The following is a 230,686-nucleotide window of genomic DNA, read 5'->3' as shown; positions in this document are numbered from 1 at the left end:
AATTTACCAGAGTTGATTTTCCAGCACCTGAGCGGCCAACCAATCCGACTTTTTCGCCAGCCTTTATATGTAAGTTAAGCTGTTCAATTACCCCGGTATTTTCCCCATAATGAAAGCTAACCTGATTGAAATCAATCGCGCCTTCGCTAACCTTTATTGGTTTTGCATCTTTTACATCTTGAATTTCAGTAGGTTTAGACAAGGTATTAATGCCATCAGCAACGGTGCCGATATTTTCAAATAACGAGCTGATCTCCCACATTATCCACTGCGACATACCGTTTAAACGCAGGGCTAAACTTATCGCGATGGCAATAGAGCCTACGGTGACAGCATTTTCACTCCATAGCCAAATAGACACTGCGGCAATAGTGAAGGCGAGTATATAGTTGATGATTTGCACGCTGACATTAATGCCCGTTACCAGCCGCATTTGTTTATAAACGGTTTGTAAAAAGGTTTCCATGCTTTGCTTAGCATAGTCGGCTTCTTTTTTCGTATGCGAGAATAGCTTTACCGTTTCGATATTGGTGTAACTATCAACGACCCTACCCACCATGCCCGAGCGTGCATTGGCTTGTTCAGTAGAAACCTTTTTAAGGTTCGGTAAAAATTTCACCTGGATAGCAACATAGCCAGCCAGCCAGATTAACATCGGTATCATCAAACGAATATCGACCTTGCCAATCATTACCACCATAGAGGTAAAATAAACGAGAATATACACTAAAACATCGAGTAATTTAGTTACCGTTTCCCGCACCGCCAGTGAGGTTTGCATCACTTTGGTGGCAATTCGGCCAGCAAAGTCGTTTTGATAAAACGACACACTTTGTTTCAGCAAATAACGATGTGCCAACCAGCGGATCGACATTGGGTAATTGCCAAGCAAGCCTTGATAAACAATGAGTGCATGCAATAACACCAGTGCCGGGATCAGCACTAACACCAACACCGTCATCCCCAATAAACGCATGCCATGAGCTTCAAATAAGGTCTCCGGGTTATTATTCACCAATAAATCGACCAACTCCCCCATAAAACCAAATAATGACACTTCCAGCACCGCTAACATCGCGGTTAAAATTGACATCAGAATTAAAGGCAGTTCAAAACCCCGAGTATAATGGCGACAAAAAGCGTAAACGCCTTTAGGGGGTTGCAGAGGATCTTCCGGGGGTAAGGCAGATACCCAGGATTCGAATCGTTTAAACATGAATTTACTCAGTGGCTAGTATGGGGTTAACATTTTATTTACCAGAAGATTAATCATATAGGAATAATCAATGCACAGTGAAGTTTTATTTAGTGGATATACAGGTGAATAATTGCTGGCAACGCAGCTCGCTTACCAGCGAAATATGTTTAATAATTCAATAACTTTCTAACTTGATCGGCTTGTTGCTCAGCATTTTTTTCCGCTTCTAATCGCGCTTCTTCTTTGGCTGAATCTATTTTTTCTCGGCGACTGTCATTGATATATTGCAAGGTTACACGGTTTATTAATGCTGGTTCTTCTTCTTTGGCTGAGGCAAGAATCGCTTGTAAATCGGAAATTTGACCATTAAGTTTGGCAATTATCGCCTTACTGTTTAATAGTTCGTCGGAGTCTGGTTGGGCTTCGATGTGGTTTGGCTCTGGCTCTAAATGCCAATTATTAAAATCGGTGGCTACCTTTTTAAAGCCCCAAATAGTGGCAAGGCTGCACTGATTAAATAACTTTGCCGCGTCTGACAAAGAAACCCTGTTGGTTATGATCCATGTACCATTGATTAAGGCTTCTTGATTTGAATAATTTGCGCTAGAACTTGAGTTTATGGTGCTTTTTGCAGAACGTACGATCACATTACCATTGCTAATAGCTTCGTCAAACAGGGTTGCTATTGTTTTGGTTTTTCTAAAAGCCATAATAATCCATATCATTCGGTAACATGCCTAAGATAAAACAAATTACAGTTTAAAACAAGCCCGCCGCCAGCTGAAAAGAATCATAAAAACGTATTGAAACGGTTGTTTTTATTAGATTAATTTAAGACTGACGATAACGTCATATTTTTATCGGGGATAATTAATGATACGGCAATAAAAAGCTCAGCCAAGGTGGCTGAGCATACTGGAATTGACACGGCTCGCCTTAGTCGGGTTATTTTGCCGATAATAATTCTGGATTGATCACCAGATTCCTGACCCCATGCGCGTGATCTTCTTTAAACACATTGCCTTCACACCACTGCCCTACCGTGTCGACGTTCACCTTCGCAACTCTCGGTCGAACACTCCAGGATACCTGAAACGGCGAGCCTGATTCATTGTAACCAGGACCTGTGGTGGAGCCCGCATATTGCACTGGCGTGCCGGTGTTACCAGGGATATTTACGGCTTGATGCAAGCCATTTTTTTCACCGTGCTCGGTCAAGGTTGTAAAATCAAGTGCATTGCTATCATTCACTAACACAAACACTTGTGTTTCTACCCGCAATTGCGGGTTACCAATGGCATCATTCATACAAGAATTTAATGTTGGCCCGGGTTTGACTTGCGCGCTTGAATGCACATAATGCACTTCAATAGTATCTCCTGGAGTAAGCGCACCATGTTTACTTGGACAAACACCTTTACCTGTCGATTTTAATTCTGCGGCCATTAATTTTCCTGAATATTCAAAACCACTTTGATAACCATGACCATCGCCGTTACCGGCATATTGAGTAAATTCGCCACCTTTATGTTCAGCATTTTTATGAAAATGAATATTACACAGGTTCATTGCGCGATACTCTGCAGCAGCGCCGAATAAACGCTTATTGGAACCGGCAATGGTGTCAATATCACGCGGTGATTGTGGGCCATATCCTTTACCCGCGGTATTTTTTGCTAGCATCATTCGTTGTTGGGCAACGACATCATCAGAAACTTCTGAGCCGGCCTGTACCGCTGATACTTGCGCTATCCCTGGTAGCAATACCGACATTGCTAATAATGTGCGAAGTTTAGTGTCCATTGTGATGTATCCTTTTACTTGAAAGCTAATAGTATAGACGGAATTTTAAATATCGATAAAATTCACTCCGTTGTTAATTCAATTAGTTTGAAAATGTTGATTTGATTTTTCGTTGGTAATGAGTGGCATATTTATGGTTTATTCGAACCAATAAAATGACTAACCAGCTAGACAGTACAAAAGGTGCCGTTAATGCTGGTAGCGGCATAAATTCAAAAAACCGGGTAAGCAAAACAGAAAGTACTATGCCAGAAAGTACTATGCCATAAAGTACCGGCCACCGCTTTTGCTCAAAATGAGCAGAGAGGGCGATGGCAACAAGACAGGCATTGAATCCATAGCTCCCCACTAACAGCAAGTCTTCTGAAAAGCTAAAAATACGTGCAGTTAACATTCCCAACCCGGAACCAATAACCGCCCAAGTTGCAGCCTTGAATGAATGCAACAATATGCCAGCAATAAATACGACTCCAGAAAGCCAGTAATCTTGAAACATCACTTGCCCTACTCCGCGCAACACCGAGTAAAAGTCGCCGATGGTAGTCGTTGCCAGGGGAACTGTTAACCTATCGATTCCGGCAATATTAACGACGGTTAAAATTAACCAGGTTGAAATAACAAACGGGGCTGTATAGGCCGAAAAGACTGAAAGCTTCAGCTGCATAAAATGCATGACGACAGTGGCTAGCACACCGCCAGAAATGACCAAAGCTAGCGAAAACACGCTAGGCGGGAGAAAGAAAAATACCGCGATGCCGACAAGTGCAGCATTGAACCCATAAAGGCCGTTTTGAAATGAGTCTAAGTCATATTGCAAAAGCTTAGCACAGACTAAACCCGCGAGTGTTGCAATGCTGGCACCAAGAAGCATTAGCGGTGAGTTTAGCCCAATACCAATCAAGAATAGCAGGCCAGTAAGCATGTTTCCCTGCAGCATGATCTGACCAAAACTGTGAAGAAAACTTTTTGTAACCTGATTGTAAGGGATGTTCATACAGACCGCCTGAGATAATAATACGCATCAACACTTCAAACCTTTGTCTTGAAGTGCTTTCTTATTCGTTCAGCGGCATAATACCTTTTGAACAGCTTCTGATTTAGATTAGCTGCTAGCGATATATTTTAGTGTTTCAACAACTTGCTCAGGGGTTGTCGCCCAAGCATGAGCTGCGCCATCTACTTCTTTAAGTGGATGCACTATTTCCTCACTATGTAGAGTGATATAGGGCTTGCCAAGCGCGGCACAATAGCCGGCATCAAAGGCCGCATTCCATTGCTTGTATTTATCGCCAAAACGGATAACGGCTAAATCACAACTCTCAATCAATGTTTTGGTTCGCATGGCATTCACTTTGGCGGATTTATGATCGCGCCAAAACGGCTGGCTTTCATCACCCAGAATATCGCCAGCACCGTCACTTGTATCATGGTCGGTAACCGCTGAACAAAATTCGATGTTTAAGTCATGCTGCTGACAACCTTGAATAATTTGCTCTCTCCAATCGGTATGAATTTCACCAGAAAGATAAACCTTAAATTTCATAACTATGTCCTATATGTTGATATTTTCGATAGGCCTTGAGCCATTAGTTAAATAATACATGAGTTCTGACAATTTCAGTATATGGTATTTACTTAAGTTCATTCCACTATGTGAAATTATTGCTAACTGTTACTTTTGAGATTCGATTCACTTCTAACGACACCAGTGCTGACTTGTTAGAAAAAAACACCGTTTTTAACCTTGAAAGCAGATAAAACGCCAAATTAACCGTCAATAACTAAATTCGTTGCCCGTAGGCAAAACTGCAATTAGGAAAGAATTTATATGAATCGAGTGGTTTAAGTTCTATGATTTCAATGCTACTTACGTTATCGGTTTCAATTTTTTTTTCAATTTCGAAATAAAACCACCAGCGCTGATTAAATGAGGTTAATTCGATGTAAGGGTAACTTCTTAATTTCCAAATCCCTTTCAGATGATCATTTCTCTCGCTAGATTTTGACTGAAAAACAAATTGATAAGTTTGATCTCGATTTAACTGTATTTTGACAGATGTATCACAATCTCGGCTTTCATATTCATTGATCAGATCTTGTACCGGAATTTTATCGTTTTGTTTCATCCCTTCAGGAAGAAGGTATAAGCCTACACTATTTTTTTTAAACCAATGGTTGCCATTGACCAGAAATTCAGTATTTTCTATAGGCCAACCTATTTGAGAAAGTGAATTAAGCAGATCATCTACACCGTTATCATCAGTCAAAAAAGGAGAGTAAATTAACGTTGATTGAGTAACGGTATCCGGAAAAGGTGAAGTGTTAGTTACCACATCAAAGCCTAGTTTTTCTATGTTCTCACTGATTGTTTTTATTTCAGTCTCAGATAAATAGCGACCATACATGTGCACTTGCCCCGAACTACAGCCAATAGAAATAAAACTGACTAACATGATAAAGATGAGTTTCATAGAATGTCATTCCTTAGGGGTAGGACGAACGCTGTTATAATGGGAAAAATGTAACTGATTAGACGAGAAGCGGCCAGTTACATTGTCCTGGTTTAGGAAATGGTTATGTTTAAAATTGATAACCGAGCTGTATTATGCCACCGATATCTAAACCGTCATCATCATTACCGGCCGTAATGGTAAAACCGAGGTTAGTTCCAGAGTGACTGATACCATTAAAAAAATAATGGTAGCCCAAGCCCACACCGTAAACAGCATCATCGTCAAAGTGATTGTCCTCGCTAGCAACAATACCCAGGTATATGCTGGTACCATGCTTGGTATTGGTTGAGTTGAACAGGTCGGTTTTTACCCAGCCCATACCAGCACCGCATGTTTCCCCTGCTAAAGAAGAATAGCTGACGCAACCAAAAGAGAGGTATTTTAACTCCGTTTCCGATTGAACTCCGACGTTCACCCCCAAGCCGCTATAGAAAGTGCCAAGACCAGCACCGAAAGTAAAACTTTCTTTTGCTGTGGCTTGAAATGATATGGCGAGTACCATAGAAAAAAGATAAATTTTTGTGAATGTTTTCAAAAGTAATCCTTACTTTATTTATAATTTTAAATGTTGATGCCGGCCAGAAGCGGTGAATAATAGTTGCTTAAATTGCGTCGCGATACTGGCCGACTTGTTACGATTTCAATTGCAGGCTTTGTTACCTATACATGGCACGTTGCTTAGCATCTCGATTGGGGTCGGGATCATCCACGCTCTGTGTAGATTGAATTAACTCAAGGTATTGAGCAGGCACATTGGTTTCTTTTGCCCCGACAACCACGTGATTGAGATACCAGGAAAAAGGCTTTAAGGATGGATCAGTACAAGTTGCGTAATACATTAACGCGGCAAACACATCACCCGAATCATTTTTTACCGTGACGACTTTTTCTTCGTAACCATCTCCTAAACCTTCAACTCTATCCAACACTTTCTTGTCAGCCTCAGTAATTTCAAAAAGAGCACCAAAGAGCTTATCGTCTTTGTTCGTGGTTTGATAAGCGTCACACTTGCCAGAGCCATCTTTACCCACCTTATGAAAACGCAATTGATGCCCTTTCAGCATAAAAACACCAATTTTGTCCACACTTGGGGCTCTTTCTTTGAGCCTAACAACAGACATATTTGAGCCATAGGCAAAATACTTCACCAAACCTCCTGCACCGTTAACGCCCCCTATGAACGAATAAACACTGGCCGATAAACAGTTGGCTTAAATGTGAGGCGAAACAAAACCCAGCCAACGGTTAAAATTCATCGCTTTCTAAAATAGTATACGCGCCAATACCAACCACAACACCCGCTAAAGGGTTCACCAAAATTGCGGCTACGCCACCGCCAATAATTGAAATCGTTTCCGAATTTAGGTTTGAGTTAGTCGCCGTTTGCAGTGGTTGTTGTTCTGTGTTTGCTGGTGAATTGTCATTAACAGCTTTAGTTACCGGTTGACTGGCACAACCAACCAAAAAAGCACTAAAAATTATCGAAACAGAAAAGCGTTTAAACATAAAATATCCTTATCGTTTTTGGAAAAACTGGCACTAGGCTTGCCTGCCCCGGCTGATGAAGTTGCTAACCGTTAATTTAACCATTCAATCTAACTTGGAAAAAGCGTTAAAGCAATGTTCTAGATACTATTTTTATAATTAAATGCCGCCTTTTTTGATCTCATGGCATCAATAAATACCCAATAAACCAACCTCAAACTTCAGTGCACTCGAGTTGCTTGTGATTAATTATCGCTCAACTGCTGAAGCACCGCGGCCAGGTGTTGGGCAAAGTTATGATGACCATCGCGGTCCCAATGAACGCCGTCGATAATGGATGGTTTGACGACTCGCCCGGCATCAAGAAAATGAACATTCAGCTCTTTACTCAGCTCATAATAAGCCGATGCTATGCGCCTAGAGTACGCGATCATCTGAGAAAATTCTTCGCCCAGCTCTGCAGATGCCACTAACGGCGCGGGGGCAACCAACATTACTTCGGGATTATCATATGGCGCGTAATCAAATTCCACGACTTGTTCACAGAGCGCCTTGGCACCGTCACGAATATCGTCAACTGACTGGGCAAAACTTGCTTTGAGATCGTTGGTGCCCAACATGATGATCACCATATCCAGTGGCCGGCAACTTTCCAAATAGAGCTTTAGCATTTTAGAACCATTGCGAAAGGCTCTATCCGGTTCATCGCGCATCGTGGTGCGGCCATTAAGGCCTGCTTCATGTAAGCAAAATTCATTGCCTAACAATGACTGAGTCATCGCGGTCCACCTGGTTGCTTGATCATACCGATAACCAGAGCCCGGTATGTAACCCCAGGTATTGGAATCTCCGAAACATAATATATTTCGCATCTAATGGTTTTCCTTAAGATATTGCGGTAATGGCATAGTTTAGAGCGGTTATAGCATTAACCTCAACCAAAGATTCAGGATCTCACCTTATTTTCTTGTAAAAGCCGACGTTCAAAATATTGCGAATTCTAGCTTTCACCGACGGTGCCTCATCCCTCATTGCTATTGCAACTTACCATAGCTGACGAAATGCTCATAAGTACCTTACGCTGGTAACGCCAGATTATGCGGCTAAATCAAAGTTTGCCAGGCATGAACACAGCAAGCGTTTAGGGGTACATCCTTATCCGGCTTGTATCACATTAGTACAGCGCATTAATTTAATACCACCTACATCTGTTGAGAAACCAGCACTTGCATAAAACGCTTCCATTTCGGGTAAACAATATAACTCAAAGTGTTTTACCTTTTTCAACGCCTGATGATTCTGAACTATGCTGATAAGCTTTTGCCCTAAGCCATTTCCTCGTTGCTCAGCATTTACCATTACATCAAAAATAAAGGCCTTGTAGATAAAATCACTAATGATACGAGTAAAGCCAATCAGGTTGTTATCTTTGTCCAGGATACCAATACAAATTTGCGAGCCTTGTACGCAATCGATAATGTCTTCAATTGAACGGTCTTGCCCCCATCCCACGTCTTGGTACATTTGATGAAGCTGTTTAAGATGATTATCTGAAAAACTATAAATTATCGTCATATGTATTATGATCCCTAATGCCAGCTGAAGCGGCTAATTAGTGTTGGTTGAAATGTTTAAGTTTGCTGAATCAGGATTTAGTACTTCTTCAGTAAATCGTTTATCGAGATATTTTTCATCCAGAGTTTTGTGCCAAAGTCCTTTTTTTTGCCCTTTATCTCGAGCAATTTCACCAATTCGTCCCGGGTTATAAGGGAAAATTTGTTGTGGTTGATACTGGGCTATCGCATCGGTATAAGCCTCTTCGGGAGAAATTATTTTCCAGCCCTTAAATTGACTGAGCTTGGCATCTGCCAGCAAGAAGCTTTGGACATATTGCTCCAAACTAATTTTATTAAAATCTGGATGATTGTGAGTATGATTAGCGATGATATGACCCGCTTGGTTATAAGCTTTCAGTCTTTGTATGCCTTCAGCATCGAGTCTCTTACTATTAGAAAAGAATGCGACCTGTTGAACCTGATGATTTTTTAATTCCTCGATTAATTTTTTGGCTCGATTAGGGCCATTGAAATAACCTTCGGCCTTTCGCGGAGAGTCATCAAAAGTAATCGCTATCTCTTTTGACTTGGATAATGGACTAATGCAAAGAAGCAGCAATAAGAGTAAATATAATTTCATTTTGGTGTCTGTTATAAAAGTTGAGGTAGCGCCATTTTAAGCGGCGAATAATTGTTGGCTATACTGTCAGTCGAAGTGGGATCCAGCCAACGGTTATGAGTACGACTTTAAAACCATGTTGTGCATTTTAGATAAGTTATCTATGAAAAATGGCTATTTTATTTCCATCTAGATCTCTAAAGTATGCGCCGTAGTAAGCTCCTTCATTTCTTTCCCCGGGTTCTCCTGCGCTAGTAGCACCCGCCTCAATAGCCATCAAAAACACTTCATCTACTTTATTACTGCTAGTGAGATTAAACGCAACCATGGTGCCATTGCCATGAGTTGCTGGTTCACCATCAAATGGCACCGTGAGAGCCAATTTTGAGCCGCCGCCGGCAAATTCCCAAAAAATCACTTTATCTGATTTAAAAATTTGTCTGCCACCAATGGCACCCAATATTTCAAAATAGAAAGATTCAGCCTTAACCAGGTTATTAGTGCCCAAGGTTGTGTGAGAGATCATAGATTAAGTCCGTCTGCTGCATAACCGCTTAGTTAAGAGGATCATTCCTACATTCCGATAGTAGAATAAACCTGTTTTTCATTTAAGTTGTTAATCTAACGTGGAAAAAATGTTAACGCAATAATCTGTATTTGTTTTTTAGAAATAAAAACTAATTTATATTTTTAATTAAAATGAGGGCAAGTAATTCAATAGGGTGACTAACGTTTCTCTGGCACATTTCGCCCGCAAACCGTTATTGGTTTTTTAAAGCTTCCATAGCTTGAAATCGAGCCAGAATGAATTCGATAAACAAACGTACCTTACCTGGAATATATTTTCGCTCCTGATATAGCATATGTATCTTCCTGGAACGAGACTTCCAGTTAGGTAGCAACCGCTTAAGGCGTCCTTGTGCAAGCGCCTCTGCGACAACATAATCGGGGAGGTTAACAATACCCAACCCGACCTCTGCGGCTCGGGCGGCAAGCTTTAATTCATCGACTTTAAGGCGAGCGACACAATCTATATGCACTTCCTCGCCATCCGGGCCTTCTAAATGCCAGATTTGTGTGCGCTTAGGAACAATCAGAGTATGTTGATATAGCTCCTCAGGGTGCTGAGGTTCTCCCCGTCGTTGCAGATAGTCTGAGCTGGCACATAAACTGAAAGTAGACTCCATTACCGGTCTTGAAATCCAATTTTGTAGGCGTATGTCGCCAATGCGAAACGCAATATCAACACCTTCTTCAACCAGATCTATATTTCGATTGACCACCATCAGATCCCGTTGAATTCTGGGAAAGCATTCCATAAATTGAAAGAACCATTCGGCCAGTAACTCATTAGTCAAACTTACCGGAGCTGTCACCTTGAGTGAACCAGAAGGTTCCGCCAACTCATCATTAACTCTATTGTGGTATGCTCTAGTTCACTAAATAAAGGTTGGCACCGGTTAAAAAGCTTTTGACCCGCTTCGGTCAAAATCATCTTTCTGGCGTTACGCAGCATTAAACGATAGCCTACATCTTTTTCCAACTGCATCACTATTAAGAGTACGGCAAGAAAGTGAGTTAGAGCGAATCGGCGATACCCGCACCCGTAAAATTGACGTACGGGTTGTTGCCGCGGCGAATGAAGACTTAGAGGCAGCGGTTAAAGAAGGTCGCTTTCGCGCAGATTTATTTTATCGCTTGAATGTTTACCCTATCTACGTTCCTCCTTTAAGAGAGCGGACCGAAGATATTCCATTACTTTGCGAACACTTCCTGAAAAAATATAGTGCCATGTATGGCAAAAATAATTCAGGGATCAGCGATAAAGCGATGCAAGCACTTATGCAATACAAGTGGCCTGGCAATATTAGAGAACTCGAAAATATGATCGAACGGGGCGTGATCCTGAACGATAATAATCAAACGATTAGCTTGCCGAGTTTATTCCCATCGCTGTCAGAACCGAGCCACCCACTGAATGTTATCGATAGCCAAGGGCAACTTGCTGAAAAATCACAGCCTAATGAAATAAATGACGCCTATGCAGTGGACGAAATGCTTGGCGATGAATTCAGCCTAGAGGCACTAGAAAAGCAGTTAATCGAGACCGCGATGGTTCAATCCAATGGTAATGTTTCGAAAGCCGCGAGAAAACTGGGCCTTACTCGACCAGCGCTATCTTATCGACTAAAAAAACTCCAGGAGAGTGAGTAAAGCTTACAACTATACGGGAAAGTAAAGTATATCTGCAGCAAGCCACGGTGCAGCAATGTTATCTCACACCTTTGATGACAACAAAAATAACCATAAACAACAACCGAGTGCGACGAAATAACTTAATGAGCGAATCGTAGATAAATTAAAAATATAACAGATTGAATGGGTAACTCTTGCTATGCAGAAAACAACGGCAGCATAAGTCGATTGAATGGGGTCGGCGCCAACAACGTGTGCGATTAGAACAGCTGGTGCAAACATCATTAACGCCTCCCAAGAATTCTGTTGAGCTGCCCATGTTCTGGCACCAACACCGGTTAATTTTGCAACTTGCTCTCTTGGTTGTTCGTTATCGAATACGCCAAACTCTTTAAATCTTATGTAGTCACTTACCAAGGCGAGCACAAAAGGCATCAAAATTATAAAAAGGACGCTCCATAAAGGTATTGTCATTTAATCCCTCTCCCTAGTTATTATTCTGCTTTACTCAATGCTGTTAGGGCAAATACAATGCAGCCACAGCGCGTAAGCGCCCGCCGCTGAGAATTTGTCCCAGTGAATGATGAACGACATAATGCACTTGTGGATTGTTGCTGCATTGAGCCTCAAATTCTGATTTTTTTAAAGTGCCAAAGGCTATCCGTCAGCCTCGGGTCGACGTCACTTCGTGGATACAGTCACAGGTAATACCAGCTTTTGCATGATGCTTTTCAATCGCTTCTTTATTCGGAGCGTCCAACACACAATATATCTTATTGTCCTTTTCACTGAACAGTATGTCGTGGTGCGTTACCCCGAACTCGTCCGGCGGTGCATCCTGCAAACTTTTCAATTGGTCCGCTGAAAATGGTTCCATGGGGTGGCTATCGATGAACTTTGGCATGGTTACTCCTCCTACTCCCTATAAAGATAGGTACTTGCCGGATGCCTTTTATCAACACCCAACCCGTTAATAAAAGGTGATCGGTCTAAGCTTATTTATCGCCTTGGTTGATTGCAACATCCTTATTATAGTGTGGTCATTCACGATTATCGAGGAACCGCTGGTTAATAATCGAATCAAACCGGTCATGGTAGCAGTCAGCTATCCGCAGATAGCTATGTCAGAGCTTATTTATTTTGTTATTTAAACCATTCTCTGAATTAAAACCAAGCTTGTTTCAAGAAAAAACTCACTGTAATAGATCATTTTCACTATCTGCAAATTTTCTATTGCACAAAAGGATTACAAGTGTAATATTAACCATAGATTACAACTGTAATCCATAGTTAAAATAAAAAACATACTGAAGAGGTAACGTTTTTTTCGCAATGAATCCAGGCACAGCAATGATATTCAAACAGCGTTAATATCTGAAAGTGCAGCTTTATTAGTTATCAAAATATAAGAGAGAAAGCTTATGAATGAAAAAATAGAAATCACAAAAAAGGTCATAAAAACAGAGTTGCTATCAAAATTTTTGTTAGTTTTTATCACAATATTGTTTGTTGGTAGTAGTCATTTCGCTTATGCTCAGGCAACGGCTTCAGGTCAAACAACTCATTTTCAACCCATTATGAGAATTGAGCCTATCTATCCTAAACAAGCGTTAACAGATTTAACTAATGGGTATGTTTTACTTTCCTTTACTATAGAAAAAAATGGGAAAGTATCAGAAGTTTTTGCTGAAGAGGCTTACCCCAAAGGAATTTTTGAGAAAAGTGCTATTAACGCAGTGAAAAAGTGGAAATACGCTCAAATTGACCAGAAAGAAAAGCAGGTAAAAGTAAAGCTGAAATTTGGAGCCATTGATACCTACGCAAAGAAATAAAATTATTAGTTTTTTCATCCAACCCTAAATGACCGCTAGAATAAACACCCATTGTAATTGGCTATCAGTTACAGTGTGTGTCTTATTTATATCTTTTCTTCATCCGTAATAAATAATAAGAAGTCATTGGGTGGTTTCGCTTTCATCATATCTTGTCGCCATATTGCTTGGATGAACAACTTGGAAACTAACACTAATGAAACTATATGAGCCAAGGCGATGCCGACAAGCACTCCTGTTATTGAGGCATACCAGCCGCCTAGGGCTGCAAACAGTAATATCAGCACTATTTTATGGGCAAAACCTAACACACTGGCGTTCGCCGATTTACCTATGGCATTTAAACATGACAATGCCAACATAGTGCATCCTGCGCCGATAAAACTCACCGGAACATAAATCAGGTAATGCTGAAGATAGTGCTGTAAGTGGTTACTTTGGCTAATTTGAGCAGCAATCATTTCGGCATTAAGGTATAACACCACAGCCAGCAACACTTGCGTAACAGTAATAATAACGAACCCTTGGATAATTAAGGCTTTTACTCGGTCAAATTTGCCAGCCCACCAATTTGCCGCTAATACCCCCGGCAGTGAAGCCGTAAAAACCATCGGAATAAATAAACCTAATGCTTCGATGCGAAATATGATGCTTAATAGTGCGACTTGCTCTTCCGTGATGGTAGCAACATAAAAAGTAAGCAAACCAATGGTAATGGGCAGATATAATTGTTGCAGACTGGCATTGAGGCCGGTGACCGACATTTGCTTGAGCGTATTTTTCCAGCGCATCGCAGTAACTTGCTGCTTTGCTATGCCCAAGTCACGAAACAGTATCGCTAATGAGAGTAAGGCAAACAGGGTATCTGAAATCAAGTGAGCATAGCCAGCGCCGAGAATACCGGTATCCAAGAACTGAGAGCACTGCCCGTCGCCGATTAAGCTATAGCTTAACATCGATTTAACCAACATCCAGGTGATTAACAACACACTGGCTTGTCTGATATAACCAAAACTGCGCAATGCCCCATTAATTTGCCAAATCAGTACCAGAGGTATCCAGCCGATTAACCTGATTTCGGTGTATTTCGTCACCAAAGATGTCATACCAAGTTCAATGCTAGGTTGGGCAGAAGATTGAGTACCAAGCAAAACGTAGAGTGTCGGGGCAAGTAAGTATAACAATGCAGATAAAATAAAGGTTAAACTGGCGACTAAGATAAGTGCTCGTAGTAAATTACTTTTCAGTTCATTTTGCTCTGCAATACCACTGTTGTGGTCAACCGCTGATTTAATGCGGCATATCCAACTATTCGTGGCAATAGAAAAAGCAATGGCTGCTCCTGTCATTACCAAAGTTACTGGCGCACTAAAACTTAATGCCGCAAGATGACTAGAGCAAAGCCTGGCGATTAACCCGGTTTCAAATAAATCGTAAGCAGATAACAAAAAAACCGCCGGCAATATCGGCAACGAACATGACAAGATAAGCCTAAATATTGGCGTATTTAGCATCCAATGTTGCTTGCAATGTTCCATTTAAGGTCCTTTCTTACTAACGCGAGACTGAAATGAAGTTTGATTGATGGAGAGTTTTCATACCAAATTAATTAAATATGAGCAGATATTTAATCAACTTGGTATATTCTCCCCAGCTGTTGCGCACAGATTAACCGAGAAAGTGTTACTCTGGTTTTTTGAATAATAACGTGAAACGATCTGAGTTTCCGCGAACCGTTTTTCGACCCACTTCATAACGCAACTCATCGTCTGATTTATAATGCAAATTTGAATAATCGACTAACACAAAACCTGCTTGTTGAATTTCTTTAATCGCCAACACCGGATCAAAACGTCGACCATTTTCATCATTCTTTTTTTGCATATGTCTACGAGTGTGATCAACTACGCCATATACGCCACCAGGCTTTAATGCCTTAAAAGCAGCGCTGTTCACACTGGTACGTTCTTTTTCATCAAAATTATGATAATTACGGAACGTCAGCACCGCGTCGAGATCGTTAACTTCAAAATCGAGATTTTCAAACTCGTAACCTTCGCTGCCCACTAATTTAACTTTATCAAAAGGCTGTTTTGTTAGTAGCGAGTCTTTGAGGTGTTTCGTACCCAGGCTTAAATAAAATTGACCATTATCTCGAAGCGCAGGTGCCAGTAATTTTGAATACCAACCACCACCTGGCACCAACTCCAAAACTTTCATGTCATCTTTTATGCCGAAAAACGTCAACGTTTCTGCCGGTTTTCGGTTTCTATCGCGATCTTTATCTTTGTCAGTACGAACGTCAGATGACATCGCTTGTTTAATGTTTTCAGAAAAATCGCCAGCGATAAGCTCAGTAGAAATGAGTGTGGTAACCATAAGTAAGGGTAATAATATTTTTTGCATGAATACTTCCTTTAAATTTTTGCTTTAAATTGTGGTGTTAAATTTAATCGCTTACCTTGTTGCGATTTATTTGCGGGAATTAAAGCAAGACCTCAAAAAATAGTCTTATAAGAAACTTATAAAACGCCGTTATAGAAATTTTATAGATTTTTTGCTGCTGCTGAGAACCGCGTTTTTGCTGGGAATTTTAGCCGTTTCATGCCGAATAAGGTTGGCTTAAATAACAGCAATAGTCTGTAGAGTGAGGTATGACAAAATTGCGCATTTACATTTAGACATAACTTAAATTCATTTAAACGCTAAAAACCTGCACTTCACCTTTATCTTCAATATATTAGTAACGCTTGCAGCAATGATACGATAAGATGTAAACCAGATATTAATCAGACATTAAAACAATTTAATTTAATTAATAAAAACAATGCGTTATAAATTTAAAGAGTTCAACTTTGACAGTGCCAGCTTAGTGCTGATGAAAAATGGTGAGGTTATCTCGATTCGTCATAACGAAGCAAAAGTCTTAGCACTGTTGCTTGAAAACGTTGACAAGGTGATAAGCAAAGAAGGTATTTTATCCGATGTTTGGCAAGATAAAGTAGTTTCAGAACAAGCGGTTTTTCAAAACATTAGCAGCTTAAGAAGCTTGTTTGGCAGCCAGGCCATTAAAACGTTTCCAAAGCGCGGCTATCAATGGCAACTTAGCACAAAGCCTCTGACGGATGATTTGCCATTGACGGCAGCCCCGGTAGGCGATCTATCCGTAGGTGATATACCAGTAGCCGATTTACCCGTATGCAACTTACCAATAGACGATATACCAGTAGGCAATTTACCGGTAGAAAACGTCTCGGTTAAGTCAGCACAAACTGGCTATTGGCCTTACGTGTTTTTGCTGAGTTTGTTGGTGATTGTTATTGGTTTTTTCACTTGGCCAAATAACACAGCGCAAGAAAGTCATCCTCCAGCCATTCGCTTAGCGTATATTCCCATTGTTGATCAGCAAGCAACAACTCGCCTGGCTTTACTCGATAATGACAAATTTGATTATACCGAGTTAACCCATATAAACTCAGCAAACTTTCTCACTTCTGCGGAGCTTGAATATCCAAATTTGGCTGAGCGCTATCCATTTATATTGACTGGCAAGATACGAGAATATCAGCAAAAAGTGTATCTCGATTTCTTATTAAAAGGTCCTTATGTTGACTGGCAAGGACAGCTCTACGCCAACTCTAATGAGGAACTTGTTCAACAGTTACAACAGCATTTAGCTCAGCCATTTATTTATCAATTCTTGAGTAGCCCGCAATCACCTGAGTTTAAAAAGTCGAGTTTGTCACTTGCCCATCAGCAGTTGCCAGAAGACCGTAATATCCTTTGTCATCTTATTGATATCTATATAGAAACAAAAGAACTCGACAAAGCGATGGCGTTAGCGGAAAAATTGGCGACGCAGGCAAGAACACAAGATGATTGGCAACAATTAGGGAATGCGCTGCTGTATCAAAGCACCGTTTTAACCAGTAAAGACTTGTATCAACTGAGCGCAGATAAGTTGGCATTAGCCACCAAAGCGTTTGAAAATATAAATGATTTATCCGGTCAAGCGGATGCCTGGAACGCGCAATCTTGGTTAGATCACAAGTATGATGATTACGCCGCGATAAAAGCGAGTTTATTAAAGTCGGCGCAATTGGCTTTTGCTGCAGCAGATAAGCCGCGTGAGCTGCATGCATTAACCTATCTTTCAGTCTTGGCACACAAACATCAGCAAGAAGATGATAAATACGCATATCTTCGTCAAGCTGAAACTAAAATGAACGACTATCAATTACCCATTTATCATTTTGCTAAGGTGCCGTTTCATTATGCAATATTTGCGCAAACGCCTCAGGCCAAAGAGCCGCATTTAAAGCAAGTGTTAGAATTCACCAAATTGACACCTGATCATTGGGTTGCTCAATCAAGCCGTAAGCAATTGGTATTACAATACATTGAACAAAAACGACTGCAGGAAGCGCAAGCGTTAGTTGAGGCGATGAATACCGATAATGCACAAAACTCTTATCTTAAAACCTTGTTAGCAAAAGCAAACCTGAAAATGGAAGAGTTTATTGTTCATGCACAACGTACGTTTGAACAAGCACAGTTAGCTGGCAATCATACCCTAAGTTTGGATGTTGCTCTGCTGTTATGTAGCACGGCAAATATTGATGTGAATTATGATTTTTATTCGTTATACATCGATGAAAATGCATCCCTAAGTTGGCGACGCGATAATGAAATGAAATTGCTCGCACTTAATCAATAATACTGCTTATTGTACCGAGTAGGCACGGTCCCAGTTGGCATCAGTGATGTCTGCTAAGGTGCTTTGTGCAAAGAGTTATCTGCTACTGTCCATTCGCCTTGTTCTACTTTGCGAATTTCACTACGAATAAGTTATCGCTTCCACGAAACATTTAAGAAGACATACATAATTATGAATGGCTAATTTAGTCTGTGTGTCTAGATTAATGCGCGCCGCCACGATGCACATCATTTCCAGCACCATATACATACCCTTTAATATTGAATACCTGGCTGATAATGACATCAACCACTGACAAAAGACCACCAATCTCTTACGTTATACCAGTTCGCGTAATGATGTGATCAATTGAGAATGATATAGAAAGTTTTAGAACAACTGAAATTTTGAATAGATAGTTATTCATATCTTTCCGAAATTTCAGGAAGTTATCAAGCTTTATATACATTCCCGAAGGGTAACTCATATGTTGTTTATATGAGTTACTCAATGATCAGATCATTATACGGATTGGTATTACACATAAGAGACCAGTAGACACTTAAGTGAAAGGTATGAATTGGCAGCGAGCAAGAACAGACGAAAAAAAGAATGAGAGAAAAGAAGCTATTTTTAAGGCTGCTTTCGCTCTTTTCAAAAAGCGCGGCTACGACAATGTGAGTTTCAATAGCATTGCTGCAGAGGCGGGATATTGTTCAGGAACAGCAATACTCTCTGGGATTTTTAGCCATTCAAACTTACCCTCGATTAAATATGAGCCCTTCGTTAATTCAATCGCAGGCCTACCATGATGATTGAACACGGGAAAATATTTGTTGTTAACGGTGACTAATAACGGCCAGTTGCTCTTACTCCCCGGCAAAGGGATAATGCTTTTCGATAAGACCTGCCATGATTGTTTAAATTTCGCCGAACTGTCTTTTACCTCTAACTCGAGCGTACTGGGCCATGCGCAAATATGATTTCGCGTCTCGGCATAGGAAGAATTGTTAATGAAGGGACAGGATAAGTTTTCGTTACCTTTTAATACCCATGACACCCAGGGAGTTAAAGACTCAGGTATGGCGTCTTTGGCAACGAGTGAAAACGAGAGCAAAAATAATAGGCAAGAAACAATGCCGAAGGTCATTTGAGTTTTTTTCACTTTTAACTCCGTGTGAATTTTTTCTTTTAGTTTGCCCTTAAGGTGTACGAAAAAGCAACTATTTTTACTTATTTAAAACTGTCATTTGTTAATATTTTTAGACGCTTAACTGTATTTTCACTGCCGGAAAAAAGTAAAGCGCACCTTAAAAAATCTTTAATGATAGAATATCAAATGTTCAACAGCCTAAAACCACCATGAAAGAAAGCAATAATTACATGTATGCAATAACTGACTTAAACCAGATCAATGAAGAGCTCAAACCGTTAAAAAAATTGGCGGACAAAGAATTAATTTCAATCGCTGGTTTATCGGGGATGATTTACACACCACATATCGATGCTTATCACGAAGTCTGCGTGAAAAAAGCCGTGATACTACGTTCTTTAAAAAAGAATAATGTTATTGCCTGCTCTGAGATAGAAACCATTAGTGCCCAGCTAGAGGTATTACACAAAAAAATTAAAAATGGTGAAACGGTTGAGTATGAAAAATGCAAATACCAACGTCGCTTTACTCCGCTAAAATTAAGTAAGTCGGGAAAAATCGTCCAAAAATGGGCAAAATTCTGGCTCAAACTCGACGCTGATGACAACGTAAACCAAGCGTGGCAAATGCAGGTAAAAGAGATATGGCCCGAATATTTTCTCATTCGAGCAATTGATATATAACCGTGATTGGCGTTAATTAAGCCGACGGAAAGCGAAGAATATCTAACGTTAAAGTTTATTGCTTACAGGGGCTGTATTTTTTATTATTAGTCTTATTTATTTTATTTGACTCGAAATATTATTATGAAAAATCAAATAGATAACAGGCTGATAGATTATCTTGATAAGAACTCTCTCAAAGTGCCATATTTGCGATTTAAATCAATTAAGCAACGACTATAATCAGTTATCATAGCCGCAAGTTTCCTATGAGATTAAATCATGTCAAAGAGTAACACCCTTAAAAATAGAATGTTAAGTGGCTTTCTTATAATATTGGCATCGAGTGTTATTTTCACCATTGCCCAAGTCATTGAACAATTTTTAGGTAGCTACGATCTTTCTTCCATGTATGTTTCATTTTGTGCTGGTTTTATTTTATTTACGCCACTGGTGAGTTTAACCTTACATCCCCTGTTATTAGCAAGCACGGACAGTAGTAATAAGATCAAGGTGAAAGGCTTGATTGCCAACATCTCTCTGGTGACGGTAGTGCAAGGGCTGTTCTTTTTGATCTGGATGACAGATGCCATTGCTATTTATAGCATTTACGTGGATTCAAACTCATTTTTAGCCAAAGCATTTAACATAAACAGCAAAAATCCAGGCAACTATAGCCAAGAGTTTTATTGGATAAATTTATTTTTGGCCTGGCTGTTTTCGTTATTATCACTGGCGGTTGGGTTATTACCTTGCTTGATTGCCCGTTTGAAAAATTTAGGCGTGGTAGGAAATTTTGTTTCGGCTTTTAAATTCGCGAAAAAGCAAAAATTAGCATTGGCACTTTATGCCTTTTGTCTGGCATTTTCGGCGGTTATCCCGTTAATGTACGCCAAATATTTATTTATTGTCTTGTTTCCATTGACCTTGTCGTGGGTTTTTATTGGTCTCTCAAAGCGTTATTTGCAATACCATAATTAATATCCCGTTATATTGCTAAACCACCTCAAACAAATACCCCCCCACTTTAACTGGCTAACAGTTTCAGTGGGTGATTAGTTAATTCTTAGTTAATTTCTCTTAACCTGTAAGTGAGCTAGAAGAGTTGGCGTTAACTCTTTAATTAGATTGATAACATTATCACTAGTTTGGTTTAATAACACCCAATCATCTGTGCCCATAATTTCAATTGAGCTAATATCAATTTTAGACGTTTCTAAATTTACGTTACTGCAAAAACCTGAAATTCGAAAAGTCCCTAAATCTGTATTAATGCGACTGATATTAAAATTATCCACAACAACCTCAGCTAAACATAACAGCTTAATTACGAGGTTTAATCCTACATTTTCATAGTAGAAATGAACCTGTTTTTCATTTAAGTTGCTAATCTAACGTGGAAAAAATGTTAAAGCAATGATCTATGATTGTATTTTAGAAATATAGATTCATTAATCATTCCGTATTGAAACATCAATTTATGATGACTCTTAATTGCCCACGAGGCATTGCCCTTGCTCGTTTAGCCAATAGACAGTATTTCCAACAACGGCAATTGAACCAGAGACGATGGCACTCAAGGGAAATACCACCGCGGCGCCAACAACTTGTCCTAAGAACTCTGCTTTGCACTCATCATTGCCTGAACAGTTTAACTGTTCAAATAATTCGACCTGTTCAACAGAAAGCTCTACTTTCTTTTTAACTATCTGACATTTATTATCATATTCTGTAGTTACAGTTGGCTTTACCACACATGAACATAGCAACAAGCAAAAGCTAGAGAGAAATAATATTTTATGTAAATGCATAACCATCCCTGAGTATTAAGTTAACGCCGTTTTAGGCAGTAAAAAATTGTCGGCGAAACTCGATGAGCAACGAACAAAAGCCAACTGTTTTTGTCCGACTTGAAACTCCTTATGTGTTTGATCTTAGGTTTGCTACCTCGTCTTCTGCGTTTAAATTACGAGCTGCAGCGGCAACCTCCTTGGTAACAATGGTTTTGCCCACAGGTGCAATGGAAATACCTGCAAGTTTTAAATGCTGTAATGAGAATGGAATACCAATAATAGTGATAAAACAAGCAATTGCTGAAAACACATGACCTATTGCCAACCAAAAGCCAGCAACAACAAACCAAATAATATTACCTAATAAACCCAAACCACCTGTACCAATATCTTCAGATTGAGTTAATTCATCCCGGGCAATAGCTTCTTTACCAAATGGCAAAAAAGAGAAACCTGCCATAACAAAGCACGATCTTCCCCAAGGGATACCAACAATACTGATAAAAGCTAAAAGCCCAAAAAAGCACCAAGCTAAACCCATAATGATTCCACCAAATAGAAACCAGATTAAATTACCAATTGTTCTCATTTTACTTCCTGTTATTTTATTGAATTACGATTGTTGAGACCACTTAAATTCATAGTGCACATGTCGCCTCAATAAGCTGAATAAATGCCCCGTGCTGTTATCAGTTTGAGTGCCTTATGTACGCAGTAAAGCGACCAATTTACGCCAAACACATGATAGTAATTACTCTTTCAAGACCATATCAATACACATGACTGCCGCCAAAATTAGCTTTCGAACATCATCATTTTCAGGTATGTCATCGGACAGCTCTAACATATAATTATCGGCACTTGTAAACATCTCTTTGCCTAAACCAGCCCATTTTTTTGATACATGAGCAAGCTCTACACCATTACTTTTAAAGTGAAAGTCCCAACCCGTCCAACTCCCTTCAAGCTGGCATATCATTTGATCATTTTTGCCAAGTACATCAAATTTGCCACCAATTGAAAAAAGTTTTTGTGCAAACCCGCCAAGAGTATTGTTGTTGTGATCACTCACGATAACTTTTGATAGAAAAATTGAAATACCGCGTTGGATGCGAACAATACGCTGGCCATCAAGAGTTCTTAGTTGAATATCGAATGGCGTCATTCGTTTATAATCAGTAAACCGTAACAATTTAGTGAAGAAGCCAAGAGTAGGCTCCCTACACTCCATGATAACTTCGCCCGTGGATGGGTCATAAATATCAAAGTTATTAGCAGCCTTAAACATACCGACATGTTCTTTAACCAAAAATAAATTGCTATTTATTACATCGGTCATATTTAGTTTTCTCCGGTGAAACAGCGTCTCATACTAGGTTATAGACATTGTAATTAAAGTAATCCCATCATCCTGCAGTTACTCATAAATCGGAACCTTTTATGGTAGATTTACGATGGACTTAATGTTCTCTCACAGTTAGGGCATACCAACGCCGCATTCAGCGGCTTACCCGCTGTAATGCCTTGTTCAGTGTTTCTATGTCCGGCATTTCAGTATGTTGAACTCCATCATCTCCTATAATATCCCAATGAGCTTTAGAGCCAACGAATATATGGGAAGTAACTATGCTGTCTAGTTCTCCCTCCAGAAGTCCTGCAGGAACCCAGTACTGTCGCTTATTATTCATCAAGTGTGGAACGGTACTCCCACAAACACGGCAAAAATCCGATCTATAGCCTGTTGACGTTTCAAACGAAAAGATGCTTTCTTTTCCCTTAAGCCACTGAAACTGAGTTTTATCTAAAAATGTTGCAGTGTCTGAGGCTGAGCCGGACAGCTTCCGACATAAAGAACAGTGACACTGATAAAAATTGGGTAGAGTTCCATTGATCTCAAACTCAATTTCTTCACATAAGCATTTTCCAATCATGGTATCTCTACTCAAAGGTATTTTAGCCTTCTCAATGTGATGAGGAGGTGTCCACTAAAGTCGGGGAACTACATTGTCCCACTGAATAACTTGATATTTCTAGTTCGCTAGCATTATTTAATAATTGAAACACCTGCAACTTCTAAAACTGTTTTTGCGTCTACTCGCTCGATAACCTTTAATATTGTGGTTTGAATAGTTTCATCTGTTCTAGCATCACCCTTGCTCGAAAACTTCTGCTCTTGAGCCGCAGCACCCTCTTCTGATATGTAGCCAACGACAACTTCGGTCGCACAATTAGCTACCTCACCAAAATAAGCCAGTGAAATTTGAGGGTAACCTTGAAACCCTTTTTTAACTCTTTTTGCTATACGCTTTGTTGATTTATCCAAATTCATAATTGGTATCCAGAAGAAATATAGACCGCATAAGGGGCTGATAATAGTTTGCTAAAATGTGAAGCGTAGCGGAACCGAGCAAACTGTTAGCAGTCCCGTGCTTAATGCGCTTGTTATGTGCCTTTGTACTACATTACGTGAATGTCATTAATGGTGGCGCTAAACTCATTGCCTTTAATAGGTGTAAATTCGAACTCAACAGTTAAGTCCGTTATTTCTTTTTCGCCCCAGCTCACGCCATAATTATTGGCAACAGTTACTAAGCTGTGTGCTAGCTCAAAGCTACTTTGAGATAGCGATGATAGCCATTTCTGACAATACGATTTTAGCTCTGATTCTGTATTCTGAAGTGACAGTTGAACCATGACCTTCCTTTGGCACATGACTTAATTAAGAGAAACAATCCTACATTTCAAAAGTAGAAATGAACCTGTTTTTCATTTAAGTTATTAATCTAACGTGGAAAAATCGTTAAAGCAATAATCAATATTTGATTTTTAGAAATAAAGATTATTTATTCATTTCAGTACTTGAAATATCGATTTTTTTAGCTCTTAACTAGAAAAAACATTAAAAAATTGAAGTCGATCTTGGCTAGTTTTCTAAGATTTTGACCTAAATACAAAAAGGCGGATCATTTCTGATCCGCCTTTCAATATTGAGTGGTTATGGCCAAGTTAGTTTTTTGCCATTCTACTTATTCATTAATCTTCGTAAGTAGATACCGCAGGACATGAACAAATTAGGTTACGGTCGCCGTATACGTCATCGATACGGTTCACAGTTGGCCAGAATTTGTTGGCAGCCGCTGCTGCTACCGGGAATACGGCTTCTTGTACCGAGTAGGCACGGTCCCAGCTGGCATCAGTGATATCGGCTAAAGTGTGTGGGGCGTTGTGAAGAGGGTTATCTTCTACGGTCCACTCGCCTTGTTCTACTTTGCGGATCTCAGCTCTGATACTGGTCATCGCTTCAACGAAACGATCAAGCTCTACTTTTGCTTCCGACTCGGTTGGCTCAATCATTAGTGTGCCAGCTACCGGGAATGACATCGTAGGTGCGTGGAAACCGTAATCCATTAAGCGCTTGGCTACGTCCATTTCGGTGATGCCAGAGGCTTCTTTCAGTGGGCGTAAATCAACGATACATTCGTGCGCTACACGGCCATTGTTTCCGGTATACAAAATTGGGAAGTGTTCGCTTAACTTGTGCGCTAAGTAGTTGGCGTTGGTGATGGCGTATTTGGTTGAGTCGGTTACACCTTTTTTGCCTAACATGGCAACGTACATGTAAGAGATACAAAGAATACCGGCACTGCCAAATGGGGCGGCAGATACAGCGCCGTTGCCTTTGGTGCTTTCGGCCACGTTGATTAACGCGTGATCCGGTAAGAATGGTGCCAAGTGGGCTTTAACGCCAATGGGTCCCATACCTGGGCCACCGCCACCGTGTGGAATGGCGAAAGTTTTGTGTAAGTTTAAGTGCGATACATCGGCACCAATGAAACCCGGTGAAGTAATACCAACCTGAGCGTTCATGTTGGCGCCATCAAGGTAAACCTGACCGCCATTGGTGTGAATGATGTCACAAATTTCAGCAATGGTTGTTTCATAAATACCGTGCGTTGATGGGTACGTGATCATGATACAAGCAAGGTTTTCAGAATGCTCTTCTGCTTTTGCTTTTAAGTCATCCATGTCAACGTTACCGTCTTTGTCACAGGCAGTAACAACGATTTTCATGCCAACCATTTGCGCAGAGGCAGGGTTAGTACCGTGTGCAGATGATGGGATTAAACAGATGTTACGATGGCTGTCACCGCGGCTTTCGTGGTATTTGTGAATGGCGATAAGACCGGCGTACTCACCTTGTGCACCCGAGTTTGGTTGCATTGAGATGTTGTCGTAGCCAGTGAGTTCCACTAACCAGTCGCCAAGCTCGTCAATCATCTGCTTGTAGCCTTGGGCTTGCTCCATTGGGGCAAACGGGTGCATGTTAGCAAATTCAGGCCATGATACCGGGATCATTTGCGCCGTGGCATTAAGCTTCATCGTACATGAGCCTAATGAGATCATTGAGTGATTCAATGCTAAATCTTTGTTTTCCAGTTTTTTGATGTAACGCAGCATTTCGGTTTCAGAGTGATGCGAGTTAAATACCGGGTGCGTCAAAATTGCCGATTCACGCACAAGTGATGCTGGAATTGATGAGTGACCACAATCGATGATCGCCGCATCTAATTTAGCAACGTCTAGGTCGTGACCTGCGCCTAATAGGATATCGAATAAGGCAGCGATATCTTCACGCGTGGTAGTTTCATCAACAGAAACACTGATTTGACCATCAACGTCGGTACGTAAGTTAACGTTAGCGGCTAAGGCACGGGCAACAATCTCATCTTTGTTGTCAGCATTAAACGTTAAGGTATCAAAATAGTTCGCATGAATTGCTACCAAGCCTTTTGATGCCGTACCGGCACACAAAATGTCAGCGAAACGGTGAATGCGGTTGGCAATCACTTTTAAGCCTTTCGGGCCGTGGTAAATCGCGTAAAACGCGGCCATATTGGCCAGTAATACTTGCGCGGTACAAATGTTTGAGTTGGCTTTTTCACGGCGAATGTGCTGCTCACGCGTTTGCATGGCCATACGTAGCGCGTCTTTGCCACGAGTGTCTTTAGAAACACCAATGATACGACCCGGTAATGAACGTTTGTATTTATCAGAGGTAGTGAAGAATGCGGCGTGTGGTCCGCCGTAGCCCATTGGCACACCAAAACGTTGGCTCGAACCAATTACGACATCAGCTCCTAGCTCGCCTGGTGCTTTCAGTAATACCAAGCTCATGATGTCAGCGGCTACCGCGACAATACCTTTTTTCGCATGTACTGCTTCAATCAGTGGCGTAATGTCGCTTACTTCACCGCTGGCCGTTGGGTATTGTAATAAGGCACCAAATACGTCGTGATTGACTACGTCTTCGGCAGCGCCCATGACAATGTCAAAACCAAACATATCGGCACGTTGTTTCACTACGTCAATAGTTTGTGGGAATACGCTGTCGGCGATGAAGAACAAGTTTGATTTTTTGTTTTTCGATACGCGTTTTGCTAACGCCATGGCTTCGGCGGCGGCAGTACCTTCATCAAGTAATGATGCCGATGCCAAGTCTAAGCCGGTTAAGTCTAAACACATTTGTTGATAGTTTAATAATGACTCTAAACGACCCTGGGCAATCTCTGGCTGGTACGGCGTGTACGCGGTATACCAACCTGGATTTTCCAACACGTTACGTAAAATCACGTTCGGCGTATGCGTTGGGTAATACCCTAAACCAATGTAAGAGGTGTTTACCTGGTTCAAGCTGGCAACCGCTTTTAAGTCGCTTAGGGCTTTCACTTCGGTTTTGCTTGCGCCAATGGCTGGTAAATTTGCTAAACGGATATTGGCAGGTACGATTTCATCGATTAATCCGTCAACAGAATCGGCGCCTATTTCCGCTAACATCGCTGCGGTTTGTGCGGCATCGGGGCCAATATGGCGGCGAATGAAATCTTCAGTTTGTTCTAACTGGCTCAGGGTTTGAGTAGACATGATCATCACTTATAACATCAAAAATATTTAATACATTAACAATGCCCTACTTAACGCTATATTCATGCTATGCGATTTAGCCAAGGTATTATTAAAACACCCCAAGCAATTGCTCGGGGCTTATAACTAATTGAATAACTTAATTATTCGTCATCAACAACGTTTTGGTAACCTTCCGCATCTAATAACGCGTCTAGTTCGCTAGCATCGTCTAATTTGACTTTGAACATCCAACCGTCGCCAAACGCGTCAGAGTTAACTAACTCTGGTGAATCTTCAAGGTCTTCGTTTACGGCAATGACTTCACCTGAAACTGGTGCGTAAATGTCAGAAGCGGCTTTAACAGATTCTGCTACCGCTACGTCGTCGCCAACGCTAATTTCGTCACCAACGTCTGGTAATTCAACAAATACCATGTCACCTAAAAGCTCTTGTGCGTGCTCAGAAATACCGATAGTAGCGGTACCGTCACCTTCGTTACGAACCCACTCGTGTGATGTAGCATATTTTAACTCAGAAGGAATGTTGCTCATTTTTATAGTTCCTAAAAATATTTAAATTTGTAAAATTGTAAATCTGTTATTAAATTTGATGATCTAGCCCTTAACAGCTTAGCCAAAAAATTTAAGAAATAAATAGTAAAGCCTTAATTAAAAGGCTTAATTAAAAGGCTTTTTTGCCGTTACGTACGAAACTTGGCTTGATAACTTTAACATCAACCTGTTTTTTACGCATTTCCACTTGTACGGTATCTTCTAATTTTACTGCGCGTGGTACACGCGCCATAGCAATTGAATAACCTAACGTTGGTGAGAACGTACCTGATGTGATCACGCCTTCACCGTGTTCAGTGATAACTTTTAAACCGGTACGTAACACGCCTTTGGCTTCCATCACCAAACCAACAAGTTTTGGTTGGCTACCTTCGGCACGTTGTGTTGCTAACACTTCTCGACCAATAAAGTCACGAGACTCATCATCCCAGGCAATAGTCCATGCCATGTTAGCAGCTAAAGGTGAAACCGTCTCATCCATATCTAACCCGTAAAGGTTCATCCCGGCTTCTAAACGTAGGGTATCACGAGCGCCTAAACCACATGGTGCAACACCAGCGTCTAGTAGTTGTTGCCATAAATCGGCGGCTTGCTCTTGTGGTAATGCGATTTCGTAACCAGATTCACCCGTGTAACCGGTAGTGGCAATGAATAAATCGCCGGCTTGCGCGCTGAAAAATGGCTTCATGCCATCAACGGCTGCAGTTTGCTCAGCGTTAAGGAGAGTGGCAACTTTCGCTTTGGCTTGTGGGCCTTGTACGGCGATCATCGCGTATTCTGGACGTTCGGTAATAGTAACGTCAAAGTCAGCGGCTTGGCTGTTGATCCAGGCTAAATCTTTTTCACGAGTTGCCGAGTTAACTACCAGGCGGTAATCCGTGCTAGTGAAGTAATACACGATCAAATCATCAATCACGCCACCTTGCTCATCACACATGCCGGTGTAAAGTGCTCTGCCAGCAACGTCAAGTTTAGCAACATCGTTAATCACCAAACGACGTAAAAACGCTTGCGCATCAGTTCCCTGTACATCAACAATGGTCATGTGCGATACATCAAACATACCAGCATTGGTACGAACAGCATGATGCTCTTCAATTTGTGAACCGTAGTTGATTGGCATATCCCAACCATAGAAATCGACCATCTTGGCGCCAGATTCTAAATGCTTTGCGTGTAGTACAGTTTTATTTGTCATATTGCTTTCACCATTGCTGTGCCGTAGTTCCAATCACTAGCCTATGTCTAACCCATTGGAATTTCAGGTCTTTATGATCTGATTAATGGTTTTGCTTAAACCTTAGCCAAATCGCTACGAAATTTTGCGAGATATTATACTCTGGCAATTTCATCGGATCAATTCAAAACGACTATATTTGAAACAAAAACCCGAATTTAAAAATTATTCCGAACTATATTTTAACAAATTAACTTTATCCGAATTAAATTTTAAATTTTGGTCTTGTTAAGCCAGTGGATCTTGCACTTTACACAGTTTTGGCAAGTCACTGCGACTACCCAATGCCTGTTTGATTAGCAGTTTCTTTAACGGCGCAACGTTATTCAATAACGACATACCGATGCCGCGAATAAATTTGGGTAAAGTTTGTTGCACACTAAAACCCTGCTTGATTGACTCCATTGCCATGATCATTTCGCTGGCATCACTTTTGCGCCAACGGCTAAAATGACCTAGTGCTTGCGCATCGTTTAATGCTTTGCCTTGTGCACAAATATCAGCAAGCGTTTGCGCCAATGCGGCGGCATCTACCAAACCAAGGTTTACCCCCTGGCCTGCTAACGGGTGAATGGTATGGGCAGCATCGCCAATCAGCACCACTCTCTCTTGTACAAAATCACGCACCAAACGCATGGTTAACGGGAAAGATACCCGTTCGCTTTGCAAGCTGATATTGCCCAGCTTGCCATCGCTGGCTGCCAAAATTTCTTTATTAAAATCGTCGGTGGATAACGCCTTAATACGCTCGGCCTGCTCAGGGGGCAGTGACCAGACAATAGAGCAGGTGTTTTGTTGATACAGTGGTAAAAATGCCAACGGTCCGCTGGGTAAGAACACTTGCCAGGCGGTATTTTGATGGCCTTGGCCGCATTCTACGGTGGCCACTACGGCATGGTGATCGTAATCGCGAAAGGTCATCGCCATGTCCAGCTGCTTGCGCACCCAAGAATTGGCACCATCGGCGCCAATGACTAATTTCGCCATGATTGGCGGTTGCTCGGCAAAACTTAAAAATACTTCGGCACCACCTACCGCCATGCTGGTGATATTTTCTTCAATAAAGCTAATGCCATTATCTTGCTCTGCTTTGTGCCATAGCGCATTACGGATAATATCGTTTTCGATAATGCTGCCTAAATTGTCGGCGCCAGCGCCTGTGGGGATATCACTTTGATCAAAATCTAAATGGCCATAGCCGTCTTTATCCCAAACATGCATATTGCTATAGGCTTGTGAGCGCACCGCGCAAATATCATCCCAAACGCAGAGGTTAGTAAACAGTTGCTTACTGGCATTGTTAATGGCACTCACTCTTAGGTGTGGTTCGTCATTGATGCTATGCAATGTTTGGCTATCAATCACCGCCACACTAAGGGACGTTTGCGAGCGAATGGCCAGTGCTGTAGTCAGCCCTACCATGCCTCCACCAACAATGACGATATCGATATTTTTCATAGTGTTGTTCTTTTCTTTAATTATTAAGTTGCAAGCTTTCAGTTGTAAGCTTAACGCTTTAAATTCTGAGCTTTCATTTATTTCACCTGCTCATAGCCAGTAAACTAGCTACGATGACCCATGGTTTTCTGCGCCAGTGCCGCTTTTAATGGCGATAAATAGTTTAATACTTTTAAGCCAACACCGCGGCCTACCACTAAGGGTAAATGATTGTTGGAAAACAAATGCACCAACGAGTCGGTTAAGGCGATCACTTGCTGATGATCTTTGCCGCGGCTATCCGCATATTGACGTAACAAGTGATGCTCACCCAGGTCCAATTTAACGCCGTTGCTTTTAGCATCAAACAGCGCACTCTCAAACATCTGCGCCAACACTTGTACGTCGCGCATGCCTAAATTAAAGCCCTGGCCGGCAATTGGATGCAACGTGTGCGAGGCATTGCCAATTAATGCCATACGATGATGAATTTGCTCTTCGGCTTTGATCAGTTTTAACGGGAAGCTAAAGCGTTTACCCACGGTGTCGATACTGCCCAGCCAATGGCCAAATTCTTGCGCTAATTGCTCGGCAAAATCGGCATCGTTAAGCGCTAAAATCTGTTCAACTTGCTCAGTAGTTACCGTCCACACCAAAGAACATCGGCCTTCGGTCATCGGCAACATGGCAATAGGGCCATACTCGGTAAAGCGCTCAAAGGCACGGCCATTATGGGCTTTTTCCGGGGTAACATTGGCGATGATCGCCACTTGCTGGTAATCGTCAGTGCTAGTGGTGATTTTCGCCTGAGCCCGACATACCGACTGGCCGCCATCACAACCGAGCAGCAAACTGCCCTGAAGTTGTTCATTTGATGCAAAACTCACAGTCACACGTTGTTGTTGCCAGAGAATATCGGTAATGGTTTGTGGGGCAAAAAACTGCACGTTACTGCATTGCTTTAACGGTTTCAGTAAGCTGTTGCCGATGGCCTGTAACTCGGCCACATAGCCTAACGCCGATACGTCATAATCATCGGCACTCATTCTCGCTTTACCGTAATGGCCGCGATCAGAGATATGAATGTCTTTTATTGCCATGGCATCAGCTTTTAGCGTTTGCCAGGCACCTAACTCATTTAAGTAAGTGGCACTGCCATGCGACAAGGCAATGACTCTGGCATCATAACTTTTCGGCAAGTCATCATTAATGGCAAAGGCCTCAACAACGGCAATCGCTAACGGCGTACCATCGCTGTGCGTGAGTTTCGACAAGGCAAGCGCCATGCTGGCGCCGGCCAGGCCAGCGCCTGATATGATCACGTCGAAATGTTCTATTTTCTTGCTCATATTTTTGTTTGCCACTGATTAACGTTGTTATGAAACTAGGAACTATCATTATTTTTAAGCACTGTATGTCAATAATAAAATGCATATATTGATGAAGCACAAGATAAGCAAAGACAGTACGCAATCCACGCTCTTCGTTTCTAGTTTCTCGTTTCTGTCTTCTACTTCGCCATCACCGCTTCTATGTCAGCGATGGTTTTTGGCGCGGTAGTGGTTAAGTTTTCATAACCGGTTTCGGTCACTAAAATATTATCTTCGATACGCACACCTAAGCCCTGCCATTTTTCATCAACATCGGCTTCGGCGTCTATGTATAAACCTGGCTCTATGGTCATCACCATGCCGGCTTTAAAGCTGCGCAGCTGATTTTTATTCTCATCCATTTGATAATCGCCAACATCGTGTACGTCTAGGCCTAACCAATGGCCTAAGCCGTGAATAAAGTATTTTTTACAGGCTTTATCGCTGATTAAGGTATCCAGTTCACCGGTTAACAAACCCAGTTCATACAAACCTTTGGTTAATACCTCGTTGGCTACTTTGTTGGCAATGGCAAAGTTGCTGCCGGGTTTAATGGTTTCAATGGCGGCAATTTGCGACTCTAACACTAAGTTATACAATGCCGCTTGCGCTTCGTTAAATTTACCATCCACCGGGAACGTGCGAGTGATATCGGCGGCATAGCCAGATAATTCGGCACCGGCATCAATCAGCAATAAATCGCCATCCACCAAGACTTCATCGTTATCGGTGTAATGCAAAATAGTGGCATTTTCACCACCACCAACAATTGAACCATAAGCGGCAGCACGGGCGCCATTTGCGGCAAACTCATGCAATATTTCGGCTTCTACCTGATATTCAAACTGGCCTTGTGCGGCAAACGCCATGGCGCGTTTATGGGCATTGCCAGAAATTACGTTGGCTTCGCGCATTACCGCAATTTCCGCATCCGATTTAATTAGGCGCATTTCATGAATGCTGTCACGAATATCAACAATGGTGTTTGGCGCCGACAGCCCTTGCTTGGCGCCGCCACGTAACACTTCTAAACAGGCAAACACTAAATTATCAAATTCGGCTTGTGCCCCCTGGGCAAACAATAGCGTTTGTTTGCCGTTGATGTACATTGGCAAAATTTGTTCTAGTTCGTCCAGGGTGTAGGCAAGGTCTACTTTAAATTGAATTTCCGCCTGCTCGGCCCCTACTCTGCGGCCATGCCATACTTCTTGTTCGGGATCTTTATCGCGGCAAAATAATACCGTTTCGGTTGCCGCTTCAGTCATGCTTAAGGCCGGATCATTTTTCACCAACACCAATAACGCATCAGGCTCATGAAAGCCGCTTAAGTAATAAAAGTCTTTGTCCTGGCAAAACAGATATTCGGTATCGCGAGAGCGAGTGACTTCTTTGGCGGCGGGTATTAGTGCCACTGAGTTATCTGGCATGGTGGCCAATAATGCGGCGCGACGAGCAACAAACTCGTGCATATCAATTCGGGTATGTATCATAGTTAACGTTTCAAGTAGTTAATTCAATAAGGCTAATGCCATAAAAAGTGCAGAAAGATTAGTGCAAAGTATTTGTCGGTTCGGTTAAATCGGGCTTAGCGCCCAATTCGGCAAAACATAACAATGCTGAAATGCGCACATATTCTAAAATTTCATAATAAGCCTGTTCGGTATCTTCGTCTTCGTCGAGTTCATTTGATAAGTTGGCAATGTCGGCAAAATCTTTAATGATCTCGTCAACTTCTTCAGAAAGTTTGGTGTTCTTTGTTTGTTGTAAGCCAAAGCCTAAGTTAAAGCCTTGTACCCATAACCCTAGCGCGTTACCGCGTTCAACAATTGCTTCATCGTCGTCGGGCACTAATAATTGAAAACTAAAATTATCATCGAGCACGGCTTGCCAGATCTCGCCATACATGGTTTTAATTAAATCTTTGAGTGGTTTACCTAAACCTTCACCATTATTAAAAAAATCATTAATGATGGGTAAATAGCCTGCGTCTTCAAACGGAAAGCCGGAGCTGATGATGCCGGTTAATAAGCCATGAATTTCAGAGGCGTGGCCCTGAAAATTTTCACCACCAAGTGCGGCTTGCACATTGGCAAAAGATAAAGAGTTTTGTGCTGACATATGTTTCGACTTTAATTACAGAAAATAATTATATAATCGTAACACTTGCAACCAATATGAACCAGTAAATAGCTCTATAGTAGGCCTAGTTTACGAATTTCTCAGCCTGGTAGCCTAATTTCAGCGGTAAGTAAATTACTTTTAGTAGAATTGCTATAAAATCAACCACTTTGATTTAATAACAAACACTTAGACGTTCTGTGACTAAATTATTACAACTTTATACACCCAAAGCTCTTTGAAAGTGTATAATGAAAGCGTTCTCTGGGGTGTTCGGTTATTAACTATGTCCCTGAGCCGATAAGTTTTACCTAAGGGGGTTTATCGGTTGCTATTGAGCAAGCCCGTGTAAATCGGGAAGCCTACGGCAGCTGTGCAATCTCCGCCTTGAACACACGGTTGTTCAAGGGCTGACGTTGGTAACGGCATCTTGGAGAGCTACACCTTTTCTTGTTTACTCCGCTCTAAAACACTTACACAAACCTGATCATCAAGCTTTAGGTTATTTCTGCATTCAACGATACTGGTTGCATTTGCTAAGTAGCAAGCGCAGAGCCGTTATCTCCAGCAGCGTAGATTTCGGCTGAACGAGCCGTATAATTTTCTAAATTTATGCTGGCGTTATAATCGCGACATTTCGAATTTCCACAAGCACATTGGTAGGTTCGCTGGGACAGTGCCAAATCACTGTTCTTAGAACCACAGTCTGAGCAAAGCTTACTCGATGGAAACCATCGATTTGCAATCGTCAGCGTTCGCTGAAACCATGCAGACTTATATTCTAGCTGTCGCCTGACTTCATAGCAGCCCACGTCAGCAATATGTCTGGCCAACTTGTTGATACCTAAATCTACACCGCAACGGGCTTGGCTTTCACTTGGAAGCATAGAGACTTCGACATCGATTGAGAAAGAAACGTACCATTTATCAGCACGTCGGCTGATGGTCATGGAGTCGATATACCCGCTCCACTTCAAGATGCAGGTTTCAGAGTTCTTGAGCGATGCCAATACAAGGCGCAGTTATGTAGAAATGGTTATTCCCTTTCAAATAGCTGCAACGACGTAGTGGTATTGCTCAAGTACTTCTTCGATGGGTTTAAAAGCAATTTATGCCGCGTTATTAAATTTAACAATGGAACAACCATTCTATAAATTTAATGCCTTGCCTAAATTGCTTTTAACTCCCACTGAAATCCCGCATCTTGAAGTGGAACGGGTATATGACCACCATATTTGATTGACTCGGCCATTTTTAGCCAGCCAAGATTTGGAATTTTTACCTGACGACCTTGAGTGTTAACCTGGTCGCCACCGACATAAAATGAGTCAGAGCATTTGCCTTTCTTTTTGAAACGAGGCTTACCCACAGCTCTGCCGTTTATCTTTTTCTTTTTGAAAAAATCATTCCATGCACGATTTAAGAAGATGAATGGTTGCGCTGAGGCATACTTGCTTACCTCATACATCCAAGGAAACTCTTGCCGCTTAATCGCATTAAGCGCTTTCTTGAGGGCTAAGCCAGAGGGCTTTTTCTCTCGTTTGCCCTCGACAAATTCCTGATATTGCTCGTGCCACTTGGCCAATCCCCAATTTTTGATGCGAACGAATTCAGTTTGCTATTACGATCCCAGCACCTCATAGTTTCGACTGAAACACCATAATGCTTTGCGGCCTCGCCTATACTCACTAAATCGAAGACTAAAGTTTTCATAATCACCACCTCATGATCAGGTTTAGGCAATTATTCGCTAACTAGCAAGAACCCCTCGGCACCTGTTCCCAACAGTGCTCTACCTCCAACATCCCGGCAATTGCTCCCTGCATAGCTCTAATATACAACGTCCATGTTGAAAATGTCGTCGTAATACATGACATCCATGTCGAAATATATTTTTTCAAATTGTTATCGTTTTAGTGCAAACCGCGCTGGGTTTGTAGATAAGTAGCAAAACTGCCTAGCCAATGGCTACCCATATAATGCATATCGTGTATTACCGAATTAATGCCGGCAGTTTTGTGGGCGTTCGCCGCCGCCATAATCGCGCCGTAGCGTTTATCGTCTTTGCCAATACCTGCGGCAATGCCCTCTAACATCCAGCTGCGCGACAAATTTAAGCCATCAAGGTGGGCAAGTTTGCCATCCGACTTATCCACTACGTTAGCCACGGTTAACCAACTGCCATCATTGTTGGTTGGAATGTCAGGTAAAAAATTGGATAACCATTGTCGATATTGCTTTTTGTCCATCACTCGGCGCATTAAATCGGCCTCGGCAATACAAGGCGATAAAAAGTCTTGCCCTGAGGGTTCATAGGCCAGAGGACAATTAACATCACTGCCATACAACCGCATGATGGTGCGGTTGAGTAGTTGCTGCATCGGTTGCTCGTTTGCCGTTTTGCTCCAATCTAGCATCAAACCAAAAGCGAAGGCGGTTTGGCTGTGCTCGCCTACCCGAATGGGAAACGCCAGTTTAGGTAACCAAGCGCTAATATTGGCAACAATTTTATCTTCCAGCGGTTTCAGCGTAGTTAACCAAATTTTCGCCTCATCCGATTGCCACTGGCGTAACTCGGTGATTAGCTGTAGAAACCAGGCTAAACCATAGGGCCGCTCAAAGCTGGTGCCGGTGCCAACGCGGTTAAAATAGGCCAACTCACCGTCAATATTGGCTTTGCTAAAACTTTGCTGCAAGCTGGCGATGATGCTTTGGTAATGCTTATTATCCGGATACTGGTGCGCAATGCGGGTTAATAACCAATGGCCATGTACCGAGGAATGCCAGTCAAAGCAGCCATAGAACGCCGGGTATAACTGTTTGGGTGTTTTTACCTGCTCGCGGTTTACCATCATGTGCTTAATAATATTGGGATATTCTTTATGCACACATGCAAGTGCCAATTCGGCAAACCGGTCGATTACCGCCAATTCACTTTCGGCAGTAGGGTTACTAACGTTCGTAGTATTAATGTCTTTGGCCAGAGCTTGCATGCTGATACAACAAAGCAAGGTTATTACGCATTGATAAAGTTTCATCTAATCTCTCAATATAACTATAGTTCTTTTAATTTTTGCAAAGTTAACACATTATAGCGAATACAGACTGAAAAACGGGTAAATGTCTAATGGACCAACGTAACACCCTGAGAAAAATTATTCGCAACCGCCGCCAGCAGTTATCGGTGCACGAGCAGCACATTGCCGCAACTCACATTAAAGACCGATTAGTCCGTCATCACAAAGTGCAAAGCGCCAACACTATCGCCCTGTATTTAGCCAACGACGGCGAACTTGATCTCAATGAGTTTATTGCCTGGTGTTTTAGTAATAACAAACAGGTCTATTTACCGGTATTGCATCCATTTTGTCAGGGCCACTTACTGTTTCTGCACTATAGTGAGCACAGCGAACTGGTGAACAATAAGTACCAGATCCCCGAGCCCAAACTCGATGTCACCAAAGTGCTGCCACTAAGCCAGTTAGATGTTTTGATTACGCCTTTGGTGGCGTTCGATAACGAAGGCAACCGCTTAGGCATGGGTGGTGGCTTTTATGACAGAACCTTGGCCCATTGGCAAAAAGTCTCAGAAGATGGTCTTGACCACGCAGCCAAACCCTACCCTATTGGCGTTGCCCATAAATGCCAGCAAGTGGAGAAAGTGCCGACCGAGCACTGGGATATTCCGATCCCAGAGATATTAACCCCGCATTAAGCAAAAAATTCGGCGCTAAAAAGGGCAAATAATCGTTTAACCTCGCCGGATACAAGGTTATAATCTGCGCAATTTAATCTCTCAGCAAATCACCTGAAGATGAGTTTTCAGGTGCTTTAGTGCAAAACAACCTCACGGAAAATACCATGACCCAAGATGAAATGAAAAAAGCAGCGGCAATAAAGGCGCTTGAATTTGTCGAGCAAGATAGCATAGTTGGTGTTGGCACCGGCTCTACGGTGAATCATTTTATCGACGCTTTAGCCACCATTAAACACACCATTGTTGGTGCGGTTTCCAGTTCAGAAGCATCGACTGAGCGCTTAAAAGGTTATGGCATTGAAGTTTTCGACTTAAACTCGGTAGACGATCTATCGGTTTATGTCGATGGTGCCGATGAAATTACCGAGCATATGCATATGATCAAAGGTGGCGGCGCCGCCCTAACTCGTGAAAAAATTGTGGCCGCGGTGGCCAAACAATTTGTCTGTATTTGTGATGAAACAAAACAAGTACCGGTGTTGGGTAATTTTCCCCTACCGGTTGAAGTCATTCCGATGGCGCGCAGCTATGTAGCACGTGAACTGGTTAAACTAGGTGGCGACCCGGTATATCGTGAAGGGGTGATCACCGATAACGGTAACGTGATTTTAGATGTGTACAACATGCAAATATTAAATCCGGTAGCAATGGAAACGAAAATCAATGCCATTGTCGGTGTCGTCACTAACGGTTTATTTGCCAATCGCGCTGCCGATATTTTAGTGTTGGGCACACCAAACGGCAGCAAAGTCGTTAAGTAATAGGCTTGGCTCTGTAAAAACATAAATTGAATCCCCTAATCTACATTTAAATGGGGATTCAAATTCAAATCAGCCACCGCGACATTCAAAATTAAATTTCAATCCCGCCGAATAATTCCGAATAAAAGTCAGGTTAACAGCAATAAGTCGACTATTATTAACCTAGCCACTGATGGCATCTATTTATCTTGTTTTTGTAATAGAAACCGGCAAAAATAGTTCTTTCGAGTTTTAACTCTATATGTTAGTTTATAGCTATCTAGCCATCCAAACAAAAAATTATTAAGTCCTGTTTACAGGAATAACGTAAATTTAACCACAAGCAGAGTTAAGTAGCCATGACACAAAAATCTCTACACAAAGACAAAATTAAAATCCTTTTACTTGAAGGCGTGCATCAATCGGCCCTGGAGATTTTAAAATCGAACGGTTATAGCAACATTGAATATCTGAAAAGCTCTTTGTCGGATGACGATCTGAAAAAGAAAATTGCCAACGTGCATTTTGTCGGTATTCGCTCGCGCAGCCAATTAACTGAAGATGTATTAGCTCATGCCAATAAACTGGCAGCTATCGGTTGTTTTTGTATTGGTACCAACCAGGTCGATATTGGCGCAGCGCAAATCCGCGGTATTCCGGTATTTAATGCCCCGTTCTCAAACACCCGCTCGGTGGCCGAGTTAGTGCTAGGTGAACTGTTATTATTATTGCGTGGCATTCCCGAAAAAAGTGCGAAGGCACATCGTGGCGTTTGGAACAAATCGGCCACCGGTTCGGTGGAAGCACGTGGTAAAATTTTGGGTATTATTGGTTATGGCCACATTGGTATGCAACTGGGCATCATGGCAGAACACGTTGGTATGCAAGTTAAGTTTTATGACATTGAAACCAAACTGCCATTAGGTAACGCCAGCCAGGTAAACAGCCTAACCGAGTTATTAAACATCTCTGATGTCGTGTCTTTGCACGTACCTGAAACCAGAGAAACGCAAAACATGATGGGCGTGGCCGAGTTTGAAGAAATTAAACAAGGTGCGATTTTCATCAACGCCTCGCGTGGTACCGTGGTAGATATTGATGCTTTAGCAGGCGCATTAGAAAGCAAACAAGTTGCCGGTGCTGCCATTGACGTATTCCCGGTAGAGCCAAAATCAAACGATGATGAATTTATTTCACCATTACGTGCGTTCGATAATGTCATTTTAACGCCACACATTGGTGGTAGCACCAAAGAAGCGCAAGAAAACATTGGTCGTGAAGTGGCGGGGAAAATTGTCAAATATTCTGATAATGGCTCAACGCTGTCTGCAGTGAACTTCCCGGAAGTATCACTACCAGAGCATACTGGCCGTAGCCGCTTATTCCATATTCACCACAACCAACCGGGTGTGTTAACTCACATTAACCAGGCGTTTGCCGCGCGTAATACCAACATTGCGGCGCAGTACCTGCAAACCGACGATAAAATTGGTTACGTGGTAATTGATGTGGATGCAGAACATGCAGAAGCTGCGTTAAAAGAGTTAAAAGCCATTGACGGTACCATCAGAGCGCGTTTAATTCACTAAAAGCAGCTTTTGTTGGCGATTGCTTGGCTAATGCCAACAATCGCCACTGGCTCAATTGAACAGTAAGCCAAACTGTAGTCTAATGGCAATATGAGCACACAGTTAATACATAATAGAACCGACAGCAGATTCATTTTTGCTGTCGGTTTTTTATGGTTTGCTTTTCTTAGTTGCTCGATAATTAGCCCTGCTATTAATGCGCAAGAAAATAACCAACAAGACTTTGATAAACTGATAAACGAAAGTATCAAAATTCGCTCGAGCGACATTCCAACCTACAACAAAAACTTAACCTTACTGGAGCAAAATTTAGCATTATTAACTGCCAGCCAACAAGAAGAGTTGATTTATTTACAAGCCTATAAATTAGGCCTGGAAGGTAAATATTCACAGTCTATCGCCATACACCAAAAGGTGGAAAACTCTAAAAATGTTAAAGTCAGAGTAAGAAGCTTAAGAACACAATTGAATCTGGCGTACCTGATCAACCAATACCCCTTAAGTAATCAATTGATTGATCGGCTGCTAGCAGAAGTTGTAAACCTTGATGACTTAGAGCTGAAAAATAGTATCCATGAAATTATTGGCTATTTTTATAATCATATTGGCGCATTTCAATTGGCATTAAATTATTTAGATTTAGTGAAAGATGGCAATTCAACACCCAGAAATTATTGTTGGTTACAACAAGTCATATTATTAGCAAATTTAGGTCTGGAAAAAATTCATGGCAATGATCCGCAAATACTGGCATATATTGATTTTTGTTTAAGCCATAAAGAAAATATTAGCGCGCAAAGTGTCATTTTAGAAAACGCCAGATTCTTAAACCAAGAGCATAACTTCGTGCAAGCCAATCAACATATGCAGGCTTATCAATCTTTAATATTGGCTTCTACCTACACTCCCCATCATAAAACACTATTTGGCCAGTTAACCTTGGCTAACTGGGGGCTAAATGATATTAATAAGGCCCAGTATTATGGTTTGAAAGCCATAGCATTAATGGATGAAGGGGAACACTCAAAGTGGGATCAACAAACCTACCAAACCATGGCCAAAGTTTCGCAAAGCCAAGGCGATGAGCAGCAGGCAATCCAATATTTACTTAAATATCAAGCTATGCAGCAACCAGTTGCTTCGTTAGCTCAACAAAAAGCGTTAGCCCGAGCGCAAATTGAACATACCCTATTCAGTAAAAAAGCACACAAAAACCAGCTCGAAGACGAGCTAAAAAGTATCAGCCAAAAAAATAACCAGGCATCTGTTGTGGGTGATGAATATGCTCAAAACTTTGCCAATAATCGGCTGATATTCGCCATGCAATTTGGCATTATTTTATTGCTGGGTGGCAGCTTGTTATACCTGCGTCATTTGCAAATTTCCACCAAAGACAAAGGTGACCATGATCCGCTCACTAACCTGCTCAATCGCAATGGTTTTATCGATTCAGCGGTTAGCACGGTGAGTTTACAAAGATCAAACAAGGCCGAGTTGGCGATCCTAGTGGTGAACGTTGATAACTTTAGAGCCTTCAACCAAACGTTTGGCATAGTACAAGGCGATACCTTACTGATTGAACTTTCCCAATTATTAGCAAGCTTTGTTGATGGCGATCAACATATCGGCAGAACCGGAGCCGATGAGTTTATTTTAGTGTTTCCAAATAAAAACAGTAAAACCCTGACACCGATTGCAGAAGCAATTAAAGCCAAAATAGCAGTATTGTTCGCACAATTGAAAAATCAATTAGATAGCCAAATTAGCATGAGTATGGCAATAAGTGACTCCAATTTAAGTGATTACTCATTGAAGTACTTTTTGACCGATACCAGTAAAGCGCTAATGAAAGCGAAAGCACTGGGCGGTGATCAAATTTATTATTTCAATAAATCGATGACAGATCGCGAGAAGTTTAAGGGAGATGGCACTGGGTTGCGCTATATTTTTGAATAAATGCTAAGTTCATTACTCTCATTGAACAGCGGGCAGAACTGTAGTTTAATGGCTAAATGAGCAAACAGTTAATTCCTAATAGGACCAATAATAGACTAGGCCTGATCGTCGGTGTTTTGTTATTAATTTTCCATATCCTTAACCCGCAAGTACAAGCTGATACGCTTAGCAAGCAGCATATTAATGACATGTTGGCGCAAGTTAATAAAATAAAGAGTTCAAATAAAACAGCTGCCGCCAATATCATTGCCTTATTGCAACAGCAAGAGAAGCTGACGACATTGCAACAAGAAGAACTCACTTACCAGCACGCTTACAATTTGTATTTACATGGTGATAGAAACCAGTCAGTTAAGCTCCATCAGCAACTGCAATCTTCAACCAACATAGATAATCGCATAAGAGCGAACTCTACCTTATTAAACCTTTACCTGGTTGAAAGAAATTATCCCTTGGCAGCGCCATTAATTGACGGCTTGTTGGAAGATATTGAAAAAACTAAACACTTTGAACGGAAGAACTCAGCCTATCGGGTGATTGCTTATTATTATAATGAACTAGACGCATTTGATCTGGCAATAGTATTTTTAAATTTAATAGATCCGACACATTCGTCAACAAGGGCACAGTGTTATAACAAATCTTTTCGAGTCCCCAGTCTACTTGGCCTTTATGGTTATTCAGCGCGTAAAGACATCATCGATGAAGCAATAGCCTTTTGTGAAAGCGTCAATGAAAATATTTCGGCAAAACTAGATAAAGTATTGATCGCAGAATATCATCTGAAAGCACAGCGTTTTCTGCAAGCGAAACAACTGTTACTCGATAATTTATCTGCGGTTGAAGCCATAAATTATCCGAATTTAAGCTTTCGTATGTATACCTACCTGGCAAAAGCGAATTATCCGCTAGGTGAATATACAAAAGCAAAACTCTATGCCGAAAAAGCCTTACAAGTGCCTCTGCAACTCAAAGTCACACGAGCAACTAGTGATTTATACAAGGTATTATCTGACTTGGCACTGAAGGAAAATAATGAACAAAAAGCGCTTGAATACCTCACTATTTATCAACAAAAACTGAAAGCGAATATTTATATCGACCAACAAAAGGACATCGCGCGCGAGCAAATTAAGCACACCGCTTATAGTAAAAGTAGATACAAAGATAAGTTAGCTAACGAACTTAACGATAGCATGACTAAAAATAGCCAGGCATCTAAAATCAGTAACCTTTACGCCGAAAACTTTGCCTATAACCGTATGGTTTTCGTTATTCAAATTGGCATTATTTGCTTACTAGGTGCCAGTTTACTGTATCTTCGGCACTTACAACTTAGAAGCAAAGACAAAAGTAATTATGATCCGCTCACTACATTACTTAATCGTATTGGTTTTATCGACTCTGCGGTCAGTACGGTGAGTTTGCAAAGATCAAATAAGGCAGAGCTGGCAGTTCTCGTTGTCAATATTGATAACTTTAGAACATTCAACCAAACGATTGGCACCGCACAAGGTGATAACTTACTGATTGAACTTTCTCAATTATTATCAAGTTTTGTCGATGGCAGCCATCATATCGGCAGAACCGGAGCCGATGAATTTACCTTAGTGTTTCCCAACAAAAATAGCGCTACACTAAAACCAGTTGCGCGAGCAATACAAAGCCAAATAGCGTCGTTATCCAGTCGATTAAATCATTCTTTAAAATTAGCCAATAACCCAGTTACAGTCAGTATGGCTTTCAGTGACTCTAACTTAAGTGACTACTCATTAAAGTACTTTTTTACCGATACCAGCAAAGCGCTGATGAAAGTAAAAGCACTAGGCGGCGATCACATTTGTTGCTTCGATAAAACCATGGCGGAGCGAAATAACTACAAAGTTGACGAAAATGAACTGAAATACATTTATGAATAAACACTTATGTATCGAAATAGTTATCGCAATAAATATCGAAATAGGAATCGAAAATTATTTAGCTCGTTTTGCATGTTAGAAAACTGATCTTACTATTTTAGAGGCAACCATTTAGTGCAATTTGAATCCACTCACTATGCAATGAAATTACTTCACCAAAATGATGAAGAGTTTTTTACATCGCAGTATCAAGACCCTGCCACTTGTTTACATACTGGCGGCGTATTTACTTTAGAACAAGCGCAACAGCGCTTTCACTTTTGTCTGAAACGCAATTCCGTCGGCACTATGCTGACGTTTATGATAAGAAGTCGTATCGACAATCAAGCATTAGGGTTTTGTGCTCTCATTTGGAGTAAAACTTTAGCCTCAGTAGAGCTGGGAATTTCCTTAAAAAGTGAAAATATTGGCAAAGGCATCGCCAAAGAAGTATTGCCTGATTTATTGAACCTGGCGTTTAATAGCATACAAATTCCATTACTGATGATCCGCACAGACAAAAACAACCTTGCCATGATAAAAACCATTGAGCGCTTTAGCTGTCCAATTCGACAAATGTCTACGGCGCAGATAAATTCAGATCGAAAAAATCCAGACGATTCAAACGTGGTTTATAGCGATGCTGATTATTATTGGTATATTGAAAACCCAAAGCAATTAATGGTGAGTGAGAAAATAACAGGCTAATGTAATCAATTAACCATTAGCATTAGCTAATGCTATAAAAAAGAAAAGATAAAAATAAAAGACAACTATGAACGAATCAGAAAAGAAAGGCAGCTTAGTCTGCGTAGGTACCGGCATTACGTTAGGTGCGCACATTACCCCAATTGCGAAAAGTCATATTGAGCAGGCCGATATTGTGTTTATCACCGGTAATACCGGCTTTATGCAAATGTGGCTAGAAGAACTCAACCCCAATGTGCACGATTTACAACAGTATTACCAAGAAGGCAAACCCAGAAGCCGCACTTATCAGCAAATGATGGATGAAATGCTTAAGGCCATGCGTGAGGGGAAAAAGGTAGTGGGTGCGTTTTATGGCCATCCGGGCATGTTTGTAACGCCAACTCACAAAGCCATTAAACAGGCAAAAGCAGAAGGTTTCTTTGCCAAAATGGAAGCTGGTATCAGCGCTGAAGATTGCCTGATTAGCGATTGCGGAATAAACCCTGGTGCATTGGGTTGCGCTAACTTTGAAGCCAGTCAATTTATTAACTATCAGCGCCAGGTAGATAACAGCGCCTATCTTATCCTTTGGCAAGTGGGTATGGTTGGTGACACCACCCTTACCCAGTTTTCCACCGGCGAAAAATACCGGGCGATACTGGTTGAAGTATTGCAACAGCACTATCCTTTCGATCACACCATCACTTTGTATGAGGCTGCCGCCACGGCGCTTGAACAGCCGCGTATTGAGCAAATAGCATTAGTCGATTTTATTCATGCTGATGTTAAGCAAGTAACAACGATGATAATCCCTCCTAGCGCTAAGCTTAAAGTGAATAAAGGTATACAGGAAAAACTGGCCGAGCTGGAAAAACAACGCAGCGCACCTGTCCTAAAAAGTATTTAGCTGAAATTCAACGATAAATACGTTTATACAGAAATTTTTATTGAAAAGAATGGGAAAACTCACCATGATACCTATAGCTAAGTATGAGGAAGTTGCTTAGCTTAAATTTCTGTCACAGGATTCATGATATTGACTGACAGAAAAAGTAAATCCCCAAAATGAATAATACAAACGAGGATGTTATGACAACAATAATTAGTTTACTGAACAAACTGGGCGGCCAGGCAGAATTAGCGAACCTAAATCCACAACAATTAATTGCTTTAGCAAAGCAGCATGGCCTTAATGCCGAGCAAATTAGCTTACTTGCCAATGCTGACTTTCAAAGTTTGGCAAAAACAATCAATGCTCCACAGATTAAATGTATAATAATTGATGAACCCGATGATGTTCCAGGCGAAGACGAAGATGCGCCAGCTGAAGATGAAACCATTAAACAAGTCGTTTAATAGCTAAATAGCCTTTACCTCACTGGTAGCAGCAAGTCATTTCATGAGCAGAATTTCAAATAACTCACAGCTTATAAAAGTGGTGCAACATTTGCTTTTTTGCTTTTTTGCTTTCTTCAGTTTAGTTTTCATCAGCTTTACATCGCTTGCCACTACACTCAATACTCATGATATCGATAAATTAATTTCTCATTCTATTAAAATCAGATCCAGCGATAGCGAACAATTCAAACTAAACCTTGCGTTATTAGCAGAAAATGAAAACTTATTATCAACCTCACAATGGGAAGAGTTTCTGTATTTACAGGCGTATAAATTAGGGATAGAGGGCGATTTTATACAATCAATATTGCTACATAAAAAAGTTGAACATTCATCCAATATTAATGTAAGAGTAAGAAGTTTAAAAACCCAGCTCAACTTACAGTTTTTTTTAAATCATTTTGACCAAAGCAATGGCTTAGTCGATAAATTATTAGCTGAATTGCCAAATGCGACAAATTTAAAGTTAAAAAATGGTGTACTGCGAGTTATCGCTTATTATTATAATCACATTGAAGAGTATTCGTTGGCACTAAATTATGCAGAGTTAATTGATAGTAAACTTTTGTCCAACCGTGACAAATGCATCATAAACCAACTCAAACTATTGATTTTATTAGGGTTAAATAAAATAAAAGCCAATAGTCAATCCATTGTACATAATATTGATTTTTGTTATGGTGTGAAAGAAATTATCACTGGTAATAGCTTGTTACTAGAGCAGGCCAGATACTTGAACCAAGAGAAGGAACATACACAAGCATTAGAGGTTTTAACGGCACAAAAAGCACAAATTTTGACATCAACGTTTGCCACTCACCATCAGGTATTATTTAGTCAACTATCTCAAGCTTATTTGGGCCTAAATCAACTCGATTTGGCTAAAGAGTATGGTGAGAAATCGTTAGCCTTTCTCACTGATAAGGAAAAATCAAAATGGGCGCTGCAAACCTATCTAACCTTGGCTAAGATTGCCGAGCACCAAGGAAATTCTGAACAAGCGATAAGTTATCTATTTAGCTATCAAAAAATTAAAAAAACGATCAACTCCATTGAACAGCAAAAAGCCTACGCCCGTGCGCAAATAGAACACACGGTATTTGGTAAAAAACAATACAGAGAAAAATTGGCGACAGATCTAAAAACCATCACCACACAAAGCTTGCAAGCTTCAGACAAAATTGATGAATATGAACAAGGCTTTAGCAATAATCGTATAATATTTGCTGCACAGCTGGGTATCATATTTTTACTAGGTTTTAGCTTGTTATATTTTCGTCATCTGCAAATTAGCACCGATGACATTAATAAAGTCGACCCTTTAACCGGGTTATATAACCGTCGCCATTTTATCGATTTAGCGGTAAGCACGATAAGCAGGCAAATTCAGCAAAAACAGGATTTGGCCGTTATCGTGGTGAATATTGATGGCTTTAGAGAGTTTAATCAAAAGCACGGCATAATCAGCGGTGATCAACTATTGGTAGCACTGGCAAGGTTATTAAAGCGCCATGTTGCCAGCCTTGATAATATTGGCCGAATAGGCGCCGATGAATTTGTCCTTGTATTGCCAAGGAATACTATCGACAGTGCTATGCTTGTCGCCGAAAAGATACAACTGCAAATCGCTAATTTGGCCAATGCGCTCGGCATGGCTGATGGCTCCATTACGGCTAGTATCGGAGTTAGTGATAATAATCTCAGCGAGTATTCATTAAAATACTTGATGTGCGATACCAGTAAAGCATTAATTAAGGCCAAACAAAATGGTGGCGCTCAAGTGTATTGTTTTGATAGCTCAATGACTGAACGCGAAAAATTTAAAGTAAAAGACCATGGATTAAAATATTATTTTGAACAAGCTGAAAACATTCGCTCCTAAACAAGTCGCCAGTCTATTGGCTGCCTTGTTAATTTTATCGACATTGCTGTTTAGTAAAGTCAGCATTGCCGAGCATGAAAGCTTATCTACCGATGAGTTAATTGCGCGAGCGTTGCAAATAAAAAGCAGAGGTGCGGAACAAAGTGAAACTCTCATTAACGAGTTAAGCAAACGCCAAGGCAGCTTGTCGTGGCAACAACTTGATCAATATGAGTATTTATTGGCTTATCAACAAACCATGCAAGGTAATTACCAGCGGGCGTTGCTCTATCACATTAAAAATATCAGCTCACCCAATGCCAATTTTAAAATAAGGGCATATGGGAACATTATGTTCTTAAACTTATTAATGAGTAATTACCAACTCAGCTCTGACAGTTTACATCCGATATTAAACATTTTACAAAATGAGACCTTAGAAGATGAGATGATTTACGATACTTACTATACGCTGGCTTACTTTTTTAATCGGCTAGATGCGCCACAAAGAGTCATGGAACAATTACAAGCGATGGAGTTAATCGACAATGGCCAAGCTACTCCAAGACAAAATTGTTTGATTAACCACCAAAAAGTTAACGCCTTATTTGCCCTTAAACAAATACAGGCAAAAGATGAATTAATCAGCACTACGCTGACACTATGTGACCGCATAAATGAGAGCATTGTGGTACAAAAGCTGCTGACAATAAAAGCGTTAATGTTAATGGCAGAAAAAGATTACCAGCAAGCGAAAAACATATTACTCGACAGTATTGAGCAAGTAAAAATAAACGCTTATCCGGTCGATATTTTGAAACACTACAGCTATCTGGCGGAAGTATTTTACCAATTAAATGATTTTAACCAAGCAAGCGTATATGCCGACCAGGCATTAGCATATAAAAAGGATTTTCCAACCCTGCCAACCACGTTAATGGCGCAAAACGTCCATTACAATATTGCCGAAGCGCAGCACAATAGCAAAAATCAATTACGTTATTTACAAGATAAACTGGCTAGCGAGCACGCTATCGCCCTAAAAGAGCGAGAAAAATCGTTAGCTTTATACAAGCTTAAATATGAACTAACCGCATTAGACCTTGAGTTAGAGGACTATCAGGCGAGCATTGCCAATGAACAACAACATGAGCAAAGAAAAGTTGAAAACAATACGGTGTTATCTCGGTTTATTATTAGTGATCGGTTATTTCAGCTATTACTGCTGATTATGATCCTATGGATGATCAGATTGCATTTTATTTATTGGGCCGAAAAGAAAAAAATCCAGCTCGATTTGATTTACGATAAGGCCACTGGCTTTTTACATAGAAAGCCCTTTTTAGAGCAATGCGCCAAGGCGCTTAGCGCGGCCAAAGACCAGCAAAAAACCTTATCTTTAGTGATTATGAACATTGACAATTTAAGAGAGGTAAATGAATTACAAGGGAATGACAGAACCGATAGATTGATCACCTTGATGATAAATATGCATCAGCAGTTTTTCCCCGAAGGTACTCTCGCTGGCCGCCTGGGTGGCGACGAGTTTGGCTTTTTGCTTAACAATACCAATGCCGAACAGGCGGTGCGATTAGCAGAAGAATACCGCCTCGACATTAACTTTTTAGATACCAAGCAAATTTGTTATCAATTTGATGTAACCGCCAGTTTCGGCGTAAGTGATACTCAGTTAAGTGGCCACAGTGCAATCAAGCTGTTACAAGAAACAGAACTAGCACTGGTACAGGCGAAGAATGAATACAAAAACTGCACCTGCTGTTATAGCAAATTTACTCCAGCCAGTGCTTAAGCCGTCATAAAGCTTTCAAGAATAATCACCGCCGACTGACAGTCGATATGATCTTTTTGTAAGTTTTTATAGCCGCCTCGCTCAAACAATTGTGCCTTGGCATCTGCAGTGGTTAGGCGCTCATCCTGAAAGTTTACGCTAGTACCAAAACGGCCGGACATGCGGTTGCCGAATTTTTTGGCGCGCCTGGTCAGCTCTTGCTCACTGCCATCCATATTCAACGGTAAACCCACTACCAGTAAGTCTGGTTGCCACTCTTTGATGATATTTTCGATGTCTTGCCAATTAGGGATACCGTCTTTGGCTTTTATCGCTTTTAACGGCGATGCGCTTTGCGTGATTTCCTGACCAACGGCGATGCCGATGTGTTTGGTACCAAAATCAAAACCTAATAAGGTGCGTTGACCTTGTGGTTTTGCTGATTTTGCCATGGATATTCCTTAGGATGACTGTTTTATTTGCTTTTGCGGGAGTTTACAAGATAAGCGGTGAATTTAGAAGGCCCTGTTCCTTGTATAGATTGCGTTGTGCAACGCAGTGCCTGCTAATGACGCAAGCACCTTCTTAGAGATTGCGTTTTTCAACGCAATGACGCTGAACTAATTACGCATGGCCTACATCGCTAGATAAATGGCCAAGATCAATACCAATTTTTTCCGCGGCTTTTTGCCACCTGAGTTCAATTGGGGTATCAAATAATATCTCTTTATCCACCGGTGTGGTTAACCAGGAATTTTCTTGCAGCTCTTTTTCCAGCTGTCCTGCACCCCAACCGGCATACCCCAAAGTCACTAAATATTGCTCAGGGGCACTGTCAGTGCCTAACGATTCTAATATATCTTTACTGGTGGTGATCATAATATCGTCACCTAAGGCCAAAGAGCTTGACCAGCCATCCTGATTATTGTGCAATACAAAACCTCTGTCGGTCGCTACCGGGCCGCCAGAAAGTACACGCTGGCTCAAGCTGCCATCGTCGCTTTTATCTGCATCTATTTGTGCAAGTAATTCATTTACGGTAATTCTTACCGGGATATTAATGACCAGTCCCATCGCGCCATCATCGTTATGCTCACAAATAAGTGTCACTGTTTTATGAAAATACGAATCTTGTAAACTAGGCATAGCTATGAGTAATTGGTTTTCTAAACTTTCCATACCTTTCTCCAAACGATTAATCAAAATTATATACTTTTACTATTATAGTAGACCGGTTTGATTGACGAATGATTTTCTGCAATCAAAAATATGGCAAGTTGGCCAATCAACTTGCCATTATCCATTATTTTTTATTTTTTATTTTTTCAACTTGCTCTTCTATCGCATCCATCAGTTTGCCACTGATATTAATTGGATAAGCCGCTTCAATCTCGCGAATACAGGTTGGGCTGGTAACGTTGATTTCCGTCACTTTGTCACCAATCACGTCTAAACCAACAAAATACAAGCCACGCTTTTTCAGCTCTGGTGCAATGGTTTCAGCAATCAACCTATCGCTAGCCGATAATGGTCTTGCCTCACCTCGGCCACCAGCGGCTAAATTACCACGAGTTTCCCCTTGTGCCGGGATACGCGCCAGACAATACGGCATTGGCTCACCATTAACGATTAAGATGCGTTTATCACCATCTAAAATCTCTGGCATGTATTCTTGTACCATGGCGTACATGCCGCCGTGATTGGTCAGAGTTTCGATAATTACACCAACATTACTCTCGTTTGGCCCCATCCGGAATATTGACGAGCCGCCCATGCCATCGAGCGGTTTGATGATCACATCGTTATGGGTTTGGTGAAAGGCTCTAATTCTTTCTGCGGAGCGAGTCACGATGGTTTTTGGCGTTAACTCACTAAACCAGGCGGTAAACAGTTTTTCATTACAATCGCGTAAACTTTGCGGTTTATTAACCATTAACGTGCCCTGTTCTTCGGCGCGTTCAAGCATGTAGGTGGCATAAATGTATTCGGTATCAAACGGTGGATCTTTGCGCATTAATACCGCGTCTAAACTGGCAACGGCAATGTCGTTTGCATCTTCGAGCTCATACCATTTATCCGCATCATCAAAGACGGTAATTTTGGCAGCATTGGCTCTACATTCACCCTGGTCTAAATACAGGTCTTGCATTTCCATGTAGTAAATTTCATAGCCACGTTTTTGTGCTTCCAGCATCATTGCCATGCTTGAGTCTTTTGCCACTTTTACCGTAGTAATTGGATCCATTACTATGCCAAGCTTTAATGTCATGTGTGTTCCTAAATTGTTTCTATTTAAAATTGTTTATGCGCGTGTACTGCCGTAGCTCTTAGCTTTTAACTTTAAGCTTTAAGCTTTTAACTTTTAGCTTTTAGCTTTTAACTTTTAACTCAAGTCACCAAATTTACATTGCAGCGCAGTAATGGCAGTTAATGCCGCAGTTTCGGTACGCAGCACTCGCGGGCCTAATAGCACTTCAGTATAGTTGGCATTGCCGGCATCATTTATTTCTTGCTCAGACAAGCCGCCCTCGGGGCCAATCAGCAACCTTACTCGCGCAGAAGTCATCGGTAACCCCATAATAGAATGTTCAGCTCTAGGGTGTAAGTTTATTTTTAACGCTGTCGTTGGCTGATGTAGCCATTCGGTTAACGCAATTGGCGCTAACACTTGCGGTACCATCGCCCTACCGCTTTGTTCACAAGCACTGATAACAATTTTTTGCCACTGCTGGCGTTTTTTCTCTAAGCGTTCGGCATTAAGCTTAACCCCACAACGTTCGGTAAATAAAGGAGTAATGGTATTTACCCCCAGTTCTACCGATTTTTGCAGGGTAAAGTCCATCCTGTCGCCTCGCGAAATCCCTTGACCTAAATGAATATTTAATGGCGATTCATTGGCAATAAATTCTTTACTGGTAATCGTTACCGTCGCCTGTTTTTTACTGACCTCAAGTAATGTCGCCTGATAGTCGTGACCATCGCCGTTAAACAAAGTCACGTCATCGCCTGCTTTTAACCTAAGCACCCGCACCACATGACCAAAGGCATCATCGGATAAAGGCGTATTGCTGCCAACATTGAAAGCGTCAGCTTGATAAATTCGTGGGTTGCTCACGTAAACTCTTTGAGAAAATAATTGTTGTTTGTTCTAACAAGATAAGGTCTAAGATATTAAAAAACAAGGGTAAGAAAAAGTTAAATTATTGGGGGAAAAGGTTGATTTTTGTTTCATGCCTTCCATAAACAAAAATGCCAGGACAAGCCTGGCATTTAAATTCACGGATGGATTAACTTAGAATTACCATGGACCACTCCAACACATCCTGTGACCGTGGCATTCATTACATCCCTGTAAATCATGGTTTAAATTCTGTATTATTTTTCTAATTGTGGTGGTTTATAAACCAGCAGCAACTCGAAGAGCATCCGCTTTATCGGTTTTTTCCCAACTAAAAGCGGTAAAGGTATCATCACCAACCGTCATTTCAAACGGGTCGCGACCAAAGTGACCGTATGCAGCCGTTTGCTGGTACATAGGGTGCAATAAATCGAGCATTTTGGTGATGCCGTATGGACGTAAGTCGAAGTTGTCACGAATGATGCTAATTAACGTTTCTTCATCCACTTTACCGGTACCGAAGGTATCGATAGAAATCGATGTTGGCTCAGCTACGCCAATGGCGTATGACACTTGAATCTCACAACGATCGGCTAACCCTGCAGCCACAATATTTTTTGCCACATAACGGCCAGCATAGGCGGCACTGCGGTCAACTTTTGATGGATCTTTACCAGAGAAGGCACCGCCACCGTGACGAGCCATACCGCCGTAGGTATCTACAATAATTTTACGACCGGTTAATCCACAATCCCCTACCGGGCCACCAATAACAAAACGACCGGTTGGATTGATAAAGTACTTGGTATCTTCGGTTAATAACTCTTCAGGCAAAGTATGCTTGATAATGTTTTCCATTACCGCATTGTGTAAATCTTCCTGAGTAATATCCGGGTTGTGTTGAGTAGATAATACCACCGCATCAATCGCTACCGGCTTATTGTCTTCATAAACAAAAGTCACTTGCGATTTTGCATCTGGACGTAACCATGGCAATACTCCTGATTTGCGCATTTCGGCCTGACGCTCGACTAAACGGTGCGAATAGTATAATGGCGCAGGCATCAGTGAAGGAGTTTCATTGGTTGCATAACCAAACATTAACCCTTGGTCACCGGCGCCCTGATCTTCCGGTTTTGTTCTATCAACACCTTGGGCAATTTCAGGAGATTGCTGACCAATTAGGTTCATGATGCCACAAGTTTCACCATCAAAACCGACTTCTGATGAGGTATAACCTATGTCTGAAATCACTTTACGAGTGATTTTTTCTAAATCAACCCAGGCTGTGGTGCTTACTTCACCAGAGATAATCGCTACCCCGGTTTTCACCATAGTTTCACAAGCAACGCGTGAGTGCTTGTCTTTGGCAATAATTGCATCAAGTACCGCATCAGAAATTTGATCGGCAATTTTATCCGGGTGACCTTCAGATACAGATTCTGAAGTAAAGTAATGTTTAGCCATAATGTCTCTTTAATCTAATCTAACTGAATAAATAGACTGAGTATCTCTAACGAAAATACTGAAATATTGCCTATTCATTTTTAATGCTGAGGATTCTACCTTGGTTCTTTTTAAAAATCCAGCTATTTACGTCTAGACGTCTAAAACTTTTAATTAACAGTAGGATTGTCTCAACTACTGGCAAACATTTTAAATTAGGCTTTAATGGCAGGATTTGATCTAGATTGATTTATCTAGAAATTTCAAATATTTGTTTGCCGGCGGGAGCTTTGACCAATACCAATTTAAATAATAAGTTAACTACCGCTCAGTAGCGCGGTAAATTTAGCGCTACTGAACGGTAGTAAACTTCTAGATATCGAATTTGATGCCTTGTGCTAATGGTAATTCAGTTGAGTAGTTAATGGTGTTGGTTTGACGACGCATGTATGCTTTCCAGGCATCAGAGCCAGACTCGCGACCACCACCGGTTTCTTTTTCGCCACCAAAAGCACCACCAATTTCAGCACCCGAGGTACCAATATTGACGTTGGCAATACCACAATCTGAGCCCCAGTGAGACAGGAAGTTTTCGGCTTCACGCAGATTGTTGGTGAAAATGGCCGATGACAACCCTTGTACCACGTCATTTTGAATGGCAATGGCGTCATCCAAATCGCCAGAGTATTTGATCAAATAGACAATTGGCGCGAACGTTTCTTGCTGTACCATGTTAAAATGATTTTTCGCTTCGACGATTGCCGGCTTAACGTAACAGCCAGACTCATAGCCTGCTCCGCTTAGCACTTCACCACCGCAAAGTAACTTACCACCTTCGGTTTGTACGTTATCGAGGGCCTGACTAAACATTGCTACCGCCTGAGTATCAATTAACGGACCTACATGATTGCTTTCATCTAATGGCGAGCCAATACGCAAGCCCGAGTAAGCTTTCACTAAAATATCTTTGACTTGTTGATATTTTGACTCATGCACAATCACTCGGCGGGTGGTGGTACAACGTTGGCCGGCAGTGCCGACAGCGCCAAACACAATACCCGGGATGGCGATATTCAAATCGGCATCCTGGCTAACGATAACGGCATTGTTGCCACCTAGCTCAAGGATAGATTTGCCAAAACGGGCGGCAACGCTGGTACCGGCATGACGACCAACCCGGGTTGAACCGGTTACTGACATAAGTGGTACACGTTTATCGTGCAACATGCCTTCACCAATCACGTTACCTGCACCAATGACCAGAGAAAATACGCCTTCAGCAATGTCGTTGCTTTGCAGTACGTCTTTAATGATGTTCTGACAAGCGATGGCGGTTAATGGCGTTTTTTCTGATGGTTTCCAAATAGTCACGTTGCCACAAATGGCCGCGATCATCGCATTCCATGACCACACCGCTACCGGGAAGTTAAACGCAGAGATCACGCCAACGATGCCTAGAGGATGGTATTGATCATACATACGATGCTGTGGACGCTCAGAGTGTAGGGTTGAACCATTAAGCTGACGTGAAAGACCGACGGCAAAGTCACAAATGTCGATCATTTCCTGAACTTCGCCCAAACCTTCTTGCAACGACTTACCCATTTCATAAGCAACCAGCTCGCCAAGAGGTTGTTTAAAGTCGCGCAGTTTATTGCCTATTTGACGAACGATTTCGCCACGCATTGGCGATGGCACTTTACGCCAGCGATTAAAAGCGCTTTGGGCAGTAGCTACCACATGCTCATAATCGGCGGTTGAACATTGGTACACGCTGGCAATGGCTTTACCGTCAACAGGCGATGAGATATCAAATTGCCCCTGATCTTGGGTACTTAACCATTGCAGGCCAGTACTGGCGCCAAAGTTATGCTGTTGAATGCCTAAAGTTTTTAAAAAATTCATGAGTGTTCCTAAAGCTATAAATAATTTTGTAAATGTGGTTAATCGATTAATTTATAAAAGTTCGGTTAAACCGGCCTTGAGTACGGCGATAAATTTATCGGCGTCGTGTTGGCTAAACGCCAATGGCGGTTTAATTTTTAAGATGTTGTAACAGGGTCCTTCGGTACTTAACAAAATGTTATTTTGCTTAAAGTACTCGATTAACCACGAGGTTTTATCGGTTGCCGGCTGTTTCGTGTCTCTGTCTTCGACCAACTCAACGCCAATAAATAAACCTAAGCCTCTGACTTCGCCAATAAGGTCAAATTGCTGCTGCAGCTGTTTAAGTTGCTGTTGAAAATAATTGCCGGTGGTTAGCGCATGTTGTTGTAACTTCTCCTCTTTAATCACATCGAGTACGGCTGTGCCTATGGCACAAGATACCGGGTTGCCACCAAAGGTATTGAAATATTCCATGCCGGTAACAAAGGCATCGGCAATCGCCTGGGTGGTGATTACCGCCGCCATCGGGTGACCATTACCAATAGGCTTGCCCAGGGTAACAATATCCGGGGTTACATGTTGCGTTTCAAATGCCCACATATGCGTACCTACCCGGCCGAAACCCACTTGTACTTCGTCGGCAATACATACGCCGCCCGCGGCGCGTACTTTCGAGTACACGGCGTTAAGGTAGCCTTGTGGCATAATAATTTGCCCGGCAACCCCTTGCAGCGATTCACAGATATACGCGCCCGGCTTCTTGCCTTGCGCTGCCAACTCGCTAATAACCGTATCAATGCTGTCGGCATAGGCATTGGCGGTTTCGAGTGTGTCCCCTAAAAATTCGCCACGATATGGGTCTGGTAAGGTAACTTTATGCACGTAAGGTTGTGCCCCTTCGCCGCCCGGACCATCAAATTTGTATGGACTGGCTTCAATACAGGCGTTGGTATTGCCATGATAAGCGCCGTCAACCACCAGTAACTCTTTCGATTTGCTGTAATTACGGGCTAAGCGAAATGCCAATTCATTGGCCTCACTGCCTGAATTCACTAGCATACACACCGACAGCTCGTCTGGCATAGTGGCCAATAATTTATCGGCATAATTAACCAGGTTGTCATGCAAATACCGGGTGTTGGTATTTAATTTGGCCAATTGCGCCTGACCTGCGGCAACAACTTTCGGGTGGCAGTGACCGACATGACACACATTGTTGACCATATCCAAATAGCCATTGCCTTGCTCGTCATAGAGATAAGCGCCCTGGCCACGGACTATTTTCAGCGGTTGCTGGTAACTCAAACTCAGCGTTTTGCCCAAATGTTGTTGTCGATAGCTGGTGATCTCGGCTTTGCTTTTGCCGCTATCCACCGGGTAATGACAAACCTGCTTTAACTGACAATACACGGCAAACGGATTTAACTGGCGCAATTGCTTAAGCAAGGCCCAGGCCGGTTGCACCGACACTAACAGGTAGTCGTTTTCAGGTTGCAGCTGGTGGGCAAGGGTTGAGTTACACACTGTGGTACATAATCGTAACGCCACCAGGGAAAATAGCACTTCCAGCTCGGTTTCCGATAATGCTCGCTGCTGATGATAAGCGGCAACTAACGTTTTTAACGTCGCTAACGGGTCTTGTTGTCCCATTAACGCGTAGGCAGAGGCGATGGCCAATTCGTTTATCACCTGGCTGTGCACCATATCGCCAAAATCGATTAAACCCGTCACTGTTTTCGGCAGCGTTTTATCATCGATTAAGACATTGTAATCATTGGCATCGTTATGAATAATCCCTTGTGGCAGTTGTGCCAGCATGGGCAAGGTTTGTGCCTGATACAGGTTAAGAAAGTGATCGACCAGATCGCGTTGCTCAGCGTTTAAACAATGCTTTTTGGTTTGGCAAATGCCCAGGCCTTGCGCCAGATCCCATTCTAAATAACGGTAGCTACCGGGGTGCTGAAAATCCGCCAACCCTTGATCCACTTCACCGATAAACTTGCCAAGACTGCCCCACAGCTCAGGGCCATGGCTAGCATTGCTGGCATCGGCATAAAATACGCCAGGCAAATAGCTGAGTACGCGCAATAAGAGCGTCTGCTGGTGTTCATGGTCATTTTCGTTTGCAACAGGGGTCAGTAATTGCTGTTCAGCGTTCGCAACGGCGTGCGGCACCTTGATGCCCTTCGCAGTTAAATGTGCCATTGCCGAATTTTGCATATCCAGTTCTAATTTCGATTCGCTAGAGTTGGCAATTTTAACGATGTACTGCTCACCAATGTCTGTGGTTAAAATTAAATTTTGGTCGCAATAACCAGGCAACGATTTAAATTTACCGTGCAGTTGATAGTGTTGCTCAACGAGTGCGGCAACTTGAGCTTCTGAAAACAGGCTACTGTTGGCATTGCTCTTGGCGTTGCTCTCGGCATTAGTGGCAGTTGTCATAATTATTTCTCTTTAAAACCGCGAGCCAATTCTGATAAATCAGTATTTTGCTCAGCGAATGGAATTAAGGTAAAGCCGTATTGATAGCTTTGTGCCGGGATAGTGTATTGCGGATGCACTAATCGGCCCCACGAGGTATCGCCGCCAACGCCCATTTGTTTATGGTCGATATTCACCGTAACGGCATCACCTAAGCTGACTTCTGCGCCATGCTTACTGGTTACCGGTACTAAACCCGACGCCGATTCTTCGCCATCTTTGCCGGCAATAAAGTCAATCGCGCTTTGCGCATAAGGCCAGGCGCTGGCGCTCAGTAAGTCATCGCCAACGGCCATTAAGCCCTGGCCTTGACTGTTTTTTAGCGCTAACCAGCGAACATCGGTTTTATTGGCATTTTCTTGTGGACGCACATAATGATGAATCTGTTCATTTAGCATAGCTTTATACAAGGATATTTGCGCCGAATCCTGACGGTCGCTATAGCTTTCATGCGGACCCCGACCAAACCATGTCAGTCCCTTAAAATCATTTGGCATGGCTAATTGCATGCCCATACGCGGCAGGTTCGGCAAGGTTTGTCCCGGCGCAATATTAAGTTCAGTTTGCAGATGAATTTGACCATTATTGTGCAAACGATATTGTACCTGGTAATCGCCTTTAAAAGCGCTACTGCGATAATGAGCACTCACCGTAACACCATGTTTTTGCTGCTTCGATTCTAATGAGGTTAGCGTTAAATTCGCCGCTGCCGTTTGCCAGATAGCGGCCCATTTTTGCATGCCATTACCCAAGTCATTATCGGTAGGTGCGCGCCAGAAATTCGCCATTAATGGTGCCGTTAACAAGTGTTGTCCTTGATACTGATAATCGCTTAACCACCCCGACTTGCTATCAAAACTCATCGTTGCCAACTCATTGCTAAAGATAAGTTGCGAGTTACTTTGCTGTTGCTGCAACGGTTGCTTCAACCGGGCATGATTAGTGCTGGTTACACTGGCTTGTGGTTTCATTGGCAACTTAAATTGGGCAAAAGCGAGTTCATGGCCGGCGCTTAATAACGGTTGTGGCTCTCTTATTACCGCACTTAAGGTGATAAAATACTCTTTCGTACTTGCCGTTGGCAGCTTAGGTAACTGTACAGTTAAACTCTTGGTTTGGCTTGGTGCTACACTCGGTAGAGCCTGTTTGCCCTGAGCTATTTTTTCACCATCGGCTTCAATAAACCAATGCAAATCGTATTGTTCAAGGTTGATGAAGTCGAAGCGGTTTTCTAAGGTAAATTTACCCGCGAGCAAATCTTGCTTATCTTTATGGTCAAAACGAATCGCCTGATAGACTTTTTTCACTTCAAAGGCATGGGGGTGTGGTTCGCGATTCGCGTTCATTAAACCGTTGTTTAAGAAGTTACCATCACTGGCCACATCTGGGTGAAAGTCTTTGCCATACGCCCAATATTTTACGCCATCATCATTGGTATATTCCAGCGACTGGTCGACCCAATCCCAGATAAAACCACCTTGTAGCACGTCGTATTTTTCAATGGCCTGCCAATACTCTTTTAAATTACCGACCGAGTTCCCCATAGCATGGGCGTATTCGATCATGATCCCCGGGCGTTTCGGGTTTGACTCGGCATACTTCACTAACCGTTCAATCGATGGATACATAGGGGCAAAAATATCGGTATAGTGCTCTTCACCTGCTGGTTCGTATTGTACCGGACGAGTACCGTCGTTATCTTTTAACCATTGGTAAGTGGCTGCAAACACTTTGCCTTCACCGGCTTCATTACCTAATGACCAGATTATGATCGACGGGTGGTTTTTATCGCGTTCGAACATACGTTGGGTACGGTCAAGATGCGCCGGTAACCAGCTCATTTCATTGCCCAATTGTGTTTTTTCATCGATAGCCAAAGGGTGTGATTCAATATTGGCTTCATCAATCACATACATGCCGTACTTATCGGTTAAATCGTACCAGTACGGATTATTGGGGTAATGCGAAGAACGCACCGCATTAATATTGAATTGTTTCATCAATTTAATGTCTTTTTCCATTGACGCTTTGGTCACTACATGACCATGCAATGGGTCGGTTTCGTGACGGTCAACACCACGAATGGTAATGGCTTTGCCGTTTACCGTTAACTGGCTATTAATAATTTCAATATGACGAAAGCCAATATCATCACGAATGGTTTCTAAATGGTTACCCTCACTGTCTGTTAAGGTGATCAGTAAGGTGTATAGGTTTGGCGTTTCCGCAGTCCACAGGCGCGGGTTGGCAAGTTTGCCGGTTAGGGTAACGTGATTTTCTCCCCCAGGTTTCAGGCTAAGCTTAGTTTCACCTGACATCACCACTTTCATATCATCAATAGGGTCGAGTAATTGATATTCAACCTGCTGCTTACTGGCCGTTTGCTGATGATTTTTTAATGTCAGCTCTAACGCTAACTCAGCTTTATTAAAGTCTTTGTTGAGGCTTGATTTGGCGTAAAAATCAAAAATTTGTTGCTTATTGGTGGCGTATAAGTAGACATCGCGCTCGATACCAGAAATGCGCAGCATGTCCTGACTTTCTAAATAACTGGCATCACTCCAGCGACGAATTTGCAACGCTAACAAATTATTGTCGTTGTTAATATAAGGCGTCAAATCGAATTCAGCCGGCGTTTTTGAACCTTGACTGAAACCAACTTTCTCACCATTTAACCACACATCCAACGACGATTTGGCCGCGCCGATATGAAGAAATACTTGTTTTTCTTGCCAGGCTTTAGGCAAGGTAAACGGTTTGCGATACGAGCCGATAGGGTTGTAATCAGTCGGCGCATCAGGCCAGGTAGTGGTAAACGGGAAACGCTCATCCAGGTAAATGGGATAGCCAAAGCCTTCGGTTTCCCAGTTTCCCGGAACCGGAATTTGGCTCCAGGCAGAATCATCAAAATTTACTTGCTCAAATCCTGCAGGTTTATTTTTTGGTGATTTTTGCCAGTCAAACTGCCACAAACCATTTAGCAAAATAAAATTACTGCTCTGCTCCTTTTCAGTCGCCAGCGCTGCCGATGTAGATTGGAAGGGAAATAACGTTGCGTGACCTGCAAGTTTGTTGATGGCAAACACCGTATGATCTTCATACGGTTGCCTGTCTGCTGCTGTTGCTGATAACGAACACAGCACAGATAAAGACGCAGATAACAGGGCAATGTTTTTCGAAAATAATTTCATTGTAAAATTCTAACTTAACAAAATGTACTATTTATAATACAATTATAAATAGTATTTTCAACTGTTATTAAAAAATAAAATGCAATTTCCGCAAAATCACCATTAACAACAGCACCACAGAGCATTAACAAAGAGTTTAAAATTAACCTAGTGTATTGGGTCAATCTCAATTATCATACTAATCATAATTAAGGGATAAGCAGATCATTATGCAATCAGGACACCGCAATTTAACTCAACAATTAGTGCACGAGTTAGGCAAAGATATTTTGCAAGGCAAATACAAAGTGGGTGATAAGCTGCCTTCTGAGGCAGATCTCTGTGCCCAGTATGACATCAGCCGTACAGCAACCCGGGAAGCGGTAAAAATGTTAACCGCGAAAGGCTTGATCAGTTCACGTCCCAGACAAGGCATTAAAGTATTAGATTCAAAGCACTGGAATTTATTTGATGTCGAAGTATTAAACTGGATCTTAATTGGCAAGCCCGATTTGTATATGTTGCGCCATTTTCTGCAATTACGCTTGTCAATAGAACCGGAAGCGGCTTATTTGGCTGCACAATATGCCAAAGACAGTGATATTGAATCGATTAAAAATGCCTTGGCGCGAATGAAAAGCGCTGAAGATGGTTATGACGATACCTTAGAAGCGGATATTGAATTTCATACCAGCATATTAGGGGCCAGCAATAACCCATTCTTTATCCAGCTTAAAAACTTTATCCAAATTGCGTTACAGGTGAACTTGCGCTTCACCAATCGTTTTAAAGCGATCACCATTGATGAATATCAGGCGCATGCAGACATTTTTGACAATATTGCCAATAGAAACCCACAAGCTGCCCATGATGCCTCGTTAAAAACGCAAAAAATTACCGTTGGTCTGGTTAATGACGCGATAGCGGAAATGGAAGAGAAGTAGAAAGCTGCTGGCTAAAAGAAGCTACGAGCTACGGGCAGCTATCCACTAAATTCTAAAAAGAGCGCCGTCATCCCGCACTTGATGCGGGACCTCCTGACGCAATTGGTGGCTCTAAAAAAGCACCTAAATAATATCCGGATATAAATCCTTCCAACTTGGATTCGCTATACTAATTAGCTCGTTTTTCCAATCTCGTTTCCATATTTTAAGTTTTTTCTCTCTTAAAATAGCGCTCTCCATATCGTCATATAGTTCAAAGTAAACAAGCTTAAAAAGATTATATTGTTTACTAAAACCTTCAATAAGCTTTTCTTTATGTTGATAAATTCGTTGAACTAAATGACTCGTGACACCAATAAACAAAACGGTATTATGCTTATTTGAAATGATATAAATTGCGGGTTGTTTCATGATTGAATTCCTTTTCAATGACTGAAATTAAAGTGTAGTTTAAACAGACTACAATGCGTCAACGTCTAAAAAAGAAATTGTAAGGTATTCTCTGTTTACGTAGAGAGGTCCCGCATCAAGTGCGGGATGACGTGGTTAATTGTTTCGGAGTGTTGTTCAGATACTTGCAAGTTAAATTCCACAACCCATCTGCCAGTAGCTTTCTTTTAGCTACTCCACATCGAGTAAAATACTTATCGATTCGGCAATTTCATTTATTTTATTTACATCCACTGGCGCGATAAAAATGGTATCGTCGCCAGCCAGTGTGCCTAATACGCCAATCGACTCACCCTGTATGTCTAACATTCGGGCAATCAAAGGCGCACCGCCAATGCCAGTTTTGATGATAATTTGCATATTGTTGTGTTTAACACTGTTTACTACCGTATGAATTGCCTGCTTTGAACGCGGCACCGCCAACTCATCCTGGAGCATGTAAACCACCTGGTTTTTTACATTACGGTTTTTTACTGCACCCAATTTGGTCAGGGTACGAGACACTTTCGCCTGACTGATATTATCGAAACCCTGTTTGGCCAATGCCGTGGTGATCTCACTCTGAGAGCTGCAGCTTTGCGCTTTTAACAACGCTTTAAAAGCAATAAGGAAACTCTGTTCTTTCATCGTTCTTTCATTCCTATGGGAGTACCAGTGCACTTTTACCATTAGGGTAAAACATGTTTGCGTTGATCTTCAAGCCCCATGGCAAGAATAAACGGATCAGACTTCTGTCGACTGATAAAATCAGCTTTACAGTTTAACCCTAACCATTGCTGTTTAATCAAGCTTTGGGCGACGGCGCCCCCTAACGTTGCCCCCGGTCCTAAGATAATCAATTTATCCGGGGCAAACTCTTTTACTGCCACTTCTATCGCCTTGCTGAAATTGTAGGGCTCGACAACTTGTGTATCTAAGGTGTAATCGTACAAAGCATTGAGATCGCTACTGTACGGTTGCCAGATATTGCCTAAGCCGTCGATCAGGGGTAACTGTGGTGTACAAAACAGCTCAGATGACAATAACGTCTTGGCTTTCGCCGAAGTGTCTGTTAACAATGGCGTATGAAAAGCGGCGTGATTAAATAAGTTCATCGGATATCGGTCTTGTACCACCGGCAACTTGGCTTCTAACGCGCTTAAGCCAACCTGGTTGCCACCAAACACCAGATAACCCCCTAAGTGGATCGAAATATGAACCTCACAGTCATCTTTCTGGTTCACCTCAGCTAACCATTGCATTATTTGTTTTACTTTAGCGCTGTCTTCACACCAGTTTTCATCGGCAATAGGGTAGATCATCTGACCGCCAACGACGCCATCGGTCATCATTGAGCCCATAGTATTGATTAACTCAATGGCGGCAGCAGGTTGCAACGCGCCGGCAACAGCCAAAGCAATATACCAGCCCATGGAATTACCGGTTACTGCCACAACGTCATATTCATCCTGATTAATCGCTTGAAAATCGGCCAGCGCACAAGCGTATATTAGCGCCGAGGCGTTTTCACCGGCGGTGTGCTTACGCATACTGTATTTCGCCATGGTATCGAGTTCGCTAACGCTCACTTGCCCTTGCTGCTGGCGATAATTATCAATCACTTCAACCAGCTCTACCTTATCGCTATGCAAACGTTTAAGGTAACCCAGCTCTTCTTTATTATAGGTGCCACGCCCCGGACAAATGACCACGGCGGTTTTCTTCGACTTAGTTGTACTCATGAATACACTCTAATCCTTTTTTATTGTTCATAATCGCACACGCAGTTTCAACAATATCTGTCGTTGATGGCAACACGTGATAGGCGGCACTGCCTAATGGAATAAAGCAATCTTCACCAGTAATTCGAGTCAGCGTCGCTGTGCTACTTTGTTCTGCTTGTTGCTCATGAATTAACGTCACCAGCGCTTCACTGATAGAGCCGGTTTTACGGCACTCATCAACAATGATGACCTGTTGGCATTGGCTTACTTGCTCGAGAATGCCTTTTTCATCTAGCGGTGCGAGCCAGCGTAAATCTACCACTCGGCAACGGATACCTTTTTCGGCCAGGATTTTTTCCGCCTGTCGCGCCAGAAAATAACCATTGCCATAAGACAAAATACAAATATCTCGGCCTTCGCCATAGACACTCACTTGCTGATTGATCTCAGTCTTTGCATCAGCCGGCGGTAAGTAATTGGCCGTCCACAAACCATCGCCGGCTTGATGTAAATCTTTGGTCATATACAAGGCGATAGGTTCAAGAAATACCACGATACGCTGCTGCTCACGCGCTAATTGCACACAACTGCGCATCATTTCAACGGCATCGGCGCCATTTGACGGGCAGGCCACGATCAATCCCGGAATATCACGAAACACGGCAAACGAATTGTCATTATGAAAATGGCCACCAAAGCCTTTCTGATAAGCGAGACCGGCGATCCGGATCACCATAGGGTTGCTGAACTGACCATTGGAGAAAAACGGCAAAGTCGCCGCTTCACCCCGGATTTGATCTTCGGCATTGTGCACATAAGCAAGAAACTGAATTTCTGCAATCGGTAAAAAGCCGTTATGGGCAAAACCAATGGCGCCGCCTAAAATCGATTGTTCATCGAGTAAGGTATTGATCACCCGGTTATGGCCAAACCTGTCGAACAGTTTGCTGGTGACATTATAAACGCCACCTTTTTTACCAATATCTTCGCCACACATCACAATGTTGTCATGTTGCGCCATCAGGTCCATTAAGGTCCAATTCAGCAATTTGGCTAAATGCTGTTTTTTATTGAGATTGTGTTTCTCGTGGGCAAACAATTGCTGCCGTTGCTCGGCACTAACCAGTTCGGTTAGTACATTATTTTTGACTGGCGGGACGATACTCGCCTGCACCTGCCCGGCAGTTTGCAATTTTGGCTTGCTCGCTACTTGTTCGGCAATCCTGGCAATACGTTGCTCTACTTGTTGATAAATTTGGATGATTTGTTTGCTGGTCAATGCTCCGTTTTCCAGCAAAATACGCGCGCTGTGTAACAACGGATCTTGCAGCTCTGTGGCTTCAATATCGGCCATATCCCGATAGACAAATTCGGCATCAGAGCCGGCATGACCGAGTAAACGTACCGTTCTGACATGCAAAAATACCGGCTTGCCGTGTTGCCTGGCGTATTTTTCTGCTTGCTTGGCTTTATGGTAGGTATCAATAATATTTAAGCCATCGCAATAGATGTATTTAAGGCCGGCGCGGTGTTTAAAGTTAGCGGCAATCCAACCGGTTGGGGTCGAGGTCGAAATACCAATACCGTTGTCTTCACAAACAAACACAATTGGCATCGGCACCGACTGATAGGCTGCCCAGGCGGCGCAATTAAATGCTCCTTGCGCGGTTGAATGATTCGACGAGGCATCACCAAAGTTACAAATAACTACGCTGTCACTGGGTAGTTCGCCTGCCATACTCAACCGTTTCGCCAACGGGATACTAAATGCGGTACCCATGGCTTTTGGTAAATGCGACGCTATGGTGCTGGTTTGTGGCGGGATAGCCAACGCTTTACTGCCCAGCACTTTATGGCGACCACCAGAGATAGGATCATCAATCGAGGCGGCAAAAGACAACAGCATGTCATACAACGGCGTTTGCCCGGCCACTTGTTTGGCACGCTGAATAACAAAGGCACCACTGCGATAATGCAAAAAGGCCATATCTGTTGCTCTAAAAGCTTTGGCGTAAGCCGCATTGCCTTCATGGCCGGCACTGCCGATGGTATAAAAACTTTGCCCTTGTTTTTGCATAATTCGTGATTGCAAATCCAAATGCCGGCTCATCACCTGGCTTTCAAAGATATCGACCAGATCACTAGCCGTTAAGCCGGCGTCGCTCGGGGTTAGCTTGCATGCTGATTGCGGCAAGTTTTCAGCACTGACTAAGCTGACAAAATTTTCTTTTACTAATTGATTACGATCGACCATATATATTCCGGGTGCTAAAAGATGGCCATCTTAAGATGGCCAATTCAAGCTGACCGTTCACGCATGGTCAGCTCAGGTTCTTTAGTAAAAGCGCGTTTTAGAAAAATGCCTGAATACCAGTTTGCGCACGTCCTAAAATTAACGCGTGTACATCGTGAGTACCTTCGTAAGTATTCACCGCTTCCAGGTTCATCACGTGGCGAATAATGTGGAACTCGTCGCTGATGCCGTTACCACCGTGCATGTCACGAGCCATACGGGCAATGTCGAGGGCCTTACCACATGAGTTGCGTTTCACCAGTGAAATCGCTTCTGGTGATAAGGTACCGGCATCCATTAATCGACCCACCTGTAAACAGGCGAATAAACCGGTAGTGATTTCAGTTTGCATATCGGCCAGTTTTTTCTGGATAAGCTGGGTACTGGCAAGTGGTTTACCAAATTGGCTGCGATCCAAAGTATACTGACGGGCGCCATGCCAACAGAACTCTGCCGCACCTAACGCGCCCCAGGAAATGCCGTATCGGGCTTTATTCAAACAGCCAAATGGGCCAGATAAACCTTTGGCATTCGGTAACATGTTTTCACTGGGGACAAACACCTCATCCATGACGATTTCGCCGGTGATTGATGCTCTTAAGGAAAACTTGCCTTCAATTTTAGGCGCAGTTAAACCAGTCATGCCTTTTTCCAAAATGAAACCACGAATAACGCCGTCAAGTTTTGCCCAGACGATAAAGATATCGGCAATTGGTGAGTTGGTGATCCACATTTTCGTACCGGTTAACCGGTAACCACCGTCAACCGCTTCGGCACGGGTTAGCATGCTAGCCGGATCGGAACCAGAGTTTGGCTCGGTTAAACCAAAACAACCAATTAACTCTGCCGTCGCCAGTTTTGGCAAATACTTCATTTTTTGTTCTTCACTGCCGTAAGCATAAATCGGGTGCATCACCAATGACGATTGCACACTCATCGCACTACGGTAGCCACTGTCGACACGCTCAACTTCTCTGGCCACTAAACCATAAGTGACATAGTTGGCGCCGGCACAGCCGTATTTTTCCGGAATGGTGGCACCGAGTAAGCCCAGTTCGCCCAGTTCTTTCATGATCTCGACATCAAAGACTTCATGGCGGTTCGCTTCCAATATTCTCGGCATCAGTTTGTCCTGACAATACTGATGCGCAGCATCACGAATTAACCGCTCCTCTTCGCTTAACAGAGAATCAAGTAATAATGGATCTTGCCAATTGAAAGTTGGACGATTTGCTGAACTAGACATGGTAACGCCTTATAAAATGTAAAAGATTGATTGCTTGTTGACCAATACTAGATAAAATCAAGGCAAAGTTAAAATATAGTTTTTCTTTAGTAGCCATAGGCAATACCTATAGCTAAAATGATGTTTGAAGGCTATAGTCAAATTAAAGGCGATGTATGGATTTACGAAGTTTGCAATATTATGTGGCGGTGTTTGAGCAGCACAGTTTCAGCGCGGCCGCCAAATATTGCTTTGTTGCCCAACCGTCGATATCAGCAGCCGTGGCGCAACTGGAACAAACCCTTGATTGTTTATTGTTTGTACGACATGCGCGTGGTGTAAGCCCGACCGATGCCGGTAAAAAGCTCTACCCGCTAGCCAAAAAGTTGCTCGGCCAGGCCGATGCGATTAAGACACTATTTAAAGACAGCGACAGCAAAAAACCATTCTACCTTGGCGTTACCCGTGGCCTGGGGGTGGAACGTATGAGTGCGCTGTTAAAAGACTTTACCGCCTCAAATAATTCGATGGAATTAACTTTAGTCGGCCACACTGAAAGTAATGATGCGCGCATCATTATTAAAGAGGAACTAAGTGAAAATGAGCATTATGTCTCGTTTTGGCAAGAAGACTATTTATTGGCACTGCCTTATAACCATGTATTGTCGTTGCAAGAAAGTATCACCCTGAATGATTTTGATCAGTTGGCATTCATTCAACGCACGCCTTGTAATGCCTGGCACTCCCTTCAGGAAGCCTTAACTCTGGAAGGTATCAGCGTAGATTTACGGGCGAAGATAAAAACCATAGACTATGCGCTAGGGCTGGTAAGCGCCGGCTTGGGCTGTGCACTAGTGCCAGCACACCCGGAAATACTGAGCAATTCCGACATTGTTTTTCGCCCGATCCAGGGCTTAATGTTAAAACGTGAAATCGTACTAGCCTATCAACACCCGACGAAAGCAATCACCAAATTAAAGCAATTAGTGGTGAAACACAGTCAATAAGCGAATAAGTATCCTGCACGCGAGTTCAGCCTACTTATCCGCTTAACGGTAATCGATCCGCGATTACTTTTCTGCCAGCAAAAACTCTCGGTATAACATCAACAAGTGGGCCGCACTCCAGCTAAAGTTGCTGGCGCCCTGCACTTGCCCGGTTAACGGATTATAGTTTTCCCTGATTGAACCTTGTGCCGATAACCCCTGCGCATTGGCAAAGAGCTTATTGGCCAGGGCTTTCGCCTCGAGCTGATAGCCATAATTGTCTAGCGCGATCAGGCCAAAGTAAACTTGATCCAGCCATACCCGGCCGCGCCAATAAATATCGGCATCAAAGGCCGGGTTGGTAACCGCGGCGGTTCCTAACGGCACTAAAGTATTGAATTCACCAGCAGCAAGCATGACATTTTTTACTGCCTCAGCTTTATCTTTATCGGCAATGCCGGCCCATAATGGGCTCCAGCCTTCTGGCCCGCGGCCGCGGTATGTCAGTAACTCGCCAACACAGCCGTGTTGATCGGCCTGATCAGCTGCTGAAAATTTGCGATCATAATAAAAGCCGGTGTTTTCATCGAAAAAGCACTGATTCACCCGTACCGCCAGTTGCGCAGATGCTTGTTGGTACTCTTCTGCCACTTGCTGGTTGCCGAGTAATTTCGCCATTTTCGCCAGCAGCGCTTTTTCTTTGGCCAAATAAGCATTTAATTCCACCGACTCCTGATTAATGGAAAAGCCCAGCAATGTACCGTCGGCAGCTTTATTCTGATAAAACATCACCTGCCAGTCTTTACGTGCCAGTTCGATATTGCCTTGATAGTTAGCTTTCGCGTATTGCTGTAATTGTTCGGCGTTAATAAAGCCAAAGCGCGCGGCATTATCCATGCCTGACTCCCAACCAGCGCCATATTGTGTGCCAATATCGAGTTCCGCGTATTTACCGGTTGCCAGTAGCTCTTGATATAGCGCCATACCTGAACAGTTAAACCATTGCTGCTCGGCTTGCTGACAATGTTTAAGTGCCAGCTCGCTTTGCTGGTGTTGGGCAAATTTTACCGAAAAACGGATATTGCCTGCGCTATCATTATGGTATCTGTGCTTATTGCCACCATATTCAATCAAACCGTTTTGATTATGGTCGCGATTTAGGTACCACCATTGATGGTAGCGCTGTAATTTTGGAAACATTTCTTTGATGAATGCCAGGTCTGAACTTGCCTGATAAATTTCCCAAACTGCCCAGCTTGCCAGTGGTGGTTTGGTATTACGTTCATTCCAATTGCCGCCGTCCCCGCCTCTGGCGATATCTTTATTATAAAACACCGCATCAATCACCATGCCATCATCTTGTGGCCTTAACGGATCGTTGTTATTTACTTGATAATCAAACATCGCCCGAACATTGTCTTTGGCCAGGTCATTATTAAAATGCGCCAACGCATAAGCATGTTTCCAACTGTCCCAGGCCCAGGTGCCGTTAAACCAGCGCGCGGTTACCGATGGTGTTACCCCGTCATGCTTTAATGCGCCGGCGGCGCTACGCCAGTTTGCGGTTAATGTCTCTATCGCTTTTACCGCAACTTTCTGTTGCTCTACAGCGGCCTGCTCCTGCTGTCGCCCAGGCGTTAATCCATGCTTTAGGCCCAGAGTAATATAGCTTTGCCAACGTTGCCTGGCAGCATTTATATAGTGCTGTGGATCATCCAGTATCTGCGTGGACAATGCTTGTTGCTGCTCGGCTTCTTGTTGGTTATGAACATAACTGTGGGTAGTATAAAGTGCATAGCTTTGGCGAGCGTCCAGGGTGATTGGCGCAATGGCTTGATAACTCAGGCTGTCTGCAGTTATCGCCGTTTTTGTCTGTACCGAGCGGGTTATGTTATAGGCGGAACTGCCACTGGTAAGAATGTTCCAGGTATCCCGCACTTTGCCAAAATGAATGGTTAAACCATTTTCATTACTCGTTAGTTTACGTGACCAGTCAGGCAAAGCCTGCTGCACCGAACGTTTATCATCCCATTGAGTTAACAGACCGCCTTGCCAGGATAATTGCAACTGTTTGCTGATTGCCGATTTATTGCTGATATAAGTAGTGACCAACGCGGTGCGATTGTTGGCGTACTGTAATGTTAACATCAGGGTTAAATCGGCAAATTCAAATTTTTGGATCAGCGCACCTGGCTGGGCATAGACAGTTTTTTCGGCCTCAGCCAAGTGATAGCTTTGTTGTGTTTGGCTGTCCTTAATGTGTAGTTGCTCTAATGCTTGGGCAATGTATAAGCTATATTCTTCGGCAATCACTAGTGGCCCGGGAAAAGCGCCATAAGTTGCCTCATTTTCAGGCAACAGGAAACCGTGCCAGGCGCCCAAATCAAAAAAAGGATTAAATTTTTGATTCTGATAACTATCATAATCTTTGTGCTTAGTTGGCGTGCCTTTTCTCTCTATCACATCAACAAATTGCCTGGCCGCAGATATATCAGCATTGGCTGTATCGGCATTGGCTTTATCAGAATTGCTGCTCACCAGTTCCGTTTTGGCATTACTGGTTTCATTACTTATGACATTTTCGGCAGCACACGAGATGAGTGCGATGGTTAACACAAATATGGTTGTTTTTTTCACAACCAATGGCTTAAAAATTGGATTCATGGTCTAAATTCCATTCGATTTGGCGATTTTAAAAAATATTTAAAATAAAAAAATGCAGTTTCAAAAAACCAACACCTTCTCTTAAGTCCTTATTATTTATAGCTTAACATAAAACAAACAAGACATTAATGGCTACCAACCTAATTGATAGCATAGTTAATACTATACTATTTGTATGATAAATATTGCAAAAGAAGTTTTTCACTTGTAGTATCTAGATTAACAAACTGAAAAAGTCGTTAGTTTGGTTACAAATTATAAAGATGAGACTTAAAACACAAAAACCCTGGGGAGGGATTTTAAATGCAACTAGCAAAACCAAAACTTAGTTACTTATCTATGGCAATTATGCTTAGTTTAGGTGCAACTAATAACGTACTGGCTGCGGAAGCACAAGCAGAGGCCATGAACGAAAGCGTAGAAACCATTACGGTGACTGGTATTCGTGGCTCTTTAGTACGGGCAATGGATGTAAAAAAATCTTCCGACGGTATTGTCGATGCGATCTCGGCCGAAGACATTGGTAAGTTTCCTGACCAAAACGTGGCTGAATCGCTGCAACGTATCTCAGGTGTTTCTATCGATCGTGATGGTGGTGAAGGTCAATTTATCAGTGTTCGGGGTTTAGGTCCTGAATTTAACGCGGTTTTGGTAAATGGTCGCACCATGGCAACTGTCAGTGGTGGTCGTAAATTTAGCTTCGATACGTTAGCTGCAGAATTAATAAGTGGCGCCGAAGTGCACAAAACCCAAACCGGCAAACTGCAGGATGGGAGCATTGGCGCCACGGTTAATATCACCACCCATCGACCGTTAGACCTAAATGGTTTTAAAGCGGTTGCCAGTGCCAAAGGCACTTATGACGATATGTCAGAAGAAACCAATCCAACCTTTTCCGGGTTAATCAGTAACACTTTTGACGATGGTAAATTTGGCCTATTGGCCTCATTAAGCTATAGCGATCGTGACCTGCGTAGTGATGAAGCACAAACTGCCGGTTGGTATGGTGGTACAGACTTGGACTTGGAAGGTGATTTTGATGATGTATATTTTCCACGAAACTATGACCAAATCGTAAAAACCGAAACTCGTGAACGCACCAGTGGCACATTGGTGCTGCAATACCAGCCGAATGATGATTTATTATTTACCGCCGATGCCTTGTATTCAGAATACGACGTGAGTTTTCGTCAAGACATTCTTGCTCACTGGTTTGAAACTGGCAACACCGTAGGTGCCGAACTCGATGAAAACCGTACAGTGGTACGCTTAGATTCAAGTAACAATAGTGCCACCGATTATTTAAACCGTTTGTCGAACACCAAAACGGAAACTACCGCGTTTGGTTTTAATGCTGACTGGCAAGTAAACGGTGACTTGAATGTAGTGGCGGATGTTTCGTATTCAAAAGCGGAATCAAACAATGGTAATGACAGAACCGATACCGTTGCTGGTTTCTTTAATGATTACACCGTCGATTACAGCCAGGGCGGCGTACCGGAATTAATGTTTGCCGAAAACCTTGATAAAGATATCTTAGGCGCGAACTGGGCCCAGTTTTTTGGTGACGATATTGATGATGAAATTGTCGAAATGCGTCTCGATGCTGAATGGGTACTCGATAGTGGTGTATTAAGCAAAGTCAACTTTGGTGCATCGTATTCAGACCGTACCTTACAAACGATGCCAACCAATACTTATACCGAAATTCGTAATGGCTGGGGTGGTTACATTGTCGACTTACCAGCAAGTTTATTTACCGACTTTAATGCCGATGGATTCTTATCTGCCGAAGGCGGCGATCCGGCCAATAACTGGTTGATTTTTAATTCCTACGAGTTCATGGACTTTTTGGAAAGTGAAGCCGGTTATGGCCAGTTATCAGCAGAAGATGCGGCAAGAATGAAAGCGAATCTTGAGCAATATGATGGTCATACCGCACACGATGTGGTGGCAAATTCATTTGAAGTGAACGAACAATTGATGGCGTTGTATTTCGATGCTTATTTCCAGGGTGAACTTGGCGAAATGCCATGGCAAGTGGTTGCCGGGGTTCGTTACGTGGAAACCACAACCAAATCGTCAGGTTTTGGCAATGAATTAGAAGATATGAATGGTCCTGACGGTACCGGTAATTATTCTCCGGTAATGTCTGAAGATATTGTGCCGCTATCGGTAGAGAGTGATTATGATCACTTATTACCTAGCATTAACGCCAACATTGAAGTGATTGAAGATGTATTTATTCGCGCCGCTTACTCTGAGAGTATCACTCGAGCGACGTTGACTGAACTTTCCCCGGCACTTTCCTACGGCGGAGGTAAAATTGACGGCTTAAATGCCTCTGGCGGTAACCCGTACCTGAAGCCTTACGAATCGACTAACTTCGATTTAAGCTTTGAGTGGTACTTTGATGAAGCCAGTTATGCATCGGCGGCCTATTACACCAAAGATGTCGATAATTTTATCGATGAAGGTCAACGACAAGAAACGTTTAACTTACCGAGCGGCGACTTCGAATATAACATCAGCAGTCCAGTAAACTTAAATTCTACCACCATCGATGGTTTTGAACTTGCCTTTCAGCATACGCTAACCTATTTACCGGCACCGTTTAACGGCTTTGGTTTTATGGCGAATATGACGTTTGTGGACAGTTCTTCCGATGATGACGTAGAAATTCCGGGCTTAGGTGATTCACAAAACCTGGTAGTGTTTTATGAGCAAGAGAACTTCCAGTTCCGGGTAGCGTATAACAACCGTGATGAGTTCTTGCAAACCATGGAAAACTGGGCTGGTGGCGATCCTATCTATGTCGAAGACTACTCACAAGTTGATGTTAGTGGTAGTTTTGACATTAACGATAACTTCACCATTTTCGTTGAAGGCATTAACGTAACCAATGAAGTGACGAAAAAACGTGGCGCACTATCAAACCACATGATTTCGATTGCCGAAACTGGTGCACGCTATTCTGTTGGTGTTAGAGCAAGCTTCTAACCGCAATACAGGGCCATTGATAGCAATGGCCCTTTCTTTTACCCTTCACCTATCGTTTTTAAGAAGTTTACTATGAGCAAACCCCATATCTGGCTACGTGCTGAAACCAAGCAGGATGAACAAAGAACGGCATTAACTCCTGATGGTGCTAAGCAACTGATTGCCGCAGGTTTTCAGGTGAGTGTTGAGCAATCTGAGCAAAGCATATTTAATGATTCTGACTACCAGGCGGTAAATTGCAATATGGTTACCCCGGGCAGCTGGGTCGGCGCACCACGAGATGCGATTATTTTAGGGCTGAAGGAATTGCCTGAACACGATTTGCCGTTAATTCATCAGCACATTTATTTTGCCCATGCCTATAAAGAGCAACTCGGCTGGCAAGACTTACTGAACCGTTTTAAGACGGGTGGTGGCGAGCTTTATGATCTTGAATTTTTAGTCGATGACAACAATCGCCGTATCGCCGCGTTTGGTTACTGGGCCGGTTTTGCCGGTGCCGCGTTATCGGTGCAAGCCTGGATAAACCAACAGCGAGGCATAAATCCGCCATTAAGCGACATTCGCTCTTATGCCAATAAAGAATCTTTACTTAGCGAGCTGAGCAACGGGCTGAAGCACAGCATTGACCAGCCGCGGATATTAGTGATTGGCGCCAAAGGTCGCAGTGGTAGTGGCGCCGTCGACTTAGCCAAGGCATTAAACCTAACCGTGCTAGAATGGGATCTGGCCGAAACGCAAAAAGGCGGGCCATTTATTGAAATCAATGATATGGATATTCTGGTAAACTGCGTCTTGGTAAATCAAGATTTACCACCATTTGTCAGCAAAGCAATGCTTGCCCAAGCCGAGCGTATATTGGCGGTGATTGTCGATGTCAGTTGTGATCCCTATGGCAGTTATAATCCGTTACCGATTTATCAACAATGCACGACATTCAAACAACCCTGTATTGACATTGCCGCAGGCAATAAGCGATTAAGCCTGATCGCCATCGATCACCTGCCTTCGCTGTTACCGAAAGAAAGCAGTGAGGATTATGGTCAGCAATTATTAACCCATTTATTAACACTTGATGATAAAAACCAGGGCGTTTGGCCTAAAGCACTGGCGCTTTATCAACAAAAAATTGACTCGATATAAAGGTCCATCATGACAAACAATACGAACCCCACAATTCACTGGCTTGGTGCCGGTCTATCCTCAAAGCCAGGAATTAAATTACTGGCCGAAAGTGAGCACCCGCTTATTGTTTGGAACCGCTCTCTGGCAAAAGCCCAAGCGACATTAAATGATATTGCCGATAACACGTCAATTTTGCAGCTCGACTGGGATGTTTTAGCCGAGGCCATCAACCCAGGTGATGTTGTCGTTTCTATGCTGCCGGCAAGCAAGCATTTACAGGTGACGACCTTGTGTCTCGATAAACAGGCGCACTTTGTCTCAAGCAGCTATATTTCTGCTGACATGGCAGCACTGGATCACAAAGCCAAGGCATTGAACTTATGTTTGGTTAATGAAGTCGGTTTAGATCCGGGCATCGATCACTTATTCGCCCATGATTTAGTGGCTCAGTATCATCAGAGTGAGCAGTTTAACCCAGACAACGAATTATATTTTCGCTCATACTGTGGTGGCTTTCCGAAAATAGTAAACGACTTTAAATACAAATTTAGCTGGTCGCCACTAGGGGTGTTAAAAGCACTTAAATCGCCGGCAAAATGGATAAGTGCGGGAGAAACAAAAACCTCACAGGCACCATGGGAAGCATTGCGTGATTATCCGGTTGATTTAGTTGCTGGTCAGGAAACCTTTCAGGCATACCCAAACCGAGATTCTACCCCTTTTATCGAACAGTATCAGCTAGCCGATGACCAGGTAAAAGAGTTTGTCAGAGGTACGTTAAGACTCGCTGGTTGGTCAACAGCATGGCAATACCTTTTTGATGAAATTGCCCTGTTATCGGTTGATGAAAGTGAAGCGCGACTCACTGAAATCAGCCAGCAGCTAGAGCAAAAGTATGCCTATAATGACGATGAACCGGACAGGGTAGTACTTTATGTTGAGCTAGAGGCAAAGCAAAAAGATGAAAAAATCTGGCAACAAAGTTACTTGCTCGACTGTAGCGGTAATGCGTCGGGACAAGCAATGGCGAGACTGGTTTCGATTCCCGTAGCATTCGCTATTTTATCGGTGCTAAATAACGAGATAAAAGCGGGTGTTAGTGCGGCGCCAAAAGCGCCAAAACAGGTTCGTAACTGGATCAAGAGATTAACCGATTCAGGAGAATCGATCAGCAACCGTAATCACTTGGCATAGCAACAATAGCAAGTTAACCAGTGCCTTTTCACCTTGATTAACTTGCTTATGCACTACATTGAAATCAAATTAAACCAATATTAAATGCACAAGATAAGATAACAAAAACTACAATATTTCCAGCGCAACAAAAGAAGGTAATGATGACCCACACAGCCCGTAGACCAAGCTTACTTGATGCTTTAGTTCCGATATTTTTCCTGTTGCTGTTGTTATCAATGGCGGTATTTTATTTTGGTGATAACTCGTCATCAGGACCTAATCAAATAGCCTTAATGATTTGCGCGGGTATTGCCACTCTCATAGGTTTAAAAAATGGTCACCAGCGCAAACACATTGAAAAAAGCATTGTTAAAGGCATCAGTCTTACCCTTGGCGCCATTCTTATTTTGCTGGCGGTAGGTACATTAATTGGTACCTGGTTATTAGCCGGTACTGTGCCAACAATGATTTATTACGGTTTACAAATTCTTAATCCTGATTACTTTTATGTTAGCTGTTCAATCATTTGTGCCATCGTAGCGATTAGCATCGGCAGTAGCTGGACCGTTGCGGCAACCATAGGTGTCGCCTTAATGGGCGTTGCCAACGGGTTAAACATTTCGGCGCCAATTACTGCAGGTGCGATTATCAGTGGTGCCTATTTCGGTGACAAACTCTCACCACTATCGGATACCACAAATTTGGCTCCTGCCGTGGCAGGTACCGAATTATTCACCCATATTAAGCACATGACCTGGAGTACTGTGCCCAGCTTTATTATCGCCTTATTTATATTCCTAATTCTGGGCTTTAATCAAGATACGCCGATTATCGACGGTCAGCTAGACACCTTACTGAACAGCCTGCAACAAGTGTACTTTATCGACTGGTATTTACTGTTACCTTTAGTGGTTACCTTGACTTTGGCGGTAAAAAAAGTCCCGGCATTTCCAGCCATTGGCATCGGCGCTATTGCCGGTGCAATTTGGGCGATGTTGTTCCAACAAGATTTAATTTTATCGTATGCCGATAGTGGCCTTAGCAGTTTAAGCGCCAACATCACCGTAGTTTGGAAAGTCATGCACGAAGGGGTAAAGTTAAATACTGGCAACCCATTAATGGACGACCTGCTTAGCGGCGGCGGTATGGGCTCAATGCTAAATACAATTTGGTTAATTATTTGTGCAATGACATTTGGCGCCATTATGGAAGGGGTTGGTTTATTGGAAAAAATCGTTGCTACCTTGATCCGCTTTTCACAAAGGGCCAGTTCATTAATTACCACTACTATCATCACCGCCTTCGGCACAAACTGTATCGCCGCCGATCAATACATTGCGATTGTAATGCCGGGCAGAATGTTTAAAGATGAGTACAGTAAACGCGATCTTGCCCCGGAGAATTTATCTCGGGCGCTAGAAGATGGTGGCACGGTAACCTCACCGCTCGTGCCGTGGAATACCTGTGGTGCCTATATGCAGTCGGTGTTACTGGTAAACCCACTGGAGTATGCGGTATTTTGTTTCTTTAATTGGTTAACACCAATTGTCGGCATTACTTGTGCGCTGCTAGGCTATAAAGTGAAAAGCTTGGTAAAAAAAGATAGCGACAACATTAACCAACAATTAAAAATTCCGAAAAAGTTAAGACGAGTAAAACGGGTTGAATTATGAGCAATGAATTGAAACACATCGTAATTGTTGGCGGCGGCAGTGCTGGCTGGATAGCGGCGGGTACACTGGCGGCAAATCATCATGCCAACCAGCCAGGCGGCATTAAAATAACGCTTATCGAATCACCCGACGTAAAAACCATCGGGGTTGGTGAAGGCACCTGGCCCACCATGCGTAATACCCTAAGAAACATGGGCGTATCTGAAACCGATTTTATGCGCGAATGCGACGCCAGTTTCAAACAAGGCGCCAAATTTGCCAAATGGGTAACCAACAGCGACGATGATTTTTATTATCATCCATTGGTATTGCCACAAGGATATTTTGATGTCGATTTATTCAAGCCGTGGAAGATGGCGAAATCCCCGGTGTCGTTTTCCAATGCGGTGTGTTATCAAGAACAATTGTGTGAGCGCGATTTAGCACCAAAATTAATTTCTACACCAGAATACGCCGCCGTGGCGAATTACGCTTATCACCTGGATGCTGGAAAATTTGCCGATTTTTTGAAAAACCACTGTACCAAAAACTTAGGTGTTCACCATATTCTCGACCATGTTTCAGCGGTAAATTCCGCAGAAAATGGCGACATTGCCTCGGTTAGTAGTCGCAGTCATGGAGATATTGCTGGCGATTTATTTATCGACTGTACCGGTTTCTCCGCCCTGCTGATTGGCAAGCACTATAACGTCCCTTCAGTGTGTAAAAAAGATATCCTGTTTATCGATACCGCCCTGGCAGTACAAGTGCCTTACGACTCTGCCGACAGCCCTATTGCCTCACACACCATTTCAACCGCACAAGAATCGGGCTGGATTTGGGATATCGGTTTACCGACACGTCGTGGTATCGGCCATGTCTATTCGAGTAAGCATTCGAGTCAAGAACGTGCCGAACAGTTATTAAGGGACTATCTGGCGGAATCGATTGGCGATAAGGCCAAGGATTTAAACTTTCGTAAAATCGATATCAACCCAGGCGTCAGAGAAAAATTTTGGGTCAACAATTGTGTTGCCGTTGGCATGTCAGCCGGTTTTTTAGAGCCACTGGAAGCCTCGGCTTTGGTGATGATTGAACTGGCCTGTGCCAGTATCAGTGAGCAACTGCCGGCCAATCGCGAAACCATGGATATTGTTGCCAAAAGTTATAATGATAAAATTCAATATAACTGGGATCGGGTGATCGATTTTCTCAAGTTACATTATGTAGCCAGCAAACGTGACGATAGCGCATTTTGGCGTGACAACCGCGACCCACAAACCATTCCCGAAAGCCTGCAAGAATTAATGGCGTTATGGCAACACCGGTCGCCATCTGAGTACGACTTTCCACGCAAGCGGGAAATGTTTTCGGCGGCAAGCTACCAGTATGTACTCTATGGCATGGATTATAATCATTCGACTGAGACTGGCTTTGTTAGTGATGACGTACAGCGCAAAGCGGCAAAAATGTTTGCCGAAAATCAGCAGCTAACCAAACGCTACGTAACGGCGCTGCCGAGCAATCGCGAGTTGATTAACAAGGTATGTCAGTTTGGCTTTCAGAAAGTTTAACTAATTTTAACGAAAAAAGTTGTGGAATGAAGATGCTCAAATTAGAAAAATTAGACAGTGCAAGCCATCAGCACACAAAAGTATTGCCTCTGGGCAGTATCGCTGAAACCTCGATGATGCACATGGTGCAAACCGTGCCGCAAGAGTTTACAGAAATTGCGCAACACTTTCCGATATTTTTCGCCAAAGACCCGGAAACCGGGCAATTTAACCTGATGGCGTTGCTCGGTTTAAACGTAGACGAAAACCTGTTTGTTACAGATGGATACTGGCAAAGCGCCTATATCCCGTTAAAAATACAAACCACCCCATTTTTCTTAATCGAAGAAACACAACAGCGAAACACTGAGCAGGTATCAAAACCAGCACTTGCCATTGATGTTGACAGCGCTCGTGTCCAGCAAACTCAAGGTGAGGCCTTATTCGTGCAAGGTCGTGCGACCCAATATTTACAAACCAAAGCCACTCAGTTGGCGCAATTTGTCGAAGGGTTAAGATTCAACCAGCAGTTCATCGAGGCGTTATTGGCAGAGAATTTATTAGAAGCGGTAGATTTAGATATTCGCTTTGAAAATGGCGAACAGCTGAACCTACAGGGCTTGTACACCATAAATAAAGAAATGCTGGTACAAGTGCCGACAGCGGCTCAGCAAGAATTTGAAAATTTAGGTTATGTCAAATTGATCACTGACATATTCACCTCAATGCAACAGGTTGAAGCGTTGATATCTCGTAAAAATCAGCGATCAAAAAATCTGAGTTAATTAGCTTACTAAGGCATAACCGCCTGGTACATGATAAACATTGGCAAAACCCATGCGTTTTAACGTTTTTGCGGCCGCATCACTGCGGCTGCCACTACGACAAATACAAACAAAATTTTCATCTTGTTTTTGACCGGCAAAATCATGGACAAACTCGGTCAGTTTGGTCAGTGGTACATTGACAATTTTTTGATCCGCCAGGTATTTTTGTTGATGTGCAGCAAACTCATGCGGCTCACGAACATCTAGCACCATCACATCATTTTCAACTAAGAATGCGACCAAATTTTCCGGATTAACATCAATTGATGGGTCTATAGATTTATTGATGTTGCCACAAAGTTCGGGGGCATCACTAACGGTGATTTTCTTATCAAGCTCGGCTTTACTGGCAACAAAACCTGCAGCATCTACATTACCGGCGATCACCTTATTTAATAGCGCACTATTGGCACACTCTAACTCTAAACTAGTCGTGAATAATTGCTTATAATCGTGTGCTGGACACATTAAGGTTTGATTTGTGATGCTCGCGGCTAATCGTTGAATCGACTGATAAAGTGCCTCGCTATCACTTACTTTAAAGTCGCTTCGACCGATACCGCCAATTTGTAATGTATCACCACAGAACACGTAATCAATAGCATTGGCTGTTAATTTGCCTGCGCTTGGCGTACCTAATAAATAGGCAACACTGTTGCTAGTGTGTCCTGGTAAGGCAAGTTGCGCGACAACTTTATTGCCGATGGTAATTGCTGGCGCAGTTTCACCATTTTCTAAGATGACCGTTAATGTTGAAGCAGGATCCCAACCCAGTTGATCATAGCTACCGGCAGGCATTTTCGTTGCTAAAATTTCGCGGATTTCCGCCGGACAATTGCTTTGCTGATCATGGATATGCGTCGCTAGAATCGCCTTTACGGTATAGTTTTGACACGATACCAGCGTATCAAATTTAGCCACTAACTCTGGCACTGGATCGATCAGCAGTACTTCTTTTGAATCTTTATCTATGTAACACCAGGTACACTGCTGATCGTAAATCCACTGTTGCAGGCCATTCACTTTTGAGTCAACGTTCTCATCGGTATCAGAAAGAATTAAGCAACTATTTCTCATTGCCATTACCGCATTTTTAATGGCAGTACAGGCATAATCAATTTCCGCTTGAGTAGAGGCTGGGCCAAACGACATGCGTATCGCGCCCTCACTCTGCCAGCTAGGCTTACCCATGGCATCAAGCACAAAACTACCGGTCACTTTTGAGCTACAAGCCGAGCCGGCACTCACCCTAATTTTCGCAGCATCAAATAAGTTCATAATGTCTTTGCTCGATAAGCCTTTCACCGCAAAGTTCAGCGTTGTTGGCAGTGAGCAGTCAAAATTGTGGTTGTACACAATTTCTGGAAATACTTCCGCCAGCGCCTTCGCTAATTGTGCCCGATAAGAGACTAAAACATCGTGTGACTTAAAGGTGTCATCGTTTTCATCTGCAAGCAGTTTAAAGATGGCATTTAATGAGGCGATACCAGGCAGGTTCTCAGTACCTGAACGTAACCCGTTTTCTTGACCACCACCGGCGATAAATGGCGTATAAGGTGCCGTTTCACGCACGTACATAAACCCTATCCCTTTCGGGCCGTATAATTTATGACCACTAAATGGCGCATAATCGATACTGGTATTTGACATATTAAGGGAGATTTTACCTAAACCCTGAACACAATCCACCATCCACAACACATTTGGATTGTTGTCACGAATCACCACTTCCAGGCCTTGTAAGTCCTGGAAAACACCGGTTTCATTGTTTGCTGCCATAGTACAAATCATTAATGCGGAGTCGACATTAGCGGCAATAAAATCAAAATCTAAAATACCGTCATTGTCTACCGGTATGGCGACAACTTCGGCGCCAATATTGAGCATTTGATTCCAGTGTTTCAATGTTTCCGGCACTGCTTTATGCTCAGTGGCACCGTAGAGCAATACTGGCTTTGATATATGATGAGGCGTTTGACGGGCCGCATTAAGCGCCGAAATAATTGCAGTTTGAATGCCTTCAGTAGCGCCACTGGTAAAGATAATTTTACCGTCTGTTGCACCGATCACCTGACGCGCTAAAGTACGAGTAGAATCGAGTATGTACTTTGCACGAACCCCGGTCATATGACTAGAACTTGGATTACCGTAACAAAGGTTCATGGTATGAATGGCAGCTGCAGCCGCTTGCGGCAATACCGGAGTCGTCGCGTTATTATCCAAATACACTTCGTTTTGCTGGGGCTGTATATCAGTAAGGTTTAACATGTGGTACTTCTAAATGTGGTTTTCAACAATTACCGCTTATACTAACCAATTATATCTTGTAACGCTAGGTTATAAGCGGTAGAAAGCCGGTTAATTTTATTAAAATCGCACTAAATTTTGGCAGCCAAACTTTACGTTAACGATATAAAAAAAGACCTTAACCAGGCATTAACATGTCATTAATTTTAATATTTTGTTAAAAACGAGAAATATCAAGATCTTCGCATATACTTATTAGAATTAATAAAAACAGTAGCAAACCGGGGATACCCTTAATGAGATATAAATCCAAGATCATTACTGCCGCAGTTGTGTCTGGAATATTTGCATCGCAACAAGCCAATGCCATAGACATTTTCAAAAATGATGATACTTCTATCGCGACCCGGGGCTGGCTTAGACTCACTTTACAAAGCACTGAAGATTCCGATGAAATTACCGATTCAGGCTCTCGCTGGGGCATAGATTTAACCCATAAAATAGAGGGCGACTGGAGCGCAGGGCTAACTTTTGAGTGGGCAACAAACTTTGAAAAAAATGCCAATTTGACCCTTTCCGGTGACAGAAGCGGCCCTTCAGGCAGTAGCGGAGATGCGTTAACTTCACGGCTTGGTTATGTACGTTTCGACCATGAACAATGGGGCAGTTTCGGTGTGGGTAAACAATGGGCCGTTTTTTATGATGTGGTCGGGGTAACCGATGTTTTGAATTATTATGGCGGTAATGCCACCGGAGCATATAATTTAGGTACCGACGGTGGTTTATCAGGAACTGGTCGTGCCGAACAGGCAATCACCTGGCGAAAAGCATTTGGTAACTTTAATATTGGCGTGCAAATGCAAGCTCAAGATGAGGCAGTAATTGCGAGTGCACCAGGCACAGAGTTGGATGGTGTAGAAGTAGCAACCATGGGCAACGGCTATGGTTTGGCGGTAAGTTACCAATGGCAAGATTTTGGCGTTGGTGCCGCGATTAATACCAGTGAAATCGATATTTCACAAACCTTTGGCGGTGGCAGTGCCGATGATCTCATATCCGGCTTTAGTGCAACTTATGGTGATGCCAACATCGGCTTTCATGCGGCATTGGCTGTGGTTACTTCTGAATATCATGAATTAGACAATGATGGTGATTATATCGATGCGAACGGCTCAGAAGTCTATATTAAATACTCAATGCCAAGTCGATTTGGCGTTTATGGTGGTTTCAATTTATTAGAATCTGATCAATCCGATAGCGATTATGAAATGTATTACAACTATATTGGTGCCGAATATAAATTTGATAATAATTTTGGCCTCATTTATGCCGAAGCTGTACTCCATGACGACACCAATGCAGACGGTAGTACCGGTAACGATGATTCTGAATTTGCTTTAGGGCTGAGAGTAAACCTCTAATAACGCTAAACATCTGTGATTTTATGCGCTAAAATACTGAGTACCGTTTATTTGCTGTATAGGCCAGTTAATGCAAATTACCGATCTTGCTGAAGAACAAAAAATCACGCCTCTTTTTCGTCTCGGTTTCCGCCCCTTTTTTGCATTTGGTGCATTGTTTAGTGTGCTGTCATTATTCATCTGGGCACTATTTTTAGCGGGCAAGGTATCGATAAATTTTTATGGTGGTGCTACGTTCTGGCATATCCATGAAATGATCTTTGGCTTTGTCTGCGCCATCGTGGTTGGTTTTCTGCTTACCGCGGTACAAAACTGGACCGGACAGAGAGGGTTATCGGGCACGCCATTGTTGCTGCTATTTTTGCTTTGGCTGTTTGGCCGAGTAGTAATGCTTTTTCCCGATGTTTTGGGTAACCAGATAAGCAGTTATATTGATATTGCTTTCCTGCCGGTAGCCGCAGTATTTCTGGCGCTGCCAATAATGAAAGTAAAACAAAGTCGAAACATGTTTTTTGTGCCGTTATTGCTGTTATTTACCTTAGCCAATATTTTAATGCATGTTGGAGTTAACGCTGATGACGTTACGCAAATCATACCCACCGCTTATATTGCAGTGATGCTGGTCACCTTGTTGATGTCGATTATGGCGGGTCGGGTCACTCCGATGTTTACTGCAAATGGTACGCAAACAGCAAAAGTGGCTCCACTGCCAGCATTGGAGCTAACCATTAATATCAGTCTGTTGTTATTGGTATTGAGTTATTTTTTAACCCCTTTAATGGCGGTCAATAGTTCCATTAAAGCCAGCTTATTTTTAGTTGCCGGCATTAGCCAAATGCTGCGCTGGCTGCGTTGGAAACCTTGGATCACTCTAGGCGTGCCACTACTATGGTCTTTACATGGCGCATTATTTTTTATTTGGTTTGGCTTAATCGCGCTGGGCATAGGCCACATCCATGATACATTACCATTAAACCACTTGTGGCATTTGCTCACCGTTGGCGGCATGGGCGGACTTATTTTAGCCATGATTTCGCGCGTGACATTAGGCCATACCGGTAGAGCATTAGCGCCGCCGAAAATCATCAGCTTTGCCTTTATATTAATGTTAATCGCCACAATCAGCCGAGTATTTGGCCCTTGGTTTATGTCAGAGCATTACAGTGTATTGATCAATATTAGTGTACTGTGCTGGCTTACTTCCTACGGAATTTTTATTATAAAATATGGTCCCATGCTGCTTACCCCTCGTAAAGATGGTCGTCCCGGCTAATACCAAATCAGAATTGCTATAAAACTAGTTTTCAGCTTAAAAGGTAAATAGATGCGCGCTGTTTTTTTAGATCGAAGTACAATTAGCGAAGATATTGATTTATCTCCGATTGAATCTCATGTCACGACGATCAGTTATTTCGAACACACGGCAAACGAGAAGGTAATATTTCGAGCAAAATTTGCGGAAATCATCATTTCAAACAAGGTGATGATCACTGCAGAAATCATCAACCAGTTACCCAAATTAAAACTTATTTGTATTGCGGCAACCGGCACTAATAATGTTGATTTAGTTGCGGCGCAAAAGGCTGGAATTGCGGTTTGTAACGTTAGCGGTTACGCCAATACTGCGGTTACTCAATACGTGTTCGCCATGCTGTTGGAATACCTGCAAAAAACCTCTCATTATATTGAAAATAGTCGTCATGGACATTGGCAAAACAGTCCTGTTTTTTGCCATTTTGGCTTGCCAATTAATGAGTTAGCGACAAAAAAAATTGCGATAATCGGCTATGGCGCCTTGGGCAAGCAAGTTAGCAAAATTGCCAAAGCTTTTGCTATGGAGGTATTGATTGCCGAAAGAAAATCGGCCAGCACCATCCGCCCGGGGCGAGTGAGTTTTGAACAAGCGATTAGTTCGGCGGATATTATCAGTTTACACGCCCCGCTCAGTATTGAAACCGAAAACCTGATCAATCAGCAAAGCATAAAAGCCATGCAAACGGGTGTCATTATTATCAATACTGCCAGAGGGGGATTGGTAAATAGTATAGATTTATTAGCGGCGTTAAAGTCGAAAAAAGTTGGCGCGGCAATTTTAGATGTATTAGAACATGAACCACCAGCGCATGATCATCCGTTGCTCAATGCCAAATTGGATAATTTGTTGATCACGGCGCATATTGCCTGGGGAAGTTTACAAGCACAGCAGCGCTTAATAAATCGACTTGCTGACAACATAAAAAGCTATCAGCAAGGTGTGCAATTAAACCGGGTGGTGTAGAGCAAAGAGAGAAGCAGCGATTAAGCGGCATCTTCCATCGGCAAAATGCGCTCACCCACTTTATTAAGAACCGTTAGATCACCTTCAAAAACAGCAAGGATAGCTCTATATTTCTTAAATGCGGCAGGAATGATCACCTTGCCGTTGGCAGCGTACGGATAATGCATAACTCGATGTTTCAGCACCAGGGAGCGATTGTCATAATAGAACACAGTAACGACTTTATTATCTTGTCGTTTCATCTTCTGATTACGATTGCTTTTCTCAGCGTATTCAATTTCTAGCGGGATACTTTCGCCATCACATACTGAGACAATCTCTTTATTATTTTTAAAAGATTGCGGGAGGATCACCCGACCTTTGTCTTGGAGTGGAAATTCACCGACGAAATGACTCAACTCTAAAGTATTTACATCGTAATAAATCACGGTGACGAGTTTGGTATTGTTATTTTTCATTAGCTTTGAACTCTTTTATTATAGTGATGTGGCTTCTATCGGTTATTAGGCTATAGAAATACGCCACAATTTATTAGAATCCTTCCAACTGTTATGACTAAAGTATCTAAACGGCAAAAAAAAATCAAGCTTTATTTTGTTGTAAAAATGTACAATTAATATTTTAAACGGCTGATTTTTAAAAATAACTATCTTTAATCTTGCCATAATGAAAATAGCCCCATTGCCCGACTCGCCTTAACGCAGGCATTGGGAATTTGGGTAACTGACGAGTATAAAGAGGCAAATTTGGCAGGTTAATGCCGATGATTTTATCTGCTAATCGTTTTCCCGCCTGAACCGCAAAAGACACACCATTACCACAATAGCCCATGGCATAAAAAACATTGGGGTTATCTTCGGCTTGATTGATATGCGGGATATCATCAAGCGACATGCAGATCCAACCCGACCAGGCGTATTGATATTGAATGCTTTGCAATGCCGGAAAGCTTTGCTTTAACACCGCTAACAACCTTTGAGCATAGTAAGGAACATCGGCATTTTTGCCGGTAATAGCGCCGCGACCGCCAAATAAAATACGATTATCCGGTAACTTTCGATAGTAGTATTTTAGCGCTCGTGTATCCATGACAACATTTGAAGTTAAAAAATTGCACGCTTGCAGTTGTTGCTCACTTAATGGTTCAGTCACGATAATTTGTGATAATACTGGCAGGGTTTTATTGGCGACGCCTGGGTGGAAATCTTTAGGCGTATAGCCATTAGTTGCAAGTATTACCTTGCTGGCGCTGATTTTTGCTTGAGGGGTAATAATAACTTGCTTACCTTTCTCCTGAGTAATATCAGTTACCGGAGTACCGGTATATATTTTCGCCCCGGCTTGCCGTGCCAGGTCTTGATAGCCCCAAGCCAGCTTTAATGGGTTAATACCAAAGCTGTCCTGAAAACGAATCGCGCCATGAGCATTTTCATCGGCCATGTATTGTTGATGCAACTCATTGCGTGTTAATACATCCACCTCATAGGCAAAGGTTTTTTGTAATAATTGGGCCTGCTTGATCAAACCGGGAAACATCGAGGGCTTATGCGCAACTCGGATATATCCTGGGTCTTGCTGCTCACAGTCGATGCCTTGTGCAATCAATGAATTTACCGTGTCGACCCCTTGACACACTTCGGAATATATACCGCGCATCACTTCTTCGCCCCAGCTTTTGGTCATTGCAGTCCAGGGCTTGCGGCCAGTGGATTTTAAGATAAAACCCGCATTACGACCGCTACACCCCCAAGCGGTTTGGTTCGCCTCTACCACTACGGCTTTCACATTATGCTCGCGCGCCAAATGCAATGCACAAGACAGGCCGGTATAACCCGCGCCAATGATGACCACATCGGTATCTATATCGTGCGTTAACTGACCATCCGATTCCGGAGCGTTACCACTGACGCTGGCCCAGTAACTGTCAGGGTAGGCGACATTAGTGCCTGGTGATTTATCATGGAGAGGATCGTACATAGGTCATTAATATTTGTAAATGTTACCCTTATCATGTCAAATTCGCGTTATAATTCAAAGTCAATTCCGGAATGAACGAAAATACCATGTTAAATTCAAGCACCATTGATTATCGGCCAATGCAAGAAAGTGACTTTGTGGCAATCATCACCTTAGGAAATTACGTCCATGGGGCAGGCTACCTGAATGCTGAGAATCTAAAGCAATGGTTTGATAAAGGCTTGAAGGATGGCCTTAATGCCAACTTTGTTGCGTATGCCGGACAACAATTAGTGGGGTTTCGGATAAGCTATAGTCCAACCATGTGGCATACCGACCAATGGTATTCCCCGCATTTGTGGCGAACCGACATGGGTAATACCGCGTATTTTAAATGTAATACCGTTGATGCCAATTTTCGCGGTTATGGTATCGGCTCGCAGTTATTAAAATTATCCATTTTTGAGTTACAACAACAAGGGGCAAAAGCGGGAGTAAGCCATTTATGGCGACAAAGCCCAGGCAATAGTGCGGTAAAATATTTCACCAAATGTGGCGGCGTGTTAGTGAAAGACCACCCCGACAAATGGTATCAGGACAGTGTTGATGGCTATCAATGCACCCTTTGTGGCAATGATTGCCACTGTGTTGCCGCGGAAATGATCATCTATTTTGATTAAATAAAAATCCAATAGCCCGTAGCCCGTAGCCCGTAGCCCGTAGCCCGTAGCCCGTAGCCCGTAGCCCGTAGCCCGTAGCCCGTAGCCATTATCAGGGTAAAAAATGCAAATATCAGAACGCAAATGTTACCCTGCTATTGTATCTTATTTTCTAAACAACATCACAAACCTATCAGTCTTACGATAAACCTTAGGGTCAAACGGACTTATCTCATAATCATCATCGGCGTTGGCCAGTAATTCAGACTGTTTGGCAAATTGAAAGCCATATTTTTTCAATTCTTTAATCACATACTCTGGCGCAATTCTGTGTTTATCTTGACTATACTCTATGCCCGTGCCGACAGGCGCACTGTGATCGATGACCAGTAAGGTGCCGCCAGGTTTAAGCGCTTTATATAATTGCTTTAATAACTTCTCGGCATCAATAGCCCAGCCTTTGGTCTGATGATACATGTCGTGATAGCCCATGACAAAAAAGACGCTGTCCAGGCTGTTATCCGATAAGGATAAGTCATCCGCTTCCTGCATGTATTGCATTACATTAGTAAGACTACCATCGGCCATGCGGGTCTTTAATTCTTTGCCAACATAAGCCAAATAAGCCTCGTTGTTATGCAATAACACTTTACCCTTAGGACCTACCACCTGAGATAAAAGTTCTGAGTAATAGCCACCACCAGCGAATAGATCCAATACCTGCATTTCAGGCTTAACCCCGGAAAACTGGATAATTTCTACCGGCTTGCTGGTTTTATCACGAAGCTTATCTTGCTCACTGCGGTGTGGGGTGTTTAGCAGTAATGCAGAATTTGCTAACGTTTGGGCACTAAAGGCAAACAACGCTAAGGTGACCAAAGACTTGAACGATAATTTCATCTGACTCTCAATAATGATTTAGGTAAACACGACAAATAATGTTAAACAAAGTAGCACAGCTAAGATGTTAACGAGCGACTGATTTGTAACAATTTTTTAAAAAGCAATACCAATTTGATTAAGTGTGTGGTCTACTTTTTCATGAGGGAAAATGGATAAATACAATGCATAAAATTTAGTAAGTAGTTATTCTACTTATCAATTTTATAAAGCAGTAGTTATTCGTTTTATCTCAAGCATCCATGCCTTCGGTTCTGAGAACTGCTTCGCAAAGAAGAATTGTTCCATACAATTCTTTAACCATTAAAAATGAGCAGATATTTAATCAACTTGGTATTTATGTTGCTGCTCTTTTTGCTGATCTTTAATTTGCCAGTCTATCGGTTGCTGTTGTTGGCTGAGCAGATAGTCATTTGCCCGAGAAAAATGTTTGCAACCGAAAAATCCACGATAAGCCGATAATGGCGAAGGATGCACGCTGGTTAAGACATGATGGTTATCCGTATCAATATGCTTACCCTTTTTTTGCGCATGCGCGCCCCAAAGCATAAAGACTACCCCTTGCTTTTGCTCATTAATAAGCTCGATTACCCGGTCAGTAAATTTTTCCCAACCCAATTTGGCATGCGAATGTGCATTGCCCTTTTGTACGGTTAACACCGTATTCAATAACAATACCCCCTGCTCTGCCCAATAACTCAAATCACCATGACATGGGATGTGAAAATTTGCTTGATCATTGTCTAACTCTTTATACATATTAACCAATGACGGCGGCACTTTTACCCCTGCTCTCACTGAAAAGGAAAGACCATGAGCCTGGCCTGGACCATGGTAGGGATCCTGGCCAATAATCACCACTTTGATATCGGTAAATGGCGTTAATTCAAACGCGTTATAGATATCTTCATCCATCGGGTAAATTTCGATCCCTTGTTGCCGTTGTCGGGCAATTTCTGCCAGCAGTGCTTGAAAGTAATCACGTTGTTGTTCTGTTTGTAACAACTCTTGCCAGTTCATAAATTCTCTACTTCTTGTTGCAGTTAAAACGTATTCTCAAAAGGCGTACGGCTTGTCGGGTAAAATATTAAAAGCTTCGGGCTACGAGCTACTAGCTTCGGGCAGACCTAGTATTATTACACGATAAGTGAACTAAACAAATACACAGCCCGTGGCCAGTAGCTCGTAGCTCGCAGCTCGTAGCTTTGAACTATTACCTTCAGGCAGACTCGGTATTGTTACACGATAGATGAATTAAACAAATACACAGCCCATGGCCAGTAGCTCGCTGTTCGCAGCTTTGGGTTATTAGTTTACCTGTGCTAGCAAGTACGAACGTAATTGTTGAAAATCAACGTTCATCTCTGAAGACAATATGGTTTCACCGCTGCAATCGGCAAGCTCTTTCGGTAAGCCTAACAGGCAGCCTAAGGTGCTCTCTACCGTTTCTTTGAATTTTGCCGGATGTGCCGTGCCTAAAAACACGCCAAATTCATCATCATTCAACCCGTATTTTAACGCTTTGTAAGCAACACTGGCATGCGGTTCACTGATATAGCCTAAAGAATTTAAACTGTGAATGCCCATTTGCGTTTGCTCTTCATCGATAGCTACTGAGCTTAAACAGTTTTTATCAACAATGCCCGAGTTTAACATGTGCTCAACCCGCGGCCAGTTATTGGGTTTCGAAACATCCATCGCGTTCGACATGGTGGCAATGGTGTCATTCGGTTGCCAAGCGCCGGTTTGCAGATATCTTGGCACCGTATCGTTGGCATTGGTGGCGGCAATAAAGCGCTTAATAGGCAAGCCCATCGCTTTCGCTAACATGCCAGCAGTTAAGTTACCAAAATTACCACTCGGGATAGAAAAGACTAAATCATCAAATTTTCCACGCTGACGATACAGTTGCGCAGCCGCTTCAAAGTAGTAACAAATTTGCGCCAATAGTCTGCTGATATTGATGGAATTAGCCGAATTCAGGCCAATTGCTTGTGCCAGCTCCAAGTCATCAAATGACTGTTTCACTAATCCCTGACAATCATCAAAGCTGCCATCTACCGATAAGGTAGAAATATTGCCACCTAACGTGGTGAACATTTTTTCCTGCAATAAACTGATTTTGCCCTTTGGATATAAAATGGTGACATCGATATTATCTAAACCGTAAAACGCATGCGCGACAGCTGCACCGGTATCGCCAGACGTGGCGGTTAAGATGGTGATTTTCTCGCGACTGTCTTTGGTAAATGTTTGCAAACATTGCGCCATAAAACGGCCACCAAAATCTTTAAACGCCAGCGTCGGCCCATGAAACAATTCCAGCACCGCATTTTTTTCATCTATCGATTGTACCAACGCCGGAAAGTTAAACGCATTGGTCACTATGCTGGTAAATTGCTCTAGGGTTAAATCATCTTCAACAAACGGATATAAAATTTTAATACTACGCTCTACCAAAGGCATCGCCAGCAAACTTTCAATGTCATCAAACTCTGGCAATTGCCTGGGGAAAAATAGCCCTTGATTCTTACCTAAGCCCTGACGTACGGCTTGCGAAAAACTTACTTCTTGTTCTGGGTGTTTTAAATTATAAAATTTCATCATTAATCCTCTAAAACCAAGCCTTCAAACTCAGTTTCTATTCTAACTAAATATACCAGGTTGATTATATCAACCGAGTTCCCTGAATATCTGCTTTACAGATATGGACAAACCCTGTTGGTGATTGTAGATAAAACTGACGCAAGTACTCACTTAGCTGTTCAGCTTTATCGAGGTTACTACAAGCAACGAACACCGTCGGTCCTGAGCCAGAAATTCCGGTCGCATCGGCACCATTGGCGAGCAAATATTGCTTGGTTTCAATAAATTTTGGTAATAAATGCTGGCGATAAGGCTCAGCGACAATATCACGGATATTGGCAAATGCCTGTTTCGCATCATTACGGTAACTGGCATCAATAAAGCTTGCCAGGTTTTGTCCGTAAGCAATAACATCGGCACGTGAATAACTTTCAGGCAATGCTTCACGTGCTGCTTTGGTCGACATCTCAATGCCAGGGTAGGCCATGATCCAATAATAATCATCAAAGGTAGGCAAACTGCGGGTGATAACCTTCTCATCAGTCACCATTAGTTGCAGCCCACCTAAAAAGCACGGTGCGACATTATCATAATGTAAACTACCGCTTATTTGCGCTTCCATTTGGCCCATCATGTTCAGCAGTTTAGCGTCATTATATGGCTGCTTATAGTATTCATTCAAGGCAACAAGAGCCGCCACAACCGAACAGGCGCTCGAACCCAAACCACTACCAACCGGCATCTTTTTCTCGAGGATTAAATCGACATTATCAACGGTTTTACCGTCATTAATCAGTTGTTGATTAAATAACTCCAGGCAATACCAAACAATATTATGTTTCGGATCACCTGGTAATTTACTGGCAAATTCGCCTTCTAAATGTAATCGACTGTCACTACCTGCTGCCGGTTCAATTTGCACGATATCCCCCAACAGCTCATCGCCAACCGGGGTAACAGCCATGCCTAATACGTCAAAGCCGACACTAACATTACCGATTGAGGCCGGGGCAAAAACTCTGATAGCCATTATAACTCCTGCTTCCAAGCCTGAGTGCGTAACACATCAGAAAAAACACCTGCGGCGGTAACGGCTGCACCGGCACCATAACCACGTAATACCAGTGGAATTGGTTGATAATACTTACTTAAAATAGACAACGCATTTTCGCCATCTTTAATCGCGTATAACGGGTGGCTTGCATCTACGGCTTCAATAGAAACCTGGCATTCGCCGTTGTTGATGGAGCCAACGTAGCGCAACACTTTACCTGCACTTGCTGCCTGATCAACTTTTGCGGCGAACTGTGGATTAAGCTCAGGCAATCGCGCCATAAAGTCATCAATGCTGCCTGATGAATCAAAATCATCTGGCAATACCGATTCCACTTTAATATTGTGTAACTCTAACGGCATACCGGCTTCACGCGCCATGATCAGTAATTTTCGCGCCACATCCATACCGCTTAAATCATCACGAGGATCGGGTTCGGTAAAACCATTACTCTTGGCAATTTCTGTTGCCTCGGACAGTGACATGCCTTCGTCTAATTTTCCGAATATATACGACAGTGAGCCAGATAGCACGCCGGCAAATTGCACTAATTCATCACCCGCTTTAAACAAGTTTTGTAACGTACCGATAACCGGTAACCCAGCACCAACGTTTGTTTCATATAAGAATAAGCGATTGGTTTTTTGTGCACACTCTCTTAATTTCAAATAGTATGACCAGCTATCGGTGTTGGCTTTCTTGTTTGGCGTGACCACATGAAACCCTTCCGCTAAAAAGTCGGCATACTTTAAGGCTAAATCCTCGTTGGAAGTACAATCAATTAATACCGGGTTAATTAAATGGTGATTGCGCACAAAATTCTTCACTGAGTCAACCGTCAACGGTTTAACATCGGCTTGCATTCCTTGTTGCCAATCGTGCATATCAATGCCCTCAGCATTAAAGCCAATGCCTTTACTATTGGCAATACCATACACTCTCAAGTCGACACCTTGCGATTTCAAACTTTCCTGTTGTCTGCCAATTTGGGTAAGTAATTCACTACCAACCACACCACAGCCGACCACAAAGGCATCGATGGTTTGGCGATGAGAGAAAAAGTTTTGATGACATACTTTTAACGCATCGGTACATTTGCGCTGCTCGATGACTACAGAAATGCTGCGCTCAGAAGAATCCTGAGCGATGGCAACCACGTTTACCCGAGCTTGTGCTAACGAGCTGAATAACTTGCCAGCAACGCCTCGTTGATGATGCATGCCATCACCGACTAACGAGACAATGGATAAATGTGACTGTAGATCGATGGGTTCAAGTAACTGGTTCAATAATTCCAATTCAAATTCAAGCTGTAGGCTTTGTTGTGCTCGGTAAGCATCATGGGAGTACACACAAAAACTGATACAGTATTCAGAAGAGGATTGAGAGATCATCACCATTGAAATGTTTTCACGACTCATACAGGCAAACACTCTGCTCGCCATACCCACCATTCCCTTCATACCAGGGCCCGATACATTAACCATAGTTAATTCATCAAGATTGGAAATGGCCTTGACTTGTTTTTGACCTTTATCTTCGCCAGAAATCAGTGTGCCCTTGGCGTCTGGATTGCCGGTGTTTTTGATCCAGCAAGGAATGTGATATTGGGCAATGGGACCGATGGTTTTTGGATGTAACACTTTCGCGCCAAAATAAGAAAGCTCCATCGCCTCTTGATACGATAAATGATCGAGTAATTTAGCATCTTTAATTAAGCGCGGATCGGCATTGTAAACACCATCAACATCGGTCCAGATTTCACAACATTCAGCATTGGTACATACCGATAACACCGCGGCCGAATAATCGGAACCATTTCGTCCCAGCGTTGTAACCTGACCGCTAGGCGCTACGCCAATAAAGCCAGGCATCAGTGAGATGCGTTGTTGATTAGGATATTGTTCAACAAAAAGTTGTCTCGATAGCACCAAATCAGCTACCGCATTAAGGGATGATTCATTGGTTTTTAGGAACGTTTCCGGTTCAATAACGCTCAATTGCTGTTCTTTGCCTAAAATGGCTTCCAAAATAGCGACACTTAAGCGCTCACCTAAACTGATCACACAGGCGCGTATATGATCAGGACAGTGGTTCAGCATTGCCGCACCTTCTAACCAGCGCTTTAATTGCTGTGACCAACGCAATAACGCTTGTTCTGCATGTTGGCGGTTAAAGTTAGTATCGGCATCAGCCAAACCATCAAAAATATTATTTACCGCTTTATATAAATGCTCCAAGCCTTGTTCAAGCTCTTCACCTTCAGTTAGGGTTTCGGTTAATGCGACTAAATGATTGGTAATGCCTTGTGGTGCCGACACCACGACAGACACTGGCGATTGCTGGCTTTTATTGGTAATGATTTCACAAACCGCTAAAAACCGCTCTGCATTGGCTAAGGACGAACCACCAAACTTTAGTACTCTCATTTTATTAACCTCAATAATTTAACACTGTTTATTTATGTTTCTCTATATTGTTTAGCAGATGCTAAACAATATAGAGAAACATAAATTAAAAAAGCCCGTGAACTTTGCAGGTCACGGGCTTCGAAAATTTTTTTTATTTTACACGTTAGCCTATGACCTCCATTCGGGTACGAATGGTGGTGGTAATAAGAATAATGGTTGCGTGCATAAATATGTTCATGCCCATACTTTGCCCTAGGTGCTATTTACTGTCAACCGCAAATTCAATGTAATTGCTTATAAAATATAACCAAAGCGATTCTATTTTAGTTAAATTATGGGAAAATCACCAATACAGGTGTTGCTGATGGCTTTTAAGCCATGTTTTAGCTTGTTTATAGTGAGGAAAGAATTGGTTTACCAACTGCCAGTATGCGCTTGAATGATTAAGGTGAACGGTATGGCAAAGTTCATGAATTATCACATAATCAATAACCTCAACCGGAGCCATTACCAGTAACCAGTTTAGGTTTATCCGATGTTTGCTATCACAGCTGCCCCAGCGAGTTTTATAATGTCTGATTTTAACCGCAGTCGCAGATAGCTTAGTGAACTGCTGTTGCTCTGATAATCGTTGCTGTAAAATGACTTTCGCTTGCTCTATATACCACTGCCGCATGGCAGTTTGCACTTTATCGGCAATTAAAGCAGGAGCAGCATCCCGCTTTAATAAAGTAACAACAATTTTATCATCAATAAGTTGCACATCTTTGCTACTGGCGTGTACTACTGCTAACGAATATTGTTTGCCGAGAAAATAATAGCGTTCGCCGTCAATAAATTGTCGAACCATACTTTGTTCGACAATTTGTTGCTGTTCATTAATTTTACGCCATAGCCATACCGATTTTTGTTCGACCAGTTCGGTAATTTGCAAATCACTGATTTGCCTGGGCGCGAGCACCCTGACTTTGCCAGATTTTACTTGCAAACTTACGGTTTTCCGCTTGCTACTACGTACTAAGGTAAATTCAGGTAAAGTCATTTAAGTAGAGTTAAGCTTTTGCCTTAGTGGATTTTTTTGCTTTCTTTGGCGCAGTTTTTTTTACTGCAGCGCTGGCTTCTGGTGTCGCAATTACCTCGTCTTCCTTTACCGCAGGTTTTATCACTTTAGCTTTTTTCGCTTGCAAGGCAACAAGCACTTCTTCGCGGTTTTTAGCAATGAAAATACTCACCTCCTCGACCATTTTCTCATTAAGCTCAAGTGCTGATTGATCAAACAAATCGGACAGACTGTCTGCCATATCGAGCATTTTGTCATACTCATCTGCAGCTTTCTTATCCATAAATGTTTCAACCTCCACCCCATTGCGAATGACTACAAAACGACTTTCTACTGCCATTATGATCCCTTAGTATTGTTTGGCCAATTTCAATTTTTGGCATTTAAAAGTATTTAGCGCTCCTGAATTACCGACAATGAGCGATTATCTTCAATTCAGGTTATCCAAGTATGAAGTGCTTTACGACGGTTACTTAACTGGATATTTAACCAGTACTCTAGCAGTTACATTCAATGAATGACAACAAAAAATTGCAAGAATGAACGGTAATTCTTGAAAAAGTTCTGTTTTCGCAAAAATAAATAAAATTTCATCGCAAAAAAACCGCCATTCAACCTGCATTTAAATAAAGAATAAGTGAATTTTTATGCACCGATGTAATGAAATGTTTCAATGGAAACACTCATTTTTTGCTGTTTTCTCAACAGAGCCTCTGATTTTATTAGTGTTTTGTTTGTTTTGTAAACAACGCTTTGAAAAAATCCGTTACACCTGGGGGATTTTCATTAACAACTTTTTAATAAAAATAAGCCACTATTAATGGGCAGCGGCAATAAATAACAAAGCCAAATTTAACAAAGCATCAGCAGGAGCAACATCATGAAAACATTAAAAGCACTAACTTTAGCCAGTATCACTTCAGTATCATTATTTGCAGCGTTTAACAGTAGCGCCGGAATGGACCCATATATCGAATCAGCGCTTATTAATGTGTGCAAATCAGCACAATCTGATGATCTCGGTGAAATGCGCAGTACGATTAAAGGCTATCATCTAAATGAAAAAACCGTCGCCATGAAAGTGGTTTGCAATGGTGAGAATATTATCAACTTCGCTGAAAACAGCGGTGCACACACTACCGCCAGTCATCTGGAAAAGCGTTTAGGTAGCCGTGAAATTGTCGACTTAGCACAGAGCTATGCGGTGAACTTTTAATCTGCCAAATTTTGTCTTTATGCCGACTAAATGTATGTACCAAGTCTAATAAGCTGTTTCCTGCTCAGTGAGGAAAATTTATTAGCATTGGTACTCCATACCTAATACTTTTAGTCGGCTATCCACAGCCATTTTCAACCCGGTAAACTCTGAATTCTTCATTAGTTGAGCCTGCGCATAAACGCGAGAGGCAAAATCCTTAACAGATAACGCATCATTGCCCAGGGCCAAAACGGCACAAAGGCAACATTCACTTCCCGCTCAACCGCCTTGATTATCGCCTTACAACCAACGTCTACATTGACAATAAACGGCAGTTTTTTATCTGGATTGGTTATCTCGGTAGCAATGTAACCGGGATGAATAGTAGTAACTCTTATTGGTGTGTCGAGTACATCAATTCGGATACCTTCGGTTAAAGATGCCAGTGCTGCTTTCGTTGCCGCATATACCGTCATCGACTTAGCAAAGCCACATTGCGAACTGACCGATGAAATTGTGACTAAGTGACCAAAATTCTGCTCTCTAAATATTGCCATTGCGGCTTCACATTGGACCAGGGCGGCAACAAAGTTAGTCATTGCTGTGTGTTTATTTTCAGCAAAGCATCCGGTGCCGATCGAGCCCCCTTGACCAATACCAGCGTTAACGATCACCCTGTCGATATTACCAAACTCCGCTTTTGCCTGCTTAAACACCGCAAACACTTGTTCATCGTTATTTACGTCCAGCTCGCTAATGCTAACGTGGATAGTTGGATTTATGGTTAACAAGGTTTGCTTAAGTTGTTCTAAATTTTCAAGTCTTCTCGCACATAAAATTAAGTTTCTGCCTAACGCGGCAAATTGTTTGGCCATGGTAAGGCCGAGCCCAGAGCTTGCTCCGGTGATGAGTATATTTTGTCTTTTCATCGGACCATAGATTTAAATTATAGATATATACATACTAGCCGAAAAAAAAATTATAAAGCAGCCAAAAATATTATATCCGTCCCTTTCATCGACAAAATAACCGGGCAACAATAACTTACACACTGCTGATAGTCTAAGGTTCGAACAAAACTAAGGCAGTCGAACAAATTTGTTAATTTATTGTTTGACGTAAGCAATAAACTTTCCTATTTTTCAAATTACAGAGGGTGAAATCTTCGATCACCGCATTTGTATTCTTATTATTGTTTGTTTGGTAGAGAGGGGAAGTAGTAATGTCTCGCAGCAAAATTATTGAAGATGCCGAATTAGGCCTTAGTGACGATGATTATCAAGACGATGTATCAGCAAATACTGATAACGACCAAGGTGGCATCGATTGTGCGAAAACCCGTAAACGTATTGACGAATTGCTGGAAAAGAAGCGCCTTAAAGAATTACTGGACGAAGACGAGTGGGAACTGTAAAAGTTAACGGCTATCCCCCAAAAAAAGGCGTATTTCCTGCCGAGTATAAATACATCCATGTACAAAAAAACCTGCCGAAGCAGGTTTTTTAATGGTTAACTTTTAATAAGATTAGAAGTTATAAGTCGCTTTTACGTAGTAGAATGCACCGTTGTAATCAAACGGACCACTTTCGTAAAATTTAGCACCAACGACACCATAAGCGCCATCTTCGCCTTTTTGTAACTCTTCTGCTTCTTGATCTAACAAGTTGTTGCCGCCAACAGTCAGAGTAATACTCTCATTTACGTAATAGCTCACTTCGGCATCAAGGGTAACTGCCGCATCAGCAGTCTCAGACCAGAATTCAGACGTATCATCGGCATGTACCGCAAAATATTCGCCAAAGTAATTACCACGAACAAACATGCTAACGTTATCCCAGCTTTGTGACACGGTAAACGTGGCACGATGATCTGGCATACCTTCTTCTAGACGACGCACTTTACCTTCATCTGTAGTTTCAGGGTTAAACGCATCTACCGTCGTTTCGTTCCAGTTATAAGCAAAACTGAATGCTGTATCACCATCGAATAATTCCATCGCGTAGTTGGCTACAACGTCTAGACCTTGAGTGGTGGTATCAAAATCATTGGCAAAATAAGTTACTGCAGAAATTAACTCAGGGTTTTGTACGCCCAATGCTTCAAGTTCTTCATAATCTTCCGGCAACACATCGATTTGGCTCGATTGGGCTAAACGATCGGTGACTTCAATGGTGTAGTAATCCACCGTCATGAAAAAGCCACCATCTTGATAGACCAAACCACCGGCGAAACTGGTTGATTCTTCAGGGGTTAATTCTTTACCACCATAAAACTCCGATAATGCCGCGGTAGGCGGAGCCAGGAAGGTTTGTATTAACTCGCCATTAACCAATGAGGTTTGGGTGTTTACCACATTCGCCTGGCCAACCGTAGGTGCTCTAAAGCCGGTACTGTGTGAGGCACGGAATGATAACTCATCGGTTAACGAAAACTGAGCCGTTAATTTATAATCTGTGGTACTACCAAAAGTATTGAAATCTTCATAGCGTACCGCAGCACCTAACATCAGATCCTCAGACACATAGGCTTCAACATCGACATAGGCGGCAATATTTCGACGAACATCGAGACCTTGTGATTCGGGACCAAAACCTTTGAAACCATGTGAACCTATGTTAAAGCCCTGATCGGCATAAGGCCCAGCTTTCCAGGAATTTTCTTCACCAGAAATAATCTCAAAGCTCTCTTCGCGCCATTCCAGACCCGTAGCAAAGTTGAGATCTTCATACATACCAACATCGATTCCGCGCACTAAATCAAAGTTAAAGGTTTTTTCTAACTGGATGTATTTACCGGTATCAAATGAGGTAGGGGTATCAAGACCTAACGACGGGTTGAGGGTATTTTTTAGATTAAACGAAGACTCACTGCGACCGACAGAGCCGCTTAAATCAAAGGTCCAATCGGCTAAAACACCCGTTTTAATATCACCTCTGGTTCCCATGGTTAATGAAGTATCGGTGATATTACCACCGAACGCCGGGGTGTAACCGCCTGGGAAGATTTGGTTCATCGAGAAACAGTTTGGATCGGCAACCATATCCATATACGCTTGGGTATCAAGAACATTAGGGACATTGGCAGGAACAACAGCACAAGTTCTAGCTGCACCAGAGGCCTGAGCGACATCCCCCACTAATAACGTTTCACCGCTATCAATTGAGTACACGTTACCACGATTGTGCGGGTTACGATAATAGAAACCACCGGTGACATCACGTTCTGAATAGTTACCGAAAAGGTAGAATTCTTTATCGTCGCCTAAATCAAGACCAATGTTACCAAAAATAGTAATATCGTCTTCAATTTCCGGGTTACCCCAAATTTGTGCAGGGTCACCAACAGCTGTATTACCAGCCGCGATCAAACCAGCAGCATCTGGACGTTGGACACTGCGGCTGGTGGCATCGGCATTTTTCAATTGGAAGCTAAAGTTGGCAAAGCCATCATCCGTTAATGGTAAGCCGATATTACCGTCAACAATGGTTAAACCACCATCGCCTTCGCTATACTCGCCATATTTAACCGACATGGAACCACCATCCCTATCGTCTTTTAAGACAAAGTTCATCACGCCGGCAATGGCATCTGAACCGTATTGCGCTGCTGCGCCATCACGTAGAACTTCCACTTGTTTCAAGGCAACCGACGGGATCACGGAAATATCTGGGCCTTGTGCACCATCGTTAACACCACCACCCTGGAAGGCAATAACTGAAGCACGATGACGACGTTTGCCATTCACTAAAATTAAGGTTGAATCTGAAGATAAACCACGAAGGTTTACTGGCTTGATTAATGATGCTGCATCAGAGATTGGCTGAGCGCGAACGTTAAATGATGGAATGGAACTTACTAGCATATCGAGCATATCTGAACCGCCCGACTTGGCCAGTTCATCACCGTCGATCACATCTACTGGTACTGGTGAATCGGCTACCGAACGTGGTGCGGCGCGTGAGCCGACAACGACAATTTGTTCAATATTTTCATCGACAACAGCTTCCCCTTCCTCAGCTGCGAATACTGGTTGACTACCTAGTGCTATACCGATGGCAAGCGCTAAATTTCTCACTGGAAATTTACCAGACATGTTGTTCTCCCTAGAGTTTTATGTTTAGTTTTCATTTGATTTTATTCGATTTTATTTAAATTTTTATTCGGTCGACTTTTTATTTTTATTTTCCAACTCCCTTTTTTTATACGCTAGTAACAATTCATTTACAACAGCTTAACAGCGATAAAAACGCTATTATGTAACAAATTCTTGCCACACAAGTTAAGTTCAACCTTGTCGGCCGGGCAAAAACCATCCGTTCCATGAGCGCGAAAGCTCAAAAATAACGCCGATAATTAACTACTTAACTGGAATATATAGTTTAATTTAACTAGCGTAGACCATTTATGTAAAAAAGCAAAAAATGGGTTAATAAGCATATAAATCAGTTATTTTACTGTTAAATGAAAAATCCGACTTTAAATTAACGATGAATAGTTAGTGAAAAACGGCATCCCACCTTATTTGCTCAAATACACTGACAATCATCCTTATCGGTAAGACAGATAAGATAAATAATTTTTATTGGTGAATAAGTTTTTTTAATTAGCAAGTGAGTGTTGACATCCGCCATTTAGACAGTTCATCACAGATTTTTAACTACCTGTGATCTGCTGAGGAAGGGAAGTTTAGTGTTGAAGCTTTATCTACGCCATGTTGCTCAATGCGATTGGTCGCAATTAAACACGTCTGTTGCCCATCAACAACGCTTGATTGGTTTTTGCCGTTTTTTTAATAAAGTTCCACAGCATTTCCACTCGGGCAATTCTTTTTCGGTCGGCTTGCGCGATCAAATAAAACTGTCGGACAATATCAATTTCATCATCGAGTAGCGGCTTCAATTCCGGGTCTAAATCGGCCATAAAGCAAGGCAACACCGCAACTCCCAAACCACTTTTTACCGCCAAATACTGACTGATCACGCTAGAACTTTTTAAAATAGGGACAACATCGGGAGCCAGATCTTTTACGTGAGACAGTTGTTCACTAAAATCGAGATGTTCAACGTAGGCTATCCAGGTCTGCTGGTTTAAATCTGATTTTTTGGTGATCGGGTTGTTTCTTAAATAAATATTGCTGGCATAAAGTTTTAACCGATAATCACAAAGCTTGCTCACCACCATCGAGGTTTTTTCTGGCTTGCCGACATTGATGGCAATATCGGCTTCATAACGAGTGAGATTTACCTGACGTGAAAAGGTGAGAATATCGACACTAATTTTTGGCGCCAAAGTGGCAAAATTGCGCATTTTTGTTGCCAGAAAAAAGCTACCAAACGCTTCCGTTGTGCCCAGCCGGACATTGCCCGAATCGCCTTTATTGATGCCTTGCAATGAAGCCACCGATGATTGCAGATTTTGCTCCATCCGCTTGGCCGTTTGCATCAGTTGCTGGCCTTCAACGGTGAGCAAATGACCGTCTGCGCCGCGTTCAAACAAACTGACTTCCAGAGATTTCTCTAAATGATGCAATCGCCGTGACACCGTAGATGAATCCACTTTCAGATTACGGGCAGCCAAAGCAAGCTTGCCAGTGCGAGCGACTTGTAAAAATATTTTTATATCATCCCAATTCATTAAACACCAAGGCTAAGTCTGTTTGGTATATGAGTGTAGCAAAACAAAAACCGAACGTCTTGCATTTTTGCAACAAGACCTTGCGCTCACACTATTGTTAAGCGGTAACTAAGCGTCTATCCTAAGTACAACCTTAAAGCCAGAGCAACAGCGCGTTTGGTAGGTAACCTGAACTCGGGATAAGCAGCACTCATGATCCATTGGTCAGGTTAATAAACATTTATTAAAAGGAAGCGAGTAATGACAGTTCGCCAAATTCCACTGATTATCGGTGGTGAAAAAGTTATTTCAAAATCTGAACATTGGTTAGACGTATTAAACCCGGCAACACAAGACGTTGTGGCGCAAGTACCGATGGCGACCATTGACGAGGTTGATGCGGCAATTGCGAGCGCGCATGAGGCGTTCAAAAGCTGGAGCAAAGTGTCGTTAACCAAACGTATGCGCATTATGCTTAAGTTTCAACAATTGCTGGACGCAAATACCGCTGAAATCGCTGAACTGATCACCTTAGAACACGGCAAGACTTTACCCGATGCCGAAGGTGAAGTGGGTCGTGCCTTGGAAGCTGTAGAAAACGCCTGTGCAATTACCCGTTTACAACTTGGTGAAATGGCCAACAATGCCGCAACCGGTGTCGATGTTTATACCTTAAACAAGCCTTTAGGTGTCGGCGCTGGTATTACTGCATTTAACTTCCCGGTTATGTTGCCGGCGTTTATGTTTCCAGCGGCAATTGCTTGCGGTAACACTTTTGTTTTAAAGCCCTCTGAACAAGATCCATCTGCTACCATGTTAATGGTTGAGCTTGCGCTACAAGCGGGCGTGCCAGCAGGTGTGCTTAACGTAGTTCACGGTGGTCCAGAGGTAGTGAACCGCATTATTGAACACGATGCGGTAAAAGCCGTATCATTTATCGGTTCAACCGGTGTTGGTACGCACATTTATAATCACGCCAGCAAACACGGTAAGCGTGCACAATGTATGATGGGCGCGAAAAACCATATGGTGATCATGCCTGATGCCAACAAAAACCGAGCAATAAACGATTTACTAGGTTCTGCATTCGGTGCCGCGGGTCAACGTTGTATGGCGAACCCGGTAACCATTTTAGTGGGTGAAACTCGTAGCTGGTTACCTGAGATTGCCGAAAAAGCGAAAACTATGGTCATTGATGCCGGTACCAACCGTGCTGCAGATTTAGGTCCGGTAGTGTCGCCACAAGCGAAACAACGCATCATCAAGTTACTCGATTCGGGTGTTGAACAAGGGGCCAATCTATTAGTCGACGGCCGTAATGTTGTGGTTCCAGGTTTTGAGAAAGGTAATTTTGTTGGCCCAACAATGTTCTCTGGTGTTACTACCGATATGGACATTTATACGCAAGAAATATTCGGCCCGGCGTTATGTGTATTAGAAGTTGAAACTTTAGATGAAGCCATTGCTATCATCAATGCCAACCCTAACGGTAACGGTACTTCAATCTTCACCTCTTCTGGCTTTGTTGCCCGTAAATACGAAAATGACATCGATGTGGGTCAAATTGGCATTAATGTGCCGATTCCTGTGCCGGTTGCTTACTTCTCGTTTACTGGCTCACGCGCGTCTAAATTAGGTGACTTAGGTCCTAACGGTAAGCAAGTAACGCAGTTCTGGACACAAACTAAAAGCGTTACTTCTCGTTGGTTTGAACCCGATCATCAAGAAGGCGACAAAGTACATACCACTATCAGTTTATAATTGTTTATTGGTAAATAACCTGAACCAGGTAAAGCAATACGCACATCCCGAGTTCAGATTATATAACGAAAAATGCCGCATTATTTGCGGCATTTTTGCACAAGGATGCTTATATTCCCGAGCCATGGAAGGTGGATAGGGAATGTTTGCACATGGATGTGCTTATACCCGACAGGCACTAGTACAAGACGTACGTAGGTACGACTGCATGGATGCAGAAAGTAGAGCGACGCAGGATGCCAAAGCCGAGAATAATGCAGAAGCAATTATCGAGGAAGCCTTTAGAGGGTGATTAGATGCGATTTAAGCCACTTCAAATATAAATAGAGGCCGAATTAACCGTAATTTTTTGCCGCTGCTACCGTATTTTTTAGCAAACAAGCAATGGTCATTGGGCCAACACCGCCGGGTACCGGCGTGATACCTGAACATTTATCTTGTACATCAGCAAAATCCACATCGCCAACCAATTTATTTTTACCATCGCGTTCAATACGGTTAATGCCGACATCAATCACAGTAGCACCTGCTTTTACCCAATCGGCTTTAACAAATTCTGGACGCCCAACGGCGGCAACCAAGATGTCAGCCTGGCGACAGATAGCCGGTAAATCTTGTGTTCGGGAATGGGCTATGGTTACGGTACAGTTTTCTTGTAAAAATAAAATACTGACCGGTTTGCCAACAATGTTAGAACGGCCAATAATGACGGCGTGCTTACCCGATAAATCATCACCTAAATGACGTTTCGCTAAAATCACACAGCCTTGTGGAGTGCACGGCACGAGAGCGTCACTTTCACCGTTTAACAAACGGCCAGAGTTCATCGCATGAAAACCATCAACGTCTTTTTCTGGTGCGATTGTGGCAATAATTTTTTGTTCATTGATGTGTTTAGGCAGTGGCAGTTGTACTAATATTCCGTGCACACTGGCATCGTTATTCAAGCTAGCCAGTGTCATCAACAATTCTTCTTCAGTGGTGCTGTCTGCAAGTTTGATCTCGTTCGAAATCATTCCTATGTCACGAGTTTGTTTTACTTTATTGCGAACATAAACCTGACTAGCCGGATCTTCACCCACTAAGACTACGGTTAAGCCTGGAGTAATGTTTCTCTCTGCTTGCATAGTTGCCACTTCTACGGCTAATTCAGCGCGTAAATCGGCTGCGGCCTGTTTTCCATCAATATTCATTTACTACTCCAAAACGACGACACTTAAACACAATTAAAAAATCTCGAGTATTTTACCTGTAAATGAACCAATAAAGAATAATCAAACTAGAGTAATTCAGTAAAATTTTCGAGCTTAATTGTGTTTCGACCAGAGTTTTTCGCCTTATATAGGCAGAGATCGGCAATTTTAATCCATTGCTCAGCATCTCGGCTAAATGATGCTGGCGCCAGCACGGCGCCAATACTTGCGGTGACTTTAAAGCTTTGTTGGTTTTCATTATAAATCACCAACTCGGCAATGGCGGTACGCAGCTTTTCCAGTTTTGAGAGCAAATCTTGTTCCGATATTTGATTTATCACCAGAATGAACTCTTCGCCGCCATAACGTGCAATTAAATCAGTGGCTCGGGAAAATTCAATTGACAAGGTTTCAGAAACCAGTCGCAAACATTGATCACCAGTTAAATGACCATGTACATCATTGATGTCTTTAAAGTTGTCCAAATCCAACATCGCCACGGCCAATGAGTTTTTATTACGAAATGCCAGCTTTTGAAATAAAGAAAAATTCTCATCAAAATAACGACGATTAAAAATACCGGTCAGCCCATCTTTTTGCGCAAGTTGAGTGAGTTTATCATTGGCTAATTTAAGCTCGTTGGTGCGCTGCGCTACTTCATCTTCCAGCTTGCGCTTATGCTCATTGATCTCATTTTTGTTCCGTTGCAGTTCATCATATAACAACACAATCTCTTTCGATGAATTGCTGTATAACGGTTTAAACTCAAATTCGTTATTCACCTCAAACTGCTGCAATTGCTTCATGATGAATTTTAACGGCCGGGTAACTTGCTTGCCAACTCTTTGCGCCAAAGCAATTGCGATTAAAAAGGCGAAAAACAATAAGGTGAAAGTCAATAGATATTCACGTTCAATCGAGGCGATAACCTTTTTTGAATCAAATAACACATAAAGATTCCAACCATGTTGCGTTTTCCCTTTAGTGAGAAAGTAATCGGTATCAGCATTTTCTGGATTAGCATTCTGCGGTAGTGCCACCAGCCCGGTATTTTTAAAGGTAATGTCTTGCTTTTTTTTGTATTCAAATACGTTCAATACTTCCAAGTTTAGCGATTTTGACGCGTAAATAATCGAGTTAGCCGCATCAGAAATAACGAAAGAGAACTCACTTTGTAAATTCTCAGGAATGATTTGAGCTAGGTTGGACAGGTTTATCGAACCTTGTACTATGCCGTCTGCATTGGGATTATTGGTTAAATAAAATGGCTTACTGATTGAGACAATGGGGTCATCACCAAACCCTTTTCCTCGTATCGCTTTGGAGATGAATACCGTATTGGAAGACATGTTGGCCTGAAAATATTCTCGAAATGACACGTTTGGAGTTTCGCCTGACTGCAGCAAGCCCGGTAATAATTGTTGTGGACTACTGGCAGAAATATTTCCTTTGTTATCGGCCAAAAACATGGTTCTAAAATCTGGCGAGTAGCGATGATAATTTAGCAATAATTGCTGTTGTTTAGTTTTATCGACATTACCTAGCAGGAGTAAGCTGTTTGCCGCGCCTTCAATGACCTGCACATGCTTGGCGATAAAATTTTCCGTCAGCATTTGCAAATACTGTTTATGTTCAACAATATTTTTTTCAATAATTTTATGCTGACTATTGAGTACACTTTTCGTGACAAAAATTGATGTTGCCATAATCGAAAAAGTGATTACCAAACTGGTTGCATAAACCAGTTGCGCCTTAAAGGTACGTAATACCCGGGGCTGCTGGCGAAATGTAAAAGCAAAAGTTTTCGGGAAAAAATAGACTATAAGACCGGCTATGCTGGTATAAAACAAACCATTAAATGCTTGTTTTATTAGCGTTAATAATCCAACCTGCTCCGACATATCGCTAAAATAAAACAGTATTAGCGCCGTCAGCGGCATGCCAATAAATAACCAGTACAACACATCCGCATATAATATGTACCAACCTTTTCTTCTGAATAAGGCGATAACAATGGCCTCTAAGCCAAAGGTTAGATAACCAAAAGGGTGGGAAAAGGAAATGACAAAGGCGGTGGTTACGATTAACGCTGAGAGTAAGCTGTAGAGCACACCAAAGCGCATCGCAACAACAACAAACGCGGCATTACCAATGATCAAGTGCAAATCGGTAAATAACGGTATCGGGTAGAGATTTATTACGAAGCCAAGCACAGAAACGAATAACACGAACAACAAAGGTTTTAATTGTTCCTGGCTATACTTCAAAGAAAACGTTTTCATATTTTTATTATTTAGTTTCAATACGTTGTTATTATATTTTGGAAAACCGATGAATTTTGCCAATGCACTAGCTTATTAAATACTTATTATCTTTTTTTATCTATAATTTATTAACAATATTCACAATTTTTTCTTTTCGTTAACATTCATCATCAATATATTAGCTTATTACGAGAGCAGTTGAAGGAAGCAAATGGCCAATAAAATAATAATAGCAATGGTCTTCGGCCTGATAATCGGCTTTAGCACTAATTTTACCTTGCCCGCGATAGAACTGGTTGGCCAAGGCTTTGTGATGCTGTTGCAGATGACCGCCCTACCCTATATTTCTGTGTCACTGATCTACGGTATTGGCTCAATGAGTCGTCGTCAGGGCAAGCAATTAATAAAATTTGGCGGTCTAACGTTTTTACTACTGCTAAGTGCGGTATTGTTTTTTATCGGCTTATCTCCGCTCGCCTTTCCCGATTGGAGTGCCGCGGCTTTTTACAGTGCGTCCAATCAAGCGCAAGCCGAACCTTTAAATATCTTGGAATTATTTCTCCCGGCCAATCCATTTGACTCATTTGCACAAGCCATCATCCCGGCGGTGGTTATTTTTAGTATTTTTGTTGGTTTGGGCTTTATTGGCCTGGAGCAAAAAAGACGCAGTTTGTATGTATTTAGAGACATTCGGGAGGCGCTTACCATAGTCACCAATTTGGTGATGAAACTGGCCCCCATTGGTGTATTTGCCATATCGTTAAATGCTTCGGCGACAATCGATAATAATCAGCTCGATGGTTTAATGGTATACATCATTACCGCCACAAGCATTGTGCTACTGCTGACCTTTATCGTATTTCCACTACTCGTGGCAACCATAACCCCATTAACCTATCGACAAGTTTTGTTTGCGGCAAAAGATGCCTTAATTACCGCATTTGCCACGGGCAGTATATTTATTGTATTGCCCGTAATTGCTGAGAATGTAAAAAAACAATTGAGTGAATACGCCAAAATACATAGTGAAGTAAAAAGACTGCCATCGGTGGTGGTGCCTATTTCATACAGCTTGCCTGTTGGTGGAAAGTTACTGGCAATATTGTTTGTCTTGTTCGCCGGCTGGTTTTCTGGGGAAAATGTCAATGTCAGCGATTATTTAAGTTTAATGATATTTGGGGTTATGCAATTATTTGGCTCCAGTATGATAGCTGTGCCTAACTTGCTTGATAACGCGAATATTTCGGCGAGTATGTTTGAACTGTTTATCGTTGCTGAACAATTAATTATTTCTCGTTTAGGCGCGTTATTATCGGTAATGTTTATCACCGTATTAGCGTTATTAACCACTCTGTTGACCATAAATAAAGTGAAATTTTATCTTCGCCCATTCGCCATACTCACGGCCTCTGCACCAATATGTACGATGCTAATATTTGTTATGCTCAGTGCCGTTTTTGAATTGATCAGCCATCCATATCAGGGCTATGAGAAATTCATCAATCGCAACTTATTAATCCCTGGCGCTGAGGCAAGATACTTAAGGGAACCGGACAGTAGTCAATTAACCAATGCTTTGGCGCAAACACAAAAAGACACCTTAACCATAATAAAGCAAAGGGGCTTTATTCGCATGGGCTATTACCGTGACTCCCTGCCTTATGCTTTTCACAATAAGGACGGCTTATTAGTGGGCTTAGATATCGAACTTGGTCATCTGCTGGCGCAAGAATTAGAGGTTGCGATTGAGTTTGTCTTAATTTATCGCAAGCAAACCAAACAGCTGTTATCTAATGGCTATCTCGATATCGTTTCCGGCATTCCTGTTACCCCGAAAAACCTGATTGAATACAATTTGACTACAGCCTATACCGAAGAGCCATTTTCACTGTTGGTGCGAGATGCCGATCGCCGTAAGTTTTCACACTGGCAGAAATTTATCGACAAAAAAGAGTTAGTCATAGGGGTGCCAGAGGCTTACTTTTACGAAGCAAGTGTGAGTAAAAACTTACCTAACAATACCGTATGGGAATTATCAACGCCTAGATTGTTTTTTCAAAAACAGGGAGAAAACATCGATGCGATGATGTATGGCGCGGCTGGCGCGTCAGCCTGGACCCTACTTTACCCTGATTATTCTGTGGTTACTCCGAAACCGCATGCTCCGCCTTTTGCTATCGCGTTTCCCGTGGCGCATGGCGACATTGCCTTCGAACGGTTTATTAGTTTGTGGATCACCATGAAACAGCGTAGCAAAACCATAGATGCGTTATATCGCTACTGGATTGAAGGCAAAGAGCCAGGGCGTTTCGTCAAATAACAACATTTTGCTCAAATAGCATAAAATTTTACAAATTGGTTATTTCAATTCAACGCCATAAGCAGTACATTAAGGTTATATAACTATCTGTAAAGATTACAAGGACAGAAAAATGCAAATTAAAGAATGGGTAGACGAATTATTCGAAATTTTCGATGAAGATAAAGATGGTGTAATTAATCGCTCTGAATTTGTTGAATTAATTGACTGCTTATTACAGCAAAAAGGCTTAAACATGTGTGAGAGCATTTTCCATAAATTTGATAAGAATCATGACAACTCAATTTCAAAAGAAGAGTTAACCGAGATGATCATTGATTTAGCGTTATAAACTAATCGTTAGATCCATAAAAAAACCAGCGTTTGCTGGTTTTTTTATGGATGGATGTAGATTTTAAGCTGCTAGCAACGAGCTACTGGCCACGGGCGGTGTATTTGATCAATTCACCTATCGTGTAGCAATGCCAGTTCTGCCCGTAGCCCGAAGCTATTAATATTTTGTACTTATACCCGGCAGGCTGGGAGCCTTTCGAGGGGGATTCACTCAAAATTTTTTCGTTACTAAACGAAAAAAGGCTCTGCAATTGCAGAGCCTTTCGAAATATGGTGCCTCGACCCGGAATCGAACCAGGGACACGGGGATTTTCAATCCCCTGCTCTACCGACTGAGCTATCGAGGCTTCAACTTTAAGAACAATCTTTCGTTGAAGAGCGCGTATCATATAGCGCATTTTAAATGTTCGCAACCTATTTTTAGATAAATAATTTCAGTTGCCTATTATTTATTCGATGCGTCTTAATATTGCTCGATTAAAGCTCAAAGTCGTCAAATTCATCGTCGGCGATAACACTGCAGATATTTTCTTTTACCGGTGGGTCGAGTAATGATGGCTGAACAATATCGGGCTCTGCTTGTTCAACCTTTTCTTTAACTGGAGTATTACGTCGTTTTTCTCTTTGTAAGCAACGTTTTATTACTTTTTGCTTTTCACTATTATTCAACTCTTTCCAGCCAAAGCGCTCTTCACGTGTGCGAAAGCAACCCTGACAATATCCTTTGTCATCCGATTTGCATACCCCGCGACAAGGACTGGGTATATCAAAAAAATCGAGTTGCAACTCTTGCATGCGAAACCTTTACTGCTCAGCGGCTAAAGACGTATTAAACCAATATGGTGTTATATATTTAAAGATACATGGAATTTACCATTAAGGCTAATCTCTTGGATCGGTGTCAATAACCTCTTCTCGTTTCGCGTTCGCGCGGTAAAACGATAATAAATGCTGGTGCGCACTGATATCGGCCATATTTCTAAATTGCACCCAATCGAGTAAACAGAATAAACAGATGCTGGGGTAATGCCACTCAGCAAAATCGCCAGCGGCACATTGTTTTTCAAGTTCGCTGAAGACTTGCCCTGCTCGTTGACGCTGCAAATTGAAAAACATTTTATCATCACTGGTATCTATTTCGCTCTTTGATAATAAAAACATCGAAACTAACGAGTCACTTATCGAATCAATTAGCGTTAAAGCGTTTTCTTGATGCCAGGAAATCGGTGTTAATTCAAATTTCTCGGTGATGTATCTGAAAATCACCCTTGAATCAAACACGTTAACCTCATCATCGACCAAAAATGGAACTTTCAACGTTGGGTTTTTCGCCATTAAAATTTTCCGACCATCGCCGGAAAATATGTCCATAACAGCAAATTCGACCGGAATGGCATGGGTAAAAATACGAATGCGACGCACAAATGGCGAGGTGGTTGAACCATATAAAATCATAATATTCCTAAAGGGAAGCTTAACTTGTTAGTGCCTATCAGCGTAAGACGAATACTATAGCTATATATCAATGGTTGTGGCAAGATCGCGCCGTTAAAATAAGTATGAAACAGTAAAGGTAAAAGTAATGAGTGATAATAAGCAAGTATCAGACAGCAACGAATTTGAAAATGAAGAGCTTGAACGCCAAGAGCAATTAGCCCGTGAACGAGTCGGCGATGACAAAGTCGATCAACGCCTTGAACAGTTGGCTAACTTAAGCATGGAAGATACCATGGAGCTTAAAGAGAAAGCCGATGCGTTTAATGCAGAACTTGCCAAAGCATCTGAATTTGCCTTCGACTCTACTGAGATGCAAGCCGTTGTACAACAATACCTTGCCTATACCACTTTCGCGTTATCCAAGTTACAAAACAAAGCGATTTTAGTGAATGCTGAAAAATTTAAGGCGATGGCAAACAGCATTGCTAACGATGCCGATCAACAAGCAAACTTTGAACAATTGGCACCAGGCTTGGCCCAACGTTTTAGCGATGCGATGATGCATTATGCGGAACAGAAGCTAGACTAGCAATTGGCCGCGGGCTACGAGCTTCAGGCAGCATGATTGAAGCCGAAGGATTGTTTACAATATTTACTTGGGCTTTATTAATACGATTAGAGCTAATCATTTAATATGAATCGAAGTCTGTATGTATTGGAATATAATTAATGATAGGAAAAATTACGCCATCTATTGTAGCGCGTAGCGCGCAACCCAGAATAAAAAAACCTTCATAATGAAGGCTTTTTTTATTTCATATAATCATCCACGATGATTATTCCCATTCGATAGTGGCAGGTGGTTTGCCTGAAATATCGTAAACTACACGGGAAATGCCGTCGATCTCATTGATAATACGGTTAGATACTAAGCCTAAGAAGTCGTATGGTAAATGAGCCCCGTTATGTCTGGCGGTCATGAAATCAAATACTTTTGGAGCATAAAAAAGCCTTCAAAATTGAAGGCTATTAATCACAGTGAGCGAATCAAACTAAACGATGATTATTCCCACTCGATAGTGGCAGGTGGTTTGCCTGAAATATCGTAAACTACACGGGAAATGCCGTCGATCTCATTGATAATACGGTTAGATACTAAGCCTAAGAAGTCGTATGGTAAATGAGCCCCGTTATGTCTGGCGGTCATGAAATCAAATACTTTTGGAGCATAAAAAAGCCTTCAAAATTGAAGGCTATTAATCACAGTGAGCGAATCAAACTAAACGATGATTATTCCCACTCGATAGTGGCAGGTGGTTTGCCTGAAATATCGTAAACTACACGGGAAATGCCGTCGATCTCATTGATAATACGGTTAGATACTAAGCCTAAGAAGTCGTATGGTAAATGAGCCCAGTGCGCGGTCATGAAATCAATGGTTTCAACTGCACGTAACGATACAACCCAGTCGTACTTACGGCCATCGCCCATAACACCAACCGAGCGTACCGGTAAGAATACGGTAAATGCCTGGCTTACTTTGTGATATAGCTCATGCTTGTGCAATTCTTCAATGAAAATAGCATCGGCGCGACGCAATAAGTCACAGTACTCTTTTTTCACTTCGCCAAGCACACGTACCCCTAAACCCGGTCCAGGGAATGGGTGACGATATAACATGTCATACGGCAACCCCAGTTCTAAGCCAATCTTGCGAACTTCATCTTTAAATAATTCACGAAGCGGTTCAACTAACCCTAACTCCATATCATCTGGTAAGCCGCCAACGTTATGGTGAGATTTGATCACATGAGCTTTACCGGTAGCAGAGGCCGCAGATTCGATAACATCTGGATAGATGGTGCCTTGTGCTAACCATTTCGCATTGCTTAATTTTTTCGACTCTTCATCAAAAACATCAACAAATACGTTACCAATAATTTTACGCTTCGCTTCCGGGTCGGCTTCACCGGCAAGACGATCGAGGAATCGGTCTTCAGCTTTCACATGCACTATGTTCAAACCAAAGTGATCGCCAAACATGTCCATCACCTGCTCGCCTTCGTTCAAACGCAATAAGCCGTTATCGACGAATACACAAGTCAATCTGTCGCCAATGGCACGATGTAAAAGCATCGCAACTACTGATGAATCGACACCACCAGATAGACCAAGTACCACTTCATCATCGCCAACTTGCGCTTTCATTTTGGCAATCGCATCTTCAATAATGGAAGCTGAGGTCCACAATTTTTCACACTTACAGATATCAACCACAAAGTGTTCAAGAATACGCATACCCTGTTTGGTATGGGTGACTTCCGGGTGAAATTGCACACCGTAGAAATTCTTTTCTTCGTTCGCCATCGCTGCATAAGTACAGCTTGGGGTTTGTGCGATAGTGGTAAACCCGGCTGGAATTTGAGCAACTTTATCACCGTGGCTCATCCACACATCTAAGGTAGCATTGCCGTTAGCGCCAATAGCATCTTCGATATTTTTAAATAACGCCGATTGACCTACCACTTCAACCGCGGCATAACCAAATTCTTTATGCTGGGAGCTTTGTACGCCACCACCTAATTGCTCGGCCATGGTTTGCATGCCGTAACAAATACCAAATACCGGCACGCCAGCATTGAACACATACTCAGGAGCGCGCGGTGAGTTTTCTTCGGTTACCGATTCCGGGCCACCGGCTAAAATAATACCCGATGGATTGAAACTTTTGATTTGCTCTTCGGTTACGTCCCAGGCCCAAAGCTCACAGTAAACACCAATTTCACGCACACGACGGGCAATTAACTGGGTGTATTGTGAACCAAAATCTAATATCAGAATTCGATGGTCATGAATGTCTTGACTCATTGTGTCTCTTCTCTTTTTCAGTGATAAAACCGGGCTTACTTCTTATTGCCGCTTTTAATATAAAATAATTAAAATTCATTTTGTGTATGTTTGGGCGAGGAATTTGGTTCTAGTTCGGCTTTTAGTGCACGGAGTTTGCTTTTGCAAATGAGTACACGAAAAGTCGAAATAGGGACAAATAACCGCCCCAACATCACAAAATTAGCCCAATCTATAATTTGGAGCTTCTTTGGTTATGGTTACGTCGTGGACGTGCGACTCACCCATACCGGCAGAAGTAATTTTCACAAACTGTGGTTTAGTACGCATTTCTTCAATATTGGCAGAACCGGTTAAGCCCATGGCCGAGCGAATACCGCCAATTTGCTGATGAATGATTGCCGCCATCGGACCTTTATAAGCAACACGGCCTTCAATGCCCTCAGGTACTAACTTGTCGGCATCATTAGATTTTTGGAAGTATCTATCTGAAGAACCTTCTTTTTGATTCATCGCACCTAATGAGCCCATACCACGGTATGATTTGTAGTAACGACCTTGATAAAGCTCTACGTCACCTGGTGCCTCTTCAGTACCTGCTAACATTGAACCAACCATGACACAGTGCGCGCCAGCAACAAGGGCTTTCGCGATATCACCAGAAAAACGAATACCACCATCGGCAATTACCGGAATGTCTAAGCCCGCCAAACCTTTTACCGCTTCAGAAATCGCGGTGATTTGTGGTACTCCACAACCGGTGACAATACGAGTCGTACAGATAGAACCTGGGCCAATACCTACTTTTACCGCATTAGCACCAGCATCTGCTAACGCTTTTGCGCCTTCTGCTGTAGCAATGTTACCGGCAACAATTTGTAGATCAGGGTACGCGGCACGAGTGGCTTTCACTCTATCGATAACACCTTGAGAATGACCGTGTGAAGTATCGATAAGAAGAATATCAACACCCGCGTCTACCAGAGCAGCAATTCGCTCATCAGTACCCGCGCCAACACCTACAGCAGCACCAACACGTAAACGACCAAATTCATCTTTACAGGCATCAGGTTTGCTTTCTGCTTTTTGATAATCTTTTGCGGTGATCATACCGATGATTTCATCGGCATCATTCACCACAAGTATTTTTTCAATGCGATTGATGTGCATTAAATTTAGAATCTCTTCACGCTCGGCATGTGCTTTCACGGTGACTAACTTATCTTTCCCCGTCATCAGATCGGCCACGGTTTTATCTAAATCCGTTTCAAAACGCAAATCACGAGAGGTGATGATACCAACCAGATTATTAGCGGCATCGACCACAGGAAAACCGGAGAATTTTAATTGTTCGGATAACTTCAATACTTCAAGAATGCTAATGTCTGGACTAACGGTAACAGGATCTGTCACAATGCCACTTTCGTACTTTTTGACTTGACGAACGTTGGCAGCTTGTTCCGCGATAGTCATGTTTTTATGTACAAAACCAATGCCACCTTCTTGCGCAAGTGCGATAGCTAAACGAGCATCGGTAACTGTGTCCATAGACGCAGATAAAATTGGCACATTTAGTTCAATTTTGCTGGTAAGTTGGGTTTTTAAATTCGCAGTGTGTGGTAATACCGTTGAATGAGCAGGTACAAGTAGTACATCATCAAAGGTTAGGGCTTCTTGAGCAATTCGTAGCATGGCAATATCTCGCTTATGTGGGAGTAGTACTCACTTTTTAGTGGAGTAATAATTGCGAACGGATTTTAATCGTTTTCAAGGCCAAGGTAAACTGATATTTTGTAAATAAGCCGTATTTTATTAAAAAATTAACGAAAACATCATAATGACGCATGTAAACGCCCCGCAACAACACATTTTACAGGTAAGTGAGCTCACCAAAAAAGTACGTTTTATCTTGGAAAGTGAGCTGAGAACACTATGGTTATGTGGTGAAATCTCAAACTTCATCGCCGCCAGCTCTGGTCATTGGTATTTATCGTTAAAAGACAGTAAAGCACAAGTTCGTTGTGCGATGTTTAAAGGTAACAACCGCTACACCCGAATAAGACCGCAAAACGGTCAGCAAGTATTAGTGAAAGCGAAAGTATCTTTGTATGAACCGCGCGGTGACTTTCAACTGATTATCGAGCAAATGGAAGATGCTGGCGACGGGTTGTTAAGGCAAAAGTTTGAGTTATTAAAAAACCAACTGCAAGCCGAAGGCTTATTTGATCAACGTTACAAACAACCGCTCCCTGATTTTGTCAAAACCGTAGGTATAGTGACCTCGAGCACCGGCGCGGCAGTTCAAGATATTCTCACCGTGTTGAAACGTCGCAACCCGAGTATTGAGGTGATCATCTACCCAACCTTGGTACAGGGCGACGCTGCTAGTGAGTTAATTAGCGACGCCATTTATGATGCCAATGAGCGTGATGAATGTGATGTCTTAATTGTTGGTCGTGGTGGCGGTTCATTAGAAGATTTATGGGCGTTTAATGAAGAGCCGGTGGTGCGAGCCATTTTCGATTGTGATATTCCGGTGATCAGTGCCGTGGGTCATGAAGTCGACACTGCACTTGCCGATTATGTCGCCGATATGCGTGCCCCGACCCCTTCCGCTGCCGCAGAGTTGGTATCAGACGATAATCAACATTTACTCACTAAAATCCAACATTACCGACAAAAACTGGTGCATTTAATTAACCACAAACTGCAACGTAGCAGTGCACATCAGCAATTACTCAACCATAAGTTGGCGTTAACCAGCCCAGAACAACAGTTACGTGGTCAGCAGCAAAAAGCCGACGATTTACATGCACGTTTGTTACAAAGCCTGAACGTTCAGCAAAGTCAGCTGCAAACCTCTATCGCAATGTTGCAACAACGGTTAATGGCGGCCTCCCCTAAGCAAAAAATCCATCTGGCACACAGCAAACTTGACGATTTTCAGGGTCGTTTGGTTAGAGGTTTGTTGCAGTGTAAAGACAACAAGCAGCAACAGTTGGCCAGAGTTGCGCAAAACCTGAATATTGTTAGCCCGCTTGCCACCATCGCCCGAGGCTACAGCATAACGCGTGACAGTAATGGCAGAATCATTCGCAGTCTCGAGCAAGTTGCCATAAACCAAACGGTGACCACTCAAATAGCGGATGGTCAAATAGAAAGCGTGGTCACCAATAAACAGTATAAAGCAACGGCCGATTAGCGTTAGCTGAAAACTATCTAACCTGAACTCGGCATACCCGACAGAGAAGCAGCTACACTTAATAATGACCTGAGCTTGAGCTCAGGTTAGATCATAGTTTCTTTCTGTCAGGTATCGGCAAATGATTGTTAGGCGATTTATCTTAATATTGCTATTCGGCTTGGCCATTTCCATCCATGGTTGCGATGGTGAAAGCAGTAGTAACAGCCAAGATAAAGTTACCGGCGTATGTTCCAACCAGGCAATCCCCTTTGATCAAACTATTTTCCTGCAAAATGGTTACCACCTTTATCTCATTGGCGATACCGGTACCGGCGATAGCAATCAAGTATTCAGTGCTGAAATTTTGGAAAAATACCATCTGCAATACCCACTGGATGCCATCATTCACAGTGGCGATATTTTTTATCCCTCTGGTATTGACCGCGCATCGGAGGCTAATGTCGATGATAAATTTCATGGCATCTACGACAATCTGGCTGTTGATAATATTCCCTGGTATCTGGTTGCAGGAAATCATGATCACGAAGGCAGTATTGCCGCACTGCAAGACTTTGCCGCCCGGTCGCCATTGTTGAATTATCCCGGCCGATATTTTTTGCATCGATTGCATAAAAACGAGCTGAGTTGGCCGCTGAACCTGATTGCTACCGACACCACTCCATTTACCCATAATGCCAATCAGCTAGAGCAATTAGCCTGGCTCGAGCAACAACTGGCGCAACATCGGCAACATATCAATATCGTGTTTGGTCATCACCCGGTTTTTTCTAATGGCAGTCATGGCGATACTTTGCCGTTAAAAGCCAGTTTTCTCGATTTACTGACGTTTTATCAGGTACCTTTGTATTTATCAGGCCATGAACACAGCTTAGAAATTCTGCAAAACAAAGCCGGCCCAACATATTTGATCAGCGGCGCCGGTGGACAAAAATTAAGAGCGATTGCATGTGCTAAAAACTCGCTTTACGCGGCTCAAGAATATGGTGGTATTGCCATGTTCATTACCTCAACAAATATTTGGTTAATACCGGTGACTCATACGTCATTGGTGGTGATGTTCCAATTGCCATTGCAATAACCAGAGTTAACGCTAAAACAGATAGCTCATCGATATTCGGTATTCATTAGCGTCGTGATCAAATTTATCGTTATAGGCAAAAACAACACTCGCACCGATTTGCCAGTTATGATCAAAACGGTAACCATATCGACTGTTGATAAAGTAGCGATTGTTATCATAAAGCTCTGCCGTTTCTATCGTCAGATCAAGACCATGATTAAATGAAAATTGGTAATTCGCATTTAGCGCGACAAGATAACCAGTTTCACTGTTTTTACTGCTAAAAAGGTTCGCTTCCTGTTCTAACTCTTCTCTGACAATCCCCGCGTACAACGACCATTCTAAAAACTCATTTTGAGCCAGCCGATAAGCCAGTAACAATTGCTGTTCTTGATAGGTAAAGTCACTTTCACCGACTTGTTCTTGTAAAAATAACAATTGTGCGGTTAACAACCAGGAATTGGCGAAGGATTTTTTAGCATTAAGTGCCAAGCCATCCAACCGAATACTTTGTGCTAGCGAAACCTGCCGTTCGATGCCAACAGATAAGCGGGTAACTGGCTCTAAGGGTTGAGAACAAACAGGCAAAGTAAAACTCGCCAGGCCAGTTACCAACACGATACTGATTAGCCTTGTCAGGTAGAACATAGCACCTCAATGAAAAAAATTTACAGTTAAAGATTAAATTCAGCGTCGAACATATGACAATAATCAGTATAGCTACGACTGTTTCTTTTTTTCGGCAAATGTTACACTCAGCGCCACTTATTTGATTATGGATTTAACACCTTGCCACACTCTAGTGAAACATTCCCGCGCGCTGGCTTTCGCCGCCGTTTAGGCTCATACGTTTACGATGCGTTAATGGTATTGGCAATATTTATGGTCGCCGGGTATCTCGGCATTGGTATTTTAATATACCTGGATCACCTCAACGTGATTGCCATTGTCAGAGCTGAGTTTGAAATTGACTGGCATCAGACCGACACCATCTACTATTACGCTTATCATGCCTGGAATTTGGCCTGGGTCAGTTTTTTCTTCATTTTTTTCTGGAGTAAAAAGGGGCAAACCATTGGCATGCGCGCCTGGCGCTTAAAAGTGCAAAATCAAGATGGCAGTTTGATTTCGAAAACCACGGCAATTAAACGCTTGTTATTTACTTTACTTGGCTTGGGCAATTTAACCGTAATTGTTGATCGTAAAAACAAACTGTCTTTGCAAGACCGATTAACCAAGACCGAAGTTATCGTGCTAACCCTCGATGCTAGCAGAGCGAGATTAAAATAGCGTTGCCATCGTACACACCTCGAAAAATAGCACCGTCTTCCCATCATGCTTTTGGATGGGATATCATTTCGGTTATAAAGAAGCTTTAAACGATAGTTCCACTGCACGCTCAGGGAGATCCCGTTCAAAAACATAACGGGATGACGGCGCTATTTTTTAAAGAAAAGTTTTCTTTAATTACGCCTTTCTGCGTAAAAAATAAACTGCCACCATGACGAACAGTAAACTTGGCAATACCGCACCGATAAATGGCGGCACCTGAAAGGTTAAACTGATAGAACCAAACATGCGATTGACGAAATCATAAGTAATGCCGGTGCCTATGCCCATCATTATTCTTGCGCCCATTGACACTGACCGTAATGGCCCGAAGATAAATGACAAGGCAACGAGTAACATTACCGCAACGGTAATGGGTTGCATAATCTTACGCCAGAATGCCAACTGGTAGCGGCTGGTATCTTGCTGATTCTCTTTTAAATAATCTAAATAGCTGAGCAACCCCTGAACCGACAGTGACTCTGGTTTTACCGTCACCACACCAAGTTTTTCCGGGGTTAAGGTTGATTGCCACTCTTGGCTTGGCAATGTTTCACTATTGATTTTTTGCTCACTAAATTCTGATATTTTAATGTTTTGCAATAGCCAGTTATTTCCCGACCAAATCGCACTGCCTGCCGTTAACCAGCGTTGCATTTTTAAACTATCATCAAATTTATATAAAGAAATGCCCTTTAATGTGCCGGTATCGGCAACCTCGGTAATGTGCACAATAAGTTCGCCGTCTTTGGCCCATACGCCATTTTTTGCCGAAATTAGACTGCCCTCAGATATGGCCTGTGCTCGTATTTCTCTGGCGGTCGCCTCCCCTTGTGGTGCCAGCCATTCACCAATAGCCATACTCATCACAATTAAAATCGCCGCGGTTTTCATTACCGATTTAACGATTTGTAATTTTGATAAACCCGCAGCTTGCATTACCACCAACTCGCTATTATTGGCCAGCATGCCCAGGCCAATTAAGCCGCCTACCAGAGCCGCCATCGGGAAGAATATTTCGATATCTCTCGGGATTGAGTAAAAGGCAAATAACGCCGCATCTAGTAAATCGTAATTGCCGCGACCAATGGCACGCATTTGTTCAACAAACTTAATAATGCCACTAATGCTGACTAACACCGCTAAGGTTAAAAAGGTGGTAGTGGCAATAATTCGGCCAATGTAAACATCTAATAGCCGCATTAGCTTTTGCTCCTGCCAAATTTGGCTTTCAATTTTTTGCCGCTGCCACGACTTTTCAGTAATAAACTCCAACCTAAAAATAGCGCGGTTAAATGAATTGGCCATAAGCCAACTTGTGGGGCAATTTTGCCATCATCCATGGCCGAACGCGCGCTGGTAAGCAATAGGTAATACACTAAAAACATCAATAACGCCGGAAACATTTTGGCAAACTTACCCTGACGAGGGTTGACGACACTTAGCGGCACCGCGATTAAGGTTAACACTAACACCAGTATTGGAAATGCCATGCGCCATTGCACTTCAGCCGCGGCCTCATGAGATGGGTCCTGCATTAATTGCAAGGTTGGAATCGCCGTTAATTTGCGGCGCCGCTCTGCCACTTTTTGCTCTTTGATCTGCATTTCATAACTGGCAAAAGACAGAGTTTGAAATTCATCATTGAGGTTATTCTTTTCGTAACGACTCCCCATTTCCAGCACTAACCGTTGTGCGCCTTTATCGTCTTCAATTACCTTGCCCTTTTGCGCATAAATCACATTCACTAAATCCTGCTTACCACTGTCATCTTTGGGTAACTGGGCGACAAATACTTTTTCTAATTGGTTGTCATCGCTAATGTTTTGAATAAACACCACGGCTTCATCATTGCTGGTTTTTTGAAAGCGGCCAGCGGCTAATGCCGACAAGCCGACGTCTTTTGAAAGTTGCTCTTTTACCTGATATTCCGTTTCTGTGGCGAGTGGTGCAAGGTACAAAGTGAACGCACCGGTGATAATGGCAGTGATCACTGCGGCAACCATAGTCACTCGTACCACATACCATTCACTGACCCCACAGGCGTGTAGCACCGACATTTCATTTTCCGCATACACCCGGCCATAGGCGAGTAAAATACCTAAATACAGGCTAAGCGGTAACATCACCCCCATAAGATGGGGAATGGTTAAGCCCATGAAGGTTAACACCATCTGCCCGGGGATATCACCATCGGATGCATCGCCTAAGATGCGGACAAATTTTTGACTAATAAATATGGTCATTAGCACTAAGAAAACACCTAGTTGCGTTCTGCCAACTTCATTTAACAAATATCGAAAAATAATCACTGATTTAATCCAAAAAACTTAGTTTTTTCTGACAACTGGCCAATTTTTGAGTAAACTTACCGTTTTTATATATAACTTAATTTTGCTTTGTGTTTCAACTTTGCCACAACATCAAGGCAACACTGCTGAATCTGGCTATACTACAAGGTATTATAGTAACAGAAACAAAACTGAAGACCTTATTAAGTCTATCTGTTAACGGTCGATTTTAGCAAGTTGAAACGAATAAATTAAGTCAAAAACAAGTAATTAAGCATTAAATAGGAGTATTCATGGAGTTCAGTGTAAAAAGTGGCAGTCCAGAAAAACAACGCAGTGCCTGCATCGTAGTTGGTGTTTATGAGCCACGTCGTTTATCAGCTGTAGCTGAGCAACTTGATGAGATCAGTGGCGGCTATATTTCTAACCTGTTACGTCGCGGTGATTTAGAAGGAAAATCTGGGCAGATGTTATTATTGCATCAAGTACCCAACATCCTCAGTGAACGCGTATTATTAGTCGGCTGTGGCAAAGAACGAGAATTAGATGAGCGTCAATATCGTCAGATTATCAGCAAAACCATTAATACCCTGAACGAAACCGGCTCAATGGAAGCGGTTTGTTTCTTGTCTGAGCTGCACGTCAAAGGTCGTGATACCTATTGGAAAGTTCGTCAAGCCGTAGAAGCGACACAAGATTGTTTATACAGCTTTAATAGCTTAAAAACTCGCAAAGAAGAGCCGCGTAGGCCGTTGCGTAAAATTGTATTTAATGTCCCTACTCGTCGTGAGTTGCCTCTTGGCGAACGTGCCATTAACCACGGTTTGAGCATAGCTGCCGGCATCAACGTATGTAAAGACGTTGCCAACCTGCCGCCAAATATTTGTAACCCGGCATACCTTGCCGAGCAAGCGAATCAGTTAGCCACAGATTACGACAAAGTCAGTACCCACATAGTTAACGAAGCCGAAATGGAAGAGTTGGCTATGGGCTCATACCTTGCCGTTGGCCGTGGTAGTGTGAATGAATCGCTGATGAGTGTGATCACCTATAACGGTGCCGGTGACGATTCAAAACCGGTAGTTTTGGTGGGCAAAGGTTTAACCTTTGATTCCGGTGGTATTTCATTAAAACCCGGCGAAGCCATGGATGAAATGAAATATGACATGGGTGGTGCCGCAGGTGTTTTAGGGGCAATGAACTCTTTAGCTCAGTTAGATTTACCAATCAATGTTATCGGTGTGTTGGTAGGTTGTGAAAACATGCCTGATGCCAATGCCTATCGTCCTGGCGACATTTTAACGACAATGTCAGGGCAAACAGTAGAAGTGTTAAATACCGATGCTGAAGGCCGTTTAGTATTATGTGATGCGCTCACTTATGTCGAGCGCTTTGATCCTGAATTGGTAGTCGATGTAGCAACATTAACCGGTGCCTGTGTTATTGCCTTAGGCGCTCACGCTACCGGTCTGCTAAGTACGCATAACCCACTTGCCCATGAATTACTCAATGCTTCCGAGCAAAGTGGTGACCGAGCCTGGCGCCTGCCTTTATGGGACGATTACCAAGATCAATTGGAAAGCCCGTTTGCTGATTTTACTAACTTAGGTGGTCGAGCAGCTGGCACTATCACCGCCGCTTGTTTCTTATCTAAATTCACCAAGAAATATCATTGGGCGCATTTGGATATTGCCGGAACGGCATGGCGTGGCGGCGCGAACAAAGGCTCTACCGGCCGGCCGGTAAGCATGTTAACTCAGTTCTTGTTAAACCGTAGTGGTCAAGAGCAAGGCGAATAAACAACAATGCAGGTTTTCTTTAATTTAGTTACTGACGCTAGTACTGATGGTGCAAATGACGCCGATGATGCCAGTGACGCCAAAAACACTAACGCTGTCACCCACACACAGAGCAGTGTGAGTGAGCAACAGCTGCAGTCAAACTATCTCTATTGGGCCTGCGTAAAAGCAGCAATATGTTATCGACAAAATCAGCGGGTATTCATGTTTTGTGATGACCAGCAAATGGCCCACCAACTTGATGAATTACTGTGGAGCTTTGAAAGCGACAGTTTTGTGCCACACAATTTGTCTGGTGAAGGTTTGGCAAGCGGCTCTCCCGTTGAAATTAGCTGGCAAGCACCAACAAATAATCGCAACGTATTAATTAACTTGTCTGGCGAAGTACCGAGCTTCGCCAGTCAATTTTCTCAAATTATTGATTTTGTACCCGTTGATGACGAGTTAAAAAAACTCGCCCGGTTACGCTATCGCAGCTATCAACAGCTTGGTTTTACAGTGAATACTGCACCAGCAAATAAAGCCGCATAGCGTATTCACTGCACCTCAATAATGAACAGTTACCTTAAGTAGACTTGAAATATCATGGAAAAAACATTTGATCCCTCGCTCATTGAGCAAGCCCTTTATTCTTCTTGGGAAGAGAAAGGATATTTTAGCCCAACAGGCATTGGCGATGGTTATTGTATTGCCATTCCACCACCAAACGTAACCGGTAGTTTGCATATGGGCCATGCCTTTCAGCAAACCATCATGGATACACTGATCCGCTATCAACGCATGCAAGGTAAAAATACGCTTTGGCAAGTGGGTACCGATCACGCCGGTATTGCCACGCAAATGGTAGTTGAACGTAAAATTGCGGCCGAAGAAGAAAAAACTCGCCATGATTATGGCCGCGATGCCTTCATTGACAAAATCTGGGATTGGAAAGCCGAATCGGGTGGCACCATTGGCAAACAAATGCGTCGTTTGGGTAACTCAATCGACTGGAGCCGTGAGCGTTTCACCATGGATGATGGTATGAGCAATGCGGTGCAGGAAGTGTTTGTGCGTTTATTCGAAGATGATCTGCTTTACCGTGGAAAACGCCTGGTGAACTGGGATCCGAAATTACACACCGCGATTTCTGATTTAGAAGTAGAAAACAAAGACAAGAAAGGCCATATGTGGCACTTTCGTTATCCTCTTGCCGATGGTGTTAAAACCGCCGATGGCAAAGACTATATTGTGGTGGCCACCACTCGCCCGGAAACTATGCTTGGCGATACTGGTGTTGCGGTTAATCCGGAAGATCCACGCTATAAAGATTTAATTGGCAAAAATATCTTATTGCCATTAGTTAATCGCTTAATCCCAATTGTGGGTGACGATCACGCCGACATGGACAAAGGCACAGGTTGTGTAAAAATCACCCCAGCCCATGATTTTAACGATAACGAAGTGGGTAAACGTCATAATTTACCTTTGATTAATATTTTTGATAATGATGCGGCGATCCTCTCTGCGGCAGAAATTTATAGCAGCAATGGTGAAGTCTCAACGGCGTATAGCCCGGCTTTACCACAAGAATTTGCCGGGATGGACAGATTTGTTGCCCGCAAGGCAATTGTCGCCAAGTTTGAGGACTTAGGGTTATTGGACGAAGTTAAAGACCACGAATTAACCGTACCTTACGGCGATCGTTCTGGTGTGGTGATTGAACCGCTACTTACCGACCAATGGTATGTGCGCGCCGAAACGCTGGCGAAACCGGCGATTGCTGCGGTTGAAAATGGCGACATAGAGTTTGTGCCAAAACAATACGAAAACATGTACTTTGCCTGGATGCGCGACATTCAGGATTGGTGTGTATCGCGCCAATTGTGGTGGGGACATCGTATTCCGGCCTGGTATGATGATACCGGTCGAGTGTATGTAGGTCGCAGTGAAGATGAAGTGCGTTCAAATCACAACCTGGATATGTCGGTTAATTTACGACAAGATAACGACGTATTAGATACCTGGTTCTCTTCGGCACTTTGGACTTTCTCAACCTTAGGCTGGCCAGAAAAAACCGATGCGTTGAAAAATTTCCATTCAACCGACGTGTTAGTGACCGGTTTTGACATCATTTTCTTCTGGGTAGCACGGATGATCATGATGACCATGCACTTCATTAAAGATGATGAAGGCAAGCCGGAAGTACCGTTTAAAAAGGTTTATGTAACTGGCCTTATTCGCGATGAAAATGGCGATAAGATGAGTAAATCGAAAGGCAATGTAATCGACCCACTGGATATGATCGACGGCATTGGCTTAGAAGAGTTATTACAAAAGCGTACCGGTAATATGATGCAACCTAAACTTGCACAAAAAATTACCAAACTGACCAAGAAAGAATTCCCGCAAGGCATTGAGGCCCACGGCACAGATGCACTGCGTTTCACCTTAACATCATGCGCCACTACGGGTCGCGATATTAGCTGGGATATGAAACGCCTGGAAGGCTACCGTAATTTTACCAATAAATTATGGAATGCTTCTCGTTATGTGTTAATGAATACCGAAGAGCATGATTGTGGCCTGGCAGGCGGTGAGATGGAGTTGTCTCTTGCTGATCGCTGGATCATCGGCCAGTTCCAGCAAACGGTGCAAACCGTACACGAAGCATTCGATACTTTCCGTTTCGACCTGGCTTCTCAAGCGTTATACGAGTTTACCTGGAATCAGTTCTGTGACTGGTATTTGGAACTTACCAAACCGGTATTATTCAAAGGCAATGACGCTCAACAACGTGGCACCAGACACACTTTAGTTACCGTGCTTGAAGCGCTATTACGATTAATGCATCCAATTATGCCGTACATCACGGAAACCATCTGGCAGCGTGTTGTCCCATTAACGGATACTAATATCAAAGATGCCAGCATCATGATGCAAAGCTTCCCGCAATTTGATCAAGGCCAATTGGATGAGCAAGCGATCAATGATTTGGAATGGGTAAAAAGCTTTATCGTTGCTATTCGCAACATTCGCGGTGAAATGGATATCGCCCCAAGCAAGCCTCTACCGGTCTTCCTGAAAAATGTAGGCAGCGATGATGTTCGTCGTTTAAATGACAACAAGCCATTTTTAAGTGCGTTAGCGAAACTGGAAAGCATTGAAGTATTAAGCGATGATGATAACGGTCCGGTATCTGCTACTGCGGTAATTGGCGATATGAGTGTGTTAATTCCAATGGCCGGTCTTATTGATAAAGATGCAGAGCTTGCCCGTTTATCGAAAGCCATTGAAAAGCTAAATAAAGACGTACAACGTACTCGTGGCAAATTAAGCAATGACAACTTTGTTAGCAAGGCACCGGCAGCGGTGATTGCCAAAGAACAAGAAAAATTGACTGATGCCGAGTCGATGATCGCAACTTTAGGCGAACAGCTGGAAACCATTAAAAATCTATAAACTATGATTTTGTAGTGTTATAAGTCATTAGAAAGTCAGCATTTTGCTGACTTTTTTTATGCCTGATCTTAGACTATTATTAATAGCAATTCATACCAGTTTGTTTACAACAAATAACAATAAGTCTTTGATAATGCCTCATATGATCAGCAAATCAAAATTTAGCACGGCTATGGTAATGGCTTGCCTGGCGGTTACTGCAACGTCAACAAATGTAATGGCAGAACAGGCACCACCAGCATGGCCAGTTAACGTGCCAGCGGTGCCAACTAAGTTTGATTGGTTGTTACTTAAAAATGGTGAGTTACTTGCTGGTGACTTGATCTCTATGTATCAAGATAAAGTAGAGTTTGACTCTGATGAGTTTGGTATCGTCACCATAAAGATGAAAAAAATTGCGCAAATTCGCTCGAGAAGTATTATGAGCATTCGCCTCGATAATGACGAAGTGCATGAAGGTCAATTGTTGATCACTGAAGATAGCGTATCGTTTATCAACAAGCCGAAGGTAAACATCCCGCGAAATACCCTGTTAACGATTGCCGCTTCAGCAAAAAGTGGCGAAAGCTTATGGGATGGTAGCATTAGTTTTGGCATGAACTTTAAAAGCGGTAACTCCGAGCGTTTTGATTATACCGCGCAAGCTCATGCTAGCCGTTTAACTGCAACCTCGCGAATGACGTTTAACTATACCGGTATCTTTGCTGAAGTTGAAGATCCAGATTCTGGCGATACCGTAAAAACCGAGGAAAACCACCGATTCAATGGCGCATATGACTGGTATTATTCACGTGATTTTTTCTTTCGCTTGCCCTCTGTTGAATACTATACCAATGAATTTACCAACATCGAACATCAACTAACAACGGGGGTTGCTGCGGGTTATAAAATTTATGATCTAGCGGATTCAAAGTGGGATGTATTCGTGGGTCCAAGTGTACAGTACACTAAATTTGACCAGGTATCGAATGGTGAAAAGGAGGACGATAGCTCGCCAGTACTGGTTGTTGGTACCGATTACGAGCGCGATATTACCGATGATATCGAATATTTTTTTAGTTACAATGCCAAGTTTGTGTCAACAGACTCTGGTTCCATTATCCATCACTTAGAAACCGGTGTTGAGGTTGAAGTCATTAACGACTTTGATATTGAACTTACTGCGATTATCGATAGTGTTGAAGACCCGATCCCGAATGAAGATGGTGTATTACCGGAAGCAACCGATGTGCTGTTTATTGTTAGCTTAAAGTACTCATTTTAATCACTCTCTAAAGGCTATCCCTGCCTGCCGAGTATAAGTACATCCTGTACAAAAAGGGCTGCTGCGCAGCCCTTTTTAAAATTGCTATTCTTTATCCGTGTTCGCGTCTGGGTCTATGCCATTGCGTATTTTTTCCATACGCTCCTGATGCTGATGATGCGCTTTCAAAGCCTTATTGCCAAATACGGCGATGATTGCAATCACCGGAATTAGTAAGGCCAACACCTGCGGTTGAAATATTTTTGCTACCCAATCCATAATTATCTCGCTATTTTTGATTATTTTTATTCTTCGAAGTAAGTGCCCCAACCATCATAATCTACATTGCATTTTTTCGCCAATTCAAACATCGCTTTGGTTTCAGCACAAATATCTTCTTCGTCAAGATACTGCTCAGTAACGATATCAAAGGCAAATACTCGCGCGCCATTTTCTAACGTCGCTTCTTCTGGCTCTTCAACTTCTAAGCCCATTTTAAAGGCGGTAATGGCTGCTGCTTCTAATACTTCAAAATTACTGCTGGCAAAATGGTGTTCAATGGTATGCATAGCTTCTTCATTAGAACCATCTTCAAGCAATTCATTGACTAATGCTTCAGTGTGAGCGTACCACTCTTGTAGTTCGTTTTGCTCGGCTTCGTTTAAGGTCACTTCAATTTGCTCAGTCATTTACTTTCCTACTTTTTTGCTGTCTACTTCGACTAATTCATTACCAGCTTCAACACTGATTTCTTTGATTTTTGCCAACATTATCTCATGGGTATGATTGGCCAGCTTACGAATTGCTTCTCTTGAGTCATCTTCAACCTGAATCGGGGATAAAAATTCAATGATCATCTTACCATTGTCCCAGCGATTTAAATCAACCATATCGTGGGTGTTGCTCACGCAGACTGGAACAATTGGGCTACCGGCTTGTTTAGCCGTATGAAAAGCACCCGTTTTAAAAGGCAATAAGCCTCTGCCATAACTGCGTGTACCTTCAGGAAATAACCACACTGAGGTTTGTCTTTCTTTCATTTTTTCCGCGGTTGCGGTGATCGTGCCATGCGCTTTCGAACGATTACCTCGATCGAGTAAAATGTTACCGGTAAACCAATACATTTGCCCAAAAAACGGGATCCACTTCAGACTTTTCTTACCGACACTGACCGTACGCTTAGGCAACGATGCACTGACGGTGAAGATGTCATAGCTATTTTGATGATTAGCAACGTAAACCACCGGCCCTAAATCATCTAGTCCTTTTGGTTTTCTAATTTCAACGTCAATACCAAATATCTTTGCCAGCTTACCGACAAAAATGGCAGTGTAATGAGCTTTACTGCGATGATTTGGCACTAACATACACATCACAATGGAGGTGAGACTTATTAACGTTAATAAGATAGAAACTAAAAAAATACGGACTACAGCTAGCACTTAAAACCCCAGGCAAAAGAATAAGTGCGCAATTATACACATAAATTCGAATGGTAAATAGCCATTTAATCTTGGCGTACAGAATTAAAAAACGGTAGTACAAGACTACCGTTTGATAAAAGAACGTCTATCGGCTTTATTAAGCTGAGTTCAGGTTAATTAACTTTCAGTTTCATCGCCTACCTGAATGCTTTCTACCCGTTGTAAGCCTCGTGGTAATTTATTACCACGACGGCCACGCTCACCTCGATAATGCTCTAAATCACTAGGTTTTAGGGTAAGTTTGCGTTTACCGGCAAATAAGGTAATCGCATCTTCACTACCAACTACGGTTAGAATGGTGACGTATTCTTCTCTTGCTTTCGCTCTTGCTGACGGAATGCCGATGATTTTATTGCCTTTACCTTTACTCAGTTGCGGCAAGTCTGTTAATGGGAACAGCAACATTCTGCCTTCGGTGGTTATTGCCAAACAAGAAAGGTTATCAACATCGGTAACGGCTATTGGTGCTAATACTTGCGCACCTTGGGGCAAGCTCAACAGCGCTTTACCATTTTTATTACGCGACACCATATCGGCAAAGTTGCCAATAAAGCCATAACCACTGTCACTTGCCAATAAGTATTTTTGCTCATCCGCTGCCATGATCACTTGCGTAAACGTTACTCCCGCGGCCAAATTGAAGCGTCCGGTTAACGGCTCGCCCTGACTACGGGCAGAAGGTAGAGTATGGGCATCGGTAGCAAATGCCCGGCCACTGGAATCAATAAACACCGCAGGTGAATTACTGCGACCTTTTGCTGAGCATAAATATTCATCGCCGGCTTTATAGCTCAGGCCTTTAGCATCAATGTCGTGGCCCTTCGCCGCTCTCGCCCAGCCTTTGTCAGAAACCACTACGGTTACTGGCTCTGAAGGCATCAGATCTTTTTCATTTAAGGCTTTCGCTTCGCCACGGACAATAAGTTTTGAGCGCCTGTCGTCACCATAATCTTTTGCCGCCGCCATAATCTCCTTTTTCATCAGCGTATTCATCCGCGCTTTCGAACCCAGCGTGGTTTCTAAATAATCACGCTCTTTCGCCAATTCATCCTGTTCGGCGCGGATTTTAATTTCTTCCAGCTTGGCAAGCTGGCGCAATTTGATCTCTAAAATCGCTTCGGCTTGTGTTTTCGATAAACTGAAGCGGCTCATTAATTCCGCTTTCGGATCGTCATATTCACGAATAATGGCGATCACTTCATCGATGTTTAAATACGCAATCAATAAGCCGTCTAGGATATGCAAACGGGCCAATACTTTGTCTAACCGATACTGCAAGCGACGACGTATGGTTTCCCGGCGAAACTCCAGCCACTCGCCGAGAATTTGTTTCAGGTTTTTCACTTGTGGGCGGTTGTCCAGCCCAATCATGTTTAAATTAACCCGATAGTTCTTTTCAAGATCAGTAGTAGCAAATAAATGCTGCATTAACTGTTCTGTATCGACCCGGTTTGAACGCGGCATAATGACTAAACGGGTTGGGTTTTCATGATCAGACTCGTCGCGTAAATCGGCGACCATAGGCAGTTTTTTCGCCGTCATCTGCGCGGCAATTTGCTCTAATATTTTGCCACCCGATGCTTGATGAGGCAAGGCGGTGATCACGATATCCCCCTGTTCGACATCGTACACGGCACGCATTTTTATGCTGCCACGGCCGGTTTGATAAATTTTTTCAATATCCGCTTTCGGGGTAATAATTTCGGCGTCGGTTGGGTAATCCGGACCTTGTACATGCTCAAGTAAATCGGCAATTTCAGCTTTTGGCTGTTCAATCAGGTGCACACAGGCATTGGCCAATTCGCGAACATTGTGTGGCGGGATATCTGTCGCCATACCGACGGCAATACCAGTGATACCATTTAACATGATATGCGGTAAGCGGGCGGGTAATGTTTTTGGCTCTTTCATCGTGCCATCAAAATTTGGCGACCAATCAACCGTGCCCTGGCCTAATTCAGATAATAATACTTCACTAAATTTTGATAATTTCGCTTCGGTATAACGCATTGCGGCAAACGATTTAGGATCATCCGGAGCACCCCAGTTACCCTGTCCATCCACCAGTGGATAGCGATAGCTAAATGGTTGCGCCATTAACACCATAGCTTCGTAACAGGCAGAGTCACCGTGGGGGTGAAACTTACCCAAGACATCCCCCACCGTACGGGCCGATTTTTTGTATTTGGCCGCAGCGTTTAGTCCGAGTTCGCTCATCGCATAAATAATACGGCGTTGCACTGGCTTTAAGCCGTCACCAATATGCGGTAACGCTCGGTCCATGATGACGTACATGGAGTAATTCAGGTAGGCGTCTTCGGTAAAGCGTCTTAATGGCAGTTGTTCTACCCCATCAAGGCTCATTTCGATTGCATCAGACATAATTAGTGATATTTCCTAAGCAGCATGAAATTATTATATTTTTATAACTAACAAATATATAGGAAAATCGTCTGACAAAAAATAGCTAAGCGCTGATTAGTGGCTTTTTATTAGTTTTTCGGGTAAATTTTCTCGGCAAACTCAACATCCCAAAAACTTGCTTCTATTCTATGACCATCTAAGTCGATAATAAAGCAGCCATAATACGGCTCGCCATATTCTGCCCGCGGACCAGGCTTGCCATTACAAAGGCCGCCAGCATCCAGCGCGGTTTGATAAAAGTCCTGCACTTGCGCTTTACTCGTCGCCATAAAGCCAATATGGCTGCCATTGGCAACGGTTGCTGGCTGTTTATCGTATGGCACTTGTAACCAAAAGGTTGGATAGCCCTTGCCATAAGCCACCGCTTGCTCGTGCTCGATTACTCTGTTGATATCTAAGGTGCTAAGTACGATGTCATAAAATTTAATCGCTTTGTCCAGTTGGTTGCTACCAATTGACAGGTGACATAGGGTTTTATCTGCTTGTTTGATCATCGTCATTACCTTTAACTATTATTTTATTGCTTCTAATTTTGGCGAAGGCACAAATTTAACCAGCACCGTTGCCAGTAATAACATTAACGCTGAACCCCATAGACATACCAGTAAACCGTGATACTGATACAAATACCCGGATAAAATGGTTCCAATTAATCGTCCCATCGCATTGGCCATATAATAAAAACCGACGTCTAAGGAAACACCATCGGCTTTTGCCAGTGATACGATTAAGAAACTGTGAATGGACGAATTAATGGCAAAACAAATGCCAAAGAAAATTAAGCCAATGATTAAGGTGATATCAAGGTAAGATAAATCTTCGCCTTGTATCGCCATCGCCATCGCCAAAAGCACAGTGACTAGTGTTAACCTTAGCCCCCAGTGAAAAGCCGGATGAGTGTTTGCTTTTGCCTTGGCTTTTTTCTTTGCTTTAGATAGCGCGAGCAACTTAGGAGCACTGCCTTGCACCACGCCGTAGGCAATGACCCAACTCGCCATAAAAGCGCCAACATTCCAGGCGTCCCAATGTAATTGGGCCGATAAAAATACCGGTAAGGCGACCACAAACCATATATCTCGTGCGGCGAATAAAAATAATCGTGCCAGCGAGAGCAAATTAATGTTTTGGCTCTTTGAAAAGATATCGGAAAATTTTGGCTTAAAACTCGCTCGGCCAATATCTTGTTTTAACAGCATGACACTGACCATTGCAGCAATAGTCAATGCCGCCGCCATGATCCACATGGCGTTAGTAAAGCCTACAGTAGCCAGTAAAAATGCTCCGAGAAAAAAACCTACGCCCTTAAGAGTATTTTTTGAGCCGGTTAACAGCGCCACCCATTGAAACAATTTCCCTGGTGAATCTTCAGGTACTAAGTGTTTTACCGAGCTTTTCGCACTCATTTTATTTAAGTCTTTAGCAACACCCGATAATGCCTGCGCCGCCATTACCCAGGCGACAGTGAGCATATCGACTGACACCGTCAGCATTAACAACGCCAGCACTTGCAGAATTAAACCGATTTGCATGGTTCGGTTTAAGCCTATTCTAGCGCCCAGCCAGCCACCAACAAGGTTTGTCACTACACCAAAAAATTCATAAAAGAGGAACAATAAGGCAATGTCTAAAGCACCAAAACCCAACTGGTGAAAATGCAAAACCACCAACATGCGCAGCGCGCCATCGGTTAGGGTAAACGCCCAGTAATTCGCGGTGACGACTAAGTATTGTTTTATTTTGCTATCTAACTGTGAAAACATCGTATTACTGAGCCCAGGTTAAATAGACCGCCCTACTTTTAACGCCAACTCTGCCGTACGATTGGCATAGCCCCATTCATTATCATACCAAAGATAGAGTTTTACTTGTGTGTCATTGACCACCATAGTAGACAGGGCATCAACGATGGACGACCTTGGATCAGTTTTATAGTCTATAGACACCAGCGGACGCTCTTCATACCCTAAAATACCTTTTAACTCGTTTTCAGCCGCCGCTTTCATCAGTTGGTTGATTTCTTCTACGCTCGTTGCCCGCTTCATTTCAAAAACGCAGTCGGTAATAGAGGCATTGGCCAGCGGCACCCGTATGGCGTGGCCATTTAACCTGCCTTTTAATTCAGGGAAAATGTGAGTGATGGCGGTAGCAGAGCCGGTTGTCGTTGGGATCAAACTCATGCCGCACGCTCGCGCCCGACGTAAATCTTTATGGGGAGCATCCAATATCGTTTGGGTATTGGTAATGTCATGAATGGTGGTCATGCTGCCATGCTTAATGCCAACATTTTCATGCAACACTTTCACCGCTGGCGCTAAACAGTTGGTGGTACAAGATGCGGCCGAAACAATATCAAATTCTTCACTATTATAAAGGTGATCATTAACGCCCATGACGACATCGAGTACGCCCTGCTCTTTTACCGGGGCCGTTACCACAACTTTCTTAACACCTTGTTCAAGGTAGGCTTGTAGCACCGCTTTGCTTTTCATTTTGCCCGAGGCTTCAATCACTAGATCACAACCTGACCAGTCGATATCTTCAATACGACTGTGTTGGCTGGTACTGATGTTCACGCCGTTTACTGTAATGATTTCTTGATCTGCCACGGCCTGTTCCGACCAAATGCCGTGCACAGAATCAAAGTTGACCAAGTGGGCCAACGTAGCGGCGTCTCCGGCAGGATCGTTGATATGCACAAACTCTATTTCGGGCCAATGCCAGGCGGCACGAAATACTAAACGTCCCATACGGCCAAAGCCATTAATTCCTACTTTAATTGTCATTATTCACTCTCCTATACTTATTGGTACTGGTATTGGTATTAGTTGCTATTATTACAGCAAATTTCCAACCGTTGTGGTCTGTCACCCATCGCATTGAGGTTCATTACCAGGTTTTCTATCACAGTAAAATTCTCTGCTAAGCAGCTGTTTATTGTGACTATACACCAGTCACTGATATCCCTGCTCAGATCGTAATAGACCCATTGCCCTTGCTTGCGGGTAGTGAGTAAGCCGGCATTTTTAAGTACGGCTAAATGCCTGGATACTTTCGGTTGTGAGATGGTTAACGCAGTGGTTAATTCACACACACAAAGCTCTCCTTGTTGTTTGATCAACATTACGATACTCAGTCTGGTTTCATCCGCTAAACATTTAAAAAAATCGACAGGAAAAATACTCATAATTATCTCAACGGTTAAGTTAAAAGCAGTATATATGAAAAAGCGTATATATGAAATATCATATATACGCTTTTTCATATACCTTGTATATTTATACTAAAGTAAAGGCTATTTATCAGATTAAAAATCACTCGGTCTGATTAAGTCTCTCACTTTGCCAAAACCGCCCTTCTTTTAAGTTTACTGATAATAGCTCACCACCTTGGTTAAGCTGATACACAGTTAAGGCGATATCGCTTAAGCTAAATGTTGGGTGCTCAGCCATTTCACTTTCATCATGAATCACTTGTGCATAACTGATGAATTTCTCAATCTGTGGCTTATTATCAAAGACAAAAATGAACCGGGTATTCGGCTGTTGAGTTAATGTCGTTTCTGCCAGTAAAAAGTGGTTATGGCCAGTTAAATTATTATGAATGACACCGATGCCAATGCCGTTGGCAAGTTTAACTTTGTCGTTGCTCTGGTTGCTAAAAATCGCAAATGCCGGAGCCGCGTTAATGTCTCCAACAAGCTCAGGATCCAGAGCTAATATTTCAACCAGTGTATTGTCCCTGATTTGCAATATTTCAGCACGTTGATGCCCTGGTGGTGCGATGTCTGATGAACACGTCCAAACCAAGAACAGCGATAAAATCAACAATATTTGTTTCATACATTACCTGTTATTTTTGTGTATTGTATTTTTGTTATATTTGAAAATTTTAGCTGATATTCTTATTTTATCCGCATTTTTGCGTGATTTTTCTACTTTCCTTTTAAAGTAATACCCTCCATGGTAGTTTGCATTCCTTCATCCCTGAAGTAAAAAAAACCGCTCACAATTAAGTGAGCGGTTACTCAAAAGCGAGCAATGTTGGTTGGAAATAAACAATCGCTTCAATAAACTGCCACGCTATAGCAAACTATATCGTGGCAAATCAGATTAAAAATCTAAACGGTAGCCGATTAATATTGTGTCAGTCGCTTCATATACTTGCTCAGCTTCATCACCCCAGGCGCTGTATTCCGCATAGAAAGTGCCGGCTTTATGATGGTAAATGACATCTAAGATCACTTGGCTAGTATCAACCGTCAAACCACTTGGCGAGTCCATTGAGACATCGGCGTAGGTCGCCTGTAGCTGCCAATTAGCATTAATTTTGTAACCGGCATAAACCTCAATAATTTGTTCTTCAACAATTTCGCCACTTGGGTTTAACCCTTCATAAAAACGCATGTCGCTAGAATCTTGATAATGTGCAGCCAGGCTTAATTGCTGATGATTGTAGGCAATCTGTACCGCATCAACCTTGTTATCACCCACCATGCCGGTTAAATCATAACGGGAAGCCGACACGGTAACATCGCCGAAGGTGTATTTAGCGGCAAAGTTATAGCCAACAATGCTTTCATCTTCTGTGCCTGCAGCGTTAGATTTAACGTCGCCGTTATTGGTTACTACCATTAACGCGGCCTGAAAACCGGCCATATCAGGGGTCATGTAGGTGATAGCTCGATCTGGACGTAAATATTCGATGTAATGACCATTACCTGCTGCATCTACTGCCCATAAACCGTAGCGATGGGTATGACAAATAACCCCGGCCGATTCGTTAGTACAGCCGGCCGACTGATCAATATCAGAGAAAATATCAATGGCATTGTCAGTGAAATTCCAATGTGGTGAATATTGTTTACCAATCAGAAACGAACCAAAATCCCCTTCCAAGCCAACATTGGCAAGACGTGCTCTGTCGTCATCACCGGCAAAAGAGCCATCGTCAGTAAACAGACGAAACTCGAAGTTATAGGTTGCTTTGATGCCATCTAAAATTTCGGTACTACCATAGGCGCCTAAACGAGAATAGTTATCTTTATATTCAACTTCGCCATCTTTGGTGTCTTGTAGCTGCACCCGAATGCTGCCATACCAATTGAATAATTCGCTATTCGCTTGTGCTAACGTTGGTGTTAACATTGTTGCCGCTAAGGCTATGCTCGTGCTTAATTTCATAATAGTACCCCTCAAATAAAACCGTAATGACATCGTATTTTTATATCGTCACTCAAAATATTTTTGCGTTATCGATATTCGATTTAACACTAAATTTGTTATTGTTAATATTCGTTACTGATCATAAAAAGCTGAGCGGGTATTGTGAAATCAGTTAACTTAATCGGTTAATAAGTGGTACTTATTCCAGTAACCCAGCAATTAGATTAACATCTTGTTTACAAATAGCTTTTTAGTGATTTTTTGGCGTTTTAACATGGCAGGAAATGGCTGGTTTTGGCGCTATTAGTAAGTCTTATCCAGCAGTAAATCATTCTAATTAGACGCCTTGTCAGTAATCATGGATAATTGACTTCCTATGCGCTGAAACAGCACGACAATAGCAGTCATACCAACGGCAAAATCACTATGTTCAATGATCCCAACCTTCTTATCCTTGCCTTAGTGGCTGTCACCTTAGGTGCGGCACTGCAAAGTTTGGCGGGGTTTGGTATTGGCGTGATAGCGGCGCCGATTTTAGTGATGATCGATCCCGCCTTTATTTCGGCGCCAATCCTGATGATGGGGTTAGTGTTATCGCTGTTAAATAGCATTCACTATCGACAACAATTAAAATTTGGCAATATTGGCGTTGCCTTATTCGGTCGTTTTGCCGGTTCCTTATTGGCGGTAGTGTTATTATTGTTATTGCCGCCGATATTTTTTACGCTCTGTTTTGCCGTATTTATTATGCTCTGTGTGTTGTTAAGCTACAGTCATTTTCACATCAAGTATTCGCCACGAAATTTATTCATTGGTGGATTTTTTTCCGGGCTGGCAGGCACGACAACGTCGGTGGGCGGGCCGCCAATAGCTATGGTCTATCAAAATAGTGATCTCAACTCGACACGGGCCGAGCTTGGTCTTTTTTTCCTGATCGCAACCCTTATATCACTCACCTTGTTACTCATTTCGGGAAATTTCAGTTATCATCAACTGCAGCTCACTCTGCCATTGTTGCCGGCAATCTTTCTCGGTTTTGCTATATCCTTGTGGTTAGGCAAACGCTTCAAACCGAATTATCTAAAACCTGCTATTGCCATACTTTCATTAACTTCTAGCGCCATTATAGTCTTGCAGCTAGTCAACGATTTATAAGTGCTTATCAATATTAGCATTTAAGGCGTTTAGCCATTCTTTGTCTCAGCTTCAGCCATTGGCACAGGTTCGACATAGTCGATACGAGGATCCAGGTCAATAGCCGAAGAAATCGCGGTTCCTTGCATCACAAAGTTTTCCTGTTCAACCACTGGTAGTGCCCGACGCTTGGCCATACTGTAAATGACAAACCCGGCTAATAGCAGCTGGATCGACGCCAGAAAATAGAATAATGACGCAGTGCCAAACGCTTTCATCACGATTGCTGCCGCATAAGGGCCAATAATTCCGCCAAACGCAAACGCCAGGATCATACTGCCCATCGCTGCCGCCATTTCACTTTGGCGTAGCCGGTCAAATGCCTCGGAAATGCTTAATGGATAGGTACAGGCAATGATGCCACTGGTAATTGCGGTGACTAAAAACAGCATGGGTATCATATTAAGCGGCGCCAGTATGGTTACCGTCACATCGGCCAGCGCAGAGATAAACAACAGCAGCAATAATACTGAACGGCGATCATAGCGATCCGATAAATAGCCGACCGGGAACTGCAAGATAAAGGCGCCAAAAATGGCAGCCCCCATGTACAGCGAAAGTTGAAATTCAACAATGCTATATGCTTTGGCAAAAACCGGTAACAGGTTGAATATTGAAGAATAGATCACCCCGGAAACAAAGCAACTTACCACCCCCAAAGGGGAAATTTTAAACAAGGCTGGTAATGACATGGAGCTGACCTCGTCCATCACCGGTCCTGAGTGGCTGCTTAACACTATCGGGATCACCGCAGCACAGAGGATGATGCCAGCGATAACGAACAGCGTCGGTTGTTGGGGATCGGCCAAATTCATAAAAAATTGCCCGGCAAACAATCCGCTTAACACCACGGCATTATAGACCGCCAGTATTTTGCCTCGAGTTTTCTTGGTGGCACTATGGCTGAGCCAGCTTTCCATCGCGGTAAACGCGCAGGCATTACAAAAGCCAAGAATTATCCTCATTGCCCCTAATAACAGCGATTCAGGATAAAGGCTACAAACCAGGATGCTGACCGCACCAAGCGCGACACAGCCGGCAAACATCCGCACGTGTCCGGCGCGTCTGATCAGGTTAATACTGAATAAGGCGCCGAGCAACAAGCCAACAAAATAAAGCGACAACACCATGCCGATAGTATCTGTGCCGGCACCGTCCAGGCCCATGCGCACCGGCAACAGCACATTAATCAGGCCATTGCCTAAAAGTAGAATAAAACAACTGCTAAACAAGGCAAATAACGAGAATAAGGTTTTACGCATAACTAGCAGCCTAAATGGATTAGCAATAAATTATCGGACTTGGTATAAGTTAAGTCAGTGCTCGGGTTAATCAATAAAAAACAAAAAGCCAGCACAAAGCCAGCTTATTGATTTCCACAGTAATAACATAGCTACTTACGACGCTATAATATCAATTTAATTAACTACTGGGAGCTGCTTACGCGTTACTCAGGTATAACTATGGCACAGCAGCATAAGCCACGATTTCGCAGAGCATTTCTTCACGGGCAAGGCCAGCAACAATCATTGCGGCACGATTCGGGTAAGGCGCCTGAAAATATTCCGCATAGACCTTATTGAAAACCGGTAATTGCGAACGGTCGGTGACGTAGATCAACACTTGCGTTACGTCATCCATGGTCAAATTTGCCGCTTCAATGGTGTGTTTGAAGTTATCCATGGTTTGACGAGCCTGTGCTTCAATGCCACCATCAACCACCTTGCCTTCGGCGTCAATTGGAATTTGTGCGGTCGACAACGTGCCATTGGCAATAATGGCCCACTCTAACGGTGCTTTCGAGGCAAATAATTCAGTTTTTACAGGGGTTTTCATATTGATTTCAACTCTATTAATGTAATTAGTGTTCATATTAAGCAATGGAATAAGCAGCCGCTGTCACGGCTGCTATCGCTAAATAGGTTTATAAGCCTTGTTCATTAGCCATTTTTATGGCGATTTTCGGTGCTGTCCACAAGGATGGCAATAGCACTAACGAGACGGGAACGGCTGTCACTACGATAAAGGATTGCAGTGCCGAAATACCGCCTGAGCCAATCGAAATTAATAGTGCTGCCATTACCCCCATCATAATCCCCCAAAATACCCGAATGGAAGTTTGTGGGTGGTCAGTACCTGTCATTACCATAGAGACCGAATACGTCATCGAGTCACCTGTGGTTGCGACAAAGATGGTAGTAAGGATTAAGAATAATACCGAAATGATGAAGCCCATGGGCAACTGTTCGGTAATCGCCAATAGCGCCGCCGGCAAATTGAAACCGGTAAATGGTTCCGAAATGACTCCAGGAGTTGCCAATTCAAAAAACAAGCCTGAACCACCAACAATGGTAAACCAGAAACAAGTAATAACAGGCGCAACAATCGATATTAATAGTACCATTTCACGAATCGTACGGCCGCGAGAAATACGAGCAACAAACATTGCCATTAACGGACCATAACCTAAGAACCAGCCCCAGAAGAATACGGTCCACCAGTCTAACCAACCGGTACTGGCGCGGAACGTCGCCATCGGAATGAACTCGTTAAGGTAAATACCAAAAGAATGCAAATAGCTATCGATGATAAAGGCTGTTGGTCCCATTAAAAGAATGAAAAGCATTAACATTACTGCCAGGATCACGTTGAAACGGCTCAAAATTTGAATCCCTTTGGTTACCCCACTCACTGCCGATAAGGTGTAGATACAGATCAAACCAAATAAAATGGCGACTTGCGTCGTGTACGTATCCGGGATACCGAACAGTTTTTCTAAGCCAAAGCTCACTTGCAAACCAAGAAACCCAATTGGTCCTACGGTTCCGGCGACCACAGCCAGTACACAACATGAATCAACAATTGCACCAAAAGCACCTTTCATCACACGGTCACCAAACACTGGGTATAGCAAGGTGCGCGGCTTTAATGGCAGGCCTTTTTCGTAGTGCAGGTACATAAATACAATACCGGTTAAACTACCAAGAATAGCCCAGGCGAGGAAACCCCAATGCATAAAGCTTTGCGCCAGAGCGTTGTACGCCGCTTCCGTGGTGCCCGTTTCACCACCATAAAGTGGCGGTGGCGAGGTGAAATGTGCCATCGGCTCGGCTGCAGCCCAGAACACGCCACCACCCGCGAGCAAAGTACACATGATGATGGAGATCCACTTAAAGGTAGATATTTCCGGAATTTTAATACCACCGAGCACCACGGAACCGGTGCGACCGACAGCAAGAAATAAACCAATAACAAAGGTCAATAACAATAACACCTGCCAATAGGCACCAAATATTTTAGTGGACGCGGCAAAGGCGGTATTTACCCAGCCAGACATCATATCGATGTCATAAAGTGCCAATACGGCAAATAACACCAGCACCCCGCCGCTGATTAAAAACACCGGCATATCAACGCCTTCAAACAATTTACTTTTTGACATCCCCTCACCTCTATCGCTTGCAGTTTCTTGAGTTGTACTATTCATTTTACACTCCTATCGGAATACTTGAGCTTATTATGTGTTAAAGAATCCTTTCGATAAGGCTACAGCTTCGGCTGTAGCGCATCATCCAGAAAATTTAGCCAGTTTAATCCCATAATTTTGGCGACTTCGTCATCGCTAAACCCGCGGGCTTGCAAGCCTTGGGTAATATTGGGAAAATCGCGGCTATCTTTAAACCAGGACAAGGGTCTTGGCCAATCGGCATCTGACTTAGAGCCCTCACCATAATCCATGTCTTTCGACCAACGGCCATTACGCATCCACTCAAGAATGGAAACCGGTTGTTCCTGACATAAATCGGTACCAATACCAATATGGTCAATGCCCATCAAATCTGCGGTATTTGCCACCATGTCGCAAAATTCGTTCAGGCTACAATCCGGGCCATTTTTAAGATGAAATGGGTATAAACTAAAGCCCAGAAGCCCGCCTGATTCGCCTAACGCCTTCAACACAGTGTCTGACTTGTTGCGCTTGGCGGCATGAAAGTTACTAGGATTAGCGTGTGAAATAACGATCGGACGCTCTGATATCTCAATCGCTTCCAGCGTGCTGCCCTCGGCGCTGTGGCTCATATCAACCACCATGCCGACACGGTTCATCTCTTTAATCACCTGACGACCAAAACGCGTTACGCCGCTATCAACCGCTTCGTAACAGCCACTCGCTAGTAAGCTTTGGTTGTTATAGGTCAACTGCATGATCATCAGGTTTAGCTCACGCATTACCTCAACCATGCCAATATCATCTTCAATCGCAGAGCAATTCTGCGCACCAAACATGATGCCAACTTTGCCCAGTTGTTTGGCAAGGCGGATATCCGCTGCACTTTTTATCGGCATGATCAAATCACTATGCATCTCGAAGTGGCGATTCCATTCGCTAATGCGCAATAGCGTTTCGCGGATTTGCTCGTGGTAAACAATGGTTACGTGCACCATAGTTACACCACCTTGTCGAAGTTGTTCGAAGATAGTCCGGTTCCAGTTGGAATACTGCAGACCATCGATGACAATTAGATCGTTATGCATAGCTATATCCTCCGTTACGCGCGGATGTACGAGGTTTTCACCACGGTATAAAACTCTTTGGCGTAGCTACCTTGCTCACGCGCACCAAAGCTCGACTCTTTACGGCCGCCAAATGGTACGTGATAATCGGTGCCGGCAGTGGGTAAGTTAACCATCACACAACCGGTTTGCGCACGACGTTTAAAGTCTGTGGCATATTTCAATGACTGAGTACAAATACCGCCGGTTAAGCCGTAATTGGTATCGTTCAACGTTGCTAACGCTTGTTCGTAGTCTTTGACTTTGATCACACAGGCAATCGGGGCAAAGGCTTCTTCGCGGTTAATGGTCATGTCGTTAGTAGTCTCGGTAAACAATGCGGGCTGCAGGTAATAGCCTTCGGTGTCTTCCGTGAGCACTTCACCACCAATCACCAGCTTGCCACCTTCATTTTTAGCGATCTCAAGGTACTTGAGGTTTTGTTCCATTTGGCGACCATCGGCAACTGCACCGATATGAACCCCCGCTTTTAACGGATGGCCAACCACCAGTTGTTTCATTCGTTCGACCACGGCATCAACAAACCTGTCATGAATACCTTCGGTAACAATTAAGCGTGAAGAAGCGGTACATTTTTGCCCGGTACCAAAGAAGGCACCACCGACTGCACACTCCACCGCATTGTCCAAATCGGCATCATCGAGTACTACCAAGGCATTTTTACTGCCCATTTCCAGCTGACATTTCACTAAATTAACTGCAGTCGCGGCTGCAACTTTGCGACCCGTTTCTAGAGAACCGGTGAATGTTAAGGCGTTAATCTTGCGCGAGTTAATTAGTACATCACCCACTTGTGCACCAGGGCCCATTACCAGGTTAAACGTACCAGCCGGTAATCCTTGACGAGAAATGATTTCAGTCAGCGCCCAGGCACTTGCTGGTACCTGATTGGCCGGTTTAAATACGATGGCATTACCGTAAGCTAATGCCGGAGCAATTTTCCATGCACCTGTTGCCGTTGGAAAATTCCATGGGGTGATAATACCCACGACACCAACTGGCTCTCTGCGGGTTTCAATTTCAACACCCGGGCGTACAGAGTCGGCGGTTTCACCCATTTGACGTAACACTTCTGCCGCGTAGTAGTGGAAGAACTGACCCGAACGATAGGTTTCACCAACACCTTCGGCAAAAGTTTTGCCTTCTTCTCGTGCCAGTAATTTACCCAATTCATCTTTACGGGCAATGAGTTCATCACCAATTGCCATCAACACTGAATAGCGTTGTTCCAGGCCACTTTTTTGCCATTCAAGCTGGCCTATAATTGCGGCATCAATTGCCGCTTCGGTCTGTGCTTTATCCGCTTGTGCATAATGACCGATTGTATCGCTTAAATCTGCTGGGCTAATGTTGGCTACTGAGCTAACACCTTCTACCCATTCACCGGCGATGTAATTTGAAAAAATTGAGTTCGACATAAATACCTCCATAAAGTAATTGGATTCAGTATAGGAAACATGCTTTAATAATAAAAATTAATAAATGATATACTTCGATAAGGAACACTTATCATGTTGCCAGAATTTAAAATCGCTCAGCTCCGACATTTTGTCTGGGTTACTGAATTAAAAGGGTTTCACAATGCTGCAGAGAAGGCTTGCCGGACTCAGCCAGCAATATCATTATCGATAAGAGATCTTGAAAATAAATTAGGTAGCAAGGTATTTGAGAAGCGTAACGCCAAAACTACCATGTCCGAGTTGACGCCATTTGGTAGATATTTTTTACCTAAAGCGAAAGAGTTGATCGCTCATCACGACAGTATTTCTCAGGACATGGCATTAATGCGTGAACATAAAGCCGGCCATCTGCGCCTGGCTTCAGTGCCATCCATTGCCTGCAGAATGTTGCCAGAATTATTATCAAGGTTTGTCGAAGATGTGCCCGACTTGCATATCAGTTTTTACGACGATAACTCGGAGGCGGTGTTAAGAAAGGTGGAGAAACAGCAAGTAGATATTGGCATTTCAAGTTTACCACTTGGACACGAACATGCCGATATCTCATTCACCCCAATTTGGCAAGATCAGATCGGCGTAGTATGCCGCAATGATCACCCGCTTGCCGATGAAAGTGAATTGCATTGGAAAGATTTGCGCAAACGTCGACTGATCAGTAATGGTACGTCACGCTTACTTGAAGATACGGAAGCCGAGCCTTTGCTTGGCGATTCACAATTCTATATTTCCAATATGCTGTCATTAATTGCGATGCTGGAAGCTGGATTGGGGCTCACCACACTGCCCTGGTTCGCTTTTCCGCAAGAGAACACGAAGTTACGCTTTATTCCGCTAAACACGCCAAAGGTGTTACGCCAAATAGGCATAGTGCAACTCAATAATAAATCGCTTTCTCCCGCGGCACAGGCGCTAGCCGATTTCATTATCGAGAAAACCGGTAATTCTATGAGCAAGTCCAATAATTAGGCCGGCGCAAAGACAATAGTCAGGCAATATCGCTTCGCCTGACTGTTTTATTATTGATTAATAGCAATTAATTGTAGCCGCGCACATAACTCGATGTGATCACATCACTGTAATTAGATTCATCAGCCGATATTAATTTTTGTTCAACCACAAGCTTTGACTGACTGTTGTTGCTGGCAATCATTTCTTCGCGCTTTGATTGGCCGCTTTGGTTGGTGTGGTTACTATCGTTGGCTATTGAATTCATGGCTCACCTCTTTTCTGTTACGCCAGCTTTATACCAAGTTGACTAATAACTCCTATAATAATAACTAGATTAAAATTATAAAAATGAATAAAAAATATCTTTTGATAAATATTGCTTATTCGAGTAATCGAGCCTATTAAATGGCATAGGTGGCAGCATAGATTCGCTGAACTTTATCCCAAACAGATTCCACACAAAAACAATGGTTAATTAAGTTCATTTAAATCAGCACGTTACTTGAGCTAAATAAATTTTACTTATCAGCTGATAGACGTTTCTGACTTGTATGAAATGATGTTTTAGGTCAAATATATTAGCACTATTGATAAACAGAAATTCAATTTGTTAACTGCTGAATTTAGCCAATGAGCCACTGTTCGTGGTGAAAACGAATTCAGCCACTAGAATTTGTATAGCACAAAGGAGCATTAGAATGACTACACATGCCGCTATCCATACATCACTATGGGGAGAGAATGCATTGCCATTGCGTCCCGCCAGTCAAGTGATGAACCTGGAACGCTTAGGTGCATTGCACCAAAGCCGACTCAGTTTTATGCGCACCCTGGTTCGTCGTATTTTTCGCGAGCGTTGGAGCATAGAACCGGCAATTTTTGAATTGGACAAAGATGGCTACGGCACTGTGGTCTATCAAGTCGATGCACCTAATGGCACCTTTAGCTTCGTATTATTTTCCGATTACCTATCGCCCGATGAACGCAATGATCGGGTAATAGCGACCAAATGGGATCTGACCATGGCGCTGGTTGAAGGCAAAGTCGATCGCCAATATGTCGAGCAATTACGGCTGAATGTGCCAAAACAAGAAGCTGGCCGGGTTGATTCTCGTGTATTTGTGTTATCACGAGCCAATCGTAGCTCGCGCAACTTCGATTATGTAGTCGACCAGTTAGCTGCGGGACAACAACCTGAAATCAGCAAAATTGCCGAAGTAGGCTACCTCTATCGTACTACCGCAGTATACGGCAGTGGTAAACTTGGTATGGCCGATTGGGAAAAAGTCCATAGCAAACATCAAGACTTTGCCCGTCCATTTTCTGGTGAAATGTTCGTTTGTCTGATGTTACGCAACTTTAGTTTGTTGCAGGTAGAGCATATCGCTCAGCATCGCTCGCCAGAAAGCTTCGGCGCCATGCAGCCAGAAATAAAACGTTATTTTGGCATTGGTAATTCCACCGGTTTAGGCATGGCACCCTATTTAGTCAATCACCCATTACTGATCAATCAGTGGGTGGAAATGCGCGAGTTGGCCTTAGCCCGGATCAGAACCTTAGGGACTATCGACCAGCAAGTGATGCAGACACTGAGCGAACTGATTGAGCGCTCGGCCCAGCACACCAGTGAGACCATTACCGACGACGACTGGCAAACGCAAAATAACAAAGTTGTAATCGAAGACATGGCAAAGCTGAGCAGTTTCATTGCAACCGGCTTTAGCAGCTGGAATGAAATCATTGCCCACAGTGAACAGCATTGTTCTTTGCAAGGTCAGGAAATGCTGGTTTGTGTGATGTTGGAAATGTACCCGGAGCTGGTGGACGAATTAGAAGACTTCCATTGCGCCGATGAACAACTCGACCTTGACCCGTTGATGCCGACCACACAACTCAAAGACATTATTGAACGTCGTTATGACTGGGCATTGGCCATAGATTTTGACGCCGAAGGTGCGCGTGAAACTTATTGGTATCGCTCCGAAGAAAAAATGGAACCGCGTCTGGGCAGTGTTGCTGACATTGAAGGCAAAAAGAAACAAATGGCACTCGGTGTCGGTTATGCCGTGCGAAAATGTTATAACCACTTGTCTGCCTATATCGAACAACACCCGGATCATACCACCGCACGTTTTATGGTGGCGCATCCCAAGTTACGTGGCATTGTTCGTCGCATCCAGGGGATGAATCGCTGCATCTACGGCGATATCCAGGCGAATTTACTCGACCGTGATGTGTTACCTATGCATCTGCTACGCTGCAAACTTGCCTTTTTTGGCGTCAGTAAGTTTGATCCAAGGTCGCGATTGTGGGTTCGTAACACCATGTTTCAGGGCGCACCGCTACTGGAAAATATTGGCAAACCATTTAACGATGACTGGTTTATGCCATTAGCACCAAAGCAATAAGGAGTGTCCTGTGAATATATCAATGAATGAACTAAAAGCTACCCTGAAACGCTGTTTTGAAGCCAGTGGCTACTTTGTCGGCAACTATGAAGACGCGGCGAATATGGTGTTATGGCTGGAAAAACACGGTCTCAATGGCTTAAATGAACTCAAACAGGCATTGCCATACATAGGTGATGATTTTGATAAACCGTTAAGTAATGTGATTTATGAAGATAGCACCTCAGCGATTATCGATGCTCATCATCGCAGTGCGCTTAACTGCATTGCTGCTGCCGTTGATTTGGCTCACGCCAAAGCCTTAGAGAGTGGTATTGCCACCGTGACCGTGCATAACTGCCATAATCGCATGTTTATCCTCAAAGCCTTAACCGACAGAGGCCGAGCCGGTATTAGTGCCGCAGCATATTGGAAGAATGGCAGTACCAAGGTTAGCGAGCACACCGCGGCAATCCGTTCAGGACAACGCTATCCAAGTTACAGTGAGGCCGTGGCAAATTTGTCTAACAATGACGATGACAAACAAGCACTGACCATTATTTGTAGCTCAAGAGTCGATTTAACCTCTTCTTTGCAAAATACCAACAGTACTTTTATCAGCCCTAAACAGGTGGAGAAGAACAAGCAACATACCGTTGAATATGGCGTTGAGATCGAGGAAGACGTTTGGGCCGAGATCAATCGTATTGGTGCCGGTGTGTTAGTGGAAAATACTGAACGATCTCAACAAGACGCTGGCGGGCGCTAATAGCCCTGGCGTCATTCATAACCAGTCGTCAAGTCTTAATTAATCAGGCTTAAACCAATCTGCATAAGGATATAGTTATGCAGTTTGGTATAGCTCACGGGGCAAGAGATGTCTATTTCAACCGGCATTCCAGTCGCTAATCCAAATTCTCCGGTTCAGCTGCATCAGGCGCAACTAGATGAGGCTGGTCCTAGTAGTTGTGGCTTGTGTGGCATAGAGTCAATAAATATGGCGATGTCGTTGCCTGCAAAAATTCAGCCGCAGCGGCAACTTCCTGCTGATGTGATCATAGTGCGAGCCAGAGATTCGTTGTCACAAATTCAACAAGACAATAACGGCACCAAGGGCAACCATTGCGCCGCATATTTTGATTTATCGGCCAATGTTGTTGCCCTACGAGAAGATGTTGGCCGGCACTCGGCGCTCGATAAACTCATTGGTGCTCTAAGCAAGAGAGACCTATGTCTAAACCGAGAAAAAATTTGTCGCCGTATAAGTCACCTGCAGGTGGATGGTGAGCACTAAAAAGTTCTGCCAAGCACTTAATTCGCAGTAGCGATGCGGCGAAAGGGGTTAAGGCATTATTGCAAGCGAATCAACCCGGCGGCTTTGACTGTCCGGGATGTGCGTGGGGTGACAGTGCTGGCGCCGGAAAAATAGATTTTTGTGAAAATGGGGTCAAAGCCATTGCCTGGGAAGCCACCAGCAAACGGGTGGATGAAAAGTTCTTCAACCAGTATTCAATTTCAGCACTGCAGCAATGGGACGACCATTCTCTGGAAAGCAGCGGCCGACTCACTGAGCCGATGTTATACGATGGCAGCAGCGATCACTATCGGCCGATTAGTTGGCAACAAGCATTTGCAGTAATTGCCAATAATTTACAGCAACTGGAAACTCCCGATCAAGCATTACTGTACACATCGGGTCGAGCTAGCAATGAAGCGGCTTATCTATACCAGCTATTTGGTAGAGTGTTCGGTACTAATAACTTTCCGGATTGTTCAAATATGTGTCATGAGGCTTCCGGCGTTGGGATGACACGTGGCATCGGCATCGGCATCGGCAAAGGTACGGTGACCATCGAGGACTTTAAGCTGGCCGATGCGATCTTCGTATTTGGCCAAAACCCCGGAACCAATCATCCGCGCATGCTGGCAACGCTACGCAAAGCGAGTAAACGGGGGGCAAACGTAGTTGCTGTCAATAACTTGAAAGAGCAAGGCTTACAAAAATTTGCCGACCCACAAAGTCCAAAAGAAATGATCCTGTTCTCAAGCACCAACATTAGCCAACATTATTTTACTCCTCGTCTGGGTGGCGACATGGCGATACTGCGCGGTATGGCAAAAAGCATCTTCGCAAAAGCGCAACAAGACGACACGGTTTTAGATCATCAATTTATTGCTGAACACTGTCACGGCTTTGACCAGTATCGTGACTCGGTGGCGACAGTACAAGAGCCGCTCAATGTATTGCTGTTAAGAGGCAACATAGGTAAACCTGGCGCCGGAGCTTGCCCGGTAAGAGGTCACTCGAATGTTCAGGGTAACCGAACCGTAGGCATCGATGAACAGCCAAGCGCAAAATCCAGGTTTAAATACCGTGGACTCAATTCATGCAATGATCCAAGGAAATGCCAAAGTATTTATTGGCCTCGGCGGTAATTTTGCCGCGGCCACTCCTGACACCGAACGCAGTTATCAGGCTTTGCAGCAATGTGATTTAACCGTACACATTAGTACCAAACTTAACCGCAGCCATGTGATAACCGGAAAGTGTGCGTTGATTTTACCTTGTCTTGGCCGTACTGAAATCGATAAGCAAAGCAGTGGTCTGCAAAGCATTACGGTAGAGGACACGATGAGTATGGTCCATAGCTCTGCTGGACAAAATCAACCGGCATCACACCAGCTCAAATCAGAGGTCGCCATTATTGCCGGCATCGCCAACGCAGCCTTAGGAGAGCAGACGGTTGAATGGCAAAAGCTGGCCAGTGACAATCGATTAATTCGTGATGAAATTTCGGCAGTGCTGCCAGAATTTAAAGATTACAATGCTCGAATTGCGACCGAACGAGGATTCTACTTACACAACCCGGCGAGCCAACGTCGCTGGCATACAAAACAGCAGAAAGCCGTTTTTTCAGCAGCAATGCTACCGCAGCAATTGGCCCACGAAATGGCAAAGACGCAAACAAGGATTACAAGACGGCGATACGGTAGCTATAGAAACGGTGTCAAATGATGGTATTGAACGCAGGGTAACGAACTTTAAAATGGTCAGTTACCAGATACCAATAGGCTGTGTCGCCGGGTATTATCCAGAAACCACCCCACTGGTACCTTTGGAAAGTGTTGCCGATGATTGTGGTACCCCAACTTATAAATCGATACCGATAACGCTTACCAAGATAGGCTAGTTTAATTCCTCATTTTTTACATACCTTGTGCCTTTTAACGTTGCCTGTAACGCGAGCCCAGCTGCCGTTATTTGATACACGGTGATATCCCCTATGGTCACGCCGCCACCAACTTGGCCCCCCTTATCACCGGCTTTAGCTGCGGCATCGGCTTCAGCACCAAACGCCCAACCTTCTTCAGTGAAGCGATTCATTGCTGCATTGGTGTTAAACACAAAAACGGCTCTGAAATCTTTTGCACCTAAGCCTAAACCAATACCCCCCTCATACATATCCATATAGGTATCTTTACCCGTTGAGTTATTATGGACCACACCATAACCAACACCGGCGGAGACAAACAGCAAGTTGACTTGGGCATTACTAAACGTTGCATAACCCGGTGCTGATTTTATTTTCGCCATTGCGCCAGGGCTGGCTTTTTCAACGTCAGCTAATGTTTTCGTGTTCATTTTTGCAATTTCAGCCCGTTGCTGATCAGGATTATCACCCGTTGCTGCACATGCACAAAGGATAAAGGCGGTGATCATTAGCAATAGTTTTTTCATCTACATTCCCTTCTATTTTTAACTACACTGCAATTTAGGCAGTTACTTTTTCACCAGTATAGTAGTTAAATAAAAAATTGAAATGATGAGAAACAGCGTGGCTGAAATTTTAACTTTCGAGATGAGTCATGTATTAAAAGATATATGCTATCTCGCTACAGCTGCGAAGACCAGCTGTAGCTGTTATGGTACAGGTTAGTCGAGATTGACTAAGTTACCTTTTTCCTGAAGCCACTCTTTACGATCGCCAGCGCGCTTTTTCGAGAGTAGCATGTCCATTAATTCCATGGTGGTGTCAAACTCATCAACCGTGAGTTGTACCAAACGTCGGGTATTTGGATCCATAGTGGTTTCACGCAGTTGTAATGGGTTCATTTCGCCCAGGCCTTTAAAGCGTTGTACGTTGACTTTTCCGCGCTTCTTCTCGGCTTCAATTCGATCGAGAATACCGTCTTTTTCTTGTTCATCGAGGGCATAATAGACGTCTTTACCAACATCGATACGATACAAAGGCGGCATTGCCACAAACACATGTCCCGCTTGCACTAATGGTAAGAAGTGCTGGGTAAACAAAGCACATAGCAGTGTGGCGATGTGTAATCCATCCGAGTCGGCATCGGCCAGGATACAAATTTTGCCATAGCGAAGGGATGATAAGTCTTCAGAGTCCGGGTCTATGCCTAAGGCGACCGAGATATCATGGATCTCCTGTGATGCCAAAATTTGGCCAGAGTCCACTTCCCAGGAATTGAGAATTTTACCTCTGAGTGGCATGATCGCCTGAAAGTCTCGGTCTCGTGCTTGTTTGGCACTGCCACCAGCGGAATCACCTTCGACCAAAAATAATTCAGTGCGAGAGTTTTCATCCGAACCACAATCGGTTAATTTTCCCGGCAGAGCCGGGCCCTGAGTGATTTTTTTACGCACCACTTTTTTACTGGCACGCATTCGTCGCTGGGCGTTCGAAATACAAAATTCTGCCAGGGTTTCGGCAATTTCGGTGTGCTCATTTAACCATAAGCTAAAGGCATCCTTAACCACGCCAGAGACAAAAGCAGACACTTGTCGCGACGACAACCGCTCTTTGGTTTGACCGGCAAATTGTGGATCTTGAAGTTTCACCGACAAAATAAAGGCACATTTGTCCCAAATATCATCCGGGGTTAATTTAACTCCGCGTGGCAGCAAGTTGCGAAATTCACAGAACTCGCGCATCGAATCGAGTAACCCCTGACGTAAGCCATTAACATGGGTGCCGCCCTGTATGGTAGGGATCAGGTTAACATAGCTTTCGCCTATACTTTCGCCGCCTTCCGGTAACCAGGATACTGCCCAGTCTACGGCCTCGTGCTGAGAGCTAAACGTTCCGAGAAAAGGCTGCTCAGGTAAATTAACCCAAGATTGAATCGCTTCTTTTAAATAATCTTCCAGGCCATTTTCATAGCACCATTGATGCTTGGTGTTTGTCGTCTTGTCATGAAACTTAATGCTTAAACCAGGGCAAAGTACGGCCTTGGCCTTTAAGATATGAGTAAGTTTGCTGACCGAAAATTTATGTGAATCAAAATAACTGGCGTCAGGCCAAAAGCGTACTACGGTACCGGTGTTACGTTTACCAACCGTGCCTGTTTGCGTTAAATCTGACACTTTTTCGCCGTGTTCGAACGCCATTTCAAATACTTTTTGGTCACGTTTAACGGTGACTTCAACTCGGTTTGATAAAGCATTTACCACGGAAATACCAACCCCGTGCAAACCACCGGAAAATTGATAGTTTTTGCCCGAAAATTTACCACCGGCATGTAATCGACAAAAAATTAATTCAACCCCGGGTACACCCTCTTCTGGATGGATGTCGGTAGGCATACCACGGCCATCATCCACCACTTCCAGTGATTGATCTTCGTGCAGTATTACCTGAATATTTTGTGCATGACCTGCCAAAGCTTCATCGACAGAGTTATCGATAACCTCCTGGCCGAGATGGTTTGGTCTAAGAGTATCGGTGTACATGCCCGGGCGGCGACGCACCGGATCTAAGCCACTTAATACTTCGATGGATTCGGAATTATATTGATCAGTCATGAATTCTCTGGCTATTTATTAGTTGCTAGCGCTCTAGTTTTTTTGTTATTTTTGCTTTAAATTCAGAGACAAGCTCAAAATTATCATCTGTTAGTTGCCTAATTGCCGGCTGCTTGTACCTTGTACCTTGTACCTTGTACCTTGTACCTTTAGCCATTATTCTCTAATTGAAAAAAATTAACAATGCTTGGCAGCATTTTAGCAAAATTGATAAAGCTGTGATCACCACCTTGCTGTACTTCTAACCGGCATTGTTGATATTTATCTACGGCTTGTTGATAATCTAACACTTCATCCCCAGTTTGTACCATAACAAAAAGTCTTTTTCTGTCGATTTTATCAAGGTCATATAACTTTAATTGCTGCATATGCGCTACGGTGACCTGGTACACTTCGCCGGTATAGGGATTGTTATGCTCACCGAGAATGTCATCGACTAAATCATACGGTTTTACCGCCGGGTTTATTAATACCGCTTTCAGCTGATATTTTGCGGCTAAATAAGTGGCAAAATAACCACCAAGTGAACTGCCGGTCAAATACCACTGACAATGGCGTTCATCTTCAAGGATGTCACATAATTGCTTGATCGCAGCGCATGGGTTCGATAGCAATTGCGGACATACGACTTCAATTTCGGGATGCATTACCTGCATATATTGCCGGGTTATTTGCGCTTTTAATGATTGAGGTGAACTGTTAAAACCATGGATCACCAGTATTTTTTGTTTCATCGCGAGCCCACTTCAACATCCCACATCGAGATAATGCAGCTGAGTTTCAATATTGCCATCGTCATCCAATTCTAATATTCGATAACCCGGGCCAATGTCTAATGCCGATAGCGTTACCGAGTTTGGCTCAAATAGAATCGAAAATGATTGCGGACAACTATTAAAACTTTGGGTCATAAATATGTTTTGTTTCATCGCGAGCCCACTTCAACATCCCACATCAAGATAATGCAGCTGAGTTTCAATATTGCCATCGTCATCCAATTCTAATATTCGATAACCCGGGCCAATGTCTAATGCCGATAGCGTTACCGAGTTTGGATCAAATTGAATCGAAGTTGCCGGACAACTAAACACAGGAAGATGATTTAAGCCTTCGAAAAAATAGCTGTCGCCGCGGTGAATGTGACCACAGCAAATTGCCTTTATGGCAGGGTTTTGCTGCACCGCCTGCCAAAATTGTGTTTGATTACGTAAACCATGTTTATCAATAAAAAAACCCACATCGAGCGGATGATGGTGCATAAACAATAAAGTATGAAGGTTACTGCTTTTACTATTGGCAATGACATTTAAATGCTCATCATCTACATACCCCGCAGGAGTGTCACTTTTTGACTGGGTGAGTAATAACCGCCAATGGCCAAGAATCACTTCTTTATCGGCTTTAATCACGTCATTAACCAATTGCTGGTTTAATAGCTCAACGTCATCATGGTTCCCCGCCAGAAAATAAAGCGGACACTTAAATTTTGCCTCATTTACCAGTTGGTTGAAATGCTGATACGACTCAACGCTATGATCTTGCGTTAAATCACCCGTAAAAACAATGGCATCTAACGGTTCTAACTGCGCCAATTGTTCGAGCACACGTTGTAGGTTGATAAAAACATTATGGCCACAATGGCGGCCAGCTTTGTCTTTAAACAGGTGGCAATCAGATATTTGTGCAAGGGTGACAACAGACATGGGTAACTACTTATTGGAAATTTCGATATTGGCTCGCCCTTGTGTTAAACACATGCGTAGCCATTCGGTTAAAAATTGTTGCGCTTGTTGTTTTTCATCGGGCAAATGCATTTGCGGATTTGGGTAATCGTATCTGGGTTTTATTTGTTTGGTAAATTGACTCTCAATCACTTCGGCTAAGTGAGCATCATAATAGATGCGGATCAACATACTCGGTTTCGGCAGATGTACCTTACTGGCTAATGATTCGCTTTTACTGACCAATTGCTTGAACTCAACCACATGGGTGTATTTGGTTTTCTCAACAATGCTAATTGAATACTCTAATAACTCATTGATAAAAAAACTGCGCATTTCCCCGGCATCATCCATACCAGCTAACAAACGAGAAAGCAGGATAAAGTTATTTTCATAAGAATTGTTTAGCCCCTTTAAACTGGGCTTGTACTGCGCCATATGATGAAATGCCAAATTAAGTTAAAGTTTGTGGTTAATATTAGGGTCTGTTGACCTTTGCTGTTATGCCAATTTGCCAGAATTTAGTGCCAGCCACTGCAAACCGATAATGGTTGAAGCATTACTAACTCTACCATTATTTAAATGCTCGAGTGCATCTTCTAAACTCATTAAATGTGATTTGATGTCTTCATGTTCATCGGCAAGACCGGAAACTGTACCATCGACAAAGTGACTTAAATCGAGTAACGCGACATACATATACAGTTTTTCGCTGGTGCCTCCGGGGCTTGCCAGGTAATTCATCACATGCTGTACTTGCGTTTTATCAACAACTAAATTGGCTTCTTCTGCCGCTTCCCGAATAGCCACATCGACCGGGCTTTCATTTTCGGCAAACATGCCGGCAATAAATTCCAGCATCCACGGGCACTCTTCGGTGCGAATGGCGCCGGGTCGAAACTGCTCAATTAAAATCAAGGTATTGTTGAGAGGATCGTAAGGAATTAACACCACCGCATCGCCACGCTCAAAAATTTCACGGGCAATCAACTGTCCCCACTCGCCATTAAATAGTTTGTGCTTTAACTGGTATTGATCAACCCTAAAAAAACCTTGATATTTAATATCACGTGCCGCAACGGTAAAGTCGCTATGCTTAAATTGTTTAAATATGTTACTTTCGTTCATAATCTTGTAATACTTTATATCTATAACAAAGTGTTAGGGAAATTTTCTGTTACACTTTATTGAGCTGAAACGGCTTATAATGATTCAGCATAGCATTAATTACCGATACACTGACCACAAAATAACCCAGGTTTTTGTAAATAAGGGAAAAGAACACATGACAAACAAGTTAAGCTCAATTTTTGTTGCTGTTGTGCTCGCGGGCACAAGTTCAGTTGTTGCAGCACAAGATTTGCAGGAAATATATCAATTAGCGTTGCAAAATGATCCAACCTCGTTGCGAGCAGAGGCGCAATATAACGCGGCGCAAGAAAACATCGAACAAGCACGTTCGGTGTTATTGCCAACATTATCTGCTACTGCATCTTATACAGATTCTGAAGAAGAAAATGATCTCTTCACCCAAGAAACGCAAAGAACTCGTATGAGTTTAGATCTAAACATGCAACTTTATCATCACAGCAGCTGGCTTGGTTTAGACACCGCGAAAAAGTCCGCGCACCGCAGTGATATTGATTATCAATTCGTAAAGCAACAATTAGTGACGCGGGTTGCCTTAGCGTATTTTGATGTGTTAGCCGCTTACGACGGTTTGGAATTCGCCCTGGCTGAGAAAAAAGCGATTGAACGTCAGTTAGAGCAAACTAAACAGCGTTTCTCGGTTGGCCTAACGGCGATTACTGACGTGCATGAAGCCCAAGCGCAATTCGATAATGCCATTGCCGAAGAAATTCGGGCACAAAACACCGTTTACACTTCAGAAGAGTTTCTTCGTGAAATTACCGGCAGCTATCCTCGTGATTTGAATGTGTTAAACACCGAGCGTTTTAGCGCGGTAGTGCCAACTCCGAACAGTGCCGATGACTGGCAAAAGCTGGCCGAAGCGAAGAACTTACAATTGATTTCGCAAAAAATCAGCATGGATATCGCCAAAGAAAACATCGACATTGAAAACGCCGATCATCTGCCGACACTGAGTTTAACCGGTAGTTATGGTACCACTGAAACCGATGGTGATTGTGATTTGCCCAATGGCTCGTTTGGTGGTTGTAATACCTTTGATGGCGTTGAACAAGATGACCAGTCAATCGGTATTCAGTTGAATGTACCTATTTATTCAGGTGGCAACACCAGTTCAAGAGTTCGCGCGGCCCAGCATAACTATGTGGCGGCGAGTCAGGATATGCAAATTACTTACCGTGGCGTTGTCCGTGAGTCACGTAACTCTTACAACACAGTTGTCGCAACCATATCCGGGGTAAAAGCCTTTGAGCAATCGGTAATTTCGGCCGAAAGTGCGTTAAAAGCCACCGAGGCAGGTTTTGAAGTAGGGACTCGTACCATCGTGGATGTGTTGGAAAGTACTCGTAACTTGTATGACGCTAAACGTAATCTATCGACAACGCGGTATAGTTACATTACCAATATGCTACGTTTAAAAGAAGCTGCAGGTACGGTTTCTGAAGCCGACATTACGATGATTAACCAGGGACTCAACCCGGCTAATTAGTCTTAATCGAATCGAGAACCTAATCACTCTCTAAAGGCACCCCTGCCTGCCGAGTATAAGTACTTCCGGTACAAAAAAGGCGACTACACAGTCGCCTTTTTTATTTAGTTGGCGGGTTTTTTAACCTCGCGTCATTGCCGCAGGCAACTCAAACTGGCTATCGCCATAGCGCGAGACTAAAGTCCCGCCAACCAGAGAACTTAACCTATGGTTGGCGGGGTTTGATTGCTGCACAAAGAAGCTTAACAATCAGCTTTTAACCTCGCATTCGTACTAGCAGGCTAGTCTTCCAAACGAATAGTATTAATGATTTCGGAGGTAGAAATGCCTTCTTCAAAGTTAAGCACCAGTACCTCGCCGCCTGCCGCAATGACTTCTTTACCGCCGGCAATATCTTCAACGTTATAATCGCCACCTTTCACTAAGGTGTTCGGTAATAAGTTGGCGATTAATCGTTGCGGAGTATCTTCTGAAAAATCCACCACCCAATCAACAGCGCCCAAACCAGCCAATACTGCCATACGCCGATCCAAAGGGTTCACCGGCCGGCCGCTTCCTTTTAAGCGCTTAACCGAATCATCATCGTTTACCGCAACAATTAACCTATCACCAAGTTCGGCGGCATGGGTTAAATAAGACACATGCCCGGCGTGCAGGATATCAAAACAACCATTGGTCATGACGACTTTTTCGCCGCGTTTTTTCGCTTGTTCAATGATAATCTTAAGTTGTTCTTCACTCACCACACCCGAACCACTTTCCTGGCCCGAGGCAAGTGCTTGGGCAATTTCAACTTCACTTATGGTTGAGGTGCCCAGTTTACCGACAACCACACCGGCAGCAATATTGGCCAGAGCGCTGGCTTCAGAAAATGTTGAACCCGCAGCAATCGCCAGGGCTAAGGTAGCAATAACGGTATCGCCGGCACCGGTAACATCATAAACTTCTTGTGCCTGGGTAGGTAAATGCAGCTCTTCTTCATTGGCCCTGATCAAGGTCATGCCATGTTCGGAACGAGTTACCAGCAGGGCTTGTAAATCGAGTTCAACTAGCAACTGCTGTCCTTTACTCACCAATTCGGCTTCATCTTTACAAGGACCAACTACGCCTTCAAACTCTGATAAATTGGGGGTGATTAAGGTCGCGCCTTTATATTTGGCAAAATCAGCGCCTTTTGGATCAACCAGTACTGGCACATCATGCTTTTTCGCCAAAGAGATCAACTCACTGACATCAGATAGCGTGCCTTTATCGTAATCGGATAACAGCAACAAATGATGCTGGCGAATATTTTCTTCCACCACGTGGGTTAATGCTTGCTTATCGATATGATGAAGCGACTCTTCAAAATCTAGACGGAGTAATTGTTGGTTTCGGCTCAACACTCTAAGTTTAGTGATAGTTGGTACGCTTTGGTTGCGGGTAAAATTACAAATGACATCCATGCCTGACAAACTGGTATCTAAGCTGTTCGCCACTTCATCATCACCAGTCAGCCCTGACAATGTCACTTGCCCGCCCAGACTGGCAATATTTAATGCAACGTTAGCGGCGCCACCAGGCCGGTCTTCACGCCCGTCTATTTTTACCACCGGCACCGGTGCTTCTGGCGAGATCCGCCCGGTTGGTCCTGACCAGTATCGGTCTAACATCACATCACCAACAACCATGACTCTGGCCTGATTAAAATTAGGGATATCTACTTTCATATGGTCTTCCAAACTGGGTATAATAATGACGTAACCGCCTTTACGGCATTCATTCGTGTTATTTATACAAGTCAGATAATTAATTGGTCAATTAAATATCTGGCTTGTATTAGTATAGTGTAACATAAGCTTTTCAATGAGTTGATGAAGTATTGAGTAAAAATAAAGTTCTGCAAACAAAATTCAAAGCCCGCTTCTTTCTGCCTAAATATTGGTTAACCTGGGTAGGCGTGATCACCTTGTATAGCATTTCCTGGTTGCCGTATAAATTACAACTCGCGATGGGCCGGATGCTTGGCCGTTTGATGATGAAGATTGGTGGCAGCCGTTTAACCGTGGCACAAAAAAATATCGATGTGTGTTTTCCGCAGTTAAGCAAAGCCGAACGGCAAACGATGGTGCAGCAAAATTTTGAAAACACCGGCATTGGCTTATTTGAAACCGGTATGGGCTGGTGGTGGCCAGACTGGCGTATTGCACGCAAAATTGAAGTCTCAGGGTTAGAACACTTAGAGCAAGTTAAGGCGCAAGATCATGGCGTGTTATTACTTACCATACACTTCTTATGCTTGGAATTTGTTGGCCGGGCAACTGGCCATGTACACCCTCTCGTCGCCTTTTATCGACCAAACCACAATCAGTTGATGGAGTATTTTCAACATCGTGGTCGCGCTCGTTCAAACAAATACATGGTCGATAAAAGCAATGTCAAAGGCATGATAAAAGCGCTTCGAGATAAAGAAACCTGTGTCTATTTGCCCGATCAAGACTATGGCCGAAAACGTTCTATTTTTGTGCCGTTTTTTAATGTCAAAGAAACGGCATCAACCATAGGCACCATGGTTTTTGCGAAAGGAAAAAACGTAAAAACAATGATGCTGGTGCCAAGGCGAAAACCCGATAACAGTGGCTATTTGTTAGAGTTTCTGCCGGCATTGGACAATTTTCCCAGCGGTGATGATGAACAAGACATTCTTCGCGTTAATCAAGCGGTAGAGCAGGCCATTTTAAAACAGCCGGAACAATACATGTGGCTACACCGACGATTTAAAACCCGACCTAATAAGTCAGATCCTAAATTTTACGACTAAGGCGAGTTAACCCTAGTTGGTATTGGTATTAGTTTTGGCCGAGATATTTTCGCCAAATGTCACTCACTTGCTGACGTTCTATAAGCAGTTTATCTTCGGCCATTTGCGCCGGTAAACTTTGCAAAACCAGCGCGTGGCCGGTATCGCGTAACGCACAATAACTGGACACTAATTGTTGCTGTTCAGCCGTGGTGATTAATTGCTCGGCTTGTAAGCCGCCAAAAATTCTGACGTTATCGGAAAAATGGCTTAATCCATGATGTTCATGATTATTATTGAGCACCAGATATTGGGCTAAAAATTCTATATCCGCCAAGCCACCAACACTTTGTTTTATATCGATAACCCCCTCGCTGCTAGTATCTAAATGCTGGCGCATTTTTTCACGCATCTTAGTCACGTCAAGTTGCAATTGTTTCGCATCTCTTTTCTCAGTTAATACCTGATGACGTATTTCAGTAAACTTTTCAATCAGCGCTTTATCACCGCTAACGGCGCGTGCCCTTACCAGCGCTTGATGCTCCCAGGTCCAGGCGTCAGTATTTTGATAATGCTTAAAGGTATCAATATGCACCACCATCAAGCCCGAATTGCCCGAGGGTCGTAAACGCATGTCGGCTTCATATAAAATGCCATTGGCAGTGCGGGTATTGAATAAATGCAAGATCCGTTGCGCCATTTTTAAATAAAACTGCTTGCTAGGGATAGATTTTTCACCACTGGTTTGACAGCTGGCATCACGGTTATGGACAAACACCAAATCAAGGTCAGAGCCATAGCCTAATTCGATGCCGCCAAGCTTGCCGTAGCCGATCACGGCAAAGCCTTTTTCATCTGTGCCTATGGTGGAGTTTGGCTGGCCGTATCTGTGCACCATTTGTTGCCAGGCCATGCTAACGACTTCAGTAATGATGGCTTCGGCTAATGCGGTCAAATGGTCACTCACCTTCATTACCGGCAAAATACCGGTAATGTCTGCAGCCGCAATTTTTAATTGCTGGGTCTGTTTAAATTGTCGTAAACCTTCCATTTGCATTTCCAGATCGTCTTCCGGAATTCGTAATAAACTCTCACCCAGCAACTGTGGGTAGTCGTTGAATGCCGGGATGGCATATAACAATTTGGGATCAATTAACTCATCGAGTAACAACGGAAATTTTGCCAGGTACTCACTGATCCAGGCGCTTGACTGACATAAATTCAGTAATTGCTTAAATGCCGGCGGGTTTTCAAGTAACAATTCTAAATACGCCGTGCGGGTAACTATTTTCGTCAACACCTGTAAAGTTCTCTGCAAGGTAAGCTGTGCGGTTTGCTGTTCTGGCAGAAACTCAAGCAATACCGGCATCAACTTATCCAGCACTTGTCTGCCACGGTTGCCGACACTGCGTTTTTTCAGATCCGCTTGAAAATTCCTCAGCTGTTTATTCAGTAATTCGGCTGGCCAGCTTGATCTTTTTTTCAGGATCCACTCTATCGATTCTTGCGTGTCCCAATTGGCATGCCAAAACGTCAGCCAATGAGCATCCACCGCCGTATTTTGTTCATTATCTTCACCAACCAGCAAACTAAACTCATGGTTCACCGCCTGCATATGACGCTGACAGGCAACTACATAATCTTGCCATTGGGCAAAGCCCATTACGTGCGTTAACCGTGCCCGATTTAAATCCGAATCTGGTAATTGTTGGGTTTGTTGATCGGTAAATGCCTGGATCGCATTCTCACTACGCCTTAAAAAATAATACGCACTGCGCAACGTTTCGGCACTATTAACGCTAATACAGTCATGCTCAACCAATAAGGATAATGCGGTTAGCAGGTTTCGTTGCTGTAATTTTTTTTCTCGGCCGCCGCGGATCAGTTGAAACACTTGCACAATAAATTCAATTTCGCGGATTCCACCAGCGCCTAATTTAATGTTGTATTGCAGTTTTCTTCGTCGTGCTTCTTGCGCTATCATCTGTTTCATCCGACGAAAGCTTTCAATGACACTAAAATCAATATAGCGACGATAAACAAACGGCTTGAGTAAATCGCTTAACGCTTGATGATAAGGTCCATCGCCAACAATTCTTGCTTTGAGCATCGCATACCTTTCCCAGTCGCGCCCCTGATCTTGATAGTAATTTTCCATGGCGGCAAAACTCAATGCTAACGGACCACTATCGCCAAAAGGGCGCAGCCGCATATCTACCCGAAAGACAAAACCATCTTTGGTCACCTGATCGAGTGCAGCAATTAATTTTTGCCCGAGGCGAGTAAAGTATTGCTGATTATCAATGCTCCTTCTGCTGCCAACGGTCTCTCCTCCTTCTGGATAGACAAAAATGAGGTCAATATCAGAAGAGAAGTTTAGCTCTTTGCCGCCTAGTTTTCCCATCGCATATACCAATAACGTTTGCTCTACTCCCTGATTATTTTGTGGCTGGCCCCAAAGTGACTGGCAATGTTGATGCAGCCAGGTCAAGGCGCCGTCAATCAAAGTATCGGTGAGCCTGGATAAATTGGCTAATGAGGTTTTAAGTTCGCAATGATGGCACAAATCGGCAATGGCGATTGCGCTTAAGAATTTATTGCGAAGTTGTCGTAATACCCGGTGCAATTCATCTTCGCTGGCACAATTTGAAATTCTTTCTAATAGATAAGCACTGGCATCTACCTGCTCGGTAAAATCAAAAAACGACGGCGAAAACATCTCACTAACCCATTCAGGGTTACTGATAAATGTTTCCGCAACAAAATCACTCAACGCAAACGCTTGCTTGAGTAAGTGAATTTGCTCAATCGTTAATGCCTGAATGACTTCCGCGGCATTTTCACTAAAGCGGTTAAAATGATCCGTTTGTTGCTGAATAAGTAACGCATTTTGAATATCTGAAAGTGACTTTTGCACTGGCTAAATTTCCATTTTTATTGAATATTATACGGTTTGTTACAATTGCTAAGGGTCTGTTGACCTTTCGAGTTCAAGTTTTGTGCAACTCAGCGATTTCTGATCGCGGCACTTGTGCTGTCGCTTAGTAATTCTAAGTAAGTAACAAGCAACAAAGAGCAGGTGTCGCTTAGTTGAACCCGAAGGGCAACGGTTTCTTTGGCATTTCTACCGCGTTGTCACAAGTTCAAGTAGAATAACTACATCACACATGCTCCGCCTTGTATAAATACCAAAGAAATCGTTGCAAAAATGAACTCCAAAGAACAACAGACCCTAGACATATTATGTCGTTGATGTTATTACTATCTATCAGTTTGACGAAATATAATTATAGCGATTCTATTTCGTCAATCCTTACCTTAGCATTTTTGAAGGAAAGTGAGCATAAATGCAATCAATAAAACGATTAATTTTACTGTCTATCCTCAGCCTAACTGTAGTATTAAGTGGCTGTAGTGACCCCTATATAGCACAAATCCAAGGCCAAACGCCGGTTACTGAGCAGCGCATTGCGCAATTAGGTGATGCCCTTGCCAATGGGCAAGTGCGCAATGCCAATTTGATCAATCAATACGCCGCAAAAGTGCTGGAACTTAAGCCTGATTTGCAACCCCTTATTGCCGAATTTAAAAAAGATGCCAGCATACAGGGACCAATGTATTTAGCTTTGTTAGACAGAGTAAATACAGTGAAAAACCAACCGCAAATGTTTGCCGACAATAAAGCGATTTACCAAGAGTTAATGAACATCTATCAGGCCGCCGACCCGGTGCTCTATTCCGATGCCCTTAGTGACCCGCTTAACGTATTAGCCGATATGTCGGATGGCGCCTTGCCGAGAATTAATTCGCAAAATAAGGCCCAAAGCTTAATTGACAACAACGCGCAAGACTTTGGCGTTGGCTCGCAACTCGTCGGCAACCCTTCTTACGGGCAATGGCAGACCAACAGTTCCGGCATGTCATTTTGGGCCTGGTATGGCATGTACTCGATGATGGGCAACATGTTTGGTGGCAATCGCATTTATTATGACAGTTGGGGCCGCAATCGCGGTTACAGTTATTACAATGATTATGGTCGTAGCCGTTATACCTCACCAAGTAATTTGCGCAAACAAAATCAGGTAGAAACTCGTACCCGCAAGTCATTTGCCAGTAAAGGTCAGAAATTTACCAGCACCTACAACAAAAATCGTAGTGGCTCATCCGGGTTGTCAAAGCAAAGCCAAAATGCGCAAAAAACCGCCAGTAAGTTTCGCAGTAACAGTTCAAGCAAATTTAGCAATAAAAGTAAATTTGCCAGTAAGTCAAAATACAGTAAAAAACCACGTTTTCGGAAAAAACGAAAATCATTCATTTCACGCGGTTTTCGTCGCCGAAGATAATAGGAAGCACCATGGACAATTTGTTAAATATCACCAATATCGATCAGCATATGTTGATTATTCTGGCCATCGATGTCGCGGTTGCAATCCTGTTGTTATCGGCAATGCGTTTTGTTGCCGGCTTAACGGCTAAAGTAAACACCACCGATGAACTGGCGAAAGAAGATAATTTTGCCTTTGGCATCAGCGTTGCCGGCAGTGTTGCCGCATTAGGGATCGTCCTTACCGGAGCCATCACCGGGGAAAGTGCGATAAGTTATGAAGTTGAAGCCATTGGCATGTTTGCCTATGGTTTGTTTGGCTTAATATTGATTAAGCTCGGTCGCATCATTCATGACCGCTTAGCCCTAAATAAACTCGATAAAATGGCAGAGATTAAAAATCGCAATATCACCGTTGGTATCGTCGATGCGGCAAGCGTTATTGCCACCGCCATCGTCATTCGTGCGGTGTTGATCTGGGTGGATGGTCTCGATGGTTATACCTTTATCGCCATTGCCAGCGGGTTTGTCGTATCGCAAATCATTTTGGTATTAGTGACCCGGATTCGTGAACGCCATTACGCCAGAAATAACCAACAAGATTCGATGCAAGAAGCATTTTGTGACGGTCAGGTAGCGCTAGCGTTACGTTACAGTGGGCAGATTATCTCAACCTCTCTGGCCGTTACTGCGGCCAGTTACTTCTTGGTCTACACCCCGGAAACCATAGTTGAAAACCTGGTCGGCTGGTTATTCTTCGGCTTGCTGATGACGGTGGTTGTCTCCTTGTTAACCACCATCGCCAAACGCATTATTTTGTGGGGCATCGATATGGCCCAGGAAGTTGATCAACAACACAACGTGGGTGTTGCCAGTATTGAGATGGCTGTCAGTATTGCCATTGCGATGATCTTAACGGCATTAATGGTTTAATGCCAAGTTGACTCATTATCTGATCATTTTTAATGGCTAAAACAAATTGGTATAACACTGAGTCAAGAGAAACAATATTTATCAAATTTATCATTTGACATATTATGTCAATGTGCTAAATTTATAACCTATGACATAATATGTCTTGTTTAAAATAAGGATAACCATGAACATTCATAAGATAGCTGATCATCTAAACTTGTTAGCCGATAATTCAGATACCGGTTTATTGTTCGATTGCCAGCCTATTTCGGGTGAAGTTGACGTATTGCAAATCACCATAAGCGATCGTGAAGAGTTACCCATTTTTGTGTCGGTGACCGACGATCAAATTTTATGTATCACCTACCTTTGGGGTGAAGAAGAAGTGAAGAGCGATAAAAGAGTGGCAATGCTGGAAGCTATGTTAGAGATGAACATTCCGATGCCATTATCTTCATTCGCCAAGATAGGCGATAAATACGTGATATTTGGCGCACTGGCCATTAGTTCATCGTTTAGCGATATTGAACATGAGTTAGCCGTATTGAGTAATAATGCCATTGAAGTTATCGATGATATGGACGAGTTTTTAGCTTAACCAATTTAATACCTTTACCGGTATCTATGGAGTAATTATGAGTATTTTTAAAAAAATTATGACCGCAATACGTGGTGGCGCCAATGAAATGGGCGAAGGCATTGTTGATGCCAACGCAACCCGTATTTTTGAGCAAGAAATTCGCGATGCCGAAAATCACTTAACCAAAGCGAAACGCGACTTGACCGCAGTAATGGCGCAACAAATGTCAGCCAGTCGAGATCTGGATAAAGTGAAGCGCGATATTGTTGAGCATGAAGGTTATGCCACGCAAGCATTAGAAAAAAATAATGAAACCTTAGCGCTGCAAGTGGCCGAGAAAATTGCCAGTCTGGAAAATGAGCTAGCTACCCAGCAACAAGCGCTTGATAGCTATAGCAACAATGCCGACAGGTTAAAAGATCTGGTGAAAAAAGGTGAACGTCAGGTGACAGAATACAAACGTCAGCTGTCGATGGTAAAGACCACCAACAGCGTACAAAAAGCCACCTCGGCCATTACCGATAATTTTTCATCGAGTAACTCAAAGCTGTTAAATGCGAAAGACTCATTAGAGCGTATAAAAGCCAAACAGCAAAAGTTTGATGACCAATTAAAAGCCGCGGAGCTGTTAGAAGCCGAAGATTCCGACAGCTCGCTGGAAGCGCAATTAAAAGCGGCTGGCATAGGTAATCAGGACAATAGCGCCAATTCGGTGCTAGATCGTCTGAAAGCGAAAAAACAAAACCAAGCTTAACGACAGCAAGGGTATCAATTATTGATACCCTTTTCCGGCTGGAAAAACATTAAAAGCATTTTATAGCAAGTTGATTAACTATCTGTTCATTTTTAATCAACTTGCTATTTACACACCATAGGTGGTTAATGAACTTTTTAAAAAAACTGTTCGCTAAAGACAGCAACGACAGTAATAAGGCACGCCAACTTAATCAACCGCAAGATCTGTTGAGCAACGACATTATTGTGCTTTCAGACAACTTCGCCCTACCAGAAATACTACGTCAGCAGCAGTTTCAAGTAAGTAATATTAACAGTCATGAATTTGAACATGCACTCATCACCGAATGGGCCTTAACCGGCAAGAGCAATGAAACCGTTTATTTAAGCGTTGAGCGCGGCGCACAACCATTTCTAAAATTTAGCTACCGTATTGAAGAGCAAGACGTAGCAAGCTTGTTTAATTTAGATGACTTTGCCCAAATATTTAGCGAAGACGCCGATGCACTGTTAACCAGACAACAGGATAGCCCGAGAACATCGGGCTGGACTTGTGAACAATATCAACAAACCGTAGCCGCGCAAATGGGCTATTTTCATCGTAAAGATTGCCGGGCAATAGCACCGTCAGAGTTTGAGGGTGAGGATGCAGGCGAAGTGTTCGAGCTTTATAGTTTGCGTGGCAATGACGACCAATACGCCATAGACATTCAAATTTGGCAAGATGGTGATACCGATGTATTTGTCAATATCTATCGACCAGTAAGTGATATCAAAGAATACTATCCAGGGAGCTAAGATGAATAACCGCAAAGTACCCGACAAATGGCAATCGAATGTGAAAGCGGTGAAAGCCGTGCAAGTGGCGTTTGATATGGATGAAAAGGTACAACAAGAAATTCGTAAAGCCGCGGTTGATGCCAGTTTAAGCCCGTCAGATCAAATCAGAATGATTTTAGGTTTGCCCGTTCATAAAAAACCGAAGCGGCCTCGTTTAACGGTTTCACTGAGCCCTGATGATTACCAACTTCTTGGCGAAAAGTACGGGATTGAGCCAAGCATGCAATTAGAAATCAAACGAAAATTAATGGATGAGCTAATCGACTTTGTTAACGACAAGCAAATATAAGGGTAATTGATTACCACTCGTTATCAGTAATCGATGATAAAAAAGCTATAATAAGCAGGTGTTGAATTGAAGGCATGATAACCTATGTTAATTCTTATCCGCAAAATCCGCTTTTACAAGGTCGACGAATTCGGCGTTAGAAACTACCATAATAGTTACCTTGTCGGCATCGCATTTTTGATGCTGTATATCGCCATGGCAGTATTCTCTGTTGTCCTATTACATTTTGAAAGTGCTCACACCGACGCAAACATCAGTACATTTTATGAAGCGTTTTGGACCTTGCAAATGACCGCAAGTACCATAGGGTATGGTGATTTTCACCCGGTTTCAACTGGCGGCAGAGTAATAGCAACCTTGATGTTCTATATTGGCTTCGGTTTAATGGGTTTTATTGTTACCAAAGTGCTTAGTTCCTTTATTGGCTTTTCAAATACCGATGTCAGAAATAGAGAGTTAAGAAAACAAAATGCTGAAATTATAGAACGCAACAAGATGCTTGAAGATAAAGTAGATTGTTTAGTTAAAACGTTAGGCAAAATCACTACCAATTAATCGCAATTCAAGCACTACCCTCAAAGACAAAAGCAACTCATTTGAGTTGCTTTTCGGTATTTCACTCTAACTGTTCACACCGTTATTTCAGCCAGTAAGGGGATAAATTTAACGCCGCTTTACGACAATGCTCTAATGCGCACAATAAATTTTCCACTTTATCGTCTAACCAGTAAATCAGTTTTTTCGGCATCTCCTCGCTACTGCCTTGGAGGTGCTCTTTTAATAAAAACAAGGTTTCTAACTCATCAATACCAAAATGTATATCAAGCCAGGGGCCACGAAAATCCATGCGTTGATCAACATCGTATAAATCACCAAACCAATTGCCGGTGAGTAAACTGTGAATGATCAAAGTGTGATTATCGATATAATCCTGGGCAGTTAACGTTTTATTGACTGGAATCGATTGTTTAATATTATCCAAATTAATGGCCAGCCAGCTTGGTGCCAAATCCATCAGCAGAGTTTGCCCATCGACATTGTCGTTTGAACAAGTGGCTGTTGCACCACTATCGCCACTTAATATTAACTCTAACATTTCCAGCTGTAATAAATTAAATTGCTCACCATGCAGTAATAGCAGCACCTGGTCAAAATCTTGCAGTTGATGCTTTTCATTTTTCAAGGTTGCCAGCAAGCTTTCGCTATACTCAATTTTTTTGCGGTAATTGCCTTTCTTGGTGGTCAACTGTTTAATTTGCTTGGCCGTTTCCACCCACGCCAGCTCTGTTAAAATATCCTTTATTTTGAGACGAATACTTTCGGCTTTCTCTCTGGATAAATAATCTTTGTAAAGCCACAAACCATGACGTGCCATGGCCAGCGAGTCGGAAATTTCTTTTAACAACGTCAACGTTTGATCATCAACAAACTGACTGACCAGCTGCTGTAATTGTGCTAAACATTCGGCAAAGCCCTTATTGAAGGACTGTTGTACACTCATCGAACTGTGTAATGGCAATACTGAATTTGCCGAACTGATGTGTGCTTCGGTATGACCAAATACCAGACCATAGCCGCGTGCCGCTTTGCTTTGCGTACCGGGTCTGAGCGCAAGCGCAGTCATTAAGTTTTGCGCCAGGCTAAATAACGCTGCCGTATTGCCGGACACTAACTCAAGTTCAATTTCGCAAATGGTATCCGCTTTCTGGCTTGAGCATATTTCGCCTTGATCAAAGGCTAATTCAATTTGACTGTTATCGGCACAGGTAATTAGCCAGGCGGTACGGGTAAAATCGGTATTGAACAACGGCGTTAACTGTTGTTGCAACGATTCAACGTGTATCTGTGCCGGCCAAATGCTGCTATCAAACAAGCTTAAATCGGGCACCTCATCTTGTAAGGCAATGTTATATTCTGGCCGCTGATGTAAGCCGCCGATAACTGTGCCCGCGGTTTTTATGGTTTGCTCGATGTCACCATCCGCATTTTTTCTTACCCGTAAACCAATATCGGCTTTGCGTAGTTGCAAATCCGGAGTATCAAAATAGCAATTGGATAAGTGCTTTATTTTTTGCGAAAAGGTGAATTGTTGTTGGTTTAGAAGGTTGGTAATAACTGCAGATATATTGTCACCTAAAACTAAATATTTAAGTTCTATTTCAGTGTCCATGTACGGTGTTTGCATTCTCATTATTGCTAAAGTTAGTTTGCCCACTCTACAAAAGCTTAATCATGCTTTCAATCAAAAACTGAACAATTTAACCTATAGGGTATTTATTTCCCTATTTTTTTGATATAAATCACCTTCTCCGCAAGAGGTTAATCTTGCTATCGAACTAACAAACCCCTACTATTTACTACATTGTATAGCGGCTTTTAATCTGTAATGAACTATATTCAAAAAATAATTATTCTCCTCACCATTGGTTTGTCCTGCTCTGTTATTGCTGAAGAAGACAGCGCTAATGTCGCGACCAATCAAACGGCTTTTATTAGTGACGATCTATTTATCTATTTCCATTCCGGTCCCGGCACCCAATATCGTATTTTAGGCAGTATTGATGCCGGCGAAGATGTACAACTGTTGGGCGAAGTCGAAAATGGTTATCAACATGTCAAAGATCTTAAAAACCGCGACGGTTGGGTAGATGCCAAATACATCTCGCCAACACCAGGCTTAAGAGTGGTTCTGGCCGAATTAAATGAAGAGTTGGTGGATAAATCCAGAGAGCTTGGCGAATTAAAAACAAAACTCAGCAATAGCAATAAACAGCTGAATAGTTTCAAACAAGACAACCAAAAATTGACCAAGCAAAATCAGGAAATCACGCAAAAATTTGAACTGATCAGTGCCGAATTAGATGAGAATGAATGGGATATCAAACTTACCTGGTTCTCCTATGGCGCCGCCGTTTTGGTGATAGGCTTAATTATTGGCTTGGTATTACCGAGATTCATTGCTCGCAAAAGCAGTTACTCATCCTGGAATTAGAAAAGTTACCGCCAATGCACGTTATTTTTGATGTACTTCATCTTTACTATTTACCTCAATATTTACCGGTACACCAACAACTGATAGCGCAAGGAGTCGGTTCCAGTTTCGTGTTTTATCATGGCATTCATGATGAGGTTATTGAGCAGATAATCACTGAACAACAGTTAACCAGTATCTGGGTAGATTCTGCAGAGCAGGCGTGTGATCATTATCTGCAACAGCAAGCCGACTGGGTATTTTTCGCCAATGCCTTCAGTTTATTAGATAAAGTTCATCAGGTGAGCAAATCGGCACAATTAGGACACGGCATAGGTCCGAAGGCCAGTTATTACACCAAGTCAGATACCGCAATGACGGTGCGCTTCGTCGAAGGTGAATATCGTTGCTCGCGATTACGTGAAATGTACCCTAAAGATGTGTTTATTGATGTCGGTTTTTGCAAATTGGATGCCATTGTCAAAGGCGATGATGTTGGCTTCTGTCTCGATGATCTAGGCCTCGACAGCAGCAAACCAACGCTGACTTATGCCCCAACATTCTACCCTAGCTCGATAGAATGTTTTCCTAAAAACTGGCCCGAACAGTTTGCCGACTACAACATATTGATCAAACCCCATTACTTTTCGATTGCCAAAGAGAAATACCGAAAACAAAAACAATTACTCGAACACTGGGCTAAATTTGACAACGTATACCTTGCCAAAACTTCAGATTATTCGCTTGTTCCGTTTTTAAAAAGCTCCGACATTTTAATCAGTGACGCTTCCTCGGCGCTATTTGAATTTGCCGCCTTAAACAAACCGGTAATTTGGTGTGATTTTCTCAAACTCAGGTGGAGTTATAGCGGCATATTTTCTTATCGATTCAAACGGCGCATGGACAAAGATTACGGGGAATATGCCGATATCGCCGTGCACGCACAACACTATTCGCAATTACCGCAATTAGTCCGCGAGCAATATCAACAGCCGAGCATGTTAGCCGCTACCCGTTTATCACTGACCAATAAACTCGCGGGTACGCTTGATGGCAAGGCCAGCGAACGTATCGTGGATTATTTAAAAGCTCATTAATAATCCCCAAAATACCGGCGTATTAAGAAATTTAGTCTGATTAAGGCTGAAACTTCAGCCTTAATCCTATTTGATGCTATTGCGCACTATCCAACCCTTGCAGCTTATCTACTTTTCGTTTTAAAAATACATTCATTTTTAAGTTTCGCCAAAGGTGCTTTAATGATGAGGTTCTGACAAACTGCTGATACGGTACAGATTCATGTTGGTGCAACAACTTTGCAATTGCATCCGCCTGTCGTTCGGTAGCATGACCATCTGGCTGAAAAATTGAGTAATGAAAAATCTTTTTGCGCATTTCCTGGTGAGGGTCAGCGTTTAAGTTATTGTTGATAAGGGTGGCAATATCGTCTTCGCTATTGATGACATCACCTGCTTGCCAGGCGAAGGTATTCGACGAAATGTCATCACTCGGCTTGTAGTGCACGGGAGCAGGGTTGGCATAAATAATTGGTCGATTAAAGTGAAACCATTCATAACATGCCGAAGAAATATCCGATATCATCACATCCGCCTGATCCATATATTGTAATATATTATCGGCGTATAAAATTTTAATCCGATGTTCCAAGCCGTGTTGTTTGACATAATCTTCCATTTGTTTATTGACTGAATTTCCATTTTCATGCACTAGTGAATGGAACTTAACAATAAAATTCACCGACTCCGGCATATGTTTCAGCAGGTTTACCCCCCATAGCGGTAACGAACTTTCACCATAAAGGGAAAAACGATGCTGCTTGGCGCCTTCTTTCGCCATCGAAATCCAGGTAGGAGCATACAAAACAGTGGGTTTGCCATTAGTAAACAACGGCTGATACTCAAGCGAGTCGTTAATTAACGGGTCAAATTTGGGATAGCCAACGATTTCATAATTCACCACACTATCGAGTAGCTCCGCCTTAGCCACTTTATCGCGAGATTTTTCCCCTGGAAATAATACCAGGTCATACATACTGATGAAGGCGTTCTCCAAGTAGCGCTTATCTGACAAGCCACCATGAAAAATTTCAACACTCAAGCCAAAGTTTAGGCTTTGAAATGCCGGGTAAACGACAATTCGCATTTGATGTTTTTTTAAGAACTGTTTGGCTTTTTGGCGGTTACGAATAAAGAATGTACGCTCGGCAATTTCTGGATATGTTTTATGGATATACTCAAGAATTTTTCTCCCGCGAACGATAATTGGTCCGGGAAATTTTGTCTGCAAGCGATATACTGGCGGAAAATGCTGAATATTATCATTTACATAATAAGCAACTTTACAATCAAACATCGTATAAATTTCTCTTCTTTTTCATCATTAATCACTGCAGTATCGTTTTTACAATCACCACTTACTTATATACCTATATTCTACCCTAGTTCAATAAGATATTTCCTTAAAAATGCCCCGTACCGTTTGCTTATTTCAATATTATTCTCAAGTCAATTACTCCACGTAAATGAAGGCAACTCCAACAAGCAATATCAATGACGGCCATGTTAACAGGTACTCACTTGTCTCTGACTAACAAACTCGCCGGTGCACTCGACAGCAAGGCCGGTAAATGTATCGCAGATTATTGAAAAGCTCATAGAGAATCAACCTGCTGCTGCTACCCAAAACAAACAATAATGTGTAAACTAGTCGGCATAAAATTACCAATCCTAAATACAGGTGTATTATGAAAAAAATCGGTTATACCACCGGCGTCTTCGATTTATTCCACGTAGGTCATTTGAATGTTCTGAAAAGGGCAAAACTTGAGTGCGATTATTTAATTGTTGGTGTGACCAGCGACGAACTGTCGATGTCAGCGAAAAATAAAAAACCGATCATTCCATTCAATGAACGCATGGATATTGTCGAACACATTAAGTTTGTCGACGAAGTGGTGCCACAAATGAACTACGACAAAGAAGAAGCCTGGAACAACTTAAAGTTTGACAAAATGTTCGTCGGTGACGATTGGAAAGGCAGTGATAAATGGAATCAAATTGAAAAGGATTTTGCTGAATTTGGTGTTGAGATCGTTTATTTTCCGTACACCACTCATACTTCAAGTAGCTTTTTAAGAGAAGTGTTGAGTAAAATTTAATTAACCTTATATCCTTTAAAATAATGAACAGCGGGCTACTATGAGAATCATAACATTTGGTACCTTTGACGTTTTCCACGTAGGCCATGTGAATATACTTGAGCGTGCCAAGTTACATGGTAGCCATCTGATCGTTGGTGTTTCATCTGATGCGTTAAATTTTTCAAAAAAGAATCGTTACCCAATTTACAACGAAAAAGACAGACTTCACATTATTCGTTCCTTAAGAGACGTAGATGAGGTTTTTATTGAAGAGTCTTTAGAGTTAAAAGCGGATTACATAAAATATTTTAATGCCGACATACTTATTATGGGAGACGATTGGCAAGGTAAATTTGATCATTTAAAAGGCTTATGTGATGTAATTTACCTGCCAAGAACGCCTTCGGTGTCAACGACGGAAATTATTGAAGTAGTGAAAAGCTCAATAATCTAAATATTATTCTAACCCCGCCAGTTTATCTACCTTGCGTTTTAAGTAAAACTGTACTTTAACAATGCGCTTAAGGTGGTTAAAAAAGGACTGCCTTATGAATTTTTTGTATGGTAAATCTTTAGTTTTTTCCAATAACTGCTCAATCGCCTTAACCTGCCTTTGTGTTGCATTACCATCCGGTTGAAAAATTGAGTAATGAAAAATATTATTGCGGATCTCTTGATGAGGATCTTCTTGCAAGTTCTTATTAAGCAAGAGCGCAATATCTTCTTCTTTATTTATTATATCGCCAGCTCTCCAGGCAAAGGTATTGGAAGAGATATCATCACTTGGCTGGTAATGTTCTGGCGCCGGATTGGCAAAGATTATCGGGCGATTAAAATGAAACCACTCATAACAAGTCGCAGACATGTCCGATATCATCACATCCGATTGATCCATATACTGCAGAATATTATCCGCATGTAAAACTTTTATCCTGTCTTGTAAGCTGTGCTCTTTTACATATTCTTCCATTTGCTTATTAATCGAATTGCCGTCTTCATGGACCAATGAATGAAATTTAACGATAAAATTCATTGATTCAGGCACATTCTCTAACAGTTTAATACCCCATAACGGCAAAGAACTTTCACCATGCAAAGAAAATCGATGTTTTGTCGCTCCTTGCTTTGCCATAGAAACCCATGTTGGAGCATACAAAATTGTTGGCTTTTCATTATCAAATAAAGGCTGATAATCTAATGACTCATTCATCAAAGGATCAAATTTGGGGTAGCCTACCACCTTATAATCAACAATATGATTTAATAAACCAGCCTTCTCTACCTTATCCCTGCATTTTTCACCCGGAAATAAGACTAAATCATAAAGACTAATAAGGGCATTTTCTAAATAACGCTTATCGGAAGGTCCGCCATGAAAAATCTCAACACTTAAGCCAAAGTTTAAGGATTGAAATGCCGGATACACCACTACTCGCATTTGATGTTTCTTTAAAAACTGCCTGGCTTTGCGGCGGTTTCGGATAAAGAAAGTACGTTCAGCGACTTCAGGGTAATTTTTTTGAATAAATTCAAGAATATTTTTCCCTCTGACAATAATCGGCCCGGGTAACTGCTTCTGCAGACTAAGTACAGGTGGGAAATGCTGAATATTATTATTTACATAATAAGCAACTTTACAATCAAACATAGTATAAATATCTCTTTTATAAGGTAAAACGTAATTAATTCCAACGGTAATATTTCAGTTTTTTTCGCATTTTTAACCGGCGAATTAAATTTAACGGTTTACGTTTTAAATGGCCAATGCCACTGTCGATTAATTCATCTACCGCAGCAATCACTCGCGCACTTGAGTGACCATCCTGGTGTGGGTGTATATTGTCACAATGTGCTTTAATCGCACTGATAACTGCAGCATCGTTTTGAAACGCATAAGTTAATTTTTGTTGCAGTTCATCGGCATCGGTAAAATTAATTAACCAAGGTTCGGGACGACGGTTAGCAAAAGATACTACGGGTTTTTGCTGCAGGGCAAACTCGGCCAAAATCGATGAGGTATCAGACAATAACACATCGGCCGCTTGTAACAACGGGATGATATTACTGGTTTCAACGAACTGAACATTGTCTGTGGCCAGCGCTTTAAACATTGCCACCTCTTGCTCGGTAGCCTTGGGATGTAATTTGATTAACCAATGCCAATCTTTTTCGTTGATCAGCGCTTTAATTTGTGGAAAAAGCGCGTACGTGCTGGTCAGTTTTGGCGAAAACGTCGGCGCATAAAAGATCACTGGCTGTTCCGCACGATACTTTTGCTTATCCGGATGTTCGCTAAACAATGGGTCCAGTTTCGACCAACCGGTCTCTTTGACCACACAAGTGCCGTCATTGATGGCATTAAACGCTTTGCTGATATTCGGGCCTTGGGTGCAGTACAAATCAAAAAAGCCGCGAATATTAAATTTATTCTTCTTACCGGAATCAAACCCATGAAAAACCTGAACTTTTATGCCGGGGAAAAAATCGGGAATATAGTTACCTGGGGCAAGAACGGCATCCGCCTGGTATTGCTTTACCTGTTTTACCTGCTGAAACAGGGTATCATCGGCGCCAATGTACTTTTCAGCCTCGGCTCCTTTGGGGATAAACCACGCAACTTGGTAGCCACGTTGCTTGAGTTCCACTTCAATGGGTCTAAGCACACTGTATGAATATGACAGCGTCACATAAAATAAATAGCGTTTCGGGCTGATCGGGTTATTATCCATGAAAAAAGCACATCTGATTACAATAACTTGAATTATATCACTTAATGCCCGGTAAAGTGAGTGCACAATTTAACTACTATGCCAACATTGGCAACTCAATTTACGCAGGAAAATTGGTTTCAGCAAAATGACATAGCTAATCGCAACAATATATAACCAAAACGTTGTTGACAGGCGTGAGCAAACGTCTTATTGTTAGAATAATTACCCTATCAAATAAAAATTCTATTTAACTGAATAATTATTAATGACTAAATATTTTAAACAACGCATTCTACTTAACCTCCTGCTACTTCAAAGTTGCGGGTGTTATTCTGACGTTTAAAATAAACTAACTGATTAACCAAAACCCGCAAGTCACATTGCGGGTTTTTTCATTCTGTAATGTGATTAATGGGCTAAGCTAACTACGTAGCAACTTAACCCCAAAAAGGCTACATCCACAAAGGCAAAATTATGAATAACAACGTCACTATATTCGATACCACATTACGAGATGGCGAACAGGCATTGATCGCCAGTTTATCGGTACATGAAAAATTGCAAATTGCCCTTGCCATTGAACGTCTAGGTGTCGATATCATGGAAGTGGGTTTTCCGGTGTCTTCGCCGGGTGATTTCGAATCGGTACAAACCATAGCCCGCACCTTAAAAACAAGCCGGGTATGTGGTCTATCACGAGCGGTAAAAGGTGATATACAATCTTGTGCCGACGCCATGAGCGTGGCCGAAGCATTTCGTATTCATACCTTTATTTCCACTTCCGATGTGCACGTTGAACAAAAATTAAAGCGTGGTTTTGATGATGTGCTGAATATGGCGGTAGATGCGGTTAAATTTGCCCGCAGATTTACCGACGATGTTGAGTTCTCCTGCGAAGACGCTGGCCGTACGCCAAAAGATAATTTATGCCGCATGGTAGAATCGGCAATCAATGCCGGTGCCACCACTATCAACATTCCGGATACCGTCGGCTATACCATTCCTAATGAGTTTAGCGGCATTATTACCGACTTATTTAACCGTGTACCCAACATTGATAAAGCAATTATTTCAGTACATTGTCATAACGATTTAGGCTTAAGTGTGGCCAACTCGATTGCCGCCGTACAGGCCGGCGCCAGACAAATCGAATGTACCATCAATGGCATCGGTGAGCGTGCGGGTAATTGTTCTTTAGAAGAAGTGGCGATGATCATGCAGACCCGCTCAGACTTCTTAGGTTTATCAACCAATATAAATCATAAAGAAATCGCCCGTACCTCAAAATTGGTCAGCCAAATTTGTAACATGCCGGTACAAGCGAATAAAGCGATTGTTGGTGCCAATGCGTTTAGTCATTCTTCCGGTATCCACCAGGATGGCATGCTAAAAAGCGCCAACACTTACGAAATTATGACGCCGGAGAGTGTCGGTATCAGTAAAACTAAATTAAATCTTACCTCACGCAGTGGCCGCCATGTGATTAAGCATCGTATGGCAGAGTTAGGCTATCAACCGAGTGACTTTGATTTAGAAGAGTTATACCAGGACTTTTTAACCTTGGCCGACAAAAAAGGCCAGGTATTCGATGACGACTTAGAAGCCTTGTTGTTCAAGAACCAGCAACAAGACGATCCGAGCAACTACCGCATCGAATACTTAAACGTAAACTCAGGTAGTGGTGAATTTGCCACCGCAAGCATCAAATTGGCCTGTGGCGGTGATGTACAAATTCAGTCGGCTACCGGTAATGGCCCTGTTGATGCTTTATATCAGGCCATTAAACAAGCCGTGGATATTGATTTTGAAGTGGCCGATTACAAAATATCGAACAAAGGTGAGGGCGAAGATGGCCTGGGCCAGGCCGATTTAGTGGTGAACTGGCAAGGCCGAAACTTCCATGGTTTTGGTATTGAAACCGATGTTATTGAAGCTTCCGGTAAAGCCTTAATCGACGCATTAAACAGCATTCGACGTGCACAAAATGTAGCCTTGTTAAAACAACAGGCCGCTGACACAAGTATTGAACAAAAAATCCAAGGAATTTAACACAATGGCAAACATAGCAGTATTAGCCGGTGACGGCATTGGCCCGGAAGTAATGAATGAGGCGGTAAAAGTATTAGCCGCAGTGGCGAACAAATTTGATTTTGAAATCAGCACCAAAGCCTACGATGTCGGTGGTTTAGCCATCGACAATCATGGCAATGCGTTGCCAAAAGAGACTTTGCAAGGCTGTATCGACTCTGACGCCATTCTATTTGGCTCAGTCGGCGGACCAAAATGGTCAAACCTACCACCAACCGAGCAGCCAGAGCGTTGTGCCCTGTTGGGACTACGTGGCCATTTTGATTTATTTTGCAATATGCGCCCGGCAACGTTACAACCGGCGATGTCAGCGCTATCGACCCTGCGAGGCGACATCTCGAAGCAAGGTTTTGACGTATTAGTGATCCGTGAATTAACCGGTGATATCTATTTTGCCGAGCCAAAAGGTCGCCGTGGTGAAGGTGAAGAAGAAACCGGATTTGATTCGATGTTTTACTCGCGCCGAGAAATTAAGCGCATCACCCACCTGGCCTTTCAAGCCGCGCAAAAACGCGATAACAAAGTGACTTCGGTGGATAAAGCCAACGTACTGGCGACATCGCAGTTATGGCGTCAAGTGGTGGGAGAAGTGGCGGTGGAATATCCGGACGTCAGTTTTGAGCACATGTATGTGGACAATGCAGCGATGCAATTAGTGCGCGATCCGAACCAGTTTGACGTACTACTTTGCCCGAATCTGTTTGGTGATATTTTATCCGATATTTGTGCGATGATAACCGGCTCTATGGGCATGTTGCCTTCTGCCAGTTTGAATGCCCAAAGCTTTGGCATGTATGAACCTGCCGGCGGCTCTGCACCAGACATTGCCGGCATGGGTATTGCCAACCCGATTGCGCAAATTTTATCGGCGGCACTGATGTTGCGATACAGTTTAAACCAAGAAAATGCCGCCAACGCGATTGAAGCTGCGGTTGCAAGTGCATTGGATAATGGCATTTTAACTGGCGATTTATTACCGGCAGAGCAAAAGCAAAATGCAAAAACCACCAGCGAAGTTGGTGATTATATTTGTGCACAAATCAGCAATATCTAAACTGAACTCGGGATAAACAGCATTCATCGTCCCGAATTTAGCTTAACTGAGAATTAATACCTGGAGAGCATATAATGGCTACCACTTTATACGAAAAATTATGGCAACGACACTTAGTACAAGACAAAGCCGGTGAAACACCACTTATCTTTGTTGACCGTCACTTAGTGCACGAAGTCACGTCACCACAGGCATTTGCCAACTTAAAATTTCATCAGCGCCCGGTGCATAGCCCAAGCCGAACCATTGCGACGATGGATCACAATATTTCAACCAAAAAATGTGATATTGATGCCGCCGGTGCCAATGGTGCCAATCAGTTAAAAACGCTAGAAAAAAATTGTTCCGATTTTGGCGTTAAACTTTTTGGCATGGGTCATAAAAACCAGGGCATCGTGCATGTGATGGGGCCAGAGCTAGGCTTAACGTTACCAGGGCAAGTGATTGTTTGTGGCGATTCCCATACCGCCACCCACGGCGCTTTTGGTGCCTTGGCCTTTGGTATTGGTACCTCTGAAGTAGAACACGTTTTGGCCACACAAACGTTGCGTCAAAACAAAGCGAAAACGATGAATATCAAAGTTGAAGGCAAAGTAAACCTTGGTATTAGTGCCAAAGATATTATTTTAGCCATTATCGGCAAAGTCGGCCATGCCGGTGCCACCGGTTATGTGATTGAATACACTGGCGACGCTATCCGTGCCTTGACGATGGAAGAGCGCATGACGGTGTGTAACATGAGCATTGAATTTGGCGCTAAGGCTGGCTTAATCGCCCCGGATCAAATTACCTTCGATTACCTAAGCGATAAAGAAAACGCCCCGAAAGGCGAGGTTTTCGCACAAGCGGTTGCAGATTGGAAAACTCTGCAAACCGATGCAGATGCTGGATTTGACACTACGGTGAGTATTGATGCTAGCCAGATCAAGCCACAGGTTACTTGGGGTACAAACCCAGGGCAAGTCACCGCCATTGATGATGTCGTACCAGCACCGGAAGATTTTAGTGACCCAATTGAACGTGAGTCTTGCATTAACGCGCTAAAGTATATGGATTTAACACCGGGTACCAAGATTAGCGAGATTGCAATAAACAACGTCTTTATCGGCTCTTGCACCAATTCGCGCATTGAAGATTTACGCATTGCTGCGGCCGTGGTTAAAGGTAAAAAAGTATCAAATACAGTAACCGCCATTGTGGTTCCTGGCTCTTATCGAGTACGAGAGCAAGCCGAAGCCGAAGGCTTGGCCAGCATATTTACCGAAGCTGGATTTGAATGGCGATTACCCGGTTGTTCAATGTGTTTGGGCATGAATGATGACAAGTTACAAGCCGGCGATCGTTGTGCATCAACCAGTAACCGCAATTTTGAAGGTCGTCAGGGTCGAGGCAGCAGAACCCATTTAGTCAGCCCGGCGATGGCAGCTGCGGCCGCCATTGCTGGCCATTTCACCGACGTAAACGCCTAAGGAGATAACCATGGAAAAATTTACTCAACATACAGGGTTTGTTGTCCCCTTAGATCGTGCCAACATCGATACCGACCAAATCATTCCGAAACAGTTTTTGCAAAAAACCACCCGTACCGGTTTTGCCCAGCATTTGTTTCACGACTGGCGCTTTTTAGATGATAATGGTTTACAACCCGATCCAAGCTTTATTCTCAACAAGCCAGAATACGACGGCGTAAGTGTGTTACTTGCTCGCGAAAATTTTGGTTGTGGCTCTAGCCGTGAACATGCCCCCTGGGCCATTCAGGAATACGGTTTCAAAGTGGTTATTGCCGCGAGTTTTGCCGATATTTTTTATGGCAACTGCATCAACATCGGTATTTTGCCGGTAGTGTTAGAGGAAGCGGTAGTCGATGATTTATTTCAGCAAACGGCACAAGGCAAGCTGGAACTTACCGTTGATCTTGTGGCAATGAAAGTCATTAACGGCACGAAGGAATATCCATTCACATTAACCACGTTTCAAAAGTACTGTTTAGAAAATGGTGTTGATGCGGTTGGCTGGACCCTAGAAATTGCCGATCAAATCGATACCTTTGAACAGCAACTACCCGCCTGGCAATAAAAACCAGGGTCAGAGTCAGCTTTAAATACCTGACTCTGACCCTAGTTTACCAGTTAGACAGCGCCGGCAAACTAAATCTTTGCCCTTTATACTGCATAATCACTTTTTGTGGTTGTATCTCTTCGATGATCAAACCGCCCGGAGTAGCATCACCGGTATAGTAATCCTGGTCATTTAAACGTACCCAGCTATTGGCCAATTCAGAGCTATACATATGTAATGAAAAGTGTAATATCGGCACTTCCTTTTGTAACCACATCGGCATTAACGCTAAAGATTTCACCCCGCTATCAGACACTAAACCATGTTTCTTTAAGCTCGGCGCAATATCACTGCCAGCATCATCATTGGCGTTATTTTCAGTGTCGGTAAAAGTGCCACTATTGCTATCATCAATCGCAGTTTCAAACGCATGTAGTAACTCAGGCGAGACACCATCAAGCGCTGCTTTATTGAGCGATAATTTAACTGGTTCGGTTTCTGTCGGTTGATTATTTTTGTTGCTAGCGTTGTTAGCGGTATCATTGGCTGAATTTTTCACCAACAACCCTTGTTCTGCAATCGCCAATTGAATTTGTTTATTTAATTCTTGCTGTTTGGCTTGTTGCTGGGCATTTTGCTGAGCTAACAGTTTTGCCTGCGCATCCTTAGCTAGCTGCTTTTTGCCTGCTATCAGCTGTTGATTATAAATATCAGGTATTAAGAAATACTGGGCAGCAGCACTTTGCATGCCATAGTAAGGTTTTAGCCCTTCAGCCTCAGTGTTGGTATTTTCTTTCTTTGTGTCATTGGGCAAAGCCGTTATTTTTTGCTCCTGAACAGCATTAATGATTAGCTCAGCACCGCCTCCCAAAATGTACCCGGCAAACATAAATACCATAGCGAACAGCAACAGACTCACTGGCTGATAAAATCGAAAGCGACTCTTCGGGTTAGATTCAGCGGAACTCAGTTGCTGAGCGAACGAATTATTTGCCTCATCCGCGGTGGCTGTTGAGGTTGAATTTGATTTGCGTAAAGCATCAATTATATACGACATTACTCCACCTCCTTGTTCGTTGCAGTCATAGCAAGTAATGATACCGGTTTCGCCAACACCATCACAGTTTCGGTATCTGCATGTTGATTTATCACTAAGCCGCTGCGCTGTTGAAACTGCCCTACCTGGTTTTTTAGCAACGCATCAACCCGGTTAATTGCTCTTGTTTGCCGGCCTTGCTGTTTGCTTAAGTTGTTTTCTAGCCATTGCACCAATTCGGCTGAGCTACTTTCGTCAATAACATCAATAAACTCCTCTGGGCTGCGCCATAACACCACGGCACTGCCTAGATAAATTTGCTGAAAGTAATCTTTACTGAGCCAATGGCTGGTTTGATTCAAAATCAGCTGCACCTGTTCGGTTTCGCTCGGCAGGTAAGTGGCATAATACGGGGTATTATTGCTATCAAGTAATTGTACTACCGCGGGGTACCCTAAGGCGTTAAGCGTATCAAATTCTCCTTGATACCAGTAACATTGCAATTGTAAGCTTAGCGCCGTTTCACATGGTTGCGATGATGCAGCGGCAGTGCCAGAATACTGAACTTTCCAATGGCTGAACAGTTGCGAAAATGCCTGGTCTAACTCCCTCGATTGGTTAATCAAGGCATTGGGGATACGTGTTAACTGTAGCGCTAATTGTTGTTCACGTTGAGCTGCAAGGTTTTTTACATCGGCCATTTTTGCCTGGTCAATTTCAGCAAGTTGAAACTTAGCCAGACTAAACCCAGACCAGGCAAAAATTAGCATTGCGGCACCAGCTAACGATTTTTTCAGCCAGGGTCTCTGCCAAATGCTGTAAGCACTCATCTCTAAACCTAACGTTTCCTCTGCCGATTGATACACTATGTTGTTATCAACCTGAGTTTTCTCTTTGCTAAAGGCACCTAACAATGACCTGTCACATAACAGGTTGATTAAACGTGGCACACCACCCGATAACTTATGGATCAAGGCAAACGCGGCTTTGCTAAATAGTGGCCGCTGACAACCGGCGATAGACAAACGATGTTCGATGTACAACTTCACTTCGGCTTTATTCAACGGCAACAAATGATATCTGGCAGTAATACGTTGCGCCAGCTGCCGTAAGTCCCGGCGTTTTAACAACTCTTGTAATTCCGGCTGACCAATTAAAATTACCTGCAATAACTTCTTGGTATGAGTTTCTAAATTAGTCAATAAGCGTAACTGCTCTAACACTTCAGCTTGCAGATGCTGGGCTTCATCAATAATTAACAAGGTGTTTTTGCCTTGGCTGTAATTATCTAATAAGTGTTTCAAAATCAGATCGGTGAGTACTTTTAAGCTGGTTTGCTCCGCGCCATGCTCAATATGCAGTTCATCACATACCGTTGCTAACAATTCCTTCGCCGATAACGTGGGATTTAAAATAAATGCTGCCTGGGTATTACCGGGAAGTTGTTCTAACAAGCATTTAGATACCGTAGTTTTGCCAGTGCCAACTTCCCCCGTTAGCATGACAAAACCTCCCGCATCGCCCAAACCATAAGTTAAATGGGCAAGCGCTTCTTTATGGCGCGCACTCATAAATAAATAGCGGGGGTTAGGAGCAATTGAAAAGGGAACATCTGTCAGACTAAAATAGTCGGTATAACCGTTATACATATAAGGCGAACATTATTTAAGAAACTCTTTTCTGAAATTACCCTGTAACTTTACCGATGTCAAAAATAGCGGCTATTTAACCTTGGTTTTTTGCGATACACTTATCAATAATTTAAATAAATAGCTGAAAAAGCATTAAAAACCTATGAGTAAAGACGTTACCTCTTCATTAAACACTTTTTTAGTTGGCGGTGCTGTTCGGGATCATTTACTCAACCGTAAAATCCTTGAGCGTGATTTTCTGGTTGTTGGTGCCACCGCTGAGCAAATGTTAGCGTTGGGTTTTATGCAAGTAGGCAAAGATTTTCCGGTATTTTTGCATCCGCACAGCAAAGAAGAATATGCCCTTGCGCGAACCGAACGCAAACAAGGCAAAGGCTATACCGGCTTTGTTTGCTATAGCGAGCCAGATGTAACCATTGAAGAAGATTTACGGCGTCGAGACCTCACCGTAAATGCCATGGTAATGGACGGCAAGGGGAATATCATTGACCCGTTTAATGGCCAGCAAGATCTTGCAAATAAAGTTCTCCGCCATGTATCCGCCGCATTTGTAGAAGATCCACTCCGGGTTTTGCGAGTTGCCCGCTTTGCCGCCAGATACCACTATTTAGGTTTTACCGTAGCGACTGAAACCATCAAACTGATGCAAGCCATGGCTGCAGACGGTGAGTTGAATAATCTTACTCCAGACCGAGTGTGGAAAGAGTTTTCTCGGACGCTCGCAGAAGATAACCCAGAAGTGTTTATTGAAATATTGCACCAAACCGGAGCATTGAAAGTGCTTTGGCCAGAACTTGACAACTTATGGGGTATCCCTAACCCTGAGCAGCACCATGGTGAAATTGATAGCGGTATTCATACCCTGATGGTATTGCGCCAAGCCGTTAAGCTTAGCGCTAATGCAAACGTCAGTGAAGGTAGTCAAGTGGCCGTACGCTTTGCTGCCCTTTGCCATGATTTAGGTAAAGGCTTAACACCAAAAAACCAGTGGCCTGCACATCACGGCCATGAGAAGTCTGGCTTAGAGTTAGTTGAACGTGTTTGTGTACAATTTAAAGTCCCCAATCAAATAAAACGCTTGAGCTTATTGGTGTGTGAGTTTCATTTGCATTGTCATAAAGCTTTCGAGCTAAAGCCCAGTACCGTATTGAAAATGTTTAATCAGCTTGATGTATGGCGCAAGGCTGATGATTTTGAGTTGTTTATTTTAGCCTGCCACGCCGACTTTAACGGCCGATTGGGTAAGGAAAATGAGGATTATCCACAAGCCGAATATTTACAAGCTGCGGTTGCGGCCTGCAAACAAATAAACCCTCGTCAGTTTGTCGAGTTAGGGTTAAAAGGTTTCGCGATTAAAGAGGCCATGGATACAGCAAAAGTTGCGGCAATTAGACAGTTGAAGGAAAGGTTGCTGCGCGGCTGACGGCCAAACCGGACCAATAAAAAGTCCGGTTAAACGTTACCTAGCTATTAAGAAATAAACCAAAACAGGAAGGCGCCAAGAATTAGCCGATAAATCACGAATGGCATCATGCCTAATTTGTCGACCAGAATTAAGAAATAATGAATACAGGCATAAGCACTAATGAAAGCCAAAAATGAGCCCATAAATATCGCCTGCCAGTCAACCACATCGACACCGGTAACTAACTTCAGCGTTAAATAACTCCCCGCCATGGCAATGGCCGGGATAGATAACAGAAACGAAAAACGCGCGGCGGCAATGCGGTTTAGCCCCAGCATTAAGCCCATGGTCATGGTGATACCAGAGCGAGAGGTACCCGGAATTAACGCTAACGCTTGCGCTAAACCAATATACATCGCGCCTTTAAAGCCCAAATCATTGATCTCTTTATTTTGCTTGCTTTTAATATCGACAAAGCCCAGTAACAAACCAAAAATAACGGTAGTTAAGGCTATCACCGCGGCAGCACGTAAATGCTCTTCAATAAAGTCTTTACCAAAAAACCCGAATAAACCGGCCGGGATGGTGGCAAACAAAATCCACCAGGCCAATGTGCTGTCATTGCTGTGTTGTTTTTTTACCAGCGAATTTCCCCAGGCAAACATCATGTTGCTGACTTCTTTGCGAAAATAAATCATTACCGCCAGTAACGTACCCACGTGCACTGCAACATCAAATGCCAGGCCCTGATCTGCCCAACCGAGTATTTGCGAAGGCAAAATTAAATGGGCCGAGCTGGAAATGGGTAAAAACTCTGTTAATCCCTGTATTAAGGCCAAAATAATGATTTCTAAAGTTGACATGTTATTGCGCTATTCCTTGATGTTATTGTTTTATTGTTCTGTTTTCTATTGTTCAGTCATTAACAGTTTACTGTCGATATTGACTATTTTGGCCATGAAAATGCAATTTTCTTCAGCTGTTGTTTATTTTTATCGTAGTTTTGCCATAACTGACGATAACTTTGCTGCAGTTGCGGGTGAATTAAATCACCGGCAATTTCAGCAAGAGGTTGTAATACGTAAGCATTTTTAGGAATTTCATTCCGAGGAAGTTGTACCGGGGTGTTGATGATCAAATCATCATACAAGAGTATATCCAAATCCAGTTGTCGCGGGCTGAATTTCTTTGAAAAATCAATTCGGCCTTGTTGTTTTTCTAACTGTTTTAAAATTTCACCGATATAAGATGGCGGTTGCTCGGTTTCTACCATAGCGACCAAATTATAAAAATTTTCCCCAATAAAACCCACCGGCTCACATTCATAAACCGAAGACAGTTGCACCTTACCAAATGTTGCTTTTAATGCGGCAACACCGTTAATAATTTGCTGATCGCGGTCAATATTGCTGCCAATTGAGATATATACTTTCGCCATTAGCTACGAACACCACGTTCAATGATAACCCCTACCGCTGCCGCTGCTTTTACCGCCGTTGGCTTAGCAATTTTCAGCTTTATCCAGCTGATACCAAACTCATCCATTAAATGAGCTGCTAATCGCTCAGCCAAGGTTTCAATTAAATCAACCGGGTTGGCATTGGCAAACTCATCAACTAAGGTAGCAATAACGGCATAATCTAAGGTTTTCGCTAATTCGTCACCCGATGCGGCTTTACTAATATCGGTGCCCAGTTGTAAATCAAACACCAATAACTGTTTTATTTTCTTTTCCCACTCGTAATAACCAATGGTAGTTTGCACTTGCAAACCTTCAATAAAGACAATATCCATAACAAAAACGCCGCCAGTTGTAGAAAAATAAGAGTATAAATAAAATAATGCTGGATTTTACCCTATAGTGCAGTAGAAAAACTACTATTTCACCGGATAGAATGGCAGAATAAATACCATGGTCAATTTTTAATCGACAAACATCGACGAATTCATCACTAACAGGAGGCTAAAATTTTGTTGTTAATGCTGTTAACTTTGTTAATTTTCGTTGCGGCGTACCTGTTAGGTTCGATTTCAAGTGCCATTTTAATTTGTAAAATGCGTGGTTTGCCCGATCCAAGGACTCAGGGCTCTAATAATCCTGGCGCTACAAATGTCCTAAGGATAGCTGGCAAGCCAACCGCCATAGCGGTATTAGTGTTTGATGTGCTAAAAGGCGCAATCCCGGTTTACGGTGCTTATCGGTTAGGGGTAGAACCATTACATTTAGGCTTTATTGCCATTGCTGCCTGCCTTGGTCATATGTATCCAATATTTTTTAATTTTAAAGGTGGCAAAGCGGTGGCGACAGCTTTTGGTGCATTAGCACCAATTAACTGGCTATTTGCGCTGGCGATCGTAGTAACCTGGCTCGTTGTTGCCAAAACCACAAAGTATTCCTCGTTAGCCGCAATTGTTACGGTGTCACTTGCGCCGTTTTACTCTTGGCTGATCAAGCCCCTATATACCAACTCAGTAACTATGCTGTCCTTGCTTATTTTATTTAAACATCGCAGCAATATTGTGCGCTTGTTAAAAGGCACTGAAGATAAAATTCACTAACTACTACTATTTTAGAAACAATAAACCTCGTCATTCCGTTGAAAAACGGAACCTCCTGTCGCGTATAGAGCTTTGAATTCTTCGGTTGGCGGGGTTTCTAACCTCGCGTCATTGCCGCAGGCAACTCACCCTGGCTATCGCCATGACGCGAGAATGAATTCCCGCCAACCACTCGTTTACTCTGGCTATCGCCATGACGCAAGAATGAATTCCCGCCAACCAGTCTAAACCGGCGGCAAGGTATCTAATGGCCAGCGCGGTGTGGCCTTAAAAGTTAAATCGGCAGACACCCCTGATTTTAATCGTTGCATGCCGGCAAAGGCTATCATCGCGCCATTATCGGTGCAAAACTCCGGCCGCGGATAATACACTTTGCCCTTTAGCTTAGTCGTCAGTTGCGCCAACTTTTCTCTTAATGCGGTGTTGGCACTTACGCCACCGGCGATGACTAAGCGATTTAGCTTGGTTTGCTCTAAGGCGCGTTTGCATTTTATTGCCAAGGTATCGATTACCGCTTCTTGAAATGCGTAAGCGATATCTGCTTTGGTTTGTGCACTATCGTCTTGATCACGTACCGTATTGGCAGCAAAGGTTTTCAAACCGGAAAAGCTAAAATCCAGGCCAGGACGATTGGTCATTGGCCGTGGAAACTTAAATCTTCCCGGGGTGCCAGCTTCCGCCATCTTGGCAAGGACCGGACCACCGGGGTAATCTAGGCCAAGTAGCTTTGCGGTTTTATCAAACGCTTCACCGGCGGCATCATCCACTGACTCACCCAACAGTTGATATTTGCCAATGCCATCAACTTCCACCAACATGGTATGGCCGCCAGAGACCAATAACGCCACAAACGGAAATTCTGGCACATCGTCTTCTAGCATAGGCGCCAGTAAATGGCCTTCCATATGATGCACCGGTACCGCCGGTATACCCCAGCCATAAGCAAGAGAGCGACCGATTGAACAGCCTACCAGCAAGGCACCAACCAAACCGGGACCGGCAGTGTAGGCCACGCCATCAAGATCGGCAGGCGTTAAATTCGCCTCGTTTAATGCTTCGGTTATTAACGGAATGGTTTTGCGAACATGATCGCGCGATGCCAGCTCAGGCACTACCCCGCCATAATCGGCATGAACGGCAATTTGCGAATATAAGCGGTGTGCTAAAATGCCTTTTTCGTCATCAAAAATAGCAATACCGGTTTCATCACAAGAGGTTTCAATACCTAAAATTCGCATACAAAATAAGTCCAAGGGTAATTTTTAGGGGATCATAGCGTTCAAAACACAAATTAACCACCAATTTAAGATAAAAATCCTATTTAAAACTTTACATCGGCTTAGGGTTCGGATTAAAATGCTGCACCAATTTTAATCGGCTTGGTTAAATTTTACCAAGCGTCGCAGTATTCACTAGAGGTGAGGGCAAAAATGCCAGTAATTAAAGTAAGAGAAAACGAACCGTTCGACGTAGCATTACGTCGTTTTAAACGTTCATGTGAAAAAGCAGGTATCCTTTCTGAAGTTCGTCGTCGCGAATCTTTCGAAAAACCAACTTGGGAACGTAAGCGTAAGAAAGCTGCAGCTGTTAAGCGTCACGCTAAAAAAGTATCTCGCGAAAACGCTCGTCGCGTTCGTATGTACTAAGACTTAAGACTGAATCTTAAGTTATGAGTTTGTTTGATCAACTCAACGAAGAAATGAAACTTGCCATGCGAGCTAAAGACAAACCACGTCTTGGCGTTATCCGCATGGCAGTGTCAGCTATTAAGCTAGCCAAAATTGATAATCAGGCAGAAATGTCTGAGGCAGATGTTTTAGCGTTAATCACCAAAATGATTAAACAGCGTAAAGAATCTGTTGCCATGTTCACCGACGGTGGACGTGACGATATGGCGGCTAACGAACAAGCTGAAATACTTGTTTTGGAAGAGTTTCTTCCACAAGCATTATCTGCGGATGAAATTGCACAGCTAATTGCTGATGCCATTGCCCAAACCGGTGCTGCCTCAATGGCTGACATGGGTAAAGTGATGGGGATTTTAAAACCGCAAATGCAAGGCAAAGCCGACTTGGGCCAGGTTTCTGGACAGGTAAGAGCAGCCCTGAACGCATAATAATCGTTTCGATCGAAAAAACCGTGCCTTTGGTGCGGTTTTTTTATATGCAAAATCTGATATAGTAATTTGACTATCCTTTTCCTAACTTAAAAATTTTCGTTTTACTCTATGGCTGGAATGATCCCACGCACGTTTATTGATGATTTGTTGGCTCGCACCGATATTGTCGATTTAGTTGATTCTAAAGTAACCTTAAAAAAAGCCGGTAAAAATTATTCTGCCTGTTGCCCTTTTCACAGTGAAAAAAGTCCATCATTTACGGTAAGCCGTGACAAACAGTTTTATCATTGTTTTGGTTGTGGTGCGCACGGCAATGCGATTAGCTTTATTATGGAATATGACCGCTTAGAATTTGTCGATGCCATCGAAGAACTTGCCGGCTATAACGGTGTAGAAGTAGAACGGGAGCAATCAAATCAAACTCCGGCTCAGCAACGTCAACAGCAACTGGCCCATAAGCAAAGATTGGATGATTATGAGTTATTAGCAAAAGTTAGCCAGTTTTATCAACATAACCTGAAAACCCATGCCGACTCAAAAAGCGTGATCGACTACTTAAAAGGTCGAGGCTTATCCGGTGACATCGTCAAACAATTTGGCATTGGCTATTCCGCCGACAGCTGGGACGGGGTGATGAATGCCTATGGCAAAACCGGCCAGGCGGCAGCCCAATTAGTCGATTTGGGCATGGCCATTCAGGGCGATAAGAACCGACCTTACGATCGGTTTCGCGGCCGCTTGATGTTTCCAATAAAAGATAAGCGCGGCCGGGTGATTGGCTTTGGCGGGCGTATTTTATCGGATGGCACGCCAAAATATTTAAACTCCCCCGAAACCCGAATTTATCACAAGGGCCAAGAATTATATGGCCTGTTTGAAGCTAAGCAACACTGTAAAAACCTGCAGCGACTGGTCGTCGTTGAAGGCTATATGGACGTCGTTGCCCTTGCTCAACATGGCATCAATTATGCGGTAGCATCGTTAGGTACGTCCACCAGCGAAGACCAACTGCAAACTATGTTTCGCACGGTAAAAGAAGTAATATGTTGTTACGACGGCGACAAAGCTGGCCGAGATGCGGCGTGGCGCGCAATGGAGAATGCTCTGCCACTCATTAGAGATGGCATTTCGTTAAAGTTTGTCTTTGTACCCGACGGTGAAGACCCGGATACCTTGGTGCGTAAAAACGGCCAACAGGCCTTTGAAACCTTACTCGATGAAGCCAAACCGTTATCAAAGTTTTTATTCGAGCAACTGTTAACCAGTGTCGATCAACACTCATTGGAAGGTAAAGCTGCCCTGCTAGAATCGTTTCAGCCGTACCTGAAAAAATTGCCAGACAGCACCTTAAAAGATTCTATTTTGAACGAACTGGCAAATAAATTTGGTACGGCTTCAGAACAGCAACTAAAAAAACTGAATAAAAATCAATCACCAGCACAGCAACAAGCAAAAAAATCACAAACAAAAGTGACGCCGATCAGATTAGCTATTGCATTATTGCTTGAGCATCCCCATTTAGTAAATAGTCTCCCCGATTTATCGGTGCTAGACCCTATAAACTTGCCCGGAATCGACTTGTTTAAACAGCTTATGCAGCAATGTAAGGCTAACCCAAGTATCACTAGCAGCCAAATAATTGAAAGTTGGCGCGACACCGAGCAAGGAAAAATATTGGCCAAACTGTTAGTGTGGGAACACCATATTGATAGTGAAGCAGCAACAGATGTGTTTGATGATATTTTAGAAAAAATATTTAATACTTTTGTTGAAAACCGTACAGAATTACTGTTACAAAAAGCCCGTTTAGGACAATTAAACTCGTTGGAAAAACAAGAACTTCAGACATTACTGAACAGTTAAGGTGAATAACCACATAAACTGGCGTTTCTTAATTCAACTTGCTATAATTTCGTCCTTTACTATTCGTATTTTGATAGCCATATAGGTGGACTTTCGTTAATGTCTCAAGCCCCACAATCTAGACTTAAAGAACTTATCACAAAAGGTAAGGAACAAGGTTACTTAACTTTTGACGAGGTGAACGATCACCTACCGCAAGACATCATCGATTCTGATCAAGTTGAAGATATTATTCGCATGATCAATGACATGGGTATTCAGGTGTTTGAAAAAGCCCCCGATGCCGATGAATTAATGATGGCCGAAGCAAATACCGATGAAGATGCTGCAGAAGCTGCAGCTCAGGCATTAGCAACTGTTGAGAGTGAAATCGGCCGTACCACCGACCCGGTGCGCATGTATATGCGTGAAATGGGTACCGTAGAGCTGCTGACTCGTAAAGGCGAAATTGTTATCGCCAAACGAATCGAAGAAGGCATACGTGAAGTACAACGCAGCGTTTCAGAATATCCACCTGCAATAAATTACTTATTGGAGCAGTGGGATAACTTTGAAGCCGAAGAAGCGCGTTTAAGCGATATCATCATTGGTTTCTTAGACCCGGATGCCGAAGAAGAAGCGGCACCAACGGCGACTCATGTTGGCTCTGAACTTTCTCAAGACGAATTAGACGATGAAGACAAAACGTCTGATGAAGATGACGAAGATGAAGAAGAGGAAGATACTGGCCCAGATCCAGAGCTTGCTCGTGAAAAATTCACCGAACTTCGTCAGCTTTACGAAGCCGCCAACCAAGTTATCGAAAAAAATGGTCGCAATCATAAAGATTCGCAAACGGCAATCGATGCCATTGCCGAATGCTTTAAAGAATTCCGCTTAATACCAAAATTGTTCGACCGCTTAGTGAAAAACATGCGTGATGTCATGGACCGTGTTCGTGTCCAAGAACGTTTGATCATGAAGCACTGTGTGGTTGGCGCCGGTATGCCAAAAACTCATTTCATCAAAATTTTCCCGGGTCATGAAACCGAAACCCAGTGGTTAGAAGATGAAATTGCCGCCGGCCATGCCTATTCAGAAAAGTTAAAAATTGTTTCTTTCGACATCGAGCGTTGTGTTTATAAACTAACCCACCTTGAAGAAGAAACCTATTTAAGCGTACAAAGCATAAAAGACATCAACCGTAGAATGTCGATTGGTGAAGCGAAAGCTCGCCGCGCGAAAAAAGAAATGGTTGAAGCGAACTTACGTCTTGTGATTTCAATTGCAAAAAAATACACCAACCGTGGTTTGCAATTCCTGGATCTGATCCAGGAAGGTAACATTGGTTTGATGAAAGCCGTTGATAAATTTGAATACCGTCGTGGTTATAAGTTCTCAACTTATGCAACCTGGTGGATAAGACAAGCAATTACCCGTTCAATTGCCGATCAGGCCCGTACTATTCGTATTCCGGTACACATGATTGAAACCATCAACAAGCTAAACCGTATTTCTCGCCAAATGCTGCAAGAGATGGGCCGCGAGCCGACTCCTGAAGAATTGGCAGAGCGCATGGTAATGCCAGAAGATAAAATTCGTAAAGTATTAAAAATTGCCAAAGAGCCAATTTCCATGGAAACGCCAATTGGCGATGATGAAGATTCGCACTTAGGTGACTTTATTGAAGATGGTAGCGGTGAATTGCCGGTAGATGCTGCAACCACCGAGAACCTGAAAAATGCGACTCATGAAGTATTAGCAGGCTTAACCGCCCGTGAAGCAAAAGTACTGAGAATGCGTTTTGGTATCGACATGAATACTGACCATACGTTAGAAGAAGTTGGTAAGCAGTTTGATGTAACCCGTGAGCGTATTCGTCAAATTGAAGCGAAAGCGTTACGCAAACTTCGTCACCCTTCACGCTCTGAGCAACTTAAGAGTTTCTTAGACGGCGAGTAAGCGATAAGCTTAAAGGTATGATAAAAGCCTGCATTTGCAGGCTTTTTTTTGTTATTTTTTAAGCAATTAGCTTCGTTGTGGTTATACTGAAATTATTATTAAAAATGAGCAGATGGTAATAATGGATTATGAGCACAGCAAACAAAAAGAAAGGTTTTTTAAACAGCATCAATCATTTTCGCGGTATCGCCATTATTTTTATTGTGATGGCACACTGTTATCGACCTGCCGGCTGGCAAATAGAAACCCTTAGCGATAAATTTTGGTTTAATATCATGATGAATGGCACGGTATTTTTTGTATTCATTTCTGGCTTCTTATTACACCATGTATTTTACCATCGCTGGGATTATAAGAAATACATGAGCAATAAAACCAAATATGTTTTTTTGCCGTATTTGCTATTATCCCTGCCCTGGATTATTTGGCACATTACTGCCGCTCCCGACCCTACATTGCACGCTTTGCATGCCGAAATTACCGAACCATTTACTGCCGCTAGCTGGTACGTGATTACGGGCCGGGCGTTAACTGCCTATTGGTACATTCCTATGGGCATGATGCTGTTTGCCCTGTCACCAATCGTCATGCTATTAATTAAAAAAAATTGGCTCATAATATTCTCCGTCCCGCTGTTTCTGTTGGCGATGTACATTCATCGCCCGGTATCTAACTTAAACGCCATTCAATCTTTAGTGTATTTCCTGCCGATTTATCTTATCGGTGTCTGGTCTTCCGCTCATCGAGATAAGTTATTCCCGTTTATTGATAAGTATTGGCTGTTAATGCTGATCACAGCGGTTGCTCTAGCGTATATTCAAGCGTACTTTTATGGTGCCGGAGTGTTGAACAAGGCTGCCTTTGAACATACCGTTCCCGATTTAATGTTGCCGCAAAAACTGTTACTTAACTTTGTATTGCTGGCTATTTTAAATAAATTTGAGCACGTTAGTATAAAACCATTGCAGAAACTCGCTGAAGTAAGTTTTGCTATTTACTTTATTCATCCGTGGATCACCACCCCATGGTGGATGATTTACAACAGCCCTGATCTTCTTGGTCTAGCTGGCCAAGGGAATATTCTGACCACATTAGCCGTCACTTTGTTAATCACCTTTATCTCTTACGTTATTGCCATATTAATTAAAAAAATGTTGAATAAACGTAGCCGCTATTTAATCGGCTGGTAGTTTATTTTCATTTATAAACTATTGAAAAATAATGATTTATCTTACTGTGAATAAAGTACATTGGCGGCAAGATAAATTATCTGATTGGCTCAATACTGACTAATAAGAATTTTCCTATGAAACACTATCTACTGCCCTTACTGTTTGCTTGCTTATTTTCTCCAATCACCAGCGCCAAATTTGCCGACGATTATTACGAACTCACGATTTTTGTCGGCGAACGTACTTCCGATAGCTTCGAAGATGATGAAGATCTTGAAGATGGCGAAGAGTCGTTTGAAGTGGATTTTCTCAATGATGCGTCAGCGGGAGCCATATTAGCCTGGCCATTTGATTTTAATCGCCAGGGAGAATTACTGTTCAGTCACTCCAGTACCGAATTTGACGGTGATGTGGACCTTGATGACATGGAGATCAGCATTAGCTATTTGCATCTTGGCGGCAACGTAGCCGTAAGCGGGGGCAAGGTACCCATTGTAATCAGTGGCGGTTTAGGCATAGTGCATTTAGCCCCAGGCGATAACTCTTTAGACAGTGAAACCAGACCTTCTGTCAATTTAGGTGTGGGTGCTCGCTTTGCCATTGCCGATGATGTTACGTTTCGTTTAGATGCGCGACTTTACGCCAGCTTTTTTGACAGCAACGGCTCTATATTTTGTTCTGGGGAAAGTTGTGTCATTCGCACCAATAGCAACCTTTGGTTACAAGGCGAGTTTACCGCCGGATTAACCTATCGATTTTAAAGTAAACACTGTTTGGCCGTAATAAAATTATCTCACGAGCTAGGCGTTAGGGAACAACTCACCTAAACTGATATTATGAAAAATTTTGTGAAAATTACATCCGCCCTATTGCTGGCGCTGATAACAATACATAGCCAAACCGTATTCAGTCATGCCGAGCATGACAAAGCGCGCTATGTGGCGCCTGACGGCGTAGACGCCGGTAGATGCGATAATGTGGCAGCGCCATGTAAAAGCATCAATTATGCCGCCCGGCATGCCAATAAAGGCGATCAAATTCGCTTGAGTAAAGGCAGTTACTCGATTGAAAATGTAGATACGCTGTTTTATTTGTTAAGCGATTTAGTGCCGATTAAAGCGAACTATCAACTTGCCGATAAATTTAGCAAGCAGCAAAAGAGCAATATTACTTATCTCACCGGTGTACCCATAGAGTATGTACAACAGCTTAGTGATAAGGGCTTTACCGTTCTGGTAGACAGCAAGGCCGGCGCTAACTCCAGCAACAATAAAGCCCTGATACAAGCCAAGCTTGCGGCCTATTCGCGTCTGCAAGAAAAACAAAGCAATGTGCCCTGCGATAATGGTTTTGCCGGAGATCACCCCTGTCAGAGCCTCGATTTATTGGCCCATGTGCCACTGAATCAATTCTCTACCAATCCGACAGAAGGCAACGATATTTGGGGCCATTATGATTTAAATGATGGTAAAGAATACGCCATCATTGGCCTCAGCAACGGTATTGGTATCGTTGATGTGAGTGAACCCAGTGCGCCAAATGTAATCACTACTATCGCCAGCGAAACCACCATTTGGCGGGACATCAAAATTTACCAGTACTTTGATGTCAGCATCAACCAATGGCAAAGTTATGGCTATGTTACCGCCGATAGTGCTTCGGTTGGCTTATTGATCTTAGATTTAACGCAACTGCCGAATGCGGTCACGGTGGCAGCAACCGATAAAACCGATTTAAGTGCTCATAACGTTTATTTGAGTAATGTCGATTACTCAACCGGAGTCGCCATAACCGGTAGGCAACCTTACTTGCATATCGCCGGCTCGAATCAAAATGGTGGCGGTTTTAATACCTACAGTCTGGCCAACCCAACCAGTCTGGTGAGCGTTTACAAACCGACAAATAACCGCAGCCAATACACTCACGATGCCTCGTCTATGGTTATCAATGATGAGCGCAAAGACAGCCAATGCGTCAATGGCACCGATCACTGCGAAGTCATGTTTGATTTCAACGAAAACGACTTTCAGTTGTGGGATAAAACCGAAAACAATGCGCCGGCCAAATTAAGCAGCACCAGTTACCCCAATGCTTCTTATGTACACTCAGGTTGGTACAGCGAAGATAAAATGTTCATGCTGGTACACGATGAACTCGATGAACAAGATTTTGGCTTAAACACCACGTTACGGTTATTTGATATTACCGACTTAACCAACCCAACCCCACTATCTACCTTCACCGGCCCTACCGCAGCCATTGACCATAACGGTTATGTGCGCGGTAACCGTTACTACATGTCTAACTATGAGCGTGGTATTACCGTTATTGACCTCACCGACCCGAGCCTACCTGAAGAAGTTGGTTTTTTTGATACCTACCCTATTTCTGACAGCTCTTCCTTTCACGGTGCCTGGGGGGTGTATCCGTTTTTACCCAGTGGCAACATTCTTGCCAGTGATATCAATAGCGGCTTGTATATTTTAAAAGATAATACGCTAGATGTTGCCCAGGGCAGTCTGAGTTTTAGCAACCACAATTATGCCACCAGCGAAGGACAAAGCATTCAAGTGAATGTGCGCCGCAACAATCAGGCACAAGGCAATATCGAGGTTAACTGGGAGCTTGTTACCGGCTCGGCCAACAGCGACGACTTTACTTTGGCCAGGGGCAGCCTAAGCTGGGAAACTCTGGACAGTACCGATAAAACCATCAACATAGACGTTGCCAGCGATAATCTTGCGGAATCCGATGAAGTATTCTTTATTCGCTTGTTTGATCCCCAAAATGGGGCAACGTTAACCAGCCCGAGTTTAGCCACTATCACCATTGCCGCAACTGAAGGCGAAAACGCACCAACAGTTGATGCTGGTAACAATAAAACAGCGCAAGCTGGAACCAGAGTGAACCTCACGGCCACAGCAAGTGATATCGACAACGATGATTTAACCTACCTGTGGCAACAAACTGCGGGCGAGACAATAACCATTAATAACCCAGAGCAATTAAATGCTAACTTTACCGCCCCGCAAGTAAACGATATTTTAACGTTCAGTTTCACCGCAACCGATGCCACTGGCTTGAGTGCCAGTGATACCGTGAGTGTAGAAATTGAAATCATCATCCCCCCCCCAGAAAAACCAAGCTCTGGCGGCGGTAGTTGTTTTTATGGATTATTACTATTAACTGCGGTCATATATCGAAGAAAAGCAAAAAATCGGCTATAAAAACAGCAATCAAACCGACAACGAAAAAATTTTAAACAACAAGTGGTGACAACAAAATAAAAAATGCTTATACTTGCCGCCGCTTTTGGTTATTATCATTGATAACAAATCAAGCAACACTTCTAAATGGCCCCTTAGCTCAGTTGGTTAGAGCACCCGACTCATAATCGGTAGGTCCCCTGTTCAAGTCAGGGAGGGGCCACCATTTTTCCCTTACAAATCTTCGAATTACTTCAGACCGTCCGACTTATGGATTTTGGGTTTGTTCAGATTTTTTTGTGTACTGTATTTAGGGTTTCTGTCAAAGTACGTTGTGAATGTGAACTTCTGAAATACTGATACCGTCAAGAAAGTGGCCTAAGAAAGCATTTAGCTTTAAAATGCGTAACGAACACCCAAAGCACCACTCATGCCAAAATGTACATTGTTATTGGTGTTGCCATGGTTGTCTTGGTCAAAATCTAATTCTGGAGAAAGATGAGCGTAAACATTCCAGTTTTTAGCAAAAGATGACTTTAAACCCAAAGGTGCACGTACGCCATAGCCATCATCAGAACCGATAAAGGCACCTGCGCCAACATACCAATTAAAGGGGAGGTTTCGTCCCAAAGAGCCTTGTTTTAATAAATAGTCGGCACTAAAACCATCATTGCCTGCAAATAGGTTAATATTGTCGAACTCGGCGCTCACGCCGAAACCTTGGTCAAAACCCACACCTACGTTAGGTACAGCATGGGCAGAGGTTAAGCTTAATAAACTAGTTAGCATTAATAAGCTTGTAGTCAGTTTTTTCATAAAGGATATCCGGGGAAAATGCGATAGAATTTGAAGCCGTAGTCTAATAATAATTACCTAGCCTTATTCTCTTAACAAGCTGTATAGTTTTTGAAACTCACGATCTTCAGCTTGGCTACTATGACCTTCAATTAATTTTTCGGCTAACACGTTTAGACGATTTTTAAGTTCTGCATTTGACATAATATTTTCTCGTTAACAAACAGTTGTATTATTTTTAGCAGTTCGCCTGAAAAATATCCGTTATCGAACGGTAATATTTGTAGTTAAAATGTAAAGTTTAAAGTTTCTGAAAGGAAAATTGACCTTATTTTGCTGTTTATAGTAAGCCATTAATAAATAAAAATTTAAACCTAGGAGTTTACGAATTTAAGGTTTGCGAGCCACAATTTGTGCTATCGCTTGTGAACCTAGCTCATCACCTTTACTGACAACGTCTTCAAAGTAGTGCAATACTTCCCAATCAGAAAACTGCTGTAATAATTCATCGTGTTGCAATAAAAAATTTGGATTTTTAGGTCGGCCAAATTGAGGCTGCTTTGTAGTAAAGGTTTCATAGATAACTAATCCACCAGGTTGTATTGAGGTTTTGATTTTTTCGAACAAGGGGCGATGTAAATAACGATAAACGATAACTGCAGCAAAGCATTTATCGACTAAAGGACTATCATCTTCATCTTCAAAGTCCACTTGCCATAGCTTGGCTAGCTCAGTTTTTATAACAGGCAGCGAATTTACACTGGTCTCAGCAATTTTTTGTAGTGACGTTTTATTTATATCAGCAAAAGTAACTGGGATATCATTGCTAACCAGATACAAACCATTTCGACCACTGCCACAAGCCAAATCGAGTACTGAAAGTTCAGTACTTAATCTTTTGATTTCAGTTAAGTACTCAGTCAGTAATGGCGAATGTGGTTCAATGGTGTCGATTTTAGGTATCATCAAATAACTCTAGCTTTTTCTGTGAAAAATGAGTGATAACGCAAATAGCTTAGCGCGTGCGAGATTACCCCAGAAATAATAATCATTATAATACTTTCTCAAAGTACTCTATTAGCATACGTGTGTCGTACCCTATCAACTCATTAGCTTCTCTACCAAATAGTCTGTGAGATAAATAGCTCATATCTTTAATATCTACGGTATCCGCTAGCGTAACGTTACCTGCTACGTCTTTGATTACATACTCGAACGACATGCGTGGGATATATAAATCCTTTAATACACGTATTTCCTGCATGTTGAATCTAGTCTCACCAGCTAAATCAATATCAGTGAAGGTAATATCAATAGTCACATCCGTTTCTTTAAAGTGGTCCGCTAAGGCCTCAGCCAACTTATTAGCGACATTCTGCTCAAAATCAGACTGTATACCAAAGTTACCTGGGTCTATGTCACTAAAGTCACGCGGCTTAATCAATGTTACTGTCGCCAATCCATCAGTAGCTGATACTGTTTCGGGTTCTACAATGGTACTTGAGCACGATGCTAGTAGCGCAACTAGTGTCAGTGTTAATAGCTTTTTCATAATTTTCCTCCTATCTATAAGAGTATAGTATTAGTTGCCAATATTTCAGGGGGGCATAATTATACCAAGTTGATTAAATATCTGCTCATTTTTAATGGTTAAAGAATTGTATGGAACAATTCTTCTTTGCGAAGCAGTTCTAAGAACCGAAGGCATGGATGCCTGAGATAAAACGAATAACTACGGCTTTATAAAATTGATAAGTACGTAAGCATGGATGCTGCAGGTAGAGCGACGCAGGATGCCAAAGCCGAGAATAACTACTGACTAAAATTTATGCATTGTATTTATCCGTTTTTCCTCATGAAAAAGTAGACCACATACTTAATCAAATTGGTATTAGGCAGATTTCCAGATTTTCATCCTTTTGCAGATTTAGCCTAACTCGCTTTCCCTGCCACTCACCATCTGCGCTGAGAAAAACGCATAAAATTCTTGGGCTTATTTATTTTATTATTGATCATTACCATCCAACAACTATATTTACTATATAAGTAATGCCGATTAGTTAGTGCGGTAAGCATGACACTTGGTGATGGAGCAATCGTATGAACATGAAAACACTTTCCTTAGCTCTATTTGTTAGCGTTTGGCTCGTTATGGTTTCATTCAGTGTAAATTCTGAAGCCGATAAGACTCCAAAACTAAGCGAATCAAAAAAACATGTTATTGAACATTGGACGCCAGCTCGCAGAAATCAAGCGATACCCCGTGATTTGGTATTGGATCGAAGCGGAAACGCTTTTTTAAAGGGCCGTAACGGACAACTTACCCCCTATGGATTAGCTAAAGATGACCCCAAGTTCAATCGCAAGCCGGATTCAGGTTCAAAAGATACAACAGCGCCATCCTTTGCTAACATTAACCCGGATGTAGATGCAGAGCCAATTATTGGAGATTCAGCCACTTTCAGCGCCGATATCACAGATGACAGTGGTGTTCGCTCAGCAAAGGTGATCATTCGCTACCCAAGTAGCACTCAAACGCAATCATTTTCAGCCAACCAGACTTCGGGCGATACCTGGTCTGTAACAATCGAAGGTTTTACCGACGGTGATTGGAGCTGGAAAATGGAAGCTAAAGATGGCAGCTCTGGTAAAGGCAATACTGGTGCATTTGCTGATTGGGTCGATTTTACCATCAACACAGCAGGAGTGCCCGTTGATCCGGGCACTGATGATGGTAACACCGTGACCAACTCATCATGGAACAATGGTGGTTCAATTCAAAATGCCGCTGGCAGGCTTTATTTTGAAATGCCAAATAACCGCCGGATGCGACGCTGGAGTGGCTATGTGTGCTCAGGAACGGTAACTAATGATGGCGTTACAGGACGTTCTATAATTATTACCGCTGCTCACTGTGTTTACGATGATATCAATAAAGCCTTCGCCCGCAACGTACTTTTCATTCCCAATCAAGATCAAACCACAGGTTCCGGCACTGATTTAAATTGTAATAACGATCCCATCGGCTGTTGGGTGCCCAGTTTTGGGGTGGTTGATGACGATTGGACCTCACGAACGTTCCCTGACAATATACCTTGGGATTACGCATTCTACGTAGTGGAAGATAGCGGTTCTCACCAAGGGACAGCGGCTAGTTCGGAAACACTTGATCTGGCTGTAAATGGCTTTGATGTATCTTTTGACGACCCAGTTTATGGAGAGTTCACCCATGCCCTAGGCTACTCTTACAGTGATGATCCTAACTTCATGTACTGTGCAGAAGAGCTTACTACCGAGGGGAGTGACAACTGGTGGTTAGCAAGTTGCGACCTATCAGGCGGCTCTTCTGGCGGTCCTTGGATACAACCAATGGACGAAACTACGGGCACGGGTGTTATCATCTCGGTCAATTCCTGGGGTTATACAACGTCATCCGGAATGGCGGGACCAATATTATTTAATACCTCGGCACAATGTGTATTTGACAAGGCTAAAATAACAACAGTGTCGAGCTCAAGCAGCGATGGATATGCCGGTGTAGCAACATTGTGTCAATAAATTAACCGTTATCCCCTTGCTTGCAAAACGGCTGTAAACACAGCCGTTTTAGTTGCTCAGTATTAGCCGAAACATTGGCGCTGAATAAGTACATTCGGTTGGATTACTCTTGATTGCTCCCGCATCATCAATAGGTCCGGTATTCAAGTCAGGGAGGGCCAGCATTTTCTTCAAGTAGTTATTCACTTTTTAGCAAAAAAGCTAGTATTCCGGTATATATCCGTTTCAAAATTTAGCTCAAGTTAGCCGAAGTCAATCAGCAAAGTACATTCGCAAACTAAAATATGTTACCTAAGTTGCAAAAAATCTGTAGCTATAATTCACTGCCTAATCACATCAAAGCTACATACTCAGTTATTCATCTGCTAGTGTTTAGTTAATTTATTCTAATACAACGCAAATAATATGATTTCATTATAAATTTAAGATAAGGTTGAATAGATTATTCAACCTTATTTCTTTTGGTTTCATTAGTTTCCAATCCTAAGACTGGATCTTCCTCTAATGTGAAACGGTTACTTCCAATTCAATTTCACAACCCGCAGGATCATTACTCGCACTTGTGGTCATTGCTCCTAGCTCTTTAAGATCAAAGGTCATATACGATTGCGACGTTACTTCCGCATAACTAATTGAACGAGAAAATCGTTTCATACAACCCGATTGAAACTGACTAACAACATTTGCACTACCAATTGGGCATGAAGTTAGACTTTCAATATCGTCTACACGCATTAACACCCCTGACAAATTGATATTCTCTCCTTCATGTAATACAAATGTTTGCTGGCCATAAACCCCAGAATCTTGAGAAAGTTGACGGTATAACATACGACCCTCACTAGATAAATCGAAATAGCGCTTACCGTATTCATCTGTTTTTATTACTGCACTTTCAACGATGGAATTGTTAGTCACACTAGGTTTAACTAAGCCATTAATAATATGTCTCGATGCTGCCAAATCTACCGCGACAGACATAAGATCTTTTGCGGTTAAACTAACACCTTCAATACTTTTAATTTCATTAACATCAAAATCTATGTAATAGCGGCTATGAGCATCAGAGTAGGGTCTATACATTGCACTGGTTGGATCTTGCTGATCACCTTGTATGACGTCAAGTGACACCGCATCCTTAAATATTTTCATTTCAGAACCCTTCATGCTGCCGTAATAAGATAAACCTGGTGCATAACTTGAGTTTGGAGAAATACTATTATCCATTTCAATTGCTCGATTTAATGAAACAAAGCTAGTTTGAGTTGGATCTCGTTCAATACCAACACATGCATAAGAACCATTGCCAAGAGTATGTCTTAAGTTATCTATTGGAACCGGTACTGGGTCGGTGATGACTAGATTACCATTTACATCAAAAGAAGGCGGCTGCCAATTCAATAATAAACGTGCATAGCCAAGATGCTCAAAATATTCGATTTCAATAGTCTTCCAGCCGGGCTCTGAAACGGTTAAGTCAAAGCTTCTGTTTTGGTTGGCGTTTAAAGACCATTCCGTATTAACACCAGGCCACTCAACACCTTGACCACTCACTGTCATACGAAACCCGTCATCAGATGTAATATGCAGGCTATATGTTGCATCTTCATAAAATATTTTTGCCGTCATAGTAGAAGGATCAATGATAGGCTCTCCCGTATCAGGATCAAGAATAGGTTCTCCTGTATCAGGATCAAGCAAGGGGGTTCCACTCTCGGGATCTAAGATAATATCCCCATTGTCATCTGTACGGGTGAATGATTTTAACCCCTCACCTAAAAATATCTCGCCACTCCATTTCACTTTAAAATCGTTACTGGCTTGTGGTGGTCCACCAGTACCCCAATCAACATGGGCACGGGCGTTATATCCACGTTCACCAGGGTTTAACGGCAGATACTCATCACAGACTGTTGCATCAAATTCTGGAGATCCAGCACAATAACTTACCTCCATAAGTAATCCGCTAGTAGAGTCGGTCGATTCGGGTATGTCTTCCGCTGGTACTACTGTTTCGTTAACGAGTTGCTGATGACCTGATGCAAGAGGTCGCACCGTACCATCAGGGGTATAAGCAAATTCGTCAGAACTGGAAAGGATACGGTTTCCTCTTTCTTCACCATCATTACCGTCCCCATACAGCCACCACAAAATATTTGTTTGTTGTTCGCATTCGTCAAGAGGATTAAGAGCACATTCTCCCTCTCCCATATATCCCAGATAAAGTGACTCGTAACTCACATGAACTAATGCATCACGTTGTAGTGGATTAATTAACGAGTTGTCAACTTCACTTTTATCGTCAGTACCATCACCATCGGTATCAACATCATTCGCATTGGTTATGTAACCATTGAAATTATTTGCTTCTTCATAATCACTGAGCCCATCACCGTCAGAATCGGCTTTAAGAGGATTTGTGTAAATAATGGTCCCTGCATTTAACTCTCCGGTGAGTGTTACTGTGTAACCTGTTATTACTTCATCATGATCACTCAAGCCATCTTCATCAGAATCTTTCAATAATGGATTAGTACCATAAGCATCCGGATTTATTACCAGGTTAAACCCTGAAAAAGATGATTCGATATTTGCATAGTCATAGACACTAAAGCTATATTCTTCGCCGTTAATAGAAGTATGAGTAATAGAGCGAAACTCTTGATAATCATCAATACCATCGCCATCGGTATCGATGCTGTTTGGATCAGAACCAATATCACGTTCCACATAATCTGGTAAACCATCGTAATCAGAATCTGCTAACACTGAATTTGGACGAACTAATACGCCTACTGTAGACATGTCAATAGATACTATCCAACCGCGCGCTTCATGTGCGTCTGACAAGCCATCGAAATCACTGTCTCTAAAGCTATCTCCATCATTTTTAGTAGGATCTGCACCTATAGCCACTTCAAAACCATCGGGTATGGCGTCATTATCGCTATCTCTGCGTAACGGATCGGTAGTTACGACACGACCATAGAGTTTTACATCTTTGCCCTCAGGTACAGGTAACCAAGGTTCTACGTAATTTTCAACGGCTATACTTATCGGTTGACCTGATGAATTCCAAACCGCTGGCGCGTAAGGAGCTAATGTCGCATTTTCAGCTTTATATACCACGACATTAGTGCCATCTACTGGATTTTCAGGATAATTATATTCACTGAGGATAATGCTATTTAATTCACGATCTGGACCTGCTGCTATAAACCAATCTATTACCGTTTCATCATCACCTTGTGGTTCTGTTTCCAATATACCGTTTAAACCTGCAGTAATAATGACATCATCTTCCTTAGTTCTACTTCCTAAAGATATTCGTTGAATGTCATCACCTTGGGCCACAGTATTAACTATGCCCCAGGTTGCGTTTGAGTTTACACAGCTCATTGCACCATTAATAATGCTAGGATCATAACACTCAGTTTCAGCAGTTTCGATGATAGCCATGCCTGCAGCAAAGCCAAACAATTCATCACCATCACTAACACGATCATTATCGGTATCACTTAACAGCGGATCGGTTGCCGGCAAAATGACAGTGGAATTTGAATATTCATCATCACCAGCAATATCGGTATCAATTACGCCATTGTTTCCCGGTAAAATACCGACAGTAGCAAACATTAGGTTTCGGTTAAATCGAGTACTCTCGGGGTCAGTAATGTCAATAAATGTATAGACATCATCTGCAAGTATCTCAGTATCTAACTTGCCATTTTTGCCAACAATAATTGCGCTAGCATCTTCTTTTGCAATCGTCTGGTCAATACATAAGGCATCGCTTCTAGTGTCATCTTCTTTACAAAATTCTCGCAAATCTTGTTCTTGAATATCCCATAAACCATCATTGTCAGAATCTGGCGTTGCCGGACTTGAAAATACTCGTTTTAATTCACCATTTGCACTGATTAACCAACCTAATTTGGCTTCAACTAAATCGCTGATCCCGTCGCGGTCACTATCCATAGAATCAGGTAAGCCATCTCCATATACCGCAGGATCTGAAGTTTGATTTTCATCACTAATGAAATATTCAAGCTCCTCTAGGGTTTTCTTCAGGTAACGATTATTAATCACTGTCGGAACAAAATCATCGTTATTGTAGTTATCAACAGCACTATCTACCGAACCGAAGAGATACTCTTCGTGGGCAAACAAGCCGTCTTTATCTAAGTCTTGCAGAAAGGCTAAACGAATTGACTGACCAGCCTTTAATTCAATTTGATCAAAATCAACAGACGTAGGCATATCACCTTCAACTCTTGCAAACCAATTTGCTCCGTAATCACCGTTGCGGAAGGTTTTTACCCTCACTAAGCCTTTAGGGCCATCACAACTACAGTCAATCGTATCAACTGAACAATATTGCCCTGCTATTTGAGCCTTTGCCGAAGCAACCGAACAGGTACGCTGTAGCTCATAGCCACTAATAAACTCTTGCTCGTCTCCATCGCTTTGTATTGAATCTAGGACACCATTGTTACCAGGGTCAATTACCAAGGTCCTTGGTGCAATACCGCTAGCGCCATATGGAATTAACTGCACATCATCGCCCTGAGCTAAGGTATCTACTTTTTTATTTACCCCGGCAATAATACCGGTATTTACTGAGTTATTACGTAGTAAATCCCCTATTGCCACTTTTGTGGTGAGAATACCATCTTGTCCAGCAGTTATTATATTGCCATTTAAGACATCATCGCCGACAGCTATAGTACTGAGTATACCGTCCGGTCCTGCATCAATATAATCTTCTGAGGTATCGTGTTTATCTAGACCAAGTAGGTTTTCTAATAAATATCCTAAAGGCAGGCCTTTATTCTTGCCTGAGCCATCAAATCCTCCCAGGTAAATATTGTTGTCTAAAACACCATTCGTTGCCACTTGATAATTTTCACTACCTAGTTCACCAAAATCAAAACTGATTCCTGCCGTGCGATCATGTACCGTTTGGCTGCTAAAGGCGAAATTACGCTCGTATTCATCGGCAATATCATAATTTACCACTTTGAAAACTAAGCTTTTCGGATCACGCATCAAGGTTTCAATAACTGCCGGGTAAACTTCATTATTAGCAAAAACAAATGGCCCTTTACTGCCATCAAATGGTCCAATATTGATTTCTAAATCATTGCCCGTCATCAATGTTGAATCGGCAATTAAAGTTGCGATAGGTAAATAGCGAGAAGGGTTTTGTGGATCGACTTGCAATACCGATATCTCTAAATTTTTCACCGTAAAGGCTACATCCCCTTTATTCTGCACGGTGATATTGGCACTAATCCGGGCAGCAGTTAATTCACGAGTCACCTCTTGATCTTTAGCTTGTTCATTAAATTTAATTAACGAATTTTCTAAAGCTTGTTGTGCTTCGCGGGCACTTTCTGTATCAATTTGAGTATTAGTACCTGTATGTGACTCAGTGGTCCCACCTAAACCAACCTCTATAAATAAACGGTCAAAAAGTGATGTTAAATAGCAGGCCCAACAAGCAACTTCCGCTCCATTTACCGCGGAGTGATCGGCTTGGGCATCTCTCAGACCAAAACCAACATCCCATGAAAATGAACTGGTATTTTCTCTAAACGTTAATGTGCTGTTGGCAAAGGAAGTATTTTCAGAGCTACTTAGAGAAGCGCTAGTACTTGACTCACTACTAACGGTTTCACCTTCGCTGTTTACATAGGTATAGCGCTCATCGATTTGTAGATTAATGCCGTCTACTTCGATATCTAATTCAGGCATGTCAGCAACTTTAGGATCTCGATTTAACGATATTAACTCTTCTTCATCACTAAACTGATCGCCATCGGTATCGGCCAATAATGGCGATGTTAAAAAGAAGTTATGCTCAACACCATCAGGTAATCCATCTTCATCAGTATCTTGGTCGGCCGGTCCGCTATAAACAACGTTCCATTCGACATAATCACCGAGGCCATCAGCATCAGTATCAGGAGAGCGAGGATCTAAACCAAAAGCCCATTCCTCTGAATCTGTTAGACCATCTTTATCGGTATCATTGGTGGTTGGATCACTCGTTACTTGGCGAATGTTTTTTTCACCATTACTAAGATTAATAACAACTGTAGTGCCACGTAGCTCTTCATTATCAGCTAAACCGTCACCGTCGCTATCAACTAAACCTGAAATTAAATCACCACTGTCAATGATACCATTGCCATTAGTATCGTCCCAATTATCAACAATACCATCGAGGTCAATATCCACTAACACCAATGAGGTACCGTTTATAATTATGATGTCACCGGCATCCACTATATCGTTTTCATTGTTTTCAATGATCTGATAATTTCCCTCAGCCAATAACAAGTTTTGTGCAACTGGAGGTGAGCCCGCAAAAACAGAACTACGAGGATCGAAATTCGGATTGAATGTAGATTCTTGTGTTGCTAAAGGATTACCTTGTTTATCTTTAACATTAACGACTGTCACTCTATACGTCACTTCATTTTGTGAAGTGGTGGTAATATTCACCGAGGTATGTGTGCTATCGAACCACACAACATTCATGCTAAACACAGTACCCACTTCACCATTGATATTTTCTTGGGTAAACAAGTAATTACTAGGCAACAGAGCACTGTCCCCCATCACCGAACTATAACTCAATGTAACATTAGTGTTGCCCGTAGAAATAGCACCAACCACTTGCGGTAATTTAGTCGGGTCAGAAACACTTGTTGCCCCTTGATAGAAAGCACTAACACTATTAGCATCATTAGCAATGATGTTACCACTGGTATCGGTAACTCCATCTAAAACGAGAACATAATACGTTGTACCATCAACTAATGTCTCTAGGGTTAATTCAACCTGAGTGTGAGTTGGATTAAGACTTGCGTCAACTACCTGTATATTACCACTTGTGCAACTTCCATCGTTTTCAAACTCCATTGCACAAACACGGTAGTTCAATGGATTTGCCCCACCGGAATTAATTTCTTCAGAGAAGGTTAAGGTAATATTATTGGTACTGGTGAAAATTATATTCACTAAACTTGGTGCATCCTTATCGGCAAGCAATAAACCAAAAGAACCAGTAGATAAATCAGGATCCATGCCGTTATGTGGCAAAGGCATAGCCTGGTCAGTCACTTGTGAACTGACTACAACTTGATGAGTAACCCGCGGGGCTATATTTTCAACGGTTAGCATAACCTGAGTATTTGATTCAACAAGTTCAGCCGAGAGCACAGGAATTGTACTTAAGGTACTTAGATTACAAGTTTGAAATTCAGGGCAAAATGTAATCGCGTATAAGTTTGGCGTTGCTGCGATAACATCCATAGGTTCACTGAAATACAAACGAATACGACTACTCGTTTCAGCGATAGAAGCGATTAAAAATGGCTTTTGCAAATCTTTATCATCAAAACCTACAAAAAATGACGCCTCTGGTGGATTGACCATTAACAAACCTTCAGCACTGTGTATATTACTCGCAATCAGTTGATACTCTATGCGCTGTTGAGGGCTTGTGGTTAAAATTACATGGTTTTGATCATCCCCCCATATGGCATTAATAACATCCAGCTCAGGATCTTCTATGCGATAATTTGCAAACACTAATGCATCGTCATCCATTCGCTCAGTAAAAGTCACTAGAACATGAGTGTTATCCATAGCTATGGAACTGGCAATATTTGGATTATCTAAACCACTACCGGTAAATTGGGCAACGGTTTGTTCAGCAATTACATTTCCAGGTGCAGGTGTTGCGCGATCAGTGATGTCATTAACTGACAAATAATAAGTAACTCCACTCGCTTGTGGTTGAGTAATAAAAGAAACTTGGGTGTTTTTTCCAACCATTTCAGTAGAAATAACACCAAGCTGATTCACTTCAGAACAAGCACCTTGCTCATCAAAAGCAATAGCACATATTTGATAATGGAAAGGTTCTGCTGCGTTTCCCCAAAGTGGCTCACTAAAACTTGCAACCATCGTTGTATTTGACGTAGATAAAGCACTTAAGAGTAAAGGTGCTGTTTCATCGTGTTCAGCAATACCGAAGAAGTAACCACCATTTCTATCAGGATGAATAAGGGCTTGCCCTGGTTCGGTGATAATATTTGTCACTTCTAGAACATACTCTATGTTACTCATTGGGGACGTTGTAAGTGTGATCAAACGTTTATCTGTTTTATCAACTTCCGCTTTTAATACTTCAATTCTACCTTCTTCAACGTTTGGCACTTCATTGTTTGGTGCCAACACTCTGTAAGCCGAAGTAAGGTTGGCATAACCTTCGTCCATTTTTCTGTCCATAGTGACCAACACGGTAGTGTTAGATAACGCAGTAACATACATAACAAATGGCTCTGGCCCTGTACTACCGATAAAGTTATCAGCATCAGTAAACGTATTGTTATCCGTAGCTGCAGTAAGTTGGCTATTACTAGATTTAGCCGAGATACTAGTAGCAGTTGGATCTTTCCCCCCTATCTGAATGGTATAAAGAACGGGATCTTGTGGAGCAGTTTCTAATACAACACCTGTGCCGTCATCATAAAAAGACAATTTACTAACAGTTAGTTTTTGCCCCGTACCTGACACTATAGAAATATCTTCAATATCAAACGAGTCGGTAGCAATAGCTTGATCAAATATAATTTCAATAAAGTGCTGACTAGCTGATTTGGTAGACATTATCTGAGCTGATGCTCCTGTCTCTTCTGGTGACTGCTCTACTTCGGTTGAAGTTTGATTTATTTCAGCCTGAGTTTCTTCTTTATTACCACAAGAAGATAAAAACAAGATAATAAAAATGACTAAGGAGTGTGAAAGTATATTTTTCATTTATTAATTCCCTTTAGTTAATTTGGTTTTAGCATGTTTAAAATTGCTAACCAAGTTGGCTTTATTTTCAATAAAGCCAACGCTCAAACGCGTTACACAGAACAATGCAATGTTTGCAATAAGCCTTTTAGTGGTTTCACAGAAACACTCCTTTGAATAATACATTCCTTAGATTGGGCGTAATTTTTTTGTTAATAATAAAACGATACCGAAGCAGCATATTTAGTGCCAAGAATTATATCGTTGCATTAACAGTGAGTTAGCTATATGACATTATTTAAATGTCGTACTTTTGTAAAAAAAACTGACAATGACAAGTACATAGGGGAATGATATTTTTATTTAACTTATGCTCAAGATCAGCATTTAGAATTTCGTTCGGAAATTTTTCAGTGTTCGGTAAAAATCATCAAATTATAAAGTGCATACATTCGTACCCCCTGTTAATAGACTTTTAGCAATCAAATACTAAACTATTACTAGCAATTGAAGGTCTTTTGGAGTGTTATTATGAACCCGGTAACAAACAATATTATCCTTTCTGTGTGCCTAGTTATTGGACTGTTAGGCTGTTCCAAAGAAGTTGAACAGAGTAAGACTAACAAGGCAGCGGACGAACCTGTCGTTAAGCAAGAGGTTACAGGTGAACAAACTAAAGCGGTTGTATTATTACGTGGGTTGCCAACACTAAACACGGTCAGTAGTGTCGCCATCGTTGAATTGGATCCTGAGTCGGAGAACTTTGGCGCAATTATCAGTGAATTCGAAACGCCAGACATCAATAGCAATGCTCCGTTACATCATCTCTATTACAGTCCAACGGGGCGTTTATACGCAACTTCACTTGACCCTTTATGCAGCCTTACTGAAATAGGGCTCATTCGGGACGCTACGGGTGCCCCTATGATCACCGGCGTTGATTGTCTCGATACCGGTGGCCAACAGGTGGGCGAAGACATTATGTGGCACTCGGTAAATGGCACTCAGTACATGTTCGTCACGTTTATGGGCGGTACTGGCGTAGATCAGGCCGATGGCGGTTCCATTGGCGTATTTGATCCACAAAGCAATGCCCTAATCAAAATCATTCAGGCGCGCAAAAGTCAGGTTGCTGAAGGTGAACCATTCATCATGTATCCCCATGGCATATCTGCCTTTGGCGATCGCATGGTGGTAGCGTCTACCATTCACCCTGATCTGGCCACCGGTGTCGGCAATAACATCGCCATCATTGACCTGAACACGTTTACGCCAATACAAAATATTGTGGTGGAAGACGCCAAGCCTGTTGGTTTTCCATCATCTCCGGTAGAAGTATTATTTGTCCGCCCGGATATTGTTAAAGGCGCAGAGCCAGCGGTATTGGTCAACACCATGTTTGGCTTTGAAACTTGGAAAGTCCCCTATGATGAAACCACTAAAACCTTTGGCAGCCCGGTAAAACTTTATGACGGTGTTGAACAAGGCACCGGAGTTCCTTTGGAGTTTTATGGCAACGAGTCTGAACTCTTTATCAGCCACGCGCTGCCAGGTGTGATCAAGCGCTACCACTTGGCTAACCTGCCGGAACTGGTAACGTCTGGTCCTGATATTGCTGCCGACCCAGGTGCTCATCATATGATTTTCTACCCCACCCAGTCAGGCAGACAAGTGATCGCGGTGCAAAACAATTTGCTCAATCTTGGTAACGGCGCCGATAACGATCCAACCGATATTGATTTTATTGCTAAGGTCAATGCGCATACCATCAGTGTGCACGACCTGGCTACCAGTGAACGCCTGGCCACCATAGATTTCAAGGCCCGCTATCAAAAAGGTATCGATAACATCGAAGGCTTGTTTGGATCCGGCTTTATTCATCATCACTAAAATCTTCGATGTCAAAGCGTGTATTGCCAGTAATATTAGTCATCGTCAGCAGCCTGTTGCTGTTAGGACTGGCATACAGCTTTTTTTGGCCAACCGCTGTGCGGCCTACGCCGTTGTCTGCATTCACTGCGCCATTTGTCTACGGCCACTTCCAGATACCCGCGGATAACCCACTGACCAAGGAGGGTGTGGCCCTTGGACGCTTGCTCTTTTATGACAAACGCTTGTCAGCAGATAATACGGTGTCATGCGCAACTTGCCACCTGCAACGTTTGGCTTTTACCGATGGCAAAGCCAGATCAGTAGGCGTGTCGGGAAAAGAGCTCGCATTCAATAGCATGAGTCTGGCGAATACTCTGTGGGGACCACAGCATTTTTTCTGGGATGGTCGCGCCCAATCGTTAGAGGAGCAGGCGCTGATCCCTATCCAGCACCCTGATGAAATGGCGCAGGATCTGGATCAATTGATTGATGAATTAACAGCCGATGAGCATTACCTGAAACTGTTCCGCCAGGCCTATGGCGAAATTAACGCCAAAAATATCGCCTTCGCTATCGCCAGCTTTGAAAGGACTTTAGTTTCAGCCAATTCTAAATACGATCAATTTTTACGGGGAGAGTTGAAATTAAGCGCTGATGAAGAGCTTGGCAGAAAGCTATTTATGGCACACCCAGACGTTAAGGCCAGTTTACGCGGTGGTAATTGCATCGATTGCCATAGCCAGTTTCTCACCAGTGGTTTTAACGCCAAGTTTGATGGTTTTGCCAACAACGGCCTGGACAGTGACAGCAATCTGAAACCCGGGCTGGAAAAGATCACCAAAATGAAAGCTGACCGGGGTAAGTTCAAGGTACCAACATTACGAAATATCGCGTTAACGGCCCCCTATATGCACGATGGACGATTTGCAACGCTGAGGCAAGTACTCGATCATTACGATCAGGGGATCAAAGTGAGTGCGACTTTAAGTCCATTGATAATGGAGGCGACTAACCAGCCAAGTGATAGCGAACAACTGCAGATCAGCTTGAATTTGAGCGAGGACGAAAAACTGGCGATTATCGCTTTTTTACACACCCTTACCGACTATACTTTTATCGACAATGAGAATTTTTCTAACCCTTTCCCAATAAAGAGGGTACCGCATGAATAAAATCTGGATCCCATTATTCTCTGTTTTCGTGCTGCTGGCTTTTAGCTGGCTTTATTTGGTTAATCATAAACAAGCAGGCACTGTCACTTTACAGTTTCAGGCGCGTGTTGGTGACAAGCCGCTTGAATTTAATCAGACTCGCTATGCCAATCCCGGTGGTGAGGGGAAATTTCAAATACGGCATTTACAACTGTATCTCAGCAACATCCAATTACAGGGGAAAGAACAGCGTTTTCAGGTAGCCGATAGTTATCATCTTGCTCGCTTTGACAATGCTGCGAAGAGCTATTTGCTCGAGCTGCACGATGTGCCTTACGATAAATACTCTAAGGTGAATATTTCCATCGGAGTGGACGAAAGTGCAAATGCCTCAATCATGGCCAGAGGCGATCTCGATCCCAATAACCGGATGGCCTGGAATTGGCAAGTTGGTTACAAATTCATTCTGTTTGAAGGCACCTTAGCACACGCGCAAAAGATACAACCTTTGGTTTACCATGTGGGCTTTAGTGAAAACTTAAAAGCTCTGCAATTTCATTTGCCAGAACCAATAACCCCAGGGTCGGCGCCGGTCAACTTTGATGTTGACATTCTCGCCATGTTCAGTTCATCGGTGAACATCAATATGGCTGCGCTGCCAACGGTGAAGTTTGATCGAAACGATGCGCGTTTAATCGCTGAAAACTATGCCTCGATGATCACCTTGTCTGCCGATGACTCTGCCTACTCTGCTCTGGAAAAATCTGAGCCATAAAAATTTACGTAATAAGCAATTAAAGCTGATCTTTGTTAATATTTAGTGAAATTAACCAACTCATTCTTTCAATTAATATTTAACACGTTGAAAACAAAGGAAATAAATATTGGTGTGTATTTTGCTTATTTTATTGGAATGAATAAATAATGTATGAAAAGGAGTATCTTGTGGACGTAAAATTAGAAGACCGCCCGATAGAGCAGGTTCGTGAAGAAACAATAGATCAATTAATTTATAATTACAGTCATATGGTTATTTCAGCAGAAGCCTTTGAACATCGATTAGATCAGGCAATGCAAAGTAATGATGCCCATGAAATTGTTGCCTTGGTGGAAGATCTGCAGCTAAAAGCCGACACCAAGTACCAAAGTGAAAAAGAATACCAATTTACCCCCAATTACAGTCATCAAGTGAGCGATGAAGATGTCAATCTTCGCAGCATACTTGGCTCGAATGAGCGCAGTGGTCAATGGCTGGTGCCAAAAGAAATTAATGTTTTCGATATTCTTGCTTCCACTAAGCTGGATTTTACCGATGCGATATTCCAACATCAACATGTCACCATCAACATATTTTGCCTGATGGGCTCCGATAAAATACTGATACCAGAAAATGTGAATGTAGTTACCAACATTTTTGACGTGATGAGCAGTGTCGAAAACAAATCTGCCTCTATGGCCAATCGTCAAGCACCAACAATCACCATCAAAGGTAAAGTCATTATGGGTAGCCTGGTAATGAAAGTGAAACGAACCACCAAGGAAAAATGGATGGGTTTTGCTGACAGTTTAAAAGCTTTGCTTGGTACAAAATAAAATTTGACCGGTTTACCGTAATTTAAACAAAATGCCGGTTACGGTGAGTGTCTTATTTATATTAGTCAGTGTCTTATTTATTTTTTATTTAAAGGGCAACCTCTAGCCCCGCATAAGCAAAAGTTCGATCGTAGACATAGAGAGGGTCAACACTATCATAATCTTCGAAGCTAAAACTTGTATTAAACCACCAATTTAAGCCCGCAGAGTTAGCAATTTTATAGGCGTAAGATAGTTCAAACTGAAAACCTTCTTTAGAATTGATCGGGTCTTCACCTTCAATCGATGATAACTGGTCGTTGAGATCATAGCTATAATCTCTGTAAGTGATTTGCGTTGCTAATTTTTGTTTTTTACTGATGTTGTTTCGATACCTTAAACGGGCACGGTGCCAAGTAGTATCATAATATCCTGAAACATTATCATTGCGTTTTTCAAAATAAATATATGCTTGTAAATCCTGTTTTTTGGAAAGATCGAAACTCCAGGTAACTTGTGACATATGGTAATCATATTCTAGCGAAGTACCCTCAACCGAGCTTCCTTGTTCGTCTTTGCCTAATCGGTCTTCATACACTCTATTTCTAAAGCGGTAATATGCACTCAAACTGTGTGTTTTATTGGCCTTATATTTTATGTAAGCTTTGAAGGAAAGATGTTTATAATCTAAATTTGAAGCACCAATATCGGTATAGTCTTCATACTTCTTCACCCGAGTATCGAATGAAAAAACGAAATAAACGGGTTTGCTCCAGAGAAACTTTAAATCACCTTCAGTAGCAAATATATTGTAATCATAGCGATTTTCTACCGTAACACCACCAATAGTACCGATAGTTCCCTTTGCGCGGCTAATGTAAGTCTTATCTTGATTTTCAAACCGCGCGTCGAGTTTATAGCTAATATTGGTATTTAGTAACTCACCTTTACTTTCAAATGATGCACCTAATGAAAACTTTTCTTTATCGGCATCATCAAAACTGTCTTCATAATTGTTGCTTAACCAGCTAGCGTATAATGAAACCCCCGAATTAAACTTGTGGCCAGCATCAATTTCAATCTCAACAAAATTGGCATTTTCAGGTGAATGTAACTCACTAAGTAAATAGGGATTACTATCGACCCCTGCTTTAATGGCTGTTGAAACATCCACAGCGAAAGTAGAAAAGCTCAATGAGGCGAGTACACACGATGTGGTTATTAATTTTTTTTTCATAATGTTATCGACTATTTTTTATTATAATGACATAAGAGCGAAATAATATTATTTCATATTAAATGACTAAACTTTTAAATGCTACGCTGTTTGATTGTCTAGTAGGGAGCCTTAATTGATTATCGCTCAATATTCGTAGACAGCAAGTACATAACCATAAGTATAATCTATGAATATAAAAGGTGTGAATGACGATATATCACTTTTTATAGTCATTTAGTCCTGAATTAACCCCTGAACAAAATAAAGAAGTCGCGTAATAAAAACGCGACAACTATCTTGAAAAACACCGCAGACCGAAGGTTCGCGGTTGATCATATGGCTTCTACTTGACCACCGTCAATGAGCGGGTCACCGTGTCCAGAGTTGTGCCATCACTGGCAGCTCCGGCCGAAACGGAACCGGATCCTTCATTGTCAGCTCGCACTGTCCAGGTCTGACTGACGCTGCCTCCGGGAGGCACGTTGCCAACGGCGACGGAACTACCCGGACTAACGTCTTTGAGCAGGGAATTCGGCGTCACCGCAAAGCTCAGTTGCGCCCCGGTAATCGTCGAAGTCCCGGTATTGGTGAGGGTAACGGTGAATGAGGTTCTATCGCCGCGGTCAATTGAGGTTGGTCCAGACAAGACCACAGTGCCCTGTGCTGAGCCACCACCAACGACGGTGATTGTCACACTCGAGTTGTCAGTGCCGCCTGCCCCTGTCGCGAGCAAGAGATAGTTCGTGGTGCTGGTCGGACTGACAGTAATGCCGCCGTTCAACGGCTGTGAGCCAACCCCGTTGTCGATCGACACATTGGTGGCGTTGGAGGTAGTCCAGTTTAGAGTGGTCGACTCCCCAACGGTGATCAGAGTCGATGTGGCGGCAAAGCTGTCAACACTCACCGGCAGCGGCGCCGGATTGACGGTGACGGTGATCTGAGCCGAGATCGGGCCGTCGGTGCCCTGAGCCGTCAGGATGTAGGTCGTGGTGCTGGCCGGACTGACAGTGATGCCACCGTTCAGCGGTTGTGAGCCAATCCCGTTGTCGATCGACACACTGGTCGCGTTGGAGGTGGTCCAGTTTAGAGTGGTCGACTCCCCAACGGTGATCTCAGTCGATGTGGCGGCAAAGGTGTCGATGCTCACCGACAATGGCGCCGGATTGACGGTGACGGTGATCTGAGCCGAGATCGGGCCGTCAGTGCCCTGAGCCGTCAAGATGTAGGTCGTGGTGCTGGCCGGACTGACAGTGATGCTGCCGTTCAATGGTCGTGAGCCGATGCCGTTATCGATAGACACGCTGGTGGCGTTGGAGGTGGTCCAGGCCAGGGTCGTCGATTCCCCGGCGGTGATCTCAGTCGATGTGGCGGCAAAGGTGTCGATGCTCACCGACAGTGGCGCCGGATTGACGATCACGGTGGTCTGAGCTGAGATCGGGCCGTCGGTGCCCTGAGCCGTCAGGATGTAGGTCGTGGTGCTGGTCGGACTGACAGTGATGCTGCCGTTCAACGGCCGAGAGCCGATGCCGTTGTCGATCGACACGTCGGTGGCGTTGGAAGTAGTCCAGGCCAGGCTCGTCGATTCCCCTGCGATGATCTCAGTCGGTGTGGCGGCAAAGGTGTCGATGCTCACCGGCAGTGGCGCTGAATTAACGGTCACTGTGGTCTGAACCGAGACCGGGTCACCGGTGCCCTGAGCCGTCAGGGTGTAGGTCGTGGTGGCGACCGGGCTGACGGTGATGTCGCCGTTCAACGGCTGTGAGCCGATGCCGTTGTCGATAGACACATTGGTGGCGTTTGCGGTGGTCCAGGTTAGAGTAGATGTCGCGCCCGCGATGATCGAAGTCGGTGCCGCAGAGAAGGTTCCAACGCTAGGACCTCCCGGGACCGTAGCGACGGATGGGAGTTCTACCACGAAATAGCGGTAGCTCAATTCTTGGCGTGTACGGCCACGTTGCAGATTGATGGTTGACGAGTCGAGCAGTTCGAATTGCCACATATCCCGTGGATGAGCGTTACCTCCGCCATCGGTCATGCCACTGACCCAGGCAAATGATTGAGCCAGATCGGCAACCGGTAGAAAGCCGGTAATGGTTGCGGTATTGGTCGAGTTCAACAGGTTGTCGGCCTGCCCCGACTGAACCTGCATTTGCGGATTGCTGATCACCGACCAGCGAATGGTCTTGGTGGCTGTCGCAGCGGCATCCTCTTGCACCCGCAAGTTGGTCGGTGAGGTCAGCCATAGTCGATGACCCCGTTCATCCAGATTGGCGGAGTTGCTGCTCCAGGTAAAGTACACCCAGGCGTTGCCCACATCGGTGACCGAACTCACGGCGACGTCTGTCCCGCCCGGATCCGGACTGGGCACTGTGTCTCCTGTTTGAATGTTCCAATTGCTGCCCACGAACTCTACCACCTGATGACTGGAAGAAATCGCACCGTTGCCATCGCCCCGCCGCAATTGAACGGTGTTCGCCCCATTGATCCAGGCTCGAACATCTCCTCTGTCGTATGCACTCGAGGCGGTATTGGGGTTGCTCGAGCCGGCAGCAAACACCACAACCTTGTTGCCATTGACTACCGAACTGATTGGACCATAGCTCGTACTAGTCTGGCCTGCAGACCAGGCATGAACCCGGCGATCTCGCACCCGCAACTCATTGGCGCCACCGGCGGAGCCGGTGTATTCAACCAGCAACACCCAAACAGTGTCGGTTTGAGCCACTGCGGACGCTCGAGTCGCAGTAAGGCTGGTGCCATCCGCGCCCAGGCTGACATAGGCTGAGATCTCTACCGGGTCTTGCGTGCTTTCCGCGGTCCAGCCCATAGCATGTTGAGTGACACCAGAAATGAGGGCAATCGTTCGTGCGGGATCCACAGCATCAAATGCGGAAGAGACAACGGCGCTGGCCCCCGCAGGAATCGTCATTTTGGCGAGTTGGGTGTTGAAATCAGCTCCAGTCGGAGCGGCTTGAACCTCTATGACCAGGCTCTCGGTGACGGTGCCTCCAAGTCCGGTCGCAGTCAGCTCGTACGTGGTGGTCGTGGCTGGGCTGACTGAACTGCTGCCATTGGCTGGCTGACTCGCACCGCCGTTGATCGAGACGCTATCCGCCTCCGTCGTCGCCCACGTGAGGGTAGAGCTTGCGCCTACCGTGATTGTGGACGGACTAGCAGAGAAGCTATCAACCGTCGGTGGCGCAGGGGCCGCCGGACTGACGTTGACGGTAACTTCGGCCGTTGTTGTCACCCCGGATCCTGTCGCACTGAGGGTGTAGGAAGTGGTGACCGTTGGGTTCACCGTGACGCTGCCATCAACACTGACGGCTCCTACACCGTTATCGATTGACACATTGCCCGCGCCGGTCGTATTCCAGCTCAGGGTGGCGGATTCGCCGGCCGTGATCGAGGCCGGAGTCGCTAAGAAGTCATCAATCGTCGGCTCCACAGGCGGTGGCGGCGGCGCAGGATTGACAGTAACCGTCACCAATGCCTGTGACGCGCCCGCCGGACCTATGGCGGTCAGAATGTAGAGCGTGGTGGCGGTTGGGCTGACCGATATGCTGCCATCAAGCGGCAGATTCGGCCCGGCGTTAATCACGACGCTATCGGCGCCGGTCGTGGTCCAGCTCAGGATGGCTGATTCGCCGGCGGTGATGGTGGTTGGCGAGCCGGAGAAGCTATCGATGGGAGCGGTTGGAGTAGCGGCAAGCACTGTGATCACCACAATGTCGGTGCTGGTAGCCCCCTGGTTATCGGTCACCTCCAGTTGTACCGTATGCACCCCGATGGGCATGGTGATAGTGAACGTCGGAGCGTTGTTGATAGTATTGCCATGCTCGGTCCAGTTATAGGAGACGATAGTGCCATCTGAGTCTGACGATCCCCTACCGTCAAAATGCACGAATTCCAGCGTATCGCCATTGGCATCTGTTACGGTCAGATCGAGACCGGCATTCGCCACCGGGGATTGATTGTTGGACAATGCCCCGTTAACCGTTACCACCAGGGTATCGCTCGCTGAGCCGCCGTCATTGCCGGTCACCAGCAGTTGCACGGTGTGGCTGCCACTGATCTCCGCCGCCAAGACTCCTGGTATGGCACGGCGATCGAACGCTACGTCCAGCGTGACACCCGCGCCGAGCAAGGATGCCCCTGAGGAAGTCAACTCGAACCATTGATAGGATTCGATGCCACCTGAGTCGAAAGACAGTGTTCCATCTAAGGTCACCAACTCAGAACCATCGCCGTCATTGTCGTCAACGGTTATATCGACGCCAGCGTTAGCAATCGGCAGCTCGCCTGGCAGAGGTGGTTGTGAGCCCGGAGGGGCCAGCAGCGCCTCGACTTTGACCAGATCGACGAAGAACTGTCCCGTGCTCATGTTAGACTCGAACTCGAGCACGATGTTCGCAGCCGTCGCAGGAAACCACGAGTGCCCAAGTGGGATGGCCGAGCCACCGTAAAAAATGTAGGTATCATTACTCTCGGCGCTGGTAATGGTATGGATAGTGGTGAATGGGCCGCCGTCAACACTCACCTTGACCAGTAATTCGTCGGCGCCAGAAAACTGGCTGGCTTTACCCTGGAAAGAGACCGACATGCCCGTGCTACCAGCTGGCATGGCGATGGTACGGCTCAACAAGGAACCCGAGGCGCCCATTTGCACCTGCGGAGGATCGGGAAAAGTATCGACACTCGATAGGGTGACATCGCCAGCCGTCAGCCAGGAACCAAAGCCGATGGTAAAGTCGTCGAAGAACAGCTGGTCACTCTCTGCCGGCTCCACCCTGACCGTCACCCCAGCGCCACGGGTGAGACCACCGTCGTCGGTGACATTCAGCACCAGCCTATGGTCGCCACTGGTCACCAGTGACGTCGTCAACACCGGTGACGTGCCAAGCAATGTCTCACCCTCGAGCCAGGCATAATTGGCGATGAAGCCATTATCAAATGAGGCAAGGCCATCGACCGTAATTGTAGCCTTACCAGTATTATCAAAATCGACGTACACCTGACCGGGGGGACCGACGATTGGTACGGGTGGCGGGTTGACCTCAACCGGCGCTGGCCCGCCGTGGTAGACAAAGGCTGCCCCCTCATTGATTTGATCCACGTCGTAGAAGCCGAATCCCACGATCACATCGCTGAAGCCGTCACCATTGACATCTCCTGCCCCGCCCACGCCAAGGTCATAGCGATTGAGGTTTCGAACCGCCTCCGACTGCCTCGATCCGATCCGTACATACGCATCCAACTCGCTGGTGGCGACAATTCCAGAGGGACCGCCGCGGAACACGTAGGCAGCCCCCTCACTGTTCAGGCTCCCGACGTAGCCGACCGCCCCGATGATAACATCGTCGAAGCCGTCCAAATCAATGTCACCGGCCGATGCAAGCTGAGTTGCATGCACTCCCTCGACCAGACTATCGGCCTGGAGAAAGTCGGTGACGGGGATGCCTGCCGGGCTCCCCAGGAATACGCCGAACGTGCCACTTCGCTCGAATGACGCCCCGGGAGGATTACCCAAGTCGGGAAATCCCGGGGCACCGAGGATAATGTCGCCAAAACCGTCGCCGTTGACATCGCCAGCTTTTGATACGACGCTACCCGGGCCCGTGATGTGCGCATGAGCGGTGGTCGGGTCGCTGCCGACGATCCCGGTCGCACTGCCCAGAAATAGCGCGGCGCCGTCGATAAATACGAGGACGTCATCGAAGCCGTCGCCGTTAACGTCGCCGGCTCCCGAAACATCGGCGCCCATAAAGCCGCCGCTCGGCTCGGGGAAGCCTGCCGGATAGGCCAGCAGAGTCGCGTCGGCATCGTCAAAGCCACTGGCGGTGATCCCGGCCGCACTGCCGTGGAACACCACCGCCGCGCCGCCAAAGCCCTGTGCCTGATTGGGGGGAATATTAGGGGGAAAGGTCGGGCTGCCTTGTCTGGGAGCACCGATGATAATGTCATCGAAGCCGTCGCCGTTGACATCACCGGCCCCCGCCACGCTAAAGCCAAGAATGGCGTCGATTTGATTGGCATCGATGCGTGCATCGGCGTCGTCCGGGCTGGTGGCGGTGATGCCAATATCACGCTTACCGTAGAACACAAAGGCCGCGCCTTTAACGGTTAAATTGGGATCACCACGGAACGTACCTTCGTAGTGAGGTGCGCCGACGATGAAATCGGCGATCCCGTCGCCATTGACATCACCAGCTCCGGCAACACTGGTGCCGAATTCCGCACTCGCCTGGTCACTCCGGATCACGGCATGGGCGCTGGCGGGTTCAGAGCCGACGACTCCCGTGGCGCTGCCGAGGAAGACGAACACCGCCCCTTCATCGAACAAGCCCGTAGCTAAATCCCAGCCGCGGGAGCCGACGATCACATCGTCAAAGCCATCGCCATTGACGTCGCCTGCTATCGCGACAGAGCCGCCAAACGCTGCGGGATCAAACCCGCCGTTGTCCGGCTGGTTTGACTCCAGGATAGCGTCCGCCGTACTCGTGATCAGAGGATCGATCACCACCGGGTATGCCGCACCGGGATCTTCGACGATCAGCTGCAGGCGCTGCGGCGAAGGAACTTCGAGCCGCGACGCCAGAACCATGCCATTGGCATCTGTTACCACCAATTTTGCGTAATTGAGTCGACGTCCTGCATCGGTTGTCAGCACGATCGACTGACCGCGCAGGCTTGCCTTGGCATGTCCCACCGCGAGTTCCAACACAAGCGGGCCCTCACCTGTCATCGAAGCCGCAAGGGTAAACCCTTGCTCTAGTCCCAGCGGCGAATTCTCGTACCATTCAATCACGCCGGGTCGCTGGATCTCAACCCGCGTGCTCGTGTGCGTAACTATGCCTGCTGCAACAGGTAAGAGCTCGGCGCCCCGGCCCATGCCGATCAGCGAAAAACTGGCCAGCTCGGACTCCCCTGCCGCCGTGCGGTCGTGCACCCGGATGCCGGTGGAGTCGAAGTAGGTGCGTAAATTGTGGGCGCGATTTGGTGCCTGCAGGCCCTTGCCGTTTTCGCTCGGCTGATATTCATTCCTGGCCCGCGCACGCTGTAGCTGAGTCCACCAGCTCTTGCTGACACCCGTCGGGAAGTGGATTACTGATGTAGTCACTGCCGCAGACTGAGCCTCGGCAATAACCGATGTTGAATGTTGCTGGGTTTTGACGTTGTCCGCCATGCCTCCCGGAGATAATAAGGCTCTCGCGTTGTTTACGGAAACACTCGCTAACGATTCAATGGTGGTCAAGGGCTTGAGTTTATCGAGCGTTGCTGTGTTAGAACCTGCTGTCAGCAAAAACGTAATTGCCACTAGGGTGATCAAAATTAAGAGAACTACAGCAAACACTGCTCTGCCGGGCTCAACCATTTTCAATTTACTATTCATCATGGTTCCTTCGTAATGCAACAGCTCGGTGGCTAAGCTAGCGCTGCAGCATGTTTTTACTAATCAAGTGTTATTATTAGAAGGGCATACCTAAGTATAGAACAAGGTGGGCCTGGCCATTGAATAAGTCAGGTGTTTTCTTTGCTTTTTTCGCACGAATATTAACGGGATCATGCTGTAGTCTCCAGGCTTAATAAACGCATAAATTTTGCTCTGGGCAAGTGATGGCATTGAGCCAACGGTATTGCTATGATTGTTGTTGAAAAGTGAAGAACTAGATGGAGTAATTGGTGGCCTATCGATGATTCGATCACCGGACCTGGCAATTTTGTCAGACGGCCTGATTCGCTCATCAAACAGTATGAATACCGCTTGATGAGACGATAGTTAAAATTACGCTTTTGCTAACGCTTGTGCGATATCGGCAATGATATCGTCAATGTGTTCAATGCCAACCGAGATCCGGACTAAATCTTCTGATACACCGGCAGATTTAAGCTCTTCAGCGTTCAATTGGCGGTGCGTGGTCGATGCCGGGTGACATGCTAAAGATTTGGCATCGCCGATATTCACCAACCGTAGGATCATATTCAACGCATCGATAAACCTGCCGCCAGCCTCACTGCCGCCCTTAATACCAAAACTCAAAATACCAGAAGCTTTGCCGCCATTGAGTTTATGGCAAAGTTCATGGTAGGGACTATCGGCTAATGCGGCATAGTTAACCCAGCTCACTTTGTCATGGGCTTTGAGGTATTCAGCAACCTTTAAGGCGTTATCACAATGACGTTCCATGCGTAAACATAACGTCTCTAAGCCTTGCATGATAAGAAATGCATTATGCGGGGATATTGCCGCACCGGTATTTCGCAGCGGTACTACCCGACAACGGCCAATATAAGCGGCGGCTCCTAGAGCTTCGGTATAAACAACGTCGTGATATGAGGGATCGGGATCATTTAACATTGGAAATCTGCTCGCATTTGCGACCCAATCAAATTTTCCAGAGTCGACGATGATGCCACCAATACTCGTGCCATGGCCACCAATATATTTCGTCAGTGAATGGATAATAATGTCGGCACCGTGTTCTATTGGCCGGCAAAGAGCAGGAGTTGCTACCGTATTATCAACAATTAATGGCACCCCATGTTGGTGGGCAATCTTAGCTAACCGCGCTAAATCAATAACATTACCGGCGGGATTGCCAATGGATTCACAAAAAACTGCTTTGGTATTTTCATCGATGAGGTGCTCAAAACTGCTTAATTCATCGCCGGAGGCAAATCGAACTTCTACCCCTTGGCGGGGCAAAGTATGGGCAAACAGGTTATAAGTACCGCCATAAAGTTGACTGGTACTGATAATATTATCGCCAACCGAGGTAATTGCCTGGATCGCATAGGTGATTGCGGCCATACCTGAGGCAACGGCTAAGCCGGCAATTCCGCCTTCCATTGCCGACACTCTTTGCTCTAACACATCGGTTGTTGGGTTCATGATCCGAGTATAAATGTTGCCAGGAACCTTCAAGTCAAATAAGTCTGCCCCATGCTGAGTATTGTCGAAGGTGTACGAAGTTGTTTGATAGATGGGGGTCGTTGCAG

The 230,686-nt window shown here is 43.2% G+C and carries 196 protein-coding genes, 2 tRNA genes, 1 other RNA gene and 1 pseudogene (2 of these 200 only partly in view); 84 read left to right on the top strand and 116 right to left on the bottom strand.

The features are described from left to right. The 14 genes from ND16A_RS02830 to ND16A_RS02895 form a co-directional block, all read right to left on the bottom strand. A protein-coding gene (locus ND16A_RS02830) for an ABC transporter ATP-binding protein (RefSeq protein ID WP_033078924.1) crosses the window boundary here: on the bottom strand, positions 1 to 1,216 show its 5' portion. 614 nt of this gene lie to the left of the window's left edge; the window shows 1,216 of its 1,830 coding nt (coding positions 1–1,216); its start codon is at positions 1,214 to 1,216; its stop codon lies beyond the left edge, outside the window. Positions 1,217 to 1,365: 149 nt separating this feature from the next. Next, the gene (locus ND16A_RS02835; protein ID WP_152593924.1) at positions 1,366 to 1,908 is read right to left on the bottom strand and encodes a hypothetical protein; all 543 of its coding nucleotides are present in this window, start codon (positions 1,906 to 1,908) and stop codon (positions 1,366 to 1,368) included. Positions 1,909 to 2,143: 235 nt separating this feature from the next. Further along, on the bottom strand, positions 2,144 to 3,001 hold the full coding sequence (locus tag ND16A_RS02840; RefSeq protein WP_033078922.1) for a delta-class carbonic anhydrase: 858 nt from the start codon (positions 2,999 to 3,001) through the stop codon (positions 2,144 to 2,146). An 82-nt stretch (positions 3,002 to 3,083) separates the two neighbouring features. After that, complete coding sequence (locus ND16A_RS02845) at positions 3,084 to 3,995, bottom strand: urea transporter (RefSeq protein WP_033078921.1); 912 nt, start codon at positions 3,993 to 3,995, stop codon at positions 3,084 to 3,086. A 108-nt stretch (positions 3,996 to 4,103) separates the two neighbouring features. Then, complete coding sequence (locus ND16A_RS02850; RefSeq protein ID WP_033078920.1) at positions 4,104 to 4,544, bottom strand: YtoQ family protein; 441 nt, start codon at positions 4,542 to 4,544, stop codon at positions 4,104 to 4,106. Between the two features lie 238 nt (positions 4,545 to 4,782). Then, positions 4,783 to 5,472, bottom strand: a complete 690-nt coding sequence (locus ND16A_RS02855; RefSeq protein ID WP_033078919.1) for a hypothetical protein — start codon at positions 5,470 to 5,472, stop codon at positions 4,783 to 4,785. A gap of 109 nt (positions 5,473 to 5,581) precedes the next feature. Next, complete coding sequence (locus tag ND16A_RS02860; protein ID WP_052073276.1) at positions 5,582 to 6,049, bottom strand: hypothetical protein; 468 nt, start codon at positions 6,047 to 6,049, stop codon at positions 5,582 to 5,584. 121 nt (positions 6,050 to 6,170) lie between these two features. After that, positions 6,171 to 6,662 (bottom strand): gamma-glutamylcyclotransferase family protein, encoded by a 492-nt coding sequence (locus ND16A_RS02865; RefSeq protein ID WP_033078918.1) that lies wholly within the window; start codon positions 6,660 to 6,662, stop codon positions 6,171 to 6,173. Between the two features lie 97 nt (positions 6,663 to 6,759). Beyond that, complete coding sequence (locus tag ND16A_RS02870) at positions 6,760 to 7,020, bottom strand: hypothetical protein (protein ID WP_033078917.1); 261 nt, start codon at positions 7,018 to 7,020, stop codon at positions 6,760 to 6,762. A gap of 224 nt (positions 7,021 to 7,244) precedes the next feature. Then, positions 7,245 to 7,871, bottom strand: a complete 627-nt coding sequence (locus ND16A_RS02875) for an SGNH/GDSL hydrolase family protein (protein WP_033078916.1) — start codon at positions 7,869 to 7,871, stop codon at positions 7,245 to 7,247. A 283-nt stretch (positions 7,872 to 8,154) separates the two neighbouring features. Then, on the bottom strand, positions 8,155 to 8,574 hold the full coding sequence (locus ND16A_RS02880) for a GNAT family N-acetyltransferase (RefSeq protein WP_033078915.1): 420 nt from the start codon (positions 8,572 to 8,574) through the stop codon (positions 8,155 to 8,157). A gap of 33 nt (positions 8,575 to 8,607) precedes the next feature. After that, entirely contained in the window at positions 8,608 to 9,195 is a 588-nt protein-coding gene (locus ND16A_RS02885) for a polysaccharide deacetylase family protein (protein ID WP_052073275.1), read from the bottom strand. Positions 9,196 to 9,331: 136 nt separating this feature from the next. Then, the gene (locus tag ND16A_RS02890) at positions 9,332 to 9,700 is read right to left on the bottom strand and encodes a VOC family protein (protein ID WP_033078914.1); all 369 of its coding nucleotides are present in this window, start codon (positions 9,698 to 9,700) and stop codon (positions 9,332 to 9,334) included. 235 nt (positions 9,701 to 9,935) lie between these two features. Then, positions 9,936 to 10,577, bottom strand: coding sequence for a substrate binding domain-containing protein (locus ND16A_RS02895; protein WP_081945671.1), 642 nt, complete (start codon positions 10,575 to 10,577; stop codon positions 9,936 to 9,938). A 154-nt stretch (positions 10,578 to 10,731) separates the two neighbouring features. Between ND16A_RS02895 and ND16A_RS22065 the strand changes: the two are divergent. After that, positions 10,732 to 11,130, top strand: a pseudogene (locus ND16A_RS22065) (sigma 54-interacting transcriptional regulator); the annotation flags it as partial. A 99-nt stretch (positions 11,131 to 11,229) separates the two neighbouring features. Further along, the gene (locus ND16A_RS22060) at positions 11,230 to 11,388 is read left to right on the top strand and encodes a helix-turn-helix domain-containing protein (protein WP_268746320.1); all 159 of its coding nucleotides are present in this window, start codon (positions 11,230 to 11,232) and stop codon (positions 11,386 to 11,388) included. A gap of 63 nt (positions 11,389 to 11,451) precedes the next feature. Here the strand turns inward: ND16A_RS22060 and ND16A_RS02900 are convergent, their stop codons facing one another. Both ND16A_RS02900 and ND16A_RS02905 read right to left on the bottom strand, forming a co-directional pair. Next, on the bottom strand, positions 11,452 to 11,844 hold the full coding sequence (locus ND16A_RS02900; RefSeq protein ID WP_081945669.1) for an MAPEG family protein: 393 nt from the start codon (positions 11,842 to 11,844) through the stop codon (positions 11,452 to 11,454). A 190-nt stretch (positions 11,845 to 12,034) separates the two neighbouring features. Then, positions 12,035 to 12,274 carry a nickel-binding protein gene (locus ND16A_RS02905; protein WP_033078911.1) on the bottom strand — a complete coding sequence of 80 codons (240 nt, stop codon included), beginning with the start codon at positions 12,272 to 12,274 and terminating at the stop codon, positions 12,035 to 12,037. 517 nt (positions 12,275 to 12,791) lie between these two features. On the opposite strand from ND16A_RS02905, the gene ND16A_RS20410 reads away from it, so the two are divergent. Beyond that, positions 12,792 to 13,202, top strand: a complete 411-nt coding sequence (locus ND16A_RS20410) for an energy transducer TonB (protein ID WP_052073274.1) — start codon at positions 12,792 to 12,794, stop codon at positions 13,200 to 13,202. A gap of 86 nt (positions 13,203 to 13,288) precedes the next feature. Here the strand turns inward: ND16A_RS20410 and ND16A_RS02910 are convergent, their stop codons facing one another. Together ND16A_RS02910 and ND16A_RS02915 are read right to left on the bottom strand one after the other, a co-directional pair. Further along, positions 13,289 to 14,740 carry an MATE family efflux transporter gene (locus ND16A_RS02910; RefSeq protein WP_033078910.1) on the bottom strand — a complete coding sequence of 484 codons (1,452 nt, stop codon included), beginning with the start codon at positions 14,738 to 14,740 and terminating at the stop codon, positions 13,289 to 13,291. Positions 14,741 to 14,885: 145 nt separating this feature from the next. Continuing rightward, positions 14,886 to 15,608 carry a class I SAM-dependent methyltransferase gene (locus ND16A_RS02915; protein WP_033078909.1) on the bottom strand — a complete coding sequence of 241 codons (723 nt, stop codon included), beginning with the start codon at positions 15,606 to 15,608 and terminating at the stop codon, positions 14,886 to 14,888. 421 nt (positions 15,609 to 16,029) lie between these two features. On the opposite strand from ND16A_RS02915, the gene ND16A_RS02920 reads away from it, so the two are divergent. The 4 genes from ND16A_RS02920 to ND16A_RS02930 all read left to right on the top strand — a co-directional run bounded on the left by ND16A_RS02920 (position 16,030) and on the right by ND16A_RS02930 (position 20,694). Next, positions 16,030 to 17,919, top strand: a complete 1,890-nt coding sequence (locus ND16A_RS02920; protein ID WP_033078908.1) for a winged helix-turn-helix domain-containing protein — start codon at positions 16,030 to 16,032, stop codon at positions 17,917 to 17,919. Between the two features lie 554 nt (positions 17,920 to 18,473). After that, positions 18,474 to 18,710, top strand: a complete 237-nt coding sequence (locus ND16A_RS22055) for a TetR/AcrR family transcriptional regulator (protein ID WP_033078907.1) — start codon at positions 18,474 to 18,476, stop codon at positions 18,708 to 18,710. Positions 18,711 to 19,260: 550 nt separating this feature from the next. Beyond that, positions 19,261 to 19,734 (top strand): hypothetical protein, encoded by a 474-nt coding sequence (locus ND16A_RS02925; RefSeq protein WP_033078906.1) that lies wholly within the window; start codon positions 19,261 to 19,263, stop codon positions 19,732 to 19,734. Positions 19,735 to 19,995: 261 nt separating this feature from the next. Beyond that, complete coding sequence (locus tag ND16A_RS02930; RefSeq protein ID WP_152593923.1) at positions 19,996 to 20,694, top strand: hypothetical protein; 699 nt, start codon at positions 19,996 to 19,998, stop codon at positions 20,692 to 20,694. 89 nt (positions 20,695 to 20,783) lie between these two features. Here ND16A_RS02930 and ND16A_RS02935 read toward each other — a convergent pair whose 3' ends face one another. From ND16A_RS02935 to ND16A_RS03000, 14 genes are all read right to left on the bottom strand, one after another. Further along, the gene (locus ND16A_RS02935; RefSeq protein ID WP_033078904.1) at positions 20,784 to 21,011 is read right to left on the bottom strand and encodes a hypothetical protein; all 228 of its coding nucleotides are present in this window, start codon (positions 21,009 to 21,011) and stop codon (positions 20,784 to 20,786) included. 192 nt (positions 21,012 to 21,203) lie between these two features. After that, a complete protein-coding gene (locus tag ND16A_RS02940) occupies positions 21,204 to 21,524 on the bottom strand; it encodes a hypothetical protein (RefSeq protein ID WP_052073273.1) in 321 nt (106 codons plus the stop codon). Between the two features lie 109 nt (positions 21,525 to 21,633). Then, positions 21,634 to 22,095, bottom strand: coding sequence for a YccF domain-containing protein (locus ND16A_RS02945; protein WP_033078903.1), 462 nt, complete (start codon positions 22,093 to 22,095; stop codon positions 21,634 to 21,636). Between the two features lie 162 nt (positions 22,096 to 22,257). Beyond that, on the bottom strand, positions 22,258 to 22,845 hold the full coding sequence (locus ND16A_RS02950; RefSeq protein WP_033078902.1) for a phospholipid scramblase-related protein: 588 nt from the start codon (positions 22,843 to 22,845) through the stop codon (positions 22,258 to 22,260). A 160-nt stretch (positions 22,846 to 23,005) separates the two neighbouring features. Beyond that, on the bottom strand, positions 23,006 to 23,437 hold the full coding sequence (locus tag ND16A_RS02955) for a GFA family protein (protein WP_033078901.1): 432 nt from the start codon (positions 23,435 to 23,437) through the stop codon (positions 23,006 to 23,008). Positions 23,438 to 23,550: 113 nt separating this feature from the next. Beyond that, the gene (locus ND16A_RS02960; RefSeq protein ID WP_033078900.1) at positions 23,551 to 23,835 is read right to left on the bottom strand and encodes a hypothetical protein; all 285 of its coding nucleotides are present in this window, start codon (positions 23,833 to 23,835) and stop codon (positions 23,551 to 23,553) included. 128 nt (positions 23,836 to 23,963) lie between these two features. After that, positions 23,964 to 24,200 (bottom strand): hypothetical protein, encoded by a 237-nt coding sequence (locus tag ND16A_RS02965; RefSeq protein WP_033078899.1) that lies wholly within the window; start codon positions 24,198 to 24,200, stop codon positions 23,964 to 23,966. A gap of 339 nt (positions 24,201 to 24,539) precedes the next feature. Then, positions 24,540 to 27,428, bottom strand: a complete 2,889-nt coding sequence (gcvP, locus tag ND16A_RS02970; protein ID WP_443080386.1) for an aminomethyl-transferring glycine dehydrogenase — start codon at positions 27,426 to 27,428, stop codon at positions 24,540 to 24,542. Positions 27,429 to 27,571: 143 nt separating this feature from the next. Beyond that, entirely contained in the window at positions 27,572 to 27,961 is a 390-nt protein-coding gene (gene gcvH / locus ND16A_RS02975) for a glycine cleavage system protein GcvH (protein ID WP_033078898.1), read from the bottom strand. Between the two features lie 130 nt (positions 27,962 to 28,091). Beyond that, positions 28,092 to 29,180: a glycine cleavage system aminomethyltransferase GcvT gene (gcvT, locus tag ND16A_RS02980; protein ID WP_033078897.1), complete on the bottom strand. Its 1,089-nt coding sequence runs from the start codon at positions 29,178 to 29,180 to the stop codon at positions 28,092 to 28,094. 267 nt (positions 29,181 to 29,447) lie between these two features. Then, on the bottom strand, positions 29,448 to 30,677 hold the full coding sequence (locus tag ND16A_RS02985) for an FAD-dependent monooxygenase (RefSeq protein WP_033078896.1): 1,230 nt from the start codon (positions 30,675 to 30,677) through the stop codon (positions 29,448 to 29,450). 104 nt (positions 30,678 to 30,781) lie between these two features. Beyond that, on the bottom strand, positions 30,782 to 32,005 hold the full coding sequence (gene ubiH, locus ND16A_RS02990; protein ID WP_033078895.1) for a 2-octaprenyl-6-methoxyphenyl hydroxylase: 1,224 nt from the start codon (positions 32,003 to 32,005) through the stop codon (positions 30,782 to 30,784). Positions 32,006 to 32,166: 161 nt separating this feature from the next. Continuing rightward, positions 32,167 to 33,516 (bottom strand): Xaa-Pro aminopeptidase, encoded by a 1,350-nt coding sequence (pepP, locus tag ND16A_RS02995; protein WP_081945668.1) that lies wholly within the window; start codon positions 33,514 to 33,516, stop codon positions 32,167 to 32,169. A 58-nt stretch (positions 33,517 to 33,574) separates the two neighbouring features. Beyond that, positions 33,575 to 34,144 carry a UPF0149 family protein gene (locus tag ND16A_RS03000; RefSeq protein ID WP_033078894.1) on the bottom strand — a complete coding sequence of 190 codons (570 nt, stop codon included), beginning with the start codon at positions 34,142 to 34,144 and terminating at the stop codon, positions 33,575 to 33,577. Positions 34,145 to 34,402: 258 nt separating this feature from the next. On the opposite strand from ND16A_RS03000, the gene ssrS reads away from it, so the two are divergent. Continuing rightward, positions 34,403 to 34,585: non-coding RNA, 6S RNA (ssrS, locus tag ND16A_RS20790), on the top strand. Positions 34,586 to 34,680: 95 nt separating this feature from the next. Here ssrS and ND16A_RS20405 read toward each other — a convergent pair. From ND16A_RS20405 to ND16A_RS03010, 3 genes are all read right to left on the bottom strand, one after another. After that, entirely contained in the window at positions 34,681 to 35,094 is a 414-nt protein-coding gene (locus tag ND16A_RS20405; protein ID WP_052073272.1) for a zinc ribbon domain-containing protein, read from the bottom strand. Positions 35,095 to 35,312: 218 nt separating this feature from the next. After that, positions 35,313 to 35,729 carry a hypothetical protein gene (locus ND16A_RS21415; protein WP_052073271.1) on the bottom strand — a complete coding sequence of 139 codons (417 nt, stop codon included), beginning with the start codon at positions 35,727 to 35,729 and terminating at the stop codon, positions 35,313 to 35,315. Positions 35,730 to 36,057: 328 nt separating this feature from the next. Then, on the bottom strand, positions 36,058 to 37,137 hold the full coding sequence (locus ND16A_RS03010; protein ID WP_052073290.1) for a DUF2891 domain-containing protein: 1,080 nt from the start codon (positions 37,135 to 37,137) through the stop codon (positions 36,058 to 36,060). A gap of 134 nt (positions 37,138 to 37,271) precedes the next feature. Between ND16A_RS03010 and ND16A_RS03015 the strand changes: the two genes are divergently transcribed. From ND16A_RS03015 to ND16A_RS03060, 10 genes are all read left to right on the top strand, one after another. Beyond that, positions 37,272 to 37,859, top strand: a complete 588-nt coding sequence (locus ND16A_RS03015; protein ID WP_033078892.1) for a 5-formyltetrahydrofolate cyclo-ligase — start codon at positions 37,272 to 37,274, stop codon at positions 37,857 to 37,859. 146 nt (positions 37,860 to 38,005) lie between these two features. After that, positions 38,006 to 38,662, top strand: a complete 657-nt coding sequence (gene rpiA, locus ND16A_RS03020) for a ribose-5-phosphate isomerase RpiA (RefSeq protein ID WP_033078891.1) — start codon at positions 38,006 to 38,008, stop codon at positions 38,660 to 38,662. 338 nt (positions 38,663 to 39,000) lie between these two features. Next, positions 39,001 to 40,230 carry a phosphoglycerate dehydrogenase gene (gene serA, locus ND16A_RS03025; protein ID WP_033078890.1) on the top strand — a complete coding sequence of 410 codons (1,230 nt, stop codon included), beginning with the start codon at positions 39,001 to 39,003 and terminating at the stop codon, positions 40,228 to 40,230. Positions 40,231 to 40,320: 90 nt separating this feature from the next. Continuing rightward, positions 40,321 to 42,186: a GGDEF domain-containing protein gene (locus ND16A_RS03030; protein WP_033078889.1), complete on the top strand. Its 1,866-nt coding sequence runs from the start codon at positions 40,321 to 40,323 to the stop codon at positions 42,184 to 42,186. 56 nt (positions 42,187 to 42,242) lie between these two features. After that, on the top strand, positions 42,243 to 44,105 hold the full coding sequence (locus tag ND16A_RS03035) for a tetratricopeptide repeat-containing diguanylate cyclase (RefSeq protein ID WP_033078888.1): 1,863 nt from the start codon (positions 42,243 to 42,245) through the stop codon (positions 44,103 to 44,105). A gap of 114 nt (positions 44,106 to 44,219) precedes the next feature. Next, the gene (locus ND16A_RS03040) at positions 44,220 to 44,792 is read left to right on the top strand and encodes a GNAT family N-acetyltransferase (protein ID WP_152593922.1); all 573 of its coding nucleotides are present in this window, start codon (positions 44,220 to 44,222) and stop codon (positions 44,790 to 44,792) included. Between the two features lie 67 nt (positions 44,793 to 44,859). After that, positions 44,860 to 45,681: an SAM-dependent methyltransferase gene (locus ND16A_RS03045; RefSeq protein ID WP_033078886.1), complete on the top strand. Its 822-nt coding sequence runs from the start codon at positions 44,860 to 44,862 to the stop codon at positions 45,679 to 45,681. Between the two features lie 182 nt (positions 45,682 to 45,863). After that, positions 45,864 to 46,130, top strand: coding sequence for a hypothetical protein (locus tag ND16A_RS03050; RefSeq protein WP_152593921.1), 267 nt, complete (start codon positions 45,864 to 45,866; stop codon positions 46,128 to 46,130). Positions 46,131 to 46,173: 43 nt separating this feature from the next. Next, entirely contained in the window at positions 46,174 to 48,054 is a 1,881-nt protein-coding gene (locus ND16A_RS03055; protein ID WP_033078884.1) for a diguanylate cyclase, read from the top strand. Beyond that, on the top strand, positions 48,026 to 49,843 hold the full coding sequence (locus tag ND16A_RS03060) for a GGDEF domain-containing protein (protein WP_033078883.1): 1,818 nt from the start codon (positions 48,026 to 48,028) through the stop codon (positions 49,841 to 49,843). Before ND16A_RS03055 ends, ND16A_RS03060 begins: the two co-directional genes overlap by 29 nt. On the opposite strand, the gene ruvX is transcribed toward ND16A_RS03060, so the two are convergent. The 8 genes from ruvX to ND16A_RS03100 all read right to left on the bottom strand — a co-directional run bounded on the left by ruvX (position 49,840) and on the right by ND16A_RS03100 (position 61,948). Then, on the bottom strand, positions 49,840 to 50,274 hold the full coding sequence (ruvX, locus tag ND16A_RS03065; RefSeq protein ID WP_033078882.1) for a Holliday junction resolvase RuvX: 435 nt from the start codon (positions 50,272 to 50,274) through the stop codon (positions 49,840 to 49,842). The two genes, ND16A_RS03060 and ruvX, sit on opposite strands and share 4 nt — an antisense overlap. Before the next feature lie 172 nt (positions 50,275 to 50,446). Next, entirely contained in the window at positions 50,447 to 51,001 is a 555-nt protein-coding gene (locus tag ND16A_RS03070; protein ID WP_033078881.1) for a YqgE/AlgH family protein, read from the bottom strand. 124 nt (positions 51,002 to 51,125) lie between these two features. Then, positions 51,126 to 52,091 carry a glutathione synthase gene (gene gshB, locus ND16A_RS03075; RefSeq protein WP_033078880.1) on the bottom strand — a complete coding sequence of 322 codons (966 nt, stop codon included), beginning with the start codon at positions 52,089 to 52,091 and terminating at the stop codon, positions 51,126 to 51,128. 114 nt (positions 52,092 to 52,205) lie between these two features. Further along, on the bottom strand, positions 52,206 to 52,937 hold the full coding sequence (gene rsmE, locus ND16A_RS03080; RefSeq protein WP_033078879.1) for a 16S rRNA (uracil(1498)-N(3))-methyltransferase: 732 nt from the start codon (positions 52,935 to 52,937) through the stop codon (positions 52,206 to 52,208). 282 nt (positions 52,938 to 53,219) lie between these two features. Continuing rightward, complete coding sequence (gene metK / locus ND16A_RS03085) at positions 53,220 to 54,407, bottom strand: methionine adenosyltransferase (protein WP_033078878.1); 1,188 nt, start codon at positions 54,405 to 54,407, stop codon at positions 53,220 to 53,222. 351 nt (positions 54,408 to 54,758) lie between these two features. Then, entirely contained in the window at positions 54,759 to 56,291 is a 1,533-nt protein-coding gene (gene amaB / locus ND16A_RS03090) for an L-piperidine-6-carboxylate dehydrogenase (protein WP_033078877.1), read from the bottom strand. Between the two features lie 51 nt (positions 56,292 to 56,342). Further along, positions 56,343 to 58,718: an aminotransferase class III-fold pyridoxal phosphate-dependent enzyme gene (locus ND16A_RS03095; RefSeq protein WP_052073270.1), complete on the bottom strand. Its 2,376-nt coding sequence runs from the start codon at positions 58,716 to 58,718 to the stop codon at positions 56,343 to 56,345. Positions 58,719 to 58,720: 2 nt separating this feature from the next. Beyond that, positions 58,721 to 61,948, bottom strand: a complete 3,228-nt coding sequence (locus ND16A_RS03100; RefSeq protein ID WP_033078876.1) for a glycoside hydrolase family 2 TIM barrel-domain containing protein — start codon at positions 61,946 to 61,948, stop codon at positions 58,721 to 58,723. Positions 61,949 to 62,157: 209 nt separating this feature from the next. On the opposite strand from ND16A_RS03100, the gene ND16A_RS03105 reads away from it, so the two are divergent. Beyond that, positions 62,158 to 62,871: a FadR/GntR family transcriptional regulator gene (locus tag ND16A_RS03105; protein ID WP_033078875.1), complete on the top strand. Its 714-nt coding sequence runs from the start codon at positions 62,158 to 62,160 to the stop codon at positions 62,869 to 62,871. A gap of 123 nt (positions 62,872 to 62,994) precedes the next feature. On the opposite strand, the gene ND16A_RS03110 is transcribed toward ND16A_RS03105, so the two are convergent. The 5 genes from ND16A_RS03110 to ND16A_RS03130 all read right to left on the bottom strand — a co-directional run bounded on the left by ND16A_RS03110 (position 62,995) and on the right by ND16A_RS03130 (position 68,563). Beyond that, positions 62,995 to 63,282: a GIY-YIG nuclease family protein gene (locus ND16A_RS03110; RefSeq protein ID WP_033078874.1), complete on the bottom strand. Its 288-nt coding sequence runs from the start codon at positions 63,280 to 63,282 to the stop codon at positions 62,995 to 62,997. 210 nt (positions 63,283 to 63,492) lie between these two features. Next, on the bottom strand, positions 63,493 to 63,948 hold the full coding sequence (locus ND16A_RS03115; RefSeq protein ID WP_033078873.1) for an ArgR family transcriptional regulator: 456 nt from the start codon (positions 63,946 to 63,948) through the stop codon (positions 63,493 to 63,495). A 41-nt stretch (positions 63,949 to 63,989) separates the two neighbouring features. Then, a complete protein-coding gene (locus ND16A_RS03120; protein WP_033078872.1) occupies positions 63,990 to 65,042 on the bottom strand; it encodes an ACP S-malonyltransferase in 1,053 nt (350 codons plus the stop codon). Beyond that, positions 65,029 to 67,278 (bottom strand): dehydrogenase E1 component subunit alpha/beta, encoded by a 2,250-nt coding sequence (locus ND16A_RS03125; RefSeq protein ID WP_033078871.1) that lies wholly within the window; start codon positions 67,276 to 67,278, stop codon positions 65,029 to 65,031. The genes ND16A_RS03120 and ND16A_RS03125 overlap by 14 nt, the downstream gene beginning before the upstream one ends. A 97-nt stretch (positions 67,279 to 67,375) precedes the next feature. Next, positions 67,376 to 68,563 carry an acyl-CoA dehydrogenase gene (locus tag ND16A_RS03130; RefSeq protein WP_033078870.1) on the bottom strand — a complete coding sequence of 396 codons (1,188 nt, stop codon included), beginning with the start codon at positions 68,561 to 68,563 and terminating at the stop codon, positions 67,376 to 67,378. A gap of 155 nt (positions 68,564 to 68,718) precedes the next feature. Here ND16A_RS03130 and ND16A_RS03135 point away from each other — a divergent pair, with 155 nt between their 5' ends. After that, positions 68,719 to 69,549: a LysR family transcriptional regulator gene (locus ND16A_RS03135; protein WP_033078869.1), complete on the top strand. Its 831-nt coding sequence runs from the start codon at positions 68,719 to 68,721 to the stop codon at positions 69,547 to 69,549. 63 nt (positions 69,550 to 69,612) lie between these two features. Here ND16A_RS03135 and ygjK read toward each other — a convergent pair whose 3' ends face one another. Further along, a complete protein-coding gene (ygjK, locus tag ND16A_RS03140) occupies positions 69,613 to 72,192 on the bottom strand; it encodes an alpha-glucosidase (protein ID WP_081945667.1) in 2,580 nt (859 codons plus the stop codon). 303 nt (positions 72,193 to 72,495) lie between these two features. Here ygjK and ND16A_RS03145 point away from each other — a divergent pair, with 303 nt between their 5' ends. The 6 genes from ND16A_RS03145 (at position 72,496) to ND16A_RS03170 (ending at position 81,483) form a co-directional block, all read left to right on the top strand. Continuing rightward, on the top strand, positions 72,496 to 75,192 hold the full coding sequence (locus tag ND16A_RS03145) for a TonB-dependent receptor (protein WP_033078868.1): 2,697 nt from the start codon (positions 72,496 to 72,498) through the stop codon (positions 75,190 to 75,192). Between the two features lie 72 nt (positions 75,193 to 75,264). Beyond that, positions 75,265 to 76,335, top strand: coding sequence for a saccharopine dehydrogenase (locus ND16A_RS03150; RefSeq protein ID WP_033078867.1), 1,071 nt, complete (start codon positions 75,265 to 75,267; stop codon positions 76,333 to 76,335). Positions 76,336 to 76,344: 9 nt separating this feature from the next. Continuing rightward, entirely contained in the window at positions 76,345 to 77,511 is a 1,167-nt protein-coding gene (locus ND16A_RS03155) for a saccharopine dehydrogenase family protein (protein ID WP_033078866.1), read from the top strand. Positions 77,512 to 77,654: 143 nt separating this feature from the next. Further along, the gene (gene nhaC, locus ND16A_RS03160; RefSeq protein WP_033078865.1) at positions 77,655 to 79,166 is read left to right on the top strand and encodes a Na+/H+ antiporter NhaC; all 1,512 of its coding nucleotides are present in this window, start codon (positions 77,655 to 77,657) and stop codon (positions 79,164 to 79,166) included. After that, positions 79,163 to 80,719: a tryptophan halogenase family protein gene (locus ND16A_RS03165; RefSeq protein ID WP_033078864.1), complete on the top strand. Its 1,557-nt coding sequence runs from the start codon at positions 79,163 to 79,165 to the stop codon at positions 80,717 to 80,719. Before nhaC ends, ND16A_RS03165 begins: the two co-directional genes overlap by 4 nt. A gap of 32 nt (positions 80,720 to 80,751) precedes the next feature. After that, on the top strand, positions 80,752 to 81,483 hold the full coding sequence (locus ND16A_RS03170; RefSeq protein ID WP_033078863.1) for a SapC family protein: 732 nt from the start codon (positions 80,752 to 80,754) through the stop codon (positions 81,481 to 81,483). Here the strand turns inward: ND16A_RS03170 and ND16A_RS03175 are convergent, their stop codons facing one another. After that, entirely contained in the window at positions 81,484 to 83,793 is a 2,310-nt protein-coding gene (locus ND16A_RS03175; RefSeq protein ID WP_033078862.1) for an aminotransferase class V-fold PLP-dependent enzyme, read from the bottom strand. 275 nt (positions 83,794 to 84,068) lie between these two features. Here ND16A_RS03175 and ND16A_RS03180 point away from each other — a divergent pair, with 275 nt between their 5' ends. The 3 genes from ND16A_RS03180 to ND16A_RS03190 all read left to right on the top strand — a co-directional run bounded on the left by ND16A_RS03180 (position 84,069) and on the right by ND16A_RS03190 (position 87,471). Next, positions 84,069 to 85,193, top strand: coding sequence for a porin (locus tag ND16A_RS03180; protein ID WP_033078861.1), 1,125 nt, complete (start codon positions 84,069 to 84,071; stop codon positions 85,191 to 85,193). Positions 85,194 to 85,263: 70 nt separating this feature from the next. Next, on the top strand, positions 85,264 to 86,466 hold the full coding sequence (locus ND16A_RS03185; protein ID WP_033078860.1) for an NnrS family protein: 1,203 nt from the start codon (positions 85,264 to 85,266) through the stop codon (positions 86,464 to 86,466). Between the two features lie 51 nt (positions 86,467 to 86,517). Continuing rightward, positions 86,518 to 87,471, top strand: a complete 954-nt coding sequence (locus tag ND16A_RS03190; protein WP_033078859.1) for a D-2-hydroxyacid dehydrogenase — start codon at positions 86,518 to 86,520, stop codon at positions 87,469 to 87,471. A 20-nt stretch (positions 87,472 to 87,491) separates the two neighbouring features. Here ND16A_RS03190 and ND16A_RS21160 read toward each other — a convergent pair whose 3' ends face one another. Together ND16A_RS21160 and ND16A_RS03195 are read right to left on the bottom strand one after the other, a co-directional pair. Beyond that, positions 87,492 to 87,929, bottom strand: coding sequence for a TIGR02922 family protein (locus tag ND16A_RS21160; RefSeq protein ID WP_152593919.1), 438 nt, complete (start codon positions 87,927 to 87,929; stop codon positions 87,492 to 87,494). 178 nt (positions 87,930 to 88,107) lie between these two features. Further along, on the bottom strand, positions 88,108 to 89,448 hold the full coding sequence (locus ND16A_RS03195; RefSeq protein WP_033078858.1) for an NAD(P)/FAD-dependent oxidoreductase: 1,341 nt from the start codon (positions 89,446 to 89,448) through the stop codon (positions 88,108 to 88,110). A gap of 86 nt (positions 89,449 to 89,534) precedes the next feature. Here ND16A_RS03195 and ND16A_RS03200 point away from each other — a divergent pair, with 86 nt between their 5' ends. Then, positions 89,535 to 90,107, top strand: coding sequence for a GNAT family N-acetyltransferase (locus ND16A_RS03200; RefSeq protein ID WP_033078983.1), 573 nt, complete (start codon positions 89,535 to 89,537; stop codon positions 90,105 to 90,107). A 144-nt stretch (positions 90,108 to 90,251) separates the two neighbouring features. Here the strand turns inward: ND16A_RS03200 and ND16A_RS03205 are convergent, their stop codons facing one another. The 7 genes from ND16A_RS03205 to ND16A_RS03235 form a co-directional block, all read right to left on the bottom strand. Further along, complete coding sequence (locus tag ND16A_RS03205; protein WP_033078857.1) at positions 90,252 to 90,986, bottom strand: class I SAM-dependent methyltransferase; 735 nt, start codon at positions 90,984 to 90,986, stop codon at positions 90,252 to 90,254. 321 nt (positions 90,987 to 91,307) lie between these two features. Further along, entirely contained in the window at positions 91,308 to 92,006 is a 699-nt protein-coding gene (ung, locus tag ND16A_RS03210) for a uracil-DNA glycosylase (RefSeq protein ID WP_052073268.1), read from the bottom strand. Positions 92,007 to 92,294: 288 nt separating this feature from the next. Beyond that, complete coding sequence (gene thrC / locus ND16A_RS03215; RefSeq protein ID WP_033078856.1) at positions 92,295 to 93,590, bottom strand: threonine synthase; 1,296 nt, start codon at positions 93,588 to 93,590, stop codon at positions 92,295 to 92,297. A 64-nt stretch (positions 93,591 to 93,654) separates the two neighbouring features. Beyond that, positions 93,655 to 94,602, bottom strand: a complete 948-nt coding sequence (gene thrB, locus ND16A_RS03220; RefSeq protein ID WP_033078855.1) for a homoserine kinase — start codon at positions 94,600 to 94,602, stop codon at positions 93,655 to 93,657. Continuing rightward, positions 94,602 to 97,055, bottom strand: coding sequence for a bifunctional aspartate kinase/homoserine dehydrogenase I (gene thrA, locus ND16A_RS03225; protein ID WP_033078854.1), 2,454 nt, complete (start codon positions 97,053 to 97,055; stop codon positions 94,602 to 94,604). Before thrA ends, thrB begins: the two co-directional genes overlap by 1 nt. Positions 97,056 to 97,380: 325 nt before the next feature. Then, positions 97,381 to 98,079 carry a M48 family metallopeptidase gene (locus ND16A_RS03230; protein WP_033078853.1) on the bottom strand — a complete coding sequence of 233 codons (699 nt, stop codon included), beginning with the start codon at positions 98,077 to 98,079 and terminating at the stop codon, positions 97,381 to 97,383. Between the two features lie 10 nt (positions 98,080 to 98,089). Beyond that, entirely contained in the window at positions 98,090 to 98,437 is a 348-nt protein-coding gene (locus ND16A_RS03235; protein WP_033078852.1) for a YebG family protein, read from the bottom strand. A gap of 540 nt (positions 98,438 to 98,977) precedes the next feature. Between ND16A_RS03235 and ND16A_RS03240 the strand changes: the two genes are divergently transcribed. Next, on the top strand, positions 98,978 to 99,313 hold the full coding sequence (locus tag ND16A_RS03240; RefSeq protein ID WP_033078851.1) for a DUF3718 domain-containing protein: 336 nt from the start codon (positions 98,978 to 98,980) through the stop codon (positions 99,311 to 99,313). A gap of 161 nt (positions 99,314 to 99,474) precedes the next feature. On the opposite strand, the gene ND16A_RS03245 is transcribed toward ND16A_RS03240, so the two are convergent. After that, entirely contained in the window at positions 99,475 to 100,224 is a 750-nt protein-coding gene (locus tag ND16A_RS03245) for an SDR family oxidoreductase (protein WP_033078850.1), read from the bottom strand. 293 nt (positions 100,225 to 100,517) lie between these two features. Here ND16A_RS03245 and ND16A_RS03250 point away from each other — a divergent pair, with 293 nt between their 5' ends. Next, the gene (locus ND16A_RS03250; RefSeq protein WP_033078849.1) at positions 100,518 to 100,709 is read left to right on the top strand and encodes a hypothetical protein; all 192 of its coding nucleotides are present in this window, start codon (positions 100,518 to 100,520) and stop codon (positions 100,707 to 100,709) included. A 111-nt stretch (positions 100,710 to 100,820) separates the two neighbouring features. On the opposite strand, the gene ND16A_RS03255 is transcribed toward ND16A_RS03250, so the two are convergent. Together ND16A_RS03255 and ND16A_RS03260 are read right to left on the bottom strand one after the other, a co-directional pair. Further along, positions 100,821 to 103,388, bottom strand: a complete 2,568-nt coding sequence (locus ND16A_RS03255; protein ID WP_033078848.1) for a TonB-dependent receptor plug domain-containing protein — start codon at positions 103,386 to 103,388, stop codon at positions 100,821 to 100,823. A gap of 644 nt (positions 103,389 to 104,032) precedes the next feature. After that, positions 104,033 to 104,929 (bottom strand): LysR family transcriptional regulator, encoded by an 897-nt coding sequence (locus tag ND16A_RS03260; protein WP_033078847.1) that lies wholly within the window; start codon positions 104,927 to 104,929, stop codon positions 104,033 to 104,035. Positions 104,930 to 105,169: 240 nt separating this feature from the next. Here ND16A_RS03260 and ND16A_RS03265 point away from each other — a divergent pair, with 240 nt between their 5' ends. Both ND16A_RS03265 and ND16A_RS21410 read left to right on the top strand, forming a co-directional pair. Further along, the gene (locus tag ND16A_RS03265) at positions 105,170 to 106,669 is read left to right on the top strand and encodes a CoA-acylating methylmalonate-semialdehyde dehydrogenase (protein WP_033078846.1); all 1,500 of its coding nucleotides are present in this window, start codon (positions 105,170 to 105,172) and stop codon (positions 106,667 to 106,669) included. Between the two features lie 142 nt (positions 106,670 to 106,811). After that, the gene (locus tag ND16A_RS21410; protein WP_160173544.1) at positions 106,812 to 106,961 is read left to right on the top strand and encodes a hypothetical protein; all 150 of its coding nucleotides are present in this window, start codon (positions 106,812 to 106,814) and stop codon (positions 106,959 to 106,961) included. 43 nt (positions 106,962 to 107,004) lie between these two features. Here ND16A_RS21410 and folD read toward each other — a convergent pair whose 3' ends face one another. Both folD and ND16A_RS03275 read right to left on the bottom strand, forming a co-directional pair. Then, the gene (folD, locus tag ND16A_RS03270; protein WP_033078845.1) at positions 107,005 to 107,862 is read right to left on the bottom strand and encodes a bifunctional methylenetetrahydrofolate dehydrogenase/methenyltetrahydrofolate cyclohydrolase FolD; all 858 of its coding nucleotides are present in this window, start codon (positions 107,860 to 107,862) and stop codon (positions 107,005 to 107,007) included. Between the two features lie 86 nt (positions 107,863 to 107,948). After that, on the bottom strand, positions 107,949 to 110,144 hold the full coding sequence (locus ND16A_RS03275) for a diguanylate cyclase (protein ID WP_152593918.1): 2,196 nt from the start codon (positions 110,142 to 110,144) through the stop codon (positions 107,949 to 107,951). Between the two features lie 193 nt (positions 110,145 to 110,337). On the opposite strand from ND16A_RS03275, the gene ND16A_RS03280 reads away from it, so the two are divergent. Further along, complete coding sequence (locus ND16A_RS03280) at positions 110,338 to 112,446, top strand: cation:dicarboxylate symporter family transporter (RefSeq protein ID WP_033078843.1); 2,109 nt, start codon at positions 110,338 to 110,340, stop codon at positions 112,444 to 112,446. Positions 112,447 to 112,558: 112 nt separating this feature from the next. Next, positions 112,559 to 112,777, top strand: coding sequence for an EF-hand domain-containing protein (locus tag ND16A_RS03285; protein ID WP_033078842.1), 219 nt, complete (start codon positions 112,559 to 112,561; stop codon positions 112,775 to 112,777). Positions 112,778 to 113,050: 273 nt separating this feature from the next. Here the strand turns inward: ND16A_RS03285 and ND16A_RS0119645 are convergent. The 3 genes from ND16A_RS0119645 to ND16A_RS03295 form a co-directional block, all read right to left on the bottom strand. After that, a tRNA-Phe gene (locus ND16A_RS0119645) sits at positions 113,051 to 113,126 on the bottom strand. Positions 113,127 to 113,256: 130 nt separating this feature from the next. Then, positions 113,257 to 113,574, bottom strand: a complete 318-nt coding sequence (locus ND16A_RS03290) for a DUF1289 domain-containing protein (RefSeq protein WP_033078841.1) — start codon at positions 113,572 to 113,574, stop codon at positions 113,257 to 113,259. A gap of 87 nt (positions 113,575 to 113,661) precedes the next feature. Then, a complete protein-coding gene (locus ND16A_RS03295; protein WP_033078840.1) occupies positions 113,662 to 114,234 on the bottom strand; it encodes a glutathione S-transferase family protein in 573 nt (190 codons plus the stop codon). A 127-nt stretch (positions 114,235 to 114,361) separates the two neighbouring features. On the opposite strand from ND16A_RS03295, the gene ND16A_RS03300 reads away from it, so the two are divergent. After that, positions 114,362 to 114,805, top strand: a complete 444-nt coding sequence (locus ND16A_RS03300; RefSeq protein WP_033078839.1) for a TipAS antibiotic-recognition domain-containing protein — start codon at positions 114,362 to 114,364, stop codon at positions 114,803 to 114,805. A gap of 247 nt (positions 114,806 to 115,052) precedes the next feature. Here ND16A_RS03300 and ND16A_RS20785 read toward each other — a convergent pair whose 3' ends face one another. The 4 genes from ND16A_RS20785 to guaB form a co-directional block, all read right to left on the bottom strand. Then, positions 115,053 to 115,196, bottom strand: coding sequence for a GMP synthase (glutamine-hydrolyzing) (locus tag ND16A_RS20785; protein WP_081945665.1), 144 nt, complete (start codon positions 115,194 to 115,196; stop codon positions 115,053 to 115,055). Positions 115,197 to 115,279: 83 nt separating this feature from the next. After that, positions 115,280 to 115,423 carry a GMP synthase (glutamine-hydrolyzing) gene (locus ND16A_RS20780; protein ID WP_081945665.1) on the bottom strand — a complete coding sequence of 48 codons (144 nt, stop codon included), beginning with the start codon at positions 115,421 to 115,423 and terminating at the stop codon, positions 115,280 to 115,282. Between the two features lie 83 nt (positions 115,424 to 115,506). Then, complete coding sequence (gene guaA / locus ND16A_RS03305) at positions 115,507 to 117,084, bottom strand: glutamine-hydrolyzing GMP synthase (protein ID WP_033078838.1); 1,578 nt, start codon at positions 117,082 to 117,084, stop codon at positions 115,507 to 115,509. Positions 117,085 to 117,285: 201 nt separating this feature from the next. Beyond that, a complete protein-coding gene (guaB, locus tag ND16A_RS03310) occupies positions 117,286 to 118,755 on the bottom strand; it encodes an IMP dehydrogenase (protein WP_033078837.1) in 1,470 nt (489 codons plus the stop codon). Between the two features lie 145 nt (positions 118,756 to 118,900). Between guaB and xseA the strand changes: the two genes are divergently transcribed. Both xseA and ND16A_RS03320 read left to right on the top strand, forming a co-directional pair. Then, a complete protein-coding gene (gene xseA, locus ND16A_RS03315) occupies positions 118,901 to 120,265 on the top strand; it encodes an exodeoxyribonuclease VII large subunit (RefSeq protein ID WP_033078836.1) in 1,365 nt (454 codons plus the stop codon). A 121-nt stretch (positions 120,266 to 120,386) separates the two neighbouring features. Then, on the top strand, positions 120,387 to 121,346 hold the full coding sequence (locus ND16A_RS03320; RefSeq protein ID WP_033078835.1) for a metallophosphoesterase: 960 nt from the start codon (positions 120,387 to 120,389) through the stop codon (positions 121,344 to 121,346). 12 nt (positions 121,347 to 121,358) lie between these two features. Here the strand turns inward: ND16A_RS03320 and ND16A_RS03325 are convergent, their stop codons facing one another. Continuing rightward, on the bottom strand, positions 121,359 to 121,976 hold the full coding sequence (locus ND16A_RS03325) for a hypothetical protein (protein ID WP_160173543.1): 618 nt from the start codon (positions 121,974 to 121,976) through the stop codon (positions 121,359 to 121,361). Between the two features lie 141 nt (positions 121,977 to 122,117). Between ND16A_RS03325 and ND16A_RS03330 the strand changes: the two genes are divergently transcribed. After that, positions 122,118 to 122,618 (top strand): RDD family protein, encoded by a 501-nt coding sequence (locus ND16A_RS03330; protein WP_033078833.1) that lies wholly within the window; start codon positions 122,118 to 122,120, stop codon positions 122,616 to 122,618. Positions 122,619 to 122,795: 177 nt separating this feature from the next. Here the strand turns inward: ND16A_RS03330 and lptG are convergent, their stop codons facing one another. Then, entirely contained in the window at positions 122,796 to 123,860 is a 1,065-nt protein-coding gene (gene lptG, locus ND16A_RS03335; RefSeq protein ID WP_033078832.1) for an LPS export ABC transporter permease LptG, read from the bottom strand. Then, the gene (gene lptF, locus ND16A_RS03340) at positions 123,860 to 124,969 is read right to left on the bottom strand and encodes an LPS export ABC transporter permease LptF (protein WP_033078831.1); all 1,110 of its coding nucleotides are present in this window, start codon (positions 124,967 to 124,969) and stop codon (positions 123,860 to 123,862) included. The genes lptG and lptF overlap by 1 nt, the downstream gene beginning before the upstream one ends. Positions 124,970 to 125,241: 272 nt before the next feature. On the opposite strand from lptF, the gene pepA reads away from it, so the two are divergent. The 4 genes from pepA to ND16A_RS03355 all read left to right on the top strand — a co-directional run bounded on the left by pepA (position 125,242) and on the right by ND16A_RS03355 (position 131,452). Beyond that, positions 125,242 to 126,747 carry a leucyl aminopeptidase gene (gene pepA, locus ND16A_RS03345; protein ID WP_033078830.1) on the top strand — a complete coding sequence of 502 codons (1,506 nt, stop codon included), beginning with the start codon at positions 125,242 to 125,244 and terminating at the stop codon, positions 126,745 to 126,747. 6 nt (positions 126,748 to 126,753) lie between these two features. Then, the gene (locus tag ND16A_RS0119640) at positions 126,754 to 127,278 is read left to right on the top strand and encodes a DNA polymerase III subunit chi (RefSeq protein ID WP_081945664.1); all 525 of its coding nucleotides are present in this window, start codon (positions 126,754 to 126,756) and stop codon (positions 127,276 to 127,278) included. 54 nt (positions 127,279 to 127,332) lie between these two features. Beyond that, positions 127,333 to 130,188 (top strand): valine--tRNA ligase, encoded by a 2,856-nt coding sequence (locus ND16A_RS03350; protein ID WP_033078829.1) that lies wholly within the window; start codon positions 127,333 to 127,335, stop codon positions 130,186 to 130,188. Between the two features lie 142 nt (positions 130,189 to 130,330). Next, positions 130,331 to 131,452, top strand: coding sequence for a DUF481 domain-containing protein (locus tag ND16A_RS03355; protein WP_052073267.1), 1,122 nt, complete (start codon positions 130,331 to 130,333; stop codon positions 131,450 to 131,452). Positions 131,453 to 131,536: 84 nt separating this feature from the next. Here the strand turns inward: ND16A_RS03355 and ND16A_RS21405 are convergent, their stop codons facing one another. From ND16A_RS21405 to ND16A_RS03400, 10 genes are all read right to left on the bottom strand, one after another. Beyond that, positions 131,537 to 131,710: a hypothetical protein gene (locus tag ND16A_RS21405; RefSeq protein WP_160173542.1), complete on the bottom strand. Its 174-nt coding sequence runs from the start codon at positions 131,708 to 131,710 to the stop codon at positions 131,537 to 131,539. Between the two features lie 26 nt (positions 131,711 to 131,736). Then, on the bottom strand, positions 131,737 to 132,120 hold the full coding sequence (gene rraB / locus ND16A_RS03360) for a ribonuclease E inhibitor RraB (protein ID WP_052073266.1): 384 nt from the start codon (positions 132,118 to 132,120) through the stop codon (positions 131,737 to 131,739). Next, the gene (locus ND16A_RS03365) at positions 132,121 to 132,873 is read right to left on the bottom strand and encodes a 1-acylglycerol-3-phosphate O-acyltransferase (protein WP_033078828.1); all 753 of its coding nucleotides are present in this window, start codon (positions 132,871 to 132,873) and stop codon (positions 132,121 to 132,123) included. Positions 132,874 to 133,032: 159 nt separating this feature from the next. After that, positions 133,033 to 135,297: a DNA topoisomerase IV subunit A gene (gene parC / locus ND16A_RS03370; RefSeq protein ID WP_033078827.1), complete on the bottom strand. Its 2,265-nt coding sequence runs from the start codon at positions 135,295 to 135,297 to the stop codon at positions 133,033 to 133,035. Between the two features lie 110 nt (positions 135,298 to 135,407). Next, positions 135,408 to 135,833, bottom strand: a complete 426-nt coding sequence (locus tag ND16A_RS03375; protein WP_033078826.1) for a VOC family protein — start codon at positions 135,831 to 135,833, stop codon at positions 135,408 to 135,410. A gap of 18 nt (positions 135,834 to 135,851) precedes the next feature. Continuing rightward, positions 135,852 to 137,099 (bottom strand): organoarsenical effux MFS transporter ArsJ, encoded by a 1,248-nt coding sequence (arsJ, locus tag ND16A_RS03380; protein WP_033078825.1) that lies wholly within the window; start codon positions 137,097 to 137,099, stop codon positions 135,852 to 135,854. Between the two features lie 18 nt (positions 137,100 to 137,117). Then, a complete protein-coding gene (locus ND16A_RS03385) occupies positions 137,118 to 138,122 on the bottom strand; it encodes an ArsJ-associated glyceraldehyde-3-phosphate dehydrogenase (protein WP_033078824.1) in 1,005 nt (334 codons plus the stop codon). Positions 138,123 to 138,160: 38 nt separating this feature from the next. Further along, positions 138,161 to 138,523 (bottom strand): metalloregulator ArsR/SmtB family transcription factor, encoded by a 363-nt coding sequence (locus ND16A_RS03390; protein ID WP_152593916.1) that lies wholly within the window; start codon positions 138,521 to 138,523, stop codon positions 138,161 to 138,163. A gap of 127 nt (positions 138,524 to 138,650) precedes the next feature. Further along, the gene (locus ND16A_RS03395) at positions 138,651 to 139,178 is read right to left on the bottom strand and encodes a hypothetical protein (RefSeq protein ID WP_033078823.1); all 528 of its coding nucleotides are present in this window, start codon (positions 139,176 to 139,178) and stop codon (positions 138,651 to 138,653) included. A gap of 270 nt (positions 139,179 to 139,448) precedes the next feature. Then, positions 139,449 to 140,519 (bottom strand): porin, encoded by a 1,071-nt coding sequence (locus ND16A_RS03400; protein ID WP_033078822.1) that lies wholly within the window; start codon positions 140,517 to 140,519, stop codon positions 139,449 to 139,451. Positions 140,520 to 140,867: 348 nt separating this feature from the next. Between ND16A_RS03400 and ND16A_RS03405 the strand changes: the two genes are divergently transcribed. Continuing rightward, a complete protein-coding gene (locus ND16A_RS03405; RefSeq protein WP_235282210.1) occupies positions 140,868 to 141,656 on the top strand; it encodes a sulfite exporter TauE/SafE family protein in 789 nt (262 codons plus the stop codon). Between the two features lie 29 nt (positions 141,657 to 141,685). Here the strand turns inward: ND16A_RS03405 and ND16A_RS03410 are convergent, their stop codons facing one another. The 5 genes from ND16A_RS03410 to ND16A_RS03430 all read right to left on the bottom strand — a co-directional run bounded on the left by ND16A_RS03410 (position 141,686) and on the right by ND16A_RS03430 (position 147,688). Beyond that, positions 141,686 to 142,957 (bottom strand): MFS transporter, encoded by a 1,272-nt coding sequence (locus ND16A_RS03410; protein WP_052073265.1) that lies wholly within the window; start codon positions 142,955 to 142,957, stop codon positions 141,686 to 141,688. Positions 142,958 to 143,156: 199 nt separating this feature from the next. Continuing rightward, on the bottom strand, positions 143,157 to 143,531 hold the full coding sequence (locus ND16A_RS03415; RefSeq protein ID WP_033078975.1) for a RidA family protein: 375 nt from the start codon (positions 143,529 to 143,531) through the stop codon (positions 143,157 to 143,159). Between the two features lie 88 nt (positions 143,532 to 143,619). Continuing rightward, entirely contained in the window at positions 143,620 to 145,137 is a 1,518-nt protein-coding gene (locus ND16A_RS03420; RefSeq protein ID WP_235282225.1) for a BCCT family transporter, read from the bottom strand. A 104-nt stretch (positions 145,138 to 145,241) separates the two neighbouring features. Continuing rightward, positions 145,242 to 146,231 (bottom strand): dipeptidase, encoded by a 990-nt coding sequence (locus ND16A_RS03425; RefSeq protein WP_033078820.1) that lies wholly within the window; start codon positions 146,229 to 146,231, stop codon positions 145,242 to 145,244. A gap of 14 nt (positions 146,232 to 146,245) precedes the next feature. Continuing rightward, a complete protein-coding gene (locus ND16A_RS03430; RefSeq protein ID WP_033078819.1) occupies positions 146,246 to 147,688 on the bottom strand; it encodes an aldehyde dehydrogenase family protein in 1,443 nt (480 codons plus the stop codon). Positions 147,689 to 147,781: 93 nt separating this feature from the next. On the opposite strand from ND16A_RS03430, the gene ND16A_RS03435 reads away from it, so the two are divergent. Further along, positions 147,782 to 148,696, top strand: a complete 915-nt coding sequence (locus ND16A_RS03435; protein ID WP_033078818.1) for a LysR family transcriptional regulator — start codon at positions 147,782 to 147,784, stop codon at positions 148,694 to 148,696. Between the two features lie 67 nt (positions 148,697 to 148,763). Here the strand turns inward: ND16A_RS03435 and ND16A_RS03440 are convergent, their stop codons facing one another. Further along, positions 148,764 to 148,943 (bottom strand): hypothetical protein, encoded by a 180-nt coding sequence (locus ND16A_RS03440; RefSeq protein ID WP_033078817.1) that lies wholly within the window; start codon positions 148,941 to 148,943, stop codon positions 148,764 to 148,766. 433 nt (positions 148,944 to 149,376) lie between these two features. Here ND16A_RS03440 and ND16A_RS03445 point away from each other — a divergent pair, with 433 nt between their 5' ends. The 6 genes from ND16A_RS03445 (at position 149,377) to ND16A_RS22040 (ending at position 154,256) form a co-directional block, all read left to right on the top strand. Continuing rightward, complete coding sequence (locus tag ND16A_RS03445; protein ID WP_033078816.1) at positions 149,377 to 151,086, top strand: hypothetical protein; 1,710 nt, start codon at positions 149,377 to 149,379, stop codon at positions 151,084 to 151,086. A gap of 10 nt (positions 151,087 to 151,096) precedes the next feature. Next, a complete protein-coding gene (locus ND16A_RS03450) occupies positions 151,097 to 151,834 on the top strand; it encodes a DUF3726 domain-containing protein (protein ID WP_033078815.1) in 738 nt (245 codons plus the stop codon). Between the two features lie 108 nt (positions 151,835 to 151,942). Next, the gene (locus tag ND16A_RS0119635) at positions 151,943 to 152,359 is read left to right on the top strand and encodes a formate dehydrogenase accessory sulfurtransferase FdhD (RefSeq protein WP_052073264.1); all 417 of its coding nucleotides are present in this window, start codon (positions 151,943 to 151,945) and stop codon (positions 152,357 to 152,359) included. Positions 152,360 to 152,418: 59 nt separating this feature from the next. Continuing rightward, a complete protein-coding gene (locus ND16A_RS22050; RefSeq protein ID WP_081945660.1) occupies positions 152,419 to 153,501 on the top strand; it encodes a molybdopterin-dependent oxidoreductase in 1,083 nt (360 codons plus the stop codon). Next, a complete protein-coding gene (locus ND16A_RS22045) occupies positions 153,458 to 154,081 on the top strand; it encodes a hypothetical protein (protein WP_081945659.1) in 624 nt (207 codons plus the stop codon). Before ND16A_RS22050 ends, ND16A_RS22045 begins: the two co-directional genes overlap by 44 nt. Beyond that, a complete protein-coding gene (locus ND16A_RS22040) occupies positions 154,071 to 154,256 on the top strand; it encodes a hypothetical protein (protein WP_081945658.1) in 186 nt (61 codons plus the stop codon). Before ND16A_RS22045 ends, ND16A_RS22040 begins: the two co-directional genes overlap by 11 nt. Here the strand turns inward: ND16A_RS22040 and ND16A_RS03455 are convergent. The 7 genes from ND16A_RS03455 to ND16A_RS03485 form a co-directional block, all read right to left on the bottom strand. Further along, positions 154,253 to 154,804 carry a YSC84-related protein gene (locus ND16A_RS03455; RefSeq protein ID WP_033078814.1) on the bottom strand — a complete coding sequence of 184 codons (552 nt, stop codon included), beginning with the start codon at positions 154,802 to 154,804 and terminating at the stop codon, positions 154,253 to 154,255. The two genes, ND16A_RS22040 and ND16A_RS03455, sit on opposite strands and share 4 nt — an antisense overlap. A gap of 195 nt (positions 154,805 to 154,999) precedes the next feature. Then, positions 155,000 to 156,889 (bottom strand): DNA topoisomerase IV subunit B, encoded by a 1,890-nt coding sequence (parE, locus tag ND16A_RS03460; RefSeq protein ID WP_033078813.1) that lies wholly within the window; start codon positions 156,887 to 156,889, stop codon positions 155,000 to 155,002. Positions 156,890 to 157,038: 149 nt separating this feature from the next. Further along, the gene (locus ND16A_RS03465) at positions 157,039 to 157,623 is read right to left on the bottom strand and encodes a YqiA/YcfP family alpha/beta fold hydrolase (RefSeq protein WP_033078812.1); all 585 of its coding nucleotides are present in this window, start codon (positions 157,621 to 157,623) and stop codon (positions 157,039 to 157,041) included. 12 nt (positions 157,624 to 157,635) lie between these two features. Next, positions 157,636 to 157,818 carry a hypothetical protein gene (locus ND16A_RS03470; protein WP_033078811.1) on the bottom strand — a complete coding sequence of 61 codons (183 nt, stop codon included), beginning with the start codon at positions 157,816 to 157,818 and terminating at the stop codon, positions 157,636 to 157,638. A gap of 12 nt (positions 157,819 to 157,830) precedes the next feature. Further along, positions 157,831 to 158,592, bottom strand: coding sequence for a metallophosphoesterase (locus ND16A_RS03475; RefSeq protein WP_033078810.1), 762 nt, complete (start codon positions 158,590 to 158,592; stop codon positions 157,831 to 157,833). Between the two features lie 6 nt (positions 158,593 to 158,598). After that, complete coding sequence (locus ND16A_RS03480; protein ID WP_033078809.1) at positions 158,599 to 159,048, bottom strand: DUF1249 domain-containing protein; 450 nt, start codon at positions 159,046 to 159,048, stop codon at positions 158,599 to 158,601. Positions 159,049 to 159,111: 63 nt separating this feature from the next. After that, positions 159,112 to 159,738 carry an NUDIX domain-containing protein gene (locus ND16A_RS03485; RefSeq protein ID WP_033078808.1) on the bottom strand — a complete coding sequence of 209 codons (627 nt, stop codon included), beginning with the start codon at positions 159,736 to 159,738 and terminating at the stop codon, positions 159,112 to 159,114. Between the two features lie 157 nt (positions 159,739 to 159,895). Here ND16A_RS03485 and tolC point away from each other — a divergent pair, with 157 nt between their 5' ends. Next, complete coding sequence (gene tolC / locus ND16A_RS03490; protein ID WP_033078807.1) at positions 159,896 to 161,248, top strand: outer membrane channel protein TolC; 1,353 nt, start codon at positions 159,896 to 159,898, stop codon at positions 161,246 to 161,248. 281 nt (positions 161,249 to 161,529) lie between these two features. Here the strand turns inward: tolC and hldE are convergent, their stop codons facing one another. Beyond that, a complete protein-coding gene (gene hldE / locus ND16A_RS03495; RefSeq protein ID WP_033078806.1) occupies positions 161,530 to 162,957 on the bottom strand; it encodes a bifunctional D-glycero-beta-D-manno-heptose-7-phosphate kinase/D-glycero-beta-D-manno-heptose 1-phosphate adenylyltransferase HldE in 1,428 nt (475 codons plus the stop codon). Positions 162,958 to 163,109: 152 nt separating this feature from the next. Here hldE and lpxL point away from each other — a divergent pair, with 152 nt between their 5' ends. Beyond that, positions 163,110 to 164,048, top strand: coding sequence for an LpxL/LpxP family Kdo(2)-lipid IV(A) lauroyl/palmitoleoyl acyltransferase (gene lpxL / locus ND16A_RS03500; protein WP_033078805.1), 939 nt, complete (start codon positions 163,110 to 163,112; stop codon positions 164,046 to 164,048). A 28-nt stretch (positions 164,049 to 164,076) separates the two neighbouring features. Here lpxL and glnE read toward each other — a convergent pair whose 3' ends face one another. After that, a complete protein-coding gene (gene glnE / locus ND16A_RS03505; protein ID WP_033078804.1) occupies positions 164,077 to 166,944 on the bottom strand; it encodes a bifunctional [glutamate--ammonia ligase]-adenylyl-L-tyrosine phosphorylase/[glutamate--ammonia-ligase] adenylyltransferase in 2,868 nt (955 codons plus the stop codon). Positions 166,945 to 167,374: 430 nt separating this feature from the next. On the opposite strand from glnE, the gene ND16A_RS03510 reads away from it, so the two are divergent. From ND16A_RS03510 to ND16A_RS20400, 7 genes are all read left to right on the top strand, one after another. Beyond that, positions 167,375 to 168,370, top strand: a complete 996-nt coding sequence (locus ND16A_RS03510; protein WP_033078803.1) for a hypothetical protein — start codon at positions 167,375 to 167,377, stop codon at positions 168,368 to 168,370. 11 nt (positions 168,371 to 168,381) lie between these two features. Continuing rightward, on the top strand, positions 168,382 to 169,284 hold the full coding sequence (locus ND16A_RS03515; protein ID WP_052073263.1) for a DUF350 domain-containing protein: 903 nt from the start codon (positions 168,382 to 168,384) through the stop codon (positions 169,282 to 169,284). A 166-nt stretch (positions 169,285 to 169,450) separates the two neighbouring features. After that, positions 169,451 to 169,864, top strand: coding sequence for a YjfI family protein (locus tag ND16A_RS03520; protein WP_033078802.1), 414 nt, complete (start codon positions 169,451 to 169,453; stop codon positions 169,862 to 169,864). Positions 169,865 to 169,901: 37 nt separating this feature from the next. After that, positions 169,902 to 170,600, top strand: coding sequence for a PspA/IM30 family protein (locus ND16A_RS03525; RefSeq protein ID WP_033078801.1), 699 nt, complete (start codon positions 169,902 to 169,904; stop codon positions 170,598 to 170,600). A 128-nt stretch (positions 170,601 to 170,728) separates the two neighbouring features. Next, complete coding sequence (locus tag ND16A_RS03530; RefSeq protein ID WP_033078800.1) at positions 170,729 to 171,379, top strand: hypothetical protein; 651 nt, start codon at positions 170,729 to 170,731, stop codon at positions 171,377 to 171,379. A gap of 1 nt (position 171,380) precedes the next feature. Continuing rightward, complete coding sequence (locus tag ND16A_RS03535) at positions 171,381 to 171,710, top strand: hypothetical protein (protein ID WP_033078799.1); 330 nt, start codon at positions 171,381 to 171,383, stop codon at positions 171,708 to 171,710. An 84-nt stretch (positions 171,711 to 171,794) separates the two neighbouring features. Further along, the gene (locus tag ND16A_RS20400) at positions 171,795 to 172,265 is read left to right on the top strand and encodes a potassium channel family protein (protein ID WP_052073262.1); all 471 of its coding nucleotides are present in this window, start codon (positions 171,795 to 171,797) and stop codon (positions 172,263 to 172,265) included. A gap of 82 nt (positions 172,266 to 172,347) precedes the next feature. On the opposite strand, the gene ND16A_RS03540 is transcribed toward ND16A_RS20400, so the two are convergent. Further along, entirely contained in the window at positions 172,348 to 173,895 is a 1,548-nt protein-coding gene (locus ND16A_RS03540; RefSeq protein WP_033078798.1) for a CYTH domain-containing protein, read from the bottom strand. A 201-nt stretch (positions 173,896 to 174,096) separates the two neighbouring features. Between ND16A_RS03540 and ND16A_RS03545 the strand changes: the two genes are divergently transcribed. Next, positions 174,097 to 174,702, top strand: a complete 606-nt coding sequence (locus ND16A_RS03545) for a TIGR04211 family SH3 domain-containing protein (RefSeq protein WP_033078797.1) — start codon at positions 174,097 to 174,099, stop codon at positions 174,700 to 174,702. 14 nt (positions 174,703 to 174,716) lie between these two features. Continuing rightward, the gene (locus tag ND16A_RS03550) at positions 174,717 to 175,778 is read left to right on the top strand and encodes a CDP-glycerol glycerophosphotransferase family protein (protein ID WP_033078796.1); all 1,062 of its coding nucleotides are present in this window, start codon (positions 174,717 to 174,719) and stop codon (positions 175,776 to 175,778) included. 76 nt (positions 175,779 to 175,854) lie between these two features. On the opposite strand, the gene ND16A_RS03555 is transcribed toward ND16A_RS03550, so the two are convergent. Then, positions 175,855 to 177,054, bottom strand: a complete 1,200-nt coding sequence (locus ND16A_RS03555) for a CDP-glycerol glycerophosphotransferase family protein (RefSeq protein WP_033078795.1) — start codon at positions 177,052 to 177,054, stop codon at positions 175,855 to 175,857. A 391-nt stretch (positions 177,055 to 177,445) separates the two neighbouring features. On the opposite strand from ND16A_RS03555, the gene ND16A_RS03560 reads away from it, so the two are divergent. Then, positions 177,446 to 177,859, top strand: a complete 414-nt coding sequence (locus ND16A_RS03560) for an adenylyltransferase/cytidyltransferase family protein (protein ID WP_033078794.1) — start codon at positions 177,446 to 177,448, stop codon at positions 177,857 to 177,859. A 40-nt stretch (positions 177,860 to 177,899) separates the two neighbouring features. Beyond that, positions 177,900 to 178,295, top strand: a complete 396-nt coding sequence (locus ND16A_RS03565) for an adenylyltransferase/cytidyltransferase family protein (protein WP_033078793.1) — start codon at positions 177,900 to 177,902, stop codon at positions 178,293 to 178,295. A 3-nt stretch (positions 178,296 to 178,298) separates the two neighbouring features. On the opposite strand, the gene ND16A_RS03570 is transcribed toward ND16A_RS03565, so the two are convergent. After that, positions 178,299 to 179,489, bottom strand: coding sequence for a CDP-glycerol glycerophosphotransferase family protein (locus tag ND16A_RS03570; RefSeq protein WP_033078792.1), 1,191 nt, complete (start codon positions 179,487 to 179,489; stop codon positions 178,299 to 178,301). Between the two features lie 34 nt (positions 179,490 to 179,523). Further along, on the bottom strand, positions 179,524 to 180,570 hold the full coding sequence (locus ND16A_RS03575) for a CDP-glycerol--glycerophosphate glycerophosphotransferase (RefSeq protein ID WP_033078791.1): 1,047 nt from the start codon (positions 180,568 to 180,570) through the stop codon (positions 179,524 to 179,526). Positions 180,571 to 181,026: 456 nt separating this feature from the next. Here ND16A_RS03575 and leuA point away from each other — a divergent pair, with 456 nt between their 5' ends. The 4 genes from leuA (at position 181,027) to leuD (ending at position 185,770) form a co-directional block, all read left to right on the top strand. Beyond that, positions 181,027 to 182,601, top strand: a complete 1,575-nt coding sequence (gene leuA / locus ND16A_RS03580; protein ID WP_033078790.1) for a 2-isopropylmalate synthase — start codon at positions 181,027 to 181,029, stop codon at positions 182,599 to 182,601. A gap of 4 nt (positions 182,602 to 182,605) precedes the next feature. Beyond that, positions 182,606 to 183,694, top strand: a complete 1,089-nt coding sequence (gene leuB, locus ND16A_RS03585; RefSeq protein WP_033078789.1) for a 3-isopropylmalate dehydrogenase — start codon at positions 182,606 to 182,608, stop codon at positions 183,692 to 183,694. Positions 183,695 to 183,768: 74 nt separating this feature from the next. Beyond that, positions 183,769 to 185,163, top strand: coding sequence for a 3-isopropylmalate dehydratase large subunit (gene leuC / locus ND16A_RS03590; protein WP_033078788.1), 1,395 nt, complete (start codon positions 183,769 to 183,771; stop codon positions 185,161 to 185,163). Between the two features lie 10 nt (positions 185,164 to 185,173). Continuing rightward, positions 185,174 to 185,770, top strand: a complete 597-nt coding sequence (leuD, locus tag ND16A_RS03595) for a 3-isopropylmalate dehydratase small subunit (protein ID WP_033078787.1) — start codon at positions 185,174 to 185,176, stop codon at positions 185,768 to 185,770. A 46-nt stretch (positions 185,771 to 185,816) separates the two neighbouring features. Here the strand turns inward: leuD and ND16A_RS03600 are convergent, their stop codons facing one another. Both ND16A_RS03600 and ND16A_RS03605 read right to left on the bottom strand, forming a co-directional pair. Beyond that, positions 185,817 to 186,809 carry a general secretion pathway protein GspB gene (locus ND16A_RS03600; RefSeq protein WP_033078786.1) on the bottom strand — a complete coding sequence of 331 codons (993 nt, stop codon included), beginning with the start codon at positions 186,807 to 186,809 and terminating at the stop codon, positions 185,817 to 185,819. Continuing rightward, a complete protein-coding gene (locus ND16A_RS03605) occupies positions 186,809 to 188,437 on the bottom strand; it encodes an ExeA family protein (RefSeq protein WP_052073261.1) in 1,629 nt (542 codons plus the stop codon). The genes ND16A_RS03600 and ND16A_RS03605 overlap by 1 nt, the downstream gene beginning before the upstream one ends. Positions 188,438 to 188,582: 145 nt before the next feature. Here ND16A_RS03605 and ND16A_RS03610 point away from each other — a divergent pair, with 145 nt between their 5' ends. Next, positions 188,583 to 189,863 (top strand): multifunctional CCA addition/repair protein, encoded by a 1,281-nt coding sequence (locus ND16A_RS03610; RefSeq protein ID WP_033078785.1) that lies wholly within the window; start codon positions 188,583 to 188,585, stop codon positions 189,861 to 189,863. Positions 189,864 to 189,910: 47 nt separating this feature from the next. Here the strand turns inward: ND16A_RS03610 and ND16A_RS03615 are convergent, their stop codons facing one another. From ND16A_RS03615 to folB, 3 genes are all read right to left on the bottom strand, one after another. Beyond that, a complete protein-coding gene (locus tag ND16A_RS03615; RefSeq protein WP_033078784.1) occupies positions 189,911 to 190,708 on the bottom strand; it encodes an undecaprenyl-diphosphate phosphatase in 798 nt (265 codons plus the stop codon). An 83-nt stretch (positions 190,709 to 190,791) separates the two neighbouring features. Further along, positions 190,792 to 191,283 carry a 2-amino-4-hydroxy-6-hydroxymethyldihydropteridine diphosphokinase gene (gene folK / locus ND16A_RS03620; protein ID WP_033078783.1) on the bottom strand — a complete coding sequence of 164 codons (492 nt, stop codon included), beginning with the start codon at positions 191,281 to 191,283 and terminating at the stop codon, positions 190,792 to 190,794. Further along, positions 191,283 to 191,639, bottom strand: a complete 357-nt coding sequence (gene folB / locus ND16A_RS03625) for a dihydroneopterin aldolase (protein ID WP_033078782.1) — start codon at positions 191,637 to 191,639, stop codon at positions 191,283 to 191,285. The genes folK and folB overlap by 1 nt, the downstream gene beginning before the upstream one ends. A gap of 189 nt (positions 191,640 to 191,828) precedes the next feature. Between folB and plsY the strand changes: the two genes are divergently transcribed. Beyond that, positions 191,829 to 192,404 carry a glycerol-3-phosphate 1-O-acyltransferase PlsY gene (plsY, locus tag ND16A_RS03630; protein ID WP_200880859.1) on the top strand — a complete coding sequence of 192 codons (576 nt, stop codon included), beginning with the start codon at positions 191,829 to 191,831 and terminating at the stop codon, positions 192,402 to 192,404. Between the two features lie 224 nt (positions 192,405 to 192,628). On the opposite strand, the gene tsaD is transcribed toward plsY, so the two are convergent. Next, positions 192,629 to 193,642 (bottom strand): tRNA (adenosine(37)-N6)-threonylcarbamoyltransferase complex transferase subunit TsaD, encoded by a 1,014-nt coding sequence (gene tsaD, locus ND16A_RS03635; protein ID WP_033078780.1) that lies wholly within the window; start codon positions 193,640 to 193,642, stop codon positions 192,629 to 192,631. A 192-nt stretch (positions 193,643 to 193,834) separates the two neighbouring features. On the opposite strand from tsaD, the gene rpsU reads away from it, so the two are divergent. The 8 genes from rpsU (at position 193,835) to ND16A_RS03670 (ending at position 202,931) form a co-directional block, all read left to right on the top strand. Next, the gene (gene rpsU / locus ND16A_RS03640) at positions 193,835 to 194,050 is read left to right on the top strand and encodes a 30S ribosomal protein S21 (RefSeq protein WP_033078779.1); all 216 of its coding nucleotides are present in this window, start codon (positions 193,835 to 193,837) and stop codon (positions 194,048 to 194,050) included. Between the two features lie 23 nt (positions 194,051 to 194,073). Continuing rightward, positions 194,074 to 194,520 carry a GatB/YqeY domain-containing protein gene (locus ND16A_RS03645; RefSeq protein ID WP_033078778.1) on the top strand — a complete coding sequence of 149 codons (447 nt, stop codon included), beginning with the start codon at positions 194,074 to 194,076 and terminating at the stop codon, positions 194,518 to 194,520. A gap of 111 nt (positions 194,521 to 194,631) precedes the next feature. Next, positions 194,632 to 196,386, top strand: a complete 1,755-nt coding sequence (dnaG, locus tag ND16A_RS03650; protein WP_033078777.1) for a DNA primase — start codon at positions 194,632 to 194,634, stop codon at positions 196,384 to 196,386. A gap of 99 nt (positions 196,387 to 196,485) precedes the next feature. Next, entirely contained in the window at positions 196,486 to 198,327 is a 1,842-nt protein-coding gene (gene rpoD, locus ND16A_RS03655) for an RNA polymerase sigma factor RpoD (protein ID WP_033078776.1), read from the top strand. 128 nt (positions 198,328 to 198,455) lie between these two features. Then, entirely contained in the window at positions 198,456 to 199,517 is a 1,062-nt protein-coding gene (locus ND16A_RS03660; RefSeq protein WP_033078775.1) for an acyltransferase family protein, read from the top strand. A gap of 116 nt (positions 199,518 to 199,633) precedes the next feature. Beyond that, the gene (locus tag ND16A_RS0119620; RefSeq protein ID WP_052073260.1) at positions 199,634 to 200,260 is read left to right on the top strand and encodes an outer membrane protein; all 627 of its coding nucleotides are present in this window, start codon (positions 199,634 to 199,636) and stop codon (positions 200,258 to 200,260) included. An 87-nt stretch (positions 200,261 to 200,347) separates the two neighbouring features. Continuing rightward, positions 200,348 to 202,726, top strand: a complete 2,379-nt coding sequence (locus tag ND16A_RS03665; protein WP_160173541.1) for a choice-of-anchor B family protein — start codon at positions 200,348 to 200,350, stop codon at positions 202,724 to 202,726. Between the two features lie 128 nt (positions 202,727 to 202,854). Next, positions 202,855 to 202,931: transfer RNA gene (locus ND16A_RS03670), tRNA-Ile, on the top strand. Between the two features lie 170 nt (positions 202,932 to 203,101). Here the strand turns inward: ND16A_RS03670 and ND16A_RS03675 are convergent. From ND16A_RS03675 to ND16A_RS20395, 3 genes are all read right to left on the bottom strand, one after another. Then, positions 203,102 to 203,521, bottom strand: a complete 420-nt coding sequence (locus ND16A_RS03675; RefSeq protein ID WP_033078774.1) for a hypothetical protein — start codon at positions 203,519 to 203,521, stop codon at positions 203,102 to 203,104. Positions 203,522 to 203,890: 369 nt separating this feature from the next. Then, positions 203,891 to 204,466 carry a tellurite resistance protein gene (locus tag ND16A_RS03680; protein WP_033078773.1) on the bottom strand — a complete coding sequence of 192 codons (576 nt, stop codon included), beginning with the start codon at positions 204,464 to 204,466 and terminating at the stop codon, positions 203,891 to 203,893. 85 nt (positions 204,467 to 204,551) lie between these two features. After that, positions 204,552 to 205,052, bottom strand: coding sequence for a DUF3016 domain-containing protein (locus ND16A_RS20395; protein ID WP_052073258.1), 501 nt, complete (start codon positions 205,050 to 205,052; stop codon positions 204,552 to 204,554). Positions 205,053 to 205,600: 548 nt separating this feature from the next. Between ND16A_RS20395 and ND16A_RS03685 the strand changes: the two genes are divergently transcribed. Next, positions 205,601 to 207,058 (top strand): hypothetical protein, encoded by a 1,458-nt coding sequence (locus tag ND16A_RS03685; protein ID WP_033078772.1) that lies wholly within the window; start codon positions 205,601 to 205,603, stop codon positions 207,056 to 207,058. A 501-nt stretch (positions 207,059 to 207,559) separates the two neighbouring features. On the opposite strand, the gene ND16A_RS03690 is transcribed toward ND16A_RS03685, so the two are convergent. Beyond that, entirely contained in the window at positions 207,560 to 215,893 is an 8,334-nt protein-coding gene (locus ND16A_RS03690) for an Ig-like domain-containing protein (protein WP_033078771.1), read from the bottom strand. A 510-nt stretch (positions 215,894 to 216,403) separates the two neighbouring features. On the opposite strand from ND16A_RS03690, the gene ND16A_RS03695 reads away from it, so the two are divergent. The 4 genes from ND16A_RS03695 (at position 216,404) to ND16A_RS03710 (ending at position 220,488) form a co-directional block, all read left to right on the top strand. Then, positions 216,404 to 217,762, top strand: a complete 1,359-nt coding sequence (locus ND16A_RS03695; RefSeq protein WP_200880857.1) for a hypothetical protein — start codon at positions 216,404 to 216,406, stop codon at positions 217,760 to 217,762. Positions 217,763 to 217,770: 8 nt separating this feature from the next. Continuing rightward, complete coding sequence (locus ND16A_RS03700; protein WP_033078770.1) at positions 217,771 to 218,916, top strand: cytochrome-c peroxidase; 1,146 nt, start codon at positions 217,771 to 217,773, stop codon at positions 218,914 to 218,916. Then, positions 218,909 to 219,670 (top strand): MbnP family protein, encoded by a 762-nt coding sequence (locus tag ND16A_RS03705; protein ID WP_033078769.1) that lies wholly within the window; start codon positions 218,909 to 218,911, stop codon positions 219,668 to 219,670. Before ND16A_RS03700 ends, ND16A_RS03705 begins: the two co-directional genes overlap by 8 nt. A 170-nt stretch (positions 219,671 to 219,840) precedes the next feature. After that, positions 219,841 to 220,488: a LiaF domain-containing protein gene (locus tag ND16A_RS03710; protein WP_033078768.1), complete on the top strand. Its 648-nt coding sequence runs from the start codon at positions 219,841 to 219,843 to the stop codon at positions 220,486 to 220,488. An 88-nt stretch (positions 220,489 to 220,576) separates the two neighbouring features. Here the strand turns inward: ND16A_RS03710 and ND16A_RS03715 are convergent, their stop codons facing one another. The 3 genes from ND16A_RS03715 to ND16A_RS03720 all read right to left on the bottom strand — a co-directional run. Next, on the bottom strand, positions 220,577 to 221,704 hold the full coding sequence (locus ND16A_RS03715; RefSeq protein WP_033078767.1) for a hypothetical protein: 1,128 nt from the start codon (positions 221,702 to 221,704) through the stop codon (positions 220,577 to 220,579). A 325-nt stretch (positions 221,705 to 222,029) separates the two neighbouring features. After that, positions 222,030 to 229,082, bottom strand: coding sequence for a PKD domain-containing protein (locus tag ND16A_RS20390; protein WP_081945656.1), 7,053 nt, complete (start codon positions 229,080 to 229,082; stop codon positions 222,030 to 222,032). A 390-nt stretch (positions 229,083 to 229,472) separates the two neighbouring features. After that, on the bottom strand, positions 229,473 to 230,686 hold the 3' portion of the coding sequence (locus tag ND16A_RS03720; RefSeq protein WP_033078766.1) for an O-acetylhomoserine aminocarboxypropyltransferase/cysteine synthase family protein. It continues 58 nt past the right edge of the window; the window shows 1,214 of its 1,272 coding nt (coding positions 59–1,272); its start codon lies off the right edge, out of view; its stop codon occupies positions 229,473 to 229,475.

It is taken from the genome of Thalassotalea sp. ND16A, from assembly GCF_000764205.1.
Classification (GTDB): domain Bacteria; phylum Pseudomonadota; class Gammaproteobacteria; order Enterobacterales; family Alteromonadaceae; genus Thalassotalea_A.
This window is presented reverse-complemented; position numbering and strand designations above follow the sequence as displayed.

What these genes read in the sequence shown, in the direction of transcription:
- ND16A_RS03250 (WP_033078849.1), top strand. Translation starts at nt 100,518, where the DNA reads ATGTCTCGCAGCAAAATTATTGAAGATGCCGAATTAGGCCTTAGTGAC.
- ND16A_RS0119640 (WP_081945664.1), top strand. Translation starts at nt 126,754, where the DNA reads ATGCAGGTTTTCTTTAATTTAGTTACTGACGCTAGTACTGATGGTGCA.
- ND16A_RS03200 (WP_033078983.1), top strand. Translation starts at nt 89,535, where the DNA reads ATGTTAAATTCAAGCACCATTGATTATCGGCCAATGCAAGAAAGTGAC.
- ND16A_RS02925 (WP_033078906.1), top strand. Translation starts at nt 19,261, where the DNA reads ATGAAAGAAAGCAATAATTACATGTATGCAATAACTGACTTAAACCAG.
- ND16A_RS03115 (WP_033078873.1), bottom strand. Translation starts at nt 63,948, where the DNA reads ATGAAAGAACAGAGTTTCCTTATTGCTTTTAAAGCGTTGTTAAAAGCG.
- ND16A_RS02845 (WP_033078921.1), bottom strand. Translation starts at nt 3,995, where the DNA reads ATGAACATCCCTTACAATCAGGTTACAAAAAGTTTTCTTCACAGTTTT.
- ND16A_RS03455 (WP_033078814.1), bottom strand. Translation starts at nt 154,804, where the DNA reads ATGAAAAAACTATTGCTAATGATCACCGCCTTTATCCTTTGTGCATGT.
- guaB (WP_033078837.1), bottom strand. Translation starts at nt 118,755, where the DNA reads ATGCTACGAATTGCTCAAGAAGCCCTAACCTTTGATGATGTACTACTT.
- ND16A_RS02900 (WP_081945669.1), bottom strand. Translation starts at nt 11,844, where the DNA reads ATGACAATACCTTTATGGAGCGTCCTTTTTATAATTTTGATGCCTTTT.
- ND16A_RS03690 (WP_033078771.1), bottom strand. Translation starts at nt 215,893, where the DNA reads ATGAAAAATATACTTTCACACTCCTTAGTCATTTTTATTATCTTGTTT.
- ND16A_RS02885 (WP_052073275.1), bottom strand. Translation starts at nt 9,195, where the DNA reads ATGAAATTATATTTACTCTTATTGCTGCTTCTTTGCATTAGTCCATTA.
- ND16A_RS03660 (WP_033078775.1), top strand. Translation starts at nt 198,456, where the DNA reads ATGAGCACAGCAAACAAAAAGAAAGGTTTTTTAAACAGCATCAATCAT.
- ND16A_RS03180 (WP_033078861.1), top strand. Translation starts at nt 84,069, where the DNA reads ATGAGATATAAATCCAAGATCATTACTGCCGCAGTTGTGTCTGGAATA.
- ND16A_RS03550 (WP_033078796.1), top strand. Translation starts at nt 174,717, where the DNA reads ATGCACGTTATTTTTGATGTACTTCATCTTTACTATTTACCTCAATAT.
- ND16A_RS03400 (WP_033078822.1), bottom strand. Translation starts at nt 140,519, where the DNA reads ATGAAATTAAGCACGAGCATAGCCTTAGCGGCAACAATGTTAACACCA.
- ND16A_RS03375 (WP_033078826.1), bottom strand. Translation starts at nt 135,833, where the DNA reads ATGATCAAACAAGCAGATAAAACCCTATGTCACCTGTCAATTGGTAGC.
- ND16A_RS03715 (WP_033078767.1), bottom strand. Translation starts at nt 221,704, where the DNA reads ATGAAAAAAAAATTAATAACCACATCGTGTGTACTCGCCTCATTGAGC.
- ND16A_RS03050 (WP_152593921.1), top strand. Translation starts at nt 45,864, where the DNA reads ATGACAACAATAATTAGTTTACTGAACAAACTGGGCGGCCAGGCAGAA.
- ND16A_RS02850 (WP_033078920.1), bottom strand. Translation starts at nt 4,544, where the DNA reads ATGAAATTTAAGGTTTATCTTTCTGGTGAAATTCATACCGATTGGAGA.
- rpiA (WP_033078891.1), top strand. Translation starts at nt 38,006, where the DNA reads ATGACCCAAGATGAAATGAAAAAAGCAGCGGCAATAAAGGCGCTTGAA.
- ND16A_RS02950 (WP_033078902.1), bottom strand. Translation starts at nt 22,845, where the DNA reads ATGACCGATGTAATAAATAGCAATTTATTTTTGGTTAAAGAACATGTC.
- ND16A_RS03430 (WP_033078819.1), bottom strand. Translation starts at nt 147,688, where the DNA reads ATGTCGAACTCAATTTTTTCAAATTACATCGCCGGTGAATGGGTAGAA.
- ND16A_RS03290 (WP_033078841.1), bottom strand. Translation starts at nt 113,574, where the DNA reads ATGCAAGAGTTGCAACTCGATTTTTTTGATATACCCAGTCCTTGTCGC.
- thrB (WP_033078855.1), bottom strand. Translation starts at nt 94,602, where the DNA reads ATGGCTATCAGAGTTTTTGCCCCGGCCTCAATCGGTAATGTTAGTGTC.
- ND16A_RS03095 (WP_052073270.1), bottom strand. Translation starts at nt 58,718, where the DNA reads ATGACAACTGCCACTAATGCCGAGAGCAACGCCAAGAGCAATGCCAAC.
- leuC (WP_033078788.1), top strand. Translation starts at nt 183,769, where the DNA reads ATGGCTACCACTTTATACGAAAAATTATGGCAACGACACTTAGTACAA.
- ND16A_RS02940 (WP_052073273.1), bottom strand. Translation starts at nt 21,524, where the DNA reads ATGCATTTACATAAAATATTATTTCTCTCTAGCTTTTGCTTGTTGCTA.
- ND16A_RS03260 (WP_033078847.1), bottom strand. Translation starts at nt 104,929, where the DNA reads ATGAATTGGGATGATATAAAAATATTTTTACAAGTCGCTCGCACTGGC.
- ND16A_RS03555 (WP_033078795.1), bottom strand. Translation starts at nt 177,054, where the DNA reads ATGTTTGATTGTAAAGTTGCTTATTATGTAAATGATAATATTCAGCAT.
- ND16A_RS02920 (WP_033078908.1), top strand. Translation starts at nt 16,030, where the DNA reads ATGCGTTATAAATTTAAAGAGTTCAACTTTGACAGTGCCAGCTTAGTG.
- leuA (WP_033078790.1), top strand. Translation starts at nt 181,027, where the DNA reads ATGAATAACAACGTCACTATATTCGATACCACATTACGAGATGGCGAA.
- hldE (WP_033078806.1), bottom strand. Translation starts at nt 162,957, where the DNA reads ATGAAAGTAGATATCCCTAATTTTAATCAGGCCAGAGTCATGGTTGTT.
- ND16A_RS02875 (WP_033078916.1), bottom strand. Translation starts at nt 7,871, where the DNA reads ATGCGAAATATATTATGTTTCGGAGATTCCAATACCTGGGGTTACATA.
- ND16A_RS03275 (WP_152593918.1), bottom strand. Translation starts at nt 110,144, where the DNA reads ATGAAAACGTTTTCTTTGAAGTATAGCCAGGAACAATTAAAACCTTTG.
- ND16A_RS03565 (WP_033078793.1), top strand. Translation starts at nt 177,900, where the DNA reads ATGAGAATCATAACATTTGGTACCTTTGACGTTTTCCACGTAGGCCAT.
- ND16A_RS03525 (WP_033078801.1), top strand. Translation starts at nt 169,902, where the DNA reads ATGAGTATTTTTAAAAAAATTATGACCGCAATACGTGGTGGCGCCAAT.
- ND16A_RS03615 (WP_033078784.1), bottom strand. Translation starts at nt 190,708, where the DNA reads ATGTCAACTTTAGAAATCATTATTTTGGCCTTAATACAGGGATTAACA.
- ND16A_RS03245 (WP_033078850.1), bottom strand. Translation starts at nt 100,224, where the DNA reads ATGAAAAGACAAAATATACTCATCACCGGAGCAAGCTCTGGGCTCGGC.
- ND16A_RS03535 (WP_033078799.1), top strand. Translation starts at nt 171,381, where the DNA reads ATGAATAACCGCAAAGTACCCGACAAATGGCAATCGAATGTGAAAGCG.
- ND16A_RS03510 (WP_033078803.1), top strand. Translation starts at nt 167,375, where the DNA reads ATGCAATCAATAAAACGATTAATTTTACTGTCTATCCTCAGCCTAACT.
- ND16A_RS03435 (WP_033078818.1), top strand. Translation starts at nt 147,782, where the DNA reads ATGTTGCCAGAATTTAAAATCGCTCAGCTCCGACATTTTGTCTGGGTT.
- parE (WP_033078813.1), bottom strand. Translation starts at nt 156,889, where the DNA reads ATGACTGATCAATATAATTCCGAATCCATCGAAGTATTAAGTGGCTTA.
- ND16A_RS03545 (WP_033078797.1), top strand. Translation starts at nt 174,097, where the DNA reads ATGAACTATATTCAAAAAATAATTATTCTCCTCACCATTGGTTTGTCC.
- dnaG (WP_033078777.1), top strand. Translation starts at nt 194,632, where the DNA reads ATGGCTGGAATGATCCCACGCACGTTTATTGATGATTTGTTGGCTCGC.
- ND16A_RS02930 (WP_152593923.1), top strand. Translation starts at nt 19,996, where the DNA reads ATGTCAAAGAGTAACACCCTTAAAAATAGAATGTTAAGTGGCTTTCTT.
- ND16A_RS03515 (WP_052073263.1), top strand. Translation starts at nt 168,382, where the DNA reads ATGGACAATTTGTTAAATATCACCAATATCGATCAGCATATGTTGATT.
- ND16A_RS03410 (WP_052073265.1), bottom strand. Translation starts at nt 142,957, where the DNA reads ATGCGTAAAACCTTATTCTCGTTATTTGCCTTGTTTAGCAGTTGTTTT.
- ND16A_RS03465 (WP_033078812.1), bottom strand. Translation starts at nt 157,623, where the DNA reads ATGAAACAAAAAATACTGGTGATCCATGGTTTTAACAGTTCACCTCAA.
- arsJ (WP_033078825.1), bottom strand. Translation starts at nt 137,099, where the DNA reads ATGTTTTCACAGTTAGATAGCAAAATAAAACAATACTTAGTCGTCACC.
- folK (WP_033078783.1), bottom strand. Translation starts at nt 191,283, where the DNA reads ATGGCGAAAGTATATATCTCAATTGGCAGCAATATTGACCGCGATCAG.
- ND16A_RS03605 (WP_052073261.1), bottom strand. Translation starts at nt 188,437, where the DNA reads ATGTATAACGGTTATACCGACTATTTTAGTCTGACAGATGTTCCCTTT.
- ND16A_RS02905 (WP_033078911.1), bottom strand. Translation starts at nt 12,274, where the DNA reads ATGCCAAAGTTCATCGATAGCCACCCCATGGAACCATTTTCAGCGGAC.
- leuD (WP_033078787.1), top strand. Translation starts at nt 185,174, where the DNA reads ATGGAAAAATTTACTCAACATACAGGGTTTGTTGTCCCCTTAGATCGT.
- ND16A_RS03155 (WP_033078866.1), top strand. Translation starts at nt 76,345, where the DNA reads ATGACAAACAATACGAACCCCACAATTCACTGGCTTGGTGCCGGTCTA.
- ND16A_RS03070 (WP_033078881.1), bottom strand. Translation starts at nt 51,001, where the DNA reads ATGGAAAGTTTAGAAAACCAATTACTCATAGCTATGCCTAGTTTACAA.
- ND16A_RS03675 (WP_033078774.1), bottom strand. Translation starts at nt 203,521, where the DNA reads ATGAAAAAACTGACTACAAGCTTATTAATGCTAACTAGTTTATTAAGC.
- ND16A_RS21160 (WP_152593919.1), bottom strand. Translation starts at nt 87,929, where the DNA reads ATGAAAAATAACAATACCAAACTCGTCACCGTGATTTATTACGATGTA.
- pepA (WP_033078830.1), top strand. Translation starts at nt 125,242, where the DNA reads ATGGAGTTCAGTGTAAAAAGTGGCAGTCCAGAAAAACAACGCAGTGCC.
- ygjK (WP_081945667.1), bottom strand. Translation starts at nt 72,192, where the DNA reads ATGAATCCAATTTTTAAGCCATTGGTTGTGAAAAAAACAACCATATTT.
- ND16A_RS02880 (WP_033078915.1), bottom strand. Translation starts at nt 8,574, where the DNA reads ATGACGATAATTTATAGTTTTTCAGATAATCATCTTAAACAGCTTCAT.
- lptG (WP_033078832.1), bottom strand. Translation starts at nt 123,860, where the DNA reads ATGCGGCTATTAGATGTTTACATTGGCCGAATTATTGCCACTACCACC.
- ND16A_RS03235 (WP_033078852.1), bottom strand. Translation starts at nt 98,437, where the DNA reads ATGGCAGTAGAAAGTCGTTTTGTAGTCATTCGCAATGGGGTGGAGGTT.
- ND16A_RS03395 (WP_033078823.1), bottom strand. Translation starts at nt 139,178, where the DNA reads ATGAAACAAATATTGTTGATTTTATCGCTGTTCTTGGTTTGGACGTGT.
- ND16A_RS03205 (WP_033078857.1), bottom strand. Translation starts at nt 90,986, where the DNA reads ATGAAATTATCGTTCAAGTCTTTGGTCACCTTAGCGTTGTTTGCCTTT.
- ND16A_RS03295 (WP_033078840.1), bottom strand. Translation starts at nt 114,234, where the DNA reads ATGATTTTATATGGTTCAACCACCTCGCCATTTGTGCGTCGCATTCGT.
- ND16A_RS03195 (WP_033078858.1), bottom strand. Translation starts at nt 89,448, where the DNA reads ATGTACGATCCTCTCCATGATAAATCACCAGGCACTAATGTCGCCTAC.
- ND16A_RS03385 (WP_033078824.1), bottom strand. Translation starts at nt 138,122, where the DNA reads ATGACAATTAAAGTAGGAATTAATGGCTTTGGCCGTATGGGACGTTTA.
- ND16A_RS03530 (WP_033078800.1), top strand. Translation starts at nt 170,729, where the DNA reads ATGAACTTTTTAAAAAAACTGTTCGCTAAAGACAGCAACGACAGTAAT.
- tsaD (WP_033078780.1), bottom strand. Translation starts at nt 193,642, where the DNA reads ATGCGAATTTTAGGTATTGAAACCTCTTGTGATGAAACCGGTATTGCT.
- ND16A_RS20405 (WP_052073272.1), bottom strand. Translation starts at nt 35,094, where the DNA reads ATGACCATCAGCCGACGTGCTGATAAATGGTACGTTTCTTTCTCAATC.
- ND16A_RS03045 (WP_033078886.1), top strand. Translation starts at nt 44,860, where the DNA reads ATGAACGAATCAGAAAAGAAAGGCAGCTTAGTCTGCGTAGGTACCGGC.
- thrA (WP_033078854.1), bottom strand. Translation starts at nt 97,055, where the DNA reads ATGAGAGTACTAAAGTTTGGTGGTTCGTCCTTAGCCAATGCAGAGCGG.
- ND16A_RS03145 (WP_033078868.1), top strand. Translation starts at nt 72,496, where the DNA reads ATGCAACTAGCAAAACCAAAACTTAGTTACTTATCTATGGCAATTATG.
- ND16A_RS03440 (WP_033078817.1), bottom strand. Translation starts at nt 148,943, where the DNA reads ATGAATTCAATAGCCAACGATAGTAACCACACCAACCAAAGCGGCCAA.
- ND16A_RS03445 (WP_033078816.1), top strand. Translation starts at nt 149,377, where the DNA reads ATGACTACACATGCCGCTATCCATACATCACTATGGGGAGAGAATGCA.
- leuB (WP_033078789.1), top strand. Translation starts at nt 182,606, where the DNA reads ATGGCAAACATAGCAGTATTAGCCGGTGACGGCATTGGCCCGGAAGTA.
- ND16A_RS03570 (WP_033078792.1), bottom strand. Translation starts at nt 179,489, where the DNA reads ATGTTTGATTGTAAAGTTGCTTATTATGTAAATAATAATATTCAGCAT.
- ND16A_RS02855 (WP_033078919.1), bottom strand. Translation starts at nt 5,472, where the DNA reads ATGAAACTCATCTTTATCATGTTAGTCAGTTTTATTTCTATTGGCTGT.
- ND16A_RS03190 (WP_033078859.1), top strand. Translation starts at nt 86,518, where the DNA reads ATGCGCGCTGTTTTTTTAGATCGAAGTACAATTAGCGAAGATATTGAT.
- ND16A_RS03230 (WP_033078853.1), bottom strand. Translation starts at nt 98,079, where the DNA reads ATGACTTTACCTGAATTTACCTTAGTACGTAGTAGCAAGCGGAAAACC.
- ND16A_RS03685 (WP_033078772.1), top strand. Translation starts at nt 205,601, where the DNA reads ATGAACATGAAAACACTTTCCTTAGCTCTATTTGTTAGCGTTTGGCTC.
- ND16A_RS03030 (WP_033078889.1), top strand. Translation starts at nt 40,321, where the DNA reads ATGAGCACACAGTTAATACATAATAGAACCGACAGCAGATTCATTTTT.
- ND16A_RS03185 (WP_033078860.1), top strand. Translation starts at nt 85,264, where the DNA reads ATGCAAATTACCGATCTTGCTGAAGAACAAAAAATCACGCCTCTTTTT.
- ND16A_RS03700 (WP_033078770.1), top strand. Translation starts at nt 217,771, where the DNA reads ATGTCAAAGCGTGTATTGCCAGTAATATTAGTCATCGTCAGCAGCCTG.
- ND16A_RS22055 (WP_033078907.1), top strand. Translation starts at nt 18,474, where the DNA reads ATGAATTGGCAGCGAGCAAGAACAGACGAAAAAAAGAATGAGAGAAAA.
- ND16A_RS03540 (WP_033078798.1), bottom strand. Translation starts at nt 173,895, where the DNA reads ATGCAAACACCGTACATGGACACTGAAATAGAACTTAAATATTTAGTT.
- ND16A_RS03105 (WP_033078875.1), top strand. Translation starts at nt 62,158, where the DNA reads ATGCAATCAGGACACCGCAATTTAACTCAACAATTAGTGCACGAGTTA.
- ND16A_RS03240 (WP_033078851.1), top strand. Translation starts at nt 98,978, where the DNA reads ATGAAAACATTAAAAGCACTAACTTTAGCCAGTATCACTTCAGTATCA.
- ND16A_RS03150 (WP_033078867.1), top strand. Translation starts at nt 75,265, where the DNA reads ATGAGCAAACCCCATATCTGGCTACGTGCTGAAACCAAGCAGGATGAA.
- ND16A_RS22060 (WP_268746320.1), top strand. Translation starts at nt 11,230, where the DNA reads ATGCTTGGCGATGAATTCAGCCTAGAGGCACTAGAAAAGCAGTTAATC.
- ND16A_RS02915 (WP_033078909.1), bottom strand. Translation starts at nt 15,608, where the DNA reads ATGCAAAAAATATTATTACCCTTACTTATGGTTACCACACTCATTTCT.
- ND16A_RS03355 (WP_052073267.1), top strand. Translation starts at nt 130,331, where the DNA reads ATGATCAGCAAATCAAAATTTAGCACGGCTATGGTAATGGCTTGCCTG.
- ND16A_RS03120 (WP_033078872.1), bottom strand. Translation starts at nt 65,042, where the DNA reads ATGAGTACAACTAAGTCGAAGAAAACCGCCGTGGTCATTTGTCCGGGG.
- ND16A_RS03485 (WP_033078808.1), bottom strand. Translation starts at nt 159,738, where the DNA reads ATGAACGAAAGTAACATATTTAAACAATTTAAGCATAGCGACTTTACC.
- ND16A_RS03600 (WP_033078786.1), bottom strand. Translation starts at nt 186,809, where the DNA reads ATGTCGTATATAATTGATGCTTTACGCAAATCAAATTCAACCTCAACA.
- ND16A_RS03420 (WP_235282225.1), bottom strand. Translation starts at nt 145,137, where the DNA reads ATGTCAAAAAGTAAATTGTTTGAAGGCGTTGATATGCCGGTGTTTTTA.
- pepP (WP_081945668.1), bottom strand. Translation starts at nt 33,516, where the DNA reads ATGATACATACCCGAATTGATATGCACGAGTTTGTTGCTCGTCGCGCC.
- parC (WP_033078827.1), bottom strand. Translation starts at nt 135,297, where the DNA reads ATGTCTGATGCAATCGAAATGAGCCTTGATGGGGTAGAACAACTGCCA.
- ND16A_RS03165 (WP_033078864.1), top strand. Translation starts at nt 79,163, where the DNA reads ATGAGCAATGAATTGAAACACATCGTAATTGTTGGCGGCGGCAGTGCT.
- gcvP (WP_443080386.1), bottom strand. Translation starts at nt 27,428, where the DNA reads ATGTCTACTCAAACCCTGAGCCAGTTAGAACAAACTGAAGATTTCATT.
- ND16A_RS03175 (WP_033078862.1), bottom strand. Translation starts at nt 83,793, where the DNA reads ATGTTAAACCTTACTGATATACAGCCCCAGCAAAACGAAGTGTATTTG.
- ND16A_RS20395 (WP_052073258.1), bottom strand. Translation starts at nt 205,052, where the DNA reads ATGAAAAAGCTATTAACACTGACACTAGTTGCGCTACTAGCATCGTGC.
- gshB (WP_033078880.1), bottom strand. Translation starts at nt 52,091, where the DNA reads ATGACATTAAAGCTTGGCATAGTAATGGATCCAATTACTACGGTAAAA.
- ND16A_RS21410 (WP_160173544.1), top strand. Translation starts at nt 106,812, where the DNA reads ATGTTTGCACATGGATGTGCTTATACCCGACAGGCACTAGTACAAGAC.
- ND16A_RS03110 (WP_033078874.1), bottom strand. Translation starts at nt 63,282, where the DNA reads ATGAAACAACCCGCAATTTATATCATTTCAAATAAGCATAATACCGTT.
- rpoD (WP_033078776.1), top strand. Translation starts at nt 196,486, where the DNA reads ATGTCTCAAGCCCCACAATCTAGACTTAAAGAACTTATCACAAAAGGT.
- ND16A_RS03350 (WP_033078829.1), top strand. Translation starts at nt 127,333, where the DNA reads ATGGAAAAAACATTTGATCCCTCGCTCATTGAGCAAGCCCTTTATTCT.
- ND16A_RS03135 (WP_033078869.1), top strand. Translation starts at nt 68,719, where the DNA reads ATGGATTTACGAAGTTTGCAATATTATGTGGCGGTGTTTGAGCAGCAC.
- ND16A_RS03645 (WP_033078778.1), top strand. Translation starts at nt 194,074, where the DNA reads ATGAGTTTGTTTGATCAACTCAACGAAGAAATGAAACTTGCCATGCGA.
- ND16A_RS03320 (WP_033078835.1), top strand. Translation starts at nt 120,387, where the DNA reads ATGATTGTTAGGCGATTTATCTTAATATTGCTATTCGGCTTGGCCATT.
- ung (WP_052073268.1), bottom strand. Translation starts at nt 92,006, where the DNA reads ATGAACTGGCAAGAGTTGTTACAAACAGAACAACAACGTGATTACTTT.
- ruvX (WP_033078882.1), bottom strand. Translation starts at nt 50,274, where the DNA reads ATGGCAAAATCAGCAAAACCACAAGGTCAACGCACCTTATTAGGTTTT.
- ND16A_RS03695 (WP_200880857.1), top strand. Translation starts at nt 216,404, where the DNA reads ATGAACCCGGTAACAAACAATATTATCCTTTCTGTGTGCCTAGTTATT.
- xseA (WP_033078836.1), top strand. Translation starts at nt 118,901, where the DNA reads ATGACGCATGTAAACGCCCCGCAACAACACATTTTACAGGTAAGTGAG.
- ND16A_RS20785 (WP_081945665.1), bottom strand. Translation starts at nt 115,196, where the DNA reads ATGACCGCCAGACATAACGGGGCTCATTTACCATACGACTTCTTAGGC.
- ND16A_RS20390 (WP_081945656.1), bottom strand. Translation starts at nt 229,082, where the DNA reads ATGATGAATAGTAAATTGAAAATGGTTGAGCCCGGCAGAGCAGTGTTT.
- ND16A_RS02945 (WP_033078903.1), bottom strand. Translation starts at nt 22,095, where the DNA reads ATGAGAACAATTGGTAATTTAATCTGGTTTCTATTTGGTGGAATCATT.
- ND16A_RS03680 (WP_033078773.1), bottom strand. Translation starts at nt 204,466, where the DNA reads ATGATACCTAAAATCGACACCATTGAACCACATTCGCCATTACTGACT.
- gcvH (WP_033078898.1), bottom strand. Translation starts at nt 27,961, where the DNA reads ATGAGCAACATTCCTTCTGAGTTAAAATATGCTACATCACACGAGTGG.
- ND16A_RS03010 (WP_052073290.1), bottom strand. Translation starts at nt 37,137, where the DNA reads ATGCAAGCTCTGGCCAAAGACATTAATACTACGAACGTTAGTAACCCT.
- ND16A_RS03425 (WP_033078820.1), bottom strand. Translation starts at nt 146,231, where the DNA reads ATGCATAACGATCTAATTGTCATCGATGGTCTGCAGTATTCCAACTGG.
- ND16A_RS02955 (WP_033078901.1), bottom strand. Translation starts at nt 23,437, where the DNA reads ATGATTGGAAAATGCTTATGTGAAGAAATTGAGTTTGAGATCAATGGA.
- ND16A_RS20400 (WP_052073262.1), top strand. Translation starts at nt 171,795, where the DNA reads ATGTTAATTCTTATCCGCAAAATCCGCTTTTACAAGGTCGACGAATTC.
- ND16A_RS03610 (WP_033078785.1), top strand. Translation starts at nt 188,583, where the DNA reads ATGAGTAAAGACGTTACCTCTTCATTAAACACTTTTTTAGTTGGCGGT.
- guaA (WP_033078838.1), bottom strand. Translation starts at nt 117,084, where the DNA reads ATGAGTCAAGACATTCATGACCATCGAATTCTGATATTAGATTTTGGT.
- rpsU (WP_033078779.1), top strand. Translation starts at nt 193,835, where the DNA reads ATGCCAGTAATTAAAGTAAGAGAAAACGAACCGTTCGACGTAGCATTA.
- ND16A_RS02870 (WP_033078917.1), bottom strand. Translation starts at nt 7,020, where the DNA reads ATGTTTAAACGCTTTTCTGTTTCGATAATTTTTAGTGCTTTTTTGGTT.
- folD (WP_033078845.1), bottom strand. Translation starts at nt 107,862, where the DNA reads ATGAATATTGATGGAAAACAGGCCGCAGCCGATTTACGCGCTGAATTA.
- ND16A_RS03100 (WP_033078876.1), bottom strand. Translation starts at nt 61,948, where the DNA reads ATGAAATTATTTTCGAAAAACATTGCCCTGTTATCTGCGTCTTTATCT.
- ubiH (WP_033078895.1), bottom strand. Translation starts at nt 32,005, where the DNA reads ATGAGCAAGAAAATAGAACATTTCGACGTGATCATATCAGGCGCTGGC.
- ND16A_RS03325 (WP_160173543.1), bottom strand. Translation starts at nt 121,976, where the DNA reads ATGTTCTACCTGACAAGGCTAATCAGTATCGTGTTGGTAACTGGCCTG.
- ND16A_RS03000 (WP_033078894.1), bottom strand. Translation starts at nt 34,144, where the DNA reads ATGTCAGCACAAAACTCTTTATCTTTTGCCAATGTGCAAGCCGCACTT.
- ND16A_RS02835 (WP_152593924.1), bottom strand. Translation starts at nt 1,908, where the DNA reads ATGGCTTTTAGAAAAACCAAAACAATAGCAACCCTGTTTGACGAAGCT.
- ND16A_RS03055 (WP_033078884.1), top strand. Translation starts at nt 46,174, where the DNA reads ATGAGCAGAATTTCAAATAACTCACAGCTTATAAAAGTGGTGCAACAT.
- gcvT (WP_033078897.1), bottom strand. Translation starts at nt 29,180, where the DNA reads ATGACAAATAAAACTGTACTACACGCAAAGCATTTAGAATCTGGCGCC.
- ND16A_RS03480 (WP_033078809.1), bottom strand. Translation starts at nt 159,048, where the DNA reads ATGGCGCAGTACAAGCCCAGTTTAAAGGGGCTAAACAATTCTTATGAA.
- rraB (WP_052073266.1), bottom strand. Translation starts at nt 132,120, where the DNA reads ATGACTGAGCAAATTGAAGTGACCTTAAACGAAGCCGAGCAAAACGAA.
- ND16A_RS03125 (WP_033078871.1), bottom strand. Translation starts at nt 67,278, where the DNA reads ATGGTCGATCGTAATCAATTAGTAAAAGAAAATTTTGTCAGCTTAGTC.
- ND16A_RS02985 (WP_033078896.1), bottom strand. Translation starts at nt 30,677, where the DNA reads ATGAAAAATATCGATATCGTCATTGTTGGTGGAGGCATGGTAGGGCTG.
- ND16A_RS03415 (WP_033078975.1), bottom strand. Translation starts at nt 143,531, where the DNA reads ATGAAAACCCCTGTAAAAACTGAATTATTTGCCTCGAAAGCACCGTTA.
- ND16A_RS03280 (WP_033078843.1), top strand. Translation starts at nt 110,338, where the DNA reads ATGGCCAATAAAATAATAATAGCAATGGTCTTCGGCCTGATAATCGGC.
- ND16A_RS03170 (WP_033078863.1), top strand. Translation starts at nt 80,752, where the DNA reads ATGCTCAAATTAGAAAAATTAGACAGTGCAAGCCATCAGCACACAAAA.
- metK (WP_033078878.1), bottom strand. Translation starts at nt 54,407, where the DNA reads ATGGCTAAACATTACTTTACTTCAGAATCTGTATCTGAAGGTCACCCG.
- amaB (WP_033078877.1), bottom strand. Translation starts at nt 56,291, where the DNA reads ATGAATTTTTTAAAAACTTTAGGCATTCAACAGCATAACTTTGGCGCC.
- ND16A_RS02910 (WP_033078910.1), bottom strand. Translation starts at nt 14,740, where the DNA reads ATGGAACATTGCAAGCAACATTGGATGCTAAATACGCCAATATTTAGG.
- thrC (WP_033078856.1), bottom strand. Translation starts at nt 93,590, where the DNA reads ATGAAATTTTATAATTTAAAACACCCAGAACAAGAAGTAAGTTTTTCG.
- ND16A_RS03520 (WP_033078802.1), top strand. Translation starts at nt 169,451, where the DNA reads ATGAACATTCATAAGATAGCTGATCATCTAAACTTGTTAGCCGATAAT.
- ND16A_RS03390 (WP_152593916.1), bottom strand. Translation starts at nt 138,523, where the DNA reads ATGAGTATTTTTCCTGTCGATTTTTTTAAATGTTTAGCGGATGAAACC.
- ND16A_RS20410 (WP_052073274.1), top strand. Translation starts at nt 12,792, where the DNA reads ATGAATGAAAAAATAGAAATCACAAAAAAGGTCATAAAAACAGAGTTG.
- ND16A_RS03560 (WP_033078794.1), top strand. Translation starts at nt 177,446, where the DNA reads ATGAAAAAAATCGGTTATACCACCGGCGTCTTCGATTTATTCCACGTA.
- ND16A_RS21405 (WP_160173542.1), bottom strand. Translation starts at nt 131,710, where the DNA reads ATGGATTGGGTAGCAAAAATATTTCAACCGCAGGTGTTGGCCTTACTA.
- ND16A_RS03475 (WP_033078810.1), bottom strand. Translation starts at nt 158,592, where the DNA reads ATGTCTGTTGTCACCCTTGCACAAATATCTGATTGCCACCTGTTTAAA.
- ND16A_RS20780 (WP_081945665.1), bottom strand. Translation starts at nt 115,423, where the DNA reads ATGACCGCCAGACATAACGGGGCTCATTTACCATACGACTTCTTAGGC.
- ND16A_RS03705 (WP_033078769.1), top strand. Translation starts at nt 218,909, where the DNA reads ATGAATAAAATCTGGATCCCATTATTCTCTGTTTTCGTGCTGCTGGCT.
- ND16A_RS22045 (WP_081945659.1), top strand. Translation starts at nt 153,458, where the DNA reads ATGATCCAAGGAAATGCCAAAGTATTTATTGGCCTCGGCGGTAATTTT.
- ND16A_RS03015 (WP_033078892.1), top strand. Translation starts at nt 37,272, where the DNA reads ATGGACCAACGTAACACCCTGAGAAAAATTATTCGCAACCGCCGCCAG.
- ND16A_RS02890 (WP_033078914.1), bottom strand. Translation starts at nt 9,700, where the DNA reads ATGATCTCTCACACAACCTTGGGCACTAATAACCTGGTTAAGGCTGAA.
- nhaC (WP_033078865.1), top strand. Translation starts at nt 77,655, where the DNA reads ATGACCCACACAGCCCGTAGACCAAGCTTACTTGATGCTTTAGTTCCG.
- ND16A_RS02965 (WP_033078899.1), bottom strand. Translation starts at nt 24,200, where the DNA reads ATGGTTCAACTGTCACTTCAGAATACAGAATCAGAGCTAAAATCGTAT.
- serA (WP_033078890.1), top strand. Translation starts at nt 39,001, where the DNA reads ATGACACAAAAATCTCTACACAAAGACAAAATTAAAATCCTTTTACTT.
- ND16A_RS03575 (WP_033078791.1), bottom strand. Translation starts at nt 180,570, where the DNA reads ATGGATAATAACCCGATCAGCCCGAAACGCTATTTATTTTATGTGACG.
- ND16A_RS03255 (WP_033078848.1), bottom strand. Translation starts at nt 103,388, where the DNA reads ATGTCTGGTAAATTTCCAGTGAGAAATTTAGCGCTTGCCATCGGTATA.
- ND16A_RS03285 (WP_033078842.1), top strand. Translation starts at nt 112,559, where the DNA reads ATGCAAATTAAAGAATGGGTAGACGAATTATTCGAAATTTTCGATGAA.
- ND16A_RS03470 (WP_033078811.1), bottom strand. Translation starts at nt 157,818, where the DNA reads ATGAAACAAAACATATTTATGACCCAAAGTTTTAATAGTTGTCCGCAA.
- ND16A_RS03130 (WP_033078870.1), bottom strand. Translation starts at nt 68,563, where the DNA reads ATGTCTAGTTCAGCAAATCGTCCAACTTTCAATTGGCAAGATCCATTA.
- ND16A_RS02960 (WP_033078900.1), bottom strand. Translation starts at nt 23,835, where the DNA reads ATGAATTTGGATAAATCAACAAAGCGTATAGCAAAAAGAGTTAAAAAA.
- folB (WP_033078782.1), bottom strand. Translation starts at nt 191,639, where the DNA reads ATGGATATTGTCTTTATTGAAGGTTTGCAAGTGCAAACTACCATTGGT.
- ND16A_RS03300 (WP_033078839.1), top strand. Translation starts at nt 114,362, where the DNA reads ATGAGTGATAATAAGCAAGTATCAGACAGCAACGAATTTGAAAATGAA.
- ND16A_RS0119635 (WP_052073264.1), top strand. Translation starts at nt 151,943, where the DNA reads ATGTCTATTTCAACCGGCATTCCAGTCGCTAATCCAAATTCTCCGGTT.
- tolC (WP_033078807.1), top strand. Translation starts at nt 159,896, where the DNA reads ATGACAAACAAGTTAAGCTCAATTTTTGTTGCTGTTGTGCTCGCGGGC.
- ND16A_RS03035 (WP_033078888.1), top strand. Translation starts at nt 42,243, where the DNA reads ATGAGCAAACAGTTAATTCCTAATAGGACCAATAATAGACTAGGCCTG.
- ND16A_RS0119620 (WP_052073260.1), top strand. Translation starts at nt 199,634, where the DNA reads ATGAAACACTATCTACTGCCCTTACTGTTTGCTTGCTTATTTTCTCCA.
- ND16A_RS03265 (WP_033078846.1), top strand. Translation starts at nt 105,170, where the DNA reads ATGACAGTTCGCCAAATTCCACTGATTATCGGTGGTGAAAAAGTTATT.
- ND16A_RS02840 (WP_033078922.1), bottom strand. Translation starts at nt 3,001, where the DNA reads ATGGACACTAAACTTCGCACATTATTAGCAATGTCGGTATTGCTACCA.